This window comes from Spirosoma sp. (assembly GCF_026391055.1).
Lineage (GTDB): Bacteria > Bacteroidota > Bacteroidia > Cytophagales > Spirosomataceae > Spirosoma.
In genome coordinates this window covers 57,672-288,357 of record NZ_JAPLET010000009.1, presented here as the reverse complement: position 1 = coordinate 288,357, position 230,686 = coordinate 57,672, and the positions used below count along the sequence as shown (strand labels likewise).

The window sequence follows — 230,686 nt, the reverse complement described above, 5'->3', positions numbered from 1 at the left end:
ACGGGCACCCTCGAACGCGAGATCATCACGCAGAAAGAACTGATGATTACGGCCAACGCACCCCGCTTCTTCCGAGAAGGCGACACCATCCGCGTAACGGCCCGTATCAACAATCTAAGCGATAAGAGTTTGTCCGTAACGGCCAATCTGGCTTTGCTGGACGCCCTCACCGGCGAACCGATTCATCAGAAACTCAAACTGAACAATCAGCAGACGAGCGTTTCCGTAGCCGCCGGACAGGGTCAGGCAGTGGGTTGGACGTTGATCGTTCCGGCCAATCTGGAGGCAGTAACCTGCCGCCTGACGGCCCAGTCGGGGAGCTTCACAGATGGCGAAGAGTTTACTGTGCCCGTGTTGCCCAACCGGATGCTCGTTACGGATACGAAGCCGTTCTGGGTAAATGGCAAAGAAACGAAGTCATTTACCCTGAAGCCGTTGGCCAATCTGAACCCAGAGCTGCCCGTTCAGCACGAGCGACTCACGGTCGAGGTGACCAGCAACCCGAGTTGGTACGCCTTGCAATCGCTGCCGTACCTGATGGAATACCGTTACGAATGCGCCGAGCAGTTGTTTAGCCGCTTGTATGCCAATAGTCTGGCCGCTCATATTGTGGGTAGCAAACCGGCCTTTAAGCAAGTGATTGCCGAATGGCAAAAGACCCCCCCTCGTAGCGCGCTTCAATCGAACGAGGAATTGAAAGCCGTGACACTCGAAAACTCACCCTGGCTGGCCGACGCCCGCTCCGAAACCGAACGGCAGGCAAAACTGGGCCAGTTGCTGGACGGCAATCGGATGGAGAGCGAGCAGAGGCAGGCATTCGAGAAACTGAAGCAGTTGCAAACCGAGGGCGGTGGGTTTCGTTGGTTTGGTGGTATGGAGCCCAATTTGTCCATGACCCTGCATATTCTGAGTGGTCTGGGCCATTTGCAGAAGCTGGGCGTTCAGTTCCCGGCCGACCTGAAAGCCGATCTGGTCGACATGCAAACCCGCGCCATTCTGTATGCCGATACTGAAATGAAGCAATGGGTTACTGAACAGAAAAAGATAGCCGAGCAGAAGAAAGGTAAAGTTGTTGGCGGGTGGTACTTCTCGGCCACGCAGTACCTGTACGCCCGTAGTTTTTACCTTGACAAACCGGTTGATGGCGGGGTACTGGCTTACCTGAAGCACCATACGGCTACCAACTGGCTTGCACAAAGTTTACAGGGGCAAGCACTGTCCGCAATGGCGCTCAACCGCTTCGGCGATACCAAAACGGCGGCTGGTATCCTACAATCCCTGCTCGAACGGTCTAAGACATCGGAAGAAATGGGGCTCTACTGGCCCGACAACACAGCGGGCTTGAACTGGTACCAAACGCCTATCGAAACGCAGGCGTATCTGATCGAAGCGTTCGATGAAATCCGGCAGGATCATACGTTGGTCGATAATATGAAACGATGGTTGTTGAGACAGAAACAGACTCAATCGTGGTCGTCCACCAAAGCCACAACCGAGGCCGTTTACGCGCTGTTGCTGCGGGGCAGCGATTGGCTTGGAACGGGCGTAAGTACAAAGGTTACACTGGGTGGAAACCCCATTGAGAGCCGCGTGTCGAAGTCAGATGCCATTACGGGCTACGAGAAAGTGACCTATGCCGCTTCGGAGATCAAACCGGAAATGGGCGCGGTACAGATCACCAAAACCAGCGATGGTCCGGCCTGGGGCGCTTTATACTGGCAGCACTTCGAATCCCTCGATCAGGTGATGCCGGGCAGTGCAGGCTTATCCGTTCAGAAAACGCTTTACGTGCAACGCGACTCGCCTGGTGGTCCGGTTATCACAGCAGTAGCATCGCAGTCGGCTCTCAAACCGGGCGATCTGGTCAAAGTTCGGCTCCTTCTCAAAACCGATCGGGCTATGGAATATGTGCATCTGAAAGACGGTCGGGCGTCGGGTTTCGAGCCGGTGGCGGCTTTGTCGGGCTACAAATACCAGAACGGACTCGGCTACTACGAATCCCCCCGCGACGGCAGCACTGATTTCTTCATGAGCTATCTGCCTGTGGGTACGCATGTGTTTGAGTACGACCTGCGCGTGGCCCAGTCCGGCGATTTCTCAGCGGGTGTCGCTACCGTTCAATGCTTCTACGCCCCCGAGTTCTCCGCCCATTCGGCGGGTGAGCGGGTAAAAGTGAAGTAAACTGGTTACTCCAGTATCGCAATAGCTTCCAGCTCAATGCCAAAGCCGTAATGCAGCGGTGAGCAGGGAACAACGGACCTAGCCGGGCGATGGTCGCCGAAAAACCGGGCGTAAATCTGGTTGATGGTGCCCCAGGCATTAATGTCGGCGATAAAGACCGTTACTTTCAGCACGTTGTTACGCTGACTCCCGGCCGCTTGCAGAATTGCATCGAGGTTGGCCAGAATCTGTTCCGTTTGCTCGTCAATGGTGGCATTGGCCAGTTTCTCGCCGGATGGGGTAATGGGCAGAATGCCGGACACATAAACCTGTCCATTATGAACAACTGCCTGTGAATAATGCCCGCCCGGAACCGGAGCGTTGGGGGTTTGGATAAAGTTCATAGTGTGTAAAGGCAAATAAGGCCAACGAGAAAAGACAAACGCCATTTCTTCAAGAAATGGCGTTTGTTTTAGTACGCTAAAATTAATCAGTTACACAATTGCGTCAATCAGCGATGTCACAATGGAAACAACAAAACTGAACAGCAGTGCCGCAATGAAGCCATTGACGTGGAAATTTGGTATTAAATACGCTGTCAGATACACCATCAACACGTTTAGTACCAGCAAAAACAGGCCGAGCGTGACAATTGTGATCGGAATGGTCAACACCGTCAGGATTGGCTTGATAAAAGCGTTCAGAAAGCCCAGCACGATAGCCACGATCAGGTAAGTACCAGCACCACCCGTAACAGAAACGCCGGGGATGAAATATGCAGCCACCCAAACGGCCACTGCGCTAATCAGAATACGGATAATCAGACCCATGAATGATAGGAGGTTAAATGATCAATAAGTACGGTTACCTGTGGCAGAACAGCGCCCGCAAACAGGGAACTCGGAATCTTGAACATGAAACCGGATTCTATTGTTTGACGTGACGCGACTGCAACACGGCAACAATATCGTCTAAATTCATATTTTTCTGTTCCAGCAGGACCAGAAAATGAAATAACAGGTCGGCGGCTTCCCCTTTAAAGAGGTCGTCGTTGTCATCTTTGGCTTCGATAACGAGTTCGACGGCTTCTTCACCCACTTTCTGGGCAATCTTGTTGACGCCCCGCCCGAATAGGCTGGCCGTGTACGATTTGTCGGATGGGTTTACCTTCCGGTCGTGGATAATGCTTTGCAGGTAGTTCAAAAACTGGCCCTTGCCCTTATTGACTTCATCGAAGCAGGTATCGGCACCCGTATGGCAGGTTGGCCCGGCGGGGGCCGATTTGATCAGGAGGGTATCACCATCGCAGTCGATCAATATTTCCCGGACGTGCAGGAAGTTATTGGACGTTTCGCCCTTGGTCCAGAGCCGCTGTTTGCTCCGGCTGAAAAACGTCACGACATTTTCGGCAACGGTTTTGTCGTAAGCCTCACGGTTCATATACCCCAGCATCAGGACCTTACCGGTTTCGGCATCCTGAATCACCGCCGGAATGAGGCCGTCGGGGGACTTATCAAAGTTAATCTCGGAATTCATGCCGCAAAGGTAGTCGTTACGACCGAATCGTTTCTACAAACGCGCGAATGCTCTCGGGCGACGTACCTTTTTCGGACAAGTGCCGGATGAACGCGCTACCCACAATGGCACCGTTCGCAAATTGACTGGCCATGTCGAAGGTCTCATGGTTGTTGATACCGAAGCCAATCAAACGCGGGTTACGCAGGTTCATGGCCTGAATCCGCTCAAAATACGTCTTCATCGTATCACTAACCCCTTTCACCGAGCCGGTGATGCTTGCCGACGAAACCATATAAATGAATCCGTCCGATTCGGCGTCGATGAATCGAATGCGTTCTTCGGTGGTTTGGGGCGTAATGAGGTGAACGTTCAGAATGCCGTATTGACGGAAGATCGGTGCGTATTCTTCCAGAAACAAATCCAGCGGAAGGTCGGGAAGAATAACACCATCCACACCCACTTCCTGACACTTCTGGCAGAAGTTTTCGACGCCAAATTGTAGTACAGGATTGATATAGCCCATCAGCAGAATGGGCACCGTAATGGGTTCGCCGTGGGTAGCGTTCCGGCAATCGGCCAGTTGGGCAAAAAGCGTTTTAATCGACATACCGTTGTCCAAGGCGACACCGTTGCTTTGCTGAATGGTTTCGCCATCGGCAACAGGGTCGGAGTAGGGCATACCAATTTCAACGATGTCTACCCCCGCAGCCTGTAAGCCCCGCAGAATGGTGGTGGTATCGTTCAGGCTCGGGTATCCGGCCGTAAAATATACGTTCAGCAGCCGTTCGCTTTTCTGCGCAAACAGGCTAGTGATGCGATTTTGAGTAAGTTCTTGGGTCATTGGTTATGTAAGAAGGACAGGGCCGCCTGTGCGCTGGTACTCCGTTTAGCCGTCAGGCTAACTTTGAGGATGTGCAAGAAACCTGACGGCTAAACGAACCGGGTCGTCGGTACAGTACTACAAAAACTTCGAGTACGTGCTTAAATCTTTATCGCCACGGCCGGATAGGCATACGACTACCACATCATTGGCGTTGAGGTTCATTTTCTCTAGTGCGGCCAGCGCGTGGGCTGTTTCCAGTGCCGGAATAATACCTTCGAGTTTGCTGAGCTGGAAACCGGCTTGCAGGGCTTCATCGTCCGTAATGGCATAAAAATCGCCCCGGCCCGATTCGAACAGGTGCGCGTGGAGCGGTCCAATGCCCGGATAATCCAGACCCGCCGAAATCGAATATGGCTCCGTTACCTGACCATCTTCCGTTTGCATCAGAATCGTACGGCTTCCGTGCAACACGCCGGGCTTACCCAGCGCCGTAGTCGCGGCCGAATGTCCCGTACTGATACCCTGACCAGCGGCTTCAGCCGCTACCAGCCGTACCGTTGGCTCGTTCAGGTAGTGGAAGAAGGCACCGGCAGCATTACTGCCTCCACCTACGCAGGCCACCATGTAATCGGGGTTTTCGCTACCTGTTTTCGCTAACAACTGCTTCTTCACTTCTTCGGAAATAACCGACTGGAAGCGGGCTACCATATCCGGGTAGGGGTGAGGACCCACCACCGAACCGATGATATAGTGCGTGTCGACGGGGTTGTTGATCCAGTGACGCATGGCTTCATTAGTAGCGTCTTTGAGGGTCTGGCTGCCCGACGTAGCCGGTACCACTTTGGCCCCCAGCATCCGCATCCGGTCGACATTGGGCTTCTGTCGCTCCATGTCGATGCTGCCCATGTACACAATGCACTCCAGGCCCATCAGGGCGCAAACGGTGGCCGTTGCCACGCCATGCTGACCGGCGCCCGTTTCGGCCACGATGCGCTTTTTGCCCAGCCGTTGCGCGACTAGAATCTGGCCGATGGTGTTGTTGATTTTGTGCGCGCCTGTATGGCAAAGGTCTTCGCGTTTGAGGTAGATGGTAGCCCCGATATGCGCCGACAGACGTTTGGCCAGAAACAACGGCGTTGGCCGGCCAACATACTCTTCGAGCAACTGCCAGAACTCTGCCTGAAACGCCGGGTCGGCGATGATGTTCAGGTAATTCTGCCGTAACTCTTCGACATTAGGGTAGAGCATTTCAGGAATGAACGCTCCACCGAAGTGGCCATAAAAGCCTTTATTTGATACCTCGAATGAGGTTTGTGGTTCAAGAGTGGTTTGCATGATACTCAATGCTTTAGTAAGCGTATTTTATCGGAAGAACGTCATCGTCTGAAGACATTGTCGTTTCCATTGACACTGTCGTTAAGTAATGTGGCAGAAAAGTTAGTTATTCAACATGCCCGTTTTTCCTGAAAAGCGTCATATCGAGGTTAGCAACGAACTCTTTAGCCGACTCCATTTTGGCTCGGGAAGCAGCTTCAACAGATTCATATTTACCCTTTTTAGTCATTTCCGGCGTATCTTTCGTTTTAAACCGGACTACTGGCTTTTTGCGTTCAGTCGTGCTCATCGTGAATGCTTTAGTTGAAATATGAAGGCTATATAAGGTCTGTTAGGCGCAAATTCCTCGTACGTATCTTCGGTAAGTTGGCCGTAAATGGCAAACATTTCGCTAGCCTGTTCCAGTTCTCTTGAAATAAGTGCTCTGTATAACCGGGTACGTATGCCTGTTTCGTCACTGCCTTTAAAGTAAACCAGCTTGTTTGGGTGTTTCTCGAAAAATGCCCGCATAGCCTTAAAAACAGTAGCAATAACTCGGTTCATATCCTGATTATTGCTGATAGCTAAGTCATTGGTTGTACCATCTTCATCAACATCAAGCAAGGCTAGATTATAAAAGATAGCATTTGCTGGAAAAGGACTAAACTCAATAGCTTTATGAATTACGTTCTGAGAACTAACACTGTCGAATGTAAAAGATAAAACATCACTACTTATCTGTAATGTATAGGCGGGCTCATTCATAAGCTCAAATATACTTATGAATAAAATAGGTTTATTTACTCCACCTCTTCCTCAATAGGCCGCAGCCGGTTGATGAGTTCCTTTACTTTCTCTACGTCCTTCACCCCCGGCGATGTTTCGACCTGGCTGTTTACGTCGACGCCGTAGAGCTTCATGCCTTTCAGCGCGGCCAGCTGGTCGAGGTTGTCAAGGCCGATGCCGCCACTGATGAAAAACGGCTTCTCGTTGTCGTAACGGCTTAAAATGCCCCAGTCGAAGGTGTGTCCGTTGCCGCCGGGTTGATCGCCTTTGGCGTCGAACAGGAAAAAGTCGCACTGAGCTTTGTAGTTGTTCAGCATGGAGAAGTTGAACGACTCATCGACCCGGAACGCTTTGATGATGTTGATGCCCCGGTTGCGAAGGCTCCGACAATAGTCAGGCGTTTCGTTGCCGTGTAATTGTACATACTGAAAGTCGTATTTCTTTACCGATCGCAGAATCAAATCCGGGCTGGCATTCACGAACACGCCCACCTTTCGAATCGAGCGGGGCAGCGACTTAACTAGTTCAGCATCTAACTCTTCGCCAACAAAGCGTGGGGACTGGTCGTAGAAGATGAATCCTACAAAGTCAGGGCCAAGGGCGGCAATCTCTTTCAGGTTGTCGGCATCGCGCAGACCGCACACTTTGATTTTCATGGCTGTACAAGTTAAATTGATAGCGTATTATTGATGGAGTATTGCGTAACTAAATCAGCGAGGGCTTTGGCCGGATCGTCCGTTTTCATGAATGCTTCACCGATCAGAAATCCGTCGAAGCCCGCCCGGAACAGCGTCAGCATGGTATCCGCATCGTGCAGCCCGCTTTCGGTGATCTTAGCGAAGGTGTCCGGAATCTTATCAATCAATCGCAGCGAGGTTTCGATGGAGGTTGTAAACGTTTTGAGGTCGCGGTTGTTAACGCCCACTAAGTCAATGTTGTAGTTCAGCGAGCGGTCGAGTTCTTCCTCGTCGTGTACTTCGAGTAGCACCTGCAGGCTCAGGTCGTGGGCCTGCATGCTGAGTTCAGTGACTTCTTCGGGTGTCAGGCAGGCAGCAATGAGCAATACCACATCGGCTCCCCAGGCTTTGGCTTCGATCAATTGGTATCGGTCAACGATAAAGTCTTTCCGAAGAATCGGCGTTCCGGGATTGGCCAATCGGGCGGCCTGTAAATCGGCGAGAGTACCGCCAAAAAACGGCTCGTCGGTTAGAACAGACAGCACGGCGGCTCCTGATGTTACGTAGCCCTGTGTGGTAGTAGCTACGTCGGCCCGGTCGTTGATGATTCCTTTGGAGGGCGACTTCCGTTTGAACTCAGCAATGATGCCCGTCGAGTGTAAATCCTGAATGGCATCCCGTGCCGACAGGGTTTCCCGTCGGAAGTCGGGCATTAGTTCCAGCGCCTGAATGGTGGTGGCGGCTTTGCGCTCGGCTACTTCGATGCGCTTCTGGGCAATTATCTGGTCAAGAATGGTCATGCTATTAACTTCTTAAAACACGCCAACGCCCGTTTACTTTCCAGCGACTCGCGGGCCATGGCAACGGCGTCTTCGCGGGTGTCGGCCTTACCGGCAGCCAGTAACGCCATCGCGGAGTTGGCTAACACGGCCTGCTTTTGGGCCGACGTGGATTCGTTGTTCAGTACGTTCAAAAATATCTGCGCCGACTCGTCCAATGTATGCCCGCCAGCCAGCGATTCGGAGGTTTGTCTGTCCAGTCCTAGGTCCTCTGGCTCAAGCACTTGCTCGGTCTTGTTGCTGATGACCTTGAAAGAACCCGTCAGCGAAATTTCATCGTACCCGTCGAGGGCGTGCAGAATCATAAACTGCTTATCAGTTTGTTGATAAAGGTACGCATATAATCGCGCCAATTCAAGATTAAACACGCCAACGAGCTGTTTTGCAGGCTTTGCCGGGTTGATCATCGGCCCCAGCACGTTGAAGAATGTTTTGACGCCCAGATCCCGACGGATGGGCGCTACATTCTTCATAGCCGGGTGAAACAATGGAGCGTGCAAAAAGCAAATTCCCGCCGTTTCCATTTTGCGCTGTAACTCGCCCGCATCGTTGGTAAACTGATACCCAAGTTTCTCCATCACCGTCGACGAACCCACCAGCGACGACACGCCGTGGTTCCCGTGCTTGGCTACACACTGGCCCGCCCCAGCCACTACAAACGACGACAGGGTTGAGATGTTGAACGTGTCTTTGCCGTCGCCCCCGGTGCCGCACAGGTCCATGGGGTCGTAGGCGTCGAGGTCGACCGGCAGGCAGAGTTCCAGCATGGCATCGCGGAACCCTTCCAGCTCCTCTAGCCGCAAACTCCGCATCATGTACACGGTCAGGAACGAGGCAATCTGTGCGGGGTTGTACTCGCCCCGGCCAATGCCCAGCAACACCTCCCGCGCCTGGTCCTTGGCGAGGTGTTTGTATTCAAATAAGTGGTTTAGAATGGCTTTCATAAGATTCCGTCTGGGCCAAGCTCCAGCTTGGCCACTGAATGGGAAATTTTACACAGGCCAAGCTGGAGCTTGGCCCAGACATCAAATGGCTAACCAGTTCTCCAGCATCTTCACGCCATTCTCGGTCAATACCGATTCGGGGTGGAATTGCAGGCCTTTGACGTCGAAACGTACATGCGATAAACCCATTACCCGGCCTTGCTCGTCGACGGCGGTGGTGCGGAGATCGGCGGGCATCGAGTCTGGAACAACGGTCCAGGAGTGATACCGGCCCACGGTCAGCTCCTCAGGGATGCCCGCGAAGAGCCGTTCCGAGCGGTCCGTAACGGTCGCTTTGTGGCCGACGCCATGCAGCACATCGCCCAGATTTTCCAGCGACGCGCCATACACTTCGCCGATCCCCTGATGCCCGAGGCAAATACCCAGAATGCTTTTCGTCGGGCCGTATTCGGCTACCAAGTCCTGCATAATACCCGCTTCGGACGGGATACCCGGCCCCGGCGACAGCATGATTTTGTCGTACTGCCCCACCGCGTCGAGGGCAATTTTATCATTCCGGATCACATCGGGCCGATGCCCCAACTCCCGCAGAATATACACGAGGTTGTAGGTGAATGAATCGTAGTTATCTAATACCAGGAGTTTCATTTTTTTAAGGAGTTGGGAGTTAAGATTGTACCTACGGACTTCAGTCCGTACATGGCAGTTGCATGATTTACGGACTGAAGTCCGTAGGTACAATCTTACTCCTGATACTATATCAGTTTCGCTTGCTCAATGGCTGTCCGTAAGGCGGCCAGTTTGTTGTGTACTTCCTGTAGTTCGCTTTCGACCACCGACTTGGCGACCACACCGGCACCGGCCTGGTAATAAAGCGTATTGTCTTTACTCATAAACGTCCGGATCATGATGCAGTGATTAAACTCACCATCGAAACCCATGTAGCCGATGCTGCCTGCGTAGAAGCTACGGCTGATGTTCTCGTATCGGTCGATCAACTGCATGGCGTTGTGCTTGGGGGCACCCGAGAGCGTTCCGGCCGGGAAGGTTTCGGCCACGATCTGGAGCGGGTCGGCGGTTTCGGTCAGGTCGCCAACGACTTTCGAAACAAGGTGAATGACGTGCGAATAATACTGCACTTCCTTGAAGGTCTCGACTTTCACCACATCGCAGTTACGACTCAGGTCGTTGCGAGCCAGGTCGACCAGCATCACGTGCTCGGCCGATTCTTTCGGGTCGTCGTAGAGTTTCTGAGCTAACTCGGCATCGTGAATATCGTCGCCGGTGCGCCGGAACGTTCCAGCAATGGGGTAGATGGTCGCTTTCCGGTCTTTAACGACAATCTGCGATTCGGGCGAGGAGCCGAATAGTTTGTAGTTGCCGTAATCGAAATAAAACAAATAAGGGGAGGGGTTCAGCGAGCGGAGGGCTCGGTATACGTTGAACTCGTCGCCGAGGAACGGGGTGGAGAACCGGCGGGACAACACGATCTGGAACACATCGCCCCGCTGGCAGTGGTCTTTCCCTTTCTGGATAACCGCCCGGAACTCATCGTCCGTAAAATTCGATTCTTCTGCCCCGGATGAGTTAAATGAGTAAGTTGGGTAGTTGCGGCCGGTGATCAGGTCGCTGATGTAATCCAGCGTGCTGTCGGCTTCGGTTTCGCCTTCGCGCAAGTAGCTGTGCTCAAACAAAAACAGCTCATCTTTGAAGTGGTTTATCGCCAATACGTACCGGTATACCGTGAAAACGGCGGCCGGAATCTGGTTCTCCGTCGGAACGGGCGCATGCAGGGAAATGTCTTCAAAACTCTGCACCGCCGGGTAACCGAAGTAGCCGAACAGGCCATTGGTGATGAACGGAAAGGGCGCTTTTTCGTGCTGGAAGCTGTCTTTGAATTGCTGAAGCGCGTCGAGCACATCGTGGACGGCCACCGAACTCGTCTGCTCCTCCTCGCCCGGCATCCGGACCGTCAACTGGCCCAGGTCATACGAGAAGCTGGAAACAGGGTCGAAAGCGATGTACGAAAAGCTATTGTCGTTACCGTGGTAATCCGAGCTTTCGAGCAGAATGCTGTTCAGGAACCGGTCGCGGATGCGCAAATAAATGCTTACCGGTGTGATGATGTCGGCCAGCATCCGTTTGTGGCGGCTGACAACGCGGTAGGTGGTTGGGGCTGTGAGGGTTGGCATTGGCTTTCTGTGGTTATAGGCAAAAAAATAAGGCTCACCGGGATGACGGTGAGCCTTTGTATATGTGTTGGTAAACAACAATAGTGGCAACCTCATCCCTGTTGAGAAGAGTGCCACCACCAAATCATGTTGTTAACCGAAGTATTCATGTCTTTTGTAAAATAGTCTGCCTAAGCGTTCGACTGTAAACTGGTAGTTGAAACTTGTGTCGAGGTGGCCTTGGCGGCCCCGCGGGATTCGAATCGAACCGGCGACCCGGCCACGATCTCTACTTCCCTATCCCAGCGCACTACCTTCTTTGTTTTGGTGTCGGGGTGGCGGGATTCGAACCCACGACCTCTACGTCCCGAACGTAGCGCGCTACCAGGCTGCGCTACACCCCGCCTTGCGGCCACAAATATAAAACCTTTGTTTTGTCCCGAACAAGACTAGCCTATTTTTTTCTGAATAAAAGTTGCCAGCTTATCCGGTACCTCCCACGGGAGCAGGTGCCCGGCGTGTTCTATCGTATTGAATGAGGCATTTTTCAGATAAGGCAAAACCATTTTATCCTGCACATCAGGTGGTAAGGCCCGATCCTCTTGGCCAACGATGATATGAACTGGAATGTCAATGGCTGACATTCGCTCCGAAATATCTTCTTTACTGCCTTCCAGCAACCACGCATCCCAGGCGGGTTTGGCGGTTCGTAAGTCATCCGCAATGATCTGCTCCCGAACGGCTGCTGGAACCGGAGCTTCAGTGATGTTCTTGAGGGTTTTTTCGGCCGATGACCGTTTTCCATGACCTGTTAGCAGCTTTTCACGCTCATCGTCGGGGATGGGTTCCGGTACGGGGGGCGAGGGCGACACCAGCACCAACGACCGAAGTCCGGCGGGTTGGCGGGCGGCTAACGCCAGTGCTACCTTGCCGCTCATCGAATGCCCAACCAGCACAAATTCCTGTACATGAAGCGAATCGATCAACGCCGAAATATCGTCAGTCATCGTATCGACCGAATAGCCCGTTGCCGGAGCATCCGAGTCGCCATGCCCGCGCAGGTCGACGGCCAGACATCGGTATTGCTCCGAAAGCTGGCTCATCACCGACTCCCATTCCAGCGCCGAACCACCGAAATAGTGCAAAAAGACTAAGGTTAATGAGCCGCTGCCCTGCTCCAGCACATTCAGGAGAACGCCGTTAATAGCATGTTTCATCAGACCTGAACTTTAAGCCGGGCAGGCCGGTCGGTTAATTCAAGTACCTCGCCATAGGGCACGACGGTGATTTGCCCAAACTCACTAAGCAAGTTCTTATAGGCCTCGGCTACCGGGCGCGGTTTTCGGTCGAGGTCGTACAGGCCGCACTCGTTGACGTGGTTGTTCAACTCGCCCAACTGCGAATCCCAGTCGATCTGGTCGATGAGGCTGTACCAGGTAAAACCCAATACAGGTACGCCATCCCGACGCATTTTCATCACCCCAACCCATTGTTTATAAAGCCAGATGGGTGCCTGATCAGCCTCGAATACATTGGTTTCGGTATGCATCACGGGCATGCGGTAGCGCTCGTAGTAGTCTTTGGTGATCTCGTACCAGCCAAGCACATCCATTGAGGTTCGAATAGACCCATCGGCCAACCGAATCCGTTCATTACGGCCATAGTAGTCGTTCCCCATCACCTGATAGCCCGGTGGCTTGCCAACCATGAACCAGTCATACTCTTCGCGGGTCATACCGTTGTCCAACAGGTACATGCCTACCGTTGCCGAGGGGGGATTAGCATAAAGCAAATCCAGCGACAAAAAGCGCAGCTCATTCTCCAGTGCTACCTGAGGTGAAGGCTTGGCGTATAGTTCGTGCGTAAATTCGGCACTTTCACTTTGCACGATCACGCAATCGTTCCGTCGTTTTGCAATCTGCTGATTGGCCATGATGCTGGCGGCAGCGCAGTGTTTAAGGGCCATAACAAACCCTTTATCCGTTTTGAGCTGCTCATTCCAGACGCCATCTTTCGCGCTGATTCGGGCGGTCACGTAAATCTCATTCACCGGTGTATAAAAGCGCACCCACGGGTAGCGGTCGGCCACCGCTGCAGCATAATCGGCGAAGTGAATGGGCAGTTCCGGGTTCTGGAAATTCTCGATCCAGTCCGGGACGCCAAAATGCATAAGGTCCAGAATGGGCGTAATTTTCAGTCGCTTAATTTCGCGCATGACATCATCGGCAAAGCTCCAGTCGAACTTGCCCGGTGCCTGGTGAATGCTGTAATAGGGGAGACCATAGCGGAGTACATTCAGTCCCAGTTCTTTAACGAGTCCCAGGTCTTCCTTCCAACGGTCGTAGTGCCCGCACTCGCGCAACTGATCCCGGCGTACTTTTCCCTTTTGAATAGTTGGGTACGAACATTCGATGCCCGTCGCGAACATAAAATTAGCCGGGTTGTCTTCGGGCGGTCCGCTGCCGTCGTGGCCACCGGCCCCGCCAAACTGGTCGCCGTCGTAATTGCCGTCGCCGTATTTTTTCTTTATGATGTCGAGAAATCCTGTTTTTGCCATTTGTTCTGCAGGCGTTGATGATAAGTGCCCGCTTTATAATGCTGATTGCGGGTTTCTACCCGCGTTACTTAAAAACTTATCCGCCGTTCGCAACGCTACCGCCATGATGGTTAGGGCCGGATTCACGCTCAAAGCGCTGGGAAACGTTGAATTGTCACTGATGTATAAATTCGGAATATCGAACGACTGGCCGTTGGCGTTGACGACGGCCGTTTCGGGGTCGTTGCCCATGCGGCAGGTGCCAATCACGTGGGCGTTTCGTTGAAAAGCCCATATGTTTCTGGCGCCCGCAGCGGTCCAAATGTCGCGCATGATCTTGTCGGCGTGGGCGGTCATTCGTTTTTCGTTTTCGCCGTTGGTGAAGTAGATACGCGGTTTGGGTAAACCACGGATGTCGTTCTCGTCCGATAATTCCAGGTAATTATGGTCGTGGGGCAGGCAGTCGCCAAGGATGTTAATACCCGCCACATGGTTGTAGGCCAGAGCCGCCCGTTTCAGCTCCTGCCCCCACAAACCCCGTCCCCTCGCCATTTGAGTCATATAGGTGACAGGCATTACACCAATTGACTGAAGTAGGTATCCACCCGCAAAGTCTGCTTGTTTTGGCCGATGAGTATCTTCCGAGATCAATGCGCCGGGGATGCCTTTGTAGGGCCGAACATCTTCGTCAAATTCGCCCCAGATTTGCAGGCCGGGGTGGGCCATCACGTTTCGGCCAACCTGACCACTGCTGTTCGCCAGCCCGTTCAGCAACAGAAGTCGAGCCGTTTCGATGGTGCCCGCGCAAAGGAACACATATCGGCATCGCTGCCGCACCTCCTGCCCGTTATGTACATAAACGACTTCGCTGATGGTGCCGGACGCTGATTTTACCAACTGCGTGACGAAGCATTCCGGCCGGATTTCGGCTCCAAAATGAACGGCCAGCGGCAGATAGGTAACGTCCATGCTGGCCTTAGCCCCTATGTTACACCCTGCCTGGCAAAAGCCCCGATTCGTGCAGGCATGCCGGTGACCAACGCCTTCCTGATAATACCCCGCTGACAAAGCCGCATTAGCCGCCGGAGATGTTTTGATGCCCACGGCTTTACAACCTCGTTCCATCAGCTGACCGGCACCATTGACGGGTAGTGGGCCAAGCGCATAAGAACGTTTTCGGGATGGTCCCCAAGGGTAAGCGGAAGGCCCCGAAACGCCCAGAAACTGCTCGACCTCTTCGTAATACGGTTCGATCTGGTCGAAACCAATCGGCCAGTCGACGCCAACGCCGAAATCGGTATGAAGTTGAAAATCATCGGGTTGGGCGCGGGGGGTGTAGGCCGTATAGTGGAGTGTAGAGCCGCCAACACCGGTTCCTGAGTTATTGCTGCCGAAGGGTAGAGGGTCATTCCCGGCGCTGAGCCGTTCGTCGTTCCAGAACAGCTTTTCCTGTGCTTTTTCGTCGGTAGCGAAATCGCGCGCCGGGTTCCAGTGTTTACCGGCTTCGAGGGCTACGACGCTTAATCCCGCTTTCGCGAGCCGGGCCAGGAGAGGGGCTCCACCGGCTCCGGTGCCAATAATGACTGCGTCAACGGTTTCTGTAGTTGAGTACGTTTTCATAGGGTGGGTTCGCGGTCTTCCAACTGGTTCAGGCCAATACGTTGCCAGCCTGGTACATCGGCCATACCGACATAGCCGATCTCTTCCTGGGCGAGGGGGTGGCTGTAATAGTTCTCAGCGGCTTCGGTGAGTAATTCCTCAAAAAAGCGGTCGGCGGGAAGTTGTTGCCAGATCTGGCCCGGTGCCTCATTCTTTTGAACGGCTCCAAGAAGAATATCCTGCTGTTCGGTTGATAAGCTTCGAAAGGGCTGGCCAAATCGTATCAGCGCACTTTCGTCGATAGCTTTGAGTCCGAGTTTATAGGCGTCGCCGTCAGCAGGCATAACATCGTAGCGCCAGCCGTCAGATTTCTGCTGGCTCAGGCGTTCGTCGATATTGCCTGCTATGTCGACCAATTCGGTATGGTCGTCCTGTGGAATAAGTCGCCTGCAAATAGCCTGCAGAAGGTCACATTCCTGAACCGTAAAAAACGTTGGCGGGTGCGACGGAGCGTCCAATCGCTCTGTCAAAACCTGACGCGTGGCATCCGTAACCTGATCAGTTTTGAGCAGGTCACGCACCGTATTAGGCGGGTAATGGGTCATAGTAAGCTGGCACGGAGTAAGCTGGCGCAGGTATTTACCTGTGCCTTTTTATGAAGTCAGCATTCGCTGACGCAGAGGCATGTATATTTTTTCAGTCAGCGAATGCAAATGAACGTACCCACGGGCTTCAGCCCGTGTTTCTCAGTTTATGAAACACGGGCTGAAGCCCGTGGGTACGTTTTATCCCAATTTCCCACCTGTTACTTCCACAATGCTGCCGGTCATGAAGCTGCCTTCGCTGGAGGCTAGCAGGACGTAGGCGGGGGCCAGTTCTTCGGGTTGACCGGGACGGGCGAGGGCTACCTCATGACCGAAGTTTTTGACTTCGTCTTCGGGCATAGTAGCGGGAATATTGGGCGTCCAAACGGGACCGGGCGCTACACAGTTGACACGGATATTGCGCTTGCCTAACTGAATCGCAAGTGATTTGGTGAATGCATGAATAGCTCCTTTCGTAGCGGTATAATCGACCAGAATAGGGTTGCCGACAATGCCGACGATACTGCCGGTGTTCACAATGGCGTCGCCTTCGTGCAGATGCGGCAGGGCGGCCTGCGCCATAAAGAAATACGCCAGAATATTGGTATCGAAGGTGCGACGGAGCTGCTCTTCGGTAATGTCTTCCAGTTTCTCCTGCGCCATCTGAAAAGCCGCATTGTTGACCAGAATATTCAGTTTGCCGTATTTATCGACCGTTTGCTGAACGGCGTCTTTACAGGCGGCTGAACTGCGAACATCGGCCTGAATGACCAGACATGAGCGGCCTTTACTTTCGACCATGCGCTTCGTGTACTTGGCATCGTCGGTGTTTTCGTTGTAAACGATGGCGACGTCGGCCCCTTCCATCGCAAAAGCAATGGCCACCGCCCGCCCGATTCCCGAATCGGCTCCGGTAATGATGGCTACTTTGTCGATAAGCTTACCGGCGGGTTTATAGTTGGAAAGGTCGCTGTCTGGGGCCGGGTTCATATCCGACTGACGGGCCGGATAGGGTAGTTGCTGGCCGGGGATCTCTGTCGAGTCCGGCCGAAATTCAGTTGTTTCCATAAGATCGTCGAGTGTCACGCTGTCAATCAGGTTAGTGGCCTGATTAGGCATGTTGACATAAACGGACGTTCAATGGTTTTGTTATGAGGCACAAAAAAAGAGCCTTCTTAATTGAAGGCTCCCGTTTGTTTTGGGTTGATGCTATTCTATAAACTCATCATGCCAACCTGAATGGTTTTGTTGCCGTCCAGATTAAAGGTGCACTGGTCGAAGGTGGGTGGCCCCATGAGCATGGTTACGTTCGAGAAGCCGAATGGCTCGGCAGGCATCTGACCCGAAAAGTCCATTTTCTTGTTGTCGTTCAGATCCTGATAAATCCGAACAGCATAACGGCCGGCTGGAATGCCTTCGAAATTTACGGTAATATCTCCCGAAGCAGATACGTCCGCTACAGCGGTTGCTTTCGACTCCCCGTTAAATGTTTCGGCATTGTTGGCCAGGCCCACGTACAGCTTGCCTGAACGGTTTTCTATGCCCGAAACTACAACCGTGAGTTTATAGGTAGCCGTTGTTGCGGATGTTGACGTGGTAGGTGTTGTCTGCTGAGCCAGACAAGGTTTAGTCATGTTACCAATGAATAAGGCGAGAGCGAAAAGGCTGGTGATGATCGTTTTCATAATTGACAGTAGAAACGTTTATGGCTGTTGCCGTTTGTTTGACAGCACAAACATAGGGACCAATCTAACCCGCCAAAAACGAATGGGACGAATAGCACGATTGCGGTATGAATGACAAGTTTTGGGACGAATAGACAACAACATGGGACGGCGGAAAACGTAATCTAGCCCAGATTCAGCGTCAGGTTGCCGTTTTTGTTGTACTGAATTTCTTCTTCGGCCAGCATTTGTTTCACTGTTTTGGCGAGGGTATCGGCGTCCATCTGGGCAAAATAATGCGACAGTTGTTTGGGCGATACACCGGGACCATTCGCCAGCGCCACGTAATCGCGAACCTGTTCACGTACCGCAGACAAAGATGCTTCGGCCTTTTTCTTCTTTTTGATGCAGTTGTCGCAAATGCCGCAGGCCTCGCCCGGTTTCTCGCCGAAGTAAGCTTGCAGAAGTCGGGTGCGGCACTGGGTCGGGTGTTCGGTGTACAGAATGGCAGCCTGTACCTTGCGCATCGCCAGCTCTTTCCGGCGGGCTAACTCCTGAAAGTTAATGGGTAGCGAGGCCGCATCGTAGCGGGGTGTCAGAAAGGTGAGTTGGGGTTTGTCTTTCTGCTTTTCATAAATAACCACATTTCGCTCGTGCAGTTGCTGAAGCAGGACTTCGATTTCGGGTTGATTGATGAGGAACGTCCGCGCCAGCGTCGACTCCGAGATGGTGATGAAATCGGTGAACAGTTCGCCCCCGTATATCCGCAGCAACAATTTCAGGAACGAATCGAAGCGAGGGTGCAGCACCTGAAACTCGTACAACTGCCGGTTATCCAGCACAATCGTCAGCCGGGAGGGATGGTAATAGTTTTCGTTCAGCTGAATGAATCCTTCGAGCTGAAGCTGTTTAAGGGCATAGTGTGTTTCCTGCGGGGGCAGTTTAAACGTACTGGCAAACGCACTCAGGTCGAAATCGTAGCTGTTAAATTCGCCCCCGCCAACGGGTACGGCGGCATAATTGGCAATGGCCTGATATACCCGGCGCAGCATCTCAACGGGCTGATAAAGCTGCTCGGTCCGGAAGGTCAGGTTTTCGAGGTCGCCAGCGGTGTATAACATCACAGCGTAGGCTTTTTGCCCATCGCGCCCGGCCCGACCCGCTTCCTGATAATACGCTTCGAGCGAATCGGGTACGTCGAGGTGAACCACCACCCGAACGTCGGGTTTGTCGATGCCCATCCCGAAGGCGTTGGTGGCAACTACCACCCGCGTGCGGTTCTGAATCCAGGCGTCCTGTTTTTCGGCCCGTTGCTGGGTAGTAAGCCCGGCATGGTAGAAATCGGCAGAAATGCCCTGCCTGACGAGCCATTGGGCTACGTTCTGGGTTTGTTTCCGGCTGCGAACGTAGACAATGGCGCAACCCGGTACATTTTGCAGAACCCGCAACAGCCGGGCTTCTTTGTTCTCTTCCAGCACGGCCGAATACGACAGATTGGCCCGTGCAAACGATTGCCTGAATACCTGTGGGGTTTTTAAGGCCAGTTTTTCAACGATATCCGTTTGCACATCTGGCGTGGCCGACGCGGTGAGGGCAATAACCGGCGTATCGGGAATTAACTCCCGAAACTCGGCGATTTGCAGGTAAGGTGGCCGGAAATCGTATCCCCAGGCCGAAATACAGTGTGCCTCGTCGACGGCCAGCAGGCAAACGGTCATCTGTTTAACCCGCTCAATGACCAGTTCGGTACGCAGCCGTTCGGGCGACACGTAGAGAAATTTGGTATTGCCATAAATGCAGTTGTCGAGGGCGGTATCTATTTCCCGATAATGCATGCCGGAGTAGATGGCCGCTGCCGGAATACCCCGTCGGCGAAGTTGCTCCACCTGGTCTTTCATCAGGGCAATGAGGGGCGTCACAACAATGCAAACGCCTTTCATAGCCAGCGTAGGCACCTGAAAGCAAATCGACTTACCCCCGCCGGTGGGCATCAGTACCAGCGAATCCTGCCGGGCCAGCACGGTATTGACCACATCTTCCTGCATGGGCCGGAAGTTGGTGTATCCCCAAAATTGCTGTAAAATCTGCCGGATGGTCAATGTATTACGAGTTTACGGTACCTGCCAGATGGGTAGTCGGTCTGGTTAAGGATGTCTTTATAAATAATGCGGGCAATGCTGCAAATTTACGGCGGGGAAAAGACAAATTGGATGACTATTGGGTTTAGCTTATAAACAAAGACATGAACAGTAACGAATAGGGCAATGATTCAAAAAGTTATCAAGACGGATGAAGAGTGGCGGCAGCTACTAACACCGGAACAATACCGGGTAGCGCGCGGCAAGGGAACCGAGCGGGCATTTTCGGGCGAGTACTGCGAAGCGCATGACCCCGGTCTCTATGCCTGCGTATGCTGTGGTACAGAACTGTTCGAATCGACAACCAAGTTTGAGTCGGGAACGGGCTGGCCCAGTTTTACCGAACCTATTGAACAGGAGCGTATTCGTCTGGAAAAAGATTATAGCCACGGTATGTCGCGGGTTGAAGTATTATGCAACATTTGCGATGCTCACCTAGGGCATGTGTTCAACGATGGTCCTCCACCGGGCGGCCTGCGTTACTGCCTAAACTCAGTATCGCTGGTACTTAAGCGAGCCGCCGACGCTGAATAAGCGCATTGGTAGTACAGACGAGTTGTTGAGAGGAAGAATTCATAGCTCAGGAGCCGTTAGGTCATATATGCGTCTTTTTGTTGCCATTGGGCGATTGATGTCGAAATTCGCACGTCGACCAAAACGAACTTGCGTGACCGAAAGATTTACATCGCTATGAATTGTGGGAATGTGTTCCGGTTAATAAGTGCAATCGGACTGTTGGGAGCACAGTTGTGTCTGGCTCAAAAGAACGGTTCTCCTACGCTGGCCGGGCCGGTCACGAAGCCGGTCAGCCTGTCAATTCAGGGGAATAAGATCAGCTATTATTCAACTGGTCAGAACGGGTCGGGGTATATTGCGGCCCCGGCGTCTTTTCTTCGGCAAACCAGCCCCAATGCCCGTCCGCTGGCACCCACGGCACAGTTTATTGTTAACTATACCAATTTCACCGCTGAAGCCAGACGCGCTTTTCAGTATGCCGTCGATATATGGTCGACGCTGATTGTCTCACCGGTGCCCATTCGAATTCAGGCAAACTGGGTTTCGCAGGAGCCCAACCTGTTGGGATCGGCGGGTCCGGCGTCCTATCGCTACAGCTTTGACGGTAGTCAGAAAGTACGCGCTTTTTACCCGGTAGCACTCGCCGAAAAAATAGCCCGACGGGAATTGAATAATCCAGCCGACCCCGATATTATCGCAGATTTCAACCGAAACAATAACTGGTATTACGGAACGGATGGTAAAACGCCCAAAGGGCAAACGGATTTGGTAACGGCGGTGCTCCACGAACTGGCTCACGGACTTGGTTTCATTGGGTTCTTCAGCGTCGAGAGTGGCAAAGGAGATCAGGGGAATGGCCAATACCTGGCCGATCTGCCTTCTGTTTATGATTGTTTCATTGAAAACGGGCTGAGAAAGCGGCTGGTCACGTCACAAGCCGACTACCCCAACAACTCGATTGCGCTGAACCGGCAACTGACGGGTGGCGATCTGTACCTGAACGGAACGGTGCTGCGCCAAACAAGTGGCCTCCGGCTAAAGCTGAATGCGCAGGCTCAATTTGATCGGGCGGCCAATGTTTACCACTTAAACGAAGATACTTACCCGACCGGCACCATCAACTCGCTGATGAGCGCCCGGCTGGCGCAGGGCCAGTCGATGCATACGCCCGGCCCGCTGGTACTGGCATTCTTCTCGGATTTAGAGTGGAAAACGACTTCGGTTTTGCACGAACCGGTCCTGAATGTTGAAGAGAACCGGGACTTTGTGTTCAGTGTACGTGTCATCAGCGATACTACCCTTACGCCCGGCTCTGTTCGGTTATTTTATCGAAAAAGTGCGCCTACCGCCAAGGATACGGTGGCTACCGCCGTGTCGCCCGTTCGGGTGGGCAGTACCGACGAGTACCGATATATACTGCCCGCCTTACAGGCTTCGGGCGATACCTGGTATTACTTCCAGGCGCGGGATGCATCGGAACGTACGTTTACCAATCCGGGTAAGTTTACAACCGGGTCGCAAACCTGGCACCACATGCGGGTTGGCCCCGACAACACACCGCCAGTTATTCAGTACAGCCCATCAAAATATAGTATTCTGTCGACGACGGTGGCGGATAGTTTGCCCATCTACGCCCGTATTGCTGACGACCGAAGTGGTATTGGGGCCGCCTATGTCGAATACCAAATCAATGGAGTAGCCCAGCCCAGTCGACAACTGCGGTACGGCCGCCGGACGGTCAATAATACGATTTACGATAGCGTCTATTCCACCCGAATTGACTTTCCGGCCAACTCGTTAAACGCCGGCGACAGGCTTGCGTATCGGATTGTTGCCAGAGATTCGTCGCGGAGTAAGAACCAGCGGATCAATCCCGCCACCGGCTTTCATGAATTGCGGGTTGTTGCTCAGCAGCCAGTGCGCGATCAGTACATCAATACATTCGATAACGTGGCCACGGCCGGTGATTTCGCGGGATCAGGGTTCAGTCTGTCGACGCCGGTAGGGTTTGGGGGCGGAGCCATCCATTCCGAGCATCCGTATCGGAACGGTGCTGATTTTCGGGGCCAAAGCAGTTTCGAGTACATGTTGCTGTCGCCCATCCGAATTAAAGCCAATCCGGATAGTGCCGTTATTCGATTCGATGAGGTGGTACTGATGGAACCCGGCACCCCCGGAAGCAAACCCGGCGACGCTACCTTCTACGATTATGTAATAGTTGAAGGCTCTACCGATAATGGTCGAACCTGGACGCCATTGGTAGATGCCTACAGTTCTGCCGATAAAACCGACTGGCTTACTGCCTACAAGGCAAGGCTGGTTTCCGGGCTGGATGGCGAGCAGAACTCCGAAACAATGGGCGTTCCAGCCCTTCTGCGCCATCGGGATATACCGATCCTGAAGCCAGGAAGCCCTTTTCGGGCGGGCGATCAGCTTATAATTCGGTTCCGGCTAGTATCCGACCAACTGGCGTATGGCTGGGGTTGGGCAGTCGATAATCTTCGCATTCAGGCACCTCCCGCACCGCTCGTGCTGGCTGAAGAACCCGCATCGGTAGGGTCATTTCAGGTTTATCCGAATCCGGTCACCAACGGTATGGTACAACTGAATGTTGACCTGACAACCAACGTTTCGGACGTTCAATTACGAATGATCGGCCCCGCGGGCCATATATTGCGTCAGCAGATACTGCCGGTCATTGGTAGAAAAGTGCGTCAGCAACTTGACCTGAGCCACATGGCGTCGGGGCTGTACATTTGGCAACTGGCTGTCGGCGATGCCGTCCTGACGCAGAAAGTCATGTTGGTGAATTAGATATTGTACACTAACCAACCCTAAAAAGTGGTTAACTGGTTGATATTGCGTTCTACGACTTCAATGACGACAACGGTGGGCTTCTCCGCTTTTATAACCGCAGGGTCCAGATAACTGCCCCGGATAAAGTAGGATTCACGAAAATAGCCGGGCAGGTAGTTCATAAGGCCGTGACTGAATGAATCGCCGATAACTAACAGCCGACCCACGCCCGGCCCTGAAAACCGGGTGGATGGGTACCCCGTCTCTTCGTTTGGTATCTGGGCAATTTGCCGTGCGGCCCGGCCGGGAATGGGTTTTATGTAATAATAGATCGTATCCCGCTGCTCATCCTGAAGCGTCAGCATGGTGGTCAGATCACCGGCCCCGCCCGATTGCTTTTCTATATGATAATCCGACAGCCGAACGGGAGGAATAGCAGGTTGCTCCTTCCGAATCCGGTTTAGCAGGGCTGCACTGCCAATCAGGGTTCCGTATTCGTTCCAGTGCGTATCGGTCTGGTAATATACAACATGGTCCCGTTTTGCGGCTAGGAGCGTATCCCGAATATCGACAAAGCGAAGGTTGGTTTGCGCAATCGCCTGCTTGAGAATATCCAGTCGCGATGGGTCGGTGCTTTGCTGTATATGGTCGGGAAGGTACTCGGGGTAAATGGTGTGTGAATCGGGAGCTACCAGAATGTAGAGTTGGACGCCTTGTTTTGCCAGTTCCTGCTGACGCTGCAACAAATGGCTGGCAATCCGATGCGCCGAATCCAGCGAAAGCGGCCGCAGACCCCGGTGCTGGTCAATGACTTTGTTGTAGCTATTGCCCAGATACAGCCAGCCATTCTTACCAATAACTACCTTTTCAGGTAGGGGCGATTCTCCCAGAATATTAAATTTCCAGCGGCTGTAGACATAAAACAGCGCATTCCGCCAGCCAAAATTCTCCTTGTAGTAATGGTCAAATTGTTTGACAAAGCTGCGAAGGTGCGGAAAGTTCAGCGCGGGCATCTTATTCAGTTTCCGGTTCTCGGTACTGCTGAATCGGGACGACAGGCCAAGTAGCTGATCGACCGTTGGGAGAACAAGGAAAAGTAAAAAAACGACAGCGATGATACGGGTACGGCTGCTATTCATGGATTGTCTTTAGGTAGCACTAACTGCCCTTAAAATCGGAAATAAATAAATGGGTTATACGTGTCGGCGGCCAGATACATAACGGCTAACACAAACAAGCCGAACAAACCGGCTACATAAAGCGAATTAATGAGGGCACCAACGGGGGCCAACCGGGCTGCCAACCGCTCCACACCCCGCTGAAAATAGGGGTAAACAGGCGTTGTCAGCATAATGCCGATCAATAGCGAAACGATTAATTCGGCATTTAGAAAATAAGCGAGCGGATAAGCCATAATGCCCGTTGGCTGGGTGCCCAGCCCGATCATTTTCTGTAGGTAATGAATGGCTTCGGGCAATGTCTCGACCCGGAAAAACACCCACCCAACCAGCACGACCAGCACCGTGTAGACGTGCCTGACGGGTGGCCATACCCGCTCCAGCCGTTTGCCGAGCCCCGCTCGTTCCACCAGCAGGAACAGGCCGTGAAATAGCCCCCAGATGATGAAATTCCAGCTTGCTCCGTGCCACAGTCCGGTCACAAAAAACACGATCAGCAGGTTGCGGTAAGTGCGCAGTTTGCTGGCCCGATTACCTCCCAGTGGAATGTATACATAATCGCGAAACCAGCTCGACAATGAAATATGCCACCGACGCCAGAAGTCCTGAATAGAACGGGCAACGTACGGGTAATTGAAGTTCTCTTTGAAGTCGAACCCAATCATTTTGCCAAGTCCAATAGCCATGTCGGAGTAGCCCGAGAAGTCGAAATAAATCTGGAGCGAATAGCCGATGATACCCAGCCAGGCGGTTGCCGTCCCGTAACTGGTAGCCGGGGCATTGAAAATGGTATCGGCCAGGCTGGCGAAGGTGTTAGCCAGCAGCACCTTCTTGGCCAGCCCCAGAATAAACCGCTCCGCGCCGACACCGAACTTCTCTATGGTGGTGGACCTGTCGGCCAGTTCGGGGGCAATATCGGCGTAGCGGACAATGGGCCCGGCTATCTGGTGCGGAAACATGGCGACGTAGGTGCCATAATCCAGAAAGCTCCGGTTGGCTTTTATGCGTCCCCAGTAAATGTCGAGGGTGTAGGAAATACCCTGAAACGTATAAAAGCTAATACCAATTGGCAAGGCAATATGGCCGAGCGTTAGGCTTTGGCCAATGGGTAAGGCAAAGATTTCGGCAGTACCTCGAATGGAATCAACAAAGAAATTAGCGTACTTGTAATAGAAGAGCAGAGACAGGCTACCGATGAGCGACAGCCATAAGCCCGTTTGACGACGACCTTGTTCAATCAGGCGGCCCGCAATGTAATTGATTAAGGCTGAGAGCAGGAGTACCAAAACGACCGGACCTTCTCCCCAGGCATAAAACAGTAAGCTGGCAAAAAATAGAAAAGAATTATGCCAGCGCTTCGGTAACAGGTAATAGATAATCAGGAAGGAAGGCAGATACAGAAACAGAAATATTGCTGAGCTAAACAGCATAAGCGTTACGGATAGGGATGGGCGTAAAATTACATGTTTTGCGATGCTCGAAAGCTACTGCCTGGGTGGTGTGACAGAATTACAGACACACAAAGCCAAAAACATCAAAGTAGCAAATATACTATAAATACACGGCTCCGAGTCTTCTGACTACTCCGGGCAACTTTACCTGTAAATGTGTCACAAAAGTACGTATATGTAATTTTGCTCTGCGCCAATAACCAGACACCACGTTAAACAGCAGCATGATACAATGGGTTACTAGAATAGACCGCTTTTGGATTGATTGGGTGGTAGGGTAAAAAAGAGGTTGACATCTGTACATAATGAAGCATTACTTTTTCATTCGTAAACTAGTCATACTGGTTCCGTTGCTCGTACTGGTCGGTTGCACCAGAGACTATCCATCGCTGGACGGCCCCAGAGTTGTGGTCGTTACACCACCAGCGGCTACTACGCCGGGGAGTGGGTCGTCAACCGCTGGCCCGGTTGCTCCTCCACCTCCCTTCGATACGCTCAAGGTGCCGCCCCCTCGTTTTTCGCCCGATGGCGGTACTTTTTACCTAAGCACCCCCGTACGACTAACCGCCGATACCCTGCCTGCCGGAGCCGTAATCGAGTATTCGCTGGATAACGGTAGCAGCTGGCTCACCGGCGATCAGTTTACCGTCCTCTCTGGTGGCACGATACTTTCGCGGATTCGGGCTGGAGACAAACGATCCATCAGCCGGGGGGCTTCGTTTTCGCTCTATTATAAACGGATGCTGATCCTTGGCAATAGTATCATGAGCCACGGCCCTGTGCCCGATCTGGGCTGGTTTAATTTCAACGGCATGGCTGCGTCAGCGCCCGAAAAGGATTTTGTTCACCTGTTAACGGGTCGGTTGCGGGCACTTTACCCGGCCATCACCGTCAATCTGGAGTCGGGCGGGAGTTTCGAACGGGATTTTGGAACGGCAGCATATAGCCTTGATGAATTTACGCCGATACTGAAACGGACCCAACCCGATCTGATCGTGTTGCGGATCGGAGAAAACATTGACCAGAGTCTGGTCGCACAGCGTAATTTTGAAAAACAGTATCGACAGCTCCTCGACTTACTGGCCAACTACGGCCAGCCGGTGCGCCTTGTCTGCACGACCAGTGTCTGGGACAAACCCCAGTCCGATGCCATAGTCCGGATGGTAACTCTTGAAAAAGGACACGCACTTGTTGATCTGAGCCCACTGGTGGGGCAGCGGGCCTACTTTGCCAGTCAGTACAAGGACCCCGGCGTAGCCGCTCATCCAAACGATGCTGGTATGCAGCGAATCGCCGATTTAATCTGGGAGAAGATTCAGTAATCAAATAAGCATAAAGCGCACGGGGCAATTCATACGAATTGCCCCGTGCGCTTTGTGGTGAAAAACTTGAGTTGCCTATAATAGGGGCGTGCGTGTACCGACTCAAAAGAACGATAACCGCAGTACAAACGGGCTGCTGTAAATCAGGCTGGCCGCTACACTGTTATTGTAATTCAAGTTATAGAGAGCGGTTAAGTTAACACCAAACCGCCGGGAAATAGGTTGAGAATAGGTTAGCCCTAACAAGGGAGATGTCAGACTGTACGTAGCTGGTGCTGGTAAACCGGGCTGCTCAAATTTGTCGTTTATCGTAGTGCTCTCTATCTCTCCGTGCAAATACAGATTCGGCAGAATGGATGGAATGAACTCATACATCAAAAATCCACGTCCACCATACTGATTAAGTGTCCGGTACGGAACGGTTGTATTTGTGTTTGTGTACGCCTTGTAACGGGTATAGTTGTAAGTACCGCCAACGCCGACAATTAGATGCTCACTAGCCTGATAGGCAATTACGGGCGAAACACCCAGGCTGAACGGATTGCCAAAACGAAAGCCGTTGATGCCGCCACCAAACCGCAGCCGCTGACCAAAAGGCAAAGGTCGGCCCTCCGGCGTTTGAGTACGAAGCGGATCTTTACCCTGACTCCGGCGGTCGTCCGGGTCTTCGGTTAGCTGACCAAAGGCCATGCTACTGGTTAGTAGAGCCGTAATGAAAAGTAACTTTTGGATATGATTCATGGTGTTTTATGCGAAATAATAACTCTATGTATGTAACGTAATCAGAAGGTAAATTCTTTTACCTCAGGGTCTCTCAACAAACGTTTAATGCACTTTTCATGATTTTGCTCGGAACCGCTAACCCGCCAGTTGCCAATAATTTCGGTGCCAATGCGCTGTTGCTGGTTGCGGGTCGACTTTAATTTAAACTCACTGAAAAGGTCTTCGTATTGCTTCAGCGTCTTGTTATGAAATGCTGTTACAATTTTATAATCACGCGTTTGGTTCATTTTCTGGATACGGCTTGATAAACCGAGCAGCAGGAGCAGCGACCCAAAAATAAAGATAAACCCAATTATGGCAATATCGTAATGGCCCGCCCCTACACACATGCCCAACGCCGACACCGCCCAAACGGTAGCGGCCGTGGTTAGCCCTTTGACCCGGTTATCTTCCCGGAAAATGATGCCTGCTCCCAGGAAGCCTATACCATTCACAATATTAGCCGCAATGCGATCGCCGGTTCCACCAATACGACCCGAAATCATGGTGAACAGTGCGGAGCCCACACAAATCATAATCATCGTTCGCAACCCGGCCGACTTACCGTTGTACTCCCGCTCGGCACCTATTGTTCCACCGATGACCAGCGCAACCATCAAACGAATAAGGTCTTCCTGTGCAAAATCCATTTCTATCATCAGCCAATACGGTAATCTGCTGCATCCTGTTGCAGTGTAGCGGATTATTGATTTCTCCAGCCCGTTTTAACCAGCCCGGAGAAACCATATTCTCAAATAAACCGTTAAAATTTAGATAGAGTTTACCCTCATTACTTCAGAATGACTCAGACCACGGAAACCGAACGCTTTAGTTCCGTTGACCAGCTCGACCCCAAACAGTTCATTATCATTAAAGGGGCGAAAGTACATAATCTTAAAGGAATTGATGTTGCCATTCCGCGCAACAAATTAGTTGTCTTAACGGGGCTGTCTGGTTCGGGCAAATCGTCGCTGGCTTTCGATACGCTCTTTGCCGAGGGCCAGCGGATGTACGTCGAAAGCCTGAGCAGCTACGCCCGGCAGTTTCTGGGGCGGATGGAGAAGCCCGAGGTGGAGTACATCAAAGGTGTGTCGCCCGCTATTGCCATCGAGCAAAAAGTGTCGACCCGAAATCCGCGCTCAACGGTAGGGACTTCAACCGAGATCTACGATTACCTTAAGCTGCTTTTTGCCCGGTCCGGGGTTACGTATTCCCCTATTTCGGGCTATGAGGTAAAGAAAGATACCGTTACGGATGTCGTCAATTTTATGTATGCATATGAGGCCGGTCAGCGGGTCATGATCATGGCTCCTTTGCGCATCCGCGAAGGCCGGACACTGGCGTATGAACTCAATATCCTGCTGCAGAAAGGCTACACCCGTATTGTGGCGGATGGCGGTCAGGATGATGCAGCATCACTGGCTCGGCAGGTGCTGCAAATCGAAGATATTTTAGAGAATGAAGGCAACTATGCCTCCCTCTTTGCGGATCACGCTTCTCTCGAGATTCTCGTTGACCGGGGAACGGTGCTGTACGATGCCAACGGTAACCCGGACGAAGATAACCAGTACCGCTTTTCGGACTCCGTACAAACGGCGTTCAGCGAAGGGGAAGGCACTTGTCGGGTGGATGTCGTAGGTAAAGAGTCGCGGGTTTTCTCCGATAAATTTGAACTCGACGGAATCGTGTTCGAAGAGCCGAGTGTAAACCTGTTCACGTTCAACAATCCCTACGGAGCCTGCCGTCGGTGCGATGGCTTCGGGAAGGTACTGGGTATCGACCCGGATCTGGTTGTCCCCGATAAAAATCTGTCGGTTTTTGAAGGAGCCATTGCACCTTGGCGGAGCGAGAAAATGAGCGAGGAGTTTTTGAAACCCCTGCTCAAGAACGGCATCCGATTCGATTTCCCGATTCATCGCCCGTACAAAGACCTCACACCCGCCGAGCAGGAACTACTCTGGACTGGCAACAAGTATTTCGACGGGATCAACGCGTTCTTTGCCTTCGTGGAAAGCCAGACCTTTAAGGTGCAGTACCGCGTAATGCTGTCGCGCTACCGGGGTAAAACGACTTGTCCCGAGTGCCGGGGCTCGCGCTTGCGGAAAGATGCGGGCTACGTAAAAGTAGGCGGGAAATCCATTACCGACCTTGTGCTCATGCCCCTGACGCACGTCACGACGTTCTTCCAAGACCTGGAACTGCCCGCCCATCAGCAACAGGTGGCCAACCGAATCCTAATCGAAATTCGCAATCGGCTGGATTTTATGGAGCGCGTTGGACTTGGTTACCTGACCCTCAACCGACTGACCAATACGCTGTCGGGTGGCGAATACCAGCGTATCAAACTGGCTACTTCCCTTGGCTCGGCGCTGGTTGGTTCGATGTATATTCTGGACGAGCCGAGTATTGGCCTGCATCCCCGCGATACCCAGCGGCTGGTGAGCGTACTGGAAGCTCTCCGCGACATGGGCAACACGGTTATTGTTGTGGAGCACGAAGAAGAGGTGATGCGTGCCGCCGACCAGCTTATCGACATCGGCCCCGACGCCGGTTCGCTGGGCGGACATCTGATGTTTCAGGGGACATGGGGAGATATTAAGGAGCTTTCGTCTAAGGAGTTAGAAATTGCTGACCGCATCGGCGGACCGGCATCGGCAACTCCTAACTCCTCTTCGCACACCATCGACTTTCTCACGGGCCGTGAAACGGTTCCGGTGCCGACGTTCCGGCGGAAGGCGACCAACTTTATTGAACTCAAGGGCGCTCGGGAGAATAACCTTAAGGATGTAGACGTGCGTTTTCCGCTCAATACGCTTACCGTTGTAACGGGTGTGTCGGGTTCGGGGAAGAGTACGCTGATTCGGAAAGTGCTGTACCCGGCCCTGATGCGGCAACGGGGCGAAGGCACCGAAGAGGCTGGTAGATTTGATAGTCTGGGTGGTTCGCTCGACCGGATCTCGTCGGTTGAAATGATTGATCAGAACCCTATTGGCAAATCGAGCCGGTCGAATCCGGTTACCTATATTAAAGCCTATGATTACCTCCGACAGGTAATGGCCGACCAAGCCGTATCGAAATCGCGTGGATACAAGCCCAGCCATTTCTCGTTCAACGTGGATGGCGGGCGTTGTGAAGTATGCCAGGGCGAGGGTGAGGTGAAAATCGAGATGCAGTTCATGGCCGATATTTACCTCAAGTGCGAAGGCTGTGGCGGCAAACGTTTCAAGCAGGAAGTGCTGGAGGTAACCCTGCATGATAAAAACATTTCGGATATACTCGACATGACGGTCGACGAAGCCATTGTATTCTTCCGCAAGGTAGATAACAAAATGGCTGATAAGCTTCAGCCTCTGCAGGATGTAGGGTTAGGCTACATCGGCCTGGGGCAGTCTGCCAATACGCTGTCGGGTGGCGAAGCCCAACGGGTAAAACTGGCATCGTTCCTCGGCAAAGGCAATCCCAACAAAGGCAGCACGCTGTTCATCTTCGATGAACCGACAACAGGGCTGCACTTCCACGATATTCGTAAGTTGCTGGCGGCTATCAACGCGCTGGTTGATCAGGGCGACTCGGTAATTATCATCGAGCACAACATGGAAGTCATCAAAAACGCCGACCATATTATCGACATTGGTCCCGAAGGGGGCGAAACCGGTGGTCACATCACTTTCAGCGGCACACCCGAAGACATGGTGAAGCTGGACGACGGCAATCACACCGCCCGTTACCTCAAGGGGAAAGTGTAGTCTATTCTGTATAAAGACATAAGCGAGCAGATAAGCGAATTCACTTATCTGCTCGCTATGTTATAACAATGATATAACACTTTGTCGGAAGCGATGCATTTGCAAATCAGACGGATTGGTTTGGTCATGTTCTATGCTTCAGTAAGTTAGTATTGACAAAGAGGTAGATATAGAGGTATTGGGTGGATCATTAGTCTAAAGCCGGTTGAGCAACATCCCCGAGATGGCTGGGAGGAGTACTTCGCGAAAGCTACCGAAGCGGGTCATATACCGGATGATGACCTGTTCGAGGGAATGTTCAGGGCATCCGACCAAACCGAATGGCAATGGTAGTTTCCTGAATGTGGTTATCACCTTATTGATTTTTCTGCTATATCCATCTTACCGGCTGGATACGGTCTGGTATTGAAGGGTAAAGTACTGTGTGCAGGGCTTAACGAAAATAGATTAATTGAGCTAAAATAGTGAGAAGGTCACTCGTAAAATGAGTATATATATTGAGTTGCTTTCATGTATTTTTGTGCCAATGTATTTACCCACCGTTCATGTTCAAGTTTGTTAAATGGGCTGTTTTGCTCATTATCTGGCCGTTAGCTGTCTCGGCTCAGCTTCAGATTTCTCACCCGATGGCGCGGCTTGTCGTGCAGCGTGGAACCGATGGTAGCGGTCGGCTTTATCTGTCAGGGCGTTTTACCGGGACAGTAGACAAGGTTGAGGCTCAATTAACGCCCGCCGTGGCGGGTCAGGGGGTAGCTACGGCCTGGCAAACGGTACAGACGTCGCCCACCAACAATCTCTTTCTGGGTTATGTTACGGCCGCCGGAGGCTGGTATGTACTCACCGTGCGTACGCTCGTGGGCAGCACGGTAGTAGAGCAGGCCAGTGTACAGCCCGTGGGCATTGGTGAAGTATTTATTACGGCAGGGCAATCGAATTCGCGGGGGCTGGGCATTGGCGATAATGACCTTGGCACCAATACCGACCGGGTCAATGCCATCGACTCCATCAATCACTACTACCCCCAGCCGCCATCCTTGCCAGCCCTGGTCTCATCTGGCGATCCTATGCCGGTGCCACGGTATAAAGCCCTGACAGCCGCAAGGCGAATCTTTCCAATGGCCGAAAGCTCCTGGGGCTGGGGTGAATTAGGTGATTATATTGTCAACCGGTTCAACGTGCCCGTTGCGTTTTACGTAGCTGGCTGGGATGCATCGACCATCGATAACTGGTACAAAACGGCGAATGGCATTGCAGCCTGTAACGCCTATTACTGCGTTGGTGGCGACTGGCCCAACCTGCAACCGTACACGAACCTAAAAAATGTGCTTCGCTATTACGGGGCGGTGGCCGGTGTACGGGCCGTATTGTGGCATCAGGGCGAGGCCGAAGGAGATATTTCTGCGTCGAGTATTCCGAATTATGCCAATCTGCTTAAGGCCGTTATTACTAAGACGAGGGCCGATTTTAACGGGTGGAGCCTGCCCTGGATGGTGGCCAGGGTGTCGTTTAACGGTCGCATTACTTACCCGGATGTCGTGGCTCAACAGCAGGCTGTGATCGACACTCCCGGTTTCAATGTGTTTCAAGGTCCGCTCAACGATACCATTCAAAACCGGGCTGCAGGCACAGTTGATGGACACTTTCGCAATGTGTCGCGTCTGTCGCCCCATCCGCAGTACTACCTGAACAAACCCATCCCGACCGATATGGGCCTGTCGAGGTTTGCCCGTAACTGGAACAACAGCCTTAGCAATTCATTTTTTCAGAACGCACAGCCCATTACCCCGACGCAATTCGCCGTAACGGGTAACGTAGCGGCTTATGTACCGCCCGGCGCAACGATTCCGGTATCGTTTTCTACGCTGGGTACCTTCAATGCGGGGAATCAATGGGAGGTGCAGTTGCTGGATTCTCTGGGGCAGTACATTAGCGTGCTGGGTATAGGTACAGTGAGTCCGATTAGTGTAACGTTACCCAATTCGTTGCCGAGCGGCCGGTTCCAGATTCGGGTGGTGGCTTCCTCGCCCGCCATGCCCGCCGTACCTTCAAACCTTTTCCTGCTGACAAACAAGGCCGATGTGAGTCTGGCAATGGGAATCAACCAGCGAACGCCGGATGTGAATAAGCCGGTGATTATAAATCTGGCCGTCCGAAACGATGGGCCGGGTCTGGCCCGAAATGTTGTTGTACGCAACCGGCTTCCCGCTAACCTGACATTTGTCTCGTCGAGTGACTTTACGCTTACCGGTGCTATCCTTACCGGTTCGGGCATCGACGTTTTGCCCGGTGCCACCCGAACGCTGAGCTTTACAGCAAAGCCCACGATGGCCGGGATGTTTCAGAATGCGGCCGAGATTGCACAAACTGCCAGCGTCGACCCCGACAGTCAGCCTGACTCCGGTACCGGCGATGGCCAGGATGATGCCGCTCAACTGGATTTTCGGACTCGTCAGAACAGTTCAGCCGTTTTTACATCGCCTAACCCGAACCAGGTGCCTTTGCCCGCCGTCAGCAGTAGTCAACCCACTCCCGATCCTGCCAAGGCCGATGTCAGTATTGCCCTTTCTGTCAATAACCGGACGCCTGCTGTAGGCGATGTCATTTCGTATACATTAACCGTAACGAATCAGGGCGGGTTGACGGCAACCGGAATTAGTATATCGGCCTATTTACCCACCGGTCAAATATTTGTTCCGGGTGATGATTTCATTCTGTCTGGCGGAAGTCCGGTTGTTGGCGTGAGCAGTTTAACAATGGGAAGTAGCCGGTCGCTTTATTTCCGGGCTCGGGTTACCGTGGCCGGACGGGGCGTTTGTACGGCACAGGTAGTGACGGCCAGCGTGCCTGATCCTGACTCCATACCCGGCAATGGCGTGACCAACGGCGAAGACGATACCGCCCAGGTCGATGTGCGCGTGCGGTGATTTCAGAAAACGTTACGGGTTCATACAGAATACTTTATAGCGAAGATTCGTTAAACTTGCAGTTCGCCGTCATTTGGATAGTTACAAATGCCTGCCTTCGTGCTTTTAGTAACAGCAACTCGCTATATGTCTAAATGGTATGAAAACCAGCTGGGTTCTTTTTGGCGCATTGAGCGTTGGCGCTACAGTGCTGCTCTCTTCATTTCTCGGCTTTTTTGAGAAACGGGTGGATTATAACACCCAGGTCAAACCACTCCTCAACAAGAACTGTATTGTTTGTCATGGCGGGGTAAAAAAAGCGTCTGACTTCTCCCTCCTCTTCAAACACGAAGCACTGGCACCGGCCAAGTCGGGCAAACCAGCCATTGTTCCCGGCGATGCCGACGCCAGCGAAATGATTCGTCGCCTGACGCTGTCGGACCCCGACGAGCGGATGCCGCTGGACCACCCGGCCCTGAAAGCCGATGAAATAGAACTCCTCCGTAACTGGATCGATCAGGGTGCCGAATGGGGCGACCATTGGGCGTATCTGCCTGTGCAGAAACCCGATGTGCCTACGCTTGGGACGTTCCTGAGTCGGCTGGGGGTTGTCGAAAACGATGAAACGAACTGGGCTAAAAATGAAATCGACCATTTCATCCTGGATAAACTCAAACAGGATGGCCTCAAGCCTTCGCCCGAAGCCGACCGTGCTACACTAATTCGACGCGTGTCGCTCGATCTGACGGGTCTGCCACCAACCGAAAAAGAAGCCGCCGACTTCGTGGCCGACAAATCAGCCGATGCGTACGAAAAAGTCGTTGACCGGCTGCTGAAATCACCCGCTTACGGCGAACGCTGGACGGGGATGTGGCTCGATCTGGCCCGCTATGCTGATACAAAAGGCTACGAACGCGACCCCGGTCGTAAAATCTGGCGCTACCGCGACTGGCTCATCAAGGCATTCAATCAGGATAAACCCTTCGATCAGTTCACGGTGGAGCAATTGGCTGGCGACCTGCTGCCAAACCCCACCGACGATCAGCTTGTGGCCACGGGTTTCCACCGCAATACCATGACTAATGATGAGGGCGGCACGCAAGACGAAGAGTTCAGAACGGCGGCTGTCATCGACCGGGTCAATACCACCTGGGATGTGTTTCAGGGAACGACCTTCGCCTGTATTCAGTGCCACAGCCACCCTTACGACCCCTTCACGCACGACGAATATTACAAGTACCTCGCGTTCTTCAACAACACCCGCGACGAAGATGTAACGAGCGACACACCAACGCTTCGGTTCTACAAACCCGCCGATTCGCTCAAGGTTCTTGACCTCCAGCGGTACATTGCCTCGGCCGTACCCGAGCAAAAACAGGCACAGGCTACCATCGCGCAGGTGACGCATTTGTTGCGAACTGTCGAACCAAAAATTAACTCGCACGACTTCGACCAGTACGTAAATGCATCACTGCTCGACGCCAAGTATTTCGGTTTTCAGGATAAGGGTGCCTGCCGGATCAAGAACGTAACCCTCACCGGTCGACCCCGTTTGCTGATCAAGTGGGGGACTAAAGCGACGAACGCGCTGGTTACGCTGCGTCAGGACAAACCGGACGGTCCGATCCTGGCTCAGATACCAACGCCAAAGCCGGGAAAAGACACAGTTCAGATGATTGCGCTGCCCGCTGTTCAGGGGCGGCATAACCTGTACCTGTCGCTGAATAGCCCGGAAAAACCAAAAGATTGGGTGCAGATCAAATGGGTAGCTTTTACGCCCGTTCTACCGGGCCAGCCCCAGAATGCTGTTGGCGAGAAGGACAAGCTGTTGCTGGAGCTGCTTAATGCCGATGCCGAACAGACGCCCATCATGCTCGACGGTTCGGGCGATCTGACTCGCGAAACGCATGTTTTTGAACGGGGTAACTGGCTGGTGAAGGGCAAGCGCGTATCGCCTGATGTGCCGAAGTCGTTTCCGGCTATGGACCCTAAACTGCCTAAAAACCGGCTGGGCCTCGCCCGCTGGATGGTAAGCCGGGAGCATCCGTTAACGGCCCGCGTGGCGGTGAACCGCTTCTGGGAACAGCTTTTCGGTACGGGTATTGTCGAAACGGTGGAGGATATGGGTACCCAGGGTATTCAGCCAACACACCGGGAGTTGCTGGACTATCTGGCCGCTGATTTTATGGAAGCTGACCAGTGGAGCGTTAAGAAGCTTTTGAAGAAAATGGTGATGTCGGCCACATACCAACAGCAATCTAGCGCCACGCCCGAGATGCTGGCGAAAGATCCCTTCAACAAACTCATGGCACGTGGGCCGCGCGTTCGGCTATCGGCCGAGGCTGTTCACGACCAGGCGCTGGCCGTAAGTAAGCTCTTGAGCCAGAAAATGTACGGCCCCAGCGTGATGCCCGTTCAGCCCGACGGTATCTGGCAATCGCCCTACGACGGTGAATCCTGGAAACAAAGCACGGGCGAGGATCTGCACCGGCGCGCGCTGTACACCTATTGGAAACGCACCGCACCCTATCCGTCGATGGTTACCTTCGACAGCCCGAGCCGGGAGTTCTGCCAGCTTCGGCGATTACGCACCAACACACCCTTACAGGCATTGGTAACGCTCAACGACCCGGTTTATGTAGAAGCTGCCGAGCATCTGGCCAATTACATGCGCTCACAGGGACGAACGCCGGAGCAGCAGATTCAGGCTGGTTTTCGGCAGGTCATGCTGCGCGACTTACCCGCCAAGAAGCTAGCCGTGCTCGTCCGGCTTTATCGAACCACCGAACAGTATTACCGGCAGAAACCCGGTGACGTAGACAAACTACTGGACCGCCCCGGTGCCGATTGCTCCGCCGTTTCGCCCCAGCTAGCCGCGCTGACCGTGACGGCCAATACAATGCTGAATCTGGATGAGGTAATCACGAAGGAGTAAATTTATCGACATACCATGAACAAACTTATTCAGGAACTCCGGCACGCTGCCGCCGAACGTGAAACCCGGCGTCATTTTCTGCATACCTGCTCTACGGGGCTGGGCGCTATGGCCCTAAGTTCCGTTCTGGGAAGCTGCGGCTTTTTCGGGAAAGAGAGCCCGCAGGCCAATGCCGTTGGCGCTGCCTCACTCTCCGGTGAGCCGACTGCCCCACACCCCTCGCAGTACATTCCCAAAGCCAAGCGGATCATTTATATACACATGGCCGGTTCGCCAAGTCAGCTGGAGTTGTTCGATTACAAACCCGAACTGGCGAAATACAACGGAAAAGACTGTCCGCAGGCCCTGCTCGAAGGCAAGAAGTTCGCCTTTATCCGGGGCACTCCCAAAATGCTGGGGCCGCAGGGGAAATTTGCCCAGCGCGGGCAATCCGGAGCGTGGGTGTCCGACTATATGCCCCATTTGCAGGGCGTAGTGGATGATATTACCTTCCTGAAAGCCATGCACACGGACCAGTTCAACCATGCTCCGGCGCAGCTACTCATGCACACCGGCAGCGCCCGATTGGGACGGCCCAGCCTGGGGTCGTGGGTGACCTACGGCCTGGGTACCGAAAACGACAACCTACCCGGTTATATCGTGCTGGCGTCCGGTGGTAAGCAACCCGATGCAGGTAAGTCAGTTTGGGGGAGCGGGTTCCTGCCAACGGTTTACCAGGGCGTTCAGTGCCGTACCGATGGCGACCCGGTGCTGTATGCCTCCGACCCGTCGGGCATCAGTCGCGACATCCGGAAGCAAACCATCGACGCCATCAGCCAAATCAACCAGCAGCAGTACGACGAGGTCAAAGACCCCGAAATCCTGACACGCATTGCCCAGTATGAACTGGCTTTCCGAATGCAGATGTCGGTACCGGATGCAATGGACATCAAGAGTGAACCACAATACATGCTGGATAGCTATGGTGTCGACCCAAATAAGGGCTCTTTTGCCCGAAACTGCCTACTGGCTCGTCGGTTAGTGGAGCGGGGCGTCCGGTTCGTGCAGCTCTTCGATTGGGGCTGGGATACCCACGGAACCAGTGCCGACGGCTCTATTGATATTGGGCTGAAAGCCAAGTGTCAGGAGTCAGATCAGGCGGTAGCAGCCTTGCTGAACGATCTGAAACAGCGTGGTTTGCTGGACGATACGCTGGTGGTTTGGGGCGGTGAGTTTGGCCGGACACCCATGCAGGAAAACCGCGACGGACAAACGCTGCCGTTTATGGGTCGCGACCATCACCTCGAAGCATTTACCGTCTGGATGGCCGGGGGCGGGGTGAAAAAAGGCTTCTCGTTCGGCGAAACCGACGATATTGGCTATTATGGCGTCAAAGACAAAGTGCATATTCACGACCTGCAAGCCACTATTCTGCATCTGCTTGGCTTCGACCATACCAAGCTTACTTATCAGTTTCAAGGCCGTCCGTTCCGGCTAACCGATGTGGCCGGAAAGGTTGTCAAGCCAATTCTGTCATAAGCAAGTCAAAGGAAGTTGATTTTGACAAAAGTGGGTGTAACAATTTCTTAATCATCTTGTTACAGTTGAAGGTTGCATCGGCTGGCGAATAACCGTTTCCTTTGCGGCTATAATTACTGCTGGGTTATGATGACTGGAAATATACTGTCCTGGCTGTATCTCATTGGTGCAGCCGCCTGCCAGATGGCGTGGCTGTATGCACTTAAGTACATGCGGCTGGACGAATTAAAAGCGCTTCGCTGGGATACGTTCTATAAACCCGACGCAGGACTACTCGTTTTGCTTCCCTGGGTAGCCTATGTTGTCTTCGGTATTGTCAATACTGTCCTGCTGGCCATAGCTATGCGGACCATACCAACAACAACGGCTTTCGCCGTCTGGATGGCATTATCTCTGGTCTTTCTAAAAACGACAGATGTACTCTGGTTAAAAACCAGCTGGTCGTGGGGGGAGTTGTTCTTCGTCCTGCTGATTACCGTCGGCGTCATCGGCCTAAAAGTTGTCGGCCCGGTTGATTAATGTTTGGTGGAGTAAGTGTAATGAGTGGATTGAGTAGGCGACTACTACTTCACTCATTACACCCACTCCACTTACTCCACCAAACACTATTCCAGTACTTTAGGTACTTCGAAAAACTGTTCGTCGTGTTGTGGGGCGTTGGACAGCGCCTGTTCACGGGGTAAGTGATTACCAGCTACATCCTCTCGCAAAACGTTAGTTTCAGCCGACATATGCGTCAGCGGTTCAACGCCGGTCGTATCGACTTCGTTGAGTTGCTCCATCCAGGTCAGCACGCCGTTCAGGCTGCTCAGTAGAGCGGCTTCTTCGTCGGGCTTTACCTCCAGTCGGGCCAGATGGGCGATTTTATGCAAAGTTTCGTGGTCTACTTTCATGAGCGAAAGGCGAAAGAGTGAATGAGCAAAAGCACTAAGCGGGTACTCTGTTCTTGCTCATCAACTCTGCTTTTATGATTCGATAAGTTTTTTCTTTCAACTGCTTCACATCGTCCTGCGTCATGCCCTTGGTTTCGATGGGTGGGTGAACGATGGCGCGTAATGGATGCCGGTGGAAGCGGATGGGGCTCCGGTCCGGCAGGATCAGGTAATTGTTTAACAACGTAATCGGTACAATGGGCACCTGCTGCTGAATCGCCATTGTGAACGCCCCATCTTTAAACGGTACCATCTGAGGAGGCTCCGGTGCCCGGATACCGCCTTCTGGGAAGATCATAATACTACGCCCTGATGCCAGCGTCCGAATAGACTTCGCCAGTGAATACGCCCTGCTGTTGGGCCGATCCCGGTCGACCTGTACGTGCAGTTTGGCGAACATATACCCCAGCAAGGGAATATTTTTTACGTCACTTTTTCCGACAAAGGCGTAATAGTTTTTCACGATGACCCCCATCACGGCTATATCCAGATACGAAAAATGATTGGCGCAAAAGACATATGTCTGATTGGGCTCCGGCTGAAAGCGACGATCCACGTGAACCGGCATCCCGATACCCCAAAAAAACAGCTTGCCCCAGATAGCATTAATCTTGTGCGCCAGCGGTTTCCATTCGTCACGTTGCAAAAGCACAAACTGGATAGGAAACAGCACGAGATACAAGACAACAATATACGTGGCGCACCAGATTGTGTAGAGCATCGCTGACCGGGATTTTAAGAAGATTTAAAAGATTTTCAAGATTACGTCCATAAACCAACCATTCATAAAATCCAGACGCGTTTAAAGTATAGAAAGGATTTTTCAAGATCATGTTAAGCAATTGCTAAATGCATTAATCTTGAAAAATCCTCAAATCCTCTTAAAATCCCTCGGGGCCGTCCGTGCGGTCAGTGTTTAAAATGCCTCACCCCCGTCGTTACCATCGCCAGACCGTGCTGGTTGCAGTAATCGATTGAATCCTGGTCGCGGATGGAGCCGCCGGGCTGAACGACCGCCGTAATACCCGCATTTCCGGCGATCTCAACGCAGTCGGGGAAGGGGAAAAACGCGTCAGACGCCATTACCGAGCCATTCAGGTCGAAGCCGAACGAATGGGCTTTTTCAATGGCCTGCCGAAGCGCATCTACCCGCGACGTTTGGCCAACGCCACTGGCCAGTAATTGACCTTCTTTGGCCAGAACGATAGTGTTTGACTTAGTATGCTTACACACCTTGAGCGCAAACTCCAGCGCCCGAACTTCACTGTCAGTAGGAGCTTTGTCAGTAACGGTGGTAAACTGGCTGGCCGTTTCGGTCTGGTTGTCCTTATCCTGTTCCAACACCCCGTTTAGAATAGTCTTAAACATAACCGAAGGCAATTCAACGGCGTTGCGCTTCAGCAAAATCCGGTTCTTCTTCGATTTTAGCAGCGTAAGAGCTTCCGGCGTATAATCAGGGGCAATCAAAATTTCCATGAACAGCTTGTTCAGCTCTTCGGCAGTTTCCAGATCGACGGTGGCCGTTGTAATGACCACGCCACCAAACGCAGAAACCGGATCGCAGGCAAGGGCGTTGAGGTAGGCTTCTTTGGCGGTTGGAGCCGTAGCAATACCACAGGCATTGGTGTGTTTGATGATGGCAAACGCTTTGTCGGCCGTATCGGCAAATTCATCGATCAGACTCACGCAGGCGTCTACATCGACCAGGTTGTTGTACGACAGTTCTTTACCATGCAACTTGTCGAACATAGCCTCCAGATCGCCATAGAAGGTAGCCTGCTGATGCGGATTTTCGCCATAGCGAAGGTGACTGGCGGGCATCGTTCTGAAATCGTAAACCGTACCGGTTGTATCAGCTTTCGGGGCCTGATCACCGGCGAAATACGCCTGAATGGCCGTGTCGTATTGCGAAGTGATGGAAAATGCTTTCCCAGCATACTGACGACGGTCGGCCAGATCGGTCGTACCGTTTTTCTCGGTCAGCAGATTCACCACGTCGCCGTACTGGCTCCGTGAGGAAACGATCAGTACATCGTTGTAATTTTTGGCAGCCGCCCGGATGAGTGAAATGCCGCCGATGTCAATTTTTTCGATGATGTCTTCATCCGATGCGCCCGACGCCACCGTTTCTTCGAACGGGTACAAGTCGACTATTACCAGATCAATGGGGGGAATCTGATGCCGTTCGGCCTGGGCCAGATCTTCCGGCATTTCCCGGCGGTACAGAATACCACCCATAACAGCTGGGTGCAGCGTTTTAACCCGTCCGCCAAAAATGGACGGATAGCCCGTTAAGTCTTCGACAGCCGTAACCGGAATACCGAGTTGTTCGATAAATGCCTGAGTGCCGCCGGTCGAATACAGTTTAACATTCTGTTCGTTCAACAGCCGGACCAGGGGTTCGAGACCGTCTTTATAAAAAACGGAAATCAGCGCAGAGGAGATTTTAAGAGACATGGACTTGGCCGGAAGAAACTCCGGCTGTTTCATTAGATAAGTAGCAATTTTCGTGAAACAGGCTTCCGGCTGTTTCAACCTGAGGTGCAAAGATAACCAAAGGTCTTAACTTTGTCAGCCCGGTGGCCTGAAAGCCGAAACCACAAGGTGGGTATTTCTACATGAGTACGTTTAAAAAATTAGCGAGTGATACCGCCCTATATGGTGTCAGTACAATTCTGGGCCGGTTGCTCAATTACGTGTTAGTGCCCATTCAGACCTACGCTTTCGCCCGTCCCAAAGACATGTCGTCGAACGTGGAATTCTACAGTTACATCGCTCTGTTGCTGGTCCTGTACACGTTTGGTCTGGAAACCGCCTTTTTTCGATTTGCCGCCAGAAAACCGGAAGTTCTTCCAAAAACGTTTAACGAAACGCTTAGCCTGGTCCTCTTGATTTCGGGAACGGCCACGGTTGTCTTGGTGTATCTGGCTCCCGAAATTTCCGTTTGGCTCGATTATCCGGGTCAAACTACATTTATCCGATGGTCGGCCCTGATCGTTGCCATTGATGCTATTATTGCCATACCCTTTGCCCGCCTTCGGGTAGAAAATAAAGCCCGGCAATTTGTAAAGGTTAAACTCCTCAATGTAGGTATTACCGTGGCGTTCAACGTGTTTTTCCTGGTGATCTGCCCCGATGTCATACTAGGAAAGTACCTCGCTGATTTAAAGCCATTTATCAGTTATATCTACGACCCTTCGGTAGGCCCCGGCTATATTTTTCTAGCTAATCTGCTGGCCAATTCCTTTTATTTCCTGTTACTGAGCAATGCGTTTCGGGGCTTTCGATTTCAGTTCAACTGGCCCGATGTCAAGGTACTATACATCTACGCTTATCCCATTATGCTGACGGGGCTTGCCAACGTTGTTAATAGCCTTACGGATCGGCTTTTTCTTCGGCACTACCTGCCCGACGGGTTTTATACGGGGGCAAATGGGGTAGCGCTTACCAGTGAAGATGCCCTCGGTATTTATGGTAACTGCTTCAAACTCTCGGTATTTATGGCACTAGCTACACAGTCGTTCCGGTTTGCCGCCGATCCGTTTTTCTTTTCCCGATCAGAGGATAAAAACTCGCCCGAATTATTAGCGGAGGTCACAAAATGGTTTACGATTGTGTGCGTTGTGATTTGGGTAGGGGTCAGCCTGAATGTCGATGTTATTGGAGCCGCCATGCTGTCTCCGGCTTATCGGCAAGGGTTAAACATTGTACCGCTGTTGCTGCTTGGCAACTTGTTTCTTGGCGTTTATCAAAACATCGGGCTTTGGTACAAACTCACCGACAAAACGAAGTTTGGAACACTTTTCACGCTGATTGGAGCGACCATTACCATTGTCGGAAACATCGCACTGATTCCTGTAATGGGCTATATGGGCTGCGTGGTGGTTTTTCTGACATCCAGTTTTGTCATGCTGGTGCTTTGCTACGTGCTGGGCGAAAAATACTATCCTGTGCCCTATAATGTTCGATCGGCGGCAGGGTATATACTGGTCGCCGGATTGCTGATCTGGGCATGCTGGCAGTTTCCCATCGCAAACTTTTGGATTGCCGTACCGGTGCATATGGCCCTGTTCGGGATGTTTATAGTAGCCATGCTGTTCGTTGAGCGCAGAACGGTTCAGCCGATGGTGGCGCGACTTCGGAAGCGAAAGTAGGTTTTTTAACCACAGAGACGGTCTGCCGTTGCGGCACTAAGGCCACAGAGGTTGAGTTCTCTGTGGTTAAAAAATCTACATTATCAAAAGGTTTTCAACCACTGAAGACAGCACTTTCCTGTATTAAAAAGAGGTACTCTATGATTTTGGGCATTTTTTATAGGTAAATTTGGGGATAATCTAATCAGTCTGCCACCGTAAAAAGGCACAGTAGTATTCATGAAATCATCTTTCCGAAACAGCGGTTGGGTAGTGTCCGTCGCGTTTCTGTTCTTACTGACTGGCTGTCGTGAGAAGCCCCTTTTCGAGCGGCTCGATTCGTCGGATACCGGCATCACCTTCGCGAATACCATCACCGATAGCGATACGCTTAACATTCTCAATTACCAGTACATCTACAACGGTGGCGGTGTGGGTGTCGGCGATTTTAACGGCGACCAGAAACCGGATGTTTTCTTCGCCGGAAATCAGGTGCCAAACCGGTTGTATATCAATGAGACCGAAACGGGCGGAAGTCTCCATTTTAAGGATGTCACGCAGGTCGCTGGTGTCGGCGGCAATGGCCGCTGGTGCTCGGGCGTGTCTGTGGTGGATGTGAATGCCGATGGAAAGATGGATGTATACGTCTCCACAACCCTCCACAAAAAAGCCGCCAACCGGACCAATCTGCTCTACGTCAACCAGGGGAATGATGGCGATGGCGCGCCAAAATTCCGGGAAATGGCTGCCGAGTACGGCATTGCGGATACTACGTTTTCGACCCACTCGGCCTTTTTCGATTACGACAACGACGGCGACCTGGACCTGTTCGTACTGGTCGACCAGATTGACGACCCCAAAAACCCAACTAACTTACGGGCACGTGTCAACGACGGCACATCACCCAACGTCGACCGGCTTTACCGGAATGATTTCGACTCGACCCGTGGACATGCCTATTTTACCGATGTGACACTAAAGGCTGGTCTACTGGCCGAAGGCTTCGGGTTAGGAGTAAATATCTGCGATATAAACCGCGACGGCTGGAAGGATATTTACGTTACCAACGACTTCGCCAGCAGCGATGTGCTTTACGTCAATAACCATGACGGGACGTTTACCAACCGCGCACATGAGTCGTTCAAGCATACCAGCTCATCGGCCATGGGAAATGATGTAGCGGATATTAATGGCGATGGTCTGGCCGATATTGTTGTAATGGACATGCTGCCCGAAGATAACCTTCGCAAGAAGAGCCTGATGGGCCCCAGCAGCTATTATGCCTATCAGGAATGGGACCGGCTGGGCTACGAACACCAGTACGCCCGCAATACACTCCAACTAAATCAGGGGGTACGGCCATCCGGGGTACGGCCATCCGGGGTACGGCCTTCCGGGGTACGGCCTTCCGATACGGCAAACGCAAACATGCCAATTTTCAGCGAAGTAAGTATGCTGTCTGGCGTGGCCGAAACGGAATGGAGCTGGTCTCCGTTACTGGCTGATTTTGACCAGGATGGCTACCGGGATTTGCTGGTAACAAACGGCTTCCCCCGCGATATTACCGACCGCGACTTTACGAATTATTATAGTTCGGTGAATAGCTATCTGACCGATGCGCTTCGGAAAGAGTTGACCGAGAAAATGCCGAGAGTAAAGGTCAGCGATTATGCCTATCGCAACCGGGGCGACGCCACGTTTGAAAATGTAACCGAACTCTGGGGCATGAGTGAGCCGAACTTTGCCAATGGAGCCGCTTATGCCGATTTCGACGGCGATGGCGACCTCGATTATGTCGTCAGTAATATCGATGATGAGGCTTTCGTTTATCGAAATACGCTGGCCGATAAAAAGACGGAACAGGCGCATTTTCTTCGGATTCAATTCAAAGGCGATGGCGCTAACCCGATGGGCCTGGGTGCTATGGTCGAATACGAGCTGTCTGATGGCCGAAAGGAATTTTACGAACATACGCCCTATCGGGGTTTCCTGTCGAGTGTCGACCCTATTGCCCACTTTGGCCTTGGCAAGAACACGACAATCAAGAATCTGAAAGTTACCTGGCCCGGCGGTCGGGTACAGATTTTGCCGAGCGTCAACGCCGACCAGACGATCATTCTCAAAGCGGCCGATGCCAAACCCGGCGAAACCAACGAAACGATTTCGGCACCTAAAACGCTGGTGCAGGACATTACGGCTGATTTAGGGCTTACCTATAGGCACGAAGAAAACGACATTATTGATTTCAACGGGCAAAAAACCCTGTTGCATAAACTCACCGAGTATGGTCCGGCGCTGGCTGTGGGTGACATAAACGGCGATGGCCTGGCCGATCTGGTTGTTGGGGGAAGCTCCAAATATTCGACAGAGTTGCTGCTGCAGCAGCCGTCGGGCCGCTTCGTTCTGAAACCAATGCCAGCCAAATTATCGGAAGATGCCGGGCTGCTGCTCTTTGATGCCGATGCCGATGGTGATCTTGATCTTTACATTGCCAGTGGAAGTCCCGAATTTACGGCCGAACAAATGAAAGAGACCATGCGTCACCGTCTTTACACGAACGATGGCAAAGGTAATTTCACGCTGGCTCCGGATGCACTGCCCGACTTTCGGGTGAATGGCTCCTGCGTAAAGGCGGCTGATGTTGATAAAGACGGTGATCTTGACTTGTTTGTTGGCGGACGCGTTGAGCCCAACAAATACCCGATGGGCGTTCCGAGTTACCTGTTACGTAACGACAGTCAGAAAGGGCATCCGAAATTCACGGATGCTACCGCTCAGGTAGCGCCAACGCTCACTAAGGCGGGCCTGACCTGCGATGCGCTCTGGACCGATTATGACAATGATGGTTATATTGACCTGATACTGGCCAGCGAATGGGCACCCATTGTCATGCTTCACAATGTGAAGGGTACGTTGCAGCCCCTCGAAAACAGCGGACTCAACGATAAACTTGGCTTCTGGAACTCCATAACCCCCGGCGATTTCGATAACGACGGTGACATTGATTACCTGGTGGGGAATACGGGCCTAAACACCTTACTCCGCGCCAATGCCGAACGGCCGGTACGTATGTATGCGGGTGACTTCGACAACAATGGCTTCTACGATGCGTTTCCGTCGGTTTATTTCAAAAACGCCAAAGGCCAGTACGAGGAGTATCCTTATTTCGGCTGGGACGATATGGTAAAGCAGATGATCGGCATCAAAAAACGATTCGTGAATTACGCCCCGTTTGGCGCAGCCACTATGAGCCAGATTTTGACCGAAGAGGAACGTGCTCAGGCGCTGAAACTAACGGCAAACTACATGCAGAGCAGTTATGTCGAGAACAAAGGAAACGGCAAGTTTGAGGTAAGACCATTACCCGTCATGGCGCAAATGGCCCCACTCTTCGGTATGTTGGCGCAGGATATTGACGGCGATGGAAATCTGGATGCGGTGCTGGTCGGTAATGAACACGGCAGCGATCTGGTAGCCGGACGCATGGATGCCTTTAACGGTCTTATTCTGAAAGGTGACGGCAAGGGTGGATTTAAGCCACTGACCATTGCCCAGTCTGGCTTCTATGCACCGGGTAACGCCAAAGCACTCGTTAGCCTGCCCGATGCGCAGGGGCATCCGCTCCTGGCCGTTACCGAAAACAGAGGTCCATTGCGTCTATTTGCCGTGCAACAGCCGCAAACGTTCACCCCGGTTGATGCGGCTACCACAGCGGTTACAGTGCGGTTGAAAAACGGGAAAGTTCGTCGGCAGGAAGTTCCGTTTGGCACCTCCTTTTACGGGCAGTCAGCGCGGGGTGTGTGGCTGCTGCCGGGCGAGCAGCTCGTTAAAAAATAAACCACTTGTCTGGGCCAAGCTCCAGCTTGGCCTTAGTTCTCCATTCTGGTATACAAGGCCAAGCTGGAGCTTGGCTCAGACAAGTATGAAACCAATCTTGCTCCTTTTTTCGCTAACGGTCATTGCCTGTTCGCCTGCCCGGCGAATGAGCCGTGAGTTACGGAGTAACCCAACCTATACCGATCATTTTACGGGGGTGGCCCTGTATGACCCCAGTCAGAAACGGGCGTTGATTCAGCATAATGCGGATAAACCGTTTACGCCCGCGTCGAATACCAAACTTTTCAGCTTTTATGCGGGTCTGCTCTCGCTGCACGACTCATTACCCGCCCTTCGGTACATCATCCGGAACGATTCAGTAATTTTCTGGGGAACGGGCAACCCGTTACTCCTGCACCCCGATTTGCCGGACACCATGGCCCTGGCTTTTCTAAGGAGTCGGCCAGAGCGGCTTTTTTTCTCACCGGCTAACTACACCGGACCCCGTTTCGGGCCAGGCTGGGCCTGGGACGATTATAACGACGATTACTCGGCCGAACTAGCTCCGCTTCCTATTTACGGTAACGTGGTTCGGTTTGCTTCCGGGAAAACTAGCCCCGCCCGGTTCACCGACAGTACCCGCATGGTGGCCGATGCGCCGAGTGGCGTGCATCGAAGTGAATTTGAAAACCAGTTTGTGCGTCCGGCCAATGACAACGTCAAACGGCAGGATGTGCCCTTTCGATGGTCGGGCGAATTGGCCGCTCAGTTGCTGGCCGATACGCTCCATCGGGCGGTGGGCGTTGTGAACATGCCCATAGAAGCGGACGCTCGGCTGTTGCGGGGTTCGCCGACCGATTCGCTCTACAAACGGATGCTTTACGTGAGCGATAATCAATTTGCGGAGCAAGTTCTGTTCATGGCCTCCGCCGAACACAGCACGGGTCCACTCAATCCAATGGCTGAGTTGCACCGAGCCACCGACAGTCTTCAGCATACGACCATGTTCAAGGGTTCAGCCCGCTGGGTCGATGGTTCGGGTTTGTCACGATATAACCTCTTTACGCCCAATGTGCTGATCGACTTACTTGGTCGGATTTATGCCAGAGTACCGCAACAGCGGTTATTTGCTCTATTGCCAGCCGCCGGGCAGTCGGGAACGCTAAAAAGCCTTGATATGAGTGGTAAACCCTACGTATTCGCTAAGTCCGGTTCAATGACCGGCGTGTATAACTTAAGCGGTTATGTACTGACAAAGCGGAACAGGCTGCTTTATTTCAGCATCATGCATAACAACTTTTCCCAGACTGTCAGCGAAATGCGCCGTCGAACGGCCGAACTGCTCAAGGAAATCCACGAGCGGTTTTGACTAGTAATTAGTTGAAAGCGGTGATTAGAGTAGTTGTTCTTCGCACATTTTGCTAAGAATAAGCCTAATTCGTCTCTTTCTTCTTTTCCAGTTCCATCGAATACGCTTTTTGGTCGTACTTCATGACGGCACCGGTGGCCACGTCGATGCCCCAGCCCAGAATACCGAACAGATTCAGGACGCTTACGGCGTTAAATTCTTTGGTTAGATCGAACGTACGCGGGTGGTAGCCATCGAGGGCCATAGTTACCGTTCGGGCTGCAATACTGCGCGTTACGGGTACATCGACGGGTGTGCGCCCAACGTCGAGACCCTGAATCTGAACTTTAGCGCCCGACGGCTGGCTCTCGAAGTGAATGGTGTCTTTTGTACCGGTAAAAATAGTAGCACAGCTTTGCAGACTGAGTAAGCTGATGGCTGCTGTAACAATGAAAAGGTGCTTTAGCGTAGAACTAGGGTTCATAATGTATTTATTAAGATTAGTTTTTACAAATAAACCAGCAAAATATTTACATACAAACATGTTATAGTTATTTTTTTATGAACAAATACACTGGGTAGCTTACCGCAATAAAGCCGAGTGCATACATACTGCTGGAAAAATCGCCGATAACCACGCCAAACAGAAAAGCCAGCGAGGCAAGGAGCAGTGTCCAGGTTGAAAAGGGGTACCCCCAGGCATGGACGGGCCGGGCTAGTTCCGGTTCGGTCTGGCGCAGGCGAATCAGGGCCGCAAAAGCCGATGCGTAACAGAGTACAAAAAAGAAGGTGGCAATATCCGAGAGTTTGCTGTAGGTGTTGGTCAGAATCATCAGGATCGATGCACCCGCTGTCAGCAGCGTAGCGTTTAATGGAGTACCGCCCGAATTGACCTGGGTTACGAATCGAAAAAAGAGTCCGTCGCGGCCCATCGCGAAAATAACGCGGGGGTTAAACATGATCTGGGCGTTGATGATCCCCATAATGGAAATCATCAGCAGAAACGTAACAACCTGCGCACTACCCGGCCCGAACAGCACCTGCACGGCATCGGCTGCTGGTAGTTTAGTGCCCGCCAGCGCTGAAACAGGCAACACATAAAGCAGGGCCAGGTTCACCAGCACGTAAATGCCGATAATCAGCAACACCCCGCTAATCATGGAGCGGGGCAGGTTCCGGCTGGGATCAACGTCTTCTTCGGTGAAATAAGCCGCTGTGTGCCAGCCATCGTAGGTATAAAAAACCGCCTGCAAAGCTGCCAGCACACCCAGCCAAACGCCCCCTTCGGCCAGTGGTCGGATAATTTCGGAAGTGGAAGCTACCGGCTGGTCGGGTTTAACAACGAAGCAAACGACAACAAACACCAGCAGACCCACGCCCTTCAGTACGCTCATGACTTCCTGTGCCCGGCTCGCCAGCCGTACGCCAATCGAGTGAAACGCCACAAAAGCAGCCAGAATACTGATGGCAATAATTTTCTGATAGTCAACCATAGAAGGGGCCATCAGGCTGATGTATTCGCTCATAACGGCCGCCCCGAAGGCCATAGCCGACACGCTGCCGAGCCAGCTGCTGATACCAATTATAAAGCCCGCGTAATTGCCAAATGCCCGCCGGGCATACACATACCAGCCACCGGCTTTAGGCAGCATGGTCCCCAGTTCCATAACCGAGAGCGACCCCGCCAGTGCATACACACCAACAATCAGCCAGACGGCAATGATCAAAACCGGGTTGCCAATGTCCTGGGCAATCGGACCGGGCTTCCGCAAAATGCCGGTGCCAATAGTGCCGCCAATCGTAACGGCCACGCCGAAACCGACGCCTAATAATTTTTTAAGTTGATTTTGGGCCATAGTCGGGCAGTAAGGGCAACGTTTCGGACTGGGGTATTTCACAATGATAGCGAAAAAAACGGCCTATGTGCGATTCTAATGGCTGCTGCACCACTCAGCGTTGCCGTTTTTTGTAAGTTTGGTTTTTGGTTCTGTAATGCCGACCGTCGAACCGCCACTACATGAAATCTCTACTGATGCATCCGTACATACTGGTTTTTGTAGGCGGTGGGGCTGGGAGTCTCCTCCGATACGCTACTGGCAGGCTCATTCCGGCTACGCTCCTGGGTACGTCTTTTCCCATACCGATTCTGATCGTTAATGTAGTGGCCAGTTTTGTACTGGGTGCGGTGATGGGGTGGGTGCTGAGCCGGGCTGCAGGCGACGACCTGCGGCTGTTGCTAGGAGTCGGCTTTTGTGGAGGACTCAGCACGTTCTCCAGTTTCAGTAACGATACCGTCGCACTCCTGCAAAGTAACCGGCCGGTAGCCGCACTGATTAATATAAGTCTTAATGTAACCCTATGTTTACTGGCTTCGGTTGGCGGGCTATGGCTTGGACAAAAAACAGCATGAAGCTACCCCTCTTTCTCCCTCTATTTCTAATGATTTCAACGCATTCGCTCGCCCAGGAAGAAGCCCGTCGGCTGCACGACGCCCACGATACATACAAAGAAAAGGCCTTCACTCACCGGCGGTTCAAACATGCCGATATACTTCCCGTTCTGCAGGCGCTTGGCCAACCGCTGTCAGTTAGCCAGGTAGGCGAGTCGCTGGAGAAGCGGGCCATTTATCAGGTGAAGGCCGGCACGGGCACAACAAAGGTATTGCTCTGGAGTCAGATGCACGGCGATGAAGCTACGGCCACCATGGCACTATTTGACATATTTAATTTCCTTCAGGCCAAAAATGACGGCTTCGACGCCTTTCGGCAGACCATTCTGGACAAAACGAGTCTGCATTTTGTACCTATGCTAAACCCCGACGGGGCCGAGCGTTTCCAGCGCCGGACGGCTACGGACATTGATATGAACCGCGACGCCCTGCGGCTGCAAACGCCGGAAGGGGCTTTGCTGAAACAGATGCAGCAAACGCTCAAGCCACTTGTCGGTTTTAACCTGCACGATCAGAATCCCCGCTACAGCGTCGGCAAAACCGGCAAGCAGGCAGTGGTGTCGTTTCTGGCCACGGCCTACGACGAGGATCGGAATATCAACGATGTACGCCAGCGGTCTATGCAGCTCATTACGGGCATGAACCGCGTTTTACAGCAGTTTATACCGGGGCAGGTGGCGCGTTACGACGATGAGTTTGAGCCTAGGGCGTTCGGGGATAACATCCAGAAATGGGGCACAACGCTGATCTTGATCGAATCGGGCGGGTTTAAAGGTGACTCGGAAAAGATGACGATTCGGCGGCTTAATTTCGTCGCTATCCTATCGGCGCTTAAGTCCATTGCTGATGGGTCGTATCGGCAGGAAGGCATCGCCGAGTATCAGGCTATTCCCGAAAATGGTCGTGCGCTGTTCGACGTGCTCATTCGTAACGCGACGGTCGTGCGCGACGGAAAAAACGTATTAGTTGACGTGGGTATCAACTATAGTGAAGTCAACGACAAGGATGCCAGATCGTTTCAGTACAAGAGCAGCATCGACGACCTTGGCGATTTGTCGACCTTTTATGGACTGGATGAAATCGACGCCACTGGCCTGACGCTCGTTCCGGCGAAAACGTATTCGGATGTGCTCAACTCGGCTGCCGATCTGGATAAAATCGACTTACCTGCCCTTCGGCGCGATGGGACTGTGCTGTTCAGGATAAAACAGGCTGACGGAGCGGGGCAGCCTAAGCAAGCGGTGCATCTGTTGCATGAAGGAGATGCTCCGGCGCAACCGCTCCAACTGGAGCAGATTCCGACTTTTCTATTGATGAAGGGAAAGCAAATCCAATACATCTTCGTCAATGGGTTCTGGCAACAAAAACGCGAAGGAATCAGCAGCCCACAAAATGGAGTAGTTGACTAAGCTGGGGTCATATATAATGTTAGCGTAATCGTGCCATAATATTCGTATAACACGGAGCGGTTACCTTTACTGCATTGATAGCCGTCCAAAAGCGGTAAGTAAAATTCTTATATTGGTGTCGCCGGAAAGGCCAGCGCGTTGCGCTGGCTTTTTTCTTTTTCCGGCGCGGGTAAATCCATCTTGGAACACAAACAAGCCATTGTGCTTCATTGATAAACCTAATTTTAGGCTAGTCCGGGAAACCTCAAATTAGTGACGATATAAATTCTATATAAATAATAGGTTAAATAACAGGCCCTTGTAGTGTAATTATTATTCTTACTAATATATTTACCGCTACTTAAGGTATATATAAAGAATATAATTAAAACCGTACTGTACTTCTTTACAAAGAATGAAAACTAACTACGTAGTTCCTGAAAACGAATTTCAACGACTCGTTGATCTGGCTGATCTTGATCTGGATTATTCCGGGCTTAAAGACAAATTTAAAGACCTCACCAGGCTGGCTGCCAAAGTAACTGGGACGGAAATCTCCCTGATCAATCTCATAGATTCTTATACGCAGTGGACAGTTACCAATCATGGGCTGGATCTGGATTCCATGCCTCGTGAAAACTCCGTTTGCCAGTATACCATTCTGGAGCCCGACAGTTTTGAAGTCAAAGACTTACGGCTCGACAGCCGTTTTTCAGAGCAATTTTATGTAGCCGACGATCCTCATTTACGGTATTACTTTGGTATTCCCTTAAAATCGAGCAACGGGCACCACCTTGGCGCGCTCTGCGTACTCGATACAAACATAAAGGAGCTTGATCCGGAGAAAGTCGAACTGCTACGAATAATAGCGGCTGAGGTCGTTAGCCGACTGAACGCAATTCGGGAAATTCAGTATTTAAAGCGGCAGGCATCTGAGCTTAACGAATCCCGAAAACGAGCAGCGCACGACATTCGGGGCCCTTTAGGCGGCATTATCAGCATGGCTCAACTCGTTACCAACGGGGGAGACAGTTTTAAACTCAAAGAGATACTGGATTTTATTCAGATGATTCAAATGAGCAGTAAATCACTGCTCGAACTGGCAGATGAAATTCTGGTCAACGATGATAAGTGGAAGCACGAAAACGAAACATCTCATAAAATAGAGGTCTTCCATCAGGCAAAATTAAAAGCCGGTCTGGAAAAGTTGTATGGGCCGCAGGCACTCGCCAAAGGAATTCACTTCTCCGTCTCGACAGAGGCTTCAACAGAGTTAATTCCCTTTTCACGGAATAAAGTTGTACAGATTGTGGGGAATCTGATTTCCAATGCCATCAAGTTTACGCCGGAAGATGGGTCGGTACAGATCAATACCGGATTGAAACTTGAAGGCTCACACAACGTTCTTAGTCTCACTGTTCAGGATTCGGGTGTTGGTATGACGAGCGAAAAATTAACCGAAATACTCAACGGGCAGGGCCGTTCGAGCAATGGAACTGCCGGAGAGGCTGGTTATGGCTTTGGACTTCCTCTGGTCAAACATCTTGTGGATACACTGAACGGGCAGATCACGGTTACTTCGACCCCTGGTGCCGGCACTTGTTTTGAGGTAAGCCTGATACAACGAAAATCAAGTTGAAAGGCTGAACTGTTGAGCGGGTAAAATTTACGTTTGGCCTACTACGTTCTGTTAAGTCAATATTAAGACACCGGGTTGGCCGGGTAAAGACTCAATGTGTCTTTGCTCGGCCAATTTTCTATCTAAGCAGTTGACTCTTAAACGGTTATTGCGCTTTGGTCCTTTTGACTTTACAGCCAAAAATAATCACGTATATAGACTAAAAGTGGAACGTCTTATTGTTGCAGGCTTTTATGGGTCAAAATTAAAATAAATGAAAAACAGTTTTTTCAAAATTATGTATGGAGGATATAGGGCTGCCTTTATGGAAAAGTACTTAATTATGCTTTGGGCATAAGTTTGGTTATCAATTGGTTGTGTTATTAACAAGCTCCCAAAAGTTAATATTCGTGTAATATTGAGGTAATACTAGGCGGGTAGTTTTGCAGCGCTTAAAAGCGATACCAAAACTAAAAATGAACCGCAATCTATTACTTGTACTTTTCTCCCTACTATCTACAGCTGTATTTGCCCAGACGGGTACAGTTCAGGGAACCGTTAAAGACGGAAAAACAAAAGAATCTCTTATAGGCTGTACCGTCCGCGTAGACGGCACCCAGATTGGGGGGACTACCGACATTGAAGGGCACTTTAATCTGGCCAACGTTCCAGCTGGTACACATAAGATCGTTATTTCGTACGTCTCCTACAAAACCCGGGAGATTCCTAATGTTCGGGTCGAGTCGGGAAATACTACCGCTATTGATACAGAACTGGATGAAGAAGGAACCTCTCTTCAGGAAGTGGTTGTCCGGGCCAATAAGGCGACTAACACCGAAATTGCCGTTATCACCGAAATTAAGCAGTTAAAGCCCATTGCCGTTGGTATTTCGGCGCAGCAGATCCAGAAATCGCAGGATCGTGATGCCGCAGCGGCCATTCGTCGGGTGCCGGGCGTTAGTATCGTCGACAATCGCTTCGTCCTGATTCGTGGATTAGCGGCCCGTTATAATTCGGTACTGATCAACGATGTCATTACGCCTTCTACCGAAGTCGATACCCGTTCGTTCTCTTTTGATCTGGTGCCCAGCAACATCATCGACCGGATGATCGTCTATAAATCAGGATCGGCTGATCTGCCCGGTGATTTTGCCGGTGGTATTGTCAAAATATATACAAAGCGCCGTCCCGACCAGAACTTCATGGATGCCGGGTTAACCCTCGGCTACCGGGGTAACACCACCTTCCAGACTGTACAATCACAAACCCGTTCCGGCTTAAACGCACTAGGCCTTTGGGATGCCAGCCAGCAGATTCCAACCAGCTTCCCGGCCCGATCGGCTGATTTCAACGCGCTGAACCCCTTACAGCGGGCAGCTTATGCCAGACTGTTGCCGAATACCTGGGCGTTGAAAGACCTGAACTTATCGCCTGATATTCGCTTTGCCCTGAACCTGGGCCGCCGATTCGACATAGGCGATGTACGGGTGAGCAATCTGACGAGTATTAACTATTCGATGACGAATCAGTTTTCGAATATCGATCTTAAGCTGTACGATAACGGAACCATTGCCAACGCCATTACCCAACAGTATAACGACGCCAACTACGCTCGCCAGACCCGCCTTGGAATTCTTCATAACTGGTCGGCCCGGTTCTCGCCCGGCTTTACGCTGGAATGGAAAACGTTATTTAATCAGTTGAGTACCACCGAAACTGTTGTTCGTACAGGTGCGCAGGTGGCCGAAGGATATGACGTTCGTAGCTTTTCGGAACGTTTTGAAAACCGGAGCATTCTGACAACGCAACTGGCGGGTGAACATAACATTAGCCCGCTTACCAAAATCAATTGGGTGGGTAGCTTTGGCTACACCGGTCGCTGGGAGCCAGACTGGAAACGGGCTCGCTACCTGCGCCCAACCGGTACAACCGGCACTGATGGCCAACCTGCACCATTCCTGATTGCTACGCCAAACGACCCTACGCCAACCGAAGTGGGCCGGTTCAATTCTAAATTACACGAATATGTAATTTCGGCCATTGCCAACGGTGAGCATACCTTTGGTAATCCCACAGACCGTGAGCCAAATAAAATCCGGTTCGGCGTTTATGCCGAACAGAAGAACCGCGACTATGCCGCCCATTTCTACGGTTACCAGGCCGTTGGTAGTGCATCGGCCGCTAAACAACGCGATATCGCTACTGCATTTGCACCAGAAAATGTAACGGGTTCGGAAGGAAGCTTCTCCATGCTGGATGGTACCCGCGACCGCGATGCTTACAAAGGCATGAACACCTATTTGGCCGGTTATGTAAGTGGTGATATATATTTCGGACCAAGAGCAAACCTGACGCTGGGTTTCCGGGGTGAGTACAACGACCAGGGTATCACATCCAAACTGAATGGTGTGGACACCCGACTAGTAACTAACAAAATTTTCAGCCCGCTGCCATCGGTCAACTTTACGTACAAACTGAGCGACCGTACAAACCTTCGCTTTGCTTACTCCTCGTCGGTAAACCGGCCAGAGTTCCGGGAACTGGCCCCGTTCAATTACTACGACTTCAACCTGCTTGCTGATATTCAGGGTAACACGACCCTCACGACGGCGAAGATTCAGAACCTCGATGCCAAATGGGAGTTTTATCCAAGTCCCAACGAACTGGTTTCGGTGACGGGTTTCTACAAACACTTCACAAACCCGATTGAATCGTATCTGTTGTTCCAGGGTAATGGCCTCGCTTATACGTTCACCAATGCCCAGTCGGCGCAGAATTATGGCGTAGAACTGGAGTTCCGTAAAGGTTTCCAGAATTCGGCCAGTGCGTTCCTGCAAAACCTGTCGGTAGTAGGTAACGTATCGCTCATCAAGAGCCAGGTGAATGTGGGCGATATCGTAACGGCCCCCGACCTGAGCGGCACCATTCAGCAGTACGACATTCGGAATATTGCCGATACCAAACGGGCACTCGCCGGGCAGTCGCCTTACCTCATCAACGCGGGTGTTTATTATGCCGCACCCAATTCAGGCTGGCAGTGGAACGTATTATACAACGTTTTCGGTCAGCGGATCTTCACGGTGGGCAACAGCCAGAACCCAACGGTTTACGAAATGCCCCGGAATGTGATCGACCTTAACCTGACCAAACAATTCAATAAAAAACTCGAATTGCGATTCGGTGTGCAAGATCTTCTGAACCAGTATGTACGGTTCGCGCAGGATTTTAACCGGGACGGCAAAATCGGGAGTGATGTAACCTCTCAAACGGCGGGTGCCGATCAGATGCTTCGCAAGTTCAAGCGGGGGAGCTACTACACCGTCAGTGCCATCTATACGTTTGGCCGCCGGACGGTTATTCCTTAGTCTGAATACGAATACAACCTAGATAATACCTGATTAACAAAACACAATGTCTATGCACGTTTCTCAATTACGCCGTCGAACCTCCGTGTTAGTGGCGTTGGTACTTGGCCTGTTTGTGGTGGTGATGTCCTGTAAAAATGAGGATACACCGGCTCCGGTTCTCAGCATTACAAGTTTCTCGCCCTCGTCGGCACCGGTTGGTTCAACCGTTGTGATCACCGGTACAGCCTTCAATGCGACTCCCGCCAGCAATACCGTTACGTTTGGTGGTGTTCCGGCTACGGTAACGGGGGCTTCGACAAGTTCCTTAACCGTTGTTGTACCCGCCGGTGCCGGTACGCCCATCGCTGTTACATCGGGTGGAGCCACGGTAACCAGTACAACGGCGTTTCAATTGGGAAATAAGCCTGTCGTGGAAGTATCGGGCGATATTACGACCGATACCCGATGGACGGCGGGTAACATATACTACATGCGGGGATTTGTACAGGTAAAAGCACCGGCTACCCTCACCATTGAACCCGGCACAATCATCAAGGGTGGTGGTAAGGATGTTGACCCTGCGGGGAAACAGCAGGGGGCAACGCTGATTATTCTGCCCGGCGCCAAGATCAACGCGGTTGGTACGGCCAGTGCGCCCATCGTATTTACCTCCAGTAAAGCGGCTGGCTCGCGTAATTATGGTGACTGGGGTGGTGTTGTGATCTTCGGAAAAGCGCCGGTCAACCAACCCAGTGCAACGGGTTTTGAGGGCGGGCTGCCCGGTACCGTTGGTTCTTACTCTGATGTGGCCGATAACTCGGGTGTAATGCAATATGTGCGTATTGAGTTTGGCGGTATTGCGCTGCTGGCCAACAGTGAAATCAATGGACTGTCGTTATACGGCGTAGGCAATGGCACCACACTGGATCATATTCAGGTGTCGTACAGCGGTGACGATTCGTACGAATGGTTCGGTGGTACGGTGAATGCCAAATACCTGATTGCCTTCCGGGGCTGGGATGACGATTGGGATACGGATTGGGGCTGGTCAGGTAAAGTACAGTATGGTCTTGCCCTCCGCGATCCCGAAGTCGCCGACCAATCGGCATCGAACGGCTTTGAGTCGGACAACTTTAACCCTGGCTTACCCGCTACGGGAGCTAATGCCGGTTTACCGTTGACAGCCGGGGTGTTTGCCAACATGAGCAACTTTGCCTTTAGCGGTGCACCGTCGAACGCACCGTCGTCGAAAGGCAGTGGCGCGTATCAGTCGGCCATGCACCTCCGCCGGAATACCTCGCTTAGTATCTTCAATTCGTTGATGGTGGGTTATCCGGAAGGACTTCGTCTGGATGCGCCAACGGGTACAACCGGCACGCTGGATAATGCAACCAGTGGTGCATTACAGCTGCGCGGTATCGTGCTGGCCAACATGACTACGCCGGTGCGAGGTGCCGGAGCCATCACGAATGATCAGGCTTTGGCCTTCTTCAACACAGCAGCTTTTAAAAATCAGGTCATTCCAAGCACAGGTGTAGCGGCCTTGTTACTTAACCCAGCCAGCTTCAACCTGACGGCTCCCAACTTCCTGCCACAAGCTGGTTCGCCCCTGTTAACGGGTGCTGTTTGGGATGGCAAAGGAGCCGATGCCTTCTTCACGAAAGAAACGTTTATAGGAGCGTTCGGAACAAGTGACTGGACCAAAGGCTGGGCCAACTTCGATCCGCAGAATGCCAATTATGATAAGTAAATAAATAAGTTAATAATTTTTATATTGGTGTCGCAATAAAAAGCCGGAGCTTTGCTCTGGCTTTTTTTAATGTAGAGTGTACCGTATAATATAATTATTAAAATAAATTACATGGATTAAAAGGCCTATAATCAGCTGTTAATAAAAATAAATGTTACTTATAGTATCCTTATAAGTCTAATACCCAACTAAATCCATGAACTTTTAGGCCGCTTTACCATGTTTGGCAATAGATTTAATCAAACGTTACGGAAGAGTAGTTGATGGGACAAAACGCTACTATTTTCTTTTGTATAATATCGTTGACTTTTTGACTGATAATTAAGGACTTATTAATTTGCATAATTGTTCTGGTCAAAAGCCAGTTCGGGAAATGAACATAAGTCATTTCCACAACCCAATAATCACCGTAACAATGATTTCTAAGAAAGCGAAGTATGCCATCAAAGCCCTCAAGGTTTTGACTGAAGAGTACGGCAAAGGCCCCGTACTAATCTCCTACATTTCTGCGAAGGAGAACATCCCTAAAAAGTTTTTAGAGGCTATTCTTCTTGAATTGCGAAACCACGGAATCCTGCAGAGCCAAAAGGGAAAAGGTGGTGGTTATTTGCTTCGTGTAGACCCGGGTCGGGTAAATCTGGCGCAGGTACTACGGGTTATTGATGGCCCGATTGCGCCAACCCCCTGCGTGTCGTTTAATTTCTACGTCAAATGCGACGACTGTAACGACGAAGTGACCTGTGCGCTCCGACCCATCATGGAACGTGTTCGGGATGCGAACTTAGGGGTTTATGAGAATACGACCCTGCTGTCGTTTCAAAACCTGGGGTTAATTGAAACAAAAGAAGTGGCTATCGGCGCTGAACTAGCCGAAGCACCCGTCAACCGGATGTCGGCATAAGCTCGACAACGTGATACGTGGTAAGTAGTAAGCCTCTGGTAAAACAGACCCTTATTACCTACCACGTATTACTTTACACCTTATCAACCAGAAGTTTATAACTTATTGGTGTCAAGGTTTATTCCAACTACGAAGGCTGGTGCTCTTTCCGTAACAGGTCGTTCACCGTTTTGACTGGATTGAACGTAATGAGCGGCACTTCAACGAAAATCGTGTTCCAGTCGGCCATCGCGCCGTTCCACAGGCCCGGCAACTCCTGCGCCTTCAGGTCTTTCCCGTCTTTCGATTTGGCCGTAATGAATCCCGTAAGGGGGTCGCGGTAGGCGGGGAGGTCATATTTTTTTCCAGCGGAATCTTTCAAACCACACACCAGATCAACAGGGTTGAAGTGCGTTGCTTCGTCGAAAATAGCTTTCTGCCCGGCGTCGGTTAAATCAATCTGGGCCGATTCAACCACTTGCAGCGATACAGACCCATCCTGATTTTTCGCCCAGAAAGGTCCGCCACCCGGCTCGCCAACGTTTTTAACCATGCCACAAGCCCGAACCGGTCGGTCTAATTTCCGGCGCAGGTAATCTAGCTGCTCTGCTCTCGACAGCTCGCTGTACCCGGCTGGCGGTAACGTATACAGGCTACGTTGCAGAAACTCATCGGCTTCGGCCAGGTAGCCATCACTCACCTCGTCGGCGTTCAATAAGCTCTGCAAACGGGCAATCTGCTGCTGGGCATCGAGTAACACTGCCGCCAGTACTTTTTTGTAAGTAATGGTTGGCTCCTTAATTTCATCGGGCACTACATTGTCGATGTTTTTGATGAAGACGATGTCGGCGTCGATGTCATTCAGGTTTTCGATCAGTGCGCCGTGACCCGCCGGGCGGAATAACAACGAGCCATCCCCGTTGCGGAACGGTGAGTTGTCCGTATTAACCGAAATGGTATCGGTCGATTTCTTTTGTTCCGAGAAGCTGATGTCGAATGTCACGCCAAGCCAGGCTTCGTAATCGACTTTTTGCTCTTCGATCAGTTGCTCAAACCGGCTGCGGTGTTCGGGCGAAACGGTAAAGTGGATTTTCACCAGGCCATCGGAGTTGGCATAGGCCGCGCCTTCAACCAGATGTTCTTCTACGGGTGTCCGGGCACCATCGGCATAGTTATGAAACTTCAACAGGCCCTTCGGCAGGCTGCCATAGTCAAGCCCTTCGTCGGTTAGTATGAATTTCAGGACGGTTGTCCGATCATTCTCAGTAACGGCTTTATCCAAATCCTGCCCTTGAGCCGCCATAGCCGCTTTCAGATCTTCATAAAAGGCAAAATCCGTCAGGCGGGCAAACACCTCATCGACCGATTTGTCGAACTTGCCATCCAGTGCTGCGAACAGCGATTTAAACATCCGGGTTGCTGCACCCGATGCCGGAACAAATTTCACCAGCGTACGCTCGTGAGCCGCTTCGTCAAATCGGTGAATATAAGTGGGCAACTGGTTCTCGTCGATACGAATGATGCCATCGCCTATGGTTGCGGCCTTGATGACATGGAGGTAAGGAAAGCCGTGAACGAAGTAATTTATCTGCTGATCAATCTGGTCGAGTGAAACACCCTGAACCAATATCTGGTCCTGATCCTGCTCTGTGAACTGCATAGGGTTAACGGTAATAATTGCGTTTAGAACGGGGAGCAAATTGGGGAATTACCGAATGGTACGCAAATCAAATTAATGCAACGGTGGCGTAACTAAATAAGATTCTGATGACCTGCTATCTTTGTTGCTCTTACTCATTAAGCAAGACGTCCATGAAACTAATCGCTTTTGATGCCGACGATACCCTGTGGGTTAATGAACCAAATTATGTGGATGTGAAAGAAAAGCTGTGCGAAATGCTCTCGCATCATGTTGATGAAGAGACGCTTTCGACACGGTTTTATGACGCTCAAATTCGAAACCTGACTGTATTTGGTTACGGAGCCAAGAGCTTTATGCTCTCTATGATTGAAACGGCCATCGAACTCACCAACGGGGCTATTACAGGGTCGGAGATTCAGCAGATCATCGACACCGGACGGAAGTTACTGGATTGCCCAATCGAACTGCTGGACGGGGTGGCCGAGGTGCTGGAAACGTTGTCCAAACATTTTGATCTGATGGTGCTGACCAAAGGCGATCTGTTTGATCAGGAGAGTAAGATTGCCCGCTCGGGCTTGGGGCATTATTTTAAGCATGTCGAAATTGTAAGCGAGAAAAACGAACAGACCTATCAGCGGATCTTGCAGAAATACAACGTCCAGCCTGCTGATTTTCTGATGATTGGAAACTCTCTGAAATCGGACATCTTGCCGGTGGTTCATATTGGGGCGCGGGCCATCCATATTCCGTACGCAACGGTGTGGGCGCATGAGCAGGTGGCCGACGAACAACTGGTCGGGAAGTCATTTACGACGCTGAATAATGCGAGGGTAATGCGAGGGAATTGCTGGAATTACTCGAAACAGTTAAAGACGCAGCGTAAACGAATCGGCATCGAGATTGGCCGGAAATTTGGCTCGGAAAGCGCGTAATTCGTCCAGCGAAAGCGTTTGCTGGTGAACCGTTTCAACGTCTGTTTCCCTGAATAGTACTTCACCTTTGAAGTCGATAACGGCCGAGTCACCGCTGTATGGATGCCCATTTCCGTCCTGCCCGACCCGGTTGACGCCGACAACATAACTTAGGTTTTCGATGGCACGGGCTTGCAGAAGCGTGTTCCAGGGGTTTCGGCGGGCGGCTGGCCAGTTGGCTACATACAGCAACAGGTCGTAGTTGAAGTCAGTAGATGGGCTAAAGTCCGTCGGTACGGGGACATTGCGGCTCCATACGGGAAAACGTAGGTCGTAGCAGATAAGCGGGCAGATACGCCAGCCTTTCCATTCTTTCACAATTCGTTGGGCACCGGCTTTGTAAACGGTGTCTTCGCCCGCCATCCGAAACAGGTGGCGTTTGTCGTAGGTATCGAACTGCCCATCGGGCTGCATCCAGATGAGCCGGTTGAAGAAACTACCATTCTCTTTAACTACGTAGCTGCCGGTCACTACTGCCCCCGTTTGGGCGGCCATCTGCTTCATCCATCGAAACGTCGTCAGATTCATGGGTTCGGCTACCGCGCGGGCCTCCATCGTGAATCCTGTCGTGAACATTTCGGGCAGCACAATTAAATCCGTTGGTTCATATAAGTTAAAGATACGCTCCTCCAGCATGGCGCGGTTCGCCACCGGGTCGTGCCAGTACAGGTTGGTTTGGAGGAGGGTAATGTTCATGCGGGTCGATTGGTGAAGTAAGTAAACATGGTGGAGTAAGTGCGGTTATATTAGAAGGCTTTTCTCACTAAACCACTACACTCATTCCACGAATTACCTTCACTTGGGGAATTTCATCTTATACTCCGCGTCTGTTTTTCCTTTCGAAATATCGGACAACTTTTTCTTAATGAGCGTCCGGCGAAGGGAGGGAAGGTAGTCGGTAAACAGCTTGCCGTCGAGGTGATCGTATTCATGCTGGATAATCCGGGCGGCCATGCCATCGTATTCTTCTTCGTGCTCGTTCCAGTCGACATCGAAGTAGCGGATCACGATAATTTCGGGGCGGAACACTTCGCCCCGAATACCGGGTATGCTCAGGCAACCTTCTTCGAAGCCCCAATCGTCGCCGGCTTCTTCAATGATTTCCGGGTTGATAAACACCTTCTTAAAGCCAACCAGGCTTTGGTCGATGTCTTCTTCCGGCTCATCTTCGTTCAGCGGCTCACCATCGACCACAAACATCCGTACACTCTGCCCGATTTGCGGAGCAGCCAGGCCGATGCCCGATGCCGCATACATCGTTTCGAACATGTTTTGACTCAACGTTTTGACGTCGAGGCTACCGGGTTCAATATCTTTGGCCCGCTTCCGCAATACCGGGTCGCCGTAGGCAATAATTGGGAGAATCATAATCTTTTATGAACAATGAATAATGTAAAATGGCTAAGGGACAATGTCTGCTAATCATTATCCATTTTACATTATTCATTATCGTTTGCTTTCCATATATGACTGGAGAATGATGGCGGCACTGACTTTGTCAATGTTACCTTTCTCTCGTCTGTCTTTTTTTGTGCTACCGCCCGCAATCATCGCCTGTAGTGCCATGACGGAGGTAAACCGTTCGTCATGCCAATAAACTGGAATATCGGGGAATGCGTTCTGCAAATGCGTTACAAACTTCCTGACCCGTGGGGTGTTATCGGTATCTTCACCGTCCAGCCCTTTAGGGAGACCGACAATAAATGCTTCGACCGGCTCTCGAACAAGGTAGGCCTTCAGAAATTTCAGCACTTCGTGAGAAGGGACCGTTTCCAGCGCCGACGCAATGAGTTGCAAGGGATCCGTAACGGCTATACCGGTACGCTTCATTCCGTAATCAATCGCCAGGAGTCGTGCCATTCTGTCGGCAAAGGTACGAAGGACGTTGGCAAGGGGCAAGCTCTGACTCCCTCCATGCGGCTACATCCTGCCAGGTATCGAGGTCGATAGCGGCCAGAGGAAACGGAATCTCGGCGCAGTCGTTGGCGTACATCCGGATGAGTTTGCGGGCACCCACATCGCCGGTCAGGCGCATAAACTCCGACTGATAGCGGATATCAAACAGCGCGGGAACACCGAGGTGCCCTGACTCGCCGTAGCGGCAGGCAACAATGCCGCGTCCTGTTTCCTGATGGGCGGTAATAAGTTGCTGTAACAACTCCGTCGTGATGTAGGGCTGATCGGTCAGAACAACGAGAAACGCGTCGAGCGGTTCATCTGATAGGGTGGTAAGGCCAACCTGAAGGGATGAAGCCATTCCTTCAGCCCAGTTGGGGTTAATCGGATAGTAAAGGGGCAAGTTGCTGATTTCCGATTGAATACGCTCCGAATTGGCACCCAGTACAGCAACGACCGGGCCCGACTGAAGTGACACAACGGCTTCGGCAATGCGCCGAACCAGGGTTGTCCCGTTAGCCGTTAGCAGCTGTTTCGGCTCGCCACCCAATCGGGAAGACGAACCGGCTGCCAAAATAATGGTTGCAATGCGCATGCTTAGACGGTCTCGGAGTCAAGGCCTATCCCGTTCGTATGCCGGTGGTGGTCGGCGGAGTTTCCGGAAAGTCGTTCGTGGATCGGGCCGGGTTTATTTTTCAGGAAGCCAGCAGCCCCTCTGGTGAAAAAGGCTTTGATTTCGGCCATAATAGACAGGGCGATTTCGTCGGGCGTTTCGGCACCCAGGTCCAGGCCAATAGGTGCATGAACCCGACCAAGTGAGGCTTCACTGAATTCCAGACCGTCTTTTCTGAACTCCTCCTGCATTTTGTCGAACCGTTTACGTGGCCCCAGCATACCAATGTAGGGAACATCGGTGGCGAGGAGCTTTTCAAGCACCGCCCGGTCGTAGTTGAAGTTGTGCGACATGAGCACGGCGGCCGTTCGGTTGGTTATCGCCAGCCGATCGATCACTACTTCACGGTCGGCGTACAGCACGCAGGTAGCCACCGGAAACCGTTTAGGTGAGAGGTGCGCAATGCAGTCGTCGGTAACGGTAACCTGCCAGCCGAGTTCGCGGGCCAGCTTGGCCACCGGAATAACGTCGTAACCTGCTCCGAAAATAACCAGCTCGATACCGGGGTCGATACGCTCGATGAACACTTCGGCATTTCCCGATAGTACCGGATACGTACGCGTCAGCGGCTTGCCCGTCTCAAACACCGTACGCATGTCGTCGTGCAGCCAGCCGGGGATCGACTCCGCGTTTTCTTCGGTAAGGGTAAAGCGGTTGCCGGGTGCAAGGCCCGTAAAGTCGTTGCTTTTAAGCACAGTTGCCAGCGCTCGTACATCGCGCTTCTGCGTAAATTCTTTCAGTAAGGCTACAGGATTCTGATCACTATTGGGTGTAATGGGTTCAATCAGTACATCAATAATGCCGTTGCAGCCCAGGCCAATGCCAAAGCTGTTAGCTCCGTCGTCCATTGTATCGTAGGTAACCACAATTGGCTGCCCGTCGAGCATTACCTGCCGGGCTTTGCGCAAGGCATCCCCTTCCAGGCAGCCCCCGCTGATGGCCCCTTCCCAGCGTCCGTCGTCTGTAATGAGCATACGCGCGCCCGGACGCCGATACGATGACCCTTCCACCCAAACAACGGTGGCCAAAGCGGCTTTTCGGTGCGAAAAATCGATTTGCTCAAATACCTCGACAATACGACTGATCTCTTTCATAGTTTCTGGGTATATGTTTCGGCTCCTCAGAAGGAGCCGAAACATATAAAAATTATACCTTTTCCAAATCAAATGGCATCCGGCGGATTCGTTTGCCGGTAGCCGCAAAAATTGCATTGGCGAGTGCGGGAGCCAATGGCGGCAGTCCCGGCTCACCAACCCCTTTGATAGTTGGGCCGCCTTCGGCCAGAATGTGGACTTCTACGGTAGGCATCTCGTTGATACGGAGCATGCGGTTGGCGTCGAAATTTTTCTGAACGGCCTGCCCCTTCTCAAAGGTGATCGCATCTTTCGTGGCCGCCGTCAGGGCCATAGCGATAGACCCTTCCATTTGTGCCTTCACATTATCGGGGTTGACAACGGTGCCAAGGTCGATAACACAATAAACTTTATCAACCTTAATACCACCGGTCTTGTTTTTCGATACTTCGACAACCTGGCCCGCCAGTCCGGCGAAAAACTCCCATTGAGCAATACCACGCCCTTTACCCTCGGGTAGCGGGTTATCCCAGCCAGAAACTTCCTTTAGTTTTGTCAGCACCCGTTTGGCATCGCTGTCTTTCGTGAGCATGCTCATCCGGAAGGCCAGCGGGTCCTGCCCGGCTTTGTGAGCCATTTCGTCGATGAAGCATTCATGCGAGAAGGCCAGCGTCGAACTCGTTACCGAGCGCCAGTAGGTAAGCGGCACGTGCATGTCGGCGTGGACATAGCGTGTGTTGAGGTTCGGGATTTCGTATTTCTGATCCCCCGTTCCTTCGAGCATGGTGTCGTCGGCCTTCGTCTTATCGTATTTTTCGTTCATCGTCGCGTCGATAGACGGCGAAATGACTTTATGCTGAAGTGCAATGGCTTTTCCATCGGCAGACAACGCGCCCCGCATGGCCGAGAACGTCATGGGTCGGAAAGGACCAAGCTGGGTATCGTCTTCCCGCGTCCAGACCACCTTTACGGGTTTGCCGATCGTTTTGGACAGTGTGGCGGCTTCGGTGGCAAAATCCTGCGTGATGCGCCGACCGAAACCACCGCCGTTAAACAGAATATGTACGGTGATATCGTCCGGCTTTACGTTCAGCACTTTGGCGACATCGCCACGCACCAGATCACCTCCCTGCGAGGATACCCACAGTTCGACTTTGCCGTCTGGCTTGTAATGGGCCAGCGCATTCATGGGCTCCATGGTCGAGTGGCTCACCATGGGCGTTTCGTAAAGTGCCTCTACTTTGTTCGGCGCATCGGCAAATGACTTGTCAAAGTCGCCGGTATTGTGGCCCTGTACACCGTCTGTTTTGGCCAGATCGCGAAGTTTATTTTCGAAATCAGCCGAGTTGAAGGTGTCGAAGTTATTGTGATCCCAGGTTACGCTGAGTGCCTTCCGGCCCTGTAGCGCAGCCCAGTAATTGTCGGCAATGATGGCCACGCCTTCATAGCGGTTCTTACCAACTACACGCTCCACTTTTACGGCTTTCTGAACGCCTTTGACCTTCAGGGACTTGGAGGCATCGAAACTGACCAGTTTGCTGCCCAACACCGGACACCGCTCAATAGATGCGTAGACCATGCCGGGCACTTTGGCGTCAATACCAAACGTAGCCTGTCCGGCTACTTTGAGCGGGACATCGGGCCGAGGCATGGGCTTACCCAGCATCGAAAACTGCTTCGGGTCTTTCAGCGCGGGCTCTTTGGGAACGGGCAGCTTGGCGGCTACCTCGGCAAGCTGGCCATAGGTGAGCTTTTTGCCGCTGGGCTTATGGACAATGGTAGCGTTTTCGGCTATGCATTCCCCAATGGGCACTGCCCACTGCTGACTGGCAGCCTGCCGGAGCATCTCGCGGGCCGAGGCCCCCACTTTACGCATCTGCATGTAGCCACCCCGAACGGAGCCGCTGCCACCCACTGCCTGCGACCACATACCACCGTATTTGGTTTCGCCACCGGTTTGCCGAATGGTCACGTTGTCGAGCGACACTTCCAGTTCTTCGGCAATGAGCGCCGGAATAGATTGGTAGGTTCCCTGACCAATTTCGGGCCGCGGGTTCATCAGAACAATACGTCCCGATTTCTCAATAAGTATATAAGGATTCAGTTCAACGGATTCCGGTAACGCCATACCCGGCTGACCGCTGAGGTTCAATACGGGGCTGGCGAAGGAATCGACTGACGAAAAGCCCAGAGCAAAAGCCGCTCCGCTAAGGCCCGCAGCTTTTAGGAAATTCCGGCGGCTTGTGCCGGTTTCAGTGCCGGTAGGAGTCGTGCTCATAGCTTACCGATTTTAGGGGTTGATTTAGGCATTTTAGGTGCGCTGGCCATCTCTGTCGAAGCCGAGTGAATGGCTTTTCGAATGCGCTCGTACGTGCCGCAGCGGCAAATGTTACCTTGCATGGCGGTATCAATGTCTTCGTCGGATGGTTTGGGATTTTGCTTCAGCAACGCCACCGCCGACATAATTTGTCCGGATTGGCAATAACCGCACTGCGGAACCTGGTGTTCGATCCAGGCTTTCTGAACCGGATGGTCGGCGTTTTTCGACAGTCCCTCGATGGTGGTAATTTTGTGTCCGGCAGCGGCTGATGCCGGATAGCTGCACGAGCGGATGGGTGCCCCGTCGAGGTGAACCGTACAGGCCCCGCATTGTGCAACGCCACAACCGAATTTAGTGCCGGTCAGACCAACTACATCACGAATGGCCCATAAGAGAGGCATCTCCGGGTCTACATCAATCGTATGTGGTTGATTGTTAATAGTTAATTTTACTAAGGCCATAACCTGTAGGGATAAGGTGTAAATGGGGAAAGTCTTTGTGTTATAGCTACAAACGAAAAAATTTGAATTAAAATTAACGGTTTCTGCTTATAAATCATCTATTGAAATGCCAGCCATAAAGACACAGCTCCCGGCACGTAACAAGCTATCTATTTACCCTTGCTATCCAGAAGCTACTCGCGTCCTTGTGACCTACGCCCAGAGGATTGACAATTTGTGGGTTAGAATTACCGACAGGCTATTCACAAAGATTGGCTAAATCAGAAAATACCAGTAATTATACGTGAATTCGTTCTCTATGTGTACGATTAACATAAAGAAAGTTGCCCTTGCGTATGACCTATTCCGACAAGCTCATTTCGTATTATAAAACCATCGCCAACGACTGTGTATTGGGCGTATCGCTCGATTGTGTCATTTTCGGGTTTCATGATACCCGGCTGAAAGTACTGTTGCTGCGTTGGAAAGACACGAATGAATGGTGTTTGCCGGGTGGGTTCATCTATAAAACAGAGTCGGTTGACGATGCCGCCGGTCGGGTGCTGTACGAGCGGACCGGTTTGAACAAGCTATTCCTGCAGCAGTTTCACTTGTTTGGCGAAGCGAACCGCTATGACCGGGAAGATACCTGGCAACGCCAGAAAATGCCTATGCCGTTTTCCGGCTCCTGGCCCGACCGCACCATTTCGATGGGCTACTACGCGCTGGTCGATTACACAAAAGTGACCCCCACGGCCGATTTCCTGTCGGACGCCTGTGGCTGGTTCGACGTAGGAGAGTTGCCCTCGTTGCTATATGACCACTGCCGAATTATCCATGTTGCCCTTCAAACCCTGCGCCTGCAACTGAACTGGCAGCCCATTGGCCTGAACCTGATGCCCGAAAAGTTTACCATTCCCGAATTACAGCGGCTCTACGAAGCAGTGCTGGGGCGACCGCTTGATTCGCGAAACTTCCATAAGAAAATTACGGGCTTGAGCATCCTGACCCGGCTGGATGAACGCCGGACGGGTAGAGCCCATAAATCACCCTATCTCTATCAATTCGACCTATCAAATTATCAACGAGCGCTTGTCAACGGGAATTTGATCTTTGTATAAGCAGGATAGCCAGGAAGTTGGCGTCAGATAAGATGGTCGTTTCTGCCTCATAGCTTATCTTTGCCCATTAACTTTCACATGTTATGACTGCTTTTGATACCGTTTCCAAGTACTACGAAGCCTTTAATCGTAAAGATTGGAACACAATGCTGGATCTGATTCACCCGAATGTCCGCCACGACAGCAACCAGGGCGATACGCGAATCGGGAAAGACAAGTTCAGCCAGTTTCTCCAGCATATGGACGACTGTTACAATGAAACGCTAACCGATATGGTCATTCTGACGGAGCCAACGGGCACCCGTATTGGCTGCGAGTTCGTTGTGAACGGGGTGTATAAGAAAACCGACGGCGATTTACCTCCGGCTACCGGCCAAACGTATGTACTGCCCGCCGGTTCGTTTCTTGAGGTGATGGACGGAAAAATTACCCGGATTACAACGTATTACAATTTGCCCCACTGGGAGTCGCTGGTGCTGGGCAATTAATAAACTACACCTGTTTTGTCTTCACCAGATCTTTCATCCCTCACGTACCATCGGCTTGAGGGAGCTGCGTTTCGGACGGTTTTCGACGATCTGGCGGCCCTGCGTATCGCGGTATTTTACGACTTCCCGTATTTGTACGAGGGGTCAATGGCGTACGAGAAGAACTATTTGGAAACCTACGCCCGCTCCGAACGTGCTTTTTTGTTTGCCGTTTACGATGGCAACCGGATGATTGGCGCTACAACGGCCATTCCTCTGCCTGACGAAACACCTGAAGTGCAGGCGCCTTTCCAAAAGGCGGGATACGATCTCAATACCGTCTTTTACTTTGGGGAGAGCGTCCTGTTGCCAGCCTACCGGGGACTAGGCCTTGGAAATCGCTTCTTTGATGAGCGGGAAGCCCACGCCCGAAAATCTGGTCAATACACGATGACCTGTTTCTGCGCCGTGCAACGTCCCGAAGACCATCCGCTGCGTCCGGCCGACTATCGGCCCCTCGACGAATTCTGGCAAAAGCGCGGTTACCAACGAGATAGCAGTCTGCAAAGTGAAATGGTCTGGCCCGACCGCAACGAAACTGTGGAAACAGCCAAAACCATGATTTACTGGATAAAGAAACAGGTAGTTAAAAAAGCCTAAAAAGCCGAACGCATTACAACCAACGGGATCATGCCAATGTCTATTGACAAAATAAAACATGATCATTATGAAACTTTGCGTAGTACTGATAGGCCTTTTCTTTCCCCTGCTCGGATTAGCCCAGATAACTCCTGACAGACATCAGCTGGACTTACTGGGGAAGGGGCACCTGCATGTAGGGTTGTCGGCTGGCCAGGGTTATAAAGGGAGTTATTCGACAACTAACGTCTATACCCCCCGAATCCAATATTTTCTTGCCGATGGATGGTCGGTAGCGCTCGAAGGACGTTACATACAGTCGAACTCGTTTTATTCCTTCTCTTATTTGGGGGCGGGCTTGTCGACCCGATATTACTTCCTGCGGAGTGGCCGGTTTGCACTTTTTGCTCAACTTGGCGCAGCGTATGGGCAGAGCAAGTATGACAAATATGATCCCGTAGACCCAGCCGCTTACAAGAACGGGATACACAATAACAATTGGCAAACCAGTGCCGGTTTGGGAGCACATTACCGATTAGGAAAGCGCTGGTCTTTGGAGGCAACCGCCGAAAGAAACTGGTTACAGGCTTCTTATTTAACCCCGGACTATAACCGCTGGCAAACCAGCATTGGTGTAAATTATCGGTTGAAGTAAGCCCAAGGTCGTGAAGAGTACTTAAGTGAATTCATTGAACACAGAGGCACGGAGGGTACAGAGTTAATCTTTTACTCTCTGTGCCCTCCGTGCCTCTGTGTTCAATCCTGCAATTAATAACCGGGGTTTTGCTTCAACTGCGGGGAGACGTTGAGCACGTTTTGACCGATTGGGAAAATAGCCGTGTGGTTATCTGCATCCGGCTGTTTGTCCCACCAGGTGCCTGTATTGAACACGCCCCAACGAATCAGGTCGGTACGTCGACGGCCTTCTACCAGAAATTCACGACCCCATTCATCCAGCATCTCCTGATCGGTCAGCTGGCTGCCATCGGGTTTGTAGAGGCTGGGTGAGCCGGTCGGGTAATTCCGCGCCCGAACCGTGTTCAGAAGCACCGCAGCCCCGGCTTTATCGCCCGCCCGGTATTTGCACTCGGCCAGCGAATAGTAGATTTCGGCCAGACGTATTTCTGCGTACGCCGACGAAATTTTGTTCAGGTCACTGCTTGGGTAATAGGGGTACTTCACTGGTGTAATGCCTGAATTCTGGTCGGCATTGTTCATATTCGAGGTCTTGTCAGCAATCTTCGTTCCGGGTTTGGCCCCAAGGAACATACCAACCTGATCGCGGAAAAACAACGGATAAGGCCCTTTCGTAGACCGTACCGTATCGACTTTTCCGCTTGAGTTGATGTAAGGCAGATAGCCCTGCAAAAACATACCTTCCCGTTTGCTGTTGCCCAGGTTTTTGTATGTCTTCAGCCGAACATCGTCCGGGTATTTCTGGAATTTTACAAACGGCTTACCCAGCGCAAAGCTGTATTCGGTACTGTCGACATCCCGGCCCGGCTGCAAGGCGTATTTAGGATTGGCCGTACCAAAATCCGTGAATCCGAAGTAAAAGGTAGCATTGTTCGGCAGCATCCAGAAATACATGCCGCCATCGTACTGCCAGTGAGTTAGACCAAAGCTGCCCGGAAAGCCAAAGACCGTTTCGCCCGATGTTGGGTTGGTGTAGTCGAAAGGCGCATCCCAGCGGCTTTCCAGCGCGTACTGGCCGTATTTACCCGCCAGAATATCGGTGCATACGGTGGCACAATCGGTAAAATGATCGGTACCGGTATACACTTTTGCGTTCAGATACAGCCGAACCAGCAGGGCCGCAGCTCCGCCCTGGGTCCAGCGGCCGATGGCGTTGGCACCCAGACTTTGCCGGGTCGGCAGGTTAGGGATCGACTCTTTCAGCTCCTGCTCAATGAAGCTAAACGCTTCCTGCGGAGATGCCTGCGCCCCCCCCTGCGATTCGCCTTTCACCTTCGTTACCAGCACAATGTTGCGATAAAAATCCAGCAGCCGTAGGTTGAGCCAGGCACGCAGGGTCCGGACTTCGGCAATCATATCGTCCAGTTCGGCCTGCGTCATGTTGAACTTGGCCGGGTCGGTAATGCCCTGCAAATCTTCCAGGGTATTGGTGGCCAGCGTAACACCGCCGTACAGCGCATTCCAGGCATCATTTGTATAGCCGTCGTTGGGCGTCCAGGTATGGTTATGTACCCGCTGGAATTGTCCGCCGTCGAACCAGTCGCCCTGCCGGTTCGGCGTCATCAGTTCATCTGAACTGTCTTCCTGAAGCATAAACGTCGACCCGCCCTGAATGGTCCAATAGCTATGCTCGAAGGGCCGCAGAAAGTCGCGAATGACATCGTCTTTCGTTTGAAGGAAGTTGCCGGATGTGATCCGGTCAGAAAGTACCTCGTCCAGATTCGTACAGCCAGCGGCCATAACGAGCAATAAGGCGACGGAGGCACTGCGTATGGTATTGAAAAATTGAGATCGTTTCATAAGTTGACTAACTGATTAAAAGGTGACCTGAAGGCCCAGTAGGAGTTGGGTCGTTGATGGGAAGTAATTCAGTGTACCAACGATATTGCCATTATCATTACGTTGATTGATTCCCGGATACAAGCCGTTTATCTGAACTAAGTCAGGATCGCCACCAGTGAACTTGGTGATGGTGACCAGATTACGGGTTGTTGCATAAATACGCGCCGAGCGCAGGAATTTGCTTGTAAAAGGCTGCGTGTAGCTCAGCGTTATATTATCGACTTTGATGAAGCTACCGGGCTCCAGAAAGTAATCGGACAGCGAGGAATATGTGGCGGTACTGGTTAGCTTCGAGTATTTGCTTCCGTTATAAGCCGAGGTAAGGGTATTGATATTTTGCTGGGTGGCCGGTGTTCCCAGATAGAACGCATAAGTGTTGAAAATCTGGTAACCAAACGAGCCACGTAGAAAGACGCTCAAATCCCATTTCCGGTATTTAAAGTTATTGGTCAGCCCCGCCGTGAACTTGGGCAGGCCATTTCCTACGAACTGTTTATCGTCGTTGCTGGCTTTATTGGCCTGAATAACATCGCCGTTCTTTTTATAGACCAGTAACGCGCCGGTTTCATCGACTCCAGCCGACCGAAGCATATAAAAGCTGCCGATCCGAGTGTTTTCCTGAAGGCGCTGCGCGTTGCCGGGGCTACCAGGGGCAGGCATACCTAATACGTCGATATACGTTTGTCCTTTAAACGCTTCGCTGGAGAATGAAACGAACTTGTTGCTGTTTGTCGCCCCGGCAAAAGTTAGGTTATAACTAAAGTCCTTTTTGTTGACTACAGCCGCGTTCAGCTGGATTTCCAGGCCCGAATTCTGCATCGTACCCACATTGGCAAAGGTCGACCCCTGTACGTTTGGCGGGTTAGGTACGGCATAAGACCCCAGCAAGTCTTTATTAGTGCGCACGTAGTAGTTCAGACTACCTGTTAAGCGGCTGTTCTTGAACAGATCGAAGTCCACACCCACGTTGAAGTTGATTGCTTTTTCCCAGCGAAGATTGTAGTTCGTGTTCTGGCTGGGCCCCCAAACCTGATACGACGTATTGTTGTACAGGTAATAGCCATAACCGCCGTAGGTATCCAGCGAGAGGTAATTGCCGAAGTCCTGGTTGCCCGTTACGCCATAATCGGCCCGGAGTTTTAACTCGTTTAACCAGGAGGTGCCCTGCGCAAATTTTTCCTGCGTAATGCGCCAGCCGACCGATGCCGCCGGGAAATTACCCCATTTGTTATCGTAGCCAAACTTCGACGACCCCTCCCGACGCAGGCTGGCCGACAGGTAATATTTCTGGTCGAAGTCGTAGTTTACACGTCCGAAGAAAGCCGCCAGCTTGGAGTTGTTTCGGTAAGAGCCTACGTTATTGATGCCCTGCTGTAAGTTCCATAACCCCGAACCCAGATTGTTATAGGTTAGCACATCGGAAGGGAAGTTTTCGTTGGACGCGTTGAAGCCGGAAGACGTAAAATACTGGTACGAGTAGCCACCCAGCACTTTGATAGCGTGTTTCTGGACTTCCAGCGCATAGTTACCCGTCCACTCAAAGCTTTTCTGGTCATTCTCGTCCAGTCTCTGCGATGCAGTGTTTCGTTTTGACCCATTGATCACCGTCGTTAGCACCGATGGGGTGAAATCCTCATTACGGAATGAGGAACTTACTTCCCCCAGCGTAACCAGTGTGGATAAATTCGGTAAGATGTTCAGTTTAAATGAACTGTTGATGTCCAGGTATTTTACCTCCTGGCCTGATAAAACACTTTTTGCCCGTTCGACCGGGTTATTGGCAAAAAAGCCGCTGGTTATGTACGCATACTTTCCCGCATTGTCGTAAAGTGACTGGGTTGGGTTGAGCGTCAACGCGTAATTAAATCCACTGTAATCGGCCAGGCTGGTCTTTGTATATCGGGGAGCCGCCGTGAAGGTAATGGCATACAGGTTGTTGGCCGAGGTATGGTTGATGTTTACCCGGCCACCGTATTCCTGTTTGGCAGACCGTAAATCTATACCTGTAGCATTGCGGTAATCGAGCGAGGTGAAGTAGTTAGTTTGTCCGTTCCCGCCCGAAAACTGCAAGGTATGTTTCTGCGAAAAAGCCGGATTGCGGCTCACCGCTTTCATCCAGTCGGTATTACCACCCAGATCGACACCGCGTTTATTGGCAAGAAACTCGTCTTTAGATAACAAATGTAGCCGGTTAGTAATGTAATCGAAAGACGTGTACCCGTCGTAGAAGATACGGGATTCCGACGATCCTTTTTTGGTCGTGATGACAATAACCCCGTTACTGCCCCGCGTGCCGTAGATCGCCGAAGCGGCTCCGCCTTTCAGGACATCGATGGATTCAATCTCGTTCTGATTAATGTTGTCCAGATTGCCGCCGGGTATACCGTTGATCACAAACAAAGGTCCCAGCCCGGCGCTTCTCGACGATACCCCACGAAGCTGAATGCTGGGTGTAGAGTTGGGGTCGCCGGCGGCTGTATTGGTCACGGACAGACCCGCCACCTTGCCCTGAATAGCCATTAACGGGCTGTTGCTTCCCACTCGCAGCAGGTCGGAGGAGGACAAGTGCGTCACGGCGCTGGTCACTTCCTTGCGGTTTAGCGAGCCATACCCCACCACGACAACCTCATTGATGGATTTTACGTCGGGCTTCAACTGTACCGACAGCGTTGACTGACTAGTAACGGCCACCTCCTGCGAGGCATACCCCACAAAGCTGAAAACCAGCGTTTGGGCACCATCGGGGATGGTTAACCGATACGTTCCCGATGCATCGGTTACGGCACCGCGGGGCGAGCCTTTGATGACTACGCTGACGCCGGGCAAACCTTCGCCTTTTTCGTCGGACACCACCCCGGTTATGGTTCGTTCGGCGGGTGCTTCGACGTCCTCAATGGCTTCACCTGCCTGAATGCTGATGGACTGCTCAACCGTACGCGCCAGAATAATCTGTTCGCCGGAGATGCTGAAATTGACGTTTAACGGGATGAGCAGTTTCTCCAGCACCTCCTTTAAGGTACTATTCTGCACGCGCATCGAAACAAGCTGTCTGGAGCGGACAATTTGCGGACTGTATGAGAATTTGACGTTAGCCGCTTTCTCAATGCTTTGCAATACAGTCTTGATATGCTGATCACGGACAACGAGGCTTATTCGCCGGTTGAGCAGTTCCTGGGCCGAGACATCATTAGCCCACGAAACACCCATAAAAAGCATAGCTAACAGGAGTTGCAGACCGGTAAGTTGCATCAACCTGAGTAGGGTAGAATTTACGTTTTTCATTCTGTTGATTTATTGGATTGGGTAAAAATTGGGTAAGAATTGTGCTTGCTACTGCGGCTGGCAGTTGCCTCCGTTGATAATGACCTGTCCGTCGATGATCTCATACGTAGCGCCAACGGTAGCGCAAACGATAGTCAGTTTTTGCTCGAACGATTCGTTGGTCATAGACGAATTCAGCTGGCAGTTGGCGAGGGCTTCCTTATTGTAGCGGATATCTATTCCATAGGCTTCTATCAACTCCTGCAATACCTGCGGAATGGGCGTGTCGTTGTACACAAACGAAGGCGCTTTCTTCTGGCGGGTCGGGGTGAGGACGAGGGTGGGGGCATCAACCAGCATCTTATCAAACTGGTCCGTTTCGCGGTTAAAGACAACCCGCTGATTGGGCATCAGCATCACCCCCTTTTGCCGAACAGATGCGTTTGTCGGCTCATTACGATAAACCGACACCTGACCTGACTGCACCTGAACCTGCACCCGGTCCTCTCCGGCAAAGGCCCGCACGGTAAATCGCGTTCCCAGTACTTTCGTAACTACTTCGTTGGCATGTACCAGAAAGGGCTTTTCACTATTTCTGGTTACGCTGAAGGCCGCTTCGCCGGATAAATAAACCGTCCGGTTCTGCTGACCGAAATTGGCCGGGTAACTGATCCGGCTCTCGGGGGCCAGCGAAACGACCGACTGATCGGGTAGCTGAATGGTTTGAACGTGCGGGCTAGTATTTGTTTTTTCGGAAAAGGCATTCGGCAGCGTGGCCAACTGCTGCTCGTAGAGGGTAGGGCGCTGCGTGGTTTTCCACCAGAAACCTACACCCAGTGCCAGAAACACAGCAGCCGCAGCAGCCCACCGCATCCAGCCCAACGAACGGACGGTGGGTTGAGTTAGTCGGGTCTGGGCATTCGTTTGCTGAATTCGAGTGAGCAGTTGCAGAATGGTCTCCTCCGGTAAGTTCGTTTGGGCGTACGCAGTCAGACCCAAACGAATGGAAGCTACAAAATCGACGGCCTTCTGGTATTCTGTTTGCCGGTGCGGGTATTTCGCCAGCCAGCTATCCCAGAACTGTGTGGATTGGGGCGTTGGCTCAAGCTGATGATGCACAAAAGCATCGTCTGTCAAAAAGTCGGCCGTCAAAAATGTCTCGTAAACGTGCTCCACTGACTATTGGATTTGTCAGTAGATGACGGATTGTGCAAAACGTACTCACTAAATCCTAAAAAAAGGTGGAAAAAGTTAAAAAGGGGAGGATGATCCAATCACGGAGCTTCTCAACTGCCCGGAAAACCAGGTTTTTAGCCGACTGCTGATTCACGTCCAGCACTTCGCCGATCTGGTTATAATTCATGTTTTCGACAAAGCGCAGTTTCAGGGCTTCCTGCTGGCGGGGCGGCAACTGGGCGATAAGCCGCTGAAGTCGTTGCTGACGCGTATTGGCCGCTTCCAGTTCTTCGCGTATTTCCAGCTCGTTGGGCTCTGTCCAAAGAACATCGTAATCCGCTTCATCCAGCGATTTGTTGTACCGCTCTTTCCGTTCGAGCAAATGCATGATTCGATTTTTAAGCGCTTTGAGCAGATAATGACGAATGTTGTTGGGAGTGGTCAACCGGTTTCGTTTGGCCCATAATTCGGTAAAGACGTCGTGCACGCAGTCCAGCACAAAAGCTTCTGAAACGGCCACCAGGCTCATGCCGTATCGATACATGGCCCGAATGTGTAACTGGTATAACTGGGTGTAAGCCTCTTCATTTCCCGATTGGAAAGCGGCCCAAAGCTGCTGTTCGTTCACCTGGCGTTTCTAAGCAATAAAGTCTACTCTCTGTTACATCGTTGGTTCTGTGATGCAGATTAACGACGGCCTGGTAAAGCTCACAAAATCAATAAAAGTGCTTATCGGGCATTGAGATAAGACAAAATATATGATTAAAGATTATAATGATAAAATGTTACTACTTGTTCCATTTACTAAGTAAGAACTACTTTGTCGCTACCACGTGCTTCGGTAGACCGGTTTCCACGCCTGATTGGGTTATCGTGTATCCAAAGCAAAGGATTCTTCCAACATAAGTAGCGTACAGGCTGTTGTTTCTCTTGAACTCAACCTAAAAACGTATGGAAGCAGACGCGCCAAACGAACGCGAAATTGGAATTGGAGTAATTGGTATGGGCGGCTTCGGGCTGTTTGCCGTACAGCAATTTCTACAGACACCGCACACCAAACTGGTCGCTATTGCCGGTTCGAAGCGCGAAGAAGCCATCCGAACAGCCAAACGGTTCGGAGCCGATCAGCTCGAGAGCCTCGACGAACTGGTCAATCATCCTGATGTCGATATTGTGTACATCGCGACTCCCCCGTTTCTACACTACGAGCAGGCTATGCTGGCCCTTAACGCTGGTAAGCACGTTATCTGTGAGAAGCCATTAGCGATGAATCCCGAAGAGGGAGCCGAAATGCTGGCGCTGGCCAAAGAAAAAGGGCTGCTGATGGTTACGAACCTGATGCAGCGCTACAACCCTATGTTTGCCCGAATCAAACACCTGATCGATAAAAACCTGCTTGGTGATTTCCTGCACGGTTATTTCGAGAACTACGCCGGTGATGAAGGCCTGTCGCCTGAGCACTGGTTCTGGGACCGGAGTAAGAGTGGTGGTATTTTTATCGAGCACGGCGTTCACTTCTTCGATATGTTTGACGGCTGGTTTGGGAAAGGCACCGTAAAAGCCGCGCAGGTTATTAAGCGGCCAAACAGCAATGACGTGGAAGATCAGGTACAGGCAATCGTTGAATATGGCGACGACGAAACCGGCCGGAAACTGGTCAATTTTTACCACGGCTTCACACAAACGGGGCGCATGGACCGTCAGGAAATGCGGCTCGTATTCGAACGGGGCGACATCACGCTGTTCGAGTGGGTACCAACTCGGATGGTTCTGCGCTGCGTGGCCGACGAAGAAACAACCCGTTCGCTGATGGATCTCTTTCCGGGTGCTCAGCTTGATGTGACGGCTAATATCGGCGGGAAAGATTTACCCCTGCGCGGTCGGCATAAAGAGTTTAATGCCTATCAGCAGCTTGAACTACGCTTTGGTTTTGGTCAGGAAAAACAGCATCTCTACAGTGAACTGCTGCGATTGATGTTCCGGGATCAAGTCAGTGCCATTCATTATCCGGGTACGCACCGACTTATTACAGAAGATAACGGACTGCACTCGTTACAGATCGCAACCGTGGCCGATCGGCTAGCCCGCCAATAAAAGAAGCTGAATAAGAGAGTGGTGAATTAATAAAAAATTTTAAAAATATTAGTTTGCGGTAGAGAATCAGGTAAAAACTACCTGATTTTTTTCGACCTTTGTGGCATCTCATCTTTTTCTCCGCAGAGCGCAACATGATTACGGAGTCTATACTACTCGACAACCCAGACGGGCAAGTTCCGGGTGCAGCAGCCAACGGTGGACCAATTCAGTCGGCCATTACTTACGAGAAAATTCCCACCCACATCTATGCCGATGCCAAAGATGCATCGCGGGCAGTGGCTCAGGAAATTTCGGACTTAATCCGTCAAAAACAGCGTGAAGGCAAACCCTGCATATTGGGACTGGCAACCGGCTCATCGCCCAAAACAGTCTATGCCGAACTTATTCGGATGCACCGGGAAGAGGGGTTGAGCTTTAAAAACGTCGTTTCCTTTAACCTGGACGAATATTACCCCATGGAGCCTGACTCGCTTCAGAGCTACTGGCGATTCATGCGGGAACAACTGTTCGACCATGTGGATATTGAGCAGGGAAACTACCATGTTCCCGACGGTACACTTCAGACAGATAAAGTAGGTGAGTTTTCGAAGCAATACGAAGCGGCTATCGAGGCTGCTGGCGGGCTGGATTTTCAGCTGCTGGGTATTGGCGGTAACGGGCACATTGGGTTTAACGAGCCGGGTTCGCTCATTAACTCGCATACACGCCTGATGATGCTCGACAACTCGACACGAGCAGCCGCATCAGTCGATTTCGGTGGACTTCCCAAGACGCCCCGCAAGGCGATCACGATGGGGGTTGCGAGTATTCTGAGTGCCCGCCGGGTGGTGTTACTTGCCTGGGGTGAACGTAAAGCACCCGTTATCCGGGGCGCCGTTGAAGGGCTGGTAACGGAACTGAATCCGGCATCGTACCTGCAAACGCATCCGAACGCACTCTTCGTTATCGACACAGCCGCAGCCTCTGAGCTGACCCGCATGAAGACACCCTGGCTGGTGGATTCGGTTGAGTGGGATAACAAGATGAAAAAGAAAGCCGTCACGTATCTGTCGCTGACGCTCGGGAAGCCTATTCTTAAACTAACCGACCGCGACTACAACGACAACGGGATGAGCGATCTGCTGGCTCAGTATGGCCAGTCATACGACATTAACATCGACGTTTTCAACCAGCTTCAGCATACCATTACGGGCTGGCCGGGCGGAAAACCCAATGCCGATGATACCAATCGGCCCGAACGTGCTCTGCCGGCTAAAAAACGCTGCCTGATTTTTAGTCCGCACCCCGACGACGATATTATTTCAATGGGTGGTACGTTCCAGCGTCTGCGCGATCAGGGGCATGAAGTACACGTAGGGTACCAGACATCCGGCAACATTGCGGTGGCCGATGATGAAGCCCTGCGGTTTGCCGATTATGTAGTTGATTTCAACTCGAAATTTGGTATCGACAGCCCTGTAGCTACCCGGATTTTCCAGGATGCGGCTCAATCCCTGCGGGAGAAAAAAGATTCCGAAATGGATACCGCCGAAGTGCGTTATGTCAAGGGCCTGATTCGGATGGGCGAAGCCAAATCGACCTGCCGCTTCGTCGGGATTCCGGTTGAGAATGCGCACTTCATGAACATGCCCTTCTACGAAACCGGCACCGTGGCGAAAAAGCCTCTGAGCGAAGAAGATATCAAAATTACGATGGCCCTGATCGAAGAGATCAAACCTCACCAGATCTACGCAGCCGGTGACCTCGCCGATCCGCACGGCACACACAAGGTTTGTCTGGATGCCATTCTGGAGTCGGTGCGTCGCTTGAAGCACAAGAACTTCATGAAGGATTGCTGGGTATGGTTATATCGCGGTGCCTGGGCCGAGTGGGATATTCACGAAATTGAAATGGCCGTTCCGATGTCGCCCGATCAGGTGATGAAAAAACGGTTGGGTATCTTCAAGCACCAATCGCAGAAGGACGGTGTCGTGTACCAGGGTACCGACTCCCGCGAGTTCTGGCAACGGGCCGAAGAGCGTAACGGCGCTACGGCGGGCTTATACAACAAGCTCGGTCTGGCCGAATACGAAGCTATGGAAGCCTTTGTCCGCTGGCGTTTTTAAGTACTGGCCGGTCCTGTACAAAAAGCCCTGTATACAGCATACAGGGCTTTTTTGTGGCTTTTCCATTTGAAAAATTTGTAGTTTTAAGCAATGCAGCTACTCAACGACCATCAGCAGGTGCCCGTTTACAGGTTGGAGCCCGACGAGCTTACCGGCAACAAACAGTTCAGGGTGTATAATTTCGAAGGCACGTTACCTAACCAGGCCGATCTGCTTGTACCCCACCGAAAGGACCATTACCTGCTGGTTTTTATAAGGCAGGCGGGCAGTCGTCAGTGGATCGACATGACGCCCTACTTACTTAAAGACAACACGTTCTACTTTACCGGGCCCGATCAGATCATCGTAAAGGAAGGGTTCAACCAGTTATGGAGTACGGGTATTGCCTTTACGAAGGAGTTCCTGTCCTTTCAGGAAAACGCGGCTTTAAGCAAACTACCACTCATTCAAAATCCTCATAATGGTCACGAATTGCTGTTGACAGAAGCTGATGTGACGTTTGTTGAGGACATGCTGGTAAAGATTAATGCGGAGTATCAACAACCTAACGAATGGCAGCAACGCATGCTCACCGCTTACCTGACGGTACTGCTTACGTATCTGAGCCGACTGTATACCGAGCAGTTCGAAAGCAAACCGCTTTCGACAGACAACCTGTTGCTGAAGAAATATCAGGCAAAAATCAATGAACACTTTCGCGAACGGCATCAGGTAAGTGACTATGCGTCTTTACTGAATGTATCGGCCGGATATCTGAGCGAGGTAGTAAAAGCCCAAAGCGGCAAACCAGCCATTACGCACATTCATGAACGATTGGTACTCGAAGCCCGGCGACTGTTATTTCATACACAACAGTCGCTGAAAGAGATTGCCTTTGATCTCGGTTTTTCGGATGCATCCTACTTCAATCGCTTCTTCAAACGCGAAACGGAACTTACACCCGCCGAGTACCGGGCCAGTATCCGTGAAATGTACCAGTAATACCGAAAGATGTGTTTCAGTTGGCAGCAGGGAGTGCGGTAGCTTTGTCCCATAAACAACTGAAACATGAAAACAGCACTGATAACAGGCGCAAACAAAAGCATTGGCTTTGAAACAGCCAGACAATTACTTCAGCAAGGCTATTATGTGTACCTGGGTTGCCGGGATAAGCAGAAAGGTGAGCAGGCAGCTAACCAGCTACAGGCGGAGGGCTTAACTCAGATAGAACCCATCGAAATCGACGTTGATAATATTGACTCGATAAAGGCCGCCCGCGAAGCGCTCGGCCAGAAAACGAATGTGCTGGATGTGCTGGTTAACAATGCAGGTATCCACGGCGCGATGCCGAATACAGCACTGGAAACGGAGGTTAATGTGTTCATGCAGGTATTTGACACAAACGTTTTTGGTGTGATCAGCGTAACGCAGGCCTTTATCGACCTGCTGAGGCAGTCGCCCGAACCACGCATCGTTAACGTGACCTCAGGCCTGGGTTCACTCACCCTGCATAGCGATCCTGCCTGGAAATACTATGCGGTTAAGCCAACGGCGTATGTTATGTCTAAAGCAGCTCTCAATGCCTATACCATCGTGTTGGCTCATGAGCTGCGCGATACGGCATTCAGGGTAAATGCCGTTGACCCTGGCTATACCGCCACCGATTTTAACAATCACTCTGGGCCAGGAACCGTGCCCGATGCCGCTGCCAGAGTAGTAAGAGCAGCCACTTTTGGGTCCGATGGTCCAACAGGTCAATTTTTTAGTGATGATAATGCGCCCGAAACAGGCATTAGCCCTTGGTAAGCCATCGGAAATGATCCTTTTGTAACCACAGGGTAACCGTGTCCATGAATTAACCAGCATGGGCACGGTTACCCTGTTTGCGTTAATTATTTGTTTGTTATGATATAGAATTTGGATATAATTGCAGCTATATATATAATAGTTGTATTATAGTTTGACGTTTTCCAACTCTATGACCAAACAGAACAAGCAGCGAACGCTTCGGTTGTTTGCGCTACATGAATTCATTCAGGATCACTTTACCAAGTCTGACTGGATTAAGGTAGCGTATCTGACCGATAGCCTTGACTTAATTGAAGATCACCCGCGATTGTTGCGGAGCCTTGATTTTAAAGATGATGATTATGAGGGTAATAGCTTGCAGGTTCTGTCGAAGTTGATTAGCGAAAGCAGCAGCAATCTATACGAGATAGAGCACTTTATAGAAGCTAAAAAAGCCACTATGCACCGGTCAGTGCGCGACGTCCCCGACTTTATTTCCACCGTTCAGAGCCGAGAGCCGGAGCGGGTCATTACGTTTGCACCCGATGTTTTCCGGATACCGGACAAACCCGTCGAGTCGAATATACTATCGGTGATGATGCCCTTCGAAAGTCGGTTTTCGGGCACGTACACAGCCATTCGGAACGTATGCGACCGGCTGAGCATCGAGTGCAAACGGGCTGATGATATCTGGGATAACAGCATCCTGATTCAGGACGTATTCGACCTGATCTTTACGTCACGGGCTGTTATTACGGATTTTACGGATCGAAACCCGAATGTATTTTACGAAACAGGTGTGGCGCACACGCTGGGTAAACTGGTCATTCCAATCACGCAATCGGCCAGCGACATTCCCTTCGATCTACGCCACCACCGCGCCCTGACGTATCTGCCCAACACCGAAGGGTTGCTAAAGCTAGAAACCGACCTCGAAAAAAAACTGGCTAAAGTGTTTAGTTGATTGTACCCACGGGTTTCAACCCGTGATTTTGGCAATGGTAATTATCACGGGTTGAAACCCGTGGGTACATGTTACTTCTCTTTCATACTCCGTCAGATTCAGGACTAAACATGTAGCCTGATGAAGATAGAATATGCGCGTAACCTGCCTCATATTCAATACGTTGGGGCTATTTTTTTTGTGATGTTCTGCTTAAAAGGCTCGCTTCCTGCAGCTGTCGTACAGGAGTTGATTGCCGAACGCGATCCCGCTGAAGTGAAACTGAAACGGATAATCAACTACACTGTACAAAATCCTGTTAAAGCTGGATTGGTGAATGATTGGCAGGATTGGCCTAATACGTATCTTAGCGAACGTGTTTGATCATTTTGTATGAACGTTAACGAACCTATACAGAAGGCGAGTGATTATGGGCTGAAGCCCGTAGGTACATTGCGTCTGCTATCGCTGGATTTTTTTCGGGGGCTGACCGTAGCAGCCATGATCCTGGTTAACAATCCCGGTGATTGGGGGCATATCTACGCACCCCTCGAACACGCGCCCTGGCACGGCTGGACACCCACCGATCTGATCTTTCCGTTCTTCCTGTTCATCGTTGGCGTGTCGATTACGTTTGCTTTGGAAGAGGGAAAAGCTAAAAAGGGAGTTGTCGGAAAGATCGTTAAGCGGAGCGTGACGCTGTTTCTGCTGGGCCTGTTTCTAAATTTTTTCCCAAAGTTCGACATTACGCTTGTCCGGATTCCAGGCGTTTTACAACGGATTGCCATTGTTTATCTCGTTTGCTCGCTTATTTTCCTGAAAACAAACTCCCGGCAACAACTATACATCCTCGTCAGTGTGCTGGTCGGGTATTGGCTGCTCATGACGGTGGTACCAGTGCCGGGTGTGGGATACGCCAATCTCGAACCGGCTACCAATCTGGCCGCTTGGTTCGACTATACCATCCTGACACCGGCGCACGTCTACAAACCCGCTAAAACCTGGGACCCGGAAGGCGTTTTAAGTACCTTACCCGCCGTTGGAACGGGTCTGATTGGTATGTTAGTCGGAACGTGGCTGCGTAGTAGCCGGCCCGTAGCCGACAAAGTAGCGTGGTTGTTTGCCATCGGTTGCCTGGCCACGCTGGGCGGGTTAATCTGGGATGGCTTCTTTCCTATTAACAAAGCCCTCTGGACGAGTTCGTACGTCCTGCTGGCCGGTGGACTGGCTATGCTCGGGCTGGCGCTGTGCTATTGGCTGATCGATGTGCAGGGTTACCGGCGGAGTGTGTTGCCGTTTGTGGCGTTCGGCGTCAATGCCATTACCGTATTCTTCCTGTCGGGACTTATTCCCCGAATCATGAACCTGATTCACGTAACCCAGCCCGATGGTACTGAAATCGGGTCTAAAGAATACCTCTACCGAACCTTCATCGCACCGCCCTTTACCGACCCTAAAAATGCCTCGCTGGCCGGTGCCCTAACGTTTGTGCTGATCTGGTTCGGGATATTGTGGTGGATGTACCGGAAGAATGTGATTATTAAAGTATAGCGGTCTATTTTTTCTCTTCCAGCGCCAGCCGTATCAAGTCAGCCGTGTTTTTAACGCCCGCTTTGCGGATAATGCTGGCCCGCTGGTTGGCTACAGTATTGGGGCTAATGCCAAACTTTTCGGCGATCTCAGGACTACTCATGCCGTCAATCAGGCAGCTCAGCACCTGCCCTTCGCGGGTAGTGATTCGATTCCAGATAGATTTAGATACGCTTACGCCTGCCTTGGCGGGTTCCTTCGTCAGGTTAGCATTGGGCAAAACAAGGCTCCGGATTATAACCGAAGACGCATTCGGCGGATAGTATAAATCACCGTCGACCACCGTACGTACTGCTCGTAGCATTTCTTCCAGCCCCGTATCTTTCAAAAGATAACCAGCCGCTCCGTGCTGTACCGCTTTTACGATGTAGTCCGGGTTGCTATGCATACTGAACATGAGTGTTCTAACTGCCGGGTATTTCTTTGAAATAACTTTCAGTGCTTCGATGCCCGACATTCGGGGCATGGTTATGTCTAATAGCAAAACATCAGTGCCGATGCTGGCCAGCAGGTCGATGGCTTCGTCGCCGTCGGAAGCTTCGCCTACGATTTGAATATCGGTTTCATCTTCCAGCAGCATCCGAATCCCTTTTCTCACTACAGAATGGTCATCGGCAATAAGAATTCGTATCGGCATAACTAATTGGGGTTATCGGATAAGTTGACACGTACACGGACCTTGGTTCCCTTTTTGGGCTTCGATGTAATACTGAACTCCCCGTTGAGTAAACGGGTTCGGGTGCGCATATTCTGAAGGCCGTTAATGGATGGCAGGAGTTTATCGTCTTTCGGGGATGTTTTCATGACAAACCCTTTGCCATCGTCTTCTATTGCCAGCTCGAGTTTTTGCGGACTTTGCTGCAAGATAATTTTAATAGTTTGTGCTTCGGCATATTTAACGGCATTATGCAATGCTTCCTGCGCAATACGATACAAACCGATCTCCATAGCCTGATTAAGTCGCCGGGCATCGGTTGGGCCGCTGAAAAGCACCTGCACACCCGTTGATCGGGTCGATTGCTCGGCCAGAAGCCGAAGTGTAGAACCAAGCCCAAAATCGCTCAGGGTAGAAGGCATCAGGTTATAGGAAACCTGCCGGGTTGTCTGGATAGTGTCGGCAATAAGGTCGCAGAGTTCGGCAAAGCGGTACTTTTGCTTTTCGTCGGCGAACGAGGTGGATTTCAGTTTTTCAGCATGAAGTTTTAGTCCGGTAAGCATCTGGCCGATGCCGTCGTGGAGTTCGCGGGCAAAACGCCGTCGTTCTTCTTCCTGCCCTTCCAGCAACGCGGCCGAGCGGACGTTTTCTTCGGCCAACTGTAGCTGATATTTTTCTTCGGTAGTTCGCAGGAGTTCCTGCTGCGTTTCAACCAGCTTTCGGTTCGTGTGGGCCAGGTTCTGGTTGGTGGCTTCCAGCTCATGATTGGCAATTTCCAGGTGGCTGTTGGCCATCTGCAACGCCTTTTGGGAGCGGGCCAGCCGCTGGATCACGTTTTTTGTATGATTGACGACGGGCCTGAAAATGAACAGCCCTTCAATTAACAGCGTTAGCAAGGTGGCGAATGTAAGTACCCATTCGATACGTTCGAGCCCCCTTACCCGTTCAAAGCTTTCTGTATCGACCTGAAACACAATGTCATTCATCTGCTGCAGGTACGTGAACTCGTCCCGCAGCACCGCCTGAAGCGCTGCCTTTTTGTCGGCTGGTGTCGTCTGCGGATTGTTGATACGGGTAAAGCCGGCGTATATGGCCTGAAATACGGGCTCAATCCGGGTTAGCATGTTATCCAGGAGCTTACTCTTCCGAACGGTGTATACCTTTTCCATATTCAGTCTGCCATTGCGCAGCTGAATATGGCTCTGGCTCCACGAGCGAAGCAGGGAATCGTACGCAACCGAATCGGCGGTAGCCAGCCCCTCAATGCGTAGCAGAGCCAATTTGGTTAGCCGCTGACTTAGCATCCGCTGCCGACCGGCTACGTTTACAACCCGACTATCGTCGTAGTGATTGCTGATTGTTTGCTTGATAAACAGTAGCCCGCTTATGGACAACACGGCAATAACCGTGAGGGCTATCATATAAAACCGGGTCAACCGGCGGGCTACCTGTTCGTCGAGCTGAGTCATGAAAAGTTGGAGTGAGGATTATACTCCAATATACACCATGTTATCTACTATTTTAATAGGAAATGTGGCGATCTTGTAGCCGTCGTCGTTCAGGCATTCGCCGGATTTGAGCGAAAATGTTTTTTTGTGGAACGGGCAGGCGACTTTAGGCTCCTCGCCCTGACTCCCGATCATTCCCCGCGACAGGGCCATCTGCTGGCGGTGCGGGCATTCGTTTGCCGTAGCGTACCACTCGCCCCGGCGGGAAAAGTTGAAAATAGCGATCTGCCGACCATTGAGAAGTACACAGGCACCTCCATCTTCGGGAATGTGGCTGGTTGGGCAAGCGGGTTGCCAGATCATTTCGGTTTTATGAATTGTGCGTGTTTCCATGTTGATTGATTCGTTTTGTGCTATTTGACGTTCCAGGATCCGATACCACCGACACATCTACGCCCATTCTTTCGCTCGCTTCTGGTCGCGCAGGGCGTCAAATTGAACCGTTGGGTCTTTCTGTTCGGGAACGTTGACAAAGTGGGCGAAACGGGCGCGGAGAGCCGGGTTTTCGACGGCTTCTTTCCACTCGCATTTAAACGTGTCGACCAGAAGCTGCATCTCGCGTTCCAGTCCGTCGGCAATGTTCAGGACATCATCTACCACGACGGCCCGGAGGTAATTCATACCGCCATCCATCTTGTTTAGCCAGGTAGCGGTGCGGGTAAGCGGATCGGCCGTCTTGATGTAGAACATCAGAAACCGGTCGATGTAGCGGATACAGGTTTCCTTGTCTACATCCGATGCCAGCAACATGGCGTGCTGAGGCTTAGAGCCGCCGTTGCCGCCCACGTATAAATTCCAGCCTTTCTCGGTGGCGATGATACCGAAGTCTTTGCTCTGGGCTTCGGCACACTCCCGAATGCAGCCCGACACGCCTGACTTGAGCTTGTGCGGAGACCGAATGCCTTTGTACCGTTCTTCAACTTCGATGGCAAATGACACCGAATCCTGCACGCCAAACCGGCACCAGGTGCTGCCCACGCAGCTTTTCACCGTACGCAAGGATTTTCCGTACGCATGACCACTTTCAAAACCGGCGGCTATCAGCTCTTCCCAGATGACGGGTAAGTCACCAACGTGGGCGCCGAATAAGTCGATTCGCTGGCCGCCCGTAATTTTGGTGTACAGTCCGTATTTTTTGGCGACCTGTCCAATCACGATCAGTTTATCGGGCGTGATTTCGCCACCCGGAATTCGGGGCACGACAGAATACGTACCGCCTTTCTGAATATTCGCCAGAAACCGGTCGTTGGAATCCTGAATGGTCGCCCGGCCTTTTTCCAGAATATTCTCATTCCAGAGGCTGGCCAGAATCGACGCGACGGCGGGTTTGCAGACTTCACAGCCATCGCCCTTGCCAACTTTATCCAGTACGGCGTCGAAGGTTTTCAGGCTGTTGATTTTGACCAAGTCCAGCAATTCCTGTCGGGTAAAGTTGAAATGTTCGCAGAGAATGTTGCGGACATAAACACCTTTTTGCTTCAGCACACCCTGAATAATGTCTTTCACCATCGGCGTACAACCTCCGCAACCGGTGCAGGCTTTGGTCGCTTTCTTGAGCGCATCGACGGTTGTATGACCATTCTCGTCTATTTCGTGGCAGAGGATGGCTTTTGTGATGGCTTCGCACGAACAAATCAGCGCATCGTCGGGGAGGCTCATAACGCCCGCCCCCGCTTCTTCTCCTCCGCGCGAGCCCAGAATTAGGTCTTCGGGGTCGGGGGGGAGGATAGTCTTGTTCTTGCAGGTTTGCAGCAGCATATTATACTGCTCGGCATCGCCTACCAGAATGCCACCCAGTAGTTCCTTGCCATCGGCCGAAATATTGACGCGTTTATAAACGCCCTTGGCCTTGTTTTCGTAGACTATCGTTTTGCAGTCCGACGCAAACGGGTCACCGAAGGAGCCTACGTCCGTTCCGATCAGCTTGAGCTTCGTAGACATATCGTAAGGCTTGAACTCCTTTTCTTCGCCGATAAGACGCGAGGCCACCACTTCGGCCATTTCGTAGCCGGGTGCTACCAGCCCGTAAATCATGTGGTGCGCCACGGCACATTCGCCGATGGCGAAAATGGACGAATCAGAGGTTTGCAGGAAGTTATCGACCAGAATGCCGCCCCGTGGGTGGGTATCCAGACCGGCAGATTTCGCCAGTTCGTCGCGCGGCCGGATACCGGCCGAAATAACCAGCATATCGACGGCCAGATGCGAGCCGTCGGCGAACTGCATTCCAGTAATGGCTTCGTCGCCAGTAATCTCCTGCGTACTTTTCGACAGATGAATGTTCAGTCCCAGCGATTCCAGCTGCTGCTGAAGAATACCGGAACCCGCGTCGTCAATTTGCCGGGGCATTAGCCGGGGAGCAAACTCAACCACGTGCGCTTCGTCGAGGCCCAGATCGAGCAGGGCTTTGGCCGCTTCAAGGCCCAGCAAACCACCGCCTAACACAGCCCCTTTACGTGCCTTACGAGCGTACGACTGAATAAGGTCGAGGTCTTCGATGGTACGATATACAAAGACGCCGTCTTTTTCGACGCCTGCCACGGGGGGCACAAACGCGCCGGAGCCGGTAGCTAGTACGAGGTAGTCATAAGGCACTACGACGCCGTGGTGAGACCGAACCTCTTTGCGCTCCCGGTCGACGTTGACGACCGGGTCGGTGAGGTAGAGCATGATGCCGTTGTCGGCATACCAGCTCTGAGGGGCCAGCGTCAGATCGTCGGCGGTTTTGCCATCGAAATAGGCGCTTAAATGGACCCGATCATAGGCTACACGCGGTTCTTCCCCAAAAACCGTCAGTGTAAATCGCTGGTCATTTTTTTCTTTGGCTACTAATTTCTCGCAGAACTTGTAGCCTACCATGCCGTTGCCAATGACGACGACACGCCTGTTTTTGTTTGTGTTCATAGTTAATCTTAACTATAACATTGTGAAAACCCCGTTTTATTATTGCACTAATTTAAGAATATAGTCATTTCCCTCCCCGAAATGACTAGTCAAAAGTAAAAGGTGTTTTTGGTAAATCCTAGCGTTTTATTCTGCTATAAGTTGATTATGAAACATATTTTTTTGATTAGGGCTTGTTTTTACAAATTTCATCTCTACTTTTGAACCAGAAACAGGGAATAGTCTAAATTACCTATTGATAGTATAATAGTACTATTCCACTATAAACGGTAAAGTCACATGAAGCCAAAGCTTACACTCGTGGGGGCGGGTCCCGGCGACGGCGAATTGATCACCTTAAAAGGGATCAGGGCGCTTCGACAAGCAGATGTTGTATTGTACGATGATCTTGCCAACGATACTTTACTGGAGTTTACACCCGAACAGGCTCTTAAAATTTATGTGGGAAAACGGGCCGGTCAGCCGTCCTTTACCCAGGAAGAAATTAACGAACTGATCGTTCGCTTCGCTCAGGAGCACGGTCATGTGGTTCGGCTCAAAGGGGGCGACCCGTATGTGTTCGGGCGTGGGTATGAGGAGTACGATTATGTGCGGCAGTATGGTATCGAATGCACGGTGATATCGGGTGTGTCGAGCAGCATTGCGGTACCGGCTTCGCAGGGAATACCGGTAACGAGCCGGGGCGTAAGCGAAAGTTTCTGGGTGATTACCGGCACTACGCGCAAGGGGGAGCTATCCGACGATCTGCATCTGGCGGCTCAGTCAAAAGCAACGGTTGTGGTGCTGATGGGCATGAGTAAGTTAACGGAGATATGCACGCTGTTTAGTGAGGCCGGACGTGGTCATTTGCCCATGGCAATCGTGCAGAACGGTACACGCGCTGATGAACAGTGCGTAATTGGTCAGGTCTGGAATATGCCGCAGTTGGCCGCAGAGCAAGGCGTGGGGGCGCCTGCTGTACTGATCATCGGCGAAGTCGTTGCGCTGCACCCGTCCTATCTGGCCGAGTCGATGCGAAACTTCTCTATGGCTTGGTAACGATGGGCATCGTATTCTGTTTCTGGTAATCCAGTTGATTCCGCATTCGCGGTTACGGCGAATGCCGGAAACAGATTACAAAAAAAGCCGATCCGGTGTGGGGGCACCTTTGGATCGGCCAAAACAGGGGTTGTCTATGCGAAAAACACAAACGCTTCAAAGAAAATGAAAAAAAGCAGCTAAAGCAAATCAGCGTCATCTCGCTCCTGACCACTGCCTTAGAAATCTGTTGAGTAGTTGACCACTTGACGATTTACTAATCAACGTCTGTCAGCCCTTTCTGCCTCGTCTTCAGAGCCACCTTTCTTCGCTGCTCTATCCATCCTTACTCCGTTCGGGGTAAGTCCGCTCACTGTTGTCTTCACTGTTCATTTTCCAGTTAAACGGTCTGCTTATTCTGATGAAAAATATACTGACAAACGTGTCATTAGCCTGTCTTGTCCTGTTGGCTATTGAACCCGCTTCGTACGCTCAGTTCTCACTCGTGGGGCAGTTGCGTACCCGCACCGAGCTGCGGAATGGCCTGGGTAACCTGGCTCCTAAAGATGCGCCCGCTGCGTTCTTCACGTCTCAGCGTACCCGCCTGACGTTCGGCTATAAATGGGATCGCGTACAGTTTCAAACCTCTTTTCAGGATGTTCGGGTGTGGGGGCAGGATGCTTCGACCATCAATAACGTCGACGGCAACCGCCTGATGATTCACGAAGCCTGGGCCGAAGTGACCCTGGCCAACCGTGCCGATACCAGCATTAAATTCAGACCTGTTCAGAATCTTTCGTTTAAAGTTGGCCGCCAAGAGCTTGTATACGACGATGTGCGTCTGTTGGGCAACCTCGACTGGCTCCAGCAGGGGCGCCGGTTCGATGCTGCTCTACTCAAAGGTCAGCACAAAGGCTGGGCGCTCGACCTGGGCGTTGGCTTTAACCAGAATACTGATGCGTTCGGCACCGTGGGCGATTATTACACGCCCGGCAACGTAGCCACGTCGGCCCTCTCGAACAAGAATGTATCGCTGACGATTCCCGCCGGATTTATTCCAACAGTTGGAAAAGGCGGTGCACCGGTACTGGCGACCCCGCTAAGTACCAACGGCCAGAATCAGCAATTCAAGTCGTTTCAAATGGCGTACCTGACCCGCAAGTTTGGCGGGCCATCCAGCCAGACCAAGTTCTCTGCCTTATTTTTTAAAGACGATTTTCAGAAATACCGCACCGACTCGCTGGGTAATGCAACGACTGGTTACGTATATGGGAGACGTTACGATGTGGCCGGTACAAATTCGCGTCTGACCTATGGCGGAATGCTCATTGGTCAACTGGGTAATACCTCCCCGAAATTTGGTAAAGTACAATGGCAGGCGTTTGTGTATGGACAAAGCGGCAAAGACCGCGATGGGCTGAGCATTAAAAAAGCCTATCACTACGGCGGTAACATCATGTTCCAGAAAGGACTAATCAGTGTTGGCCCCGGTTATGAGGTGCTGTCGGGTAACAATTCCACCACGATTCAGACGGGCGAAACCAGCCGCTTCGACCCGCTCTATGGTACGCCACACCGGCACTGGGGCTATATGGATTATTTCTACGTTGGAACGGGCTCGCCAGCCGGCGGATTGCAGGACGCGTTCCTGAAGTTCAAATACGCCAGCCCCCGCCTGACCACTACGTTCGACATTCACTATTTCGCACTGGCGGCACCCACCTACAACAAAATGGCCGATGCACCCGCTGGTGCGCTGCTGTCGTCCAAACTGGGCATGGAGTACGACTTTGTGGCAAACTACGCGCTCAACAAGTTCACCAGCCTGGAATTTGGGTATTCGGTCATGAATGGCACCAACAGCCTCGAATACAGTAAGCAGGGCACTATGGGTGAGAAGAGCCACATCGGCACCTGGTCGTACCTGATGATCAACATCCGCCCTGATTTTCTGGCTGCAAAGCCGGTGGCAGTGAAGTAGTAAAAAATCAATAACACATTCATACTCAATTTCTCATGCAAACGAACAAACCTCTCGAATCGCTGAACGTATTCAGTTTCAACGGTGTGCAGATGCGGACCTTCCACATTACGTGGCTTACTTTCTTTGTGTGTTTCTTCGGCTGGTTTGGGCTGGCTCCGCTGATGCCCGCCATCCGGGCCGATCTTGGACTGACCAAACCGCAGGTGGGTAATACCATCATTGCCGCCGTGTCGGCTACCATTCTGGCCCGTTTGGTAATTGGCCGCCTGTGCGATACCTGGGGACCGCGTAAGACCTACGCGGCCCTACTGGTATTGGGAGCCTGGCCGGTTATGTTCGTTGGCCTGGCACATGATTACACCACCTTTCTGCTGTTCCGGCTAGCCATTGGCGTCATTGGTGCATCGTTCGTAATCACGCAGTTTCATACATCCATGATGTTTGCCCCCAAAATCAAAGGTACGGCTAATGCCGTAGCCGGTGGCTGGGGCAACCTTGGTGGAGGCATTACCCAACTAGCGATGCCGCTCATCATGGCTACCATCGTCGGCTTCGGCTATACCAAGCCCGAAGCGTGGCGGCTGGCCATGATCGTGCCGGGTGTGCTAATGCTCGTGATGGCCTTCATTTACTACCGTTTTACCCAAGATACGCCCGCTGGAAATTATAGCGAGATCGGACGATCCGTTGCAACGGGCGAGAAGGTGAGTTTCTGGGCGGCCTGCGCCGATATCCGCGTATGGGCGCTGGCACTGGCCTACGCCTGCTGCTTCGGGATGGAAATCACGTTCGATGGCGTGGCCGCGCTTTATTTCTTCGATAACTTTAAGCTGGCCGAAACGGAAGCTGGTTTCTGGGCGATGCTTTTCGGCGGCATGAACATTTTTGCCCGGGCCCTCGGCGGTATCGTGGCCGATAAAGTGGGTAACAAATACGGTATGCGGGGTAAAGGTCTCCTGCTGGCCAGTATGCTGGTGCTGGAAGGAGCAGGTATTATGCTTTTCGCTCAGGCCGGTAGCCTGCCGATGGCTATTGTTTCCATGATCACCTTCGCCCTGTTCCTGAAAATGTCGAACGGCGGTACGTATGCCATTGTGCCCTTCGTGAACCCCAAAGCCGTTGGCGTCATTTCGGGCGTGGTTGGTGCGGGTGGTAACCTCGGCGGTATGCTAATGGCGTTCCTCTTTAAATCGCAGTCCATCAGTTACGGACAGGCGTTCCTGTACATCGGCTGCGCCGTAGCCGCCATTGGACTGCTCTTATTCCTGGTCAATTTCAGCAAAGAGACCATCGCCGAATCAGCGGAAGTGGAATTGCAAACAGCTTGATTTTTAATGAATAATTGATAATGCACAATGAAAAATAAATAACGCGTAATGTGTGCTCTATGGTAGGTAGGTTACAGATAACAGACTTGATTTTCCGCACACTCTGCATTGTTCATTTTTCATTATCCATTAAAAGACCATGCATCAAACGACCTGTTGCTATTGTGGTGTTGGCTGTGGAATTGTTGTCAAACAGGAGCCAACCGGACGATTGACCGTTGAGGGTGATAAACAACACCCGTCCAACAAGGGAATGCTGTGCTCGAAAGGCATGAATCTGCATTATACCGTCATGGACCAATCGGACCGGCAGCTGTATCCGCAGATGCGGCTCAACCGTAACATGCCCATGCAACGGGTAAGCTGGGATGCCGCGCTGGAGCGTACAGCCGCTGTATTCCGGACGTTCATTCAGAAATACGGTCCCGATTCAGTCGCGTTTTATGTGTCGGGGCAGTGCCTGACGGAAGAGTATTACCTGGTCAATAAGCTCATTAAAGGCTTTATTGGCTCCAATAACATCGATACTAACTCCCGCTTGTGCATGAGTTCGGCGGTGGTGGGCTACAAACTGTCGCTGGGTGAAGATTCGGTGCCGGTTTGTTATGACGACATCGAAGAGGCCGACGTTTTTCTGGTGCAGGGCGCGAATCCCGCCTGGTGTCACCCAATTCTGTGGCGTCGGATTGAAGCGCATAAGGCGGCTAATCCAAACGTCAAAATCATTTGCGTCGACCCTCGTAAAACCGATACGGCCCGGTCTTCTGATCTTCATTTGCCTATCCGCCCCGGCACCGACATTGTGCTGAACAACGCCATCGGTCGGCTGCTGATCGAGAATGGCGACATCGATGTTGATTTTATCACCAACCACGCCGACGGATTTGCTGCTTACAGCGAGCAGGTCATGCAGCGTACCGTCGCCGAAGCCGCCGATATTTGTGGGGTTCCCGCCAATGACATTCGGCGCGCGGCCGACTGGATTGGTCGCTCGAAGGGCTTTTTGTCGCTCTGGACGATGGGCCTGAACCAGTCGGTAATTGGTGTAAACAAAAATCTGGCGCTCATCAATCTCCACCTGATTACGGGTCGGATCGGTAAACCCGGCAACGGGCCGTTTTCGCTCACGGGCCAGCCCAATGCGATGGGTGGCCGCGAAACGGGGGGCCTTGCCAACGTGCTGCCCGCCCACCGCGACGTGACCAACGCCACCCACCGCGCCGAGGTCGAAGCGTTCTGGAACAGCCCGGTCAAAATTGCGTCGAAACCCGGTCTGACCGCTACCGAGATGTTCGACGCCTTGGGTGATGGTGGTCTGAAAGCCATCTGGATCATCAACACCAATCCGATGGTGAGCATGCCCGATGTCAATGCGGTTGAAAAAGCCCTTCAACATGCCCGTTTTGTTGTCGTTCAGGACATTTCGAACCGGGCCGATACGGTACAGTTTGCCGACGTAGTGCTACCCGCAGCCGCCTGGCTCGAAAAAGAGGGCACCATGACCAACGCCGAACGGCGGATCGCGTACTTACCGAAAATCATCGACGCCCCCGGCGAAGCCCTGCCCGACTCTGAAATCATCTGGCGATTTGCCAAAAAAATGGGTTTCGGCGATGCATTTCCATACACCAACACCTCCGCCGTTTATGACGAATACGCTCAACTCACCGCAGGCACCAACGTCGACATCACGGGCGTAAACTACAATCTCCTCAAGCAAAAACGCACTATACAGTGGCCGTATCCAAAAAGTGAAAGGGGGGAAGAAAACAGTATACTGCAAATCCCGGCGGGGAACCGCGAAAACCAAACCGGCACCAAACGCCTGTTCACCGACCACAACTTTTACACACCCAACGGACGCGCGCAGATCCACGCCGTGCCCGATGAAAATACATCGGAACCAACCGACGCTGACTTTCCGCTGATCTTAACCACTGGTCGTATCCGCGACCAGTGGCACACCATGACCAAAACGGGCCGTGTTGCCAAACTCAATCAACATAGCCCGCAGCCCGTTCTGCAAATTCACCCTGACGATGCAAAGGCAAGAAACATTGCCGAAGGGCAGCTTGTCGTCGTTCGCGGTCGGCGGGGCGAGGTGCGGGTGAAAGCTCAACTCACCGACGATGTACGTTCGGGACTATGTTTTCTGCCGATGCATTGGGGGAAAGTGCTGGCCGGGAAGTCGGGCGAAAGCAACCTGAACCGGGCCAACAACCTGACCAATGCGCTCGTTGATCCGCGTTCCAAAGAGCCGGATTTTAAGTTTACGGCGGTGGAGGTGATGCCGTTCAGCAAGCCGCTGGAAAAGATCATCATCATTGGCGCCGGTTCGGCGGGATTGGGCTTCATCAACGCCTATCGCGCCCTAAGGTCGGGGCGGGTCGAAACACCCGTCAACGACGAACTGCATATTTTCTCGAAAGAAATCTATCCGTTCTACAACCGCGTGTTGCTGCCCGACTACATCAGCGGAGCACAGTCGTGGGAGCAGCTTGTCAAACTGCGTGAAGACCAGTTCGAAGAGGCTCGTATCATTGTGCACAAAGGGGTCGGCATTGCCCACATTGACCGGAACGCCAAAGTTGTTGTCGATACCAACGGCGTCGAACACAGCTACGACAAACTCCTGCTTGGTACGGGCAGCAGTGCCTTTATGCCCAAAGGAATTCCTCGTTTACCGGGTATTTTCAACATGCGGTCGCGGCTCGACGCCGATTCGCTGATGCCGTTTCTGAATCGGCCCGCCGATGGCTCAGAGCCGCATACGGTAATAGTGGGCGGTGGACTGCTCGGGCTGGAACTGGCAGCATCCTTGCGGCAGATCAACGTTCGGGTGACGGTCATCCAGCGGGTGGGCCGGTTCATGGAACGCCAGCTCGACCCATTGGCCAGCGAACTACTCTACCTCGAACTCCTTGACCGGGGCATTGATGTCTATTTCAATGAAGAAGTTCAGACGTTCATGGGTACCGACAACGTAGAAGGTGTTCAGCTAAAATCGGGAAAGAAACTAAACTGCCAGGTGGTGGTGATGGCCATTGGGACGGTGCCGAATATCGAACTCGCCCGCGAAGCTGGTCTGACCTGCAACCGGGGCGTGGTCGTGAACGATTACCTGCAAACCTCCGATCCCGATATTTTTGCCGCTGGCGAAGTGGCGCAGTGGAACGGGCAAATGTGGGGCATTACCCTGGCCGCCGAGCAACAGGCTGAAACAGCCGCCCGCTTCATCGCCGGTGATGTGTCGCAACCGTACAAAGGCAGTTTGTCGATCAGCATTCTGAAAATGGAAGGTCTTCACCTGTGCAGCATGGGCCTGACGGAAGTACCACCCAATGCCGGGCCGGAGTTTGAAGAAATTGTGTTCATCGACAAGTCGAAGCGGTATTACAAAAAGTGTATCGTTCAGGGTGATAAGCTCGTCGGGGCAATTTTAGTGGGCGACAAGAACGAGTTTGCCGAGTTCCGCGAACTCATCGCCAACGGCACAGAACTCTCCGAAAAGCGGCTCCAGCTCCTGCGGGCCAGCAAACAGATCGACCCAGTCGAAGGCAAGCTGGTGTGTTCCTGCAATACCGTGGGGCAGGGAAATCTGGAGCGGGCCATCCAGGCCGGTTGCACCGATTTCCAGCAGTTATGCCAGAAAACCGGTGCCGGAACAGGCTGCGGCTCGTGTCGGCCGGAGGTACGGAGTATTCTTTTATCAATGAGTGAATTAGTGAATGAGCGAATAGCTGACGCACCCAAATGCTAGCCTAATCTTATTCACTAATTCATTCGATCATTCACCATTAAATCTCATGCGCGATTACTATACCCTAAAAGTCAATATGCCCGCCGGGATTGTTTCGCCGGGGGCGCTGCAAACGGTGTTGCGGCTGGCCTACGAAGCGAAGGTTCGGAAGGTGCGTTTTGGTGCCCGTCAGCAGTTACTCATGACGGTGCATTACGAAGACATGCGGTTTCTGGAAAAAGACCTTAAGCAACACCAGATTTCGTATGAGTTGAATACGGACCAGTATCCGAATATCATCAGTTCGTATTGTGGCGAAGACGTGTTCCGGACGGGGGCCTGGCTGCGGGAAAGTGAGTACCATACCGTGCTCGACCAGTTCGACTACCAGCCCCGGCTAAAGGTCAACCTGTCGGATTCCAACCAGAGCTTTACGCCGTTCTTCACAGGTAATTTGAATTTCATTGCCTCGCCTGAGCCTCACTTCTGGTATTTGTACGTTCGCCCGAAACAGACCAATCTATTATTCCGGTGGCCGCAACTCATCTATACCAATGACATTGGCCGAGTCGCTAAAGCCGTGGAAGAGGCTATGCTGGCGCAAGATTTTCAGGGAGAAGAGGCTTTGTATATAGCAGTTACGGCAAACCGGCATTTCATCACCCAACCCGCCACGCAGGAGGTGGAGTTGCCGGATTTTTCGTTGCCTTATTACGAGGGCTTCAACCGTTATGGCGAACGGTCGTGGCTGGGCCTGTATCGTCGTGACGAAGAATTCTCTATTGTTTTTCTACTCGATGTGTGCGCGTTATGCCTGAAAACCCGTATCGGCGAAATCTGCGCGACACCCTGGAAGTCGCTCATCATTAAAGGTATCGAGGCAAAAGACCGGGCGGCCTGGTCGTATGTGTTAGGCAAGCACAACATCAACGTACGCCACGCGGCCAATGAACTCGCCTGGCAAACGGAAGATCATACCGACGAAGGCACGGCGCTGAAGCATTACGTAATCCGGAATTTTGAAAAGAACGATACCCGTACCTTTGGGCTTTGTTTCGGCATACAGACACGGGCCAAGTCAGAAGTGTTTGGCTCGGTGCTGATTCGGAAGCGGCCGTTGATTCAACTGGGTCAACTGGCGTTGTTCAGCGTGTATGATCTGTACTATACCGAGAATTTCAACCCGAATAGCCGAACGTATCATGTTTTTGAAAAAGCGTTGTTCCGTATGCATGTTCCGAACCAACTCAATCGGTTGTGCCGCCAATTCAACGCCCGCTGGTCGCAGGACCGCGCCGAAACGACATGGGTCGAAACCGAAAAACCGGAGCCTTCATCGGGTGTCGAGGACACTGTATACCAGTGCCCACATTGCTTCACCGTCTATGACGAACAGTACGGCGATGCCCGGCAAAGCATCCCGGCCGGTACCCCCTTCTACCAACTCCCCGATCATTACGTTTGCGCCACCTGCGACGCCCCCAAGCAGGATATGACCACCGTACAACTGGTAACAGCCCCCTAACAACCCCGACGGTGTTGACTGTGGATAGCCCCGGATGCAATCTGGGAACCTGGCGGGTTGGGTTTGTCCAAAATGTGGTATTTTTAGGGTATGAGTACGTATCATGCCAACGACCTTAAGCAGCAGATCGAGCACATACTGCGCTGGGAACAATCGTCCCACTGGCGGGCGCGTGATTATGTGCATCTGAGCGAGCTGGTAGCTAGTCATACACAACGGCAGATCGATGCACGAGAATTGCAGGCGTTCTGGGAGCTGTCGACCATTCCCTCCAAACTTTCGCTGGACACCCTCGCCGTTTTTATAGATTATACGGGTTGGGATGACTTCTGCGCCAGAAACGTATATGGAGTCATGGAGGCCGACGACGAGACGCAGTTACTCCACGCCCCCATGTGGGAAATTCCTATGCGCTGGGTGATTGTCCTCTGCTGGCTGTCGGTTATAGCCTCCATTGTGGTTGGTATTTTGTTAGTTTGGAAAGGCTAAACGATTACATGTTTCGTAGCGTTATTGTGGATATTATTGTTCTCCGAACTATAACCCAATTCAAGCGACCGAATGGTACGTTTTCCTTTATGCCTGAGTCTGTTACTCAGCGCAACGCTGGTGCTGGCACAATCCACGCCCAAAGCGAAGTCGACATCAACAAAACCTGTCCTAAAGTCTGCTGCTTCACAGACCGGAAGTCCCAACCTGAATGCGCCTATTCCGCTCGACCCCGATGTAAAAGTGGGTAAGCTGGCTAATGGTCTGACGTACTACATTCGTAAGAATGCCGAGCCCAAAAACCGGGCGGAACTGCGGCTGGTGATTCGGGCGGGGTCAGTGCTGGAAAACGACAACCAGCAGGGACTGGCGCACTTCATGGAACACATGGAGTTTAACGGCACCAAAAATTTTCCGAAAAACGAACTGGTCAACTTCCTGCAATCGGCGGGGGTGCGCTTCGGGGCCGACTTGAATGCCTACACGGGTTTCGACGAAACGGTGTACCAGTTGCCCGTTCCGACCGATTCTGCCAATGTGTTTACCAACGCCTTTCAGATTCTGGAAGATTGGGCGCACAACGCCACTATTGATCCTACCGAAGTCGACAAAGAGCGGGGCGTTATTCTGGAAGAGCGCCGGCTTGGGCGCGGGGCCGGTCAGCGGATGCGGGACCAGTATTTTCCGATTCTGCTGAACAACTCACAATACGCCAAACGCCTTCCCATCGGTACCGAACAGGTGCTGACCACTTTTAAGCCTGAAGTGCTGCGGCAGTTCTACAAAGACTGGTATCGTCCTGATCTGATGGCCGTTATTGCCGTGGGTGATTTCGACATGAAGCAGGTAGAAGGTATTATCCGGGAAAAATTCGGTCGGATTCCGGCGGTGAAAAATCCCAAACCCCGTACGGAATACGACATCCCGGCGCACAAAGACACGAAAGTGGTTATTGTAACCGACCCTGAGCAACCCAACACGGTGGTGCAGGTGATTTATAAGCGGCCTGAAATCAAGGAAAAAACATTGGGTGATTTGCGTGAAAGCATCAAGCGAGGCCTGTTCAACACCATGCTTGGTAACCGGATTCAGGAGTTGACGCAACAGGCGAACCCACCATTTCTGGGCGGTTACAGCAACTACAGCGATTTTCTGGGTAATCTCGACGCCTTTACATCCATCGCCGTGGCGAAAGAAGGCAACGTTGAACGCGCTATTCGGGCAGTGCTCGACGAGAATGCCCGCGTGAAACAGTTCGGCTTTACGCCCACTGAACTGGCCCGCGCCAAGCAGGAGTTCATGACCAACGTGGAGCAGGCCTATAGCGAGCGCGACAAAACCCGGTCGGTTAACTACGTGAATGAGTACGTGCAGAATTTCACGGATAAAGAACCGTATACCAGCATCGAGTTCTATTACAACTTCCTCAAAAAAGAGCAGGATGGTATTAAACTCGCTGAAGTCAACGCGCTGGTCGATCAGTTTATCCACAATGATAACCGGGCGGTCATTGTCATGGCTCCAGAAAAAGACAAAGCCAAACTGCCAACCGTGGAGCAGATTATCGGCTATGTCGATAACGCTGGGAAAGGGCTGACGGCTTACGAAGACAAAACGCTGGACAGCCCTTTGCTGACTACGCAACCTACAGCCTCGCCAGTTGTGAATGAAAAGCAGATTAAAGACATCGGCGTAACGGAATGGACGTTGAAAAACGGCGTTCGGGTGGTGCTAAAGCCTACAAACTTTAAGAACGACCAGATCCTGTTTTCGGCAAGCAGCCAGGGCGGTACGTCGCTCTACGACCTCAAGGATTTTCAATCGGCGCGATTTTCATCTACGCTGGCGGCAATGGGCGGAACGGGTGCCTACAACCAGATTCAGTTGGGTAAATTTTTGTCGGGCAAGCAGGTGAGCGTGTTCCCGTATGTGGGCGAACTGAGCGAGGGTGTCAACGGCAGCGCGGCCCCGAAAGATTTGGAAACGGCCTTGCAGTTGCTCTACAGCTATTTTACGCAGCCCCGAAAAGACGCCGATGTGGTGAAAGGCTTCCTGTCGAATCAGCGCAGTGCGTTGCAGAACCGAATCAACACCCCAACCCCACAGGGTGTTTTTCAGGATACTGTCACCGTTACGCTGGGCAACAACAATCCCCGTCGGCAGCCGCTCAAGCCCGAAGATCTGGATAACATCGATCTCGACCGGGCCCTGAAAATCTATCAGGAACGCTTTTCTAATGCCGGTGATTTCACGTTCTACTTCGTCGGTAATTTCAAAGAAGACCAACTGAAGCCACTGGTTGAAAAATACCTCGGCGGCCTGCCATCGACGGGCAAGCCGGAGAAGTTCAACGACCTCGGCATTCGGGCACCCAAAGGCCAGATCAGCAAAACCGTTTACCGCGGCCTCGATCCCAAAGCGGCCGTACAGTTGGTTTATACGGGGGATATAAACTGGTCGCCCGAAACGAGTACGCAACTAGACGCACTGGCTGAAGTACTGGAGATTAAGCTAATTGAAAAGTTGCGCGAAGAGGAGAGTGGCGTGTATGGCGTGAGTGCCAGTGCGGCCTATGCCAAGTACCCGGTGCCACGCTACACCTTCCGAATTAATTTCGGTTGTGCGCCGGAAAACGTCGAGAAGCTCATTGCCAAGACGCAGGAGCTGATCAATAATCTGAAAGAAAAGGGGGCTTTACCCGCCGATATTGCCAAGTTCAAAGCCGAAACCCGTCGCGAAACTGAAGTACAGTTAAAGGACAACCAGTTCTGGCTGGGCTATCTGCAAAACCAGTATTACAACGGCGACGCGCCTGACGAGGTCCTGCACGAAGACGAACAACTGGCGAAAGTAACCGTTGAAAGCACCAAAGCCGCGGCTAACCAGTACCTGAGTTCGAACCTGATCCGGCTGGTATTGATGCCAGAGAAAAAGCAGTAATTGGCGAGATTCGTTGTGAGTCGCGCGTAGTTTGTACCGGTACAAACTACGCGCGACTTTTTCTATATCTATGTAAAACCTCAAAAGCTATGGAAAGTACACTGCCTGACGCTACAGAAGAGGATGCCCTTGTCGGTATTCTAATGTCGAAGGAGCAGTTCCTTCCTGAACTGGAACCCCGACGATGGCTCTCTGTATGAATTTAAGAGTGGATTGGCTAAACCTACCGATGGAATGAGGAAAGAAGATATGTCGATTCAGGGTTACCAAAAACAACAAAAGGCCTTGACGAAATCAAGGCCTTTTAAGTAGGGTGAAAGACGGGGCTCGAACCCGCGACCTCCGGAACCACAATCCGGCGCTCTAACCAACTGAGCTACAATCACCATTTTTGAGAGTGCAAAAGTAACGATGATTTGTGAATTATGAGTTATAAATGACAAGTTTTTTTGCAGTCAATCCCCAGAAAAACCATCATTTATAACTCACACGACATCATCTATTACGCCTGTTTGCCCTGCTGGTACCGTTTTTCGGCGGCAGTCCAGTCAACGACGTTAAAGTAAGCCGCAATGTAATCGGGCCGGCGATTCTGGTATTTCAGGTAGTAAGCGTGCTCCCAAACGTCGAGACCAATGATCGGGAAACCTTTTACTTCGGCAATGTCCATGAGTGGGTTATCCTGGTTTGGTGATGACGTGATAGCCAATTCGCCTTCGGGAGTAACGATCAGCCACGCCCAGCCCGAACCAAAACGGGTAGTCGCTGCTTTGGTGAATTCTTCTTTAAAGGCGTCGAACGAACCGAATTTCGAATCGATAGCTTCTGCTAGTGTACCGGTTGGCTGACCACCACCGCTTCCAGAAATAGTGTTCCAAAATAAGGTGTGGTTGTAGTGTCCCCCTCCATTATTACGAACCGCAATGGGTGCTGAACTTACAGAAGCCAGGAGGTCTTCAATGGATTTGTTTTCCATTTCGGTGCCTGCAATGGCGTTATTGAGATTCGTCACGTATGCATTGTGATGCTTTCCGTGGTGAATTTCCATGGTTTGCTTGTCGATATTCGGTTCGAGCGAATCGCTTGGGTAAGGAAGTGGGTCTAATACAAATGCCATTTTACTAATCAGTTAGATGGAAGAACAATCGGTTGAAGTAACAACCCTAGTCTAAATTATGTTCTTAAGCGTGTAAAAAACTTAGCGAGCAAATCCTGACTTTCTTGGGCCAAAACGCCGGATTCGACTCTGGTTTTTGGATGTAACAGATTTGTTTCCAAACGACTGTATCCTCGTTTAGCGTCGCTGGCCCCAATCACCAGTCGGCCGAGCTGGGCCCAGAATAATGCACCGGCACACATTACGCAGGGTTCCAGCGTTACGTACATCGTACAGTCGGTCAGATACTTACTACCCAGGTATTGCGTTGCTGCTGTAATCGCCATTATCTCAGCGTGCGCCGTCACATCCGTCAACTGTTCCGTCTGGTTGCGCGCTTTGGCAATGATCCGGTTTCGGCAAACGACAATAGCCCCAACGGGTATTTCACCATTATCGGCCGCTTCTTCCGCCAGCGTTAGGGCTATACCCATGAAATACTCGTCGTTCATTCCTTATAAACAATAATTGCTGGCTGGTTGCTGATTCGTCGGAGGACAAAAATCAGCAACCAGCCAGCAATTATCAATTTAGTTTACTGTTTCAGTACTTTTCGGGCTGTCTCCCGATCTCCAACCCGGATACGCAGAATGTACAACCCACTTGGCTGTCCGCTCAAATCCAGTTCATTCATCTGGCCACGGGTTGTGTGCTGTAGAACGGGCTTTCCACGTTGATCGGTCAGGGATAAAATGGCCGGATCACGGGTCAGAGGCAAATTTAGTTCAACGATCAGCTTGGTGACGGTTGGTACCGGATAGGCTTTTACGAGCGGGTCGAGCGAGTTATCATCCACGCCCAGCAACGGCAGCACGGAGATCGTGGCGGTACCCGAAACCGGGCCACTACCGCAACTATTGGTTACGCTGGTCAGCCGATAGGCGGTTGTTCGGGCCGGACGAGCCTCCACAATTAACGGACTGGTGGTTGCTGTGATTGGGTACGTGCGGAGGCTGTCGGCATAGATGGCGTCCCAGGGACCGTCGCCCCCGAAGGTGATAGTCAGGTTCACCGGAGAGCCTTCATAGATATTCTGCGTTCCGGTCAGCGTAGCGGTTGGTAAGGAGCGTACCGTCAACAGGGTAGGGCTATTGGAGCCTGTAATGCCAATTTCCGGATTATCGGCTTTTACCCGCACATAATACTGCCCGCTTGCCAGAGAGAGCGGGACTGTTCCCGTAACGGGTGAGCCGGCTGCCGTACTCTGGAACGTGAATTTTTTCGATGTGTCGGCTACACTGGCCACTTCGATACGAAACGCGTTACCGGTGTTAAACTCGCCGGTTGTCGTGAAAGGCACTGATAGTGACGTACCAGCGCACAACGTCGTTGTGGCAAACGAACTCGTCGATACCGTTGGTACCCGAACGGTGATCGTAGCCGTTGTTCCGGGTAGTCCCACGCCACATGCATTACTAACACTAACGATTTGATACGTCGTATTGCCGCGTGGTAAGACGGAGATGGTTGTATCTGTCCGCGCCTGGCCTGAGTACCCCTCTGTGAGGCTGTAGCTGTATGGCCCGGCACCGGTAAATTTAAGTTGCAAAGGTGCTCGCTGACCAAGATTTACGGATGCAACCGGCGCTGCCAGAGCCAGCGTTGGGGGGGTGTTGACAACGACCCGAACGGTGGCCCGGGCACTGGCGCATCCGTAGTTAGCGATCTGATAAACATAGAACGCGTCGCCACCTTCCTGCACGTTTTTATTCAGGGTTGGGGGAGTGGGTGCGTTGACGGTAACATTACCCGCCGGGTCTACCCATCTTAGCTGGGCACCTGTTTCGTTCGTACTAGCTTCCAGCGGCACCGCCCGGTCATTGATACAATAGGTAACTACTGGCTTTATTACGGTAGGAATTGCAGGCGTTAGCACCGATACTTCCAGCCGTGCCGCTGAACTCGTGCAGCCGTTTACCGTTTGCGTGACCAGGAAAATCTGAGTACCGGCTTTATCAATAGAAGGAGTAGGTGGGCTGGAGAATGGATTTCCGTCACTGAGCGACCATTTCAGATTCGATCCTGCAGCCTCCAGCGGTGTTACATTCTGTTGAATCTGGTCTATTTGCTTCTGGCAGTAAGTAAGTGGCTTAACACCGGGAGGAGCAGGTAATGGTTTAATCGTAACGGTTATGGTAGCTCTGGGACTCTCGCAATTTTCGCTCGATATCTGTGATACTTTAAACGTCTGGTCGCCTACGCTGCCTGTATTGGGTGTTGGAGCCCCGGTAAGTAATTTGTCGGCGGCATCAAACCATTTGAGTGTCGGCCCCGCAGCGGTAGCGGTCAGGGGCTGTGCCTGGCTGTTATTGCAGTAACTGACAGCAGCGACGCCAGGGGCACTAGGTGTTGCTTTGACGCGTACGTTCAACGAAGCACGGGGCCCTTCACAACCATCCAGTGTCTGGCTGACGTAATAAACGGTAGTGCCAACCGCTGTTTTGCTTGGCACTGGTGCTGTTGTCGAGGCTGTTCCACCGGTTGAGGAGGTACCGTACCAATTGATTGTAGCCGTAGGAACCGGGGTCGCTGCCAGTACCGGTAGTGCTGCTTCCTGGCAAAACTCGACAGCCGATACGCCAGGAGCAGCCGGTGTATCTTTTACAACGACCAGAATACTCGTCCGCTCGCTCTCGCAGCCGCTTACTGTTTGACTGACGAAATAATTCGTTGGCCCGAGTAGAGCGGTGGTGGGAATTGTAGGGCTGCTGGAACCGGTACCACCCGTTGCTGCGGTGCCGTACCATTTCAGATTCTGCCCTGTAGCGGTTAGTGCTACGGCCGTAGTACCCTCACAGTAGGGAGAAGGGGCGGTGGCAACCGGGGCGGCTGGCACGGCGTTAACCGTAACGGTGATGAGGGCACGCGCCCCTTCACATCCGTTTACAGACTGGCTGACATAATAGTTTGTTGACCCTAATGATACAGTTGACAGCGTAGGAGCAGTGGCAGTAGAGGTACCACCCGTAGCCGACGTACCATACCAGTTTAGCGTACCTCCGCCAGACGGAGTGGCCGTCAACGAATAACCCGGCCGATTCTGGCAGGCAATAAGCGGGCTTGAGACGGTTGGTGCACCGGGCGTACCCTTAATCGTAACCGATATGGAGGCACGGGGACCTTCGCAGCCGTTTGCTGTCTGGCTAACATAATAGGTAAATGTTCCGGCCTGGTTTGTTGCAGGTACAGACGCTATTGCCGAGGCTGCACCACCGCTGGCGGCCGTTCCATACCAGTTCAAGGTTGCCCCCGCAGCTGGTGTTGCGACCAGGGCACTCGCCGTTTGGTTCTGGCAGTAATCAGGAGCAGATGTAGTTGCCGGAGCTGAAGGGCTTGCCCGCACTATTACAGGAATGGCGGCCCGTGGGCTCTCACAATTGTTTACTGCCTGACTAACGTAGTAGTTGGTGGTACCAACGATCGATGTATTGGGTGTGGTAGCATTAGTTACTGATGTGCCGCCTGTTGCTGCTGTACCATACCATCGTAAGGTTCCGCCCGCGGAGGGTGTTGCCGACAGGGCCAGGGCAGTAGCGCCTTCGCAGTAAGGAGAGGGTGCGGTAGTTGTTGGGGCAGAAGGTATACCATTTACCGTTACGACCAGACCGGCACGTGGTCCTTCGCAGCCGTCTACTGTTTGACTGACATAGTACGTTGTTGTGCCCGCTGATCCTGTGGAAGGGACAGGCGCCACTGATGACGCTGATCCACTCGATGCGCTGGTACCATACCAGTTCAGTGTACCGCCTGCTGCTGGTGAGGCCGTTAGCGAACCTGCTGTCTGGCCAACACAGTAATTTATACCACTAACACCTGGCGCGCCGGGTTTGCCTTTTACCGTGACAACGATACCGGAGCGTGGCCCTTCGCAGCCACCCACCACCTGGCTTACATAATAGGTTGTACTACCAACAGTCGTTGTGCCGGGGATAGGCGCAACAGGTGATGAGGTACCCCCCGTCTGATCCGTTCCATACCATCTTAACGTAGCTCCCGAAGTGGCTGTCGCAACAAGTGCTGATGCCGCATCGCCCTGGCAATAGGCAGGAGGGGGTGTTACGCCGGGAGCCGATGGAGCCGAAATTGTAAGCTGGCTGGCGCTTGTTGCATTCACGTTCGGGTTACTCGCAACAACACGAATTAAATAGCCTGATCCGTTAGTCGTTCCCGCAGGAATTCTAGCCGTGATTGTCCCGGCAACTCTACTGGACACAGACCCTACGCTAGTCGGGAATGACGTGCCTGCCGAGTTGGACAAAAAGGCTGTAAATGTATTGCCGGCATTGAACGTACCACTTATGGTATACGATACGGTAACGTCGCTGCCCGGGCATACGGTTGCTGCAGGAAAGGTGACACTGGTTATTGTCTGTGCCAGACTTTGGTTAGTTAGCCCGGCAATGCATATCCAGGTAAGTAAACAGGAGTATAATATACGTCCCTTCATAAGTAAAGAGTAAATCAATTAAACGCCTAAAGTTAATGCATTTATGGACGATTTAACGAGTTCACTAAGTCGTAATCCAGCCACAGCAGATACTCCTGCTCGCCTAAAAAGAGGTAACCGTAGACGAGTAATTTCGCGCTTATGTATAGATGAAGTGCCCCGTATTCGATAAACAGGCAGGTTGAGGCACTTGTATCAATGAAAAAGCCACTCCCTGTAGGAAGTGGCCTGCTAGCCTTTAAAAGGTTCTTTCCGGTTGTAATTACTTCTGAAAAGATACTAAATCAGTTACTGAATAGCACTATAAATAACTTCGTGAATGCGTCGACGGAGTTTTGTTGTGTTGATTGAATTGTTTCCGGCAGTTGGGTAGATACGATTCGAAAGAAAAACAAATATCAAGTCCTGATCAGGATCGACCCAAACCACATTGCCGGTAAAACCCGTGTGTCCGAATGAACGGGCCGAAGCCTGCTGAGCCATGTACACGCTGCTGGCACTTTCAGGGTTGGGCTTATCCCAGCCCAGAGCGCGATGGCTACGATGGCTTAGGGTTTGGGTAAAATAAGGCACCGTCATCGGCTGGAAAATCCGCTCGTCGCCATACACGCCTTTCTGTAAATTCATCTGTAGTAGCGTGGCAATGTCACGGGCATTGCCAAACAGCCCGGCATGGCCGGAAATCCCGCCCTGCACGGCGGCCATCTGATCGTGCACCGTACCTACCAGAAGCTGGTTTCTGTAATACGTATCCTGTTCGGTGGGGGCGCATTGCGGGTTTGGCAACCGTTGCAGGGGCGTAAACCCAAGCTGGTGAAGCCCTAACGGCTTATATACATTTTCGGTAACGAACTTATCCAGAGGCTGTTTACTAACGCGCTCAACAATCTTCTGTAGTGTCAGGAAATTGAGGTCACTGTAAACGAACGCTGGTTTTCCCGATTCGTCCGTCTTGCGCGACATGGGCGATTGAACGACCCACTTCCAGACAGAATCTTTCAGCGCCGGAACGCCCCAGAGGGTTGGCGCAATCTGAAGCGTGTGCAGACTATCCCGAACGGCTCCGTAGTACTCGGCTTTCAGCCCCCCACCCGGTAAGCGGGTACGATCCCAGGTAGTCGGGTAAAAAGAAACCATGCCCGACTGGTGCCAGAGCAGGTCCTGAAGGGTGATATTCTGTTTGTTCGTATTGCGCAGTTCCGGCAGATACAGCGATGCTTTCTGGGTCAGATCGATCTGTTTGCGGTCATACAAAATCATGACCGACTGTAGCGTAGCCAGCACTTTTGTCAGCGACGCCAGGTCATACAAAGTTTCGTCGGTTACTTTTTCGGCACCGGCTGCGTAGGTTAACGCACCAAAGTTTTTGCTGTAAACGATTTTGCCTTTTCGGGCAACCAGAATCTCACAACCGGGTACCACATGGTTTTTAACTGCTCCCTGCGCAATGGCGTCGATCTGATTCAGCACTGTCGTTTTCATGCCAACGCTCTCCGGCGAGCCTGTCGATAACCGCCCCTCCGGGTTGAGCGTATGCCCAAGACCAACTTTCAGATCACCCGTCGAGATGGGCAGCATACCTTTTGCTCCCAGTCCGCCAAACAAAACCTGGGGAACAACCCGCTGCATATCGTCGAGCTCCTGATAAGCGCAAATCAGGGCGTCGGCTGCAGAGAACTGAGGCAGGCTATAAGGCGAGCCAAAGGCCGTTACAATAACTTTTTTCCCTTGCTGCTTCAGCTTGGTAATTAAGTCGAGGGAGGGTTTCGTAATGCCGTATTTCCGAAGACCCGACTCACTCATTCGGTGAAAGCTCACCACAACCGTGTTGGCTTCGGTGAGTTGCGCCACGATATGGGAAAGGTCAGCTTCTGAAACGGGCTTTTCCGGATAGGCCAGTGTCTGGAACGGAGCGTATTGAGTCAAGGTTTTCTGAAAGACGTTCCCCGGTTCGGCCCCAATGGCCACAGAAGCCAGTTTGAGGGTATCCAGTTGCTTTAGCGGCAGAATATCTCTCTTGTTGTCGATAACGGTTACCGACTGTTCGCAGAGTTCCTGCTTCAACAGCTGCGCTTCCGGTGAGTTAAGTTCCGCTGACAGGCCCGCCAGATTAATGGGTTTATAGTGATGTAGACCAACCCAGTATTTAGCGCGAAGGATTTTCTTGACTTTTTCGTCGATAAATTCCTGAGTGATGACTCCCTGCTGAACGGCATTCAGAATGTTTAGAGTTGCCTCCCGAACGTTTTCCGGGTAAAGCAAAATATCATTACCGGCAATCAGAGCGCGGAGATTAACGTCTATTGCCTTGGGCGACCGACTAATACCGCCCATATTCATGGCATCAGTAAAGACCAGCCCCCGGAAACCCAGCTCTTTCTTAAGCAGTTCAGTAACAATCTTTTCCGACAGCGTAGCGGCTAGTGCGGGGGTATTGTCCATCACCGGTACGTGCAGGTGACCGGTAACAACGCCCATCAAACTGTCGGCAATAAGTTTACGGAAAGGATATAGGTCAATATCGCGCATCTGCTCCGACGACCGGCTAACGGTGGGCAGCGTGTGGTGCGAATCAGCGTTGGTATCGCCGTGGCCCGGAAAATGCTTGGCGGTGGCAATGACGCGGGTCTGCTGCAATCCCCGCATGTAGGCCGATGCTTTCAGGGCAACATTTTCTTTAGACTCCCCAAAAGAGCGAACACCAATAACCGGATTTGCCGGATTGCTGTTAATGTCGGATACAGGGGCAAAATTGATATGAATACCCAGCCGCTGGCACTGCCGCCCAATTTCGGCGCCCATACGGTAGATCAGCTCATTATTACGGATAGCTCCCAGCGACATTTGCTTGGGGAAATTCATGGTACTGTCCAGCCGCATACCTAACCCCCATTCGCCATCAATGCCGATGAGTAAGGGAACCTTAGATGCTGCCTGGTAGCGGTTTGTCAGAATAGCCTGCCGGTAGGGACCACCCTGGAAGAAGATCAGACCACCAATGTGATTTGTCTGAATGAGGTGTTCAATGTATTGATAATGATTGTCGTGACGATTGGAGAAAGTTGCCACCATGAAGAACTGACCAATTTTCTGCTCGGGGGTAAGCGTATGGAAGACGCTGTCTACCCACTGCTGGCCACTATCAGACATAGCAAACACCTCAACCGGCTTGGCTGCGAGCCCGAATTTATAAGCGGAGATAACCGCCTTGGGCGCAACGGCTACAGGCCGCCTGGCTATTGCTCGATGCGTCGCTTTTGAGGCAATTCTCGTCCAGATGTTACGACCCGGCTTAGTGAAGCCAAGAGCAGTTAGCAAACTGACGAGCAGGAGGCCGACGAGTAAAATTGGTCTTAAAACAATGTTCCGCATGGGCACTCAGTAAGTAAAAAGTAACGATCATCTGGCGGCAGTCACAGGCCAAACCATAAAAATAGCCAATGACCATCGTAAACCATAGAAAATCGTTGAATTGTCTAATTTTTTAACGAAATAGTATTGCCAAATAGTTTACTGTGCTCGATTAATACAATATTAAATGTATAAGCAGGATTATATTTAGTCCAGTAAATCAGTGCATTAAATATACCTGACAGCAAAAAATAGTGGCAAGTAAATAACCCTTTTAACCGGGTACTTGTCGGTAAGTAATTCGGTTAATTTATTTTTCGGAGAGTTGGCCCCGGGTAGACAAGCGCTGTCTTTGGGGCGAGAAGGAAGAGAAACTGACAGCAACAAAATAAAAAAAGCCCATCGATGGGCAATGCAAAAACCAGTAAGTTATTTTCTGACAACTAGTTGAACCGGGAAGAGTTGCAAGCACAGCAAATCAGACCTGATTACGGCTTACTCTATAAAACGAGTAACGCGTGACAGGCTTCTCAATACGGATGTTGACTCAATAGGGCCGCGCTGGTCGCACATTGGTCAGCGCGGCTATCAGACGCTCGCTGATGGCTACTTTTGTTGTTTGAACTGTTTGTTGCCAGCAAGCTGAAACCGTCGTTTTGTTTTTTGCTACCGATGCCGACGATTTCGCCCGCATCTGCTTCCGGGCCGCAAACATGTTGTGTGGATGCCCCATGCTGAACGCCTGTCCGCTGATGCCTACAAATAAAATGCCGATGACGAAGAGAGTTTTCATGACCTTTGCTTCTAAATAACAATACAAAGTTATGGGTTTAATTTGGTATCTTGCAATACATAGTACTATATTTTTTAAAATATTTTTTGATTTGGGGAAGTAAGTGGAGTGGGTGTAGTGAGTAAAGGGGGGCTGATTAACACAGGCGCCAACTGCTTACTCACTTCACCCACTCCACTACTCTACAATAATCCGCTTCACAGCACCGTCTTCATTCTGGGTGACGGTAATAAAATAGACGCCCTGCGGCTTTTTGCCCAGGTCGATCTGCCCAACAAATTCGCCCGAGAAGTCTTTTATATCCCGGCGGGCCACCTCTTTACCTTTAGGGTTTGTCACAAAAATGGTAACATCGCCTTTGGCTGGTGCCGTAAACCGAACGTTCAACTGGTCATGATCCGGGTTGTTCGGAAACGCATCCAATCCGCGGATGGTGGATGGCTTGCCACCAACATTCCGGGCCCAGTCTTCAAACGGGCGAACCAACTGCCGGTCGAAATCACGGGGAATCGTTAATTTTAGCCGGTTAAGCTGATCGGCAAGTGAATCCGTTCCGCGCCGGAATTCATACCGCCAGGTCTGGTTGTTCCAGAAATCCTGATCGTTTCGGGGCTGTTTGTTTCGCTGGGCGTAGGCATCGGCCGGTGCACGCCGTTTGTTGGGTGTGACACGCTCCCGCGTCACCACACGATCGCCGGTACCATCTTCGATGATAATGGTCATCTGGTGTTTACCGCCGTCTTTACGGGTCGCTTTCAGGGAATCGACCAGTTTCATCACCAGCTTATCCCGGTCGGGGTCGTTCATACCATCCATCCGGTAGGTGCGTTCAATTTCCCGAACTTCACCACCGTTGCGTTCAATAATTCGGATGTTTACTTCGCCTTTATCTGATTTTTTGGCGGGGCTGTCCGGCTTCTGAGCAAAGGCAGCACTGCTCAACGCAACGGCCAGCAACAGGGTCGATGCGAACTGGTATCCGGCAAAAACTGTTTTTTTCATAGTAGAAACGAGTGAACGATAAGTTGCCAAACGGATTGATATAGGGCTTGTTAAAGTTTGTTAACGAGCCAATGTATAGCCGGGTCGGTTCGTACTTTTACTAACCCTTCAGGTTACGTTTCTATAGATGACAAAGTTGGCTGAAGGTTGCATGAGCGAGTAAAAAAATGTCGAAACAACGCATACGCTGGATTGTCGCGCTGATGGCTATCGGTCTTTTGGGACTGGTAGGGTTGCAGTTGTACTGGATCAACAGCGCCTTACAGTTACAGAAAGAACAATTCGCCTATAAAGTGACGGATGCCCTGCAGGAGGTGGTTCGGGCGCTGGAGCGGCAGGAGATTTATTACCAGACTAATCAGCGCGTTCAGGCCCGCGAACAGCAGGACCGCCTGATGGCCATCGCCAAAAAAGAAGGGCGGACGGTACCGAAAGCGTCGGGGGAGCCCGCCCATTCCGAAACAAAACCGCTTACTAAAGCTAAACACCCCCTGCCGTCATCGACAGACCAGTTGGCAGCTCGGTATGGTTTGCCAGCGGGTATGACGGCCGCCGGAACGATGGTTGTTCAGTCGGATGTGTTGCACCCGATCGTTCGTCCGCTCTCGGCCGAACAGATGGCCGTTGTTGAAGAGTTTTTTCGGCAGCAGGATGAACTGATGGCTGTAGGCGACTGGCAGGCGCAGTTAGTTCAGCAGCAACAGTTTGACCGATGGGTCGAGAATGTACTGACGAGTGAATTAACCCGTATCAACAATCAGGTGGGGCATCAGGCAAGGCAGGACTCATCGGTTCGGGCGGCTAAAAACCGGCTTCACCGGGCTGCACAACAGCGAAAAACACAACCGGACGATAAGGTGGCTGCCTTGAAACCCGGTTTGCCCACCCGCCCAGCCAGTGTAAGCCAAAACCGGGCCGAGCAGCAGTCGCACATGATTAAGGACGTGCTGAAAGGGTTGCTGATGTCCGATCGCCCGATTGAAGATCGCGTCAACCGGTTGGCACTTGATACACTGCTTCGGCAGTCGCTATCCGAGCGGGGTATTGATATTCCGTTTGCCTACGCGGTCCGGACTCGCCAGCACCCCCGGTTTCTGTTCACCTCGCTGGGAATCGAAGCGCAGCAGTTTGATAACAGTGGCTATAAAGCGGCTCTTTTCCCGAATAACTTGATGGAAAGGGGAAATTACGTGTATGTTTATTTTCCGACCCAGCAGCAGTTTATCCTGAGTCGGTTGGGATTTACGTTCGGGGCCTCCGTTGTACTGATTCTGGTTATCCTGGCGTGTTTTTACATTGCCATCAGCACCATTGTTCAGCAAAAAAAGCTGGCCGATATCAAGAATGATTTTATCAACAATATGACTCACGAGTTCAAAACGCCTATTTCAACGATTTCACTGGCCGTTGAAATGGCCCAGGAACAGATGAGTACAAGCCGGGGAGCCTGGAACAAAGAGCCAGTCTCCGGTTCTTCGGGCGATGAACTGGCCGGTCGCCTGTCGAGGTACATGGGCATCATCCGGGACGAAACCCGGCGGCTGGGTTCGCACGTCGAAAAAGTGCTGCAAATGGCGCTGCTGGATCGGGGAGAAATCAAGCTCAATTTGTCACCCGTAAACGTACATGACGTTATCGAAAAAGTGCTCAATAACCTGGGGCTTCAAATCGAGCAGCGGGGGGGCGAAGTCGACCTGCACTTCGATGCCGACCGCGAAGTGGTAGAAGCGGATGAACTGCACCTGACCAACATTGTTTATAACCTGCTTGACAATGCCCTGAAGTACTCGCCCGAAAGTCCGCACATTACGATCAGCACCCGAAGCCTTTCCGATGCATCGGCGGTGCCGGGCGCTGCCAAAACGATTCAGGGGGTAAGTATTACGGTGTCTGATCAGGGGGTGGGCATGACAAAAGAGCAGACCAACCGAATTTTTGAGAAATTTTACCGGGTACCCACCGGCAACCGACATGATGTAAAAGGGTTTGGTCTGGGACTCAGCTATGTGAAGAAGATGGTTGATGAGCACCACGGACAGATCATGGTTGACAGCCAGCCCGGAAAAGGCAGCACATTCGAGGTCATTATTCCGTATACACAAGATTTAGTAGTGAAGTAAGGAAACTAAGTAGTGTAGTAAAACAAATTCACGGACCTGCTTCACTCATTTCGCCTACTTCACTAATTACTGAAATTATGCCAACCATTCTGCTTGTTGAAGACGACCCAAACCTGGGTCAGTTAGTACAGGAGTACCTGATCATGAAAGGCTACCCAACCGATCGGGCTATCGACGGTAACCAGGGACTGCAATTATTCATGGCGGGTAAGTACGACCTCTGTATTTTCGATGTGATGATGCCCAAGAAAGATGGATTCACGCTGGCTAAGGAGGTGCGGATGGACCACCGCGATGTACCCATCATTTTCCTGACGGCCAAATCCATGCAGGAGGATACCATTCAGGGATTTAAGGCCGGGGCCGACGATTATATGACGAAGCCGTTCAGCATGGAAGAACTGCTGCTCAGGATTCAGGCAATTCTTCGCCGGTACCAGCGCTCCACCGAATCGGCCGAACCCACTACCTACCGGATTGGCTCATTTTCCTTCGATTATCCGCATCAGCTGCTCTCTCGAATTATGGACGATTCCTCACTTAATACCCAGGAATTGGCTCCGCAGAAACTAACCAGTAAGGAATCGGAGTTATTAAAACTGCTGGCACAAAACCTGAACCAACCGGTCAGTCGTAGTTTTGCCCTGAAAATGGTTTGGGGAGACGATTCCTATTTCAACGCCCGAAGCATGGATGTGTATGTGACAAAACTACGCAAGTACCTCCGGGAGGATCCCGCAGTTCAGCTTGTAAATGTGCACGGCGAAGGATTTAAATTAATTGTGTAACATGAACCTAATACGCCGTCCGCGTCGGAACCGCCAATCGGCCGTTATCCGCGACATGGTGCAGGAAACCCGCCTGTCGGTCACTGATTTTATCTTGCCGGTCTTCATTATGGAAGGTCAGAACCTTCGTTCGGAGGTATCGTCCATGCCGGGTATCTACCGGTACTCGCTGGATCTGCTATTTAACGAAATTCAGGAGTGTGTAGATCTTGGGGTCAAAACGTTCGACCTCTTCCCAAATCTTCCCGAATCCAGAAAGGATAAGTACGCCACCGAAAGCTATAACCCCGACGGGCTATATCCGACCGCCATCCGGGCCATTAAAGAACGCTTTCCCGACGTGGTTATCATGACCGACGTGGCTATGGACCCCTATAGCTCCGACGGGCACGATGGCATTGTGGAGAACGGGAAAATCCTGAACGACCCAACACTTGAGGTATTGGGTAAAATGGCCCTGGCTCAGGCGCAGGCAGGTGCTAATATCATTGGTCCGTCGGATATGATGGATGGTCGCGTGGGTTATTTGCGTCAGGTGCTTGATGAAGGGGGGTTCCATGATGTTGCGATTATGTCGTATGCCGCCAAATATGCCAGTGCCTTTTACGGACCTTTTCGCGACGCCCTGGACTCGGCTCCGAAATTTGGTGATAAAAAAACGTATCAGATGAACCCCGCCAATAGTCGGGAGGCTCTCATTGAAGCCCAGCTTGACTTCGAAGAGGGAGCCGATTTCCTGATGGTAAAACCTGCTTTAGCCTATCTGGACATTATTAAACTGCTGAACGATAATTTTCATCTCCCCATTGCAGCCTATAACGTGAGTGGCGAGTACGCTATGATCAAAGCGGCAGCGCAGAATGGCTGGCTCGATGGCGAACGTGCTATGATGGAGTCACTCATGGCAATCAAACGAGCCGGAGCAAACGTTATTCTGACTTACTTTGCCAAGGAAGCAGCCCGTTATTTGTTGAAAAATAATTAAACGCTAGAGAGAAATTCATCTAAGCGATTGTGAGCCTGTTCTCTTTTCTGAGTAAGGGAGAATAATAAGTGTAGTCTGTTCTGCTATTGGAGCTCTAACCTATCTGAAGAGCTGATCGGTATAGTTTGTGACTATGTCGTGGCGTTGCCCGGTCTCCGACCGGAGTTTACGGAATAGTCTAACCTCAATCACCGATCACAGACTGGAATACTAGAACACAGTTACAGAACCCAACGCGGGTGAACCTACCAGATGTCGGGTTTGAGAACACGACACAGAACGAAGGGTAGAAACCGATACCCCAACAAAAAACCGGCTTTGTGCTAAAAGGCGCTGCTCGGTGCACCAACCAGGTGTATTGGGCAGCGCCTTTTAGTTGAATCACTAAAGTTTGGGATGACTCAGGTATACCATTATGCATTCTCAAGATTTAGCCTGCCAACGCTAAAATGAACTTACTTTGTTGTTAAGTTTACAACGGAAATATCAGCCCAGTGCGGCAAAGTACAAAGAAGGTTATAGCTAGTTTTATAGGTAAAGTAAATTTTACCATTGAACAGAGTTCTCGGATATGAGTCAATTATTAATACGAAATGCCAGATTAGTAAACGAGGGTCGCATTATTGAAACCGACGTTTTAATTGAGGATGGATTTATCGCCAAACTGGGTTCAGGCCTGTCGGATGCTCATTCTGATAAAATCATTGATGCTGGCGGCAATTACCTTCTGCCGGGGGTTATTGATGATCAGGTACATTTCCGGGAGCCTGGTCTGACACACAAAGCCACGATTGGGTCGGAAGCACGGGCGGCTGTAGCTGGGGGCGTTACCAGTTTTATGGAAATGCCCAATACCGTACCTAATGCGCTGACTCAGGAATTATTGGCTGATAAATACGCTATTGCGGCCAGAGCATCGCTGGCCAACTACTCTTTTTTCATGGGTGCCTCCAATGATAACCTCGATGAAGTGCTGCGAACCAACACCGCCGATGTGTGTGGTATCAAGGTATTCATGGGCTCATCGACGGGAAATATGCTGGTCGATAACGAGCAGGTACTGGATCGCCTGTTTAAGGAAAGTCCGATGCTCATTGCTACTCACTGTGAGGACGAAGCTACAGTTCGGGCCAATATGGAACACTACAAGGCCGAATACGGGGAGCACGCAACGGCTGGCCTTCATCCGCTGATTCGGAATGAAGAAGCCTGCCTGCGGTCGTCTTCCCTGGCTGTAGAACTGGCCAAACGGCACAATACCCGCCTGCATATTCTGCACATCTCCACCGCCGACGAACTGGCTTTGTTCAGAAACGACATCCCGCTGACCGAAAAGCGTATAACGGCCGAAGTATGTGTGCATCACCTCTGGTTCGACAGCGAAGACTATGCTACCCTGGGTAACCTAATCAAATGCAATCCGGCCATCAAAGCTCCGTATCACAAAGAGGCATTACTGGCCGGGCTCCTGGACGACCGACTCGACATTATCGCAACCGATCATGCGCCCCACACCTGGGCCGAAAAGCAGCAGCATTACTGGCAGGCACCAGCCGGTTTACCGCTAGCACAGCATCCATTACTGCTCATGCTTGATTTCGTGAAGCAGGGCAAACTCTCGATCGAAACCCTTGTTCGTAAAATGAGTCACGCCCCCGCCGACTGTTTTCAGATCGACCGGCGCGGGTATGTCCGTGAGGGGTACTGGGCCGATCTTGTTTTGGTTGACCCGGCCCGACCGATGACAGTAGCAAAGGAGAATATTCTTTATCAGTGCGGATGGTCGCCGTTGGAAGGGCACACATTCAGTGCGAGTGTAACGCATACGATTGTTTCGGGCAGGCTCGTGTATGAAAATGGCCGTTTCGTGACCGACCAGCCGGGTGAGCGAATGATGTTTACGCGATAAGGCAGAAAAATTTTAACAAAAAACCTTGTGCAATCGGGTTTTCGCGTCTTATCTTTGCACTCCCAACACGGGGAAGCGTACCTGCCGAAGTGGTGAAATTGGTAGACACGCACGTTTCAGGGGCGTGTGTCTTTACGGACATGCGAGTTCGAGTCTCGCCTTCGGCACTTAAAAAACCGCAATCGACAGATTGCGGTTTTTTGTTTTATAGCACTTGCCAAATGCGAAAGGTAGGCTCGGCAGCTACGGGCCAAAACCCAAAGGCGAGTTTTAGGCAGCTATGTTAATAATCGATGATGCATGGTGGTAATCGATGCCCTGCTTCCGAATTAAATCTGGTGTATATAGGTTTGCGGGCAACGTAATGCTGATATAATTGCGTAATGTTTAATACACAAAGCCTTATGGTTCCGGATTTGATTATTGATGTGGGTATGCATCAGGGGCAGGACACTGATTTTTACCTGACTAAAGGGTTTCGGGTCATTGGTATTGATGCCGATATCCATTCCATCGACTCAGCTAAAGAACGCTTTAAAACGTATATCGACACAAACCAGTTTATTCCCCTGCACTGCGCCATTTCGGATGTAGATCACGAAACGGTTCTTTTTAACCTAAGCCAGGAGTCAATCTGGAACTCGCTGAACGTTGATATCGCCAACCGGCATGCCAGTTTAAAAGACACTGTATCGGTCCAGTCCAGAACACTGGCCTCCATTTTTGAGGAGTATGGCGTACCTCATTACTGCAAGATCGATATTGAAGGCTACGATGACCGCTGTTTACAGACTCTAGTGCCTTTGCATGAGCTACCTACCTATATTTCCGTAGAATCGGAGTGTATCGGGGAAGCTGAGTCAATTAGTGATCAGGATGCTCAGCGCACGTTAGACACCCTGCATCGTCTGGGGTATCAGCGCTTTAAATTGGTGGATCAGGCTTCGTTAGCTGTGTTAACTAACAGCAATAAATTCTATAAAGACTCAACGCAACTGCTACAAAAGGTTGTCCGGAAACTACAAAGCGTACGGCGGAAACAGCAACTGTATAAGACCGTTGGCTATGGCTTTACCCCCGGGTCGTCAGGACCTTTTGGGGAATGGCTGGCGGGTACATGGAGTGATTACAAGACAGCAAAAAAGATGCTGCACATGCATCGGCACGACTACTTTTCTCTGCCCCAGGCACTTAACTACGGGTTCTGGTGTGACTGGCATGCTACCTTCTAACTGAAAACACGCTCTAACGGCTTTGAACCCCAATTATGGCTGAATAGCCATGAGTCCGTAAGCGGTCATGTGCTACCGGTTAACTGACTCCACTGGCTTTTTGAACAACCAGGCCGACAGCGCCGACTGTAACTGCTGCCAGCGTTCGTTGGTGGCTACCGACGCTTTTTTACCCCGACCGGCAATGTAGCTGTACAGTGTTGGACTTATGCTACGAACCAGCACCACAGTTACCGTTCGGCACGGAACAACAAGGGCACAAAGTAACGCTTCATACCAAAGCCGATGACGGCAGAGCGTACTGAACAGCAGTAGAAAGGAGATAGACGACTTGCGCAAGGTAATGGCATGGTGATACGCCAACAGTATCTCCGGCAAACAGGCAAACCGGCTGCTTCGGTAACTTCTAAAGAGTAAATCGATATCTTCTCCGCCATAATTGAAGAACCGCTTTCGATAGCCCCACTCCCGAAACCAGTTCGCCCGAGCCATCCAGGTGGGATGGGATAGAGGAAACCCCATCCATAGGTTCTGGCAGATCTGAGCGTGATCGCGGGGACATAGTGCTTCATTTTTTACTTCGCCTTGGGCATTAACCCGCAAAAAGGATGTTCCTAACAGGTCAATAGTGGGATTTCTGAGTAAAAACTTAACCTGTTTTTCGATCCGCTCTGGGTAGGCTACATCATCCGCATCCATACGAGCCAGATAAGTTCCACGACTCAGTGCAATCGCCTGATTGAGTCGGTTCGCAATGCCCAGGTGCTGAGTATCCGATACCCAGCGAATTCGGTCGTCTGTAAAGCTGCTGACTACGGTCTGGGTATGGTCGGTCGAGCCATCGTCAATAATAAGAAGCTCCCACTGGGGGTATGTCTGCAACAAAATCGAAGCGATGGCCCGATCGATGCTACCACCCATGTTGCGGACCGGCATCATAATGGACACCAGTGGCCGAGGGTTGACAGAATTCAACCGATTCATACATCTAATGTCCTTAGCCGTGAATTGGCTCCGCCAGTTAACGTCGCCAGTTCCAGAGCCTGAAGTTGCTGGTAGATAGCGTCGGCTTTACGGAGCAGGTGGGGCGAACAGGGTAGTTTATTCTCCACATCCGTTCGGATCATCTGGCCATCAAAGATGCCGTTGAGCGGCCTGAATGTCAACGCAAACCCCATGTCCGCAACTAATCGCTGATAAATGGGCCGATCATGCCGGATAAGGGAGGATACCTCCACCACCACATAGTCGCCAGTGGCCTTCCCCGCTACGTAGTCAAGGATATGTTCATTGTAAGTGATCCAGTGCAACAGGCATTCATCGGCGAAGGCCGCACTTTCATACCGCCGGGTCCACCGGTTCCAGGCTGCAATAATCTTGTTTTTACGGGTCCGGTTGATCTCCTGTAGTCGACGAATTAATGAATCGGTTACCTGAGCATAATGCCGAAATATAATGATCGCTTTGGCGTCGGGTAACAAGGATTCCCATGCCGGCAGCAGAAGGCAGGTACGGGGGTCTTTCCAGGACCATTGGTTATGCCGACGGTTGTTATCCTGAATGAGCTGGCGGGCAACCTGAGTAAAATCAACAGTTGGCTGGTACCAGCGTCTGATAGAACGAAGTTCTCCGAGTACACGCTGGTGGAGGTTAAGAAACCGAACATCTTCAAAATGGCCTTTCTTGTTGCCAATGGCGGCCGGAAGCAGATTTTCCCCGATAAATAAGCCACATTCCTGTAGCCAGCTGGCTAACAGCGAAGTGCCCGAACGGTGCATTCCTAAAATAAATAAAACACGTTTTGGCTGCATCGTTAGTCTCCCCAGTTTAAACCCGTTAGTTGTTCGGTTGCTTTACGATCGCGCTGGTAGTACGCTCTTAGTCTTGTCAGGAGCTCAGGGTTCAGGCTGCTGGCATCCCCCTTATTCTGATGGCTGAGATCCGTCGGTAACAGCGCGCGTATGCCTAGAAAAGTATAAACCCGCGTCAGAGCCCGGGCCGGATGCCGGGCTAGTTCCTCACTGGAAAGGAACAGGAACTGCTCACGCGGAAAATACGTAAGCCATTGCCTAATCTGCCGGGCATACTTCCCCCGGGCCAGATAAGAGAAATCCTGATGGAAGGCGCTTCGCTTCAATGGGTTGCGGGTTAATTCCCTTAGTCCCTGCCGGTATCGAACCGGCTCCTGCTCAATGGCTTCTTCAAACGTCAGCCATTCGACACCGAAGCGTTTCATCATCTGATAGTGGGAAAAAGCGCGCAGCGCCGGATCGCGTAAACAGACGATCAGTTTCACCCCCGGCATGTCGTGGGCTATGCGTTTCGCCACGAATGGATGAAACAGATAATACGGGGTTGCTTCTCCGGAACATTCGGCGCTGGACCGCAGAGGGAAATATTGTTTATACCAGTTTACGCCTTTCTGATAATTGACATCATAGTAATGAATTTCTTTATCAACGGGCATGGCCAGATCGGGATGCTGAGCCAGGTAATGAAACAAAGACGTCGTTCCGGCCTTTTGGGCACCAATGATCAGGAAATCGGGCATCTTACGCCAGCCAGCCGTGAGCCGACCCCAGGTCTGGGCCTTCAGGCGTCTCCAGCGTCGGCCAATTCGGGCAGTAAGGTGCTTATTGATCAATTGTTGAGTAAGCATGAGTGATATATTGCTGAATAGAGGCCGTGCAGGTTAGTACATCCTGATAGGCGGTCAGCAGTTCGATATCGTAATCGTGGGGTGCTTCGTAGGCTGCGTCAATTCCCGTAAACTGGGGAACGAGGCCTAGTCTGGCTTTTTTATAAAGCTGCTTTACATCCCGCTGTTCGCAAAGGGCTAAGGGCGCATTAACATAAACGAGCACAAAGTGGTGGCAGGATAATATAGACCGGGCTAAAGACCGCATCGCCTGAGTCGGACTGATCAGGGATACAATGGGCACTATTCCGTTGTCGGCCATTAGTTTTGCTACTTCCGCTGTCCGCCTGACATTCTCGGTCCGGTCGGCCTCACTGTAAGATAAATTGGCATTTAACCCCTTTCGTAGCTGATCCCCATCCAGGTTGCAGGTCTTAACGCCCTGCCGGGATAACTGCCGGGCCAGCTCTTGGGCGATAGTTGTTTTTCCAGCCCCCGATAAGCCAGTGAGCCAAATGACAATGGCATTTGTGTTCATGTATACAAAACAGGTATTTATTATAATTTGAACATATAAAAGACTGCTTTTGCACAAATAAGGGTAATAAATTAATACAGAGTGATCTTGTAATTAATAAGTTTTTGTTTAATAAGGGCTTTACTCGATAGGCTTAAACTTATTTTGCTGTCTTTTTTTGAATGATAAACAATACGGGGCCGAAAATTGCTCTTGGTTGATATATGGTATCTTAGCTAGCCTAACTTAATCGGCTTAACGGCGAATACCCGTCTCCAAACGAAAGGGACGGGTATTCGCCGTTAAGGTTCGTACAATAAGTCGATCAGCTTATTTTAGACTGGCTAATTCAAAGGGAATGACCAGATTGTAGGTCACATTTACAGCGTGGCCAGCCTGCTTACCGGGTATCCAGGTTGGCATGGCCTGGGTTAAGCGGATCGCTTCGTCATTGATACCATGGCTGTAACCTTTTAAAATAGTTACATCCCGTATAGTACCATCTTTCGTCACCAGAAATGAGACGAATACTCTACCCTGAACTTTCGCTTTGATAGCTGCTTCAGGATAGCGTAAATTCTGCCGTAAATAATCGCGGATCAGAGCATTCCCCCCTGGAAAGCTGGGTGGCACTTCACAGACCGTAAAAATTTCTTCAGTAACAAACGGTTGACTGACGGTCTGACTTGATTGAGTAGTTTGACTACGCTGGCTACAGGCCATTGTTATGCCAATAAGGAGCATCATAGTCGTTAGCATCAGTCCGGCGTTGCTGGCCGACCGGTTACTTCGCTGAGGTATCATATACGTGGTTCGTTGAGGTAAAAAATGAAAACTGATTTGATTAAAATGGACAGGTTATTTGATTGTACTGCCTTAGTCGTAATAAATATCGATCAGGTAATCATTTATTGATAAGTTGGCCAAATCGAGCCCTTTTGTGGTATGATTTTTATAAATTTTGTAAAATAATTGCAAAGGAGGCAAGGGTATTTGATCAGAAAACACTCTTACTAGGTAGTTACCCTACTACCTTGCTCATGAACTCCCCGGAGCCCTTTGGTAATGCTGCTAGTCATCATCTTAACCGTCCGATTTTGGCTGGCGAATTGAGCATGGATAGTACAACGGCTGTCGACTCAGAGGTATTTATACGCCGGGCTTTTGAGGCCAATGCGGAGAAAGGTTTTGACTTACTTTTCAGGCGGTATTTTCATCCGTTATGCAGTCATGCGGCCCGCTTTGTGTACTCAATAGAGGTGGCCGAAGATCTGGTTACTGATATTTTTGGCCAATTCTGGCAAAAACAACTGCATAAGGCCGTAACGACATCGTTTCGTGCATATCTGTTTACATCCGTTCGGCATGCTGCTTTTGCCCACCTCCGCACGGAGCTCGGCCGTGAATTGCCAACGGATATCATTCCTGAGTCTGTTTCCGAAATAAACCAGTTGAATCCTCATCAACAGCTTCAGTATACTGAACTGTATCTGAAGATTGATGCCCTCATTCTGTCGATGCCACCCCAAAGCCAGCGTGTGTTTGTCATGAGCCGGTTCGAAGGCAAGAAGAATGCCCTGATTGCCGAAGAGTTAGGTATTTCGGTCAAAACGGTTGAAGGCCATATAACCAAAGTACTGGCCGTTTTACGGCAATCGCTGCATAACCAGGGACTGCTTTCCATGCTGCTATGCCTTACTTTCTGGGCTGCTGAGCAAGGAGTAAATCCCCTGTTTTCACTCTTACGGATGGCTTTCCACAACTGTTTATGAAATCGACGCTATCCCGACAAACGATCCTGAACTCATTTGCAGGAAAAGCTACGCCTTTACAGAAGCGGTTAATAGAAAAATGGCTGGCTGAGCCGACGCATCAGGAATTATATTTCCAATGGCTGGAAGAGTGGGAATTGGAAAACCTGCAATTAATGCCTGATGCCGATAAAGCCTATTCCCGCCTTCTTCAGTTACGTCAGGTAGCAACAACTGATGAGGAACCCGAAACGAATGACCCCACTGTTCGGCAAATAGGCAATCGGACTCCGTTGGTCTGGTGGGCGGCAGCTTCTGTAGCCATCTTACTGGCGTTTGGCAGCTACGCTTTTCGGAACCAGCTCCTGTATAAAGAGTACAAAACAACTGGTGGCGAGGTGAGACGAGTCACGCTTCCTGATCAAAGCCAGGCCATACTTCAGGCCAATTCAAGGCTGACGGTTGCCCGATTCGGATTTGGCTGGGGCGCCCGCGAGGTCAGTCTGGTGGGCGAGGCTCAGTTTTCGGTGAAGCACACAACAGATCATCGTCGATTCGTTGTCAGAACGCCTAAGCAACTGGATGTACAGGTTCTTGGAACCAGTTTCCGGGTTATGGCCAGACCCCAAACAAAAACGGTTGAAGTGGATGTAAGCAGTGGAAAAGTCGCTGTCTATGAACACGCAAACAGCACTAGGGCTACAGCTCCCAAACGCGTTGTTCTCACGCCGAATCAACGCGTGATTTATAATACGCAGGTTCGTCAATTAACGGCTGAACTGGTCGAACACCCAATTTCATTGATTTCTGGGGATGAGCCAGTGTATAACGACACCCCCATCCGAACCATTATCAGCCAGTTGAACAGGCAGTATGGCATTACCATTCATATCATGCATCAGTCCCTGGAAAAGGCGGTTTTTACGGGCGACCTGAGCAGTTTATCCGTGTTCGATAAATTGAATATCATTTGCCAGTCGATTCACGCCGAGTATGAAATTGTTGGAACCGAAATTTTCATAAACGCCAAACGTAACATACCCCATCACGCATGACCGGTTCCAACTTGGATAACGAGCCCGATAAAATAAAAGCAATAAACTTTAGGCTTTAAGCTAGAATGCATCGGGATTCGCTTGGAAGTTGCGCGGCAATATGATTGATTTGAAAAGTCTATAATCTTTATAGGCTATAAGTACTAATAGTCTGTCTACTCGATATACTAATCCGTTCACGCTAACCCCGTCAAACTATGCTATAAGCCTCAAATCAAAAAGGTCGGCAGTGAGCCACCACTACCGACCTGTACTGAACCCTCGAGACATACAGCCATCTTTTTGGATGACTGCGGGGGGTTATTTGTCCCATTTTTTACAGAACAATCAAAAGTATGAAAAAACGTCGACCCTTAAAATTATGTGCTAACCTGTACATGATCATGAAACTTTCCCTAACCCAGTTGCTATTTTTTGTCGCCTTCATCCAGCTGGCTTACGCCGGAGAAAGTGAAGCACAGGACGTGCTGAACCGGCATCTGACGCTCAAAGTCAGTCATACCGAGTTGAAGCAGGTGCTTCGGCAGATTGAGGCCCAGACCAACGTGAAGTTTGCTTTTAGCCGCAATACAATTAAGGCTGACCGACCGGTATCGCTCGACGTGACCAAAATGCCCCTGGAGCAGGTACTAAAACAGTTGCTCACCCCCCTCGATATTTCCTACCGGGTGGTGTCGGAGCGAATCCTGTTGACGAATAGCGTTACATCGGCCGAAAGCTCAACCAAAACAAATTTGGGTTTCTCATCGACGGTCGTAAAAGCCGTTTCCTCCGCCCCGGTTGCCGAGACACGCCTGACGGGTGTGGTCAGGGATGAGCAGAACAACGAGCCGTTGCCAGGGGTGAGTATTGTTGCGAAGGGAACAAACCGGGGCACCACAACTGATGCCAATGGCCGCTACCAGTTAACGGTGCCCGATGAAACCACGGTTCTTGTTTTTTCCTTTGTGGGTTACACTTCAAAGGAAGTCCCCATAAGCAGCCGGACTACGGTGGATATTTCACTCGTTCCGGACGATCAAACCCTGAACGAAGTGGTGGTTGTGGGCTACGGCACCGTCAAAAAATCGGATCTGACCGGATCGGTATCGTCCGTTACGGCCGACCAAATCAAGAAAACGGTTAACACATCGCTGGATCAGGCGCTGGCAGGCCGGGCAGCTGGTGTGCAGGTAACCCAGGCATCGGGCCAGCCGGGGGGCGCTATTTCTATCCGCATCCGGGGCGGGAATTCGGTCAACGGGGGAAATGAGCCTCTTTACGTAATTGATGGCTTTCCGGTGTACAGCGACAACAGCACGGCCACGAGCGGGGCCAACCGCGGCCCCGCTACCAATGCGTTGGCGAGCATAAACCCCAACGATATCGAGTCGATGGAAATCTTAAAAGATGCGTCGGCTACGGCCATCTACGGCACACGGGGGGCCAACGGTGTTGTGATCATCACCACAAAACGGGGTAAGTCCGGCCAGAATAACATTGATTTTGAAACGTACTATGGGGTGCAGGAACCCCGGCGGCTTATTCCGATGATGAATGCGAAGGAATATGCTACGATGGTGAATGAAGCCCGTACCAACGATGGCCTGGCTCCCTATTACACCGCCGATCAGCTGGCGGGCTTTGGCGAAGGAACAAACTGGCAGAAAGAGATTTTTCGCACGGCACCCATCCAGAATTACCAGCTGACTTTTTCGGGGGGCAATGCCAAAACCCGCTACGCCATTTCTACCAGTTACTTTGGTCAGCAAGGCACCATCATTCATTCTAATTTCAACCGGATTTCGACCCGCGTCAACCTCGACCATAGTTTCACCGACCGTTTTCGGATTGGCAACAGCCTGACCGTAAGCCGAACAAAAGCCGACATTGTGGTGACCGACACCGACGGGGGCGGCAATACCGGTGTTGTGCTGGGCGCTCTGCTATTTCAGCCAACCTTACCCGTTCGCAATGCCGACGGTACGTTTGTCAATCGCAGCGATCTGGGCGAATATGGTAACCCGGTGGCCTATGCCAATGAGATCACCAACAAGAGTACGACCTTCCGGGCGCTGGGAAATATATTTGCCGAATACGACATCCTGAAAGACCTGACTGCCCGCGTGAGCTTTGGGGCCGATGTGCTGATGAATAAGGGTGACTTTTATATTCCATCGACCAATTTCTACGGTTTGTCGACCAAAGGGTTAGGCACTGCGGCTTCGGTGCTTAATACCACCTGGCTGAATGAGAACACTCTGAGCTACCGCCATTCGTTTGCGAATAAAAACTCGGTCAATGCGGTAGTCGGTTTTACCATGCAGGGCTCGCAGGCCGAATCGGTTCGGGCCAGTTCGCAGAATTTTCCTAACGATATTCTGGGACCTTATAACTTAGGGTCGGGCGCAACGATCAACTTCCCGAACACGACCAATAACTCCTGGGGGCTGCTCTCCTACCTGGGCCGGATCAACTACAACATTGCCGATAAATACCTGCTCACTTTCACGGGCCGGGCCGATGGTTCTTCCCGCTTTGGGTTGGGCAACAAATACGCGTTTTTCCCATCGGGCGCTATTGCCTGGCGCGTGGCTAATGAATCGTTCATGAGGGATCAGGCAGTGGTTAGCGATCTCAAACTCCGCGCCAGTGTAGGGGTAACGGGGAATCAGGAAATCGGCCAGTTTCAGTCGCTGGCAACGCTCACCAACGCAACCTACGTGCTGGGCGAAGCCGTAGCCATTGGCTACACACCTGCCCGTTTTGCTAACCCGAATCTACGCTGGGAAAAAACCACTCAGTTCGATGCCGGGCTGGACGCCAGTTTCTTGAAAGGACGCCTGAACCTGACCCTGGATGCCTACTATAAACGCACGAACGATTTGCTGCTGGCCGTAACCGTTCCCTGGACCTCCGGCTTTAGTACATCCCTGCAAAACATTGGCAGTGCCGAAAACAAAGGGCTCGAACTGGCGATCAATTCGGTGAATACGACGGGTGCCTTCAAGTGGACCAGCGCGTTCAATATTGCCTTCAATCGCAACAAAATCCTCGATCTGGGGCAGATCACCCAGTTCTTCAGCGGGGGCGATAGCGGACACCTTAAAATAACGAACCCGTCGCTGGTCAAAGTCGGAGAGCCGATTGGGCGGTTCTATGGCTACATTGCCGATGGTGTTTTCCGCTCGACCGAAGAGGTGAGCAAATCGGCTCAGAAAAGTGCCAAACCCGGTGACCGCCGGTATGTCGACCTGAACGGCGACGGGGTTATCAACGCCAGTGACCGCACGTATATCGGTAACGCCCAGCCCAAATTTATCGGTGGCCTGACGAACACCTTCGCTTACAAAGGATTTGAGCTGACCGTATTTATGCAGTATTCATACGGCAACGACATTTTCAATTATAACAAGATTGAACTGGAACTGCCGGCCGGTATTCAGAACCTGCGCAAGGACGTCGTCGATCGCTGGTCGCTAACGAACCCCAACGGACAGTACCCCCGGGCAACGACTAACCGCACCATCGAATTTTCGAGTCAGTACATTGAGGATGGTTCGTATCTGCGGGCGCGCAACGTATCACTGGCCTACCAGATTCCGTCGGCTTTCCTGAAGCGGCTACGGATTCGTACGGCGCGGGTCAATCTCAGCAGCCAGAACCTGTTTACCATCACCAACTACACCGGTTATGATCCCGAAGTGAGCCGGTATGGGCAGACCAACCTCAACATCGGGCAGGATTATGGCGGCTATCCCATAGCCCGAACCGTACTGCTCGGCCTGAATCTAGGTTTTTAATCCCTTCCCTGACCAACATTGATTATGAAAAAAATACTTACCTGTCTGCTGGTGCTCACTCTGAGTTCATGCAGTGATTTATTGGAGGAAGTGCCTCAGGACACCCTGGTGACATCGATCTTTTTTCGCACCCAGAGCGATGCCCTGGCCGGTATGAACGCCGTTTATGGCCGGTTGAACAAGAATATGTACAATCGTATTTTTTACCTGTATACAGACGAGTTTACAGACGATGGAGCCGCCGGTATTGGGGTTAACAACGCCAACATCCGGGCCATCGACAATTTTACGCATACACCCGTCAATGACCGGATCGACTTGGCCTGGCAGGAGCATTACGACGGCGTGAACCGGGCCAATGAAGTCATCACGAAAGTACCGCTGATCGCTATGGATACGCAGCTGCGGGACCGCATCGTTGGCGAAGCGAAGTTTATTCGGGCGTTGCTGTATTTCAATCTGGTTCGGTTATTTGGCCCGGTGCCGCTGGTGCTCACGCCCACCGCATCGGCCGAAGGCATCGACGTGGAGCAGGCATCGGTAGAGGCCGTCTATACCCAGATTCTGAAAGACCTGACCGAGGCCGAAGCAGTGTTGCCCCTCACCTATAGCGGTGGCGATGTGGGTCGGGCCTCGAAGGGCGCGGCTAAGGGGCTATTGGCTAAAGTGTACCTGACCCGGCAGCAATGGTCGTTGGCGGCCCAGAAATGCAAAGAGATTATCGACAGTAAAACCTATGAACTGTGGGATGACTACGCCAAGGTTTTTCAGGTCGGTACCGAAAATCAGAAAGAAGTGCTGTTCTCCGTTCAGTTTGCCAGTGGCGTTTCCAACGGCAATTCGATGATGGTTCTGTCGATGCCCCGGGGTAAAGTGCCGGGCCTGACGGGCAACGAAGCCGATGTGCCGACCGACGATTTAGTGGCTGCCTATGAAGCCGGAGACCGCCGGAAGGAAGTCACGATTCGTAATTCGCTGGCTGTAGGTTCGCAAACCTACACGTTTACGAATTGCTTCTTCAAGTATTATGACCCCGCCACCTTCGGCAATAGCGCTGATTCGGGGGTCAATTACCCGATTCTTCGCTATTCGGATGTGCTGCTGATGTATGCCGAAGCGCTCAATGAACAGACAGGCCCCACCCCCGAAGCCTACGCTTTGGTGAATCAGGTTCGGCAACGGGCCAGAAACGGGAAAACGGGTATACTGCCTGATCTAACCGGTCTCACGAAAGAGACACTCCGGACAGCCATCCTGAAAGAACGTCGGGTTGAAATGGCGTTTGAAGGCCAGCGGTGGTTCGATCTGATCCGTACCGGAACGATGATAGCCACCATGAAAGCCCACGGCAAAACCAACGTGCAGCCTTATCATGTGCTGCTGCCTATTCCGCAACGGGAAATGGATACCAACAAAAAATTAAAGCAGAATACCGGGTATTAACCTAAGGTTGCTGTCGAACGATAACGCTCTGGTTACTAACGGAGCGTTATCGTTCCGTTCTCTTTTCTATCACGTTTCTATGAAAAACTCACTCGCTTACACCCTTGTCCTGCTGGCGCTTATTGGCTCTATGATGGCGTTTCGGCCTCAGTTACCCGGAAAAGAGGCCCCCGGCCAATCCGTGACGAACCCCCGCGCTGCCAAACCAAAGAACATCATTTATATCTTGGCCGATGACCATCGGTACGATTTTATGGGGTTCACGGGCAAGGTCGCCGGTTTGAAAACCCCTAACCTAGACCGACTCGCGGCCGAAGGTGCCCATGTTCGCAACGCCTTTGTTAGTACGGCACTTTGCTCGCCCAGCCGCGCCAGTATTCTGAGTGGTCAGTATGCTCACACGCACAAGGTAGTAGACAATTTTGCCCCCATGACGCCGGGGCTGAAGTTCTTCCCGCAGTACCTCCAGAACGCGGGTTACAAAACCGCTTTTCTGGGTAAATGGCACATGGGTAATACCGACGATGCGCCCCAGCCGGGTTTCGATTACTGGCTCAGTTTTAAAGGCCAGGGCGTGTATTACAACCCGACGTTCAACATCAATGGCAAGCAGGTTATGCATGGCGACAGCAGTTACACCACGGATTTGCTGACCGACTATGCCGTTAAGTGGCTGAGTTCGCTCAATAAGGACAAACCGTTTTGCCTGTACCTGTCGCACAAAGCCGTTCATGCCGACTTTCAGCCGGCCAAACGCCATAAAGGCATGTACCGAAACATGCCCATTAATTATCCCCAAACGATGTACCTGACCGCTTCCGATACCAGTAAAGTGTGGGGCCCCAAGCCGTCGGTAAACCCGGAAACCAAAGCGTTGGAGGTTAACATGGCCGACATGCCTAACTGGGTGAAGCAACAACGTTATAGCTGGCATGGCGTCGATTACCTCTACCACGGGGCCATTAACTTCAATGATTTTTACCGGCAATACTGCGAAACCCTGATGGGGGTCGATGACAGCGTTGGGCGGGTGCTGAAATGGCTGGAAGAAAATGGGCAACTGGAAAACACGATGGTCGTTTACATGGGCGACAACGGGTTCAGCTTCGGCGAACGGGGCCTGATCGACAAGCGCCATATGTACGAAGAGTCCATGCGGGTGCCCCTGCTGGTTCGTTGCCCGGCTATTGTGAAGCCCGGCACGAAGCTGGAACAGGTTATTCAGAATGTAGACATTGCGCCAACGTTTTTGGCGTATGCAGGCCTGCCCAAACCGGCACAGATGCAGGGAAACTCATTCCTGCCCCTGCTCAGGGGCGAGACCATCCCCTGGCGCGACCGGGCTTTCTACGAATACTACTGGGAAGCCGATTTTCCTCAAACACCAACGATGTTTGGTGTTAGAAATGATCGGTACAAGTACATTTTCAATCATGGCGTATGGGAGGCCAATGAGCTGTATGACCTGAAAAATGATCCTCAGGAAGTAAATAATCTGATTCGTAGCCCGGCGCATCAGGAGATCGCCAAAGATCTGAAGAGACAGGTGTTCGACTGGCTCGAATCGACCAATGGATTGCAGATTCCCCTTCATTCGATCAAGCAAAAACGGTTCGACCACCGCTATCGGGGTAATTACTAACCACTATGAACCCACAACGGATGTATCGAAAATCGCTTGGTCTACTCTGCTTTCTGGCTGCTTTGCTGCTCAGTCCAACCCAAAAAAAACAGCCGCCCAATGTGGTGCTGATTCTCATGGACGATATGGGTTACGGCGACTTGTCGTGCTATGGCGCATCGACCTATTCAACGCCCATTATTGATCGGCTGGCTATGGAAGGAACGCGGTTTACGAACTTTCTGGCGGCTCAACCCATCTGTACGGCCTCGCGGGTGGCGTTGCTGACAGGCTGCTACCCCAACCGGCTGAGTATGTCCGGGGCGCTTATGTCGTTTGCCACAGAAGGACTCAATCCTCAAGAGGAAACCATTGCCGAACTCCTGAAAGAAAAAGGATATGCCACGGGTATTTTCGGTAAATGGCACCTGGGTAGTAGACAGGCCTTTTTGCCGTTGCAGCAGGGTTTCGATACCTATTTTGGGATACCTTATTCCAACGATATGTGGCCGATCAATTATGACGGCACCCCCGCTACATCGGGTAACAAGGCAAGGCACCCCATTCTGCCATTGATGGAGGGTAACCAGAAAGTGGATGAGATTCGCACTCAGGCCGATCAGGATCAGCTAACCCGACGCCTGACCGAACGGGCGGTTTCGTTCATCGACAGGCACCGCAAATCGCCTTTCTTTCTGTACATCCCGCATCCAATGCCCCACGTACCTATTGGCGCATCGGAACGCTTCCGTGGAAAAACCGGCAAAGGGCTCTACGCCGATATGATGCAGGAAATCGACTGGAGTGTGGGGCAGGTTATGGACGCTCTGAAACGAAACGGACTGGACAAAAACACGCTGGTCATTTTCACCAGCGACAATGGCCCCTGGGCCAACTTTGGCGATCATGCCGGTTCGGCGGGTGGGCTGCGTGAAGGGAAAGCTACGTCGTTCGAAGGGGGGAACCGGGTTCCGTTTCTGGTTCGCTGGCCCAATCAAGTACCTGCCGGACGGGTAAGCAACAAGCTCCTGACCAACCTGGATCTGCTGCCTACCATCGCTGCGGTATGTGGTGCCCGTTTGCCCAAAAGGCAGATCGACGGGGTTGATGGCCTTGCCCTCATGAAAGGCAACGATAGTGCCACAGCCCGTGACCATTTCGTCTATTATTATCAGAAGAATAGCCTGGAAGCTGTCCGGCAAGGTGATTGGAAACTGGTTTTTGCCCATCCCGGTCGAACTTACGAAGGATTTTTGCCCGGTACCGGTGGTTTACCCGGCAAGACCGACGAAAACCACGCTTTCCCGATGGCACTCTACGACCTTCGGCGCGACCCCGGCGAACGCTACGATGTTCGTGAGCAACACCCCGGCATCGTTGAGCGACTGGAAAAAATAGCCGAACAAAGTCGGGAGGAACTGGGCGACGACTTGCAGCATCGAAGTGGTAAACAAACCCGGTTGGCCGGACGAAGTGACGAAAAATAAATCCAGATCCATTTTTAGTTAATCAGTCCGCTCAGCGTTACAACGACACAATTCAATGACTTATTTATACCGTTTTATTGGCTGGATCGGCTGCACCCTTAGTATTACACTTTGGGGATGCCAGCCGACTACGACCTCAGAACGGGCATCTGTGGCTTCAAGCGATAGTATGGCCCATTGTGCGGCCAGCGGAATACCATCCCGCTCGACGGCAATTCGTCAGGCGACATCCGTTGTACCAACCCGAAACAGCGACACACACGACATGGTCTGGATACCCGGCAACACATTTCAGATGGGTGCCGACGAGTTTCCGGATGCCCGACCTGTTCATAGCGTAACGGTGAATGGCTTCTGGATGGATGAGCATGAGGTGACCAACGCGCAGTTCGCCCGGTTTGTCAGACAGACGGGCTATGTTACTGTGGCCGAGCGCCCACTCAATCCACAGGATTATCCGGGTGTACCCGCAGCCCAGTTGGTTCCCGGCTCAGCGGTATTTACGCCACCGGTTCAGCAGATTTCGCTGACCAATCCTCTACAGTGGTGGCAGTATGTAAGCGGGGCCAGCTGGCAGCACCCCAAAGGGCCGAAGAGCACCATCAGAGGTCATGAGAATGAACCGGTTGTGCATGTTAGCTACGATGATGCTGCCGCCTATGCTAAATGGGCCGGCAAACGCTTACCCACCGAAGCTGAGTGGGAATTGGCTGCTCGGGGCGGCAAAGACGCACATACCTATTACTGGGGGAATGAGTTGAAACCGGCGGGCAAATGGATGGCCAATATCTATCAGGGCGACTTTCCCCGGCAAAATGCGCTGGAAGATGGATTTGCCGAAGCGGCCCCGGTTAAAACGTTTCCACCGAATCCATATGGGCTGTACGACATGGACGGCAACGTGTGGGAATGGTGCCAGGATTTTTACCGGCCCGATTACTACACGAAGTCGCCTGCCCTGAACCCCAAAGGCCCGTCGGACAGCTATGACCCCGACGAGCCGAATGCCGTAAAACGGGTTCAGCGGGGCGGTTCCTTTTTGTGCAGCGATCAATACTGTGTTCGCTATAAATCCGGTAGCCGCGGCAAGGGCGAAATAACGAGTGGTAGTAATAACCTTGGGTTTCGCTGCGTAAAATCAAGCTGATTTTTGCCTTTACTGTATCATACTCTTTCACCAAAGACGAATTGCCCGGCTTCGGTCGCTGGTATTACGCTCTATTTAACCTGCTAATCAATGACTAAACAGACCGTCTTTCGCTCGTTGCTGGGCGCAACTGCTGTGGCTCTGCTGCTGGCTATCCCCGGCTACACCCCTGTTCCGCTGGAGGAGCCCCAACCCGATCGTCCGGCTGCGGTACGACCCAATGTTATTTTCATCATCTCTGACGATCATACCGCGCAGGCCATCAGTGCGTATGGCAGCAAACTGGCCAAAACGCCCAACATCGATCGAATTGCCCGAGAAGGAGCCATTCTCTACAACAATGTTGTTGCCAACTCAATCTGCGGCCCCAGTCGCGCTACCTTGCTAACGGGTCAGTTCTCGCACCGGAACGGATACAAATTCAATGAAAAGGTATTTGATATCAGCCAGCCGGTTTTCACCGAGGAGTTGCAGAAGAACGGTTACCAAACTGCCTGGATTGGCAAAATGCACCTGGGGAGCCTGCCCCACGGATTCGATTACCTGAATATTCTGCCGGGTCATGGCAATTATTACAATTCTGATTTTGTCGACTCCAATAACAAAACGACCCGCCATATGGGCTATGTGACCGATGTCGTGACGAGCCTCTCCACCGACTGGCTCGCTCACCGCGATACGGCGAAACCTTTCTTTTTGGTGGTTGGCCACAAAGCGACTCACCGCGAGTGGATGCCCGCTGTGGAGGATTTAGGCGCTTATGACAACGTCACGTTTCCTATACCGCCTACGTTTTATGACAACTATGAGGGCCGGTTAGCGGCTCAAAAGCAGGAAATGAGCATCGACAAATCGATGAATCTGAGAACAGATCTAAAAGTCGATGTCAAGTATGAGGTTGATGAAGCCACGATGGAGCAGGAAAAGGCCGACTTTCGGAAGGCGTTTTACGGGTCTAATCAACCAACCCCGGCCCAAGAAAAGCAGCTGGATATCTACGTTCGGGAGGGTTCGTACCGACGTCTGAATCCCGAACAGAAAAAAGCCTTTTCCAGCTATTATGGCAAAATTAGTAAGGAGTTTGCCGATAAAAAACTGACGGGTAAAGCCTTGGCGGAGTGGAAATACCAGCGCTATCTGAAAGATTATCTGTCCACCGCCAACTCGCTGGACCGCAACATCGGCAAGCTGCTCGATTACCTGGATAAAAGCGGACTGGCTAAAAATACCGTAGTCGTATACACCTCCGATCAGGGCTTTTACCTGGGCGAACACGGTTGGTTCGATAAGCGGTGGATTTATGAAGAGTCGCTGAAAACGCCGTTTGTAATCCGGTATCCGGGCGTTATCAAACCGGGTAGTCAGGTGAAGCAGGTCGTATCGAATGTCGATTGGGCTCCCACCTTATTGAGCCTGACGGGTACCCGTGTTCCAGACTATGTGCAGGGTGAATCGTTTTTGCCGCTGCTGACCGGCGGCAAAAATGACTGGCGAAATCAGGCTTATTACCATTATTACGAATATCCCCAGCCGCACCATGTATCGCCCCATTTTGGGTTGCGTACGGCTCAGTATACGCTGGCCCGTTTTTACGGCCCGGACGATTTTTGGGAACTGTACGACATCCAGAAAGACCCTCAGAATCTTAACAATGTGTATGGCCAGAAAGGCTACGAAAAAGTAACGGCTCTGCTGAAAAAGCAGTTGAAGGACCAAATCATTAAGTACAAAGATGAGGAAGCGCTCAAGCTGATGGCTGCAAATCCGCAGTAACGACCTCGCCTGCCAATTCGGGGCTAACCCGACGTTGGCAAATGTATTCTGATTAAACTACCTTGTCTCTCCTGTCTTTCCTGACTGTACAGGAAAGGGCAGGAGAGACAAGTCATTGTAGGCGGTATATTGTCTCTTTAAGCACAAGTTCGGTGGGTAAGACCTGGTTTAGTATGAAGACAAGATTAGTTGCACTGCTGTGTGCGGTAATGATGAGTATACCCATTTGGGCACAGAAGGTGGAGAAAGCCTCATTTCCGGATGGAAGTCCGATCAGTAATTGGTTTACAACAGTCCGGAAAGTAAGCCCTGATCAACTTGGCAAGCGGTACGTAATTACGGACTATGGGGTAGGCTCAGACAGCACGCGTGTACAGACGGAAGCCATTCAGAAGGTGATCGACCTGGCAACCCGCAAGGGTGGGGGCGTAGTTGTCATTCCGGAGGGTACGTTTATGAGCGGGGCTTTGTTCTTCAAGCCTAAAACCCATTTGCACCTTGCAGAAGGGGCTGTTCTTAAAGGATCGAACGACATTGCTGACTACCCAAAGCTACCCTCGCGGATGGAGGGCCAGAACCTGGATTACTTTGCTGCACTCGTCAATGCCTATCAGGTAGATGGCTTTACTATTTCGGGAAAGGGAACGATTGATGGCAACGAGTTACGCTTCTGGGAAGCATTTTGGGCCCGACGGAAAGAAAATCCGAACTGTACAAATCTGGAGGTTTCACGTCCCCGGCTGGTGTTTATCTGGAAATGCAACAACGTACAGGTGCAGGATGTAAAGCTTCATAATGCGGGTTTCTGGACAAGCCACTTCTATCAGTGTACAAACGTAAAAGTGCTCGACACGCATATTTATTCGCCGTACAAACCCGTAAAAGCACCAAGTACCGACGCTATCGATATCGATGCCTGTACAAACGTGCTCATCAAAGGATGCTACCTGTCGGTCAATGACGACGCTATTGCCCTTAAAGGCGGCAAAGGCCCTTGGGCCGACCGGCAACCCGGCAACGGAGCCAACACCAATATTATCATTGAAGACTGTGAGTTTGGCTTTTGCCATTCGGCGCTTACCTGCGGCAGTGAAGCAATTCATAACCGGAACATCATCATGCGGAACTGTCATGTGAGCGAGGCCGACCGGGTCTTGTGGCTTAAAATGAGACCCGATACACCGCAACTATATGAATACATCCGGGTCGAAAACATAAAAGGTCAGGCCCATAGCTTGCTGTATGTGAAGCCCTGGACGCAGTTCTTTGATCTACAGGGGCGCCCGGACATACCGCTGTCCTATTCAGACCACGTAAGCCTGAAAAACATTGAACTCACCTGCGACACCTTCTTCGATGTTGCTCCTTCGGAGCATAATAAACTCTCTAATTTTACCTTCGAAAACCTGGTGGTCGACAGTAAAAACGCGGCCATCGATAAAACCGTAGTCAATGGATTCACGCTCAAAAACGTGGCAGTCAATCATAAACTTATCGAGTAATTAATGGGTAAGACGTGACTGGAGAGGGTAAAAGGCAGGTTTTAATCGTTGCACAGGCCAACCATATTTTGCAGACGGCCCGTTTCTGAGAAAAGATGTGTTTGTTCCCGGCTGAAGAATCGCGACTAATCCTGAACCCACAGGAAACCCCGGTGGGTCAGTTGATTCTATCACGCTCTTTCGCTATCTAAATCACATGAAAACGCTCCTGTATGCCCGCACGGAAAACAATTCAGCCTTTGATGGTTCTCTGAAAGGAACATCCCTTCAACTGAATGGCGATACACGAATTACCAAAATCGAAAACCAGTTTCAATTCAACAAAGGCTCGATCGACCTGGGGCCTATGCCCGAACTGGAAAAAGCAGGGGCATTCACCCTCGAAGCCACCATAAACCCAACCGTTGTGGTGGGTAGCCGACAGAACATAATGGAAGGACAAGCGGTACCAGCCGCTTTCTTTCTGGATGATAAAGGGTTTCTGGTTGGCAGTGTGAATATACAGGGGAAAGGGTGGCAGATGGTAAAAAGCAACGCGCCACTGAGTCCGGGAAAAGATCAGGCAGTTCGTTTTTCAAGAGATATCTCCGGTGCAATGAACCTCGACGTCGATGGGGTAAGCGTGGGTACGGCCCTGGTTCCGGGAACGATGGCAGCCGTTGGTCAGCAGGGTTTTAAAGTAGGTACCTGGGTTGATGGTAGCGGCTTTCAGTTCAAAGGAAATATTGGCAATATAGGCATCCGAAACGGTGCCTTTACGGGAGTCGACTGGACTAAACGCGTAGTTGATGCCCGCGCTCTGGAACAGGCGCTTAAGGCAAAGATTGGCCGCTCCGTTACGGTAAATCCGAGCCTGGATGCAAGCCACGCCCGACTTCAGCCCATTAAAGAAATCATGAATGCAGCCGGGGTTGAAAAAATCAGCGATCTCGACACATTGAAAATTACTATGCCTACTACCATCGCACGGGGTAAGGTGCTGGTGGCCGCTAAAAAGAACGATACGATAAAAATAAACTGGAGTGAACTGGCTACCCAGTTTAAAGGCCTATCGGTTACGGATAAAAAAGGACAGTTGGCCAAGTTCATGACCAACCGCAACAGCGCAACGGTGTTGAAAGCCGCAAAAACGGAAGTGGTAACCAACCCGACTGGTATTCGGGTCCCTGTAGCTGTTGGAGCAACCGTTCTGAATCGAGTCGATGTAGCCCGTTTCGATACCCCTCCGGTCTTTCGTCCATCCAGGGAAAGCATTGCCCGAAATTCGACAGTGGAAGCCTTACGCCCCAGCCTGAACCTGGGCGATGTTGTGCGGGTCGGCAGCAAAGATCTTACGCTGGTAAATAAAGACCTGCTCCTCAAAAACGTAGAAGCCAGAAACCCGGATCAATGGCCAGGGCTGGGTCAGGCTCCCCGTCCATTAATGCTGCATACGCTGCCCATCAATACATCCGTCATCATTGCGGGTACGCTGGACCTGACTAATACACAGCTCATAATCAGCCCTGATGTGGAAAAGCTCTACATTATTGCGGAGAACGTGATCTGTGGACCGAATGCAAAAATAACCTGGCGTCGGCCCGGCGGCAGCACACCGGGCCGGCTCGATAACCCGGACTTAAACGGCCGTGGCTGGAACGGCGTACAAACAAAACCCAACTCACGAGACGGGCTCGATGGCGACAATGGGCAGTCGGGCGAAAGCGGCATCAATGGCGCCACCGGGCGTAACGCGCCTGCACTGGAGATGTGGGTGAAAAACCTGACAAATGTTCCCGGCATCGACCTAAACGGAGAGGATGGTATTCAGGGTGGCCGGGGTCAGCTGGGAGGTCGCGGAGGTGACGGTGGCGACGGGCACGTAGGGCATCGCTACTGGTTTTTTGGCTGGCACTGCGATACCGACCCGGGCGACGGGGGCGATGGTGGCAACGGTGGTCGTGGGGGCGACGGTGGCCGGGGGGGCAACGGCGGCAACGGTGGCAACATCGTCATTGGGGTACTGGATGGCACACTGGCAGCGACAGTTTCTGCCGCACAGTTTCAGTGGAAAAATCAGGGTGGGCAACGCGGAAACGGTGGACAGCCGGGCGCGGGGGGAGCTGGCGGACGCGGAGGCCGCAGTGGCGTGGGAGAGACCTGCAAAGATGCCAATGACGGTCATGCCGGGGCTCAGGGTCAGCCGGGTGCTGCAGGTGGTCAGGGCAGTAATGCCGGTATGGATGCGTCCAATAGTTTTTTCCAGTTCACCCAGGATGCCTGGGATGACCTCATGACGCGCCCCTTTATCACCGAGATTACCCCGCAGGATGTTTTTCCGGGCAATACCATTCTAATTCGCGGGAATCGATTTGCCGATACCGACCGGGTTGTTATTGACGGCGTTGCTACGCTGGTGCCAACTCTGAACGCCGACGAGAGTATCTCGGTTACGGTGCCGAACGGCATAACGGGTGGTGCAAAATCAGTATTTGTCAGACGGGCTGCGGATGGAACAGAAAGTAACCGCATCCCAATTTATATAAAACCGCTCCTGGATGTGTTGCCCGCAGTACTGCCACCGGCCACCGATAGTACGATAACAGGAAAAGCTTTTTTACCCAATGCTTCGGTACTTATTGACGGTAATGCTATTCCGGGTGTTGTCAATGCGGCAGGCACGCAGATCACCTTCCGCATGGTTGGCACCGGCGGTATGGGCAGCAGTGGCGGTTCGGTAACCGTAGCCGTGCGTAACCCCGATGGGCTGGTCAGTAATTCCCGCACGGCCGCCAAACCACGGATTCTGGAAATACCGTTCACCTTTGGTGTTCATAATCTCTCTTTCTCGAATTTTACAACGGGAGTTCCTTCCTGGGGTACTTACGAAGACACATTCGGTGCCGCCGAAGTCTGGCATGAGCAGCTTGACCCCATCTTCGGCCATCCTATATTGACGGCGGCTTATTACGGGTTTTACAACTACTTCCTGAGAGGGACGGGCAATGGTGGTCTGGCAACCGGTTTCTGCACCTCGCTGGCAAGCCTTGTGGCCGACAAACTATGGAAAGGCGAAACCGACGCCCATACCCTTACGTTAGCTAGTGTGCAAACGATGCTGACAGCGGTACACGGTAAACTACTAAGCCGCGAATCGCTCCTGCATTTCCATGACCAGGGCAGACAGGGCATTGCGAGGGTAGAACGTACCGCCCGCCAGATCGAACGAACGTTTATGACCGGCTGCGACCGGAACGTAGCCCCCCTGCTGTTTTTTATCCCGTCGGGCGAAGTATGGGATGCGGGCTACATCGATAAGCTCAGTTCTTCCCATTGTCTCATGCCATATCGGTTCGTGTATCCGGACGGACATCCGGGGCCACAGCTAAGCCCCGATGGCAGCACGACCATATCGAGCCTGGACGGCGTAAAGCTCTTTTGCTGGGATTGTAATCATGAAGCCAGTAACAATTGCCGGTTAGAGTTCCGGCAAGTAGGTGGTGTTTTGCATTATGCTTATTTCCCCGATTCTGTGGCCGCTGAGTTCGATAGCACGCAGGGAATTGTTCTGGGGCACTGGACCAACGGCGACTACCTGCTTGCCGACCACGACCTGCCATTTGGTGGCCCATTTGGCCTTACCGGCTTTGTCATCGACTTTCTCCTTAGCCCGGCCGACCTGGAGATTCTGGACGAAAACGGATTGCGCGTGGGACGGTTTAATGATCAGATATTTAGTGAGATACCCGATAGCCACCCGTGTTATCTGCTTAAAGGAGCTTACTTGCTACCCGTAGGGCGTAACCTGACGCGTACCATCGTTGGCAATGGCAATGGGACCTACACGTTCAACAGCATTATGCCGGATGGCACAACCATCAAGCTGGAAAACGTAGCCACTCAGGTCGGCCACCGGGATATACTAATGGTCAACGCCGACACCTCGCAGATTCGCTTTGCCCCTCACCTTGAAAAGGATTTTACCGTTACGATCTCTAAACTGATTAATAATCAGGTTCGGTCTTTGGCGATTAGCGGGGTTGGTGGTGGCCCGGCCACCGAAATGGACATTACCGTCTCGCCAGACCTAAGCCTGTTCAGATTAGGTAACCGAAGTGTTATGAAGAACGTGGTTGTGAAAGCGTTTGCCGTAGATAAGGCCACCAATGTGCCGGTTAACAAAATGGCCCCAATCTCGCTCCCGACAAACAACGATCTTATTGTAACCGTAGGCAACTGGAACACCATTGATCTGACCGTGGAGGCTCTGGGATTCTGATAAGCGTGTCGACTCAGTCGTTGAGTCCCGGAAAAACAAATTGTGCCCAACGGCCCTGAAGAAGCTCTGGTTTCTCCGTGGTCGTTGGGCACAACACTTGGTCAAGGGCTAATCTATAAGCGGTTGACTTATAGGAACGCTAAGGGATTCTGTCAGACCAGAAACAGATGTCGGCGTGAAGTGGGCGAATGGTCAGGTTTCCCATACTGCACGCTTAAACCGGCTTGCCGTTCGCCACAAACCCGGTTAGTACATCTTTGATGGTATGCCAGTGTATATTCGGATAGCGATCATTGTCGACGGTTGCGGCTTTAGCCCGTCCGTCCAGCATATCACGCATGTACTGCATACCCTGCCAGGCGGGGTAAATGTCGTCTCCACCAGGGGCAACAAAACGGGCAATGGTAATAACGGTGCTGAGTGCCCCCAGCCCACCCGGCCGTAATATATTATATTTCTCTCCGGTTACTTCACTCACCACCCCGGTCAGCTCCCGGATGCTCAGTTGATCCCCGGCTATGCGCAGAAAGCGGGGTGTCGAACTATCCAGTGCCGCACTCGCCGTAAAGGCGGCTGTATCATCCTTGGTGGTGAAGTCCATGCGCTGATCCGCATTGCCCCAAACCATAACCCGGTGTAGCTTGAAGAGAATGATGGGCATCTGTCCCGTAATCATATCGGCAAAGGCACCGTTGAAAATGGTGGTGGCGGCAATGGGCGCTTTGTCGAGATAAGCATGAAATTCCCGCCTTAAATCCAGATTGCGGTTTCGACCGGCCGGAAGTTTAGTGAAATCAATCGAATAATCGGATGGAATGAAGCGAGGAACACCGGCCGCCACGGCCGCATCGAGCAGCACTTTCTGGGTATCAATGACCGTTTCGCGCAGGCCAGACAGAGCCGACACGACGCAGGAAACGCCCCGGCAAGCCTCCGTTAGCTCGTTGACGGTCCAAGCACTGAGCTTGACGACCTGAACCCCCATTCTTTCGAGTTCGTTAATTTTTGCGCTATTGCTGCTGGCGCGAACCAGCGCGCGCACATCGGCACCCCGTTCTACCAGAAATTTAACAATTCGTTCGCCCAGATCGCCCGTGGCACCAGCTACTGCTATTGTACTATTCATGGTTAGGTTGTTGACGTGACGGACTTTACGCTTCTAAATGGAAAGATCGTGGGCTAATTGGTCCCATAGGTGACAAATCTATCTAATTACTACACGATAAGCGTTGTATTGTTTGTTGTTCAACGAGTGTAAGGCTGTTTCGCGGCATGGTTTGTATAAACAATTTACCATAGGGTAAACTTTACGGCTTCACAAGCGGTTCGTCAGCCGTACCTTGCAATATGAACAGTCGTGTTACTACCCTGAAAAAATGAAGATTCTGCTGACGGGTGCCACCGGTTATATTGCCCAGCGATTACTACCTGTTTTGGTGCAGGATGGCCATGACGTGGTGTGTTGTGTGCGGGACAAGCTTCGCTTTCAGGCTCCAGAACTCGCTTTCTCCAATGTACAGCTCGTTGAAGTAGACTTCCTCAAACCGGAAACGCTTCGGAATATTCCCCCGGATATCGACGCGGCCTACTACCTGATTCATTCGATGGCTTCGCCAACCGGTGATTTTGCCCAACTGGAAGCCACAGCCGCTCAAAATTTTGTTGAAGCCCTCCGGCCCACAGCTGCCCGTCAGATCATTTACTTAAGCGGCATTGTCAATCAACCTCAGTTGTCGAAACACTTACGCTCCCGCCAGCAGGTAGAACACATTCTGACTTCGGCGGGCATTCCGCTAACGACGCTGCGGGCGGGTATTATCGTAGGTTCGGGTAGTGCATCCTTCGAAATTATTCGTGATCTGGTGGAGAAACTGCCCGTTATGGTTGCCCCCCGTTGGCTGCATACCCGCTGCCAGCCCATTGCCATTCGCAATGTGGTCGCTTTTCTGGCCGGGGTACTGCTGCGTCCGGAAACGTATCAGACCAGTTACGACATTGGCGGCCCCGATGTGCTCTCTTATAAAGAGATGCTTCTACAGTTTGCGCAGGTAAGAGGCCTCAAGCGCACCATTGTGGTGGTACCCGTCATGACGCCCAAACTGTCGTCGTACTGGCTGTATTTTGTGACGGCTACGTCTTATCCGCTGGCCTGCCATTTGGTAGACAGCATGAAAGTAGAAGTGGTGGGTTCGCCCAATAAGCTGGACTCCCTGTTGGGTATCGAACTGATTCCTTATAAAGAAGCCATAAGCATGGCCTTCGATAAGATCGAACAAAATGAAGTGATCTCCAGCTGGAAAGATGCCATGGCTACACCAGTCCTCCGCAAAGGGCTGGCTCAGTATATTGAGGTGCCGGTAAAGGGCTGCTTCAAGGACCACCGCCGGATTAAGGTAGCCGATGGCGAGCGGACCCTTGATAAGATATGGTCTATTGGCGGGCAGACAGGCTGGTATTACGGCAACTGGCTTTGGGCGCTGCGGGGACTGATGGATCAGATGGTGGGCGGAGTAGGCCTGCGCCGGGGTCGCCGAAGTCCAAGCCGAATCAAGGCGGGCGATGCCCTGGACTTCTGGCGGGTTCTATTAGCCAGCCGGTCTCAGAAACGGTTGCTGTTGTATGCCGAAATGAAACTGCCGGGAGAGGCCTGGCTGGAGTTTCGGCTTCATCCCGACAATACCCTGGAGCAAACCGCCACGTTCCGTCCTCTGGGCATTTGGGGGCGGCTGTACTGGTATGCGGTACTGCCTTTTCACGGGTATATTTTTGAGGGAATGATTCGACAACTGGCCCGTTCCTGAAGCAGATAAGCATAGAGCCAGCCTAAAGGTGTTGAGGTGAGGATGGGTAGTTTCGAAGGGCTGATCGGTTTGTTCATGAAGCGGCTAATTTAACGGCCGCTACGTCTCTGATGACTACGCAACCACATGACAACGAATTCCTTAATCGTCGGAAATTTATCCAGTCTGCAAGCTCATTGGTGGCGGCTGGTATGACTGGCTTTACGGCCGACTTGAGCAAAAATCCATCGGTCAGGCAGTCGCCAGTTTCCATCCGGATTAAGCGGGTTGACTCCAATTTTGAACGCGAACCGCTCAACCCGTATCGTTTTAAAGGCAGTGCCATAACGGAAAGCTGGCAAACAGCGGCCCTGCTCGAAAGTGAATCGGGCATTCGTAAAGTTGGGTTATGTACGCAGGGCGTGCTATGGTCGGATGCGAAGGTGTTTGCGGCTCACTCGGAGCGGGTTGGTAATGCGCTCATGTATGCGATAACGGATCGGGCGTTGCAACTCATGAAAGGAAACTCGTTCACCAACCCGGTTGAGCTGGTAGATGAGCTACTGCCCGAGGTCTATGCCTACGCAAAAAAAATCACGGGTAATCCTGACTTGCGGAAAACCTTTGCCCTCAATGCCCTGGTAAGTGTAGACAATGCCGCCTGGTTGCTGTACGCTCAGGAAAATAAATTGACACGGTTTGATGACATGATTCCGGAAAAATACCGGCCGGGCCTATCGTATAAGCATACTAAAGTGGCCAGTATCCCGTCGTTCAGCGTAGGGACAACGGCCGACAAAATTAAAGCCGCTGCCGACGAAGGCTATTTTATCCTGAAACTGAAAACCGGCTCGGCGGGAACACAGGCCGAAATGCTGGAAAAAGACATCGCTTTTCTGACGGCGGTACATAAGGCCATCGGGCATTACGAAACGCCCTACACCAAAAGCGGTAAAATCCCGTATTACTTCGATGCCAATGGCCGATATGAGAAGAGAGATACGTTGCTGCGTTTTCTGGACCATGCTAAAAAGATTGGAGCCTTCGATCAGATTGCGGTTATTGAAGAGCCTTTCGAAGAGCGAAATGAAGAATTTGTCGGTCAGCTGGGCGTTCGGATTGCCGCCGACGAAAGTGCCCATACCGTCGAGGATGCGGCTGTCCGGATTCAGCAGGGGTACTCAGCCATTGCCGTAAAAGCCATTGCGAAGACGTTGAGTATGACCATGAAAATTACGCAGCTGGCGTACGAAAAAGGTGTTCCCTGCTTTTGCGCTGATCTGACAGTCAATCCCATTCTGGTCGACTGGAATAAAAACGTAGCGGCTCGTCTGCCACCTTTTCCGGGTGTAACCATCGGCCTGCAGGAAACGAACGGGCACCAGTACTTCAAAAACTGGGATAAGCTCATGAGCTATCACCCCAAAGCAGGAGCCAGCTGGACCAAAACTCAACAGGGCGTATACCCCACAGATCAATCGTTTTATGCCGAAAGTGGCGGTATTCTCCTGCCATCAGCGCATTACGAGCAACTGTTCGAAGAGGTGTGAGCAGCCCTGTACGGTGGTTCAGCCTACGTCCTGACCGAGTGACCGTTGACGACTCAACTAAACCTTCTAAGAATAAGCTAGTTGGTACAGTAGAGAACTTTTACTGAATGCACGGAAACGATGAACGATAAAACGGCTAAAAAAGTAGCGAGGATTGTTTTGGGAAGCACACTGGTTTTTGCGGGTATCAGCCACTTGACCTTCGCCCGAAAAGCATTTAAGGCCCAGGTGCCGGATTGGGTGCCCTTGCCAAAAGATGACACTGTGCTGTATTCTGGTTTCGCCGAAATTGCGCTGGGGAGTAGCCTGATCCTGACAGATGAGAAACGCCAGCAGGCTGTAGGACAGGTAGCAGCAGCCTTTTTTACGGCTGTTTTTCCCGGCAATATTTCGCAGTACGTCAACAAGCGAAGTGCCTTCGGATTGGATACGGATCGTAAGCGGTTTGGTCGCTTATTTTTTCAGCCAGCTCTGATCTATTGGGCCTTGAAGAGTACCGACAATGTGTAGCTATTGCGCGGTCAGGTGTCTGTACCGTAATTAGACGCCGGCCTTCCTTACTGCATGGCGGCTATATCATGGAGAATGGTTGCTTCATCGGCGAGTGTGGGTATTCCTTTGCGTAGATAGCTGTAATAAGCCCGGCCAGCCAGTGATGCATGGCCTTTATTGCCGCTGGCCAGTGCCCGCTGATACGCTTCCTGCAACTGTTTTTTTTTGAATTCTCTTTTGGTTGTCGTGTCGACAACCAAGTAGATTATACCACCTGCAATCAATATGAATACCATGAGTGCCATTGATTATCGTGGAGAGATGTAGCGCTTTATCCGGCTGAAACATAATTGCAAGCCTTTACATCAGGTCCGCAACTAACTTGTTCAGCCTTAGCAATCTACGCAAATCTGTCAAATCAGGATTTATCAATTGATTAAGCGTAGCAAAACATCTTTCCGCTGTGACGAAGAAGGTATTTCTGGTAAATAATAACTGATTAGTGCGGATCGAGCTGGTATTGTTGTTTCGGCTAGCCCATCTCAATGGCACTCCAGGCGGTCTTTTTGTAATACTGAAGCAACAGGAAGAAAATACCTACCGAGAGCGGGGTTGCTACCCACACACCGTAGGGGATAAACGTCAGCCCGTAATGTGAAAAGCCAATCACCGCCAGAATAAGACTGGTCAGCAGCCCACGGGCGGTGTTGTTCTGCTTAAGGGCATCGGGGGCTAACGAAAACGGCATATACCGGGTCGATAATAAAGCCGAGCTGACAAGCATGACCAGTGAGTTGCTGAAGGCCAGCAGCACATCGCTGATTTTGTCGAGACCGTAGCGGTACAGGATGTAACTCGCCAGAATGACGTAAAAAGGCAGCAGCAATTTCAAAATAAGAGCTTTTAGTGCACCCAAAAGTACAGCGCCCGGTGTCTGAATAGGAGCGCTGCCGTATATCCAGGATGCTTTATAATTATCTGAAATGCCCAGCTGGTACTGCGCTACCATGACGTAAAGCCCGGCAAAATACAGCGCGAAGAGATAAAAGAAGCCGCTTGAGCCAAGGCTTCCCCCCTGGAAAGACATGGCGACTACGTAAGCCAGCCCGAACCCCAACTGTGGATATGTTTTGAGTTTAAACTTACGGTCGCGGCCGGTTACGCGCCATGTAAAAGCAAACGCGGCCCGTTCCAGTGAGTTCGTAGTTACCCAGGTAGCGAGTTGCTCCAGCCAGCTTGTCTGGCCCCACGGTGACTGTTGAGCAGAAAAGGCCGTAGCTTCGGGTCGGCGTTCGGAGTCGATGTCGCTTAGTTTCTGAGTGAAATCGGTGGTCAGGAACCGGTTCATGAACCAAATACCTGCAACAGGCATCAGCAGAGCCAGTGCGGCAAAGATCAGGTGATTGACATCCAGTACCGGTTTAACAAACACATCAACGGTAGCTGCCATCCACATCGGCGGGACCAGATAATGCCACCACTGGTGGTCTATGATCCGCGAAATGGCGTCCTGCGAACCGATCAGGCGGGGGAGGAGCTGGTAGCCGCCGTAAAAAAGCACCGCCATCAAAATCTGGAAATAATTGATGACTTCGCGAAGCTTCTCCTCGCTGATGAAGCGCATCAGGACCAGATAAAAGAGATTGGTCAGAAAGACCATCAGCACCGCCGATAGCAAACTAAGTGCCATAAACATTAACCCCGCCAAAGGCCCAAATCGATACCCGACAATCAGGACACCACCAACCGACAGTGAGAGGGCAATCCCGAACAAATAACTGGTAATGTGTACGACACGGGCCAGCCAGAGTGTCCGGTTACCGACAGGGCGGGGGAGAATGATCTGGTTATCGGACGAGTCCAGAATGACCGACGAAAAATCGGAGATGAGCGTCATGGCGCAGAGAGCCATGATGTACGAAAACTGAAGGGTAAGCGGTAAGAATAGACTCTCCTGAGGAGGAATGGCCAGCATGCCCAGACTGATTACGACACCGACAACGGTGTAAATAAGCAGAATGCGTACAAAACTATTATTGTTCTCGGCCGACTGCTTACCGTACCGGCCCAGACTAACAATATTTCGGCGGTTATCCATTATCAATTTTACCTGAACGATAGCCCGCAGTTGGCCGTAATCGGCATCCAGCGCCCGAAAAAGGGGAGCGGTTCGGTCGAGGAGCCAAAGGATTAATGTCGTCATAGGGTCGTCACGCTGATGGGGTAATTAGTTGTTGAGCGTGTGAATAAACTCTTCGGCTATACCCGTTTGTCCATCGCTGCCGGTGAGTTGAGCAAACAGTTGTTCGAGGGATTCGGGACGCTGGTGCTGTAACTCAGCAAAAGTGCCATCGGCCACAATTTGCCCCTGGTTGATGATGATGATCCGGTCAGAAATCTTTTCTACCACCTCCATGATGTGTGAGCTGTAGAAAATAGTTTTGCCGCTGCCCGCCAGTTGCCGGATGATCTCCTTGACCAGCACAACGGCGTTGGCATCCAGACCCGAGAGCGGCTCATCCAGAAAAATAACGTCGGGGTTATGCAGCAGCCCCGAGATGAGCAGCACCTTTTGCCGCATCCCTTTGGAGAAGGTGGTCATCCGGGCGTTGGCATAGTCGCTGAGTTGAAACAAGCGCAGCAGGTCGAGCGCTTTGCGGTCTATGTGCGCCGGGTCTAATGCATACAGCTGCCCAATGAACTGCAAATATTCCATGGGTGTCAAGGTGTCGTAGAGGGCTGCGTTTTCGGGAACGTAGCCAATTCGGCGTTTAATGTCCAGGGATTGCGTTTTCACGTCCATGCCTAGTACCGAAGCTTCGCCCGTGAAATCCGGAAGCATACCAATCAAAATTTTGATGGTTGTCGATTTACCTGCTCCGTTAGGACCAATGTAGCCTACAATCTGACCGGGCGAAACGCTCAGGTCGATGCCTTTCAGAACGAGGGTCGACCCGTATGATTTATGAATATTCTGGAGTTGAATAACTGGCGTCATTAGAAAGCGTATGAGTTAAGTACCTGTACCGCTGCCGTGGGGTAGCTTCCTAGTGTCAATCTACGCAAAAAGTCCCGCTCAGCAACAGGCTAAACGGGACTTTAGGTGAATAGTCGGGAAGAATGGTTACGCAGCGACTTCTTCGCTTTCGACCAGATTGTGCTTCATCAGGTATTCCGCTATCTGAACGGCGTTGGTAGCGGCTCCTTTGCGGAGGTTATCAGCCACAATCCACATGTTCAGGGTTTTGGGCTGGCTCTCATCGCGACGGATACGACCGACGAATACTTCGTCTTTCCCGTGGGCCGTCAGCGGCATGGGGTAAATTTTATTGGCTGGATCATCCTGTACGATAACGCCTTCGGCATTGGTCAGTAGCTCAACGACTTCGCTCAGTTCAAATTCGCTTTCGAATTCAACGTTCACCGCTTCCGAGTGGCCGCCGATGGTTGGAATCCGAACCGTAGTGGCCGTTACCTGAATGGAATCGTCGCCCATGATCTTCTTGGTCTCGTTCACCATCTTCATTTCCTCTTTGGTATAGCCATTGTCGAGGAATACGTCGATGTGGGGGAGAACATTCAGGTCGATGGGGTGCGGATACACCTTGTCAACACCTTCCTGTCCGGTACGCTCTGCGAAAAGTTGATCGACGGCGGCTTTACCCGTTCCCGTTACCGACTGGTAGGTCGATACAACTACGCGTTTGATTTTGAAACGGTCGTGTAGGGGTTTCAGCGCCACAACCATCTGAATTGTCGAGCAGTTTGGATTGGCAATTATCTTATCTTCGGCTGTCAGTGTATTGGCATTGATTTCGGGCACAACCAGTTTTTTGGTTGGGTCCATGCGCCAGGCCGATGAGTTGTCGACAACGGTAATGCCGGCTTCGGCAAACTTGGGTGCCAGCGAAAGCGACGTACCGCCACCGGCCGAGAAAATCGCAATGGCAGGTTTGGCCGCAATCGCATCGTCAAAGCTTACGACCGTGTACTGTTTACCCTTGAACTCGATCTGTTTACCAACCGACCGCTCGGAAGCGACAGGAATGAGTTCTGACACGGGGAAGCTGCGTTCTGCGAGCACCTTCAGGATTTCGCTACCGACTAAGCCAGTAGCCCCAACGACTGCGATTTTCATTTTGTTTGATACGGACCGTCCGGGGTTGCCCATCTGAGCATAGGCCGGAGAAATCCGCTATTTATTGGTTAATAAAAAAGGGTGTGTTGTCAATAACAAACCCGTATAGGTTAATTGGACTGCAAAAATAGGGTAAAACTTTGACCGTCAGGAATTATATTCTAAAAAAATTAGAAACGTCCAACCAAACCAACCCCCGAGTTAGACAGCGATGAGTAAGGCGTTATCTGCCACGAGATGCCCTGCTGTTTAAGAGCCCGATTGTAATACTGAACCGACCGGCGGAGATGCGGTCCCGGCATATTAAGTCCCCAGCCAATACCAGCCAGAATAGCACCGCCTAGCATAAAGACACCACCCTTGGCATACATATTTTGTCGATGCGTATCCGTTACGGTTTGATAGCTAACAATCTGACCACCATAGACCATACCGCCAGACCCACCACAAGCATAGCCGGTCGGGCAGTAGTAAGGTTGCTGCATGGTAAACTTACCATCGCTGCCCGGCCCGTTCGAACCCATGATGATAGCACCAATAATTGCCCACGTGACGCCACCCGCAATTAACCAGCCACCCGTATGTCTGCTGCTGATATAGCGGTTGAATTCGCGGATGGCATCCCGGTCGCCAGATGCCAGTATATACTGCCCCAGATCTTTGGCATGACGAACGTCGAGGCCGTCATACATATACTGGGTTTTCACCTGCTGTCCGTAACGTCCATTGTAAGATGGGACTAAATCACTTTCAATGGGTTTCAGATTATCCGGGAGAACTGGCGGAGGGAGTCTGTCTTGCTGAGCCCACACAGACATCGGGCATAAGAGCAGTAAAATCAGAAGTATTTTCATGGCCGTAGTTCTTTTTAGAAAGATAAAAAAATCAACGACTGCTCATATTAAAAAGTAAATAAACCCTGATTAAATATTCTTAATCGAAGCGATACATCTGCTCAGGTGTAAGACAAACATCCAGTTTGACATCGGTGAGCTCAACACCCTCAATCTGATTCACCGGGTCGAAGAGGGAAACCCCAATTTTTCGGCTATGGGGGACGCTGTCCGCCAGAAACCGGTCGTAGTAACCACCGCCGTACCCAACGCGATGCCCCCGTTTATCGAAGGTCAATAGTGGTACGAGTACAATGCTGATCTGCTCAAGCTCCGTTTCGTATCGGCTTCCGATGGCCGGTTCAGGGATGCCCAGCCGGTTTTTGACTAGCGGTGTACCGGGAAAAATGGTGTAATTCAGTAATTGCTGATTGTACTCGTCCGTAACCGGTACGCTGATGTGTATGTGCGGAAACGACAGCCAGATCAGCTCGATGATGGCCCAGGTGTTCACTTCTTTACGCTCTTTTATGGGCAGAAAGGTGTGAATGATTGTAGACGCATCGACAAGGTTATTTTTCTCCAGGTAGGCAAAAAAGTGACCGGCAATGAGTTCGCTGCGGTAAGCTACCTCATCGATAGTTAAGGCTTTACGTTGGGCAAGGAAAGTCTGCCGGAGCGCAGATTTAGTCATAAATGATCTACGTTGATCTACTTAACAGTTGGCCTGCCAGGCTCACTATTACTGGAGGCAAAGCTGCATTCGGTAGTCGAAGGGGTCAAATGCGTCCAGCATCTTTGGCAGAAACTGACGGTCGTTGAGGGTGAAAGTCAGGAAGTTTTCACTGCGTTCCTGTAGCCCACCGTTCGGGAAAAGCTCATTTTTGACAGCCAGCAGATGCCGGATACCCACTTCCTGATTCCGTTCTTCGGCACGTCGCATCTTCTTTTCCAGTCGGGCAACCGCGTCGGCAAACCGTTTTGTTTCGGCCAGAACGGCCCGTTCCAGCGTCGGGTCGACCATCTGTGCTTTGTGTAGAATGGCGTCCAGCGCTTTATTGACGGTCTTATTTTCGTTATCAAACTTGAGCGTGTGACGGGTATGGTTGTCGACAAACTCCCGCTTGAGGGTACGTGTGTCCTGAAAAAGCTGCTCGGGCGTAAGGCCAAGCTTAGCAACACGTTTGGCACTTACCGACGGTACGTACATGGCAAAATTACGGGGCATCAGTATTGGAAACGGTGTTTGATAGTGCTCGAATACGCTCTTCAACTGCAGCCAGTAAGGCACTTCCGAAGGTCCGCCGATATACGCCAGATTCGGTAAGATCGTTTCCTGATACAAGGGCCGTAATACGACATTCGGGCTGAATTTCTCCGGATGTTCATCCAGTAGTTTCAGAATTTCACTTTCCGAAAAGGTCTGCTTCGTGTGTAATACCTGATAGGTGTTATCTTCCCTGCGTTCGATCCGTTCCCGAAGCTGATCATCAAGGAAAAACAGGTTGATGTCGCGAGGGGCAATTACGGTTTTATAACCCAGTGATGCCAGTTCTTCCGTTCGTTTGTTCACAAGCTCGCCCGATTGCTGATTGGTCAGTTCATCGCGCATGACGGGGGCAAAAACACGTTTCAATGCCGAATCATCGGCATCCAGACAAATTAATCCTTCGGCACCGAACAACTCGTTGACATAATAGCGGGTAGCATCGGCCAGGGTATCGTGTTTCAGGTAAGCCTCTTCAAACAGAGCCAGTTTTTCCGGAATCTGCGCGAAAAGGGTTTTCAGCTCTTTGGGATTCATCCGGCCAACCGCGCCCCGTTGTTCGGTTTCCCAGACGTACTGATTGCCCATCAACGAAAAATGGTTGATTTCGGCAAAATCATGGTCTTCAGTAGCCATCCAGTACACCGGCACGAAGTTGTACGACGGGTAAGTTTCCTTCAGCTTACGGGCCAGCTTAATGGTGGTAATCAGTTTGTAAATGATATAAAGCGGCCCGCTGAAGATGTTGAGCTGGTGCCCCGTGGTAACCGTAAAGGTGTTGGGCTGAAGCAGCGTCGACACATCCGGCTTTACGGCTATGTGCTGGTATTGTCGCTCCAGCGTATCGACCAAGATCCTCCGGCTGTCGGCATCGAAGGTCTTGTCGGTAAGCTGCCCCTCAAAGGCAGCTACATCCGGAAAACGACCGTAAAAGGGTTTTAAACTGTCTTTATTGGAAATGTAATCAAGGAATAGGGAAGAGAACTGGCCGGTTGAGGCCAGCGGCAGGTACTGACAGTCCATGCGGAGGGCGGGGGTTGCGGTTACCGGTTTTTAACAACGAAAAATCCGGCAAGGTTCGATGGGAAGTTGTTCAGCCCACGACTTAAGTCGTGGGCTATATTAAAGCAAAAAACTAAAAGCGTATTACACACTGACAACTTCTCCGTATAAATCAAATTCCTCGGCCCGGTCGATGCGCACGTTGGCGAAGTCACCGAGTCGAACATACTGGGTGGCGGGCACGAGTACTTCATTATCCACTTCGGGCGAGTCGGCTTCGGTGCGGCCAATGAAATAACCGCCTTCTTTCCGGTCGAACAGCACTTTATAGGTTTTGCCTACTTTCTGCTGGTTCAACTCCTGCGAAATACCCTGTTGTACGTCCATCAGTTCATCGGCGCGTTCCTGCTTGATGTCGGCCGGAATATCGTCGGGCATGGTGTAGGAGTGGGTGTCGTCCTCGTGCGAGTACGTAAATACGCCCAGCCGGTCGAAGCGCATGCGCTCCACAAAATCGTACGTTTCCTGAAACATGGCCTCCGTTTCGCCGGGGTGACCCACAATCAGGGTGGTGCGGAGGGTGATGTCCGGCACTTTCTCCCGAATGGTTTCGATCAGACTTTCAGTTTTCTCCCGCGTAATACCCCGGCGCATAAGCTTCAGCAACTCGGTGGAGCCGGTTTGCAGCGGCATGTCGAGGTAATTACAGACGTTGGGCCGGTTGCGCATCACGTCCAGTATATCCATTGGAAACCCCGATGGGTAGGCATACTGCAACCGAATCCAGTCGATACCCTCCACGTCGGCCAGTTGGTCGATGAGGTCGGCGAGGTTGCGTTTTTTATAGAGGTCGAGGCCGTAGTATGTTAGGTCTTGGGCAATCAGAATCAGCTCTTTCGTACCGCGCCGGGCCAGCGACCGGGCTTCGGTCAGCAGTTCTTCGATGGGTCGCGACACATGGCCACCGCGCATCAGCGGAATGGCGCAGAAGGAGCAGGGCCGATCGCAGCCTTCGGCAATTTTAAGATACGCGAAATGGGCAGGCGTGGTGAGCAGGCGTTCGCCCACGAGTTCGTGCTTGTAATCGGCCCGCAGCGTTTTCAGCATCCGGGGGAGTTCGTTGGTGCCAAACCAGGCATCGACGGTCGGCATTTCCACTTCGAGTTCGTCTTTGTAGCGGTGCGAAAGGCAGCCCGTCACATAAACCTTGTCCACAATACCGGCTTCTTTAGCATCGACATACCGCAGAATGGTGTTGATGGATTCTTCTTTAGCGTTATCGATAAAGCCGCAGGTATTGATGACAACGATGTTGGCGTCGTCTTTCTTCGATTCGTGCGTCACGTTCATGCCATTGCCCTTGAGTTGCGTAAACAGCACTTCCGAATCCACCAGGTTCTTCGAGCAACCAAGCGTGACGATATTGATTTTATTGGTACGTATTCCTTTGGTTTTCAAAACAGATATATGTTTCAGAGCATCAGTACTCCCTAACGCTCAGGGTAAGCTGCAAAGTTCGGTGCTATGGGATTTCCGGCCTGGGTGCAATCGGTAATCCAGGGTATCCGATGGTAGACGATTGTGTTCGGTACGGTTGAAAAGAAGCGTTCCAGAAATTCGAGATCATCAAAAAAGATGCTGTTGATCCGGGTAATCTGCCCGTCATTCGTATAAAACAGGTAATACCCGTAGTTGCTTAGTGGGTCTTTACTAGTCGATGTCTTCTTTACATGCCGCTCAATTCGGACTACATTGTCGGGCGTGAGCGTACTATAGTACTGTGGATTGTCAACGAATATGCTGGGTTGAAACGGATTGAGGGTAACGCTGACGTTCCGGGTAATTGTCCAGTACTGCCAGTCGATGTAGAAGAAAAGGGCCAGCAAGACGACAAACGCAGCAAAAACCAATACAAGCCATGCAAGGGGGAAAGGCGATGGGGTATGCGCAATGACTTGCTTTGTTAGTATAAACGAAAGCCCAATCATTTCGACCAGAACAACAGCCATGAGTAGCTTAAAGAAGCCGAGAAAATACCGGGAGGCCGAGAACTGGTAGGTTCGTTCTTTGTACAAAGGCGAGTTTTCGCCAACGGTCTCGTCGGTATATCGTAGTGCACGAACGAGAAACCAGCCCGCTGGCACAAATACAAGGACAAACAGAATGAAAAATGTTTCCATCGGTTCAAAACACCGCCTGGTGCGTAATATCGACCGTTACAGAAATGGACTTGCTCTTCTGAACGCTGACCGGAAAAATGTTGCCCTGACTGTCGGAGAGGTTGGCGTATAGCCCCTTCGGCTCCCGAACCATAACGGTGTATTGGCCAATAGGAAGACTCACGCAAAATTTGCCGTCCTTGCCTGACGTAACAGTTTTAACGGGTTTAGCGTCTCCCACTGAGTTGATAAATCCGTTTTCGCCGGCTTCTACCTGATTCATGTTCAACAGCGGAAAAATCAGCACCTCACGCACCACGGGCGATCCATCCGGATTTTGCCGGGGCGAGTCGGGGCTGGGCATGTAGTTGCCGCGCTTCTCCCGAACGACACCGCATATTCCCTGTTTTGTCACGGCTTTAGCTACTTTGCGTCGGGGTGCTTTTTGGGCTGAAACGGACAACGAAAGAGATATGACTAAGAGACTGACCAGAAATAAGATTGATCTCTTGCCTACAAATCTCAGAATGGTGTTACTCATAATCCGATTTCCCTTTTTACTTCATCAAGCGAGTGCCACGAAGTGGTCTCTTCAGCGCACGGGTATAGTCATGAAAGTCGTCAAAACTGTCAAATGAAGCCAGACTCTTTGCAGAGCTTCATACTCTTCGTAAGCAATCAGCCCTAATTTCGGTTTTTCTTCCGATTGACTAATCTGGGCGTCCTGTGCTATTCGTAACTATCATTTCTTAAAGAACGAATCCACGAACTCCATCTTATTGAAGGTCTGCAAATCGTCGATCTTCTCACCAACGCCGATGTATTTGACCGGAATCTTGAACTGGTCCGAAATGCCGATCACTACGCCCCCCTTAGCCGTGCCATCCAGTTTGGTAATGGCCAGTGCCGTTACTTCGGTAGCTTTGGTGAACTCCGTCGCCTGAATAAAAGCGTTTTGCCCGGTCGAGCCGTCGAGTACTAACAATACTTCGTGGGGCGCTTCGGACGTGAACTTTTGCATGACCCGTTTTATTTTGGTCAGCTCATTCATCAGGTTGATCTTCGTATGCAGTCGTCCGGCGGTGTCAATGATGACCACGTCGGCACCGATTTCGGTAGCTTTTTTTACCGCGTCGAAGGCCACTGCCGAGGGATCTGTGTTCATGCCGTGTGAAATTACCGGAACGCCCACCCGCTCGCCCCAGAGCTTAAGCTGGTCAACAGCGGCTGCCCGGAACGTATCGCCCGCGCCGAGTACTACTTTTTTACCCCGCTTGTGGAATTGGGCCGCCAGTTTGCCAATGGTGGTTGTTTTGCCAACGCCGTTTACGCCCACCACCATAATGACGTAAGGCTTTATGCCGGTAGGCAGCGCGAAGTCGTCTGCCACATCGACTGTATTATTATCGGAAAGTAAAGCGGCAATTTCTTCGCGGAGGATTCGGTCGAGTTCATCGGTGCCTACGTATTTATCACGGGCTACGCGTTCTTCAATCCGTCGAATTATTTTTACTGTGGTTTCAACGCCAACGTCGGAGGAGATAAGCACGTTTTCGACTTCATCCAGCACGTCTTCGTCGACGGTCGATTTACCAACAACCGCCCGACCGAGTTTTGAGAAAAAACTATCTTTTGTTTTCTCCAGACCTTTGTCGAGCGTTTCTTTCTTTTCTTTCGAGAATAAACCAAATAGGGCCATAAGGCAGAGTCAGTGAATTGGTCAGTTAGTAGTCAGATCGGGTAGCGTTTTCCGGTTAAGTCATGGCTGGCTGTCTCGCTATCTGCCTTAACTATTTTTTAATAAAAAAAGTCCCACAGAACCTTACAAGGCTGTGGGACAAATGTCTTCGTGCAGGAAGCTGACTTATTCAATGCCTAGCTTTTCAGCGCAGCCTGTACTTCGTCAACCGGGACCATTTCTTCTTTGAAGGTATAGGCGCCAGTTTTAGGCGATTTAACGGCTTTGATAATTTTGGCGAACGCCTTGCCGTTATCCTTCGTTTTCAGGGTTGCAACTACCTTTTTTGCCATTGTCTTTTTGTAGTTTACGGTTTACGGCCCTCCGTTTTCGAGTGCGGAAGCAGATTGACTCTACCCACCGTAAACAGAAAACGATAAACCTAAAACCTATTTAATTTCTTTGTGCAGCGTTACTTTCTTAAGGAACGGATTGTACTTCTTCCGCTCGATACGAGCCGGCGTATTTTTCCGGTTTTTCGTAGTAATGTACCGGGACATGCCGGGAACACCGCTGTCTTTCTGCTCGGTGCATTCCAGAATAACCTGGATTCTATTGGCGCCTTTCTTTGCCATTGCTAAAGTTCGTTTTCTCGATAAGGAGCGCAAAGGTACGAAATGTCTTTTACTTGACAAAGAGCTTGTTAGAAAAAAAAGTCTGATTTTGCCTGGATGACTATAGAAAAGTTCGCTAACGTTTGGCTTTCGGACACTCACTTTCGACCTTTGGGGTAGCTACGTACCAAACAGCCTCTGGCTGTTTGCGTTGATTTATACAAACAGCCAGAGGCTGTTTGGTACAAACGATGACAACACAATCTATACAATACGAATATGCGCCGGGGCACTTTAAAGCATCCGAGCCGAGTGTATACCGGCCGGATATGCTTGCCGAAGGCGAGATGATCCTGAACATGGGGCCGCAGCACCCGTCGACGCACGGCGTTCTGCGGTTTGAGGTGGTGACGGACGGCGAAATTATCGTTGATGTTGTCCCGCACCTGGGGTATCTGCACCGCTGTTTCGAAAAACACGCCCAACACCTCCCGTTCAATCAGACGATTCCCTTTGTCGATCGGCTGGATTATCTAGCAGCTATGAATTCCGAGCACGCGTTTGTGATGGGCGTGGAGCGTATGCTGGGTATAGAGAACGATATTCCCAAACGTACCGAATACATACGGGTGCTGGTGGCCGAACTGAACCGGATTGCCGCGCACTTCGTGGGAGTCGGTACGTATGCACTCGATATTGGCGCCTACACGCCCTTTCTCTGGCTCATGCGCGACCGGGAACACATCCAGCGGATGCTAGAATGGGTGAGTGGTGCCCGGATGCTGTACAACTATATCTGGGTAGGGGGCTTGTTCTACGACCTGCCGGTAGGATTTGAAGAACGATGCCGGGAGTTTGTCAACTACCTTAAGCCAAAGCTGGTTGAGCTACAACAACTCGTTATTGAAAACGAAATTTTCGTGAAACGAACGGCTAACGTGGGCGTACTGCCTTTAGCAGTAGCCATCGACTACGGCTGTACTGGTCCCATGCTGCGGGGTTCGGGCCTTCGCTACGACCTCCGCCGGGTCGATGGCTATTCGGTTTACCCCGAATTGGACTTCGATATCCCGATTGGCGAAGGCAAAGTAGGCACCGTTGGCGACTGCTGGGATCGGAACAACGTTCGGGTGCTGGAGTGCCACGAGTCGATCCGTATCATCGAACAGTGCCTCGACCAGCTTCTGGGCGATCATAAACGTACCCGCGACTACGACCCGCAGGCCGTTGTGCCCAAGAAAATTCGCCCGAAAGCGATGGATTTTTACGCCCGCGCCGAAAGTGCCAAAGGCGAGTTGGGTTTCTTCTTCCGCACCGATGGGAAATCCGATATTCCCGTACGCTGCAAAGCCCGTTCGTGCTGTTTCCATAACCTGTCGGTCATCAGCGAAATCAGCAAAGGAGCCATGCTCGCCGACCTGGTCGCCATCATTGGGTCAATTGACGTAGTGATGGGGGAGGTGGATCGGTAGGTAGTATTAGGAGGTAGGAGCGAGAAGTGAGGAGTTGCTGACGCGAGCAAACGTTCATGCGCCAGCCCTTCTTTCTCCTCACTCCTCCTTAAGAACAAAGATCTCCTTCGTATTTCGCCCCAGGCCGTCGTAGTCGAGGCCGTAACCCAGCACGAAGCGGTTTTCGATTTCGAAGCCGACGTATTGCAGATCGAGCTGTTCTTTTAGGGCACTGGGTTTGAATAAGAGGGTAGCAATAGCGATTGACGTGGGGCTCATTGCCTGTAGCTGCGTACAAACCTCATGAATGGTAAGGCCGGTATCGACAATATCTTCGATCACGATCAGGTCACGGCCAGCAATGGATTCGTTGAGGCCCAGAATCTGCTTCAGTTGACCGCTGGACGCCGTGGCGCTGTAAGACGCTACCCGAATGAACGTAATTTCGCAAGGAATTGTGAGGTGTTTGGCCAGATCGGCGGCAAACAAAAAAGCGCCGTTCAGAACGACAACAATGAGCGGCTGCTTGTCGGCATATTCCTGATTAATTTGGCTGGCTAATTCCAGAATGCGTTCCTGAATGGCATCGGCGGGAATAAACGGGACAAATGTTTTGTCTTTGATCGTTATCATATCGGCGTCTTGGTATGTCAAAGATACGCCTGTGCTGAGGTTGCGGACAAAAAAAAGCCTAAAAATAAACCCAGGCAAACGGACTGCTACCCGTTTACGTTTATATACTATTAACGCAAAATTTAACGAATGAAGAAGCTATTGTTGACGGTATGGCTTGTGGGACTGGCAGTTCTGGCTCAGGCCCAACTCTATGACCCGTCGGCTTTTGATAAAAAATATGACGGTCTGCTGAAGCACCCCGGCGTTCAGATTGAATCGGCGGAGGCCATCAACCTGATGTATAACTATAAATTTTACGAGGCCGACAAGGAGTTTCGGTGGTTGCGGCTCCGCTATCCAAAACACCCGATGCCGTACTTCCTGATGGGTCTTGCCGAGTGGTGGAAAATTGTGCCCAACACCGACATAACGGATTATGATGGCCCCTGCCTGACCTACATGGACTCGACCATCACGATGGCCGAAAAGATGTATGAGGACAGCGACAACAAGCTGGAACCTTCATTTTTCCTGGCCGCTGCCTACGCCTTCAAAGGCCGATTATTTTCGGAGCGGAAAAAGTGGGCGAAGGCGACCATTGCGGGTAAAAACGCACTTAAGTATTTCGAGAAATGTAAAGGAAATGCCGATTTCAGCCCCGAACTGCTCTTTGGCGATGGCATGTATAACTACTACGCGCAGTGGATTCCCGAAAACTACCCCATACTGAAGCCCATTCTGATGTTCTTCCCAAAAGGAAACAAAGCAAATGGCATAAAAGAATTGGAAAAAACGGCCAACACGGCGTTCTACACCCGTGTGGAGGCTCGGTATTTTCTGGTTCAGATTTACAGCATGGAGAACCAGTACGATAAGGCGTACGACATGTCGAAGTACATGTATGAGCAGTATCCTGACAACCCATTTTTCGAACGGTATTTCGCCCGGTCAGCCTTTGTAACGGGGCGTTTGGCGGAGGCTGAGCGAGCTTCCAGAGATATTCTGGCCAAGGTAGACCGGACACAGGCGGGCTACGAGGGCGTTAGCGGGCGTACGGCGGCTTACATCCTGGCGTACATCAACCACCTTTTTTACAAAAATCTGCCGGAGGCCAAGGTAAATTATCAGAAATCCATCGACTACGCCAAACAGACTAACTCGACTACTTCGGGTTACTATTTATCGTCGGTGTTAGGGTTGGCCAAAATTGCCACCGAAGCACGGGATTTTGACCTCGCTCAAACGTATTTTCAGGAAGTTATTGATAAAGCCGAGCGGAAATCCAGCCAATACAAAGAAGCCAAAAAGGCGCTGGACGATGCGAAGAAATTACGCCGGGAGGAGAGACGCCGACGGAAAGGATGAGATACTGTGAATGATGAATGATATAGGTTGTATTGCCTTCACGTCAGATACAGCCTATATCATTCCTCTTTGCTCATCAAGGGATTGGCAGCACTTTGCTTTCCTTAAACGTCGACATGATTACCATCGTTTGGGTGCTGGCTACTTCATCAATTTCGTTGATAACGTCCAGCATCAGGCCCTGATACGAGGCAATGTCTTTGGCAATAACTTTTAGAAGAAAGTCGCCCGATCCAGTAATGTGGTGACATTCAATGATTTCTGGAATCTCGTGCACCTTGTCAACAAATGACATTGTTGTTTCTTTCTTGTGGCCAACAAGCGTTACCATAACGAACGTAGTAACTCCGAGGCCAATCTTCTCGCGGTTTAACTGCGCATGATAGCTCTGAATAATACCCGAAGTTTCAAGTTTCTTAACGCGCTCCAGCGTTGGAGCCGGTGAAAGACCAATTTCTTTGGAGAGTTGAGCGTTAGTTATTTTAGCGTTGGCTTGCAGAATTTCTAATACATTGCGATCTATCTGATCTAATTTTTGGCTCGACATAAATGATGGAGTCTGTTAATACTTAATGACAAGATGGGTCAAAATTACCACCTTTTAAAATAGAAAATTCTTAAAAGTTATTGGATTCCTGCAAATAACAGAACAAATAGTACCAATACCTTTTTAAAACGGCACAAAATTAAGTTTATTCTACTGCTCGCCAAATTGCAAATTTATTGTTTGGTAATCTTGTTGAGCGATATTATCCGCTGTTGCGTTGATTTAAAACGAGCATCGTCTACCGCCGACAGGGCCGCATGCTTTGTCGAACGGCCTTGTACACGTGCCCGCCATCGACGCCAGGAAGCTGGTTTCAGCTCCCGGCGCATTAATTCAATAACCTCTTTTTCCGACAAATTAAATTGCGTGCCAATGGCATCGAACGGGGTGCGGTCTTCCCAGGCCATCTCAATGATCCGGTCAATATCGCGTTCTGTCAGGTTCTTTATTGTATTGTCTGATTCCATGGGTGAGTAAACTTAGCGTTTCACAGAAGAGTTTCAGCTATATGAAAATGCGTAAAAAGGCAGATTTGCCAACTAAGATTTGCCCTGTGTGTAATCGCCCGTTCGCCTGGCGCAAGAAGTGGGAACGGGATTGGGCTTCTGTTATCTATTGTAGCGATGCCTGCCGGTCAATGGGTAAAGGACAAAAAACGACGTCGAAATCCACGTAGGTGTGCCCGACTATCGTTATTTTTGGAAATTAACCCACTTCGCCTGATGCGTCTGATTGCTTATTTTGGCCTGTTGCTTATCGTTCTGATCACCAATAATTGTCGGCAAGCCAAGCCGGTTGTTACCCAGAAACCTGCTCCCAGACCAGCCAGACCGGTTACAACCGCTCCGGCCCCGCAGAAACAAGTGGCCATTAAACCCGCCACGCCAAAGCCCATTCCGCCAAAGGTGCTTGTTCCCGCCATAGACACCCTTCCGTTCGACGATACACCCGAACAGATATTGGCTGCCCGTGGCCCTATTCCTCCCAAGCGTGAATTTCGGGCTGTTTGGGTCGCTACCGTCAATAACATTGACTGGCCCAGTAAAAAAGGGCTGCCCGTAGCCGACCAGCAGCACGAAATTGTAACCATGTTCGACCAGCACCAGCAAATGGGTTTAAATGCCGTAGTCGTGCAGGTTCGTTCGGCCGCCGATGCCTTCTATGCCCGAGGATCGGAACCCTGGTCGGAGTGGCTTACGGGGCAACAGGGATTAGCCCCGGAGCCGTTCTATGATCCGCTGGAGTTCATGATCGATAAGGCGCACGAACGCGGGCTGGAGTTTCATGCCTGGTTTAACCTCGACCGGGCCACCTTCAGCAAAACCGCCAGTGTGGCCCCTGCAAACATCGTCAATCGGAAACCTGAATGGATGCTGAATTATGGTGGACGGAAGCTTTTCAACCTGGGGATCCCTGCCGTTCGCTCATATATAGCCGGGATTGTGGCCAATGTGGTGCGCGAATACGATGTTGACGGCATTCATTTCGACGATTATTTTTATCCTTATGCCGAACCCGGTCAGGTTCTGCGGGACGATAGCACCTATAAGGCCAATTTTAACGGCATGAGCAAACCCGACTGGCGACGGGATAATGTGACAAAACTAGTTAAGGAACTTCGGGACTCCATTAGAGCGAACAAGCCCTGGGTGAAATTCGGAATCAGCCCCTTCGGCATCTGGAAAAATAAAAGTAGTGACCCCGAAGGGTCCGCTACGAACGGCGGTCAGGCCTACTATGAGCTGTATGCCGACACCCGTAAATGGGTACGCGAGGGCCTGATTGACTATGTTGTCCCGCAGGTTTATTTCAGCTCCGAGTTCGGAAGGGTACCCTACAAGACACTGGTCGACTGGTGGACCCGCAATTGTACAGAGAATTGCCATTTATACATTGGACACGGTGCATACCGCGTCGGGCGCGGTTCTGAACGGGATCCCGGCTGGTGGCGACCAACGGAATTTCCGGACCAGATGCGGTATAACCGGCAGCAGCAAGTCGTAAAAGGCAGCGTATTTTTTAGTGCCAAAAACCTGCAAATAAACCCGCTTTCAATTCGCGATTCACTCCAGACCAATTTTTACCGGCATCCGGCCCTTATACCCACTATGAAATGGCTGGACAGTATACCACCACTTCCGCCCCGCGATTTAAAAGCCGCCATGACCAGCGAAGGCGTCGAGTTGTACTGGCATGAATCGCCCGAAGCGCAGGATGGTGACATTGCTACTTCGTACGTGGTGTACCGTTTTGAAGGACGAAAACCCCATTTACGGTTGGATGACCCCCGCTATATAATAGCGCAGTGCATGGGCGAAGCCAGCACACGCTACATCGACAAGACGGCCGACCCGAAAAAAAAGTATGTTTACGTGGTAACCGCCCTTGATCGGCTACAGAACGAGAGCCGGGAGGTAATTGTCCGAACTCCCTAAGCTTACTGGGTAAATTCTCCGGTAACTTCGGCCAGTGGTCGGGCATTCGGGAAAAAGCTGACCAGCTTCAGCAGAATACCTTCCACAACGGCATCCGGGCAGGAAGCTCCGCAGGTGAGCAGCACAGTGACGGGGCTGGTAGATGAACTTTCGGGGATAAAGTTTTCGGTAACAATTTCCTCTTTAGTATGCCCGTTAAAGTGCCGAATGAGCTTGTCGGAGAGAATTTTTTGTTCCGATTCAATAAAGTAGGTTGGTAACTTCTCTTCGCAAAGCTCAACGATGTGCGACGTATTCGACGAATTATAGCCACCGGCAACGATGGCGAAATCTGCCGGGTAGGTCAGCAGCGTGTAGGTGGCGTCCTGGTTATCGTTGGTGGCGTAGCAGAGCGTATCCCGGGTGTTGGCAAAATGGGCTTCGGTCGTGGCCGGGGTTAGGGCGTATTTCTGCACCATAACTTGTTTCAGATAGTCGGCAATACTTTGGGTGTCCGACGCCAGCATGGTGGTTTGGTTCACAACCCCAATGCGCTGTAAGTCACGCTCCGGCTCAAAGCCAAGGGAGTATTGCCCGGCAAATTCACTGTAAAATTCATCGGCCGTCAACTCACCCGTAATGTATTTTGCCAGCCGCTGTGCCTGCGCCATATCTCTGACAACTACGGTGGGGGCTGCTTCTTTGCTGTGGGAGAAGGTGGCTCGCGTTTCTTCGTGGCTTGGCTTGCCGTGTACAACGACTGTATAGTCTTTCTGACCAATCTGCCCGGCCTTGTTCCAGACTTTCTCGACAAAGGGGCAGGTCGTATCGTATTTGGCAACGTCGAGCCCAAGCGCCGACAGCTGATGCTGGGTTTCCAGAGTCGTCCCGAAGGCCGGAATAATGACAACGTCTTCGGGCGCTAGCTCAGACCACGGGATAAGCTGATTCCCTTTGGTGTCCATAATAAACCGGACGCCCCGGCTTTGCAAATCAGCGTTCACATCGGGGTTGTGAATCATCTCGCTAAGCAGGAAAATCCGCTTGCCAGGATTTTCGGCAATGGCTTTATAAGCAATTTCAACGGCGTTTTCGACACCGTAGCAGAATCCGAAGTGGCGGGCGATCAACAGCCGAATCGGGCCGAAATCCAGCAGGGTAGGAGTAAAGTCCCGCTTCAGCTTGTCGCGTTTCCGCCGGAATTCTTTCAGTGGCGTAATAATGCTGCTGCGGTAATAATCAGGTATATCGAACGATTTCATTGACTTGATGAGCGAAAGAGCGAAAGACCGGGCCGCCGATGCGGTGAAAGAGCGAATGCGTGAAATCACCATTTCAGACCTAACCCACGAATGATCACTAATGAAAGAACAGAAGAGCAAAACGCTTCGTTCGGTACAAAGTTAACGCGGGCGAGTGGTTCTATAGCAAGGAGTACCATTTCACGCTACAGTACAAAATCTCTGTGTACTTTGTGCCGTAATGGCGGGTCATCTCAATGTTCAGTTAGTGCCTCTGTGTTCAATAACCATATGCCCAAACGACTACTTAAATACAAGAATTACGACATTCACAGCGTCACAACCGTGGCAAACGGCATCCAGAACGCCAACATTGCCGCGTGGGTCATGCAAACTGATATGGGTGGTAAAATGCTGGTCGTGGCTCTCTACAAAGTAGATTTCACGATTGAATTGATACGGGAGAGCAGCATCCTGAACGTGAACCTGCTGGCAACCGACCAAACCCGATTAATTCGTAAACTCGGTCAGCAGTCGGGTCGGGAAAAGAACAAATTCAAAAATCTTCCCCATGCCCTCGATAACCGCAACTGCCCGTATTTAACCGAAGCTATCGGTTATGCGCAATGCCGCGTCATGCACAGCACCGATGCGGGCGACCACGAACTATTTATCTGCGAAGTGCTAAAACAGGTTGTGCTTAACCCTGAGAAAGAAGTGATGACGTATGCGTTCCTAAAAGCTAAAAAGCTGATTCGCGGGTAGATAGCGTTGTGTATTTGTTTATATTTGGATAAGCGGGCTTCGACCACTGCACTACACACCAACTTATCCTTTTATGACTTTTGACGTCACTACTCCTGCCCGCAGATGGCCTTTGTGGCATACGTTGCTCTTTCGCTTCGGCTGTATTTACATTCTGCTGTTCACATCGCCCTGGACTTGGACCGGGGATTTACCCCTTCTTAATTTAATTGGTAAGTATTACGGTCTGGCTGAAGAGTGGCTGGTTAACCAGGCTAATGCCTATGTTTTTCACATTAAAGACGTTCTAGTGCCGTTGAATGGCAGTGGCGATACATCCTATGGCTATGCCCAATTGTGTTTTTTTATCCTTGTCGCCATTGTTGGTGCGCTGATCTGGTCCATCGTCGACAAAAGCAGGAATTATGACGTCGCCTACTACTGGCTCATAGTGCTGGTGCGGTACTACGTAGCCATAATAGCTCTTAGTTATGGCATCATCAAGCTGTTTGGGTTGCAAATGGTATTTCCATCAATGAGTGCGCTGGCTACTCCGCTGGGCGACTTGCTGCCCATGCGCTTATCCTGGTATTTTATTGGCTACTCAACACCCTATCAGTTTTTTTCGGGCGCGGTAGAGGTACTGGCCGGGCTTTTGTTACTCTTCCGACGAACTAGTACGCTTGGGGCTTTTGTAGCTGCCAGCGTTTTCCTCAACGTTATGGTATTGAATTTTTGCTACGACATTCCGGTGAAGCTTTTTTCTGCACACCTGTTTATCCTGAGCAACGTTCTGCTGCTGAGCGATGCCAAACGCCTGCTTAATTTCTTTATCTATAACAAAGCTACCCAACCCGCACCGCAAGTTGAACTCCCTGAAAAGTGGATGCGAACGACGCAGATAGCGCTGAAAGTTGCCTTCGTAATCCTGTTTATCGGAATGCCGGTGTACGCGTCGTATCAGAGAGCGTTTGCATCGGCTGATTCGAGTGCATCGAAGAAACTGACGACAGGCTTTTTCTCGGTCGATCAATTTCAGGGTAGCGTGGCCGACAGCCTGCGCTGGAAAGATGTTGTCTTCGAGCCGAATGCCTCAGGAAGTATCCAGACCGCTGATACGCTCTTCCGGCAGCGTTACCGGCGGGGTTACTTCACCTATTCGTTCGACTCACTGGCGCACACGATTGACTTTAAGAAATCCCCGTCCGATTCGATGGCACTGTTCACCATGCAGTACACCATGCCGGATACCAACCATGTGGTGTTACGCGGGAAAATCAGGAACGATTCGGTGATGGTTGCTCTAACCCGTCAGAAACGTCATTTCCAACTCGCCGAACGCCAGTTCCACTGGCTCTCCGAAGCCAATCGATGAGGTGGCTATTATGAGCCCTCTTTCGGGGCCGTCAATCTTCCCTTACCCGAATGTTGGCATCCGTTACCGAGACGGTTTTGGTACGAACAGCCGACGTGATGAAGAAGCCGGTTGCTTTACGCCCGGCGGCATTGGTATTGATGATGTTGGTGGGTAGATTGACCGAAGGCGTGGCAAAGAGGCCTCCGTTGGTAATCTGCGTCCGTAATGACTGCCAAAAGTCGAAGTCAGCGAGGGTAATTGACTGAACCTCCACCTTCACAACATCATTCAGATTATATAAACTATCCGGGTTGACAGATCGCCGGATAGGTGCAATAAATACCAGCCCGTCCGTAACGTTGGTAGCTCCCCGAAATCCACCATCCTGCGAGGTAATGATGTTGCCGGGTTTATTCTGCAACTCACCATTCCGGGAAAAACGAATCCGGTAATAGTCGGCTGCTCCCGCTATATCGGTCGCGTAAAATTCGGCCCGGTACCCTTCTGTCTTTGAGAAGGGACTTAGTTTTCGCTTGGTGAAAATGATGGAGTCTATGGGCGGTACCCGGTTCATTTTTGTGCTGGCCCGATACGTTTCACCCTGGTAAGCAATGGTGAGTTGATAAGATCGGCCAACGCGTCCGAGCGTGTCTTTAGCCGATGGCTGCCAGACGTAATAGCCGTCGTTGTCAGGATCGATAAACGAGTACGTCTTTCCGGTATTGTCCGAAACCGTGACGGTGGCACTGGTGGCGGGTGTTGGCTGACTGTTATCGAAATAAGCGGCCGTTTGGGTGAGCCGGATGGTTTGCTGGCCGGGCAGATCCGTAAGTGTACCGTCGACAGAAAGTTGTGTTGGGCCGGTGTCCAGCTTGGCGTCGATCACCGTCGTACACCCGTTAAGGGCAATAACGCCAGCCAAGAAGAGAAAAAGAACAAAATATCGTTGCATCTGTAGTACCGACCGTCCCGGTCGGGTGTTTAGCTATATTTGTATCTCGTCCAACCGTTCTCGGTCGGTACGACTATAATTTAAAGTTGTACGTTACGGACGGAATCAGGGTCGCAAAAACTGAATAGCGAATGGCTTCCGTTACGCGGGGACTATCCGCATTGGGCTGAAAATAGACCGAGAACGCGTTCTTGCGGGCGTACACGTTGTAAATCGAGAATACCCAGTTATCGTCTTTTCGCTTACCCGGTCGTTTGCGCCCCTGCAAGGTAGCCGCCAGATCGAGCCGGTGATACGCCGGAATCCGGTAGTTATTTCGGGCATTGTCGGTATTCTGCGGCACTACGTAGCCCTGATACTCAAAGCGATTGGTGGGGAACGTGCCGGGCGTTCCGCTGGCCAGCGTGAAGGTGGCCGAGAAATTCCAGCGCTTGGCATTGGGGGGATCGATCAGCAGTACCGTTGTGAGCGTGTGCCGCTTGTCGAAGCGCGTCGGGTACCAGTTATTGTTATTGATGCCATCCACCTGCCGCTCGGTTTTAGCCAGCGTATAGCTGATCCAGCCATTCACGACGCCTGTGTTCCGTTTTACATAAAATTCGGCACCGTAAGCCCTTCCTTTCCCACTCAGTAAATCGCCTTCAAGGTATTTATTCAGGATAAGGCTGGCTCCGTCGATGTAGTCAATCTGGTTTTGCAGCCATTTGTAATACACTTCTACCGAGGCTTCGTATTCGCTGCCCGTTCCGCTGGAGCGGCCAAAGTTCTTGAAATATCCCCCGGCAACCTGATCGGCGATTTGCGGCTTAATGTTATTGGTCGATGGTGTCCAGATATCCAGTGGCGTCGAGGCTGTTGTATTGGAAACCAGGTGGATGTACTGGGCCATTCGGTTGTAACTGAACTTCAGGGAGCTGTTATCCGACAGATCCAGCTTGGTCGAAAAGCGGGGTTCCCAGTTGCCGTAGGTCTTTATCACCTCTCCGCCCCGATACCCTACGGTGGTAATCACCTCACGACGACTGCCCAGCGGCACATCGGTGCGGAAGGTATAGGCTTCGCCTTCGCCAACATAATTAAATAGGGAATAGCGCAGACCGTACTGCAACTGAAGCTTCGGGGTCAGCTGCTGCTCATTGCCCACATAAAGAGCCGCTTCCATAGCTCGTTTGCTGGCTATGCCAAACGTCCGGACACTACCCGAGCTGGCGGCTGTGGCCGTACCGGGCTGAAAATCATGCGCGATGACCTGACCGCCAAAAGTGATGGTGTTTTTACCCAGAAACAGCGAAAAGTCCGGTTTCAGGCTATAGTCGACAATGCGGGAATCGGTCCGAAAAAAATCGTTTGGTCGTTTCCCTTTCAGGTCCGAGTTGAGCGAGTAGTCGTAATTGCTGTAATAAGCCGTGGTATTCAGGAAAAGCCGGTCGCTGAAGACGTGGTTCCAACGGGCCGACAGGGTCGTATTACCCCAGTTAAACCCAAAATCCGACCCGAATACATCGCGGCCCAGATAGCCCGACAGAAACACCGTGTTTTTATCGTTGATGCGGTAATTACCCTTCGCCGTCAGGTCGTAAAAATAAAACTTGGCCCCTTTCAGGTCACCAGTCAGGAATGGTTGAGCCAGCACGTCAGCGTAGGAACGCCGGGCGGCCACGATAAACGAGCCTTTGCCGTTAAAAAGCGGTCGCTCGTACGACAAACGACTGAAAATAAGGCCAATGCCTCCATTAAGCTCAGGTTTCTTGGCGTTACCTTCTTTCAGTCGAACATCCAGAATAGAGGCAATTCGGCCACCGTAATTAGCCGGAATACCTCCTTTAATGAGCTTGACGTCTTTCACCGCATCGGGGTTGAAGACCGAGAAGAAGCCAAACAAGTGCGAAGAGTTGTAGACCGGGGCTTCGTCCAGCAGCACCAGATTCTGGTCGATGCTGCCGCCCCGAACGTTGAAACCGGTAGCACCTTCGCCCACCGTCGATACGCCCGGCAGCAGTTGAATGCTCCGGATCACATCGACTTCGCCCAGCAGGGCCGGAATCCGTTGCAGGGTTTTGACGTCAATTCGGTTGACGCTCATTTCAATGTTCTTCACGTTGTCGTCCTCCCGTTTGGTGGAGACAACCACTTCCTGAAGCTGCTTGCCTTCCTGACTCAGTTCGAGGTCAAGGCGTACGTTCCGGTCCACAAGGTCGACCGTTCGGGTTTGCCGGGTATAGCCAACGTAGCTGATAACGAGGTTGTAACTGCCTGCCGGAAGCGTAACGGCATAAAAGCCGTAGCTGTTCGTGACAGCGCCGGTACCTGTTTCTTTCACATAAACAGAAACACCAATCAGCCCTTCGCCATTACCGGCATCTTTTATGTAACCGCTGATGGTCAGCGCTGCCCCGCGCCCTCCTTTTTCCTGCGTACTGTTGCCTGCTGTATTTAGTGATGCCTGCGCGCTGCCAGACTGTAACGGCATAAAGTAAATGAGCAGGCTGCACAACCAAAGTGGTAATATATGTTTCATTGCGTTTCTTCAAAGCGGCCCATCCACACAATAGTGGTTCAGGGCGCTAACGCAAAAGTACGTACGGGTATAGTAACGATAGGCAAAAAATAGATAAAACAGCTAAAAGAAGTGCTGAACGGTACCGTGTATAGGATAAAACCAATACAGCGCAATATAGTCATGTACTGAATGCTGTGTGGTCAGTTTTAAGAAACTGACCACACAGCACTGTACTACTTTACTCCGTCCTGCTTTTTTATTTGCTTAATTAGTTTCTGTGCTTCTTTGTCGTCGGTTTGCGGAAAATGGACGGGCAGCGACTCCAGAATTTCGGTCAGAATGTGCGAGATGATAAGCTGTTGATTGACGCGGTCGTCGCTGGGAATCACATACCAGGGGTTTTGTTCCGTTGCCGTAGCCCGGATGGTATCTTCGTACGCTTTCATGTACTCAGGCCAGAATTCCCGCTCCTCCAGATCATTCGGGCTGAGTTTCCACTGCTTTTCGGTGTCTTCGAGCCGGGCAATGAGACGTTTACCCTGTTCTTCTTTGGCAACGTGCAGGTAAAACTTCACGATAGGGAAACCGTTTCGAAACAGGTAATCTTCAAAGTGGACAATATCCCCGAACCGTTGCTCCCAAAGCGTTTTCTTATTGGCAGGGACCAGATTTTTGGGGATGGACTGCTCCTGTAGCCGTTCCGGATGGACGCGCAGCGCCAGTACTTCCTCGTAATACGAACGGTTGAATACGCCGATATTGCCGCGCTCCGGCAACTCCTGCCAGAAACGCCATAGGAAATCGTGCTTCAGGTCCGATTCATCGGGCTTTTTGAACGGGGCAATCTGAAAACGCGACGGATTGACACCTTTGAATATACGCCGGATGGTACTGTCCTTTCCGGCGGCATCCATTGCCTGAAACACAACCAGCAGCCCGTAATGCTCGTCGGCATGCATACGGTTCTGGGCCTGGTCCATTCGCTCCGCCAGTTCGTCGAGCTGGCGGCTCTGGTCGGCTTCGTCGGTGTAAAACGGATCTATGATCGTAGGCGTATCGGCAATGGAAAAGGGTTGCGTTTCGTGGTACCGAAACGCTTTTGCATTTATTTTTTTCATAACGTATATGCGGCAGGAAAGCCGCTGTGAATTTGGATAACAACGACTTTAAACCGGACTACGTACGGCCTCGGAGCCGCCTTACTGGGCTTTAATGATTGGGATAAGCTTTTGAAGTTCTTCGAACCGCTTCTCGTCCGGTTCCGGATTCTGGATGGGTAATTTTTTTAGCTCGTCGATGATAATTTGACCAACCAGCAAACGCATGTTCTTTTTGTCGTCGGCCGGGATAACGTACCAGGGGGCTTTGTCGGTGGCGGTTTCGTTGATGCAGGTTTCGTATGCATCCTGATAAGCATCCCAGAACTCCCGCTCTTTTACGTCGCCTTCCTCAAACTTCCAGTTCTTTTCGGCATCTTCGATCCGGGCAATGAGTCGGTCGGCCTGTTCTTCTTTGGAAACATGCAGGTAAAACTTGACCGTTGGAAAGCCATTGCGGTTCAAAAAGGTTTCCATATCCCGGATCGCTTCATACCGGTGTTTAAAGAGTTTGTCCAGGTCTTCGGTTACTTTCTCGGGCAGTCGCTGACTCTCCGTCAGGATTTCAGGATGAACTTTGGTTACCAGCACTTCCTCATAATACGACCGGTTAAAAATGCCAATTTGGCCCCGTTCGGGCAGTTCGCGCCAGCTGCGCCATAAAAAGTCGTGGTCGAGTTCCTGATCGGTGGGGCGTTTGAACGAATACACCTGCACCCCGGCCGGATTGGTTCCGGTAAACACGTGCTTAATGGTACCATCTTTTCCGGCGGCATCCAGCGCCTGAAATACAACTACTAATCCATACCGATTATGCGAAAACATCCGCTCCTGCCATTTGTCGATCTCGGCCGACTGCTGCCGGAGCAAGGCTTCGTAATGGTCATCGTCTTCGTAGAGGTCATCTACTTTGGTAGGTGCTTTTTTGATCTTAAAGGGCTTATCTCCATCGTAACGGAAACGGTCGGTGTCGAAATCTTTCACAGGCACGGGGGCGCAAACTTTACGCGGATCAGTTATGTTATTCGTTTGACTTTACAACCACAAACCTAACGAATGGTTGCGATTACACTTCGCAAACTAACTGCTTCACTAATAACGGCGCTTACTCCGGCTTCCGGTCGTGTATCTGTCCGTGCATTGGTAGGGCAAACAAAACAAAACCGTATGAATACCGATCAATCTGCCAATCTGGCCAAAGCAACGTTTGGAACGGGCTGTTTCTGGTGCACAGAGGCCTTATATGAATCACTCGACGGCGTCATTGGCGCGGTATCCGGCTATGAAGGGGGGCAAAAAGCTAACCCAACGTATAAGGAAGTATGTACAGGCACCACCGGCCATGCCGAGTGTGTTGAGGTAACCTACGACCCGGCCAAAATTACCTATCAGGAGTTGCTGGAAGCGTTTTTCCGCAGCCATGACCCAACCTCGCTGAATCGCCAGGGCGAAGACGTTGGTACGCAGTACCGGTCGGTGATCTTCTACCATAACGACGAGCAGAAAGAACTGGCCGAAACAGCGAAAGTCGAACTTGATAAGTCCGGTGCCTATGACCGCCCGATCGTAACCGAGATCAGCCCCGCCGAAACCTTCTACGAAGCCGAAGCGTACCACCAGAGTTACTTCGCCAACAACCCTAATCAGGGCTATTGTGCCTTCGTCATCGCGCCAAAAGTTGACAAGTTTAAGAAGGTATTTAAGGAAAAATTGAAGCCGCAAAACGCTTACTAAGAGAAGTATGGTGAAGACCCCACAGGGCTCTGAATTATACGAAATTTTTATGGATGAGGCAGAAGCCCCGGCAATAGTCGGGGCTTTTGTTTTGGCGGCTGTAAACGTTGGCGAATCAGCCGACCCCATCCGCCACTTTTTTCACTAGTTCACTTGATACAACGACCACAATACCGCTATCCGCTTTAATCTTGAGCCTGCCCGAGCTAGTCCAGGTTAGCACAGTCCCTGCGTATTGACCTCGCTCGTAGCCGTTTATACGTTTCGTAACCCGCACCCGATCACCTGACGAAATGACCATTTTCATGACTAAAGACTAGTTAAGGCCAAAGTAATTCACTATGATATAGTTGCAATATATATAACAAATATATTATATAGCAGTTTGTTTGGCTTAGACACCGCTATATGATTGATTGGATAGACTATCTACCCCCCGAAAACATCTTCCTGACGGACCCCACCCGGCGTAAAGAATTACCCTTCTTTGATACAGCCGTGCAGGCGGGTTTCCCTAATCCAGCGGACAACTACATCCGTCAGCGGCTAAACCTTCAGGATTTGTGTGTGCTGCATCCGGATAATACGTACTTCGTTAAGGCAGTCGGCGAGAGCATGCTGGGAGACTATATTTTTCCGGGTTCTATTCTTGTCGTCGACTCAACCAGGCCAATCGAAACGGGGATGGTCATTGTTATCTGGGTCAATGAGGGCTGGTGTGTTAAGCGCTATATTGATAAGAGCCCCATGATCGTACTGGAATCCAGTAACGAGAACTATGCTCCTATGTACCTGCATCCTGACCGGGACCGGGTAGCCGTTCTTGGTGAAGTAACCTACATCATCTCAAAACCGCCCCGGTATGCCCGCCCCCGTTGATACCCTTTATCACTGGGTTTAGCAGCAGGTAAACAACATAATTGCTATGTACGCACTCGTTGATGCTAATTCGTTTTATGCCAGTTGTCATCAGATATTCAGGCCCGAACTGGAAGCTAAACCCATTATCGTGCTGTCTAATCGGGATGGTAATGTGGTCGCTCGCAGTGCCGAGGCTAAAGCGCTAGGTATTAAAATGGGGCAACTTTTCTTTGAGACCAGAGAACTTGTCGACGCGCATGAGGTAGTTGTATTCTCCTCCAACTACGAGTTATATGGCGATATCTCCGCCCGGTTAATGAGCTTGTTAACTCAGTTTACGCCCGACGTTGAGGTTTATTCAATTGACGAAGCATTTTTGCAACTGGAAGAGTATACCGGCATTTACCCGACCTATCGAGGCCTGGGCCAAACCATACGCGATTCGATCAGGCAATGGCTACGGCTCCCGGTAGGTGTTGGCATTGGTCCAACGAAGACCCTGGCCAAAGTGGCTAATCGTCTGGCCAAGATCAAGCCTGAACTTAACGGCGTCTGCGTACTGGATACGAAAGAGAAAATTGACGAGGCACTGTGGGGCTTTCCGGTTGAGGAGCTATGGGGTGTAGGTGGCCGCTCGGCTAGTAAGCTAAAAAAACAAGGTATTCGAACGGCCTATCAACTTCGAGAGGTCAATGATGACTGGATCGGGCGGGTGATGACCGTGAACGGATTGCGGCTGGTTCATGAACTAAGAGGGCTGCCCTGTAAGCTGCTGGAGGTAAACCCACCGCCCCGAAAAGCGATCTGCACTGAACCCGGCTTTGGTAAAGTCATTCCCGACCTGAACAACATCACCGATGCGTTGACCACTCACTTATCAAGAATTTGCGAGAAGCTACGCAAACAAGAGTCTTTGTGTGGTGCAGTTACGGTGTGGCTGCGAACCAACCCGCACCGGCGGACACCGGGAAACTACTTGCCCGCCAAGCAATACAGCAGTAGTGTTACGGTTCGGCTTCCTCATCCAACCAGTTCTACGCTGGAGATTATTAAGTACGCCGAATCGGGCTTGAAAGCAATTTTTAAATTCGGCTATAACTACCAGCGGGTGGGTATTATGCTCACGGACCTGGTACCTGCGGACTATCGGCAGGTGGGCGTGTTTGCTAAGGGACCGGACGAGCGGCTGATTCGACTCTCGGCCGTAGTGGACAAGGTCAATAAACGATATGGTCAGGATAAGCTACGGCTGGCGTCACAGATGTACAATCCGGAGTGGCCGATGAAGCCAGCGTACCTCTCACCAAGGTATACGACGAGATGGGAGGATGTACTGGAAGTGAAATGAAGAGTTAGCAGACAGGTAGTAACGTTGAAGAAACTTCAGTAGGGGATGAATAAGAAAGCTACTAAAGCAGTAGTTAAAGTTGAGAAACAAGTAGGTCAGGCTCCTGACAACTTTGAAATTAATCCAGGTTGGAAGATTACCGCTGGCAAATTGATTCGACTACATACAGGTGAGAATAGTAAATACTACGAACAGTATTAAAAATAGCTAACCGCGAGTAACTTAATTGCTCTAACGGATCACAAAAAGAGGTTGCTCAAGCGGGTAGTCTTTTTTTATGGACATGGCTTTTGCGGATAGGTTCTTTAGACTATCGCCAAAACAGGAATACCTTTATTTATAGGTAACTAATTTTAAGTTAATGGACAGTAATTTTAGGGAATGGTAAAGTACACGACCGATAAATAAGTGAATACCTTTTGCGCTTGGTGGGGCGTCAGATACGCGTTTACTTTGTCTGGAATTCTAACATAAATCGGTTTATTCAGATGAAAAAATTTAACTTTTCTATTTTACTTCTTCTTGGCTTATTGGCCGGAACACAATCATTTGCACAATACGTCCCGGATAAGGGCTCAAAGTTATTAAACCTGGGTATTGGCGTAGGTGGTTACGGCGGCATCGGGTTTGGGGGCGGTGGTGTTGCTTTTGGTGGTTCTTTTGAAGCCGGAGTCGCTAAGAATATCACCGTGGGTGGCATTGCCAGTTTCCGGTCTTACTCGGGGTTTGGCTCTTATTATAGCATTGGGGCAAGGGGTTCTTATCATTTCAATGAATTGCTGAACATGTCGGATGAGAAAGTAGATCTATACGCAGGTTTGGGATTGATCTATAGTGGATTCTCATATAAAGATGGCTATCTAAGTTCTGCTTACAACTACGGTGGGATTGATCTGGGTTTACACCTTGGTGGCCGGTATTTCTTTTCCGACAAGGTTGGTGCCTTTGCCGAAGTTGGCGTGGGTGTTGCCCCGCTTCAGTTAGGCGTTACGTTTAAGCTGTAAGTGTTGTCCTGATAAAGCAGGTATAGTTTTTGTAAAGAAGGCAATCCCGGTCGCTAAATGGCCGGGATTGTTTATTTTTGGGCGTAGTCAATACCCACCGTCCATGAATCCTGTCCTTTTGCTACTTGCGGGTAGCCTCGTTTTGCTGTCTCCTCAAACCATTGATCGCCTGTCGGCTACGGTTACCACCCGGCAGGTTCAGCAGGGTAAATCCGTTACTATTCGGGGTGAAATGTTTTACCAGCGCAATGGGAATATGGTAACCCACTTTACCTTCCCGCGTGAAGTGGTTATCCTGGCCAATAAACTCGGCGAAACCCGAATCTATGATCCCCGCCGAAACGCCGTTATTCGCTATCAGAACGAATCATTCAGTACGCAGACCACCCAGCTGGCTTTTTTTCTGAATGGTACGACCTCCGATATGGGCCTGAGCCGTTTGGGATTCGTTCAGGATAAAACAACAGCCAACGGCAAACTGCTGATTACGGAGTGGCGGCTTAAAACGCCCAACGCTAAAATGCCCATTCAGCGGGTACGGATTGTCTACGACCGGGCCAACCCGATCTATATGCACTATACCGATAGTGCCGGAAAAATCATTCGGAAAGTGTTCTACTACGACTATCAGCCCATCGAGGGGCGGCCGTTTCCGGCTACCACAACTGAAATAGTCTACCAGGACAAGGACTCGACCGTGTCGAAAACGGTTTACGCCGATTTTCGGCTGAATCACGCGGCCAACAGTTCATATTTCGATTACGTCATTCCAGCAACGGCCAAAACCGATCAATGAGGCTGGCTGTAGCACTGCTGGTCGTTACTCTGGGAGGAACGACCAGCCTTCGGGCGCAGGTACCCGTATCAGATCAGCAACTGCTGGCCGACCGTGATTTCCAGAATAGTGCCGCTTTTGCGCAGTATCGTGGGGTTGGCAATTCAGATCGGGTGGTGCAATACCGGAAGCAAAACTGGCTGGCGCAGTATAATCCGGTTTCGCTGGCCTTAAAAACAGCTATGCTGGGCTACCAGCGGCTGATGTCGCAGCAACTGGCCCGAAGCTGCCCTTACCAGATTACCTGCTCCAACTTCAGCAAACAGGCTATCGAACAATATGGCATTATAAAAGGGGTATTCCTGAGCGCCGACCGCATCATGCGTTGTAATCGTATCGGTTTGCTGGATGTACCACCAATGGACATAAGCCCCGCTGATGGTACCATTCTTGACCCTCTGAGCCGTTACCGATGAGAATACTTCGTTATTGGCTGTCGGTGCTAGTCTGCTTTCTGCTAACACCCGGTTTCTGCCAGACCGGCAATTTTAGTCATGAATGGCAATTTGCCCGTTACTTATCCGAGAAGGAAGCGAACGACGAGGCCGCTTTCGTGCTTCATGCATTCAATAAACAATCGCTTACAGCTTCGCAACTGGACTCACTGGCCTACCTGACGGGCTGGCTGGCTTACAGTACAAAATCGCTGGATGAAGCCAGTAGTCACTTGTTGTCGGTATCGCCGACATCATCCTTCTATAATAAATCCCGCTACTTTGGCGCGTATTGCCTGGCGTTTCAACACCAGCTCGATTCGGCGGGTGCGATCATGCAGGAACTTCCAGCTACCGACTCTACACTGATCGAGTTAAAGGCTTTTGAACAAGCCGGTGTAGCCCTTCTGCAACGCCGTTATAGCCGCTATGACACCCTCCGCCAACAGTTCAGTTATTCTTCCTATGCGTTAAGTGCCGAAGAGACCCGGCTGGATGCTTACCGGAAGGGGCTAGCAGCTCAAAAACGGCGCTCACCTGCACTGGCAGGCCTATTTAGTGCTGTTTTGCCGGGTTCAGGGAAAGTGTATGCAGGAAAATCGAAACAGGGTATAGCTGCTTTTTTACCGTTGCTGACGCTGGGTTTGCTGACCTGGGAAGGCTACCGGAAAGATGGTTCCACAAGTTTGCGTTTTCTGGGGTTTGGCTCGCTCTTCACCGTGTTTTACATAGGCAATATCTGGGGAAGTACGCTGGCCGTAAAAGTCCGGCGCGATGAATTTAACCGGGGTTATGACAACAAGATTTTGTTTGATATGCACATTCCTCTGCGGAATCTGCTCAATCGCTAGCGCGCAGAACCCGCTCGCACAGGCCGATTCTCTCTTCGCATCAGGCCAGTTTCTGGTGGCTCGTGTGGGCTATGAGCGTGTATTGTATACTGCCGAATCGCCGGATATACAGGTTGGGGCGGCTATGGGTAAGGCCCGCTGCCTGAAACAGCAGGGGCTATATGCACAAGCCGTTGCGTTTCTCAACGGTCAGATTCAACCCAGCTATCCAGATAGTTTGCTGTATTCGCTTCGGCGGGAGCAGATCCTGTGCGCGTACCTGGCCGGACAGTTTGAGAACGCACTATCATTACTGGAGCGGTTGCCTTATCTGCACTCCGATGTGCCGGTATCTCCATTGCTGATGGCTATTAGAGTGCTTTCTCTGAACGAATTACGGCGCTGGCCCGAAGCATCGGTAGCCTATCACGAATTGGCAGTGATGGCCCAGACAGACACATTGTCGGTACCTTACCGGCAAGTACCCGAACTAAAAAGCGAAAAGAAAGCCCAATGGCTCTCGACCTTTATTCCGGGTGCCGGACAATTCTATGCGGGCAGACCCGGCGAAGCAGTTCTAAGCATCGTTATGCAGTCGGCGGGTTTGTATTTTGGGGTTACAAGCTTTTTGCAGGGCTATTACCTATCCGCCTGGGGTGTTGGAGCGGGTTTATTTGGTTCGTTTCACGCGGGGGGCGTGCGGAGGGCGGAGGTGCTCGTACGGCAGTTAAATCAACGCAAGGCGGCTGCGTTTAATGCGAATGTACGTCAGCAGGTGCTGGAGATGGTGAAGTAGTGAAGTGGGTAGTAGAGCGGGTAAGTAGCTGGCAAAAATCTTGCTTATGCATTAGCTACTGACTCACTCCACTACCCAACCCACTTCATTAATCACTAGTTATTCGCCCACATGAAAAACTTCGAATTGTCGACATACGGAGAAATATCTTCGTTGTGCATGATCAGCACGATAAAGTCGACCAGGGGGACAACGCCGAAAATACCACCACAGGTCAGGATGTAGCCAACCCAGGTCAGGGTTTGCGTACCCAGATATAAGCGGTGAATACCCAGACCGCCAAGGAAAAAGTTCAGCAAGATGGCCGGAACAAATTCCTTGCTTGCTTTTATACGAGCAGTACCGGTTAAGCTACCGGCTAATTGCTGGCTCTCCAATAGGTTGGTACTTACAGCGGCAAGGCTAACGTCTTCGCTCTGGGCGATTAGCTGTTCCACTTGCTGATCATTAATTAAATATGCGTCTGCGGAGAGATCGGCAGCACGCGTTGTCAAGGTTGCCACGGTGAGCAGGCAAAAAATCAATAGATATTTCATGTTCATAAAAAGTGTGTAGTTACCCTCAAAAATACAGATAATACTGAGAGATAAATACCCGGATTCTAAAAACAGATGGTCTTTAATGTCAACACATGTTTCTTACTTATTATTCATTCAGTTTGTCCGTTTTGACCATAAGCTTTTGCGGCTATGGCAAGTAAATAATTGACGCGACGCGGTAGAATTACTCAATGCGGCCATTCATCCCTGATCCAGTTAGTTCTTTGCTCCACCCGATACTTTGCCCGCTTTGGCCGGAACGCCGGGCTGCGTGATCTCGAAATTCTCTTTCTGCTTAGCATCGGCTACCATTTTCCGAACATCGGCCAGTAACTTTTTTGCGTCATAAACTACGCCGTCTTTCACGGTATAAGTAACCCCACCAACGCGCTCTACTTCGTTTTTGTCGTTCAGGTGAATAGCCCCCGTACCATACAATACCTTCAGGTTGGCGAGCGGGTTCTGGTCGACAATTACAAAATCGGCCAGTTTGCCGACCTCAACCGAGCCGATCTGGTCGGCCATGCCCAGTGCTTCGGCACCTTTCAGGGTGGCTGCCCGGATTACCTCGAGAGGGTGGAAACCGGCTTCGCGGAGGAGTTCGAGTTCGCGGATGTAAGCAAAGCCGTAAAGCTGGTAAATGAAGCCCGAATCAGAACCCGCCGTCACGCGCCCGCCCCGATTTTTGAATTCGTTTATAAAGGCCATCCAAAGCTGGTAGTTTTTCTTCCAGGCTACTTCCTGCTCCGTGCCCCACGAATGCCAGTACGACCCGTGCGAAATCCGGCTGGGGCCGTAGAAACGCCACAGGCTTGGCATCGTGTAGTCGTCGTGCCATTCGGCACGCCGGGCCAGCATCAGCTCCCGGTTGGCTTCGTAAATGTTGAAGGTTGGGTCGAGGGTAAAATCCAGCCCAATGAGTTCGTCCATCACCTTATTCCAGCGCTCAGTGCCTGGTTTGGCAGCCTGTTGCCAGAGGTTCCCGGCTTCTTCAAAGCGGTTCTGTTCGTTGTTGTAGTTGTAATTGGCAGGGTAGTTCTGAACCGTCTTGTCGTCGAACAGGGCTTCGGGCAGGCCGTACCAGTGTTCGAGGGAGGTCAAACCGGCTCTGGCCGTTGCCAGCGCGTTCATTCGGGCTACTTCCAGCTGTGCGTGGTGGCAGGCCGAGCGCAGACCCAGCTTCTTGTTTTCTTCCAGGGCTGCCCGGAATATAGTGGGTTCAGCCCCGAAAAACTTGATGCCATCGGCCCCTTTTTTTGCGTTTTGCTGAACCCAGGTGCGGGCTTGCTCTACGGTGCTGATGGGTTCTTTAGCCCCCTGCCCGAAAACGGTGTACGCTTTAATGCGGGGAGCGGTAATTTCGTTCCGGTCACTTTTGGCCCGATGCTCAAGTACCCAGTCGAGGCCATTGCCGCATGATGGGTCGCGAATGGTAGTAATGCCGTGCCCAAGCCAGAGTTTGAAGACATACTCGGCACTAGCGCCCTGTGCCTGGCCGCCAATGTGGCCGTGCATATCAATGAAGCCGGGCATCAGATACATGCCTTCGCAGTTCAGCTCTTTATCGCCGGGTGATACCTGCGGACGACTTTTTGGGTCGATCGGAACGCCGGGATAACCTACCTGCCGAATTTGCGTAATCCGGGTTTTCTCGACCACAATATCCATCGGTCCAACGGGTGGGGCACCGGTACTATTAACGAGCGTAACACCCCGGATGATGAGTTTGCCAAAGGGGCCATCGCCTTCGTGCCGGGGCGGAGACTTTTCTACCTGAGCCGATAAGGAGTGAATAATGAAGAATGTAAAGTGAAGAATAAAAGCTAGGTGGGCGAGAGGTCGTATCATTATTAAGGAAATCGTTTCGGTAAACAGTTGTAAGATAAGCTAAACTGCCAGACTTTTGCAACGCAGTCAGTACCAGACTGTCTCACCATGAAAACGTTCGTCACGAAAAACTTCCTGCTGATCATCCTCATCCTGGCTGTCGGGTTTGCGTTTGCCATAAAAGCGACCGTTTTTCAGAAACCGCCTGTTGCTGCGTCACCACCTACGTCCATCGTTTTGCCTGCGGCCTTCACAGCCTACTGGCAGGCCGGAAAAGCAGAAGTAAACACCTACCGTCTCGAACAGGCTCAGGCGGGGGCGCTACATGCGGGGGAGGCCCGGCTGATCTTTGCCGTCGAAGACTTTCGAACCGATACCCAGATTCGGGCTATGACCGAAGCCAGCCGCGACAAGGCCGTTCCGGTGCTGAAAACAAATCTGTTCAGAACCTTTGCCGCTGGTTTGGAAGATTATTCGCTGGCTACATCGGTGTTCACACCCATCAACAGCCCTATTTTTACGAATACGCTGAAAGTCAGTACTACAGCGCAGGACTGGTCGGGGCATAGCTACCTTCAGCTCAACTACCGGACGAATGAATATCAGGTAACGGGCAAATCATACATTGAGCCGGAAGCTGACGAAACGTATACCGTGCCCAAAGCGTTGCTGGAAGATGAACTCTGGAGCCGTATTCGCATCGACCCCGGCAAACTGCCAATTGGTGAAATTCAGCTTATTCCGGGTACCATAACAGCGCGGCTGCGGCACCGGAAACTCGAACCGCTGGCGGCCCGGGTGAAACTAGAACCTTATGAAGGGATTCTGTATCCGGGAAAGTTACTCAAATCGTACGTCATCGAATATCCGACCGACGACCGGTCTTTACGCATTATTTTCGAAGGCCAGTTCCCGCATACCATTGTGGGGTGGGCAGAGACATACCCGAGCAAAGATAACCTTCTCACATCCCGTGCCGTTTTAAAAAAGACCGTCCAATCTGATTACTGGAACCATAACACTCCCGCCGATACCTCTTTACGGGCGGCACTACTACGATAAGGACCATGCAACAACGACTTCCCGCGCCACAAAAACATACAGACAGGTACCTGAATACACTCACGAACTGGGCATTTTTCGCAGCCTTGTGCCTAGGCCTTTTTCCGGGCTGCTCATCATCACCGGATAAGCCGACTCCAGCCAACGACCCGGTCTATACCCTGATCTTCCTGGATAAAACCCGCAGTGTCGATGTCAACAAGGCGTTTGTGAACCGCAAGTACCAGCAGATGGTCGATGAGGTTATTGAACAGAATATCCGGCAGAAAGGCGATAAGCTGGAAGTCTATTTTATTCATGAAAATACGTCTAAAGCCCGCGCCCTGAACATTACCGTCCGCTCTGAGATGGAAGACGTATCGGCCGCCAGCCCAACCGACCGCGAAGCCGCCGAAACGGAATTCAAGCTCCTTCTCACCCGAGAAAAAGCCCAGATCCGGCAGCGGGTGCTGCAACAACTGATGGCGCAAAATACGGGTAGTTCGAATCGGGAGACCGACATCTGGGCCAGTCTGCCTGTTATTGCCAAAGCCAACGAATCCGGCGCAGCCGTGAAAGTCTATTACCTCAGCGACATGATCGAGAGCGTGAAAGGAACCGGCCGACGCGATTTCCAGGTGAAGCCCCCCAAAGATAACGCCCAGGCCGATGAGTGGGCCAAAGCCGATGCCGAACAACTCAAACGCTATACCATCGGTAGTCCCGCTATCACCATGGTGCTACCCTTCGAGCCCAACGCATCCGTTCGGGAGAATAACCCCGCTGTTACGCAGTACTGGCAAACGCTGTTTGCTGAGTTGGGTGCAGGCGTAGTAGAGGAGCAGTAGGTTGTTTTAATTTATAATACAAGGTCTTAACACAGAGACACGAAGTACACAGAAAGGTTCGAATTTGACGCTCTCTGTGCGCTCCGTGCCTTAAAACAGAAAAAGCCTACGGCAATTAGTTTACTCGCCCTCAATTCGGCTTCTCCGCCAGAACTTCCTGCCCCGGTATGTCGAAGTGATAGCCTTCCGAAAAACCGGAAAAGTCTTTCTTCAGGCAATACGACGTGAGTGAAAGCCCATCGCCATCGCGCCTAACCGACAGGTAATGAAAGAGGGGTTTGTAGTCCGTTGCCAGATCGGGTAACCGGGTGGGCGATACGTTCAGCGGTTGCCTCAGGCCACCACCCCCGCCAATGACCAGGAACGTTTTGCCTTCAAACTCGTAGCGCTCGAAGGCGTGCGAATGTCCCGTAATGAATAGACGCCCTTTCTGTGACCGCGTGTAGGCCGGAACAAATCGCTGCTGAACAAGCTTGGATGAGCCAACCAGCTTGCTGTTGGAGTAAGGTGCGTGATGACAGGTAACAATAACGACCTTTACGGCCGGGTCTTCATCAAGGTCTTTGAGCGTTTGTTCATACCAGGTCTGCTGTTTCACCAGATCGGCGATGGAGAGAATACTGAAATTTGAATTGAGCATTACAACCGCAACGCTATCCGTTATTTTGACGTAACCGGTTGGAATATGCTCTGGAAAGCGTTTCTGGAAGTTCTTCGCTCCTTTTCGGGGGCGTCCCATCACATCGTGGTTGCCCATAATGGCGTACACCGCCGTACCGACCGCCGTGCAACTTGCCAGAAACTGGTCAATGATGCGCCATTTGTTATTCCGGTAGCCCAGCGAAACGATATCGCCCAGCCAATAGAGAACCGCCGGTTTGAGCCGGATAATCTCATTGAAAATGGTCGTTGTTGCCTTTGTATTCTGGTGCGTCCGCAACACCAATCGTTCTACCCACATGGGAGCCTGAGTATCACTTAAAAACAGAATTTCCCGTTTATCCTCTTCCTGATTCATAATCTCAATTTATACTTGGTAGAGTGAGTAAGGGACTACTTCACTCACTCCACTGATCACGTTCAATTACCACGAATAAGGTCGCCAGACGAGTTGTAGTTCGGCCGTAAACGCAGCATTCTGGACGGCTACCGCATCAAACCATTTTACTTCGCCAGCTATTCTAAAACGACGGCCAATCGGATATGTGTATGAGGCAGCCGCCATCCAGCCCGGACTATTTGTATAGGCAGTAACCTTCCCGGCATAATCGAGGTGCGAATAATTGATGTAAAGGCCCGTTCCGGCCGTTACAGACAATCGGCGTGTAAGACTCCGGTCGGTGCCCCGCAGCCAGGCCAGCGGCATGGAAAATACCAGCAGGACAGGTATGGCCGACACGTACATACGGGCCGTTTCGCCCGCTACCCGGCCCCGGTAGCGATACATGGTTGTCCAGCCCGATTCCAGTCCGATGCGCAGCCGATGGTCAGGATACCACATTACCCGCAAAGAGGCCGGAGTTCCTAGCTTATTGAGCCGGGGTTCAGTAATCGTTTGCGGCACCCCCAGGTGAGAGGCATAGTACGATAAGCCGCCCCCTGCCGTTACCACAATCGTGTAGGGACCGCGTTTGGTATCGGTCGAGTCCTTTTCGAGTTGCTGAATCGGCTGGGCGATAGCCGTAGTCATGATCAAAAACAGGCTCATTAGCCCTGGTGGAATGTATAAAAAGGCCCGCATAAATTTATTGCTGTTCAACATAGTGATAGTAAGCTACAACCGGCGAGTAATTGGACAGAATACCATCAAAGTTGTTCTGGCTGATAAATTCGCGGATAAACTCCGGCTCGTCGAGCGTCCATACGTAGACCGTTAACCCGGCCGCTTTCATGGCCAGTACTTCATCCGTTTGTGGGCCAAGCGTCCAGCGGGGTGCCCAGATACGGGCACCCAAACCAAGCGTAGTCGCGGTATCCAGCTCGCACAGGATCGGGGTATTTTCCTTACTTGACAAAGCTTCATACGAGGCCACCGCCTGCGTGCTGGGCAAACCAATGACAATGCGGAGATCCCGGCCCGCAGCAATTGCTTTTTGCCGATACTTCTGTTGAATCTGCTGAACCTTGTCCATCGGCCCAATATATTTGGTATCGAGCCAGACGAAATTCAGCGACGTGTTATCGATAACGGTTTCCAGGGCCTCCTCCAGCGTCGGTATTTTTTCGCCATTGATGAGCCGAACCAGCGAACGGAGTTGCTGAAAGGTGTACGATTCGATAGGGCCGGTGAGGCCAGTCTTCTGAATAAGCCGCAGATTCAGCGTATTGTCGTGGTACAGAATCGGCACGCCATCTTTCGTGTAGCGCACGTCGATCTCAATGCCGTTAGCCCCTAATCGTGAGGCCAGTTTGATGATTTCGATGGAGTTTTCCGAAGCCGGCAGCAAATCCGAGGTCCGTCCACCGGATCGGTGAGCCATAATCGAGAAGGGCCTTTGGTTGAGCGGACGCTGGTACGTGAGTGTAAATGGCTGGATAGGCTCAGCTGCCCCGGCGCCATAACCGCCCGTCAGCACCAGCGTATCGCCCAGGAGCAGGCTACCCGAAAAGGCTTGTAACTGCCCGTTTCGTTTGGTTTTGACCGTCAGCCTCACCAGTCCTGTATTCGTATTGACCAGCTTTCTCCAGTAGCCATCAACGACCAGACTGTCGACTTTCTGATTGGCTTCGAGATTGAAAAATCCCGCGTCCAGGCCCGTAAAAATGGATAGATAATGGGTCGTGTCGGTCCCGTTCAGGGTGTACGTCCATTTCAGGGCTACCTGTTCACCAAATTGTGCGGCCCCGTCGCTAACAGCATAAACCCCTTCCATGGCCCGCCGAACGCCCGGTACAAACTTGCCCGAGCCCGGCGCACTAGTGAAATTATAGGGTACAGGTGCTTCATAGTCCTTCCGGCAACTGCTGATGGCGATGAGAACAAAACCTAGTAATAAGAGATTGGTCAGTTTCACAGAATAAAGCCGAAAATGAGTTGAGGATACAATAAATTTCTGTCGAAGGTGTCGTAGAGGGACCAGAGCTGCCAGTTGAAATTGGAGTAGGCCATCCGCACCCCCACCGATACACGGCGTTTGTTGTAAAAGGGCTGTTCGAGTACGGCAGCAAAGGCTACGCCATTCACGTCCCGACGGTTATACTCGACAGCCAGCGAACCAACCTGCGATCGATAATACAGGTCGATGATGGCTTCGGACCGAACCGTCAGTTGCAGATCCCGCGTGAGTCGATAACCAACGGATAGACTGGGGAATGTCTGAACACCGTATGCCTGGCTGTTAAACACATCTTTGATGCGCAGCGCACCAAACCAGCCGCTCACTTCATAACCAGCCCCTACCGCCAGCCGCTCTGTGACGGGGGTGGCCCAGCGTAGCCCTACGCTCAGATTGCTTTGTACAAACTGGGTCTGTATACGACCCGTCATGTACAGCTTCTGGCTCAAGGCGCGCTGGATGTTAAAGTCGATCGCCGGTACACTAACTCGTACCTCTTCGGTGATTTCCGGGGGCGTGGTGGTAAAGACGACGCCAACGGATCGTCGCCACTTTTGAAGCGGGGGCGCCTGCGGAAAGTAGATGCCCGTTTGTGCAGGCCAGGGTTTTGGTGTTTGGGCCGACGTGCCCGATGCAACAAGCATTAGTAAACAACTTACCCGGCCTAGTTTAGTAAAAATTCTTGCGATGGTGGCCACTTGACAGTTTATAGTGAAAGTCAGAAGAAATAAACTGCCCGAGTGGGACTTATGTTATAACAAGCCCTCATAAGGCATACGGAGAGCCGGTCCGAACGGAATTGAATAATGTGTAAAACCGACAAAAAACAACGATCTTTTTGCTCAAAAAAAGCCGTTTTCCATGAATAAAGTTGTATTTATTTTGTTCTATCTATAGAACGTAAACAACTCATATACAAGTAAAATGGAGTCTATTCACTTACCAAAACTAGCCACTCAAGCTGCCGAAACGACCGTTATGCGCTCCGGCCGACGGAAGGGCAACGGACAGGCTACAGCGGCCTTGTTGATTCAAATGGCAACCGAAATTTTAACGGCTTCGCCTACCCTTAGAAAGAAGGCAAACATTACGCTGATGGATCTGGCGGCTGCCGATAAAGTCAGGAAAGACTTGACCAAAAAGTCGGGAACACTACACTGACCGGACGGCCTATACGTAGTACAAACATGAGTCATCCCAACGTGTAGCAATTTAAATCTGGGGATGACTCATGTTTGTTTACAAAGTATTTTGTTAACCCGTCAACCGGGCGTATTGTAAGTTCGACAGGGGTAGACAACGGCCTGCTTTCGGCTTTTCCTCTGAATCAAAGGTTTCAGCAAGCCGATATTTTATGAAAATTTATTTATATATAATTTATTTCTTTTGAGTCAATTCATCAAATTTGATCTACAGTAGGCAGGTCGGGAAGCTTTTGTAAAAACCGTAGATGACTATAGCTCGTTTAAGCGAACTCACGTATCAGTTTATGCAGAGGAAACGGCTTTGGCTTCTATCCACTTATACATAATTATTGTATGGAATCATCTGGTAATCAGGCAGTAAATCGGTTAGATGCCAAATTGATTGAACTTATAAAAACGAATTTAACGGCCATAAGGCCAGACGTTGACTGGAGTCAGATCGAGTTTGAAGAAGATACTACGGGGAACAAAGTACGCTTACTGTCGAACGATCCAGCGCTTTGCGCCTGGCTCCAGCAAACAATTACGATAACCCGACCAGACTCTAACCAGCAGATTGTCATCTATCCGAACGCCTTTGCAGATAGGAAAATGTAAAGACAAACAGGCCGACGCTTGTTCAATCCTATAACTAAATGCCCTAGCTATTCAGTCTGGTAAACTGAGCAGCAAGGGCGTCTAGTAGCTATCAATCTTTACGCCGGTAAAGCGGGTTGTTTTGCCGGGTTGCCCCCGATTCATTTACTGCACTCATCCGGTCGCGACAGGCATTGTTTAGCGCTTGTCGTAACTAGTATGTCAGCTAACCGGCACTGTTGCCTGGTAGGGCTTATTCGCTGTACCGGTAACAGTTATGGCTACGTCCTTAAGCGTCAGTTCTGATGGAATCGTGAACGAAACCTGTCCCTGCTTATCCGTTTTTTTGAGCTTACTAAGCATCGCACGGTCGTTGTTCCAGCCACCAATCAGCGTGACGGTCTGATTTGCCATTGGGGTTTGTTTGTCATTCGTCACGGTTACGACGATGGTACTTCCTTTTTTTGCTGTAGCCGGATGCGTGACGATGAGCTTTTGGGGAACCGTTCGCCATAGGATCATTGCCGGGTCGCCGTACAGAGCCTGAGTGAACAGACACCACATCCCTTTAGAACCGTCTACCGATTGACGAAGTCCGGCTGCCTGACCTAAAGGGGCACCTGCGGCTGCCATTATCCAGAAAAACTGTTCGTACAGATACGTAACCCCTGTGTAGCCCATGTTGGTGTGACCCACGTACGCAACCGCACCTTTGCTGGCCATCGTGACCATCTTCTCTCCAAAAGTTTTGGTCCCTTCTTCGGGTGCACTGGTATGGCAGGCATCGCCATAGGCGATAAAATAGCCCGAGGTATTGGTCAGGGCGTCGATGGAGTTGGTGTCGATCCAGCAGGTTCCCCAGGGAGCGCCATGTCCTGTTAAACTTAGAAAGTGGGTTCCCTGACTGATGCCCTTCAGCAACCCCTGGGTGCGCAGTGGCAGGGCGGGCTGCGGCTCCGCCAGTGTTTCGGTATAATCGGCGTAGAACCGGCGTATAATAGAAAAGTCAGGGAACAACTCCTGCATCAGTTTGCGCTTTGTTTCCGCTTCAAAGGCCGCAAATTCGAGACCTTTGGCATCCGTCTGAATCTGTGGCGGCTGAGTTGTTGTGGTGAAGCCGGTGATTTCAATGAAGTTGGTCGCTTTGTCAACTACCTTCTGGCTGAACGTTTCGTCCATAAAATAAAACCGGGGCGATTCGATCTGGCTGATCGGGTTGTACGGAATCAGCAGATCTTTGTCATCGTAAGCGGCTTTTAGGTTGAAGTTAGGTGAAAAGGGACTATCCAGAGCCGCATCCGTAGTTGGTAGTAAATGCAGCCGTATACGAATGCTGTTGGCGGCCGGACTCGTTTTTTTCGTCACGCTGAACAGCCCCTCTTTTTCGGGATTTTCCTTCCCGCTGCTGTCTGGCCAGTAGCCCACAACGCCACCAAAATAATCGGCGGCAAACACCATTGTTTTCAAGGACTGATCGGCCACCGGACTATCGATGGTCAATCCTTCATAGGCCATCACTTTATCGACGAAGGCCGCGGCTTCGGTACCGCTGGTAACGGGTGCCCGGCCAACCCATATATCCTGCGTTGTCTTGTAGCTGTTCAGCAGGGGTTCTTCTTCTTTATTAATTGGGTTAAGCGCAAACATACCATACAGGCCCGACGCCAGCGGGTCGAAATCATACCGGCCAGGCACCGAATAGCAGGAGCCATCCACGCTGGCGTAATAGAAGTCGGTGGGAATGTTCCGGTCGTTACCCAGCCAGTAAAAGCCGTATGTACTGGAAACGCTGGTGTCGGGCCCTTCCAGGATCATGTAAATTTTGCTTAGGTCGTCTGTTTCCGGTTTAGCCAAACGCGTAAATCCCGTCGTTTTCTTGGCATCCGTAAACTCCGACTCTTTTGTAAAATACCAGCCGGGCTGCTGCGCTGAGGCATTCAGATTAAATGAGACGATCTTGCCCGATGTGGCGTTGCAGAGCGTTCGGAAGGGTTGCGTATCGTCGAATACCTGTTTTGTTTTGCCCGGATTCTGGGAGTCGGGCACTGTTCGGAGCGAAAAGGCGCCCGTACTGGAATCGTGGCGAAGTTTGGCAATCGTCTGACCAGGAATTTTAAAACACTTGCGAATGGACGGCACCGGGTCTGATACGTAAACAAAGTCCCAGCCATAATTCCCTTTATCACTCACGTAGCTAACCATGTTGCGCATGGGTACTATATCGGTATCGCCCCCGATGAGCAGATACCGGGTTTTCCAGCTTTTATACGCATACTTCACGAAGTTTCGGATTATTTCGGCCAGGTCACGCGCTTTCAGTCCGTTACCGCAGTCCGTAAAGTCACCCCATTTTAGACCGGTCGAACTGCCTCCCTGCACAATTTCAGATACCGTTACCACTTTTGCATCTATACCTCGTTTAGCTTTCCACTCGGCCAGCCGCAGAAAGTGACTGCCAGCCGTTTTCCCCGCCGAATCCAGCGGGAGCACATTGCCCGCAACCGGCTTTCCATTCTGGAACGTCCACCGCCGGTCGTCCGTAATAATCAGGTAGGGCGCGGTCGTAATGAAAAAGGGGATTCCTCCGGGAGGAATGCGGAAATCGCCCGGATTGACATTGGTAACCCCGTGGTTAAACTGAGTCAGTACAGACTGGTATCCCAGCGGAAAATTAAGTTTACGTAACTCAGTAACCGGCGCAGCAGGCAGGGGTATATCGGGCTGTTCTACCTCCAGGGTGTAGCTGAGATTGGGGTAGAGCAGGTATTGCTGCTGCCGCGGATCGTATTGCATAGGCCGGACCCGGATGGCTACCGAAAGTGTACGGTTTACTTCTTCGGTACGCTGAATCAGAGCCAGTTCCGTTGGCGCAGGTAATCCGCGCAGAATACGGGGCGACAATGTAGCCCGCTGACGACTGGCGGCCAGAATGCTGGCCCGAAGCACCGGGTTGGTATCGGGTACATCCAGCAGAACCGTTGGGACTGGCCTGGGATTTACCCGTTCGGGTAACCGCACTGGCTCACCCGGCTCCACTGTCAGCCCGATGATGCGACTGCCACTGGGTAACGTAATAAACTGTAATTGTTCCGGTAGCGTCGGCTCTCCGGGCTGTGTGCTCGGATAGAAGTCGGCCAGCTCAGGAACGTCGAATCCATCGGTATGACGAATCCGCAAACGCGCCTGATTGGCATTGGCCCGGCCCTGATGCCGTTGACGGACCCAGGTATACGCCTGCCGGGCATCGATGAATAAATCGGCGACCTGAGTCGAAAAGGCCGGATTGACGGTAACGGTCGTATCGGCGAGGGGCTGACGGGCATTGGGCGCGCGTAGCACCCGTACTACTACCACAACCGGCCGAATGGCCCGGGGCAGGTCGAGCAGCAGATGATAATCTCCCCGCTCATCCGTCAGCGTAGAGACAAGTAAAGTCTGTGGGGCATCCTGCCGGAAAGCCTGAACGGTCAGTCCTGTCGATAAATAGGTGTTGGTGGCGCGGTCGCGCACGGCCCCGGTTAATTGAATCTGCATTGTGTGAGTTGAGTTAACAATCGTTTTAGATTGGGTTTAACTCTTGAATAGTAGCAGATAAGGAGCCGATTGGAAACAAGTTTTGGGTAAACGGATATGAATAAATGTTCTTTTGAGTGAACGGTAGCAATTAAAAAAAGTCTGCCGTCGATATAAGACATATTTCGGGAGACGTTGTTCGCTCACCTCAAGCAGTAACCCTGTTCGGGCACTACAGTTTATCGGGGCCGATGGGCTGTGGAACCAGGTTTTCAACGGGTTTGCAGCTTTTCATATACGCGAAAATGGCTACCAGGTCTTCCTTTTTCATCCCTGCGTAATTGGGCCATGGCATAGGAGGCAGCAACGGGCGAGCGGTGCGAAGCCCTTTACTTTTACCTTCCGTTAGAGCAATAATAAATTGTTCTTCGGTCCAGTTGCCAATGCCAGTGGCATCCGGGGTTAGATTGGCTGCAAACGACACGCCCCACGGCCCCACGGCAATGGTGTTCATCGGGTGAAACAATACCCAGTCGGTCAGGGCATCTTTGGCTACTTTACCTACGGGTATTTTAGCCGGGTGGCCGGATAGCCCCAGTTGGGGATCGGGAATAGGGCCTTGCGCGGTCATGACTTTAGGTGCATGGCAGTCGGCACAACCCATAATCTTAACCAGGTATTTACCTTTTTCCAGTTGCGCTTTCGTGTAAGGAGCGTTTTTAATTACCCGCTTTGGAAGATCGGGCTTGCTGGTAAACGATACCAAACCTACGGTGCTCAGAAATAGCACGATTAATGCAGAAGCAAGGAGTTGTTTTTTCATGTGCAGTTAGTGGTTAAACGAAGGGCGCACTTTGCGTAAAAATGAGTAGTCGGTTCATGCTACGACCAAAAGCGTGCTGTATAGGGCACTGGTTCATTGAACCGCCTGACCGTCTCCACGCCCTGTTGATTTAGCAGGAGATCAGCCGCTACTCCGTGTTAACTTAACGGTAAGTAGCGCAACAACTCTCTGAACTCCAAATCCTTTCCCCGGAGAGTTACTGAGCGGTAGGCGCTGCAATTATTATTTTTTAGTATCAGTAAATAGGTTGACAATCAGAAGTATGGCTTATAAATACGCATAGGCTACTTTTACCAATCTGTTAGCAACAAAATGGAGTTACCGACTATTAAAATCTATAAGTGGAGTCCCAGTCCGAATCGGAGGTTTTAACGAACGGTTATCATTACTGATTAGGAAAAGTTCAGTATTGATCTGCTATTTTATTGTATTCGCTTGCGTTGTTACGTAGTCATCGAACAAAAGGTTAAGTCCTATGATGGATTGTTTGTTACGCTTAGTAACGGGAACACAAATGCCGCCCGGACCTTGTTCTGGACCGCTGGGGTGGAAGGCGTAATTATTTCTGGGTTAGCACCCACGAGCATTGGCAAAGGAAATCGGAATAGTGTTAACGCGTTTATTCAGGTGGATGGCTATGAGAACGTATTTCTGTTGGCAATAGTGGGGCGAAACGATTTTCATAAAGTGAGCCGATCAGGAACGTAAGAAGGGTTACTTCTTATTCAATAGCGCTTCTTTTGTGGCTGATTCCATCCCATTCATCCACCTGTAGCCGACGCGTCAGGAATAGTAGGCCTATATTTAAAGCAATAAAAAACCAGCCCGCGAAGTGCGTGGAAGCCCCGCCCAGAGGTTGTAGCAAAAGCATAAAGGCGATTCCAACACAAATCAGTACGTTGAGGAAGTGAATGAACGTACCTGAACGCAGGTAGAGCAGCTATCAGGATCGACCTGTTGAGTAAGGGATTAAAAAGGCCATACTAAGTCATACAAGTATCAGCCCGAATCCTGTTCATCTCACTGACTTTGGTCCCTCTACATTTTCGCCTACACAATCTTTGCTGAACAGACGAGCGTATTTACAAACAGTCAGCTTCTCACTTTTTTACATGAGTGTTGGCAAATTTTATGAAATTGCTCCAATCGTAGGCTGTCAAGTTATGTTCTCCATCCCGGTTATGGTAGCCCATTTGAGAAGAAACAACAGGCTGATTTATAGTCGGTGGGTTGGCTGGCAAACTTGATTTAATCCCGTATAACGCATTCACTTTCTCCGCCTGTTTCAACGATAAGAATGTTCCCGTTGGGTCGGCCCAAAGATCCTTTGATGCATTCGTAGCATACAGCGGTCTTGGGGCAACCGTGGCAATCAGCATATGCTGGTCTAGTGGTAAGGCATCTTCATTATTATTAAACTTTTTGTAGTTTGTTGCAAACCAATGAGGAAAAACGGTATTGATTCGACTAATCGTTTCGCCAAATCGCCTGTGAGATAAAGCAGCCCCCGTGTTGCCCGAACAGTTAGTCGCACACATGGCAAATCGCTGATCCTCGGCAGCCGCCCACAACGATGCTTTGCCGCCCCGGGAGTGCCCCACTACGATTACCTTTTTGGCGTCTACAGCGGCATCTTTTTCAAAATAATCCAGCGCACGGCTAGCGCCCCATGCCCAGGCACCTATGGCCTTCATCCCGTTATTCGCTGTCAATTGTTCCGGGTAAAGCTGAAGTACGCCATTGACGTAGTTAGCCGTATCATCAGGAGCCAGATCGCTCACGTGAAAAGCCGCAATAGCATACCCGCTATCAATCACCATCTCAGCCGGCCAGAAGTCACTTTTTTTCGCCCGGGTGGGGTCCGTATTATCTTTACCCCGGTTATTAATCAGCAGGAAAACAGGAACCGGGCCTTTCTGCTTGGTAGGTACGAAAAGAACCAGATTTATTTTCAGGGGCTTGTTGTTGCGTACAACCTCAATAACTACCTCTTTCAGGATGGCTTTACCTGCCATGGCGCTGGCGTTTTCATGTTTTATCGAGTACGTAAGCCGGTCATAGGTTTTGGGCATTTGGCCGTACACGTTCTCTTCAAACAGTTTGATGATTTCGGGCCGTCTTACGTTTTCCCAGGTCTCCTTGCTTTTAACTGCAACGTTCGTGGTTGTTTTTAAGACGTCGGGCAACGTATAAGGCGGAACTTTTGATTCGTCGTAATTGGCTACAAAACCAGGTTGAGCCTGCCCCTTGATTAATGCCAATAAGAAGAGGGAAGAAAGAATAAAAAATTTTAAATGTTGCATGACAATGGAGTAAGGGCTTATGGATTGATCGCTGACAAACCAAACGCTATTGAACTGCCAAGCGGAACGGTTTGCCAGCGATTGATGCTCAGTAGATGCTCACTGGAAAGCGGGATAACCAGGATTTTGCGTCAGTGATTTATTGACATCCCGGGCCGATTGCGGAATGGGTAATAAAATTACTTTCTGCTGAACCCAGGGCTTGGTAGCTACCTGTATTTTGTCATAATCGACTCGGTTTGCTTTGATAAAGTCTAAAAATCGTCCTCGCCGGTTGAGGTCGGAAAAGGCACCAGGAGACTCCCAGATAAACTCCATGCGCCGTTCGTAAAACACGGCGTCAAGTACGTTATCTTTTGGCAGATTGAGTGGCTTGGGGTCTAATTTTGCCCGGGCCCTGACCAGATTGACCTGCGCCATGGCATCCGCCGACCGACCAACCTCGTTGAGCGCTTCGGCATAATTCAATAAAACTTCAGCATAGCGTATGATCGGGGCATTAATCCCCGAGGATACCAGAGCGGCTTCCTGCCAATATTTTGTAACGATGTAACCGGTTTTCGTGTAGGGGTTGGGGAAGGTGAGCGGCATAACAAACCCCGGCATTTCGGGATGCGACTCGCCGGGTCCGATGATCACACCGTAATACCGCTGGTCTTTGATCTTGCCGGCTGGATCCCGTTCAATGGCATTGATCCAGCTCGTCTGCGGCACAAAATTACTATTGGCACCACGCCCAATGAAGGCGGCTGGCGCTCCCCGGGGAGCCGACCGAACATCGAGGCCACTGCCTTCGCTGCCATCGTTAACGGATGAATACTGGGTTGAAAAGACAATCTCTTTGTTGTTTTCATTACTCTTCAGAAACACGCTTCTGAAATTGGGAAGAAGACCATAAATACCCAGGTTAAGAATAGCTTCGCTGGTAGTTACAGCTTCCTGGTATTTTTGTTGCCACAACTGAGCCTTCACCAGAAAACTGAGGGCCGCCCCCTTGGTTGCCCGGCCAAGGTCGCTGCCTGACCAGGTTGCTGGCAAAACCGCAACCGCTTCGCTTAAATCAGTTTCGACCTGCTTCCAGATGTCGGCGGCCGAAGCACGTGGAATATCCAGTTTGGACGACGCGTTTAATTCGGATGTGACTAATGATACCCCCCCGAAGTAATTGACCAGCCGGTAGTAAAATATACCCCGCAGGAATTTTGCCTGCGCCAAAATCGACTCCTTTACCTGAGGGCTGAGATTATCCATTTTGCTAACCCGTCCAATAACAAAATTAGCCCGGCTAACCCCCTGAAACAGTCCCGAATACAACTGACCAATGTAGAGATTATTTGCCGGTAAACTCAGCATTTCCAACTCGACGCGCGGTGTGTTTTGGTCCTGCTCATACAAATCACCGCTCATGGTCCAATCCAGATTGGCGGCATCGATAAGATTACCAAAGGTGGCCTCCGGTTGTAACTGACCGTAGACCCCAGTCAGCGCCGACTGCGCATCGGCTTCGGTTTGGAAGAAATTAGCGTCCGTAAGCACATCCGTGGGGACGACACTCAGGAATTTGTCACCGCAGGAGGTGGTTAGGGTCACTAAAATGATAACGATAAGGCTTTTTATTGTTTTCATGTCGTCGCTTAGTGAGTGGGTTAAAAAACGATATTGATTCCGCCCGTCAGCGTTCTAGGTAGTGGGTAGATGCCCGTGTCAATGCCGGCATTTAGTGGATTAGCACTGCCCACTTCCGGATCGAATCCAGTATACTTGGTGAAGGTGAACAGGTTTTGGGCGGTAACATATACCCGTAAGCTCTTAAAGGCGTTATGCGTTACGGTACGAATGAGGGCTTGTGGCAGGTTATAGCCTAACACCACGTTGCGTACCCGCAGATAATCGCCATTCTCCACGTAGAAAGAAGAGGCATTGGAATAATTTCCATTAGCATCGGTGTATTTTAACCCCGGCTGGTCGTTAATTCCGCTGCCCGGCGTCCAGTGGTTCAGAATGTCTTTCACGCCGTTAATAATCCCGTTCCCATTATAATATTTCATCTGATAGTTCGTGATCTTGTTGGCGTGAAACAGTTGGGAGCCGGTGATTCCCTGCAGCAACAAATTGAAATCGAACCCTTTATAGGACAAGTCCATATTCAGGCCGTACGTTAAATCGGGCCAGGGCTTTCCTAATTTAACTTTGTCGGCATCCGTTAAGGCACCATCGCCGTTTACATCCCGGTACTTAAAATCACCGGCCACAGCGTTGGGCTGGAACGTCTTATTGATCTCCTGATTGGTCTGGTAAATGCCATCAACGACGTAGCCCCGGTAATAGCCAATGGGTTCGCCTACTCGGGTATAGGTCATCGTCATGCTGGAGCCAGCCAGTGTAGGACCCACAATAGGCTGACCGACACCCAGGCTGATCACCTCATTTTTTAACGTTGAGGCATTCGCGCTGACATTAAAGCGGAAGTCCCCCACTTTGCTGCGATAGCCGACTAACAGTTCCATCCCGGTGTTGCGCACTTGCCCCCCATTGACGCTCGGCGCATTCTGAAAACCAGCCTCTAAGGAAACCGGCAGGCTGATCAACATGCCGATGTTGTCCTTTTTATAATAGTCGGCGGTCAGATACAGCTTATCGCCAAAAAACGAAGCGTCGAGGCCAATATCCAGCTGCTGCGTCGTTTCCCACTTCAAATCTGCATTCCCTGGCCGCACCAGGGTTGAGCCGATCACAATGGCTTGATCCCCGGTTCCCAGCGCATAATTGTCGGCCGAACTTCCGTTTCGAATCGTGCTTAGGTATCCAAACGCCGGAATCGCATCATTACCAACCCGGCCCCAGCTCGCCCGGATTTTCAGGTCATTGACCACCTTATCGAGCGGAGCCATGAATGCTTCCTGCGAGATCCGCCACCCGCCCGATATAGCCGGGAAATACCCCCATTTGTTATTAGGGCCAAAGTTGGATGATCCATCCCGACGCAGGCTGGCCGACACCAGGTATTTATCCTTGAAGGTATAATCGATACGTCCGAAATAGGAAGCTAAGGTGGCGTTACTACTGGTGCCACTCGTACTACGTAAACTAACATCGCTGGCGTTGATCACCTGCAACGCTTCACTCAGGTACCCATTTCCCGTCGAGGCAATCAAATTCAGCCGGTTCTTTTGCGCGCTTTGGCCTAATACGGCGGAAAACGAATGATCGCCGATTTGTTTCGCGTAAGAAAGCGTGTTTTCAATTAACCAGTTAAAGCGGTTATCAAACCCCTCTGTGAGGGTGGCGCGTGGATGTACATAGAAGCCGCGTTGCACTTTACCTTCCCAAGAACGAGACCGGTTAAAGTTGGCGTCGATACCTACACTGGTTCTGAACTTCAAGCCCGTCGCAATCGCATATTCTCCGAACGTACTGCCGTATATTCTAGAATTAAATAATTTATTATCAATTGCTTTGGCCTTTAACAACGGGTTATCTCCGTTACTGGTGTAATAAACGCCATCCCCAAAAAAGGGAGCATCCTGGGCTAAGGTTGGAAAGAACTGTTGGGCCAGGTTGAAAATACCCCCTTGCAAGGGATCGGTATTCTGCCCTTTTGTTTCGGTGCTGGCAAACGCCAGCGAGCCGCCGAAACTCAATTTCTCTCCCGCCTTCAAATCGGCGGTGGCCCTGGCTGTGTACCGCTTATAATACGTCTCGATCATGGTGCCTACCTGATCATTGTAACCAAGAGAAAGGCGGGCTTTCAGATTTTTTGTGCCGCCCGAAATACTGATATCATAATTCTGTACGGGTGCATTCTGAAAAACAAGTCCAATCATGTCCGTTCCTTGGCCAAATGATTTTGGGTTGGCCCATTCCGGATTTGGTTTTATACCTGAATTAGCCGCCAGTTCGTTGGCCATGGTGGCGAACTCCTGTGCATTCAGAAACGCGGGCTTGCGCCATAGTTGGGCGATACCAGCAGAGGCATTGATCGCAACCTGGGCTGCACCTTCCTTGCCGCGTTTGGTGGTAACCAGAATCACACCATTCGCCCCCCGTGACCCATAGATAGCCGCAGAAGCTGCATCTTTCAATACCTCAATGGATTCGATGTCATTGGGGTTGAGAATCGACATGGCGTCGATTCCGTAGGAACTACCCGGAACGGACGTACTTTCGCCGGTCATGGGAACCCCGTCTACTACGTATAAGGGTTGATTGGCGCCCGTTGTACCGACGCCCCTAATTCGTACGGAACTGGCACTGCCGGGAGCCCCACTGGTTTGTGTTACATAGACGCCAGGCACCTTTCCTTCAATGGCGGACGTAAAGTTGCTGGTTGCGACTTTCTGGAGATCCCCCGAGCTGACCGACGAAATGGCACCGGTTAAATCTCGTTTCCGTTTTGTTCCATAACCCACTACGACAACTTCATTGAGTACCTGATCGGAAGGGGTTAGCGAAACGTTCAGTTCGGTCTGGGTACCCGTCAGGATTTCACGGGTTTCGAAGCCAATGAAACTGAACACCAGCACTGCGTTGCCGTCGGGCACCTGAAGCCGGTAACGACCCTCGGCATCGGTGGTGGTGCCCTGCTGGGTTCCTTTTAGCGTGATACTGACGCCCGGCAACGCCTGACCATTGGTTCCGTCCTGAACAACCCCCTGGATGCCCTTTTCTTTCGGTAAACTGCTGGGAACGGGTAGTTGCCCGGTATGCACCTCCGCTGGCTTAATTGGTAAGATCACTGCTGAGGATGGTGTGTTTGTACTACCAGCCAGCACGAGGTACCCACCCGTTTTCATGCGTTTGAAGGACAAGCCAAATGGGCTCAGTAAATCAGTCAAAGCGGTCTCAACGGACCCGTCGAACCGCAGCCGACTTTCGGGAATGCTGAAGGGTTCGAGTGTGCGGCCTTCGTAAAGTATATTGACTTTATACTGGTTCTTTACTGCTGTCAGGGCTTCCCGCAGGGATCGGTAAGTTACCTGTCTGACCGGACCATCCGACTGGGTGAGTTGATTTACGCGTGCCAGGGTTTGTGCCTGACAGACAACATCCATACACCCGGTCAACAGACAACTAAACAGGAATAGACGTACTAGTTTCTTCATGAGATTATGGTGTCAAAGAACAGTTATTTATTCAGTTGAGAGAAGATGATTCGATCACGCTGGCGAGTTATTCGAATGGCTAAGAGTTCTTCCAAAGCGCTCAGTAGTTCGTCCACATGCGTTACGTCATAGGTGCCTGAGACCTGCCGTTCCGCCAGTGATGGCTCTTTAATGATGACCTTAAGGCCAAAGTCATCCTGAATCATCTGACCGATCTCGGTTAAAGGTGTATCATGGAAAACATACTGCCGGTTCTTCCAGGCGCTGAAGTCAGTAGGGCTGGACGAATTTGTCAGCTCCAGCGCCCGTTTGTGGTTATTGAGCGTTACTTTCTGTCCTGGACGCATTGTCAGCGTTTTTTCGGACTGCTGGTCTGGCTGATAATGCAGTTTCACTTTTCCGCGCAGGAGCACTACCCGGGTTGCCCGCTGGCGGGCCAGTACGACGAATTCAGTACCCAGCACTTCGATATCGAGCTGCCGGTTGGTATGTACAACGAACCGGCGATGATCTGTCAGATGCACTACGTTGAATTCGGCCTCACCCGTTAAAAAGACATCCCGTTGCGAGTTGTCACGCAGCCATCCGAATCGGGGTAGCCGTAGTATCGAGTTGGCATTCAAAACAACCCGGCTACCATCGGGCAAAAGAAGCTTTTGTAGCTGTCCGCTGTGGGTCGTATATGTTTTATACAAAATGGAGGTACGAAACAGCCAGCCTCCAAACAGGAGTAAGGCTACGCAGGCAGCGGCTAGCCAACCTGAGCGAAATTTGGGGAAGAGTGGTCTGACCGGTATGGCCTCGTCTTGAATAAGGGCTGTTGTTGCCGGCTGCGAGCCTGACAACCGACGCCGAAAGCGATCTAGGCCAGTCGTTACATCGGCTACGTACTGCGGGTGGGTAGATTCCCATTCATATAGGGTATCGTAATAGGTGGATCGGTTACGAGCGTCCTGTAACCAATTTTCGATGAGCTTACGTTGCAGCGCCGTTACCCTCCCGGCGTGATAATCAAGCAAAAGCGCTTTCGTGATTTGATTCATCTCGAAGTGGATTTACATCTTTTTTGCATGGTGAGACAATGATATGATAAGATCAGAAACGAACCAGACTGGCCAGTACTATCCAGATCCACATGGGGCGAAGTGCCTGGCGAAGCAGCGACAGGGCCTTGCTCATGTGCGTTTCTACCGTTTTTATACTGATGGCGAGTTCACCGGCAATCTCCTGGTACTTCCGTCCTTCAAATCGGCTCAGCAGAAATACCCGTTTGGTTTGCGGGGGCAGTTGATCAATGGCCAGCTCAATGCTCCGGTACAGTTCATCGTACTGGACGATCTCCGACGGCGAAGGATCACGGTCAATAATGGTTACCCAGTCGAGGTCAGTTCCGCGTCGGGATTTGGTGAGTTCCCACCGGATATAATCATAAGCCCGGTAGCGGACAGCCTGCATGAGGTAAGCTTTGTACGAGCTATTGACGTTCTTATACAGCTCTTCTTTGTAGAACTGGTAAAAGACTTCCGAAACAATATCTTCAGCGGCTTCTTTTGAGTACACAAACCGGCTGGCGTGGCTGCACAAAGCCACGTAGTATTTACGAAAAAGAACTTCACAAGCCTCCTGTGGATTGGTCGCCCATACCTGTTGAAGTTGCCAGTCTGGATCATGCTCCATACTTGTAGAAACAGTAGGTCTGAGTGGGTGGATGAGGCTGGCAGACTCATCCGATAGCTGAAACAGAGGCTGGTGCATCGGTAAGTAGCTGATTCAGGATTACAGATATAAGCCTAAGTCGAGTTTACCGGTAGATACCCTTAGTGACTGTGTACTTTTTTTATAAAAAATTTCACGGTCGGAATTCAATGCCACTACGTTGGCTATCGCATGAATTTATAAAAACCGGCTGTGGCCGTATCGGTAATGGCTCCATTCGATTTTTGGTAAATAAAATAGGCATCCAGGTTTTGATGATGCTTTAGGAAGGCTAGCGCTTGTGATAATCCCATGGCTAACAGCGCATTGTCGTAACCGTCTGCGATGATAGCATCATGCGCCATGACGGTTACGCTAATGAGCTCATTTTGACTGGTATAACCTGTTTTAGGATTGATAATGTGTGAAATCCGATTAGGCCCAACCTGCCGATATTTCCGGTAATTCCCCGACGTCGTAACCGCCCCCTGATTCACTTCAATTACTGTCTGAATGGATGCTGACTCGAACTCGTTTTTTGTAGGTGTCTCAATACCAATCGACATAGGTGTGTTTTGCGGATACTTGCGTCCCTTCACGCGGATCTCGCCACCCACTTCAACCATATAATTTCGAATGCCGTGCTTTTCCAGATAATTGGCAATCACATCAACGCTATATCCCTGGGCAATTCCGTTGACATCGATTCGGGTACAAGGCACAGTTTTCCTAAGCCAATTCTGGTTTAAACGGAGTTTCTCCGAGCCCACGCAGGCTAGTAACGATTTGATTGTAGCAGAATCCGGCAGCGTCGTAACTTTCTCAGTGCCAAAGCCCCACGCGTTGACCAGCGGGTGAACGGTTATGTCGAACACACCAGCCGTTTCGTTGAAAATCGCCAGTGATTTCTGAACTACCTGTCGAAGGTGCATGTCTGTCTCGACTCCGGTAGCTGATTGGTTAAACCGGCTAATGAGCGAGGTGGGCGAATAAATAGAAAGAGATTGATCGAGCCGACTAAAAATACTATCAATCTGAGGCTTCTGGATAATTTCCCGCTGGCTATAATACGTAATGGCGTAGGTCGTTCCCTGCGCCAATCCGGTTAGCTGAAACGGTTTCAATTCGGTTAGCTGTTGAAATTGAGTAAAGCCAAACAGCATAGTTAACAGGCTACCCAGACGCCAGAGCGTTACTTTTTTCAGCCTCTTCACTTGCATCCGACACATTTAAGAAAGGCCTAGTGCAGGCACTTGCTGCGTATGTAAAAACTCCGTAACAAACTGGTCATCATTTAGGTACGGGTATGCAGCATAGATGCGGTCAATTTCTTCCAATTGACCCGGCGATAGTTCCTCGGCTGGGTCAAGACACCACCGCCCTTCCAGCAACCCCTGCCGACGAAGCACTTCGTGAATACCCGGAATGCACCCGTGAAAGGCATGAGCCGGGTCGAAAAAAGCCGCATTTGAATCCGTTACGTCAATGTTGCGGGTTAATAACTGGTCTAAACCAGCATGTCCCTGACTAACACAAGCTTTGATTTCGGCTAGCAACTCAACCGCTTTTTGCGTCCAGACCGCCCAGTGACCGAGTAGCCCGCCGACGAATTTTTTCTCGACAGCTTGTCCATTTATAGTAAAGCGATAAGTGGTTAACAGGTCGGCGATGATGTTATCGTCATTGCCCGTATAGAGTGCAATTTCCTCCCGGCGGCTGGAATGGCAAACGGCACGCATAACATCCAGGGTTTGATAGCGGTTGAAGGCCGCCACTTTAATTGCCTGAACATTATCTATTTCGGCAAACTGCTGCCAGAATTCATAACTAAAGATTTGCCCGCCAACAGATGGCTGTAAGTAAAATCCGAAAACTGGAATGACGTCAGCTACGGCACGAACCCGGTCCAGAATGGCCGATTCGGTCCAGCCCTGCAAGCCACCCATGCTCAGTAAACCCAGGTCGTAACCGTATTGAAGGGCCAGATTGGCTTCATGAAGTGCCTGATGAGTAGGGCCGCAAATACCAGCCACCTTGATAAATGAACGATCTAGCTGGGCAGAATCTACTTCTTCAACTGCAAGCCGAAGGACGGTTGCGTAGAGATTGATGTTCGGATCGCGGATGGCAAACTGGGTTGTATGTACACCCACTGCGATGCCACCGGCACCACTCGCCATGTAATAACGCGTCAGATTTCGTTGGCGAGCTTCGTCTAACTGGCGATGCTGATTCAGGGCCAGCGGGTGAGCCGGAATAACGGTGCCAGCGTGTAACAACGAATGAATGTCGGGACGTAATGCAGTTGATTTCATCGCTTAAAACTTGCCGTTTCGTTCTTGAAAATGGGTTGGTTTGCTCAATAATTTTCCTCCGCCCTGTAGCCAGGCAACCGTCAACTCCATCATCTGGCGCAGTGTGACGCGGGGATAGCCGAACAGTCGGTGCGCTTCGGATGCATTGCTCAATAGGGCCGTTGGCTGCGGTTCGTTGAAGAATACCGGTGTTTTGTCCAGCAAACGACCGAACTGTTCAGCTACCCATTGGATCGAGACTGTTTCCGGACCGGTAACGTTCAGGAGCTTAGCGGGCGTGCTGCAATGCCGTAACGACCGAATCGCAATCTCGTTGGCGTCGCCTTGCCAGATGACGTTTACATTGCCCATTTTTAAATCAATGGGTTTCTCGGCGAGAACTGATTTGGCAATTTCCAGCAATACACCGTAACGTAAATCAATGGCGTAGTTCAGGCGATAGATCAGGGTTGGAGTGCTATTTTTCTCCGAGAAATACTGAAATACCCGCTCGCGTCCAAGACATGACTGACCGTATTCGCCAATCGGTTCGGGGGCTGTATCTTCGGTTGCACCACCAGAATTTACGGACGTAAATGGGTATACGTTACCCGTTGAAAAAGCGACGATGTGCGAGTTGGTATACTTCTCGGCAACACGGCCCGGTAAGTAGGCGTTCATCGCCCAGGTAAAGGCTTCTTTGCCCGTCGTGCCAAACTTGGTTCCGGCCAGATACAGTACGTTCGCGACGTCAGGCAACGCGGCCAGATCTGCTTCATTAAGTAAATCTGCCGCGATGGTTTCGATACCATCGGCCTCTAACTCGCCCTGAAGCTGTTTATCCGAAAAGCGGGATACGCCAATAACGCGTTTCTGAATGCCGGCCTGATCAATCGCAGCCTTTGCCAGTCGTGCCAGACTCGGCCCCATTTTACCCCCAACACCCAGGATGATGATGTCGCCATCGAGTTCGTACAAATCGGCAATCAAAGCCGCCGATGGCTTGATTAATTCCTGTTCAAGCGAGTGTAAATCAGTCATGAGATTGCGAGTCTGGTTTCTTTATTTGAAGAATAATTCATTGACATTGCTGATGGCTAGGCCGATAATTAGCAACAGCCCTAATCCGCCCACGACTTTAGCCGAAATAGTATTACGATACTGGCCCATAATCTGAGTATCATTGGCAAGTACGTACATGGCCAGGCCGATGAAGGGGACGATGAGAATCGTAACACTTTGAGCTAGAATGATTAACTCCAAGGGTAACTTGCCAAACGATAAGGCAATAGCTGCACCAATGACCATAATCAGCGCAATCAGTCCACGAACGGCTTTGGTGTTTAGCTGGCTTCCGTAACCCAGTGCATCGCCCAGCAGCGTTCCGCCTAAGGTAGAATTACCGATCAGTGCCGAGAACGAAGCACCAAATAAGCCGGCCAGAAATAAGCTGGAGGACATATGGCCAAAAAGGGGCTCTAGCGCTTTCGCCATGTCGGTTGCGCTTACAACTTTGATACCCTGTGGGTGTAGAATAGCGGCTCCACAAATCATGACAATGGCGCTCAAAATCCCCAGTATCACAATGCCGGTGCGGCTGGCATTGTGATACTGTACCAATCCCGGATTGACCCGACGGCGTTCCTGCACCAGATATGACTGATACAACGCCCCAACGATGGAAAACGTAGACGCAACGAAAGCAATGGTAAGCCCCCGCGAGCCAACTGGAAGCGATGGAACAAAACCCATAGCGACCTTAGTGAAGTCGGGTTTGGCCAGAAAGAGTGTAATTACGAAGGCAAATAGCATCAGGCTAATTAGAGTTATCATGAGCTTTTCCAGCACTTTATAGAAGGTCCGGAAAAAGAGCAAACCAATAGCAATGACGTTGAACAGAATAATCCAGGGCTTTGGCGATGTTTGCGTTGCTTCGGCCAGCGCGATACCCACGCCAATGGAATTGCCTGCCTGAAAGGATGTAGTGACCAGAAATACGCCAATCCCTAACCCGATAGACGCGGCTTTTCCCCATCGTTCCCGAATCGTACTCAGAAAAGACTGCTGAGTTGCCAGACCAATCCGAGCGGCCATCGCTGTAAAAACGGCCATAAAGAAGATAGCCACCACAACAATCCAGAGCAGTGAGTACCCATATTCGGCACCCATTTTGGAGGTAATCGTAATCTTGCTGGGACCAAAAACCAGGGCCGCTGTAATGATGCCGGGACCCAAAGATGCCAGCCATTTCAGCAGGGTATTGCCTGAATTTCGGTCGGTAGATGGCCGGGACTCCATCGGGTCGTTTACGGGTTGTATCGCCATGTGCTGTTGACTGAAAAGGGTTTATGCAGCGTATTCCGGCTTCCAGAACTGAACCGTTTCGGTATCCGCAGCGGCATTGCCCATGTGAATAGAAATGGAGCCATCCCGGCCCGTTTCGACATTGGAGATGGGCTGCTTTTTCGTTTTGATACAGCTAAAAAAGTCCTGTAACGCGTAGGTTGTGGGTTCCAGTTTTTCTTCGCCCGGCTCGCCAAATTTTAGTTCAACACCCTTTCCCTGCGTGGTTACGGCCAGCGTTGCTCCCGTTACACCGTCTACAGTGCCTTTGGCATTATTGGTCGATTCGGCGTAAATGAAGGCTTTATCGCGCAGGATCTCAACGGTGGCTTTGTCACCCAGAATTCGAATACTATAGCCGTTGTAGGCGTTGGAGAGCACCGACGTTACGCTGGCCTTCACCCCATTCGGATAATCGTAAACCGTCCGGATATTGTCGAATGTATCACGCCCGTCTTTCCAGTAATTGATGCCGCCCAACCCGACAACTTTCGTGGGGTGAGCATTGAGCATAAAATTAACGACATCGATCTCATGCGCACACAGTTCCGACAAAGGCCCACCGCAATACTCCCGGTGCATGCGCCAGTTAATGGCCCGTTCCAGCTTGGGATCGCTTACCGGAAAACGCCAGTTGGAGTTGCGGTTATACTGACACTCGAAATGGGTGATTTTGCCCAGCCAGTTCTGGTCAATCACTTCCTTTACCCGATGATACAGGCCATAATAGCGGTATTGATAACCGACCTGAAAAATAAGGTTAGATTCACGTACTTTCTTCACCAGATCAATCGCCTGCGGAATGTCATACGTCATCGATTTCTCCAGGTAAACGTGCTTTCCCGCTTGCAGGGCAGCTACGGCCATCGGATAATGCAAATAAAGCGGAGTGGCAATGATGACGGCATCAATGCTTTTGTCGTCGAGTAGCTTGCGGTAATCAGTATACGCTTTAGCCCCTTTCTTGGCCAGACTCATGCCTTTTTGCAGGTGTTCGGGAATGTTATCGCAGCAGGCCACCAGTTCGATGCCTGGCATTTTCTGAATGAGCGTTGCCAGCCCAGCCCCTCTGGCTCCGGTTCCGATCATACCCAACCGGATGACATCAGCTTTGGCCACTGGTTTGGCCCAGGCTGATGAGCCGACAACCGCTAATCCGGCCAGAGCCGTCATGCTTGTCGTAACAAAGTGACGGCGGGAAGTGAAGCTATTTGCCATTGTTTCTTGGGAGAACGGTTAGCGTCAGGCTCTTCGTTTTCGCCAGACGTTCATAGAGAAGGCGCGGTTTGATAGTTCGCCAGTAGGTTTCCTGATTAAGTTCGGCCGGGTGGTAATACGCCTTGTTCAGCGTTGTGAATCGACTGCTTATTTTCTCTGAATCGGCCATTAGGGTTTTTAGCCGGGTTAGTATAGCTGGGATTTGCGCTGTCGTAAAACGCTCGTCGTTCACCTCACTTTCAATTAACTGGTAGGTCAGATACTCCAGCCGAATGTCGGTCATCAGCCGATACTGATCAAACTCTTCCTTGTTTTTGGAAGGTGCTAACGCATACAGTATTTTGGCGGCCAATTGCGTGCTGTCCAGCAACGTCTGGATGGTCATTGGCTTTAGAGAGGCTACCTGTCCCTGTTTTACTTCATAGGGGGCGACTATCAACGCTTGCCAGAACTTAGTAGCTTGGTCCTTCGAAAATCCATACGTATTGCTGGTATACGTCTGGACAAATTGCTGAACATTCAGTGGTTGCGCTGTTTTTATGCTTTCGCCATAAGCCGCCAGGAGCATGTTAAAACCTGATAGGGGATACACGTGCCGGATGGCATAGAGGTCAACAATGTCGGAGCCAGATTCAAAGACGGGCGAGTACAAACCCGACGTTGACCAAGAGGTCATTACTAGGCCTTTGTAGCCTAACTGTTTCGTCATCGGGATAAAGTCCCGGATGTTCTTAAAATGCTTTTCCCACTGCGTCACAAAGTAGTTGTCGGGGCCACTACGCAACGCGGGTGCTCCCCAGATCTCGAAGCCTGTTTCGACCAGCTTTTTAGGATCACCAAACCGATTTAACGCCCAGCCGTAATTCCAGTCGACCAGAATGGTTTCCTTCGGTAGGAGCGAGAGTGCTTCGGGATGTTTAAGAGCGATATCGGCCCACAAAACCGGGCGTTTGCCCAGACTGGTCACAATGTCGCACAGCATCTTGATATGATCGACGAATAACTTGGATTTACCTTCTTTAGCGACTTTTGCCTGGCATTTATGGCAGTGACCAAGTAGATACGTTTCGTCACCACCTATATGAAAATAAGGCGAGTTATGGGTGGACACTAAATCGGTGAACAGCTCCGTAAATAAGGCTTTATTCGACGCACTTTCGACGGGACACACCTGCGAAAAATCCTTTTGATCTTCCCGTAACCCTGTGTATCTAGGATTTCGCAAAATGTATTCGACATGCCCGAAACTCTGTTGAAGGGGAATGACGTCAATGCTCAGGCTATTGCAATAATTAATAAAAGACGTTATCTCCGACCGGCTGTAGGCATACCGGTTGGGAATCATGGGGTGTTTTTCGAACGGATAGGTAGCTTCCCATTCCATGATCAGCGTATTGATGCCATATTTCTGTAATTTCTGCGCCAGTTCTTTCAGCGCAGGCATGGTCATCACCTGAATACGTAAGTCGAGGTGAAAGCCTTTTACGGGCAGTTTTTGGACAGACTGGCTCATCTGCTGACTAAAGACCGGCTTGATAACCAGCCACATCAACAGCCAGACGACTAGGAATTTTCTCATGTTTCGTTTTGCCGGAGTGCTTAGCGCCAGCTTTTCAGTTTGTGGCCATAGACTGCGTAAAAGAGCAGGTAGAGGTAACAGGGCAGAAGAACCCAGTAGGCTTGCCGGAGCGAAAAACTGTCAGCGAAATACCCATATACCAGTGGCATAATTGCGTTGCCGCAGAGCCCCATAATCATCAGGGACCCCCCCGCTTTGGTAAATCGGCCCAGCCGGGCCAGCGCCAGCGGCCAGATGCCCGCCCACACCAGCGAATTGGGTAGTCCTAAACTCACCAGAAACCAAAAGGATAAGTTCATGGAATGGTTGAACAACGTGAGGCTGCCCGGTGCAAATAGAATTCCCAGACTGAACAATACGCCCAGTAACGTGCAGATACGTAGTGCGTTGACCTGTTGAATGAAGCGGGGAATGGTGACTATACCAATCACATACCCGCAGATGGTAGCAAACAGAATGTAGGACGGAAATCCTTTGGCTTCCAGTAGTGAAACACCCATCGAACTGGCATAGCCAATGACGGTGTCAATCGCGATAACCTGAGAACCGACGTGAAAAAATATCGCCAGCGCACCCAGCACCAGATGAGGAAATTGCAACACACTTGTTTTGCCCGAATTAGCGGAAAAAATTTCCTCGTTCTCCTGTTCAGTGTCAATCTCGGGCAGGGAAGAAAATCGGATGAATAAACCCAACCCAAACAATACGACACTTACGCAGGCATATGGTACCATAACCCGCCGAATCAATTCGTCCAAAGCTACGCTTCGATCGCCGGGTGCCATGAGCGGCAGTTGCTTAAATAATTCAGCATCGGAGGCTCTCAGAATCACGGCAGCAAACAGCAGGGGTGCAACAATACCCGCTGTTTTATTGCAAATACCCATGATGCTGATACGCTGGGCTGCCCTTTCAATCGGCCCCAAAATGGTCACGTAAGGATTCGACGCCGTCTGCAGAACCGCCAGGCCGGTGCCAATGGTAAACAACCCCATTAGAAACAGACTGTACGTTCGGGTATAAGCCGCCGGAACAAAGAGCAATGCGCCAAGTGACATAATGAAAAAACCAACCATCATCCCTCGTTTAAATCCCACTCTTTTCAACAGTATCGACGCAGGCATCGACATAACCAAGTAGGAAATATAGAACGCAAACGCAACTAGATATGACTGAAAATGAGTTAGTTCACACGCTATTTTAAAGTAGGGGATCAGAATCGAGTTGATCCAGGTAACAAAGCCAAACACAAAAAACATGACACCAATAATCAGGATGGGGCCAATTGTGCTTTGCCTTACGCCAGGGGTATTGTCCAGTGTGTTTGTTGTAACCATATGTCGATGCCAGAACGGCAACCCGTTAGTTCAATGTTTGAATTGAGTTTACCCACGAGCTGAAGCCCGTGGGTAAAAACTTTTATTGCCCGTAAGAATCCGTATCTACATACAACGTACAATCCGGGTGCTGGCGCAGGATAGAGGCCGGGCAAGCTGTTGTAATGGGCCCGTTCAACATCGCTTGTACTGCCTGATGCTTCGTCTTGCCGGGAACCACGCAAAAGAGATGATCGCCGGAAAGCAACGTAGGAATTGTTAACGTCAGGGCTTCTTCCGGAACGTCGTCGAACGTAGCAAAACAACCGTCATTCACTTGTTGCTGCCGACAAATGTCATCAAGTTGTACGCGCTTAATGATTTCCGGGTCATTAAAATCAGCCACAGGGGGGTCATTGAACGCCAGGTGGCCATTCTCGCCAATGCCTAAACAAACGATGTCGATAGGACCCTGCTCAAGCAATTGTTTGTAACGTTGGCAGGCGGCATCCGCTCCCTCCGAATCGTCGATTAAGTTGACCGTACGGGGCGAGACTTTTGCAAATAATTTCGTGTTCAGAAAATAGGCAAATCGTTCGGTGGCATCTGCGGGCAACCCTACGTATTCATCCATATGAAATACGTCAATTCGGGACCAGTCGATACCCTCGGCACTGGCCAGAAAATCCAGCATTTCATTCTGGGAAGGGGCTGCCGCAAACACGATGCGTAGACTTTCCTTTTCCGTAAGTAGCCCCTTTATTTTAGCCGCTACGTCTTTCCCCGCAGCAACGCCCATCGCCTGTCGGGTGTCAAAGATGCACACGTGTAGGGTATCTACGTGCTCAATTGTTGACTTCATTCTAGTATGTTCTAAGTAAAAAATGATTCCGGCTTAGTAAAGCCTAAAAGTTAGGATTTTGCACCAGACTCGTATTCAGGGTTATTTCGGTTTGTGGAATCGGATAGAGCAGGAATTTATCGTCAATCGTCCGATTATATACTCGTTTTTGCACCTCTTTATACCGGCCCAGCCGAAGCAGGTCAAAACGCCGGAGCCCTTCTGCACTAAATTCCCAACCCCGTTCGTTGACCAGCGCGGTAATGAAATCGTCTTTTGAGGCTGTCGTTGTCAGACTTAGTTTGCTAATCCCGGCGCGTGTCCGTACGGCATTGATGCCATCGAATTTGCTTGGGTCATCTGCGTTCAATTGATTCAGCGCTTCTGACTGCATTAACAGTACGTCGGCATATCGCAGAATCAGGGTGTTGTTCCGGGCGCTGTTTCCCTGGCGTAGCGGGTCGCGAAACTTGATGTAATACGCATTGGCCAATGTCTGTGTCCCTGCCTTTTTGGTCATCGTCCAGTTTTTGCGGATCGTGTCGGCGGGGGCAAAGGAATTGTAGAACCATTCTTCCACATAAAACGCCTGGTTGCCATCCAATGACGTTGGCAGGTGCATTCGTGGCGTAATATTACCAGCGTTTGGTGGCAGATCGAACTGAACCGAAAAGATATGTTCTGGACCATTTTCGGTGGCTACATCGAACACATTGGCGTAGGGGACCAGCGAGTACAGCTTTGAATTAATGACCCGATTGGTTGCGTCCAGTGCCGACTTGTAATCCGTCGTTTCAACAGCCGATGAAGCTGCACGAGTCAGGTACACCTTTGCCAGCAGCGAAGCTGCAGCTCCACTGGATACGCGTCCTTTTTCACCCGCTGTGATTTTGTTTTCAGCAAAACAGTTGGCTTCGGCAAAGGTCAAATCCTCAATGATCTGCTTGTAAACGTCTTTGATGGGCGTTCTAGCCGGTTTTATGTTGCCATCAGCGCCCGTTGGCTTCGTCAATAGAGGAACATCGCCATAACTACGAACCAGGTCGAAATAAGCCAGTGCGCGTAAAAAACGGGCGTTGCCTTCAATGTTGGCGCGTCGGGCAGCATCCATCTGGATTTTAGGTACGTTCGCAATGACGTCGTTCGCCCGGTTGATCATTAGATACGAGTAAGTCCACCAGTTACTAATTTCCGCATTCGTCGAGGTGTAGCTCACTTCATCCAGCTCTGGCCGTCCAGCCTGCGGATTGCCAACCTTCATCAAATCGCCGGTTAGTTCTGATAGAATCCAGAATGTCCGGGCGTAGTACAAACCGTTTTGCATAAGGCTGAACACCCCATTCAAGGCTGTGGTGGCATCGGCCTCACTGCTGTAAAAGTTATCAGTGCTAATAAAATCGTAGGGTTCCTCCTTTAGAAAATTTTCACAGGAAACGATTGTCAGGGAGAGCATTCCCAATAAGATCAGAATACCTTTTTTCATGGTTTTCTTAGTTAGTATGTGGATTAAAGGCCAATCCGGATACCGGCCGTAAAGGTTCGTACGTTCGGATAAGCGTTTAAATCGGTGTTCAGACTCAGGTTGGAAGCCCCAAACGAATTGACTTCCGGATCGTAGCCTGAGTAGTTGGTGAAGGTGAACAGGTTCTGCGCCGTTACGTAGATATTGGCAGTTTTCACAACGTTGCTGATCGCTGCAATCTTCGGGATGGTGTACGAAAGCGATACCGTTTTAACCCGCAGGAAGCTGCCATCTTCGACAATATCGCTGGTGATACCCGTGCCACGTCGTAAGGTGCTGTTCGCCTTGGCGATGGTATTGCTAGTGCCGGGACCCGTCCATCGCTGGGTTTGGGACTGGAGCTTGTTACCGTTGATATAACCACCTGTTTCGAGGTAGTAGCGGTTCATGTTCAAAACGTTATCACCCTGAACACCCTGTAAGAAAACGTTCAGATTGAAGTTGCCCAGGGTGAAATTATTAGTCAGGCCGTAGATGAATTTAGGTTGTGCCTGTCCGATGATCGTGCGGTCCTTGGCATCAATTAGCCCGTCGCCGTTCAGATCAACATAACGTGGATCGCCCGGACGAACACCAGTACGCTTGCTGGCACTGATCTCGTCCTGCGTTTGCCAGATTCCGTCAAACACATACCCGTAAAAGGCACCTATAGGCTCGCCAACACGTAGCAAACTGGTGGCGCCATTGCTGGCGCTGGGGAAAATACTGCTGCTTGATGTGCCCACAAAGCGTTCATATTCACCGTTCAGGTCAAGTACTTTATTCCGGTTGGCCGAAATATTAGCCGCCGTTGTCCACTTAAAGCGCCCCGAATTAATGTTGACGCTGTTGATACCCAGTTCGAACCCTTTATTCTGAACGCCACCCGCGTTTAACAGGACCGTACTGTAGCCCGAGGAAACCGGAACCGATACGTTGAGCAGTAAATCCTTCGTCCGTTTGTAATAGTAATCGGCGGTGAGTGTAATGCGATTGCTCAGCACACTCAGGTCTATACCAAAGTCCAGTGAAGAGGTGGATTCCCAGCTAATATCCGGGTTTGGAATGTTGTTGGGCGAAAGGCCAATGACACGCGTAGCACCGCCCAACGTATACGCGTTGCTGGTATAGTGGGCAAAGGATGAATAGGAGGCAATTTCCTGGTTGCCCGTGACGCCGTAGCTGGCCCGTAGTTTCAAATCTGAAATGACCGGTACCGATTTCATAAACGACTCATCAATGACGCGCCACGCGAAGGCTCCCGATGGAAAATAACCCCATTTGTTGTTAGGCCCGAACCGCGAGGAACCGTCAGCGCGCATTGTGAACGTGAACAGGTATTTGTCCATAAACCGGTAATTGGCGCGACCGAAATACGACATCAGGTTATTTTTGCTCCGGCTCGAACTGGGCGGCAACACATTGGCGCCAATACCGATATTATTGGATTCTAACAGATTGGTGAAAAAGTTACTATTCGAAGTCGCAAAATCCGTGAAGTTGAATTCTTGAAAAGTCAGACCACCTAACAGTGTCAGTGCGTGTGATTTATTAAACTCCCGGTCGTAAGTCAGCGTATTTTCATTCACCCAGCTATACCGATTTCCTGATGTGCGGGTGGCCGTTCCTTTGCTGTTCGACCCGCCGTAAATATCGGAGGGCAGGTAATACTCCAGGCTGGAATAATTGAAGTCCGTTCCGGCTGTGCTTCTGAGTTTCAATCCTTTTACGATCTCATACTCGCCGAAGAAATTCAATAGTCCCCGCAGATTGCTGTACTGGTTTTTTACTTTGTTGGCATACGCTACTGGATTCCCAACCAGTTCAACGTAGCCAGATGGGCCATTGAGGTACGTATAGGCGCCAGCCTGGTCAAAAACGGGTAGTGCCGGATTGAAACGCATGGCATCCAGAATGACCCCACCCGCTTCGGTCGAACCCGCCGTGTTGACCAACGCCCGATTTTCAACGGAGCGGGTCAGTTGGGAGGTAAAACCAATGTTGATTTTGTTGCTTATCTTTTTGTCCAGATTTAACCGGATCGACCCACGCTGAAAGCCAGAGTTTATTACGATACCTTGCTGGTTGAAGTAATTCATACTTAGGTTATAGCGCGTATCGTTATTGCCACCCAGAAAATTAAGCTGGTAGTTGCTAATGGGGGCCGACCGAAGCACTTGCTTTTGCCAGTTTGTGCCCTCGCCCAGCGCAGCAATCTGGTCCTGCGTGTAGGGCAATGCCTTGGCAGAAGAGGGTGTTTCCCGATTGGTAAGCGTCTGAACGTCATTTAAATACGTAGCAAACTCGTTGGCGTTCATCATCTCGTACATCTTGCTCACCGTCTGCACGCCGTGATAGGCTTCAAAGTTGACGGACGATTGCTTGGAAGAGCCTTTTTTTGTTGTCACAATCACGACGCCGTTGGCACCCCGACTCCCGTAAATGGCAGTGGCTGAGGCATCTTTCAGGACTTCCATCGATTCAATGTCGCTTGGGTTGATGGAGTTTAGATCGCCCGCGCCCGGAAAGCCGTCAATGACAAAGAGCGGTTCGTTGCCCGAATTGATTGAGTTGGTTCCCCGGATACGGATACTAATGTTTCCACCCGGCTCGGCATTGGTCTGAGTCACCTGAACACCACTGATGCGGCCTTGTAAAATCTGGTCGGCCCGGGCAATAGGCAGGTTTTTTACATCGGCCTGTGAGATAGACGCAATTGCACCCGTCAGATCCCTTTTTCGCTGCGTGCCGTAACCAACGACGACCACATCGCTGAGCATCTGTGGCGACTCGTCCAGGCTAATAGTAAGGGACGTCGCCTGCCCAACGGACACTTCTTTGGCCAGATAACCCGTGTAGGAAACAACCAGAACGGCATTAGCCGGAACGCTTATCGAAAACGACCCATTCGCGTCGGTTGCGGTTCCAACGGTAGTTCCTTTCACCAGAACCGATGCCCCTGGTAAGCCTGTGTTTTGCGCATCCAGTACCTTGCCGGACAGCTTCCTTGTTTGGGCTTTTACCATCAGAAAGGTGAGGCACAGTAAACCCGTGATAAGTAATCTTATTCGATTCATAGACAATTAAGTTAGTGAGCCAATTGGGTAAGGAGTACGCGTACTGTATTTATGGTTTTAGGGTCATCGATGATTTACGGGTACGTACCCGTAAATCGGGCAAAAAAATAGAAGTGCTTCAATAAAGGCCACTTTTGCCAACAAATGACCTTTATTGAAGCACTTCTATCAAAAGAGGATTCATAGAAAAGAGTAATTAAATATTAGTAACGGGTACGTACCCGAAAATTAGAGAAAAAATAACAGTTAGCCAAAAATGTAGTAAAATTATTTTGTCTTAGGTGTATAGCGTAAAATTAGTAGCTAAGTTTTGGCGTCCATATCTCTGCAAAATTCTGTTCTTATAGAAAATGCCAAATGGTTAGATCTTTAGGGTTTCGTAGCGGTTTTTATAGTTTTAAAAACAGTTTCTGCCTGTACAGAAAATACATGAAGCCCCAAAGCACAGCAATGGTTGCTACCACCGAGCCAAGGGCTTGTACCGGCTCAGAAAAGAAACTCAGGAAACCACCAAACAGCGCATTGGATGTGTATCGGAAATCAATGAATTTGCCAATCATGTAAATGACAATCGAATTCATACCAATGACGATAAAAAAGGAGGTCAATCGTCGCCAATTGAGCACATCGATTATCGTGTAAAAAAGCGCCAGCAGTAACAGGCTAAAGCCACCCGTTAGCAGCACGAACGGACTTGACCAGAGTATTTTGTTGATGGGAAAAACAGTGTTCCAGAGAAGTGCCGTTCCTAAACAGATAATGCCGCTGAGTGCCAGCCACAACGCCTTTCTAGATTTCGGCATCGTTTGCTCATTTGTCAAAAGGAGGTTCCCAGCAAAAATGCCCAGCAAGCCCGTCGAAATAGCAGGCAGTGTTGAAAGAATTCCGACGGGGTCGTAGGTCGAATTATACATCCGTCCAGGCAGCAGTGTTTTATCCAGGTAAGTAGCAGGGTTGCATTCGGGGGTAATCAAGCCAGCACCACATCCGGGAACAGGCACAAACTGAATGATCAGCCAGTAACCAATGAGTAGACTACCAAACCAGATGTACTGGGTTCTGCGGGATGAATACAGGTAAATAATCTGCGCGAACATCCCTGCTAACCCAATCCGCCCCAAAACACTAGGATAGCGCATAGTTGCCCATTCGGTTTTGAACAAGCCATTGTTATACAGAATACCCAGCAAAACGAGAATGATACCCCGCTGGACGACTTTCCGGATTAACTGGTTTGGGCTTACTCCTTTTTGAAGCCGACTTCCTAACGAAAAAGGCGTGGAGACACCTGCCAGGAATAGGAAAAGTGGAAATATTAAATCGTAGGCGTGAAAGCCGTTCCAGTAAACATGCGTAAACTGCTCAGCCAGGATAAGCGACCACCCCCAACCTGTTACGTCGGCCAGTACATGTATGAATTTGTCTCCGCCAGAAATCCAGAACATATCAAAGCCCCGCAACGTATCAAGGGATTGCAAGCGGGAAGTGGGAGCTAAAGTCGTTGATTGACTATTTCGCTCAATGTTCTGTGCATTCGTACTGCCCTTTTCTTGTCGAATTTGAGTCTGCATATCCTTGAGTTGAGATTGGGGAAAACATTGATTATATAATCAAATAGCCTGTACGGTGTTTACAATCTGTCCCTTAGTGTAGATAATCTGTCCATTGACGATAGTGGTGGCGATGTTGATATTTTCGTCAAAAATCACCAGGTCGGCGTCTTTTCCTGCAACCAGAGCGCCTTTTCGAGCGTCTACGCTCATGATTCGGGCGGGCGTTGCGCTGGCCATTCGAACAGCGTCCAGAAGCGACACATCGGCCAGTTGGACCATGTTGCGCACGAGCTGGTTGGTGGTGGCGACACTTCCGGCAAACGAACTTCGGTCCAACAGTTTGGCAACGCCATCTTCGACCAGCACCGGTAATCCATTCGTCCGAGAGCCTAGTATGCTTTCCCCTTCCGGCATACCAGCCGCCCGCATGGCATCCGTAATCAGTGCTGTTCGGTCAGCGCCTTTTATTTTATAGACCAGCTTAAGCAACGGCGGGGGCAGATGGATACCGTCCGTAATCAGTTCGACATCCATATCCAGCAGTAAGGCGCTCTCGATGGCTCCGGCATACCGAAACGCATTCCGGCGGGTCACGCCCGACATGGCCGAATACAGATGAGTAGCCAGTGTATACCCATTTTCGTAAGCTTCGAGTACGTCGGCATACACTGCATCCGTGTGAGCGATTGCTGCCAGAATTCCTTTTTCGCGTAGTCGTCGGCCAAATTGGATGGCACCTTCTAATTCAGGAGCAGCACTCCAGCGAACAATAGACGATGAATAGGCTAGTATTTCTTCGTACTCGGTTGGGTCAGGATTGCGGATGTATCGCGGGTCTTGTGCGCCCCGCTGACTTAGGGAAAAGTAGGGCCCTTCCAGATGGATACCCAGGAAAGATGCACCCCGGTTGTTGTTCAGTTTGGCTTTCTCGTAGGTATCCAGCGTACGAAGTAGGTCTGCTTTTTCGGCCGTTAACGTAGTCGGCACCAGCGACGTTGTTCCGTATTGGGCGTGTAATTCCACGATCTTTAAAAACGCTTCTTCCGTACCGTCCATAAAATCGTATCCACCGCCCCCATGTACGTGAATGTCAATAAATCCTGGTGCTACGAACTTGCCTTGTGCATCCATAACCGCTGCTCCCGGAACATCTACATCCCGTTCATGAACACCCTGAATAACCCCATCCTGAAGGACGATGGTGCCGCCCCGAATGTAGCGAAAGGGGGTAATGAGTGTCCCGTTAGTTATTTTTAAAAATCCCATTTTGTAGCTAATGACCTTGTAATGCGTAATGCAGATTAGACCGTCGGTTCCCAGCCCGATTGATATGTCCGTCGCCAAAGTTTTTCCGCTTCCTTGTTATTTTTAATATGTCCGTTAGTTGGGTCAATCGTAAGTGCCCCACCTGTACGCTGGGCTATATTTCCCAATTGACAAAGCAGGGTACTTTGGTGACCACCAACAATATCGGAGGCAAGGGCGGTGCCTTTTTTGATGCTGTCAAAAAAGTTCTGAATGTGAATAGCATCTAGCGTCTGCGACGGATTCATCCGGTTGCGAGGATCGATGGGGAGATCGTTTTTCACCTCTTTCACGAGTTTATTCTCAAGGTCGTAAATTTTATAAGAATTGCCCGATTCAATCAGTAGCGAACCGGTTTCGCCGTAAAACATTACCCCGGCACTGTTCCCTTCAATGGTACGTCCGTTACAGCTTCTGCCTTCCCAGGTCATGGCGGTATTATTGGCAAACTCCAGGTTGATTACCTGGGTATCGGGCGTTTCCCAGTCGTCTTTATAGCGATATCGGCCGCCAGAAGAGGTCACTTTTGTGGGAAATTCAACGCCCAGTCCCCAGCGCATCAGATCGAGCATGTGGGTGCCATTGTTGCAGGATTCGGCCGTGCCCCAATGCCAGAACCAGTGCCAGTTGTAATGAATGAGGTTATCTTTGAAGGCTCGCCGGGGAGCGGGCCCCTGCCATAACTCATAATTAAGCCAGTTGGGTACGGCTGTTTCTTTACCAATACCGATAGACGCCCGGTTGTTGGTGTACCAGCCTTTAGCGAAATAAGGCCGGCCGATAACACCGGCTTTTACCTCCTGAATAGCCAGCGCTACGTTGGGCCACGATCGACGCTGATTACCCATCTGAATCACATTTTTGTACTTTTTGACAGTTGCGACCAGCAGTTCTCCTTCGTGGGGATTATGGCTGCATGGCTTTTCGAGGTAAACGTGTTTCCCGGCTTTGGAGGCCAGTATCGCAGCAGGCGCGTGCCAGTGATCGGGTGCGGCTATAACCAGCGCATCCATGCCTTTATCCTCCAGTGCTTTCCGGAAATCGGGCTGATTTTTAGGCTTTGATTTTTGATTGCCTTCGACCGTTGCGATGCATTTTTCAGCAGCCCGCGCGTCGACATCTGAAATGGAAACTACTTCGCAGTTCGTCTGGAGCGAGAAGTTGCCTGCCAGGGCCAGCCCACGACTGTTGACGCCCATTATACCCACCCGTACTTTTTCGTTGGCACCCAGAATGCGCCCGTAACTCGCAGCACTGAAACCTGGTAAAACCCCGCCTGCCGAGAGGACAGCGGTGCCTGCAATAGTTTTTTGGAGAAAGTCTCTTCGTGAATTACTAGAGGTCATGCTAGTCAGTTTTTTCACCTTGATCGAGATTTAAGGGTTAAGGAATATGGTCTGTCAGAAAAGGGTATGAGTTGGCGAGGAGAGAAGAGATTTTTATTAAATCCTGAACCGAGTGGCCCTCGTAATCAAATCTGGCCAACGTATAAATCGTCCCATCGGCACCAATAGCAATGGAATTGACGTGCGATGGTCGCGTGCCATCGGCATAATAAATAGGTCCGTGATCCTGATAGTGGAAAGTCGGTAAGTGATACGTAACCAGATGAAGATTTTCCTGCGCGCTTCCCGACTCCTTTACACTTGACTCTGCGCCTTCCTGTTTTTTCTCATCAGCGGGAATAGGCCCGCCGGTCAGGTAATAAACCGTAGTGTCGTCCGGCCCGAGTTGAAACCCCAGATAACCATACCGAAATTGATCGGACATGCCACTCCGCTTTGATGGCTCCGAAGTAATTCGTTCGACTACTGTTAGTGTCGATTGACGAGGGTCGAATCGGAAGAGATAGCCCGAATTACCATGAACACCATACGCCACGGCTTCGGAGGCTGACCAACTTATTTTCCGCCAGTTATACCCCATGCTTCCCGGACGCGTGGGATCATACCGACCAAAATAATCAAGGCGTAAATGCGCCCCATCAACCTTGTTAAGTGTTTTTTTGTCGGGGCAATACGTAAGGATATCTCCTTCTGCGGTTGACAAATACAACCTTCCATCGCTGGGATCGACAAACGTGGACCGGCATATTACCCGGTAATCGTCACCAACTGTGCCAGCCTCACCGCGGCCACAGGTTAGCCCTATAGGTTGCAGGTTGCGGGTAGCAATTGTGTATTGAATTAGGTACCCCAGCGGCCAGGTAAGGACATACAGGTAACCCCGGACGCGGTCGATCGTCATGGTCAGAATGCCTTCGCCATTAGGTGCAATTGCTAAATCCTTAAACGCACCGGTAGCCGGGTCGTACGACAGGATGTGCCCTCCCGGATAGGTTGTAAAGCCATCTGGTACGTGTTGGGGCAAGCCGGGTATCCCATCAATTGTTTCATAGATGTTACAATGGGTAGCGAAATAGAGCTTCCCCTCATATTCATAGAATCGAACGTGACTTTTACCCTGTGGAATTGCTTTTTTACCCGCTTCCCCGCAAATGTCTGTAAGATCAGCTAAAAGCTGGGTTTCGTTAGTTTGGGGGTCGTAGACGTACATTTTCCCTCCCTGCTCATACGATTCTGACGACAGAATGTAGTAAATCCTACCGTCACTAGCCGCAGTGATCGCATTGTAGGTATCACTAGCCAAAGCAAAGCCAGAATAGTACCGCTTTGCTTCAAGATGTTGCGTTAGGGGGGAGTCGTTGCTCACGGCCTTCATATCACTAACTGGCTTCTAGTTATTTGACGGCCACTTTCTTTTTCGCTTTTGCCAGCACACTTTCCAGCATCACAGCAGCCCCGTTCTGGCGTTTGCTTTCGTCGGCGGCTTCCATAAACGCAAATATTTCGATAGTTGCCTCGGGTGCTATCGGCGATTTTCCCGTTTCGAAATAGGTAATAATCTCTTTCAGTAACGGCTCATAGCCCCCATAAGGACCCAGCTTTGTGTTCCCGGCCTGTGTATACACTGTTCCGCCGTATTCGTGTTTGCCCGTACGTGTGCCCCGGAAGGTACCTACCCGGCCGTCGGCCCAGGTCCCGACGACAATATCGGTTCCATCGGTATGAACCTGTACCACTTGCCGACAGCCAGTCCCCATGGCGGTATAAAGCATTTCTACCCCGTGAACACCATACCAGAACAGATCAGGATGTGTTTTTTCCAGAACGGCAGGGCTAAACGTATCGGCTCCCAGAACCTGCCCTTTGTCGATTCCTTCCATGCCTTTGATATAACGCAGGGAGGAAGCGGAGAAAACGGGAACGTTATAGTTTTTGGAAACCTCGAAAATAGCAAGTACATCGACGAGAGAAGCGGCAATTGGTTTATCGATAAATACGCGTTTTCCTGCTTTAAGTACTTGCGTAACCTGCTCAAGATGAAGCCGCCCGTCGTTCGTTTCCAGCAGTACTACGTCGACTTTTTTGAGTAGCTCGTCAATAGAACCCACTATCTCCACATTCAGCTTTTTAACTTCGGTAGTGTAGTCCGGGATTCGTTTGGCGCTGCTTTCAATGGTTTTACTGCCATAGGGATAAGCGGCCACAACCTTGTACCCAGCATAATTGGAGCTTGCATCCGTAGCATTAAGCGCTTTAGTAAATGCCACACTGTGGGACGTATCCAAACCAATCATACCAACTCGTTTGCCGGGTTCTACAGAATTGACAGATGGCCAGGTGAATGGTGTAATTCCCAGTGCTATGCCACCTAAAGTAGCCTTTTGCAGAAAAATTCGCCGGTTATGAATCAAGCTGGTCATAGATAATAAGGGGCTAGAAAATAGCGGTTCGCTCATTTACGGGTACGTACCCGTAAATATACAAACAATCTTAAGCCAGAAAGAATATTAGGAGAAAGTTGACTAAAATTCTGATATTATACGGCCTGGTGGTATGATCTATGGTCTAATGGCCGAATCGCCTAAGGAATCAATTTCGATAAAAAGCTTGATTCTCTTGGGTGACAATATCGATTGGCATATAGTATTCTTTGGCGACAGGAGCTAATAGAACCAGATGCTGATACAATGCCATAATGCTGCGATAACCTTGGTCTTTAGGTTGGTGGCAGATCAGAAAATCGATGGTTCCGCTGGCTAAAAAATGGATGTTTTCGTTGACAAAATCATAGCCGATCAGCAGGGGCTTTTGACTTGATTGTCGACTATCCAGAAAGCGCGCTACTGAGAATACCCTGGAATTGCTGACAAAAACCGCATCAATGTCGGTGTTGGCATCGAACAACTGTTGAAGATGATTCGAAATAGAAGCAAAATCCGTTTGCCGAATATCGGCTCTTAGAATTGGATACTTCAGTTCATGATCCGTGAAATAAGTCTTGAAACCGTCCTCAATCTGCTTATAGGTAAAGCTATCCAGCGACGTAGCAATATTGACAATCAACAGTTTACTGGTTTCGTGGAGTTTGTAAGTGCTTAGCTTCCCGGCCAGGTAACCACTTTGAAACAAAGGTGGTCCGATGTAAGACAGGCTTTGTTGGCCAGGAATATCAGCGTCTATAAAAACGAAGGGAATACCGTTTCTCTGACAGACGGTGGTGAATTCCTGGGCTTCATCGACAAAGGAAGGGGCTAAGACAATGCCATCGACGGTAGAATCTAGAATTCGGTTTGCCTGCGTAATAAAGGAGTTAGGGTCGCTTAGTTCAAAAAAAAACAGATTTACGTTGATTCCATACGATCTAATCTCGGCTTCGGCTTGCTGGATACCCTGTAAAGGAGCTTCCCAGAAGTCTGTCTCCTCAGTGACAGAAGGAATTAAAACAGCGATCGAAATAGTCTTTCCTGACGCTAATCGTCTGGCTAACAGGTTTGGCTGGTAGTTGAGTTCGGCAATGATTTTGTTGATTTTTTCTCGTGTTTTGGCCGAAACGCCAGTCCGATTATGAATCACTCGGTCAACGGTGGCAATTGCTACGTTAGCACGGCGGGCAATTTCCTTAACTCCCTGAAGTTCCTTTTTTTTCATCGGTTGGGTAAGCGGTCAGGAATAAGTGGCCAAATGGGTGAGCCTATTCGTAAAGTTTTGCAATTATAAATATTGTTTTGGCCTAAAAACAACTGGACGTTTTTCTGAACGGTTTTGATGGCTGATTATGACTCGTTCAGTTAATAATGAGATGTAACTTATATTATTGATTCTCATTGGTGGTCTATCTATTTACGAGACAAATTGAACAGGTCAACATAAATGAAACGCGTTTCTTTTCCCAACTTTCAGACTAGAAGCACATCTATCTACCTAAGCGTATGCTACTGATTGAATTGGACAGATATTAAAATCACCGTAAGAGGCCCTCGCATTGCACATTTCCGTACCTCACCTTCTTGTATGGGTACCAGCGTAACTTGACTTCACGCTTTCGCTGGTGCATTTGATGCGGACCGGGCCGCCGGGCGGTTAAATAATTCAGCGAAGCGTGTGGACGAACCGTGTTATAAGCCGTAATCGCTCGTTCGATACCTTCCGTTGCGGCCGCGAAAGAAGTAAAGGTACGGCTCAGTTTGCAATCCTCCTTTAGGGACTGAAGCACGCGCTCAGCCATCGAGTTTTCGTCGCTCCGGCGACCCGGTCGGATCACCCGACTCAGTCATACTGATGGTCGCATTCACTTGACGTAGTCGTTGCACGTATGCCCAGGAACAGTACTGAACGCCCCGATCCGACCGGGTCGCCGGAGCGATGATGGATCAACGACTGGCTGATATCTTCACGGGCTTACAAAGCCATATTCAATGACCTCAAAGCCCCTTGAGCATGCATCGTTTTCTCAAAGACCAGCCGCACAGGCGGCCCTGCCACGATCTTAGGCGAAAAAGCATCCATGATGATGTAGAGATACGCATAAGTCGGCCCCACTGATATATACGTCAGATCGCTCACCGCACCGGCGGCCCGGCCACAACTCATTAGCCCGGCTAGGTATGACATTTTTGACCTTGTTAGGGTATTTGAAATGCGTATGATTTGATTGAGTTGTTGTGACCTTTTGGGCCTTGCGCTTAGCCAGCATGCCGTTCTCTTTCAAGAGCACATGCAAGCGATCCCGACCTAGTTTAATGCGATGCCGGGTTAAAAATACTTGCATTTCATGATGGAGTTTGTGGGTACCCATGCCCGGAATATCACGGCGTATGCGCCTGACTTCCGCGACGGCGGCCCGGCTGCAAGATAGCATCCGTCTGAAACCACACCTTCTCCTGTCGCCGGGTAGCCGCATACCAGGCTTGTCTCACTCGGCCCGCACGGGCGGCTCCGAAACAGCTTACAAATTACCTCCATCCCCACTAAGGGGTAGCGACGAGTTAATTTTTCGGCCGCCTGGCCGGTCCGCCGGTGC

The 230,686-nt window shown here is 51.1% G+C and carries 184 protein-coding genes and 3 tRNA genes (1 of these 187 running past the window's edge); 76 read left to right on the top strand and 111 right to left on the bottom strand.

The genetic code is table 11. The annotated features are described in order from the left end of the window. Positions 1–2,181: the end of an alpha-2-macroglobulin family protein gene (locus tag NT073_RS02060; protein ID WP_297368039.1), read on the top strand. It extends 4,248 nt beyond the left edge of the window; 2,181 of the gene's 6,429 nt are visible here — the last part of the coding sequence; its start codon lies off the left edge, out of view; it ends in the stop codon at positions 2,179–2,181. A 5-nt stretch (positions 2,182–2,186) separates the two neighbouring features. On the opposite strand, the gene NT073_RS02055 is transcribed toward NT073_RS02060, so the two are convergent. The 20 genes from NT073_RS02055 to NT073_RS01960 all read right to left on the bottom strand — a co-directional run bounded on the left by NT073_RS02055 (position 2,187) and on the right by NT073_RS01960 (position 19,714). Beyond that, the gene (locus NT073_RS02055; RefSeq protein ID WP_297368036.1) at positions 2,187–2,564 is read right to left on the bottom strand and encodes a Rid family detoxifying hydrolase; all 378 of its coding nucleotides are present in this window, start codon (positions 2,562–2,564) and stop codon (positions 2,187–2,189) included. Between the two features lie 90 nt (positions 2,565–2,654). Further along, positions 2,655–2,990, bottom strand: a complete 336-nt coding sequence (locus NT073_RS02050; protein WP_012929944.1) for a phage holin family protein — start codon at positions 2,988–2,990, stop codon at positions 2,655–2,657. 97 nt (positions 2,991–3,087) lie between these two features. Further along, the gene (gene hisIE / locus NT073_RS02045) at positions 3,088–3,696 is read right to left on the bottom strand and encodes a bifunctional phosphoribosyl-AMP cyclohydrolase/phosphoribosyl-ATP diphosphatase HisIE (RefSeq protein ID WP_297368029.1); all 609 of its coding nucleotides are present in this window, start codon (positions 3,694–3,696) and stop codon (positions 3,088–3,090) included. A 16-nt stretch (positions 3,697–3,712) separates the two neighbouring features. Beyond that, positions 3,713–4,519: a tryptophan synthase subunit alpha gene (gene trpA, locus NT073_RS02040; RefSeq protein ID WP_297368026.1), complete on the bottom strand. Its 807-nt coding sequence runs from the start codon at positions 4,517–4,519 to the stop codon at positions 3,713–3,715. A 117-nt stretch (positions 4,520–4,636) separates the two neighbouring features. Beyond that, positions 4,637–5,836 (bottom strand): tryptophan synthase subunit beta, encoded by a 1,200-nt coding sequence (trpB, locus tag NT073_RS02035; protein WP_297368023.1) that lies wholly within the window; start codon positions 5,834–5,836, stop codon positions 4,637–4,639. 106 nt (positions 5,837–5,942) lie between these two features. Then, on the bottom strand, positions 5,943–6,125 hold the full coding sequence (locus tag NT073_RS02030) for a hypothetical protein (protein ID WP_297368020.1): 183 nt from the start codon (positions 6,123–6,125) through the stop codon (positions 5,943–5,945). Continuing rightward, a complete protein-coding gene (locus tag NT073_RS02025) occupies positions 6,122–6,580 on the bottom strand; it encodes a hypothetical protein (protein ID WP_297368017.1) in 459 nt (152 codons plus the stop codon). Before NT073_RS02025 ends, NT073_RS02030 begins: the two co-directional genes overlap by 4 nt. A gap of 35 nt (positions 6,581–6,615) precedes the next feature. Further along, complete coding sequence (locus tag NT073_RS02020; RefSeq protein ID WP_297368014.1) at positions 6,616–7,257, bottom strand: phosphoribosylanthranilate isomerase; 642 nt, start codon at positions 7,255–7,257, stop codon at positions 6,616–6,618. An 11-nt stretch (positions 7,258–7,268) separates the two neighbouring features. Continuing rightward, complete coding sequence (gene trpC / locus NT073_RS02015; RefSeq protein WP_297368011.1) at positions 7,269–8,078, bottom strand: indole-3-glycerol phosphate synthase TrpC; 810 nt, start codon at positions 8,076–8,078, stop codon at positions 7,269–7,271. Beyond that, positions 8,075–9,061 (bottom strand): anthranilate phosphoribosyltransferase, encoded by a 987-nt coding sequence (gene trpD, locus NT073_RS02010; protein WP_297368008.1) that lies wholly within the window; start codon positions 9,059–9,061, stop codon positions 8,075–8,077. The genes trpC and trpD overlap by 4 nt, the downstream gene beginning before the upstream one ends. An 81-nt stretch (positions 9,062–9,142) precedes the next feature. Continuing rightward, the gene (locus NT073_RS02005) at positions 9,143–9,709 is read right to left on the bottom strand and encodes an aminodeoxychorismate/anthranilate synthase component II (RefSeq protein ID WP_297368005.1); all 567 of its coding nucleotides are present in this window, start codon (positions 9,707–9,709) and stop codon (positions 9,143–9,145) included. 107 nt (positions 9,710–9,816) lie between these two features. Continuing rightward, a complete protein-coding gene (locus NT073_RS02000) occupies positions 9,817–11,253 on the bottom strand; it encodes an anthranilate synthase component I family protein (RefSeq protein WP_297368002.1) in 1,437 nt (478 codons plus the stop codon). Positions 11,254–11,562: 309 nt separating this feature from the next. Continuing rightward, positions 11,563–11,636: transfer RNA gene (locus NT073_RS01995), tRNA-Pro, on the bottom strand. Between the two features lie 45 nt (positions 11,637–11,681). Next, positions 11,682–12,449: an alpha/beta hydrolase gene (locus NT073_RS01990; RefSeq protein ID WP_297367999.1), complete on the bottom strand. Its 768-nt coding sequence runs from the start codon at positions 12,447–12,449 to the stop codon at positions 11,682–11,684. After that, the gene (locus NT073_RS01985) at positions 12,449–13,789 is read right to left on the bottom strand and encodes a family 1 glycosylhydrolase (protein WP_297367997.1); all 1,341 of its coding nucleotides are present in this window, start codon (positions 13,787–13,789) and stop codon (positions 12,449–12,451) included. The genes NT073_RS01990 and NT073_RS01985 overlap by 1 nt, the downstream gene beginning before the upstream one ends. Before the next feature lie 33 nt (positions 13,790–13,822). Further along, positions 13,823–15,388, bottom strand: coding sequence for a GMC family oxidoreductase (locus tag NT073_RS01980; protein WP_297367993.1), 1,566 nt, complete (start codon positions 15,386–15,388; stop codon positions 13,823–13,825). Further along, positions 15,385–15,972: a gluconate 2-dehydrogenase subunit 3 family protein gene (locus NT073_RS01975; RefSeq protein ID WP_297367990.1), complete on the bottom strand. Its 588-nt coding sequence runs from the start codon at positions 15,970–15,972 to the stop codon at positions 15,385–15,387. The genes NT073_RS01980 and NT073_RS01975 overlap by 4 nt, the downstream gene beginning before the upstream one ends. A 180-nt stretch (positions 15,973–16,152) precedes the next feature. Further along, complete coding sequence (locus NT073_RS01970) at positions 16,153–17,019, bottom strand: SDR family oxidoreductase (protein ID WP_297368138.1); 867 nt, start codon at positions 17,017–17,019, stop codon at positions 16,153–16,155. Positions 17,020–17,165: 146 nt separating this feature from the next. Further along, positions 17,166–17,636, bottom strand: coding sequence for a DUF2141 domain-containing protein (locus NT073_RS01965; protein WP_297367987.1), 471 nt, complete (start codon positions 17,634–17,636; stop codon positions 17,166–17,168). A 164-nt stretch (positions 17,637–17,800) separates the two neighbouring features. After that, positions 17,801–19,714 (bottom strand): ATP-dependent DNA helicase RecQ, encoded by a 1,914-nt coding sequence (locus NT073_RS01960; RefSeq protein WP_297367984.1) that lies wholly within the window; start codon positions 19,712–19,714, stop codon positions 17,801–17,803. Positions 19,715–19,879: 165 nt separating this feature from the next. Between NT073_RS01960 and msrB the strand changes: the two genes are divergently transcribed. Next, entirely contained in the window at positions 19,880–20,287 is a 408-nt protein-coding gene (gene msrB / locus NT073_RS01955; RefSeq protein ID WP_297367981.1) for a peptide-methionine (R)-S-oxide reductase MsrB, read from the top strand. A gap of 156 nt (positions 20,288–20,443) precedes the next feature. Continuing rightward, complete coding sequence (locus tag NT073_RS01950; protein ID WP_297367978.1) at positions 20,444–23,083, top strand: T9SS type A sorting domain-containing protein; 2,640 nt, start codon at positions 20,444–20,446, stop codon at positions 23,081–23,083. 20 nt (positions 23,084–23,103) lie between these two features. Here NT073_RS01950 and NT073_RS01945 read toward each other — a convergent pair whose 3' ends face one another. Both NT073_RS01945 and NT073_RS01940 read right to left on the bottom strand, forming a co-directional pair. Beyond that, a complete protein-coding gene (locus NT073_RS01945; RefSeq protein ID WP_297367975.1) occupies positions 23,104–24,204 on the bottom strand; it encodes a hypothetical protein in 1,101 nt (366 codons plus the stop codon). A gap of 29 nt (positions 24,205–24,233) precedes the next feature. Continuing rightward, positions 24,234–25,673: an MBOAT family O-acyltransferase gene (locus tag NT073_RS01940; protein ID WP_297367972.1), complete on the bottom strand. Its 1,440-nt coding sequence runs from the start codon at positions 25,671–25,673 to the stop codon at positions 24,234–24,236. 326 nt (positions 25,674–25,999) lie between these two features. On the opposite strand from NT073_RS01940, the gene NT073_RS01935 reads away from it, so the two are divergent. Next, the gene (locus NT073_RS01935) at positions 26,000–27,016 is read left to right on the top strand and encodes an SGNH/GDSL hydrolase family protein (RefSeq protein WP_297367969.1); all 1,017 of its coding nucleotides are present in this window, start codon (positions 26,000–26,002) and stop codon (positions 27,014–27,016) included. Between the two features lie 102 nt (positions 27,017–27,118). On the opposite strand, the gene NT073_RS01930 is transcribed toward NT073_RS01935, so the two are convergent. Continuing rightward, positions 27,119–27,757 carry a hypothetical protein gene (locus NT073_RS01930; RefSeq protein WP_297367967.1) on the bottom strand — a complete coding sequence of 213 codons (639 nt, stop codon included), beginning with the start codon at positions 27,755–27,757 and terminating at the stop codon, positions 27,119–27,121. A gap of 41 nt (positions 27,758–27,798) precedes the next feature. Then, entirely contained in the window at positions 27,799–28,428 is a 630-nt protein-coding gene (locus NT073_RS01925) for an MgtC/SapB family protein (protein ID WP_297368136.1), read from the bottom strand. A gap of 150 nt (positions 28,429–28,578) precedes the next feature. On the opposite strand from NT073_RS01925, the gene uvrA reads away from it, so the two are divergent. The 5 genes from uvrA to NT073_RS01900 all read left to right on the top strand — a co-directional run bounded on the left by uvrA (position 28,579) and on the right by NT073_RS01900 (position 39,399). Then, entirely contained in the window at positions 28,579–31,524 is a 2,946-nt protein-coding gene (gene uvrA, locus NT073_RS01920) for an excinuclease ABC subunit UvrA (protein WP_297367964.1), read from the top strand. Between the two features lie 545 nt (positions 31,525–32,069). Then, a complete protein-coding gene (locus NT073_RS01915) occupies positions 32,070–34,448 on the top strand; it encodes a sialate O-acetylesterase (RefSeq protein ID WP_297367961.1) in 2,379 nt (792 codons plus the stop codon). Positions 34,449–34,587: 139 nt separating this feature from the next. Continuing rightward, positions 34,588–37,362 (top strand): DUF1553 domain-containing protein, encoded by a 2,775-nt coding sequence (locus NT073_RS01910; protein ID WP_297367958.1) that lies wholly within the window; start codon positions 34,588–34,590, stop codon positions 37,360–37,362. 15 nt (positions 37,363–37,377) lie between these two features. After that, the gene (locus NT073_RS01905) at positions 37,378–38,880 is read left to right on the top strand and encodes a DUF1501 domain-containing protein (RefSeq protein ID WP_297367955.1); all 1,503 of its coding nucleotides are present in this window, start codon (positions 37,378–37,380) and stop codon (positions 38,878–38,880) included. A gap of 126 nt (positions 38,881–39,006) precedes the next feature. Next, positions 39,007–39,399 (top strand): SMR family transporter, encoded by a 393-nt coding sequence (locus NT073_RS01900; protein WP_297367952.1) that lies wholly within the window; start codon positions 39,007–39,009, stop codon positions 39,397–39,399. A gap of 86 nt (positions 39,400–39,485) precedes the next feature. Here NT073_RS01900 and gatC read toward each other — a convergent pair whose 3' ends face one another. From gatC to purH, 3 genes are all read right to left on the bottom strand, one after another. Further along, positions 39,486–39,773: an Asp-tRNA(Asn)/Glu-tRNA(Gln) amidotransferase subunit GatC gene (gene gatC / locus NT073_RS01895; protein WP_297367949.1), complete on the bottom strand. Its 288-nt coding sequence runs from the start codon at positions 39,771–39,773 to the stop codon at positions 39,486–39,488. A gap of 34 nt (positions 39,774–39,807) precedes the next feature. Further along, positions 39,808–40,533, bottom strand: coding sequence for a lysophospholipid acyltransferase family protein (locus tag NT073_RS01890; protein ID WP_297367946.1), 726 nt, complete (start codon positions 40,531–40,533; stop codon positions 39,808–39,810). 188 nt (positions 40,534–40,721) lie between these two features. Beyond that, positions 40,722–42,269: a bifunctional phosphoribosylaminoimidazolecarboxamide formyltransferase/IMP cyclohydrolase gene (gene purH, locus NT073_RS01885; RefSeq protein WP_297367943.1), complete on the bottom strand. Its 1,548-nt coding sequence runs from the start codon at positions 42,267–42,269 to the stop codon at positions 40,722–40,724. A 161-nt stretch (positions 42,270–42,430) separates the two neighbouring features. Here purH and NT073_RS01880 point away from each other — a divergent pair, with 161 nt between their 5' ends. The 3 genes from NT073_RS01880 to NT073_RS01870 all read left to right on the top strand — a co-directional run bounded on the left by NT073_RS01880 (position 42,431) and on the right by NT073_RS01870 (position 49,130). Beyond that, the gene (locus NT073_RS01880) at positions 42,431–43,966 is read left to right on the top strand and encodes an oligosaccharide flippase family protein (protein WP_297367940.1); all 1,536 of its coding nucleotides are present in this window, start codon (positions 42,431–42,433) and stop codon (positions 43,964–43,966) included. A 219-nt stretch (positions 43,967–44,185) separates the two neighbouring features. Continuing rightward, positions 44,186–47,782 carry an FG-GAP-like repeat-containing protein gene (locus NT073_RS01875; RefSeq protein ID WP_297367938.1) on the top strand — a complete coding sequence of 1,199 codons (3,597 nt, stop codon included), beginning with the start codon at positions 44,186–44,188 and terminating at the stop codon, positions 47,780–47,782. Positions 47,783–47,867: 85 nt separating this feature from the next. Further along, on the top strand, positions 47,868–49,130 hold the full coding sequence (locus NT073_RS01870) for a D-alanyl-D-alanine carboxypeptidase (protein ID WP_297367931.1): 1,263 nt from the start codon (positions 47,868–47,870) through the stop codon (positions 49,128–49,130). A 64-nt stretch (positions 49,131–49,194) separates the two neighbouring features. On the opposite strand, the gene NT073_RS01865 is transcribed toward NT073_RS01870, so the two are convergent. Both NT073_RS01865 and NT073_RS01860 read right to left on the bottom strand, forming a co-directional pair. Beyond that, complete coding sequence (locus NT073_RS01865; protein WP_297367928.1) at positions 49,195–49,593, bottom strand: PEGA domain-containing protein; 399 nt, start codon at positions 49,591–49,593, stop codon at positions 49,195–49,197. 67 nt (positions 49,594–49,660) lie between these two features. Continuing rightward, on the bottom strand, positions 49,661–50,965 hold the full coding sequence (locus NT073_RS01860) for an APC family permease (protein WP_297367925.1): 1,305 nt from the start codon (positions 50,963–50,965) through the stop codon (positions 49,661–49,663). Positions 50,966–51,126: 161 nt separating this feature from the next. On the opposite strand from NT073_RS01860, the gene crcB reads away from it, so the two are divergent. From crcB to NT073_RS01830, 6 genes are all read left to right on the top strand, one after another. Continuing rightward, entirely contained in the window at positions 51,127–51,519 is a 393-nt protein-coding gene (gene crcB / locus NT073_RS01855; RefSeq protein ID WP_297367922.1) for a fluoride efflux transporter CrcB, read from the top strand. Positions 51,520–51,548: 29 nt separating this feature from the next. After that, a complete protein-coding gene (locus NT073_RS01850) occupies positions 51,549–52,967 on the top strand; it encodes a M14 family zinc carboxypeptidase (RefSeq protein ID WP_297367920.1) in 1,419 nt (472 codons plus the stop codon). A 394-nt stretch (positions 52,968–53,361) separates the two neighbouring features. Next, positions 53,362–54,585: a GAF domain-containing sensor histidine kinase gene (locus tag NT073_RS01845; RefSeq protein WP_297367917.1), complete on the top strand. Its 1,224-nt coding sequence runs from the start codon at positions 53,362–53,364 to the stop codon at positions 54,583–54,585. A 455-nt stretch (positions 54,586–55,040) separates the two neighbouring features. Beyond that, positions 55,041–57,929 carry a TonB-dependent receptor gene (locus NT073_RS01840; protein WP_297367913.1) on the top strand — a complete coding sequence of 963 codons (2,889 nt, stop codon included), beginning with the start codon at positions 55,041–55,043 and terminating at the stop codon, positions 57,927–57,929. Positions 57,930–57,981: 52 nt separating this feature from the next. Then, a complete protein-coding gene (locus NT073_RS01835; protein WP_297367911.1) occupies positions 57,982–59,661 on the top strand; it encodes an IPT/TIG domain-containing protein in 1,680 nt (559 codons plus the stop codon). A 415-nt stretch (positions 59,662–60,076) separates the two neighbouring features. Next, positions 60,077–60,562, top strand: a complete 486-nt coding sequence (locus NT073_RS01830; protein WP_297367908.1) for an Rrf2 family transcriptional regulator — start codon at positions 60,077–60,079, stop codon at positions 60,560–60,562. Between the two features lie 127 nt (positions 60,563–60,689). Here the strand turns inward: NT073_RS01830 and NT073_RS01825 are convergent, their stop codons facing one another. Continuing rightward, positions 60,690–62,201 carry a DUF4301 family protein gene (locus NT073_RS01825; RefSeq protein ID WP_297367906.1) on the bottom strand — a complete coding sequence of 504 codons (1,512 nt, stop codon included), beginning with the start codon at positions 62,199–62,201 and terminating at the stop codon, positions 60,690–60,692. A gap of 152 nt (positions 62,202–62,353) precedes the next feature. Here NT073_RS01825 and NT073_RS01820 point away from each other — a divergent pair, with 152 nt between their 5' ends. Then, complete coding sequence (locus NT073_RS01820) at positions 62,354–63,115, top strand: HAD family hydrolase (protein ID WP_297367901.1); 762 nt, start codon at positions 62,354–62,356, stop codon at positions 63,113–63,115. On the opposite strand, the gene NT073_RS01815 is transcribed toward NT073_RS01820, so the two are convergent. From NT073_RS01815 to NT073_RS01785, 7 genes are all read right to left on the bottom strand, one after another. Beyond that, the gene (locus NT073_RS01815; protein WP_297367893.1) at positions 63,050–63,850 is read right to left on the bottom strand and encodes an amidohydrolase; all 801 of its coding nucleotides are present in this window, start codon (positions 63,848–63,850) and stop codon (positions 63,050–63,052) included. The genes NT073_RS01820 and NT073_RS01815 overlap by 66 nt on opposite strands. Positions 63,851–63,949: 99 nt before the next feature. After that, a complete protein-coding gene (gene def, locus NT073_RS01810; protein ID WP_012929894.1) occupies positions 63,950–64,522 on the bottom strand; it encodes a peptide deformylase in 573 nt (190 codons plus the stop codon). 78 nt (positions 64,523–64,600) lie between these two features. After that, a complete protein-coding gene (ruvX, locus tag NT073_RS01805) occupies positions 64,601–65,014 on the bottom strand; it encodes a Holliday junction resolvase RuvX (RefSeq protein WP_297367885.1) in 414 nt (137 codons plus the stop codon). Then, positions 64,992–65,645, bottom strand: a complete 654-nt coding sequence (locus NT073_RS01800; protein ID WP_297367882.1) for a nucleotidyltransferase family protein — start codon at positions 65,643–65,645, stop codon at positions 64,992–64,994. Before NT073_RS01800 ends, ruvX begins: the two co-directional genes overlap by 23 nt. Before the next feature lie 2 nt (positions 65,646–65,647). Further along, the gene (locus tag NT073_RS01795; protein WP_297367880.1) at positions 65,648–66,817 is read right to left on the bottom strand and encodes an XdhC/CoxI family protein; all 1,170 of its coding nucleotides are present in this window, start codon (positions 66,815–66,817) and stop codon (positions 65,648–65,650) included. Positions 66,818–66,869: 52 nt separating this feature from the next. Beyond that, complete coding sequence (locus NT073_RS01790; protein WP_297367877.1) at positions 66,870–69,074, bottom strand: molybdopterin cofactor-binding domain-containing protein; 2,205 nt, start codon at positions 69,072–69,074, stop codon at positions 66,870–66,872. Next, positions 69,071–69,577 (bottom strand): (2Fe-2S)-binding protein, encoded by a 507-nt coding sequence (locus NT073_RS01785; protein WP_297367875.1) that lies wholly within the window; start codon positions 69,575–69,577, stop codon positions 69,071–69,073. The genes NT073_RS01790 and NT073_RS01785 overlap by 4 nt, the downstream gene beginning before the upstream one ends. 335 nt (positions 69,578–69,912) lie before the next feature. Here NT073_RS01785 and NT073_RS01780 point away from each other — a divergent pair, with 335 nt between their 5' ends. From NT073_RS01780 to NT073_RS01765, 4 genes are all read left to right on the top strand, one after another. Next, on the top strand, positions 69,913–70,677 hold the full coding sequence (locus NT073_RS01780; protein WP_297367873.1) for an NUDIX domain-containing protein: 765 nt from the start codon (positions 69,913–69,915) through the stop codon (positions 70,675–70,677). 83 nt (positions 70,678–70,760) lie between these two features. After that, positions 70,761–71,165 carry a nuclear transport factor 2 family protein gene (locus tag NT073_RS01775; RefSeq protein ID WP_297367871.1) on the top strand — a complete coding sequence of 135 codons (405 nt, stop codon included), beginning with the start codon at positions 70,761–70,763 and terminating at the stop codon, positions 71,163–71,165. A gap of 15 nt (positions 71,166–71,180) precedes the next feature. Beyond that, complete coding sequence (locus NT073_RS01770) at positions 71,181–71,804, top strand: GNAT family N-acetyltransferase (RefSeq protein WP_297367870.1); 624 nt, start codon at positions 71,181–71,183, stop codon at positions 71,802–71,804. Positions 71,805–71,871: 67 nt separating this feature from the next. Continuing rightward, positions 71,872–72,438, top strand: coding sequence for an outer membrane beta-barrel protein (locus tag NT073_RS01765; protein WP_297367867.1), 567 nt, complete (start codon positions 71,872–71,874; stop codon positions 72,436–72,438). A 113-nt stretch (positions 72,439–72,551) separates the two neighbouring features. Here the strand turns inward: NT073_RS01765 and NT073_RS01760 are convergent, their stop codons facing one another. From NT073_RS01760 to NT073_RS01745, 4 genes are read right to left on the bottom strand one after another with little or no spacing between them, the layout of a single operon-like run. After that, a complete protein-coding gene (locus NT073_RS01760; RefSeq protein ID WP_297367865.1) occupies positions 72,552–74,279 on the bottom strand; it encodes a RagB/SusD family nutrient uptake outer membrane protein in 1,728 nt (575 codons plus the stop codon). Positions 74,280–74,294: 15 nt separating this feature from the next. Continuing rightward, positions 74,295–77,603: a SusC/RagA family TonB-linked outer membrane protein gene (locus NT073_RS01755; RefSeq protein WP_297367862.1), complete on the bottom strand. Its 3,309-nt coding sequence runs from the start codon at positions 77,601–77,603 to the stop codon at positions 74,295–74,297. Positions 77,604–77,651: 48 nt separating this feature from the next. Then, positions 77,652–78,758, bottom strand: a complete 1,107-nt coding sequence (locus NT073_RS01750; protein WP_297367859.1) for a FecR family protein — start codon at positions 78,756–78,758, stop codon at positions 77,652–77,654. A 55-nt stretch (positions 78,759–78,813) separates the two neighbouring features. Then, a complete protein-coding gene (locus NT073_RS01745) occupies positions 78,814–79,386 on the bottom strand; it encodes a sigma-70 family RNA polymerase sigma factor (RefSeq protein ID WP_297367856.1) in 573 nt (190 codons plus the stop codon). 323 nt (positions 79,387–79,709) lie between these two features. Here NT073_RS01745 and NT073_RS01740 point away from each other — a divergent pair, with 323 nt between their 5' ends. From NT073_RS01740 to NT073_RS01710, 7 genes are all read left to right on the top strand, one after another. After that, positions 79,710–80,852, top strand: a complete 1,143-nt coding sequence (locus NT073_RS01740) for a Gfo/Idh/MocA family oxidoreductase (protein WP_297367853.1) — start codon at positions 79,710–79,712, stop codon at positions 80,850–80,852. A gap of 134 nt (positions 80,853–80,986) precedes the next feature. After that, a complete protein-coding gene (gene nagB, locus NT073_RS01735) occupies positions 80,987–82,960 on the top strand; it encodes a glucosamine-6-phosphate deaminase (RefSeq protein WP_297368134.1) in 1,974 nt (657 codons plus the stop codon). Positions 82,961–83,050: 90 nt separating this feature from the next. Next, positions 83,051–83,941 (top strand): AraC family transcriptional regulator, encoded by an 891-nt coding sequence (locus tag NT073_RS01730; RefSeq protein WP_297367851.1) that lies wholly within the window; start codon positions 83,051–83,053, stop codon positions 83,939–83,941. A gap of 66 nt (positions 83,942–84,007) precedes the next feature. Next, the gene (locus NT073_RS01725; protein ID WP_297367848.1) at positions 84,008–84,745 is read left to right on the top strand and encodes an SDR family oxidoreductase; all 738 of its coding nucleotides are present in this window, start codon (positions 84,008–84,010) and stop codon (positions 84,743–84,745) included. Positions 84,746–84,917: 172 nt separating this feature from the next. Beyond that, complete coding sequence (locus NT073_RS01720) at positions 84,918–85,691, top strand: hypothetical protein (protein ID WP_297367845.1); 774 nt, start codon at positions 84,918–84,920, stop codon at positions 85,689–85,691. Positions 85,692–85,811: 120 nt separating this feature from the next. Then, positions 85,812–86,054, top strand: coding sequence for a hypothetical protein (locus NT073_RS01715; protein ID WP_297367842.1), 243 nt, complete (start codon positions 85,812–85,814; stop codon positions 86,052–86,054). Positions 86,055–86,063: 9 nt separating this feature from the next. Continuing rightward, the gene (locus NT073_RS01710; RefSeq protein WP_297367839.1) at positions 86,064–87,221 is read left to right on the top strand and encodes a heparan-alpha-glucosaminide N-acetyltransferase domain-containing protein; all 1,158 of its coding nucleotides are present in this window, start codon (positions 86,064–86,066) and stop codon (positions 87,219–87,221) included. Between the two features lie 4 nt (positions 87,222–87,225). On the opposite strand, the gene NT073_RS01705 is transcribed toward NT073_RS01710, so the two are convergent. Genes NT073_RS01705 through nirB form a run of 4 tightly spaced genes read right to left on the bottom strand, consistent with a single transcriptional unit; the run spans position 87,226 to position 92,327 of the window. Further along, positions 87,226–87,897, bottom strand: a complete 672-nt coding sequence (locus NT073_RS01705) for a response regulator transcription factor (RefSeq protein WP_297367836.1) — start codon at positions 87,895–87,897, stop codon at positions 87,226–87,228. 2 nt (positions 87,898–87,899) lie between these two features. Then, positions 87,900–89,384, bottom strand: a complete 1,485-nt coding sequence (locus NT073_RS01700) for an ATP-binding protein (RefSeq protein ID WP_297367832.1) — start codon at positions 89,382–89,384, stop codon at positions 87,900–87,902. An 18-nt stretch (positions 89,385–89,402) separates the two neighbouring features. After that, the gene (gene nirD, locus NT073_RS01695; protein ID WP_297367827.1) at positions 89,403–89,756 is read right to left on the bottom strand and encodes a nitrite reductase small subunit NirD; all 354 of its coding nucleotides are present in this window, start codon (positions 89,754–89,756) and stop codon (positions 89,403–89,405) included. A gap of 57 nt (positions 89,757–89,813) precedes the next feature. Further along, positions 89,814–92,327 (bottom strand): nitrite reductase large subunit NirB, encoded by a 2,514-nt coding sequence (gene nirB, locus NT073_RS01690; RefSeq protein WP_297367824.1) that lies wholly within the window; start codon positions 92,325–92,327, stop codon positions 89,814–89,816. A 279-nt stretch (positions 92,328–92,606) separates the two neighbouring features. Between nirB and cobA the strand changes: the two genes are divergently transcribed. The 7 genes from cobA (at position 92,607) to NT073_RS01655 (ending at position 105,349) form a co-directional block, all read left to right on the top strand. After that, entirely contained in the window at positions 92,607–93,365 is a 759-nt protein-coding gene (gene cobA / locus NT073_RS01685) for a uroporphyrinogen-III C-methyltransferase (RefSeq protein ID WP_297367822.1), read from the top strand. A gap of 400 nt (positions 93,366–93,765) precedes the next feature. After that, positions 93,766–95,325, top strand: coding sequence for an alginate export family protein (locus tag NT073_RS01680; RefSeq protein ID WP_297367819.1), 1,560 nt, complete (start codon positions 93,766–93,768; stop codon positions 95,323–95,325). A 35-nt stretch (positions 95,326–95,360) separates the two neighbouring features. Continuing rightward, a complete protein-coding gene (locus NT073_RS01675; protein ID WP_297367816.1) occupies positions 95,361–96,656 on the top strand; it encodes an MFS transporter in 1,296 nt (431 codons plus the stop codon). 139 nt (positions 96,657–96,795) lie between these two features. After that, positions 96,796–100,416: a nitrate reductase gene (locus tag NT073_RS01670; protein WP_297367813.1), complete on the top strand. Its 3,621-nt coding sequence runs from the start codon at positions 96,796–96,798 to the stop codon at positions 100,414–100,416. A 46-nt stretch (positions 100,417–100,462) separates the two neighbouring features. Next, positions 100,463–101,920: a rubredoxin gene (locus tag NT073_RS01665; protein ID WP_297367809.1), complete on the top strand. Its 1,458-nt coding sequence runs from the start codon at positions 100,463–100,465 to the stop codon at positions 101,918–101,920. Positions 101,921–102,010: 90 nt separating this feature from the next. Next, a complete protein-coding gene (locus NT073_RS01660) occupies positions 102,011–102,409 on the top strand; it encodes a hypothetical protein (protein WP_297367806.1) in 399 nt (132 codons plus the stop codon). Between the two features lie 72 nt (positions 102,410–102,481). Beyond that, positions 102,482–105,349 (top strand): M16 family metallopeptidase, encoded by a 2,868-nt coding sequence (locus tag NT073_RS01655; RefSeq protein WP_297367803.1) that lies wholly within the window; start codon positions 102,482–102,484, stop codon positions 105,347–105,349. A 311-nt stretch (positions 105,350–105,660) separates the two neighbouring features. Here the strand turns inward: NT073_RS01655 and NT073_RS01650 are convergent. The 7 genes from NT073_RS01650 to NT073_RS01620 all read right to left on the bottom strand — a co-directional run bounded on the left by NT073_RS01650 (position 105,661) and on the right by NT073_RS01620 (position 116,098). Further along, positions 105,661–105,736 (bottom strand) — tRNA-His (locus NT073_RS01650). Between the two features lie 115 nt (positions 105,737–105,851). After that, positions 105,852–106,466, bottom strand: coding sequence for a superoxide dismutase (locus NT073_RS01645; RefSeq protein ID WP_297367800.1), 615 nt, complete (start codon positions 106,464–106,466; stop codon positions 105,852–105,854). 56 nt (positions 106,467–106,522) lie between these two features. Beyond that, entirely contained in the window at positions 106,523–106,957 is a 435-nt protein-coding gene (locus tag NT073_RS01640) for a nucleoside deaminase (protein WP_297367797.1), read from the bottom strand. A gap of 83 nt (positions 106,958–107,040) precedes the next feature. Then, entirely contained in the window at positions 107,041–110,952 is a 3,912-nt protein-coding gene (locus NT073_RS01635) for a T9SS type A sorting domain-containing protein (RefSeq protein ID WP_297367794.1), read from the bottom strand. 288 nt (positions 110,953–111,240) lie between these two features. Then, a complete protein-coding gene (locus NT073_RS01630) occupies positions 111,241–114,324 on the bottom strand; it encodes a glycoside hydrolase family 3 N-terminal domain-containing protein (protein WP_297367790.1) in 3,084 nt (1,027 codons plus the stop codon). A 526-nt stretch (positions 114,325–114,850) separates the two neighbouring features. Next, positions 114,851–115,096, bottom strand: a complete 246-nt coding sequence (locus NT073_RS01625) for a hypothetical protein (RefSeq protein ID WP_297367787.1) — start codon at positions 115,094–115,096, stop codon at positions 114,851–114,853. Between the two features lie 177 nt (positions 115,097–115,273). Beyond that, positions 115,274–116,098 (bottom strand): T9SS type A sorting domain-containing protein, encoded by an 825-nt coding sequence (locus NT073_RS01620; RefSeq protein ID WP_297367784.1) that lies wholly within the window; start codon positions 116,096–116,098, stop codon positions 115,274–115,276. 167 nt (positions 116,099–116,265) lie between these two features. Here NT073_RS01620 and NT073_RS01615 point away from each other — a divergent pair, with 167 nt between their 5' ends. The 6 genes from NT073_RS01615 to NT073_RS01590 all read left to right on the top strand — a co-directional run bounded on the left by NT073_RS01615 (position 116,266) and on the right by NT073_RS01590 (position 123,132). After that, complete coding sequence (locus tag NT073_RS01615; protein ID WP_297367781.1) at positions 116,266–118,218, top strand: HAMP domain-containing sensor histidine kinase; 1,953 nt, start codon at positions 116,266–116,268, stop codon at positions 118,216–118,218. Positions 118,219–118,295: 77 nt separating this feature from the next. Next, positions 118,296–119,006, top strand: coding sequence for a response regulator transcription factor (locus NT073_RS01610; protein WP_297367778.1), 711 nt, complete (start codon positions 118,296–118,298; stop codon positions 119,004–119,006). A gap of 1 nt (position 119,007) precedes the next feature. Next, positions 119,008–119,991 (top strand): porphobilinogen synthase, encoded by a 984-nt coding sequence (gene hemB / locus NT073_RS01605; protein WP_297367772.1) that lies wholly within the window; start codon positions 119,008–119,010, stop codon positions 119,989–119,991. A 571-nt stretch (positions 119,992–120,562) separates the two neighbouring features. Then, on the top strand, positions 120,563–121,900 hold the full coding sequence (locus NT073_RS01600; RefSeq protein ID WP_297367769.1) for a dihydroorotase: 1,338 nt from the start codon (positions 120,563–120,565) through the stop codon (positions 121,898–121,900). 83 nt (positions 121,901–121,983) lie between these two features. Next, positions 121,984–122,067 (top strand) — tRNA-Leu (locus tag NT073_RS01595). A gap of 237 nt (positions 122,068–122,304) precedes the next feature. After that, positions 122,305–123,132: an FkbM family methyltransferase gene (locus NT073_RS01590; RefSeq protein ID WP_297367765.1), complete on the top strand. Its 828-nt coding sequence runs from the start codon at positions 122,305–122,307 to the stop codon at positions 123,130–123,132. 72 nt (positions 123,133–123,204) lie between these two features. Here the strand turns inward: NT073_RS01590 and NT073_RS01585 are convergent, their stop codons facing one another. The 5 genes from NT073_RS01585 to NT073_RS01565 all read right to left on the bottom strand — a co-directional run bounded on the left by NT073_RS01585 (position 123,205) and on the right by NT073_RS01565 (position 127,091). Further along, positions 123,205–124,116, bottom strand: coding sequence for a glycosyltransferase (locus NT073_RS01585; RefSeq protein ID WP_297367761.1), 912 nt, complete (start codon positions 124,114–124,116; stop codon positions 123,205–123,207). Continuing rightward, complete coding sequence (locus NT073_RS01580) at positions 124,113–124,943, bottom strand: sulfotransferase (RefSeq protein ID WP_297367758.1); 831 nt, start codon at positions 124,941–124,943, stop codon at positions 124,113–124,115. The genes NT073_RS01585 and NT073_RS01580 overlap by 4 nt, the downstream gene beginning before the upstream one ends. Before the next feature lie 2 nt (positions 124,944–124,945). Further along, entirely contained in the window at positions 124,946–125,791 is an 846-nt protein-coding gene (locus tag NT073_RS01575; protein ID WP_297367755.1) for a sulfotransferase, read from the bottom strand. Then, positions 125,766–126,308 (bottom strand): adenylyl-sulfate kinase, encoded by a 543-nt coding sequence (gene cysC / locus NT073_RS01570; RefSeq protein ID WP_297367752.1) that lies wholly within the window; start codon positions 126,306–126,308, stop codon positions 125,766–125,768. Before cysC ends, NT073_RS01575 begins: the two co-directional genes overlap by 26 nt. A 309-nt stretch (positions 126,309–126,617) precedes the next feature. Continuing rightward, entirely contained in the window at positions 126,618–127,091 is a 474-nt protein-coding gene (locus tag NT073_RS01565; RefSeq protein ID WP_297367749.1) for an energy transducer TonB, read from the bottom strand. A 236-nt stretch (positions 127,092–127,327) separates the two neighbouring features. On the opposite strand from NT073_RS01565, the gene NT073_RS01560 reads away from it, so the two are divergent. The 10 genes from NT073_RS01560 (at position 127,328) to NT073_RS01515 (ending at position 146,106) form a co-directional block, all read left to right on the top strand. Continuing rightward, positions 127,328–128,059 (top strand): RNA polymerase sigma-70 factor, encoded by a 732-nt coding sequence (locus tag NT073_RS01560; RefSeq protein ID WP_297367746.1) that lies wholly within the window; start codon positions 127,328–127,330, stop codon positions 128,057–128,059. Beyond that, on the top strand, positions 128,056–129,093 hold the full coding sequence (locus NT073_RS01555; protein WP_297367742.1) for a FecR family protein: 1,038 nt from the start codon (positions 128,056–128,058) through the stop codon (positions 129,091–129,093). The genes NT073_RS01560 and NT073_RS01555 overlap by 4 nt, the downstream gene beginning before the upstream one ends. Positions 129,094–129,476: 383 nt before the next feature. Further along, complete coding sequence (locus tag NT073_RS01550; RefSeq protein WP_297367739.1) at positions 129,477–132,875, top strand: TonB-dependent receptor; 3,399 nt, start codon at positions 129,477–129,479, stop codon at positions 132,873–132,875. A 24-nt stretch (positions 132,876–132,899) separates the two neighbouring features. After that, positions 132,900–134,318: a RagB/SusD family nutrient uptake outer membrane protein gene (locus tag NT073_RS01545; RefSeq protein ID WP_297367736.1), complete on the top strand. Its 1,419-nt coding sequence runs from the start codon at positions 132,900–132,902 to the stop codon at positions 134,316–134,318. A 79-nt stretch (positions 134,319–134,397) separates the two neighbouring features. Beyond that, complete coding sequence (locus tag NT073_RS01540; RefSeq protein ID WP_297367734.1) at positions 134,398–135,960, top strand: sulfatase; 1,563 nt, start codon at positions 134,398–134,400, stop codon at positions 135,958–135,960. A 5-nt stretch (positions 135,961–135,965) separates the two neighbouring features. Beyond that, a complete protein-coding gene (locus tag NT073_RS01535; protein WP_297367730.1) occupies positions 135,966–137,426 on the top strand; it encodes a sulfatase in 1,461 nt (486 codons plus the stop codon). Positions 137,427–137,481: 55 nt separating this feature from the next. Then, positions 137,482–138,573, top strand: a complete 1,092-nt coding sequence (locus NT073_RS01530) for a formylglycine-generating enzyme family protein (RefSeq protein ID WP_297367727.1) — start codon at positions 137,482–137,484, stop codon at positions 138,571–138,573. 90 nt (positions 138,574–138,663) lie between these two features. Further along, on the top strand, positions 138,664–140,346 hold the full coding sequence (locus tag NT073_RS01525; RefSeq protein ID WP_297367723.1) for a sulfatase: 1,683 nt from the start codon (positions 138,664–138,666) through the stop codon (positions 140,344–140,346). Between the two features lie 173 nt (positions 140,347–140,519). Then, entirely contained in the window at positions 140,520–141,848 is a 1,329-nt protein-coding gene (locus NT073_RS01520) for a glycosyl hydrolase family 28 protein (protein WP_297367720.1), read from the top strand. A 196-nt stretch (positions 141,849–142,044) separates the two neighbouring features. Then, complete coding sequence (locus tag NT073_RS01515; RefSeq protein ID WP_297367717.1) at positions 142,045–146,106, top strand: IPT/TIG domain-containing protein; 4,062 nt, start codon at positions 142,045–142,047, stop codon at positions 146,104–146,106. 214 nt (positions 146,107–146,320) lie between these two features. On the opposite strand, the gene NT073_RS01510 is transcribed toward NT073_RS01515, so the two are convergent. Then, positions 146,321–147,232, bottom strand: coding sequence for an NmrA family NAD(P)-binding protein (locus NT073_RS01510; RefSeq protein WP_297367714.1), 912 nt, complete (start codon positions 147,230–147,232; stop codon positions 146,321–146,323). Between the two features lie 250 nt (positions 147,233–147,482). Between NT073_RS01510 and NT073_RS01505 the strand changes: the two genes are divergently transcribed. From NT073_RS01505 to NT073_RS01495, 3 genes are all read left to right on the top strand, one after another. Continuing rightward, positions 147,483–148,907, top strand: coding sequence for an SDR family oxidoreductase (locus NT073_RS01505; RefSeq protein ID WP_297367711.1), 1,425 nt, complete (start codon positions 147,483–147,485; stop codon positions 148,905–148,907). A gap of 110 nt (positions 148,908–149,017) precedes the next feature. Then, positions 149,018–150,436: an enolase C-terminal domain-like protein gene (locus NT073_RS01500; protein ID WP_297367708.1), complete on the top strand. Its 1,419-nt coding sequence runs from the start codon at positions 149,018–149,020 to the stop codon at positions 150,434–150,436. Between the two features lie 120 nt (positions 150,437–150,556). Beyond that, the gene (locus NT073_RS01495) at positions 150,557–150,946 is read left to right on the top strand and encodes a hypothetical protein (protein ID WP_297367705.1); all 390 of its coding nucleotides are present in this window, start codon (positions 150,557–150,559) and stop codon (positions 150,944–150,946) included. Positions 150,947–150,993: 47 nt separating this feature from the next. Here the strand turns inward: NT073_RS01495 and NT073_RS01490 are convergent, their stop codons facing one another. The 13 genes from NT073_RS01490 to rpmG all read right to left on the bottom strand — a co-directional run bounded on the left by NT073_RS01490 (position 150,994) and on the right by rpmG (position 162,640). Next, on the bottom strand, positions 150,994–151,233 hold the full coding sequence (locus NT073_RS01490) for a hypothetical protein (protein WP_297367702.1): 240 nt from the start codon (positions 151,231–151,233) through the stop codon (positions 150,994–150,996). Positions 151,234–151,460: 227 nt separating this feature from the next. Then, positions 151,461–153,131 (bottom strand): hypothetical protein, encoded by a 1,671-nt coding sequence (locus NT073_RS01485; RefSeq protein WP_297367699.1) that lies wholly within the window; start codon positions 153,129–153,131, stop codon positions 151,461–151,463. Positions 153,132–153,155: 24 nt separating this feature from the next. Continuing rightward, the gene (locus NT073_RS01480) at positions 153,156–153,926 is read right to left on the bottom strand and encodes an ABC transporter ATP-binding protein (protein WP_297367696.1); all 771 of its coding nucleotides are present in this window, start codon (positions 153,924–153,926) and stop codon (positions 153,156–153,158) included. Positions 153,927–154,052: 126 nt separating this feature from the next. Continuing rightward, on the bottom strand, positions 154,053–155,066 hold the full coding sequence (locus NT073_RS01475) for an aspartate-semialdehyde dehydrogenase (RefSeq protein ID WP_297367693.1): 1,014 nt from the start codon (positions 155,064–155,066) through the stop codon (positions 154,053–154,055). A gap of 170 nt (positions 155,067–155,236) precedes the next feature. After that, positions 155,237–155,920 carry a hypothetical protein gene (locus tag NT073_RS01470; RefSeq protein WP_297367690.1) on the bottom strand — a complete coding sequence of 228 codons (684 nt, stop codon included), beginning with the start codon at positions 155,918–155,920 and terminating at the stop codon, positions 155,237–155,239. Between the two features lie 79 nt (positions 155,921–155,999). After that, positions 156,000–156,593, bottom strand: a complete 594-nt coding sequence (locus NT073_RS01465; protein WP_297367687.1) for a 5-formyltetrahydrofolate cyclo-ligase — start codon at positions 156,591–156,593, stop codon at positions 156,000–156,002. A 48-nt stretch (positions 156,594–156,641) separates the two neighbouring features. Beyond that, the gene (gene bshC, locus NT073_RS01460) at positions 156,642–158,189 is read right to left on the bottom strand and encodes a bacillithiol biosynthesis cysteine-adding enzyme BshC (protein WP_297367684.1); all 1,548 of its coding nucleotides are present in this window, start codon (positions 158,187–158,189) and stop codon (positions 156,642–156,644) included. Positions 158,190–158,312: 123 nt separating this feature from the next. Beyond that, complete coding sequence (gene rimO, locus NT073_RS01455; RefSeq protein WP_297367681.1) at positions 158,313–159,626, bottom strand: 30S ribosomal protein S12 methylthiotransferase RimO; 1,314 nt, start codon at positions 159,624–159,626, stop codon at positions 158,313–158,315. A gap of 32 nt (positions 159,627–159,658) precedes the next feature. After that, complete coding sequence (locus NT073_RS01450) at positions 159,659–160,348, bottom strand: hypothetical protein (protein WP_297367678.1); 690 nt, start codon at positions 160,346–160,348, stop codon at positions 159,659–159,661. Positions 160,349–160,352: 4 nt separating this feature from the next. Then, complete coding sequence (locus NT073_RS01445) at positions 160,353–160,742, bottom strand: hypothetical protein (protein ID WP_297367675.1); 390 nt, start codon at positions 160,740–160,742, stop codon at positions 160,353–160,355. Between the two features lie 327 nt (positions 160,743–161,069). Continuing rightward, positions 161,070–162,026, bottom strand: a complete 957-nt coding sequence (gene ftsY / locus NT073_RS01440; RefSeq protein ID WP_297367672.1) for a signal recognition particle-docking protein FtsY — start codon at positions 162,024–162,026, stop codon at positions 161,070–161,072. 176 nt (positions 162,027–162,202) lie between these two features. Next, the gene (locus tag NT073_RS01435; RefSeq protein ID WP_012929818.1) at positions 162,203–162,358 is read right to left on the bottom strand and encodes a DUF4295 domain-containing protein; all 156 of its coding nucleotides are present in this window, start codon (positions 162,356–162,358) and stop codon (positions 162,203–162,205) included. A 96-nt stretch (positions 162,359–162,454) separates the two neighbouring features. After that, on the bottom strand, positions 162,455–162,640 hold the full coding sequence (rpmG, locus tag NT073_RS01430) for a 50S ribosomal protein L33 (RefSeq protein WP_012929817.1): 186 nt from the start codon (positions 162,638–162,640) through the stop codon (positions 162,455–162,457). A gap of 230 nt (positions 162,641–162,870) precedes the next feature. On the opposite strand from rpmG, the gene NT073_RS01425 reads away from it, so the two are divergent. Further along, positions 162,871–164,091, top strand: a complete 1,221-nt coding sequence (locus NT073_RS01425; protein WP_297367657.1) for an NADH-quinone oxidoreductase subunit D — start codon at positions 162,871–162,873, stop codon at positions 164,089–164,091. 78 nt (positions 164,092–164,169) lie between these two features. Here the strand turns inward: NT073_RS01425 and hpt are convergent, their stop codons facing one another. Beyond that, positions 164,170–164,703 carry a hypoxanthine phosphoribosyltransferase gene (gene hpt, locus NT073_RS01420; protein ID WP_297367649.1) on the bottom strand — a complete coding sequence of 178 codons (534 nt, stop codon included), beginning with the start codon at positions 164,701–164,703 and terminating at the stop codon, positions 164,170–164,172. Between the two features lie 129 nt (positions 164,704–164,832). Between hpt and NT073_RS01415 the strand changes: the two genes are divergently transcribed. Continuing rightward, complete coding sequence (locus NT073_RS01415; RefSeq protein ID WP_297367643.1) at positions 164,833–166,050, top strand: tetratricopeptide repeat protein; 1,218 nt, start codon at positions 164,833–164,835, stop codon at positions 166,048–166,050. Between the two features lie 76 nt (positions 166,051–166,126). On the opposite strand, the gene NT073_RS01410 is transcribed toward NT073_RS01415, so the two are convergent. Both NT073_RS01410 and NT073_RS01405 read right to left on the bottom strand, forming a co-directional pair. Beyond that, positions 166,127–166,597: an Lrp/AsnC family transcriptional regulator gene (locus NT073_RS01410; RefSeq protein WP_012929813.1), complete on the bottom strand. Its 471-nt coding sequence runs from the start codon at positions 166,595–166,597 to the stop codon at positions 166,127–166,129. Between the two features lie 173 nt (positions 166,598–166,770). Then, positions 166,771–167,064 carry a TIGR03643 family protein gene (locus tag NT073_RS01405; protein ID WP_297367634.1) on the bottom strand — a complete coding sequence of 98 codons (294 nt, stop codon included), beginning with the start codon at positions 167,062–167,064 and terminating at the stop codon, positions 166,771–166,773. A gap of 41 nt (positions 167,065–167,105) precedes the next feature. Between NT073_RS01405 and NT073_RS01400 the strand changes: the two genes are divergently transcribed. Both NT073_RS01400 and NT073_RS01395 read left to right on the top strand, forming a co-directional pair. Next, on the top strand, positions 167,106–167,273 hold the full coding sequence (locus NT073_RS01400) for a DUF2256 domain-containing protein (protein WP_297367631.1): 168 nt from the start codon (positions 167,106–167,108) through the stop codon (positions 167,271–167,273). A gap of 46 nt (positions 167,274–167,319) precedes the next feature. Continuing rightward, positions 167,320–169,032 carry a family 10 glycosylhydrolase gene (locus NT073_RS01395; RefSeq protein WP_297367628.1) on the top strand — a complete coding sequence of 571 codons (1,713 nt, stop codon included), beginning with the start codon at positions 167,320–167,322 and terminating at the stop codon, positions 169,030–169,032. 2 nt (positions 169,033–169,034) lie between these two features. Here the strand turns inward: NT073_RS01395 and NT073_RS01390 are convergent, their stop codons facing one another. After that, positions 169,035–170,273, bottom strand: coding sequence for a 4-hydroxy-3-methylbut-2-enyl diphosphate reductase (locus NT073_RS01390; RefSeq protein ID WP_297367625.1), 1,239 nt, complete (start codon positions 170,271–170,273; stop codon positions 169,035–169,037). A 270-nt stretch (positions 170,274–170,543) separates the two neighbouring features. On the opposite strand from NT073_RS01390, the gene NT073_RS01385 reads away from it, so the two are divergent. After that, positions 170,544–171,017, top strand: a complete 474-nt coding sequence (locus NT073_RS01385) for a flavin reductase family protein (RefSeq protein WP_297367622.1) — start codon at positions 170,544–170,546, stop codon at positions 171,015–171,017. A gap of 73 nt (positions 171,018–171,090) precedes the next feature. Further along, on the top strand, positions 171,091–172,371 hold the full coding sequence (locus tag NT073_RS01380) for a hypothetical protein (RefSeq protein WP_297367619.1): 1,281 nt from the start codon (positions 171,091–171,093) through the stop codon (positions 172,369–172,371). A 31-nt stretch (positions 172,372–172,402) separates the two neighbouring features. Here the strand turns inward: NT073_RS01380 and NT073_RS01375 are convergent, their stop codons facing one another. From NT073_RS01375 to NT073_RS01360, 4 genes are all read right to left on the bottom strand, one after another. Next, complete coding sequence (locus tag NT073_RS01375; protein WP_297367616.1) at positions 172,403–173,305, bottom strand: DUF4249 domain-containing protein; 903 nt, start codon at positions 173,303–173,305, stop codon at positions 172,403–172,405. Between the two features lie 73 nt (positions 173,306–173,378). Then, positions 173,379–175,823 carry a TonB-dependent receptor gene (locus tag NT073_RS01370; protein WP_297367614.1) on the bottom strand — a complete coding sequence of 815 codons (2,445 nt, stop codon included), beginning with the start codon at positions 175,821–175,823 and terminating at the stop codon, positions 173,379–173,381. Positions 175,824–176,038: 215 nt separating this feature from the next. Continuing rightward, the gene (locus NT073_RS01365; protein WP_297367611.1) at positions 176,039–176,923 is read right to left on the bottom strand and encodes a PPK2 family polyphosphate kinase; all 885 of its coding nucleotides are present in this window, start codon (positions 176,921–176,923) and stop codon (positions 176,039–176,041) included. 81 nt (positions 176,924–177,004) lie between these two features. After that, the gene (locus tag NT073_RS01360; protein WP_297367608.1) at positions 177,005–177,886 is read right to left on the bottom strand and encodes a PPK2 family polyphosphate kinase; all 882 of its coding nucleotides are present in this window, start codon (positions 177,884–177,886) and stop codon (positions 177,005–177,007) included. Positions 177,887–178,069: 183 nt separating this feature from the next. Between NT073_RS01360 and msrA the strand changes: the two genes are divergently transcribed. Continuing rightward, positions 178,070–178,636, top strand: coding sequence for a peptide-methionine (S)-S-oxide reductase MsrA (msrA, locus tag NT073_RS01355; protein ID WP_297367606.1), 567 nt, complete (start codon positions 178,070–178,072; stop codon positions 178,634–178,636). Positions 178,637–178,751: 115 nt separating this feature from the next. Here the strand turns inward: msrA and NT073_RS01350 are convergent, their stop codons facing one another. Continuing rightward, a complete protein-coding gene (locus tag NT073_RS01350) occupies positions 178,752–178,943 on the bottom strand; it encodes a hypothetical protein (RefSeq protein ID WP_297367605.1) in 192 nt (63 codons plus the stop codon). 101 nt (positions 178,944–179,044) lie between these two features. Here NT073_RS01350 and NT073_RS01345 point away from each other — a divergent pair, with 101 nt between their 5' ends. The 8 genes from NT073_RS01345 to NT073_RS01310 all read left to right on the top strand — a co-directional run bounded on the left by NT073_RS01345 (position 179,045) and on the right by NT073_RS01310 (position 184,744). Next, complete coding sequence (locus NT073_RS01345) at positions 179,045–179,515, top strand: S24 family peptidase (protein ID WP_297367600.1); 471 nt, start codon at positions 179,045–179,047, stop codon at positions 179,513–179,515. Positions 179,516–179,561: 46 nt separating this feature from the next. Beyond that, positions 179,562–180,845 carry a Y-family DNA polymerase gene (locus NT073_RS01340; protein ID WP_297367597.1) on the top strand — a complete coding sequence of 428 codons (1,284 nt, stop codon included), beginning with the start codon at positions 179,562–179,564 and terminating at the stop codon, positions 180,843–180,845. Between the two features lie 45 nt (positions 180,846–180,890). Next, positions 180,891–181,046, top strand: coding sequence for a hypothetical protein (locus NT073_RS01335; RefSeq protein ID WP_297367594.1), 156 nt, complete (start codon positions 180,891–180,893; stop codon positions 181,044–181,046). 287 nt (positions 181,047–181,333) lie between these two features. Continuing rightward, on the top strand, positions 181,334–181,849 hold the full coding sequence (locus NT073_RS01330; protein WP_297367591.1) for a hypothetical protein: 516 nt from the start codon (positions 181,334–181,336) through the stop codon (positions 181,847–181,849). A 103-nt stretch (positions 181,850–181,952) separates the two neighbouring features. Further along, on the top strand, positions 181,953–182,645 hold the full coding sequence (locus NT073_RS01325; protein ID WP_297367588.1) for a hypothetical protein: 693 nt from the start codon (positions 181,953–181,955) through the stop codon (positions 182,643–182,645). Continuing rightward, complete coding sequence (yidD, locus tag NT073_RS01320; protein WP_297367585.1) at positions 182,642–183,100, top strand: membrane protein insertion efficiency factor YidD; 459 nt, start codon at positions 182,642–182,644, stop codon at positions 183,098–183,100. The genes NT073_RS01325 and yidD overlap by 4 nt, the downstream gene beginning before the upstream one ends. Next, entirely contained in the window at positions 183,097–183,969 is an 873-nt protein-coding gene (locus tag NT073_RS01315; RefSeq protein ID WP_297367583.1) for a hypothetical protein, read from the top strand. The genes yidD and NT073_RS01315 overlap by 4 nt, the downstream gene beginning before the upstream one ends. Then, positions 183,911–184,744 carry a hypothetical protein gene (locus NT073_RS01310; protein ID WP_297367580.1) on the top strand — a complete coding sequence of 278 codons (834 nt, stop codon included), beginning with the start codon at positions 183,911–183,913 and terminating at the stop codon, positions 184,742–184,744. Before NT073_RS01315 ends, NT073_RS01310 begins: the two co-directional genes overlap by 59 nt. A gap of 95 nt (positions 184,745–184,839) precedes the next feature. Here the strand turns inward: NT073_RS01310 and NT073_RS01305 are convergent, their stop codons facing one another. Both NT073_RS01305 and NT073_RS01300 read right to left on the bottom strand, forming a co-directional pair. Further along, entirely contained in the window at positions 184,840–185,286 is a 447-nt protein-coding gene (locus tag NT073_RS01305; protein WP_297367577.1) for a TM2 domain-containing protein, read from the bottom strand. 213 nt (positions 185,287–185,499) lie between these two features. Next, the gene (locus tag NT073_RS01300) at positions 185,500–187,131 is read right to left on the bottom strand and encodes an amidohydrolase family protein (protein ID WP_297367574.1); all 1,632 of its coding nucleotides are present in this window, start codon (positions 187,129–187,131) and stop codon (positions 185,500–185,502) included. Between the two features lie 87 nt (positions 187,132–187,218). On the opposite strand from NT073_RS01300, the gene NT073_RS01295 reads away from it, so the two are divergent. Both NT073_RS01295 and NT073_RS01290 read left to right on the top strand, forming a co-directional pair. After that, on the top strand, positions 187,219–188,172 hold the full coding sequence (locus NT073_RS01295; protein ID WP_297367571.1) for a hypothetical protein: 954 nt from the start codon (positions 187,219–187,221) through the stop codon (positions 188,170–188,172). A gap of 5 nt (positions 188,173–188,177) precedes the next feature. Then, on the top strand, positions 188,178–188,999 hold the full coding sequence (locus NT073_RS01290) for a hypothetical protein (RefSeq protein ID WP_297367568.1): 822 nt from the start codon (positions 188,178–188,180) through the stop codon (positions 188,997–188,999). A gap of 130 nt (positions 189,000–189,129) precedes the next feature. On the opposite strand, the gene NT073_RS01285 is transcribed toward NT073_RS01290, so the two are convergent. The 4 genes from NT073_RS01285 to NT073_RS01270 form a co-directional block, all read right to left on the bottom strand. Further along, a complete protein-coding gene (locus NT073_RS01285) occupies positions 189,130–190,017 on the bottom strand; it encodes a metallophosphoesterase family protein (RefSeq protein WP_297367565.1) in 888 nt (295 codons plus the stop codon). 66 nt (positions 190,018–190,083) lie between these two features. Further along, positions 190,084–190,689, bottom strand: coding sequence for a hypothetical protein (locus tag NT073_RS01280; protein WP_297367562.1), 606 nt, complete (start codon positions 190,687–190,689; stop codon positions 190,084–190,086). A gap of 55 nt (positions 190,690–190,744) precedes the next feature. After that, positions 190,745–192,013 carry a glycerophosphodiester phosphodiesterase family protein gene (locus tag NT073_RS01275; RefSeq protein WP_297367559.1) on the bottom strand — a complete coding sequence of 423 codons (1,269 nt, stop codon included), beginning with the start codon at positions 192,011–192,013 and terminating at the stop codon, positions 190,745–190,747. Next, on the bottom strand, positions 192,010–192,699 hold the full coding sequence (locus tag NT073_RS01270; protein ID WP_297367556.1) for a hypothetical protein: 690 nt from the start codon (positions 192,697–192,699) through the stop codon (positions 192,010–192,012). Before NT073_RS01270 ends, NT073_RS01275 begins: the two co-directional genes overlap by 4 nt. Positions 192,700–192,979: 280 nt before the next feature. Between NT073_RS01270 and NT073_RS01265 the strand changes: the two genes are divergently transcribed. Together NT073_RS01265 and NT073_RS01260 are read left to right on the top strand one after the other, a co-directional pair. Next, the gene (locus NT073_RS01265) at positions 192,980–193,216 is read left to right on the top strand and encodes a hypothetical protein (protein WP_297367553.1); all 237 of its coding nucleotides are present in this window, start codon (positions 192,980–192,982) and stop codon (positions 193,214–193,216) included. Between the two features lie 377 nt (positions 193,217–193,593). After that, on the top strand, positions 193,594–193,857 hold the full coding sequence (locus NT073_RS01260) for a hypothetical protein (protein ID WP_297367551.1): 264 nt from the start codon (positions 193,594–193,596) through the stop codon (positions 193,855–193,857). 201 nt (positions 193,858–194,058) lie between these two features. Here NT073_RS01260 and NT073_RS01255 read toward each other — a convergent pair whose 3' ends face one another. Together NT073_RS01255 and NT073_RS01250 are read right to left on the bottom strand one after the other, a co-directional pair. Then, positions 194,059–197,370 carry a C25 family cysteine peptidase gene (locus NT073_RS01255; protein WP_297367548.1) on the bottom strand — a complete coding sequence of 1,104 codons (3,312 nt, stop codon included), beginning with the start codon at positions 197,368–197,370 and terminating at the stop codon, positions 194,059–194,061. Positions 197,371–197,581: 211 nt separating this feature from the next. Continuing rightward, positions 197,582–198,172: a c-type cytochrome gene (locus NT073_RS01250; protein WP_297367546.1), complete on the bottom strand. Its 591-nt coding sequence runs from the start codon at positions 198,170–198,172 to the stop codon at positions 197,582–197,584. A 456-nt stretch (positions 198,173–198,628) separates the two neighbouring features. On the opposite strand from NT073_RS01250, the gene NT073_RS01245 reads away from it, so the two are divergent. Beyond that, complete coding sequence (locus NT073_RS01245) at positions 198,629–198,901, top strand: hypothetical protein (protein ID WP_297367543.1); 273 nt, start codon at positions 198,629–198,631, stop codon at positions 198,899–198,901. A gap of 392 nt (positions 198,902–199,293) precedes the next feature. On the opposite strand, the gene NT073_RS01240 is transcribed toward NT073_RS01245, so the two are convergent. From NT073_RS01240 to NT073_RS01130, 23 genes are all read right to left on the bottom strand, one after another. Beyond that, positions 199,294–200,496 (bottom strand): alpha/beta fold hydrolase, encoded by a 1,203-nt coding sequence (locus tag NT073_RS01240; RefSeq protein ID WP_297367539.1) that lies wholly within the window; start codon positions 200,494–200,496, stop codon positions 199,294–199,296. Between the two features lie 99 nt (positions 200,497–200,595). Continuing rightward, positions 200,596–202,122, bottom strand: a complete 1,527-nt coding sequence (locus tag NT073_RS01235) for a RagB/SusD family nutrient uptake outer membrane protein (RefSeq protein WP_297367536.1) — start codon at positions 202,120–202,122, stop codon at positions 200,596–200,598. Between the two features lie 20 nt (positions 202,123–202,142). After that, positions 202,143–205,598 carry a TonB-dependent receptor gene (locus NT073_RS01230; protein ID WP_297367534.1) on the bottom strand — a complete coding sequence of 1,152 codons (3,456 nt, stop codon included), beginning with the start codon at positions 205,596–205,598 and terminating at the stop codon, positions 202,143–202,145. A 23-nt stretch (positions 205,599–205,621) separates the two neighbouring features. After that, positions 205,622–206,641, bottom strand: a complete 1,020-nt coding sequence (locus NT073_RS01225) for a FecR domain-containing protein (protein WP_297367531.1) — start codon at positions 206,639–206,641, stop codon at positions 205,622–205,624. 52 nt (positions 206,642–206,693) lie between these two features. Beyond that, positions 206,694–207,275: an RNA polymerase sigma-70 factor gene (locus NT073_RS01220; protein WP_297367529.1), complete on the bottom strand. Its 582-nt coding sequence runs from the start codon at positions 207,273–207,275 to the stop codon at positions 206,694–206,696. Positions 207,276–207,478: 203 nt separating this feature from the next. Next, a complete protein-coding gene (locus tag NT073_RS01215) occupies positions 207,479–208,513 on the bottom strand; it encodes an FAD:protein FMN transferase (protein ID WP_297367525.1) in 1,035 nt (344 codons plus the stop codon). A gap of 9 nt (positions 208,514–208,522) precedes the next feature. Further along, entirely contained in the window at positions 208,523–209,608 is a 1,086-nt protein-coding gene (locus tag NT073_RS01210) for a dihydrodipicolinate synthase family protein (RefSeq protein ID WP_297367523.1), read from the bottom strand. Positions 209,609–209,611: 3 nt separating this feature from the next. Continuing rightward, positions 209,612–210,628: an NAD(P)-dependent oxidoreductase gene (locus NT073_RS01205; RefSeq protein ID WP_297367521.1), complete on the bottom strand. Its 1,017-nt coding sequence runs from the start codon at positions 210,626–210,628 to the stop codon at positions 209,612–209,614. 21 nt (positions 210,629–210,649) lie between these two features. Further along, positions 210,650–211,912, bottom strand: a complete 1,263-nt coding sequence (locus NT073_RS01200) for an Nramp family divalent metal transporter (protein ID WP_297367518.1) — start codon at positions 211,910–211,912, stop codon at positions 210,650–210,652. A gap of 21 nt (positions 211,913–211,933) precedes the next feature. Further along, positions 211,934–213,148 carry a Gfo/Idh/MocA family oxidoreductase gene (locus tag NT073_RS01195; protein ID WP_297367516.1) on the bottom strand — a complete coding sequence of 405 codons (1,215 nt, stop codon included), beginning with the start codon at positions 213,146–213,148 and terminating at the stop codon, positions 211,934–211,936. Further along, a complete protein-coding gene (locus tag NT073_RS01190) occupies positions 213,138–214,727 on the bottom strand; it encodes a beta-N-acetylhexosaminidase (protein WP_297367513.1) in 1,590 nt (529 codons plus the stop codon). Before NT073_RS01190 ends, NT073_RS01195 begins: the two co-directional genes overlap by 11 nt. A 20-nt stretch (positions 214,728–214,747) precedes the next feature. Then, positions 214,748–216,064, bottom strand: a complete 1,317-nt coding sequence (locus tag NT073_RS01185; RefSeq protein ID WP_297367510.1) for a sugar MFS transporter — start codon at positions 216,062–216,064, stop codon at positions 214,748–214,750. A gap of 82 nt (positions 216,065–216,146) precedes the next feature. Then, positions 216,147–216,905, bottom strand: coding sequence for a glucosamine-6-phosphate deaminase (locus NT073_RS01180; protein WP_297367507.1), 759 nt, complete (start codon positions 216,903–216,905; stop codon positions 216,147–216,149). Between the two features lie 43 nt (positions 216,906–216,948). Further along, entirely contained in the window at positions 216,949–218,367 is a 1,419-nt protein-coding gene (locus NT073_RS01175) for a RagB/SusD family nutrient uptake outer membrane protein (RefSeq protein ID WP_297367505.1), read from the bottom strand. A 23-nt stretch (positions 218,368–218,390) separates the two neighbouring features. Then, positions 218,391–221,462 (bottom strand): TonB-dependent receptor, encoded by a 3,072-nt coding sequence (locus tag NT073_RS01170; protein ID WP_297367502.1) that lies wholly within the window; start codon positions 221,460–221,462, stop codon positions 218,391–218,393. A gap of 389 nt (positions 221,463–221,851) precedes the next feature. Then, positions 221,852–223,033 (bottom strand): DUF5009 domain-containing protein, encoded by a 1,182-nt coding sequence (locus tag NT073_RS01165; RefSeq protein ID WP_297367498.1) that lies wholly within the window; start codon positions 223,031–223,033, stop codon positions 221,852–221,854. 39 nt (positions 223,034–223,072) lie between these two features. After that, positions 223,073–224,281, bottom strand: coding sequence for an N-acetylglucosamine-6-phosphate deacetylase (gene nagA / locus NT073_RS01160; RefSeq protein WP_297368132.1), 1,209 nt, complete (start codon positions 224,279–224,281; stop codon positions 223,073–223,075). 35 nt (positions 224,282–224,316) lie between these two features. Further along, complete coding sequence (locus NT073_RS01155; protein WP_297368130.1) at positions 224,317–225,666, bottom strand: Gfo/Idh/MocA family oxidoreductase; 1,350 nt, start codon at positions 225,664–225,666, stop codon at positions 224,317–224,319. Positions 225,667–225,703: 37 nt separating this feature from the next. After that, a complete protein-coding gene (locus NT073_RS01150) occupies positions 225,704–227,041 on the bottom strand; it encodes a hypothetical protein (protein WP_297367495.1) in 1,338 nt (445 codons plus the stop codon). Between the two features lie 19 nt (positions 227,042–227,060). Continuing rightward, the gene (locus tag NT073_RS01145; protein WP_297367492.1) at positions 227,061–228,086 is read right to left on the bottom strand and encodes a Gfo/Idh/MocA family oxidoreductase; all 1,026 of its coding nucleotides are present in this window, start codon (positions 228,084–228,086) and stop codon (positions 227,061–227,063) included. A gap of 169 nt (positions 228,087–228,255) precedes the next feature. Continuing rightward, positions 228,256–229,314, bottom strand: coding sequence for a substrate-binding domain-containing protein (locus tag NT073_RS01140; protein ID WP_297367488.1), 1,059 nt, complete (start codon positions 229,312–229,314; stop codon positions 228,256–228,258). A 313-nt stretch (positions 229,315–229,627) separates the two neighbouring features. Next, positions 229,628–229,927 (bottom strand): integrase core domain-containing protein, encoded by a 300-nt coding sequence (locus NT073_RS01135; RefSeq protein ID WP_297367485.1) that lies wholly within the window; start codon positions 229,925–229,927, stop codon positions 229,628–229,630. Positions 229,928–230,064: 137 nt separating this feature from the next. Continuing rightward, positions 230,065–230,277, bottom strand: a complete 213-nt coding sequence (locus NT073_RS01130) for a hypothetical protein (RefSeq protein ID WP_297367482.1) — start codon at positions 230,275–230,277, stop codon at positions 230,065–230,067. Between the last annotated feature and the right edge of the window lie 409 nt (positions 230,278–230,686).

What these genes read in the sequence shown, in the direction of transcription:
- NT073_RS02055 (WP_297368036.1), bottom strand. Translation starts at nt 2,564, where the DNA reads ATGAACTTTATCCAAACCCCCAACGCTCCGGTTCCGGGCGGGCATTAT.
- NT073_RS02050 (WP_012929944.1), bottom strand. Translation starts at nt 2,990, where the DNA reads ATGGGTCTGATTATCCGTATTCTGATTAGCGCAGTGGCCGTTTGGGTG.
- hisIE (WP_297368029.1), bottom strand. Translation starts at nt 3,696, where the DNA reads ATGAATTCCGAGATTAACTTTGATAAGTCCCCCGACGGCCTCATTCCG.
- trpA (WP_297368026.1), bottom strand. Translation starts at nt 4,519, where the DNA reads ATGACCCAAGAACTTACTCAAAATCGCATCACTAGCCTGTTTGCGCAG.
- trpB (WP_297368023.1), bottom strand. Translation starts at nt 5,836, where the DNA reads ATGCAAACCACTCTTGAACCACAAACCTCATTCGAGGTATCAAATAAA.
- NT073_RS02030 (WP_297368020.1), bottom strand. Translation starts at nt 6,125, where the DNA reads ATGAGCACGACTGAACGCAAAAAGCCAGTAGTCCGGTTTAAAACGAAA.
- NT073_RS02025 (WP_297368017.1), bottom strand. Translation starts at nt 6,580, where the DNA reads ATGAATGAGCCCGCCTATACATTACAGATAAGTAGTGATGTTTTATCT.
- NT073_RS02020 (WP_297368014.1), bottom strand. Translation starts at nt 7,257, where the DNA reads ATGAAAATCAAAGTGTGCGGTCTGCGCGATGCCGACAACCTGAAAGAG.
- trpC (WP_297368011.1), bottom strand. Translation starts at nt 8,078, where the DNA reads ATGACCATTCTTGACCAGATAATTGCCCAGAAGCGCATCGAAGTAGCC.
- trpD (WP_297368008.1), bottom strand. Translation starts at nt 9,061, where the DNA reads ATGAAAGCCATTCTAAACCACTTATTTGAATACAAACACCTCGCCAAG.
- NT073_RS02005 (WP_297368005.1), bottom strand. Translation starts at nt 9,709, where the DNA reads ATGAAACTCCTGGTATTAGATAACTACGATTCATTCACCTACAACCTC.
- NT073_RS02000 (WP_297368002.1), bottom strand. Translation starts at nt 11,253, where the DNA reads ATGCCAACCCTCACAGCCCCAACCACCTACCGCGTTGTCAGCCGCCAC.
- NT073_RS01990 (WP_297367999.1), bottom strand. Translation starts at nt 12,449, where the DNA reads ATGAAACATGCTATTAACGGCGTTCTCCTGAATGTGCTGGAGCAGGGC.
- NT073_RS01985 (WP_297367997.1), bottom strand. Translation starts at nt 13,789, where the DNA reads ATGGCAAAAACAGGATTTCTCGACATCATAAAGAAAAAATACGGCGAC.
- NT073_RS01980 (WP_297367993.1), bottom strand. Translation starts at nt 15,388, where the DNA reads ATGAAAACGTACTCAACTACAGAAACCGTTGACGCAGTCATTATTGGC.
- NT073_RS01975 (WP_297367990.1), bottom strand. Translation starts at nt 15,972, where the DNA reads ATGACCCATTACCCGCCTAATACGGTGCGTGACCTGCTCAAAACTGAT.
- NT073_RS01970 (WP_297368138.1), bottom strand. Translation starts at nt 17,019, where the DNA reads ATGGAAACAACTGAATTTCGGCCGGACTCGACAGAGATCCCCGGCCAG.
- NT073_RS01965 (WP_297367987.1), bottom strand. Translation starts at nt 17,636, where the DNA reads ATGAAAACGATCATCACCAGCCTTTTCGCTCTCGCCTTATTCATTGGT.
- msrB (WP_297367981.1), top strand. Translation starts at nt 19,880, where the DNA reads ATGATTCAAAAAGTTATCAAGACGGATGAAGAGTGGCGGCAGCTACTA.
- NT073_RS01950 (WP_297367978.1), top strand. Translation starts at nt 20,444, where the DNA reads ATGAATTGTGGGAATGTGTTCCGGTTAATAAGTGCAATCGGACTGTTG.
- NT073_RS01945 (WP_297367975.1), bottom strand. Translation starts at nt 24,204, where the DNA reads ATGAATAGCAGCCGTACCCGTATCATCGCTGTCGTTTTTTTACTTTTC.
- NT073_RS01940 (WP_297367972.1), bottom strand. Translation starts at nt 25,673, where the DNA reads ATGCTGTTTAGCTCAGCAATATTTCTGTTTCTGTATCTGCCTTCCTTC.
- NT073_RS01935 (WP_297367969.1), top strand. Translation starts at nt 26,000, where the DNA reads ATGAAGCATTACTTTTTCATTCGTAAACTAGTCATACTGGTTCCGTTG.
- NT073_RS01930 (WP_297367967.1), bottom strand. Translation starts at nt 27,757, where the DNA reads ATGAATCATATCCAAAAGTTACTTTTCATTACGGCTCTACTAACCAGT.
- NT073_RS01925 (WP_297368136.1), bottom strand. Translation starts at nt 28,428, where the DNA reads ATGGATTTTGCACAGGAAGACCTTATTCGTTTGATGGTTGCGCTGGTC.
- uvrA (WP_297367964.1), top strand. Translation starts at nt 28,579, where the DNA reads ATGACTCAGACCACGGAAACCGAACGCTTTAGTTCCGTTGACCAGCTC.
- NT073_RS01915 (WP_297367961.1), top strand. Translation starts at nt 32,070, where the DNA reads ATGTTCAAGTTTGTTAAATGGGCTGTTTTGCTCATTATCTGGCCGTTA.
- NT073_RS01910 (WP_297367958.1), top strand. Translation starts at nt 34,588, where the DNA reads ATGAAAACCAGCTGGGTTCTTTTTGGCGCATTGAGCGTTGGCGCTACA.
- NT073_RS01905 (WP_297367955.1), top strand. Translation starts at nt 37,378, where the DNA reads ATGAACAAACTTATTCAGGAACTCCGGCACGCTGCCGCCGAACGTGAA.
- NT073_RS01900 (WP_297367952.1), top strand. Translation starts at nt 39,007, where the DNA reads ATGATGACTGGAAATATACTGTCCTGGCTGTATCTCATTGGTGCAGCC.
- gatC (WP_297367949.1), bottom strand. Translation starts at nt 39,773, where the DNA reads ATGAAAGTAGACCACGAAACTTTGCATAAAATCGCCCATCTGGCCCGA.
- NT073_RS01890 (WP_297367946.1), bottom strand. Translation starts at nt 40,533, where the DNA reads ATGCTCTACACAATCTGGTGCGCCACGTATATTGTTGTCTTGTATCTC.
- purH (WP_297367943.1), bottom strand. Translation starts at nt 42,269, where the DNA reads ATGTCTCTTAAAATCTCCTCTGCGCTGATTTCCGTTTTTTATAAAGAC.
- NT073_RS01880 (WP_297367940.1), top strand. Translation starts at nt 42,431, where the DNA reads ATGAGTACGTTTAAAAAATTAGCGAGTGATACCGCCCTATATGGTGTC.
- NT073_RS01875 (WP_297367938.1), top strand. Translation starts at nt 44,186, where the DNA reads ATGAAATCATCTTTCCGAAACAGCGGTTGGGTAGTGTCCGTCGCGTTT.
- NT073_RS01870 (WP_297367931.1), top strand. Translation starts at nt 47,868, where the DNA reads ATGAAACCAATCTTGCTCCTTTTTTCGCTAACGGTCATTGCCTGTTCG.
- NT073_RS01865 (WP_297367928.1), bottom strand. Translation starts at nt 49,593, where the DNA reads ATGAACCCTAGTTCTACGCTAAAGCACCTTTTCATTGTTACAGCAGCC.
- NT073_RS01860 (WP_297367925.1), bottom strand. Translation starts at nt 50,965, where the DNA reads ATGGCCCAAAATCAACTTAAAAAATTATTAGGCGTCGGTTTCGGCGTG.
- crcB (WP_297367922.1), top strand. Translation starts at nt 51,127, where the DNA reads ATGAAATCTCTACTGATGCATCCGTACATACTGGTTTTTGTAGGCGGT.
- NT073_RS01850 (WP_297367920.1), top strand. Translation starts at nt 51,549, where the DNA reads ATGATTTCAACGCATTCGCTCGCCCAGGAAGAAGCCCGTCGGCTGCAC.
- NT073_RS01845 (WP_297367917.1), top strand. Translation starts at nt 53,362, where the DNA reads ATGAAAACTAACTACGTAGTTCCTGAAAACGAATTTCAACGACTCGTT.
- NT073_RS01840 (WP_297367913.1), top strand. Translation starts at nt 55,041, where the DNA reads ATGAACCGCAATCTATTACTTGTACTTTTCTCCCTACTATCTACAGCT.
- NT073_RS01835 (WP_297367911.1), top strand. Translation starts at nt 57,982, where the DNA reads ATGCACGTTTCTCAATTACGCCGTCGAACCTCCGTGTTAGTGGCGTTG.
- NT073_RS01830 (WP_297367908.1), top strand. Translation starts at nt 60,077, where the DNA reads ATGATTTCTAAGAAAGCGAAGTATGCCATCAAAGCCCTCAAGGTTTTG.
- NT073_RS01825 (WP_297367906.1), bottom strand. Translation starts at nt 62,201, where the DNA reads ATGCAGTTCACAGAGCAGGATCAGGACCAGATATTGGTTCAGGGTGTT.
- NT073_RS01820 (WP_297367901.1), top strand. Translation starts at nt 62,354, where the DNA reads ATGAAACTAATCGCTTTTGATGCCGACGATACCCTGTGGGTTAATGAA.
- NT073_RS01815 (WP_297367893.1), bottom strand. Translation starts at nt 63,850, where the DNA reads ATGAACATTACCCTCCTCCAAACCAACCTGTACTGGCACGACCCGGTG.
- def (WP_012929894.1), bottom strand. Translation starts at nt 64,522, where the DNA reads ATGATTCTCCCAATTATTGCCTACGGCGACCCGGTATTGCGGAAGCGG.
- ruvX (WP_297367885.1), bottom strand. Translation starts at nt 65,014, where the DNA reads ATGGCACGACTCCTGGCGATTGATTACGGAATGAAGCGTACCGGTATA.
- NT073_RS01800 (WP_297367882.1), bottom strand. Translation starts at nt 65,645, where the DNA reads ATGCGCATTGCAACCATTATTTTGGCAGCCGGTTCGTCTTCCCGATTG.
- NT073_RS01795 (WP_297367880.1), bottom strand. Translation starts at nt 66,817, where the DNA reads ATGAAAGAGATCAGTCGTATTGTCGAGGTATTTGAGCAAATCGATTTT.
- NT073_RS01790 (WP_297367877.1), bottom strand. Translation starts at nt 69,074, where the DNA reads ATGAGCACGACTCCTACCGGCACTGAAACCGGCACAAGCCGCCGGAAT.
- NT073_RS01785 (WP_297367875.1), bottom strand. Translation starts at nt 69,577, where the DNA reads ATGGCCTTAGTAAAATTAACTATTAACAATCAACCACATACGATTGAT.
- NT073_RS01780 (WP_297367873.1), top strand. Translation starts at nt 69,913, where the DNA reads ATGACCTATTCCGACAAGCTCATTTCGTATTATAAAACCATCGCCAAC.
- NT073_RS01775 (WP_297367871.1), top strand. Translation starts at nt 70,761, where the DNA reads ATGACTGCTTTTGATACCGTTTCCAAGTACTACGAAGCCTTTAATCGT.
- NT073_RS01765 (WP_297367867.1), top strand. Translation starts at nt 71,872, where the DNA reads ATGAAACTTTGCGTAGTACTGATAGGCCTTTTCTTTCCCCTGCTCGGA.
- NT073_RS01760 (WP_297367865.1), bottom strand. Translation starts at nt 74,279, where the DNA reads ATGAAACGATCTCAATTTTTCAATACCATACGCAGTGCCTCCGTCGCC.
- NT073_RS01755 (WP_297367862.1), bottom strand. Translation starts at nt 77,603, where the DNA reads ATGAAAAACGTAAATTCTACCCTACTCAGGTTGATGCAACTTACCGGT.
- NT073_RS01740 (WP_297367853.1), top strand. Translation starts at nt 79,710, where the DNA reads ATGGAAGCAGACGCGCCAAACGAACGCGAAATTGGAATTGGAGTAATT.
- nagB (WP_297368134.1), top strand. Translation starts at nt 80,987, where the DNA reads ATGATTACGGAGTCTATACTACTCGACAACCCAGACGGGCAAGTTCCG.
- NT073_RS01730 (WP_297367851.1), top strand. Translation starts at nt 83,051, where the DNA reads ATGCAGCTACTCAACGACCATCAGCAGGTGCCCGTTTACAGGTTGGAG.
- NT073_RS01725 (WP_297367848.1), top strand. Translation starts at nt 84,008, where the DNA reads ATGAAAACAGCACTGATAACAGGCGCAAACAAAAGCATTGGCTTTGAA.
- NT073_RS01720 (WP_297367845.1), top strand. Translation starts at nt 84,918, where the DNA reads ATGACCAAACAGAACAAGCAGCGAACGCTTCGGTTGTTTGCGCTACAT.
- NT073_RS01715 (WP_297367842.1), top strand. Translation starts at nt 85,812, where the DNA reads ATGAAGATAGAATATGCGCGTAACCTGCCTCATATTCAATACGTTGGG.
- NT073_RS01710 (WP_297367839.1), top strand. Translation starts at nt 86,064, where the DNA reads ATGAACGTTAACGAACCTATACAGAAGGCGAGTGATTATGGGCTGAAG.
- NT073_RS01705 (WP_297367836.1), bottom strand. Translation starts at nt 87,897, where the DNA reads ATGCCGATACGAATTCTTATTGCCGATGACCATTCTGTAGTGAGAAAA.
- NT073_RS01700 (WP_297367832.1), bottom strand. Translation starts at nt 89,384, where the DNA reads ATGACTCAGCTCGACGAACAGGTAGCCCGCCGGTTGACCCGGTTTTAT.
- nirD (WP_297367827.1), bottom strand. Translation starts at nt 89,756, where the DNA reads ATGGAAACACGCACAATTCATAAAACCGAAATGATCTGGCAACCCGCT.
- nirB (WP_297367824.1), bottom strand. Translation starts at nt 92,327, where the DNA reads ATGAACACAAACAAAAACAGGCGTGTCGTCGTCATTGGCAACGGCATG.
- cobA (WP_297367822.1), top strand. Translation starts at nt 92,607, where the DNA reads ATGAAGCCAAAGCTTACACTCGTGGGGGCGGGTCCCGGCGACGGCGAA.
- NT073_RS01680 (WP_297367819.1), top strand. Translation starts at nt 93,766, where the DNA reads ATGAAAAATATACTGACAAACGTGTCATTAGCCTGTCTTGTCCTGTTG.
- NT073_RS01675 (WP_297367816.1), top strand. Translation starts at nt 95,361, where the DNA reads ATGCAAACGAACAAACCTCTCGAATCGCTGAACGTATTCAGTTTCAAC.
- NT073_RS01670 (WP_297367813.1), top strand. Translation starts at nt 96,796, where the DNA reads ATGCATCAAACGACCTGTTGCTATTGTGGTGTTGGCTGTGGAATTGTT.
- NT073_RS01665 (WP_297367809.1), top strand. Translation starts at nt 100,463, where the DNA reads ATGCGCGATTACTATACCCTAAAAGTCAATATGCCCGCCGGGATTGTT.
- NT073_RS01660 (WP_297367806.1), top strand. Translation starts at nt 102,011, where the DNA reads ATGAGTACGTATCATGCCAACGACCTTAAGCAGCAGATCGAGCACATA.
- NT073_RS01655 (WP_297367803.1), top strand. Translation starts at nt 102,482, where the DNA reads ATGGTACGTTTTCCTTTATGCCTGAGTCTGTTACTCAGCGCAACGCTG.
- NT073_RS01645 (WP_297367800.1), bottom strand. Translation starts at nt 106,466, where the DNA reads ATGGCATTTGTATTAGACCCACTTCCTTACCCAAGCGATTCGCTCGAA.
- NT073_RS01640 (WP_297367797.1), bottom strand. Translation starts at nt 106,957, where the DNA reads ATGAACGACGAGTATTTCATGGGTATAGCCCTAACGCTGGCGGAAGAA.
- NT073_RS01635 (WP_297367794.1), bottom strand. Translation starts at nt 110,952, where the DNA reads ATGAAGGGACGTATATTATACTCCTGTTTACTTACCTGGATATGCATT.
- NT073_RS01630 (WP_297367790.1), bottom strand. Translation starts at nt 114,324, where the DNA reads ATGCGGAACATTGTTTTAAGACCAATTTTACTCGTCGGCCTCCTGCTC.
- NT073_RS01625 (WP_297367787.1), bottom strand. Translation starts at nt 115,096, where the DNA reads ATGAAAACTCTCTTCGTCATCGGCATTTTATTTGTAGGCATCAGCGGA.
- NT073_RS01620 (WP_297367784.1), bottom strand. Translation starts at nt 116,098, where the DNA reads ATGAAAAAAACAGTTTTTGCCGGATACCAGTTCGCATCGACCCTGTTG.
- NT073_RS01615 (WP_297367781.1), top strand. Translation starts at nt 116,266, where the DNA reads ATGTCGAAACAACGCATACGCTGGATTGTCGCGCTGATGGCTATCGGT.
- NT073_RS01610 (WP_297367778.1), top strand. Translation starts at nt 118,296, where the DNA reads ATGCCAACCATTCTGCTTGTTGAAGACGACCCAAACCTGGGTCAGTTA.
- hemB (WP_297367772.1), top strand. Translation starts at nt 119,008, where the DNA reads ATGAACCTAATACGCCGTCCGCGTCGGAACCGCCAATCGGCCGTTATC.
- NT073_RS01600 (WP_297367769.1), top strand. Translation starts at nt 120,563, where the DNA reads ATGAGTCAATTATTAATACGAAATGCCAGATTAGTAAACGAGGGTCGC.
- NT073_RS01590 (WP_297367765.1), top strand. Translation starts at nt 122,305, where the DNA reads ATGGTTCCGGATTTGATTATTGATGTGGGTATGCATCAGGGGCAGGAC.
- NT073_RS01585 (WP_297367761.1), bottom strand. Translation starts at nt 124,116, where the DNA reads ATGAATCGGTTGAATTCTGTCAACCCTCGGCCACTGGTGTCCATTATG.
- NT073_RS01580 (WP_297367758.1), bottom strand. Translation starts at nt 124,943, where the DNA reads ATGCAGCCAAAACGTGTTTTATTTATTTTAGGAATGCACCGTTCGGGC.
- NT073_RS01575 (WP_297367755.1), bottom strand. Translation starts at nt 125,791, where the DNA reads ATGCTTACTCAACAATTGATCAATAAGCACCTTACTGCCCGAATTGGC.
- cysC (WP_297367752.1), bottom strand. Translation starts at nt 126,308, where the DNA reads ATGAACACAAATGCCATTGTCATTTGGCTCACTGGCTTATCGGGGGCT.
- NT073_RS01565 (WP_297367749.1), bottom strand. Translation starts at nt 127,091, where the DNA reads ATGATACCTCAGCGAAGTAACCGGTCGGCCAGCAACGCCGGACTGATG.
- NT073_RS01560 (WP_297367746.1), top strand. Translation starts at nt 127,328, where the DNA reads ATGAACTCCCCGGAGCCCTTTGGTAATGCTGCTAGTCATCATCTTAAC.
- NT073_RS01555 (WP_297367742.1), top strand. Translation starts at nt 128,056, where the DNA reads ATGAAATCGACGCTATCCCGACAAACGATCCTGAACTCATTTGCAGGA.
- NT073_RS01550 (WP_297367739.1), top strand. Translation starts at nt 129,477, where the DNA reads ATGAAACTTTCCCTAACCCAGTTGCTATTTTTTGTCGCCTTCATCCAG.
- NT073_RS01545 (WP_297367736.1), top strand. Translation starts at nt 132,900, where the DNA reads ATGAAAAAAATACTTACCTGTCTGCTGGTGCTCACTCTGAGTTCATGC.
- NT073_RS01540 (WP_297367734.1), top strand. Translation starts at nt 134,398, where the DNA reads ATGAAAAACTCACTCGCTTACACCCTTGTCCTGCTGGCGCTTATTGGC.
- NT073_RS01535 (WP_297367730.1), top strand. Translation starts at nt 135,966, where the DNA reads ATGAACCCACAACGGATGTATCGAAAATCGCTTGGTCTACTCTGCTTT.
- NT073_RS01530 (WP_297367727.1), top strand. Translation starts at nt 137,482, where the DNA reads ATGACTTATTTATACCGTTTTATTGGCTGGATCGGCTGCACCCTTAGT.
- NT073_RS01525 (WP_297367723.1), top strand. Translation starts at nt 138,664, where the DNA reads ATGACTAAACAGACCGTCTTTCGCTCGTTGCTGGGCGCAACTGCTGTG.
- NT073_RS01520 (WP_297367720.1), top strand. Translation starts at nt 140,520, where the DNA reads ATGAAGACAAGATTAGTTGCACTGCTGTGTGCGGTAATGATGAGTATA.
- NT073_RS01515 (WP_297367717.1), top strand. Translation starts at nt 142,045, where the DNA reads ATGAAAACGCTCCTGTATGCCCGCACGGAAAACAATTCAGCCTTTGAT.
- NT073_RS01510 (WP_297367714.1), bottom strand. Translation starts at nt 147,232, where the DNA reads ATGAATAGTACAATAGCAGTAGCTGGTGCCACGGGCGATCTGGGCGAA.
- NT073_RS01505 (WP_297367711.1), top strand. Translation starts at nt 147,483, where the DNA reads ATGAAGATTCTGCTGACGGGTGCCACCGGTTATATTGCCCAGCGATTA.
- NT073_RS01500 (WP_297367708.1), top strand. Translation starts at nt 149,018, where the DNA reads ATGACTACGCAACCACATGACAACGAATTCCTTAATCGTCGGAAATTT.
- NT073_RS01495 (WP_297367705.1), top strand. Translation starts at nt 150,557, where the DNA reads ATGAACGATAAAACGGCTAAAAAAGTAGCGAGGATTGTTTTGGGAAGC.
- NT073_RS01490 (WP_297367702.1), bottom strand. Translation starts at nt 151,233, where the DNA reads ATGGCACTCATGGTATTCATATTGATTGCAGGTGGTATAATCTACTTG.
- NT073_RS01485 (WP_297367699.1), bottom strand. Translation starts at nt 153,131, where the DNA reads ATGACGACATTAATCCTTTGGCTCCTCGACCGAACCGCTCCCCTTTTT.
- NT073_RS01480 (WP_297367696.1), bottom strand. Translation starts at nt 153,926, where the DNA reads ATGACGCCAGTTATTCAACTCCAGAATATTCATAAATCATACGGGTCG.
- NT073_RS01475 (WP_297367693.1), bottom strand. Translation starts at nt 155,066, where the DNA reads ATGAAAATCGCAGTCGTTGGGGCTACTGGCTTAGTCGGTAGCGAAATC.
- NT073_RS01470 (WP_297367690.1), bottom strand. Translation starts at nt 155,920, where the DNA reads ATGAAAATACTTCTGATTTTACTGCTCTTATGCCCGATGTCTGTGTGG.
- NT073_RS01465 (WP_297367687.1), bottom strand. Translation starts at nt 156,593, where the DNA reads ATGACTAAATCTGCGCTCCGGCAGACTTTCCTTGCCCAACGTAAAGCC.
- bshC (WP_297367684.1), bottom strand. Translation starts at nt 158,189, where the DNA reads ATGGACTGTCAGTACCTGCCGCTGGCCTCAACCGGCCAGTTCTCTTCC.
- NT073_RS01450 (WP_297367678.1), bottom strand. Translation starts at nt 160,348, where the DNA reads ATGGAAACATTTTTCATTCTGTTTGTCCTTGTATTTGTGCCAGCGGGC.
- ftsY (WP_297367672.1), bottom strand. Translation starts at nt 162,026, where the DNA reads ATGGCCCTATTTGGTTTATTCTCGAAAGAAAAGAAAGAAACGCTCGAC.
- NT073_RS01435 (WP_012929818.1), bottom strand. Translation starts at nt 162,358, where the DNA reads ATGGCAAAAAAGGTAGTTGCAACCCTGAAAACGAAGGATAACGGCAAG.
- rpmG (WP_012929817.1), bottom strand. Translation starts at nt 162,640, where the DNA reads ATGGCAAAGAAAGGCGCCAATAGAATCCAGGTTATTCTGGAATGCACC.
- NT073_RS01425 (WP_297367657.1), top strand. Translation starts at nt 162,871, where the DNA reads ATGACAACACAATCTATACAATACGAATATGCGCCGGGGCACTTTAAA.
- hpt (WP_297367649.1), bottom strand. Translation starts at nt 164,703, where the DNA reads ATGATAACGATCAAAGACAAAACATTTGTCCCGTTTATTCCCGCCGAT.
- NT073_RS01415 (WP_297367643.1), top strand. Translation starts at nt 164,833, where the DNA reads ATGAAGAAGCTATTGTTGACGGTATGGCTTGTGGGACTGGCAGTTCTG.
- NT073_RS01410 (WP_012929813.1), bottom strand. Translation starts at nt 166,597, where the DNA reads ATGTCGAGCCAAAAATTAGATCAGATAGATCGCAATGTATTAGAAATT.
- NT073_RS01405 (WP_297367634.1), bottom strand. Translation starts at nt 167,064, where the DNA reads ATGGAATCAGACAATACAATAAAGAACCTGACAGAACGCGATATTGAC.
- NT073_RS01400 (WP_297367631.1), top strand. Translation starts at nt 167,106, where the DNA reads ATGAAAATGCGTAAAAAGGCAGATTTGCCAACTAAGATTTGCCCTGTG.
- NT073_RS01395 (WP_297367628.1), top strand. Translation starts at nt 167,320, where the DNA reads ATGCGTCTGATTGCTTATTTTGGCCTGTTGCTTATCGTTCTGATCACC.
- NT073_RS01390 (WP_297367625.1), bottom strand. Translation starts at nt 170,273, where the DNA reads ATGAAATCGTTCGATATACCTGATTATTACCGCAGCAGCATTATTACG.
- NT073_RS01385 (WP_297367622.1), top strand. Translation starts at nt 170,544, where the DNA reads ATGCCCAAACGACTACTTAAATACAAGAATTACGACATTCACAGCGTC.
- NT073_RS01380 (WP_297367619.1), top strand. Translation starts at nt 171,091, where the DNA reads ATGACTTTTGACGTCACTACTCCTGCCCGCAGATGGCCTTTGTGGCAT.
- NT073_RS01375 (WP_297367616.1), bottom strand. Translation starts at nt 173,305, where the DNA reads ATGCAACGATATTTTGTTCTTTTTCTCTTCTTGGCTGGCGTTATTGCC.
- NT073_RS01370 (WP_297367614.1), bottom strand. Translation starts at nt 175,823, where the DNA reads ATGAAACATATATTACCACTTTGGTTGTGCAGCCTGCTCATTTACTTT.
- NT073_RS01365 (WP_297367611.1), bottom strand. Translation starts at nt 176,923, where the DNA reads ATGAAAAAAATAAATGCAAAAGCGTTTCGGTACCACGAAACGCAACCC.
- msrA (WP_297367606.1), top strand. Translation starts at nt 178,070, where the DNA reads ATGAATACCGATCAATCTGCCAATCTGGCCAAAGCAACGTTTGGAACG.
- NT073_RS01350 (WP_297367605.1), bottom strand. Translation starts at nt 178,943, where the DNA reads ATGAAAATGGTCATTTCGTCAGGTGATCGGGTGCGGGTTACGAAACGT.
- NT073_RS01345 (WP_297367600.1), top strand. Translation starts at nt 179,045, where the DNA reads ATGATTGATTGGATAGACTATCTACCCCCCGAAAACATCTTCCTGACG.
- NT073_RS01340 (WP_297367597.1), top strand. Translation starts at nt 179,562, where the DNA reads ATGTACGCACTCGTTGATGCTAATTCGTTTTATGCCAGTTGTCATCAG.
- NT073_RS01335 (WP_297367594.1), top strand. Translation starts at nt 180,891, where the DNA reads ATGAATAAGAAAGCTACTAAAGCAGTAGTTAAAGTTGAGAAACAAGTA.
- NT073_RS01330 (WP_297367591.1), top strand. Translation starts at nt 181,334, where the DNA reads ATGAAAAAATTTAACTTTTCTATTTTACTTCTTCTTGGCTTATTGGCC.
- NT073_RS01325 (WP_297367588.1), top strand. Translation starts at nt 181,953, where the DNA reads ATGAATCCTGTCCTTTTGCTACTTGCGGGTAGCCTCGTTTTGCTGTCT.
- yidD (WP_297367585.1), top strand. Translation starts at nt 182,642, where the DNA reads ATGAGGCTGGCTGTAGCACTGCTGGTCGTTACTCTGGGAGGAACGACC.
- NT073_RS01315 (WP_297367583.1), top strand. Translation starts at nt 183,097, where the DNA reads ATGAGAATACTTCGTTATTGGCTGTCGGTGCTAGTCTGCTTTCTGCTA.
- NT073_RS01310 (WP_297367580.1), top strand. Translation starts at nt 183,911, where the DNA reads ATGACAACAAGATTTTGTTTGATATGCACATTCCTCTGCGGAATCTGC.
- NT073_RS01305 (WP_297367577.1), bottom strand. Translation starts at nt 185,286, where the DNA reads ATGAACATGAAATATCTATTGATTTTTTGCCTGCTCACCGTGGCAACC.
- NT073_RS01300 (WP_297367574.1), bottom strand. Translation starts at nt 187,131, where the DNA reads ATGATACGACCTCTCGCCCACCTAGCTTTTATTCTTCACTTTACATTC.
- NT073_RS01295 (WP_297367571.1), top strand. Translation starts at nt 187,219, where the DNA reads ATGAAAACGTTCGTCACGAAAAACTTCCTGCTGATCATCCTCATCCTG.
- NT073_RS01290 (WP_297367568.1), top strand. Translation starts at nt 188,178, where the DNA reads ATGCAACAACGACTTCCCGCGCCACAAAAACATACAGACAGGTACCTG.
- NT073_RS01285 (WP_297367565.1), bottom strand. Translation starts at nt 190,017, where the DNA reads ATGAATCAGGAAGAGGATAAACGGGAAATTCTGTTTTTAAGTGATACT.
- NT073_RS01280 (WP_297367562.1), bottom strand. Translation starts at nt 190,689, where the DNA reads ATGACTACGGCTATCGCCCAGCCGATTCAGCAACTCGAAAAGGACTCG.
- NT073_RS01270 (WP_297367556.1), bottom strand. Translation starts at nt 192,699, where the DNA reads ATGCTTGTTGCATCGGGCACGTCGGCCCAAACACCAAAACCCTGGCCT.
- NT073_RS01265 (WP_297367553.1), top strand. Translation starts at nt 192,980, where the DNA reads ATGGAGTCTATTCACTTACCAAAACTAGCCACTCAAGCTGCCGAAACG.
- NT073_RS01260 (WP_297367551.1), top strand. Translation starts at nt 193,594, where the DNA reads ATGGAATCATCTGGTAATCAGGCAGTAAATCGGTTAGATGCCAAATTG.
- NT073_RS01255 (WP_297367548.1), bottom strand. Translation starts at nt 197,370, where the DNA reads ATGCAGATTCAATTAACCGGGGCCGTGCGCGACCGCGCCACCAACACC.
- NT073_RS01250 (WP_297367546.1), bottom strand. Translation starts at nt 198,172, where the DNA reads ATGAAAAAACAACTCCTTGCTTCTGCATTAATCGTGCTATTTCTGAGC.
- NT073_RS01240 (WP_297367539.1), bottom strand. Translation starts at nt 200,496, where the DNA reads ATGCAACATTTAAAATTTTTTATTCTTTCTTCCCTCTTCTTATTGGCA.
- NT073_RS01235 (WP_297367536.1), bottom strand. Translation starts at nt 202,122, where the DNA reads ATGAAAACAATAAAAAGCCTTATCGTTATCATTTTAGTGACCCTAACC.
- NT073_RS01230 (WP_297367534.1), bottom strand. Translation starts at nt 205,598, where the DNA reads ATGAAGAAACTAGTACGTCTATTCCTGTTTAGTTGTCTGTTGACCGGG.
- NT073_RS01225 (WP_297367531.1), bottom strand. Translation starts at nt 206,641, where the DNA reads ATGAATCAAATCACGAAAGCGCTTTTGCTTGATTATCACGCCGGGAGG.
- NT073_RS01220 (WP_297367529.1), bottom strand. Translation starts at nt 207,275, where the DNA reads ATGGAGCATGATCCAGACTGGCAACTTCAACAGGTATGGGCGACCAAT.
- NT073_RS01215 (WP_297367525.1), bottom strand. Translation starts at nt 208,513, where the DNA reads ATGCAAGTGAAGAGGCTGAAAAAAGTAACGCTCTGGCGTCTGGGTAGC.
- NT073_RS01210 (WP_297367523.1), bottom strand. Translation starts at nt 209,608, where the DNA reads ATGAAATCAACTGCATTACGTCCCGACATTCATTCGTTGTTACACGCT.
- NT073_RS01205 (WP_297367521.1), bottom strand. Translation starts at nt 210,628, where the DNA reads ATGACTGATTTACACTCGCTTGAACAGGAATTAATCAAGCCATCGGCG.
- NT073_RS01200 (WP_297367518.1), bottom strand. Translation starts at nt 211,912, where the DNA reads ATGGCGATACAACCCGTAAACGACCCGATGGAGTCCCGGCCATCTACC.
- NT073_RS01195 (WP_297367516.1), bottom strand. Translation starts at nt 213,148, where the DNA reads ATGGCAAATAGCTTCACTTCCCGCCGTCACTTTGTTACGACAAGCATG.
- NT073_RS01190 (WP_297367513.1), bottom strand. Translation starts at nt 214,727, where the DNA reads ATGAGAAAATTCCTAGTCGTCTGGCTGTTGATGTGGCTGGTTATCAAG.
- NT073_RS01185 (WP_297367510.1), bottom strand. Translation starts at nt 216,064, where the DNA reads ATGGTTACAACAAACACACTGGACAATACCCCTGGCGTAAGGCAAAGC.
- NT073_RS01180 (WP_297367507.1), bottom strand. Translation starts at nt 216,905, where the DNA reads ATGAAGTCAACAATTGAGCACGTAGATACCCTACACGTGTGCATCTTT.
- NT073_RS01175 (WP_297367505.1), bottom strand. Translation starts at nt 218,367, where the DNA reads ATGAAAAAAGGTATTCTGATCTTATTGGGAATGCTCTCCCTGACAATC.
- NT073_RS01170 (WP_297367502.1), bottom strand. Translation starts at nt 221,462, where the DNA reads ATGAATCGAATAAGATTACTTATCACGGGTTTACTGTGCCTCACCTTT.
- NT073_RS01165 (WP_297367498.1), bottom strand. Translation starts at nt 223,033, where the DNA reads ATGCAGACTCAAATTCGACAAGAAAAGGGCAGTACGAATGCACAGAAC.
- nagA (WP_297368132.1), bottom strand. Translation starts at nt 224,281, where the DNA reads ATGGGATTTTTAAAAATAACTAACGGGACACTCATTACCCCCTTTCGC.
- NT073_RS01155 (WP_297368130.1), bottom strand. Translation starts at nt 225,666, where the DNA reads ATGACCTCTAGTAATTCACGAAGAGACTTTCTCCAAAAAACTATTGCA.
- NT073_RS01150 (WP_297367495.1), bottom strand. Translation starts at nt 227,041, where the DNA reads ATGAAGGCCGTGAGCAACGACTCCCCCCTAACGCAACATCTTGAAGCA.
- NT073_RS01145 (WP_297367492.1), bottom strand. Translation starts at nt 228,086, where the DNA reads ATGACCAGCTTGATTCATAACCGGCGAATTTTTCTGCAAAAGGCTACT.
- NT073_RS01140 (WP_297367488.1), bottom strand. Translation starts at nt 229,314, where the DNA reads ATGAAAAAAAAGGAACTTCAGGGAGTTAAGGAAATTGCCCGCCGTGCT.
- NT073_RS01130 (WP_297367482.1), bottom strand. Translation starts at nt 230,277, where the DNA reads ATGTCATACCTAGCCGGGCTAATGAGTTGTGGCCGGGCCGCCGGTGCG.